The sequence below is a fragment of the Wenjunlia tyrosinilytica genome, assembly GCF_014646055.1.
Taxonomy (GTDB): Bacteria; Actinomycetota; Actinomycetes; order Streptomycetales; family Streptomycetaceae; genus Wenjunlia; species Wenjunlia tyrosinilytica.
In genome coordinates, this window is the sequence record NZ_BMMS01000005.1 from 1 (window position 1) to 230686 (window position 230686).

Consider the following 230686-nt stretch of genomic DNA (forward strand, 5'->3'; position numbering starts at 1 on the left):
ACCACCGTCCCACTCAACGCCAGCGGCCAGGCCTGCACCACCACAACCCTGACCACCGGCACCGTCACCGCCACCTACAACGGTGAGGACGCCTGCTTCCTCGGATCAACAGGGACCACCACCGTCACCGTCAACGAGGCATCCACCACCACCTCGGTCACGGCCACACCGAACCCGTCCGTCTGCGGACAGGCCGTCACCATCTGCGCCACCGTGACCGCCAGCCCCCCAGGATCCGGCACACCCACCGGAACAGTCACCTTCACCGGACCCGGCGGACTCAACACCACCGTCCCACTCAACGCCAGCGGCCAGGCCTGCACCACCACCACAACCCTGACCACCGGCACCGTCACCGCCACCTACAACGGTGAGGACGCCTGCTTCCTCGGCTCGGTCGGCACCACCACCGTCACCGTCAACCCGACGTCGACGACCACCTCGGTGCTCGTGACCCCGAACCCGTCGGTGTGCGGGCAGACCGTGACCGTGTGCGCCACCGTCGTGGCGAACGCGCCGGGATCGGGGACTCCGACCGGAACGGTGACCTTCACCGGACCCGGCGGACTCAACACCACCGTCCCACTCAACGCCAGCGGCCAGGCCTGCACCACCACCACAACCCTGACCACCGGAACCGTCACCGCCACCTACAACGGCGCCGCGTGCTTCCTCGCCTCCACCGGCACAGCGGCCGTGAGCGTCACCCCGGCATCGACCACGACCACGGTCACCGCGACGCCGAACCCGTCGTCGTGCGGGCAGACGGTCACCGTCTGCGCCACCGTCGTGGCCAACCCGCCGGGATCCGGCACACCCACCGGAACGGTCACCTTCACCGGACCCGGCGGACTCAACACCACCGTGGCGCTCAACGCCAGCGGCCAGGCGTGCTTCACCACGTCCACGCTGACGTCGGGGACAGTGACCGCGACCTACAACGGTGCCAGTTGCTTCCTGGGATCCGCCGGCACGGTCACCGTCACCGTCACCCCGGGTGCGACCACGACGACAGTCACCGCGACACCGAACCCGTCGTCGTGCGGGCAGACGGTCACCGTCTGCGCCACGGTCGTCGCGAACACTCCTGGCTCGGGGACCCCGACCGGAACGGTGACCTTCACCGGACCCGGCGGACTCAACACCACCGTCCCACTCAACGCCAGCGGCCAGGCCTGCACCACCACCACAACCCTCGCCACCGGGACGATCACGGCCACCTACAACGGTGCCCCGTGCTTCATGGGGTCCTCCGGCACCCGGACGGTCACCGTCAACAAGGCGTCGACCACCACGACAGTGACCGTCACGCCGAACCCGTCGACCTGCGGGCAGACCGTGACCGTGTGCGCCACCGTCGTGGCGAACGCGCCGGGATCGGGGACACCGACCGGGACGGTGACCTTCACCGGACCCGGCGGACTCAACACCACCGTCCCACTCAACGCCAGCGGCCAGGCGTGCTTCACCAGTAGCACCCTGGTCACGGGAGTCATCAACGCCACCTACAGTGGCAGCACCTGCTTCCTGGGTTCCTTCGGCACCCGCGTCGTCACCGTCACCGGAACCAATACGACGCTGACGGCCGCTCCCGCCCAGGTCCGGGTGCGCACGAACGGCACCTTCGCCATCCAGACGATGAGTGCCACGCTCAAGAACGCTGTGACAAGCGCGCCCATCCCGGGGCAGACCGTCACCTTCACCGCCAACACAGCGGTCGGGCCGGTCGTCCTCGGGTCGGCGGTCACCAACGCCAGCGGCGTGGCGACCCTCGCACCGCCGACGTTCACCGTGCCGGCGACCGTGATCACCGCGGTCACGTACACCGCGTCCTTCGCCGGAAGCGGGTGCTTCAACGCGACCTCGACCACGGCACCGCTGAGCTTCGTGGCGTTCCCCCCCATCCCCTAGCCCGCACCGCACCATCGCGGCACCACGCCACACAGCAGAAGCACCTCGGCACACCACCACGCCGGGCCGCATCCAGCGGCCCGGCGTGGCCCGTCCACGGGGGTCGAGGGGGCGCCGACCCGATCAGGGTTTCTGACGCTCTATCGTTTACCCATGCCCTCCACTGAGCTGATCCGTATCGTCTCCCGCTCCTCACCGATGGCACTGGCCCAGGTCGAGCGTGTCCGTACCGAGTTGGTCGCGCTGCGCCCCGGTATCCGTACCGAGGTGGTGCCGGTGACCACGTCCGGGGACCGGTGGATGGGCGATCTGTCGAAGCTCGGCGGCAAGGGCGCGTTCACCAAGGAGGTGGACGCCGCCCTGCTCGCGGGCGAGGCGGACCTCGCGGTGCACTGCATCAAGGATGTGCCCGCCGACCGGCCGCTGCCGCAGGGCACCGTCTTCGCCGCCTTCCTCAAGCGCGACGACATCCGTGACGCTCTTGTCCACCCCGAAGGACTCGGGCTGGACGACCTGCCCGCCGGAACCCGCATCGGCACCTCCTCGGTGCGGCGTGTGGCGCAGCTGGCCATCTCCCACCCGCATCTGGAGTGTGTGCCGATGCGGGGCAATGCCAACCGCCGACTGGACAAGCTCGAGGCGGGCGACGCCGACGCCCTCCTGCTGGCCGTCTCCGGGCTCGAGCGCATCGAGCAGACCCACCGGATCAGCGAGATCCTCTCGGTGGAGACGATGTGCCCTCCGATCGGCGCCGGGGTGCTCGGACTCCAGTGCCGCGAGGACGACACGGCCACCATCGACGCCGTGGCCGGGCTGGGCGACACCAATACCTGGCGCGAGGTCACCGCCGAGCGGATGTTCCTCCATGTCCTCCAGGGCCACTGCAACTCACCGATCGCCGGGTACGCCAAGGCCGAGCGTGACGGCCGTCTGTCTCTGCGCGCCCGGGTGTTCACTCCCGACGGCAAGACGGTCCTCGACGCCCATGAGTGGGCGGGCCCGCTCGATCCGGCGACGCTGGGCACCTCCGTGGCGGTCGCCCTGCTGCGGCAGGGGGCGCGGGAGCTCATCGACACGATCCCCCACTGATCCCCCCGGCGTGGCGGACGCCCGAGTTACTTACCCGCTCGGGTGCGGGGGTCCGGGCGCGGGCGGTGCCCGGACCCCGACCGCCCTGCCCGCCGCCTACCGGCCCGCGCCGGCTACCCGCGTCCGGGCATCTGCCAGGGCCGCGGCGTGCTCGGCCGGGGCTCCCGTTCACGGGTGCGTTCCCTCATCAAGGGAGCGGGGGGACGTCGACCGCCCATGACCGGCCCGCACACCGCCGCCAGCCCGATCGCCAGGAGTTGCGGGTCCACCAAGCGGTCGCCGGCGGGCGGATATTCCCAGTACCTCGCGCCACCGGCGGCCCACCGCCCCGGCGTGGGCATCCGCTCCTCGTCGGCACGGGCGCAGACCGCGTGGGGCGAGCACCACAGGGCCGTCGTCCCGGCGGGTACCAGCCAGTGCAGGGTGTCCGCCGCCGGGTCGGCGACGACCGGTCCCGGCTGCCCCAGTGAGGCCTGGCGCATCCAGGCGAGCAGCCGTGCGCCGATCTCTCCGCCCCGGGTGACCACGACGTCCCAGCGCGGCGGAGCGCCGACCGCGGGCTCGTACGGTGCCGCCGAACGGGCCTGGTGCCTCGTCCAGGTGCGCACCAGGCGTTTGAGCCGGGCGGTGAGTAATGCGTCCTCGATGTCGGGGTCGGTCGCCACCGACTCCCCTCCGGGTCCGAAAGCGGCATCGGACACTTCGACACGCTCCCCCGTGTTCGACTGCTCTACTGCCGTAGCGCCCGCGGCCGTTGACCACGGCACGACGCGCGGTCACCAACCGTAGGGATCCGACCACTCGGCGCACCAGAGGGGCACGGGAGCGCATCCGACGCACCCGAGCACCCAGCGGGCGCGGGAGGAGCACTGGCGTCGCGCGGCCATGAGAGGGCGGCGAAGACCACTCAGGCGGCTCCGGGCAGTTGGTCCTGGAGGACGCGGCGCAGGAACTCGTTGTTGTCCCCGGTTCGGCGCAGTCGGCTCAGGAGGAGTTCGGTGGACTGCTGGACTTCCCTGCCGCTCAGGACCCGGCGCAGGGCGCGCACGGCGACCAGTTCCTGGGGGCCGGTCAGCAACTCCTCCTTGCGGGTGCCGGAGGAGGCGACGGCCACGGCCGGGAACACGCGCCGGTCGGCCAGGGAGCGGTCCAGGTGGAGTTCCATGTTGCCGGTGCTCTTGAGCTCTTCGAAGAAGTAGTCGTCGGCGCGGGAGCCGGTCTGGACGAGGGCGGTCGCCAGGATCGTCAGCGAACCGCCGTTCTCGATGTTGCGTGCCGCGCCGAACAGGCGCTTGGGCGCGTGCACGGCGGAGGCGTCGACACCGCCGCTCAGCGTTCTGCCGCCGCCGGAGGCGATGGTGTTGTGGGCGCGGCACAGCCGGGTGATCGAGTCCAGCAGGATCACCACGTCCTCGCCGAGTTCGACGAGGCGCTTGGCCCGCTCCACGGCGAGTTCGGCGACCGCCGTGTGCTCCGCGGCCGGGCGGTCGAATGTCGAGGAGATGACCTCCGCGTCCACCGTGCGCCGCATGTCGGTGACCTCTTCGGGGCGTTCGTCGAGGAGGACGACCATGAGGCGGCACTCGGGGTGGTTGCGGGTGAGGGCTTGGGCAACGCCCTGCAGGAGGACGGTCTTCCCGGTCTTCGGCGGGGCGACGAGAAGGCCGCGCTGGCCCTTGCCGATCGGGCTGACGATGTCGATCAGCCGGGTGTCGAGCCGGCTCTGCTCGGTCTCCAGCCGCAGCCTTTCCTGGGGGTGGAGCGGGGTGAGGCCGGCGAAGTGGGGGCGCCCGGCGACGGTTTCGGGGTCGAGCCCGTTGATCCGTTCGACGTGCGCCAGTTCCGGCGTCCGTTCACCTCGGGCGCCGGGGCGTGGCTCGTTGGCCAGGCCCTCGAGCAGGTCACCGCGGCGCAGGCCATGACGGTGTATCACCTGCGCGGGGACCCGCGGGTCGCACGGGCTCGGCAGGTAGCCCCCGCTTCGGAGGAAGCCTTGCTTGCCGACGGTGTCGAGGATGCCGCAGTGGTGGGTGGGCTGGGTTGTGGTGGTCATTGGTGAATGCCTTTCGACGGCGCCTCGTCGGCGCGAGGAACGGGTGCGGTCAGGGAATGGGGAGGAGCGATTGGGGAGTTGGCGTCGTGGCGCCGAGAGCCCGCGCACGGGTGCGCGGCGGTGACGGACGGCGGGCCGGAGCGAGCCGTCCGGGATGAAGCGCAACAGGAAGGCGTGGCGCCCCTGTTGGGCGGGGAAGGAAGCGGTGGCGCCGGATGCCGGTCACGGAAGGACGGGCTGGAGCTGGAACCGCTGGACGAGACAGAACGCACCAGTACGAGCAATTGCGGCGAGAGAAGTTCATCGCCTGCTCTGTACTGAGCGCAATGTACCACGAGTACGGCGAGCGAGGCCTGAGATCCGGCGGACCGGGAAGACGGGGCCCAAGTCCGAGGCCACTCCAGGAGTCCACATCCCAGGAGTTCACATCCCAGGAGTTCACATGCTCGCCATCGTCGGAGCCGTCATCTTCGGTATCGCTTTCGTCATCAACGCCACCGGAACGGAGACGGACGCGGCCTTCACGCCGACGAGCCTTCTCCTGCTCGGGCTGGTCTGTGTGGCCCTGCACCTCGGCGGCATCGGTTCAGGCTGGGCGGCGCCCAGACGTCGGCGCCGTTGACCGCCGCTGACCCGCGTTGACGTGCCGGGCCGTGCGCGGCGCGGCTCTCCCGCCCGCACGGCCCGGTGGGCGTTACGGCAGCTGGGCATCGGCCAGCGGATCGGCCGCCTCACGGTGGAGGCGGCGGCCCAAGCGGGCCGGTGTATCCGCCGCGACCAGGGAGGCGGTGAGCAGGGCGAGCACGGTGGCCAGCCACGCCAGGGACGGCCCCAGACCGATGCGGTCGGCGACCCGCGCACCGAGAACGGGGGCGACCGCGCCGCCGAGGGCGCCCACGTTGTAGGTGAAGCCCAGGCTCGCCGCACGCAGGCGCACGGGGAAGTGGTCGCCGATGTACTTGGGCAGGAGCCCGGAGATACCGGAGCCGGTGGCCTGGAGGGCGAAGAGCAGGACCCACATCAGCGCCACGTTGCCGGAGCCCAGGGCGAAGGTCGGGAAGACGAACAGCAGGGAGAGGACCAGGCCGCCGACGTAGGTGGTCCTGGTGCCGAGCCGGTCGGCGAGGATGCCCGCCAGGCAGGATCCGGTGGCGTACCCGAGTCCCGCCCACGTCAGGGCGTTCGCGACCTGGCCGGAGTCGTAGTGCAGCACCGTCTTGAGGTAGGTGGGCAGCAGCGACTGGATCGGCCACGAGTACAGGAACGCGCTGAAGACGGTGAGCATCAGCCCGACCGCCATCGGCCACAGCCGCCCGTTGATCTGGACCGCGAACGCGATGAAGCCCGCCACGCACACCGCGATGTACAGCGGGTACAGCGGGCCCGCGTGCCCGGAGAAGATGAGGACCAGCGAGGCGGAGACGGCCACGCAGATGAGGGCGTTCGCCCCGGCCCAGCGGCGCGACAGCAGCGCCGACGCGCTGGTGCCCGCGGCGCCCTCGCGACCGCGCCGCCCGACCTCGCGTGACCACTCCCCCGCCTCCGGGAGCGACCGGCGCAGCCACAACGCCAGGGCCACGGGGAGGATCCCCGCGTAGAACAGCCAGCGCCAGCCCGCGTGCGGGACGATCAGGTCGTAGGCGCGGGCCGCCAGGACGGCGCCGATGGGGTAGGCCGACAGGAGCATGCCGCTGGCCCGGTTGCGCAGTGCCCTGGGCCAGCTCTCCATCACATAGGTGGTGCTGGAGCCGTACTCCCCGGCCATGCCGAGGCCGACGACCGCGCGGAAGCAGAACAGCGACCAGTAGCCCCAGGCGAAACCGCACATCCCTGTGCCCACGGCGTAGCAGAGGATGCTCGCGATCATGGCGGGCCGCCTGCCGAGGCGGTCGCCCATGGCTCCCAGCGCCAGTCCGCCGAGCCATCGCGAGACAAAGGCGGCGGAGACCAGGCCCGCCGCGGTGGCCAGCGACAGTCCGAATTCGTCCGCCACCTCGGTCAGCACCAGGGTGATGAGGACGAAGTCGAAGCCGTCGAGCAGATATCCCACCCATGCGGCGGCGAAGGCCTTCCACTGGCCTGCGTCGAGCTGCCGGTGCCACGGCCGCCGGTCGGGCATGGCGGAGTCCGTCACGGTCGCCTCCCAGTGCAGACATCCCGGTGCGGGATGACATAGGACGTTGGACGTCGTACCTTTCGGGACCATGGTCGCGGGCAGGAGCGGGGTCCCGGCAAGAGGGGTGACGGCACGTCGGCCGGGAATCTCCGGCCTCACTGACCGAGGATCAGGCGATGGCGCTGCACCGGCGTCTGTCGGGTGTGGGGCTCGGTTCGGTCAACGACAACGTCCTGCCGCAGGGCCGGTCACTGGGCTCATCCGATGGGCCCCGCGGGCAGCGGCTCCCGGTCCCCTTGCATGGACCGTTCACCGGCCGGACCGAAGGGGCCAGGTAGGCACGGTAGTCATGGACGCGGCCGAGGTCCGGCAGAGGGACGGTGCGCCAGTGCCGGGCGAAGACCGGTGGCCTGTCACCCTTGGAGACCAGGACGGCCACCGGCTCACCGCCTGCCGTGGCCTCGAGCCCGGCGGGCGTGATGCTCGCGTCATGGCCATAGGTCTGCCGGGAGGCGCAGCCGGTGGAGAAGCCGATCGGGATCGCCTGGGCCCCGGAGACCACGCAGGGCGGGCGGACCCCCTGCCTGCGTAGTTCGGCGGCGACGCGCTCGGTGTCGGCACGCAGCGCCCTGCTGCGCGCCGTGACATGGACGAGGGTCTGGAACTGGATCGCGACGTGAAGGCACAGCCCCAGCGCGACCAGTACGGCTGCGGCAGGGCGCAGGCGTGCGGGCAGGCCGGTCACCAGCCACACCAGGCACGTGGCCACCGGGATGGCGAGGAGGGCGTGGGCGGGGAGGAGGAAGCGCGGCGCGGCGTAGTCGATGAGGAACAGGTACGGCAGGGCCAGTGAGGCGGCGACAGGCGTCGGCAGCCAGGTCGCGGCCCGAGCGCGGGAGCGCGCGGTTGCCCACAGTCCGCCGACGACCAGCGGGGGCAGGGCGAACCACCAGGCGGCGGTGTAGCGGTGCTGCCAGGGGCCGTCGCAGGGGCGGCACAGGGTTTTGCCGGCGAGGGCGCGGGCCTGGTCGTCGAGGGCCAGGTGCCAGGTCATCCGGCCCTGGATCTCGCTGGCCCGGTGCACCCGTGCGCTGAGGCCGCCGTAGTGCGCGTATGCCTCGATCACCCAGTCGGCCCAGCCGGCGGCGAGCCCGCAGACGAGGGCCACGAGGATTACCGGATGCCGCCACCGGCGGTGCGCGACAGCCGGCACCCCCAGGGGCAGGGCGAGCCAGAAGGCGTCGAGGGGGCGCATGAGCGCGGCGAAGGCCACTGCGGCGGCGAGCCCGATCAGCGCGGGGGTGTCGCGGCGGTCGCGGGCCGCCCGCAGGAACCAGCCGACCGCCGCGAGGCAGGCCAGGGCCACCCAGAGGTTGGGCATGGCTGCGGGACCGTAGTACAGGCTCGTCCACAGACTCGCGAAGAGGGCACCCGCCAGGGTGAGCACCGCGGTGGGCAGGAGCGACCGCCACACCCGCATCGCCAGCAGGAGGGCCGCCCCGGACATGACGGCGAGGCAGACGCGGATCGCCGTAGGCGAGGAGGTGACGGCGAGGATCGGTGCGACGAGGACGGGGACGCCTCGGGCGCGGGGCGCGCTGAAGAACGCGGCGGGCACATCGGGGCTGGTCTGGCTGAGGTACACCGTCTCGTCCCAGCTGAAGGCCGTCCCTCGGCCGACCAGGAGGATCTGCGCGAGGGTGAATACCGCGGCGACGGCCGCGGGCCACACCATCGGACCGGCCGTGGCACGGCTCGAACGGGTGATCCGTGGGAGCTGTTCCTTGGAGCGTTTCGCCAGGCGCTCTGCCTGCATGGCCGACCTCGTGCGGGAGCGGGGGATCCCGGGCTCGGGAGCGCGGGCTGATCTCGTCTCCACGCTGCGGCCGGTCCCCGGCACGGGCAACTCGGTGCCGGCAGCCGGGCCAACACGGCGGGGGTGGTCTTCCTCGGCCGCTACGAGCGGCTCGGCCGCCGGCCTCGTGGTCGGCGGGGCTCAGGAGACGGCGGCCGACGGGCTGGGATCCGGGTCGGGTGCGGGACTCGTGGCGGCGGGGCCCGGGTCGCCCGCCTGCCCGGGCTCGGGGGCGTGGCCCGGCACCGGGGCGGGGGGATGGGCCGGAACGGGGGCAGGGGCCGGGTCGGGTCGGGGACCGCCGTTCCCGTTCGGCGCCTCGCCCTCGTAGGCCGCCATCGCCGCCTGTCGGCCGTCGAAGAGATGACGCAGGGCGCGGTGCAGGCGCTGGGGGTCGCGGTACACCTCGTCGGCCAGTGCGAGGCGGGCCTCGGCCTCCACCGCCGTCCAGGCCGAGCGGCTGCGCTTGTTGGCGACCTGGCGCACATCGCTGCGCAGGAAGCTCGCGCCGGCGGCGAACCCCGCGGAGATCAGTGCCAGCAGGGCCGCGGGCACACGGGCGTCCGCCGTCGCCAGACCGGTCGCGCCGGAGACGGCGGCGAGGACGGCCGCGGGGAAGCCCAGGACGATGTCGAGGCTGCCCCACATCGCCACCCTGCGGTGCGAGATCCTGCGCTGCCGCTCCGCCTCGTCGCGCAACCGCTCCAGTTCGGCCCGACGGCTCGCGGTCGTGCCGTCCGAGGATTCAGTCATGGTCCAAGAATCCCAGGACCGGGGCGTGTTGGGTGCGCCGACGGGAAGAATCGCCGGGTGTGGGTTCCCCACGCCCACGACAACGACCCTGAGACGGCGAACCCCAGAACAACGAACCCCCGAGACGGCGAACCCCAGAACAACGAACCCCCGAGACACCGAACCCCGAGAGACCGAACCCCGAGACACCGATACCCCCGAGACACCGAACGCCGGGGACACCGAACGCCGGGAACAAGGGCCTGCCCTGTCCCCGGCGTTGGGAGCTGACGCCGACTAGGGACGCCGCGGCAGGTCGTCCGGGATCACCTCGTCCGGGGTATTGGGCAGCGGCGGGGTGGTCGCGTAACGGGCGTCCGCCCGCTCACCGGGGTTGAGGTCGCGGTGCACCGCGCGGGCGACGGCCTGGATGGTGGCGACGCCGTAGTCCATCGTGGAGTTGTCGTGCGTGAGCACGGCCATCGCGTAGTCATGGCCGTTGCCGGTGAACGCGCCGATGCTGTGAACGCGCCAGCCGTGGGTGGAGCGCGGCAGCCAGCCGTTCTTCACATGCACGGTCACCGAGCTCGGGGCACCCGCCGGCACTCCCCAGCGCTGCGAGGCGACGACCTGGCTCATCAGATCGCGGGCGTAGGCACGCGAGTTGGAGGTCAGGACCGTATTGCTGGAGGTCAGTACCGACAGCAGCTTCAGCTCGTCGGTGGCCGTGATCTGGGTCAGCCCCCAGTAGCCATCGGTGCCCGGAACCGTCTGCGTCATACCCGCCAGCTGAAGGAAGCGCTTGATCCGGGTCATGCCGAGTTGCTTCCACAGGCTGGTGGTCGCGTCGTTGTCCGATTTGGTGATCATGGCCTTGCTCAGCCTCACCTCACGGGAGGTGAGGTGGCGGTGCTCGTCCATGGCCTGGCGCAGCAGCGTGCCGAGGACGGTGACCTTCACGACGCTTGCCGAGTCGTACTTCTTGGCCGCGTTGAAGGTGCACTTCGTTCCGGTGGTGCGGTCGTAGAGGGCGATGGCCGTGGTGCTCCTGCGCCCGTGCAGTGCCGTGGTGATGTCCTTGGTCAGCCGGGAGGCCAGGCCCTCCTTGTCCGAGGTGCAGACGACCTGCGGCGTGGCCGTGACCGCCGGGCTCGGTGCCGCTTCCGCCGGGGCCGCCGCCGTGAGAACCGAGACGAGCGAGCCGGTGGCGAGTGCCACCGGCAGCACGCGACGCGCGGAGCGGGATATCAGGTGTGGATGCATAGCGGTTCCGTTCTTTGATCTCGCGTTGGCCACGTCCGCCGGAACACGTCCGGGACACGCGCGGACCAACCCCCGTCGATGGTGAAGGCGCTCTCCCCCGACCCGCCGCCACCCCTGTGAATCAAACGGCAGCTTGATCGAACGCCAGCACGGATGTTGGCACACCCGCTCCACAGACCGACGACGGGGTCCTCGGGTTGTACGGAAACCGCCGGATTCAGAAGGCGCCGGGCGGTGGGGCGGTACTCGCACGGAGAACGGTCTCTGTGGGGAGGTCGACCACCCGCGGGGAACGGGTGTCCGGGCCGGCCGACAGCCCGTCAGTAGCGTCCTCGATGCCCCCCGGAGCGGTCCTCGGCCGGGGCTCGAGGGCGAGGCGGACCGCCTCGGCGCCCATGCGCTCCAGCGGGACCCGCACGGTGGTGAGCGCCGGGGCGAGCTGGGCGGCGCAGGGAATGTCGTCGAACCCCACGACGGAGATGTCGCCGGGGACGTCGAGGCCGCGCCCGCGCAGTTCCGCCAGCGCGCCCACGGCGCCGACGTCGGAGAGAGCGATCAGGGCCGTGGGGCGCGAGCGCTCGAGCAGGCGTGCCGTGGCCGCCCGGCCGCCCTCGTGGCTGAATTCCGCGAATTCGACCGCCTCCGGCCCCAGCGCCACCCCGGCCTCGTCCAGTGCCTCCCGAACGCCGAGAAGCCGGTCGAGTGAAACCCGCAGCCGCTCGGGGCCCGGGACCACTGCGAAACGGCGATGGCCCAGACCGAGCAGTGCCCGGGTGAGGTCGGCGGCGCCGCGCCGGTTGGCCGGGCGGACACTGTCGTACGAGGGACCGTGGTCGGTCAGTGCCACGACTCTTCCGCCCTCGGCCCGGTAGGCACCGAGGGCCTCGTCGAGCCGACGGGTGGCCTCCTCGTCCACATACCCGGAGGCGGCGAGCACGATGGCCCGGGCCCGCTGGGCGTGGAGCATCCGGATGTTGCGCAGCTCGAGATCGGGGTCGGCGAAGGTGCTGACCACCATGGTGAGCAGGCCGGCTTCGGCCGCGGCCTCGGAGGCGCCTCGGGTGATCACCCCGAAGTAGGGGTCGGCCACGTCGTGCAGGAGGACACCGAGGGTGGCGGTCGAGGCACGGGCCAGGGCCTGGGCCGGGGCGTAGGGCAGGTAGCCGAGCTCCTTCGCGCTGGCACGTACCCGGGCGGCGAGCACATCGCCGACGTTGCGGTCCGACCCGTTGAGCGCGCGCGAGGCGGTGGCCAGCGAGACACCTGCCCGGCGGGCCACGTCGCCCAGGGTCACTCGCACCGGTCACCTCCGCCCGCGGCCGTGTAACTGCGCGTGTCCAGCCTAGCGCGCGGCGCGGCCCTCTTGACCGGGGGTGACCGGCGGCCTACCGTCGGCCGGAAGGGATGGGAAAGCGCTTTCCCCGCATTAGTACAGCCCGAACGCACAGCCTCCCCGCACAGCCTCTCCGCACCGCCTTTCCACATAGTGTCTCCGCACATCCTTCCGTCACATCGAGCCCATGGAGCCCATGGAGCCGTCGAGCGGACCGAGCCCGTCGAGCGGATCGAGCCGTCGAGCGGATCGAGCTCATCGAGGAGGAGGTCGCATGGCCCGCACTGTGATCGGCGTGGTGATGAACGGTGTGACCGGCCGCATGGGGTACCGCCAGCATCTGGTGCGCTCGATCCTGGCCCTCCGTGCCGAGGGGGGCCTTCCGCTGCCCGACGGCCGCACGCTGTGGCCGGAGCCCATCCTGGTGGGACGCGGCGAGGACAGGCTGCGGGAGCTGGCCGAGCGTCACGGCCTCAGCCGCTGGACGACCTCCCTGGAGGAGGCGCTGGCCGACCCCGAGGCGCAGATCTACTTCGACGCCCAGGTCACGCCGGCCCGCGAGAAGGCCGTCCGCGCGGCGATCGCCGCGGGCAAGCACATCTACACGGAGAAGCCGAGTGCGCACTCGCTCACGGGTGCACTGGAGCTGGCCGGGCTGGCCCGTGACGCGGGCGTGTGCAACGGGGTCGTGCAGGACAAGCTGTTCCTGCCGGGGCTGCTCAAGCTGAGGCGGCTCGTGGACGGGGGCTTCTTCGGGCGGATCCTGTCGGTGCGCGGCGAGTTCGGCTACTGGGTCTTCGAGGGCGACTGGCAGGACGCCCAGCGCCCGTCCTGGAACTACCGCGGCGAGGACGGCGGTGGAGTCATCCTCGACATGTTCCCGCACTGGCGGTATGTGCTGGACCGGATCGTGGCCCCGGTCCGTTCGGTGTACGCGCACGCCGCCACCCATGTGCCACGCCGCCACGACGAGAACGGCAGGCCCTACAGGGCCACCGCGGACGACGCCGCGTACGGCGTCTTCGAGCTCGAGGGCGGGGTCGTGGCCCAGATCAACTCCTCCTGGACGGTGCGGGTGGACCGGGACGAGCTGGTGGAGTTCCAGATCGACGGAACCGAGGGCAGCGCGGTCGCCGGGCTGCGCGAGTGCCGTATCCAGCACCGGGCGGCCACCCCCAAGGCGGTCTGGAACCCCGACCTGCCCGCGACCGAGGACTTCCGCGCCCAGTGGCAACGGGTTCCGGACAACCAGGAGTTCGGCAACGCCTTCAAGGCGCAGTGGGAGCTGTTCCTCACCCATGTGGCGACGGGCTCCCCCTTCGGATGGGATCTGCTGGAGGGCGCCAAGGGCGTTCAGCTCGCCGAGCTGGGCCTGCGGTCCTGGCGGGAGGGGCGCCGCCTCGACGTGCCCGAGCTGGAGAGGTGACCGCGATGGCGCGGATCGTCCTGCCCGGACCGCACGGATCACGGCCGCACCGGCTCTCCCCTCCCCCGGATCTGCCGTCCTCGCCCGCCCCTTCGCGGTCCCGGATCGCCTACGCCGCGGCCCATGTCGTCGCCGCTCCACAGGGCGACAACGCCCCGGGTGCGCCCGCCGCCGTCGACTGGGACGCCACCATCGCCTTCCGCGGCCGCCTGTGGGGCCTCGGACTGGGGCGTGGCCGACGCCATGGACACCGCGCAGCGGGGCATGGGCCTGGACTGGCCGGCCACCCGTGAGCTCATCGCCCGCTCCGGTGCGGAGGCCGCGGCGGTGGGCGGCCGGCTCGCCTGCGGTGCCGGAACGGACCAGCTTTCCGGCGTGCCCGGGAGTCTCGCCGAGGTGGAGCGGGCGTACGAAGAGCAGATCGCGGTGGTCGAGGACGCGGGGGCACGGGTCGTCCTGATGGCGAGCCGTGCGCCGGCCTCGCTCGCCCGCGGCCCCGAGGACCACCTCTCGGTCCGGGCAGCTGTCGGCGCCGGTCAGACCGTGAGCACCTTCACCCCCGCCTCGGTGATCCGCGTCCGGGCCTGCGGGGAGATCGAGGCATCGGTGACGAGGAAATGGACCCGGTCCAGGCCCGCGATACGGGCGAACGCACGCCTGCCGATCTTCGTGGCGTCGGCGGCGACCACGACCCGGTGGGCCCGCTCGGCGAGCAGACGGCTGACGGCCGCCTCGTCCTCGTGATGGGCCATCAGACCGCGGTCGGGATCGAGGCCGTCCACGCCGAGGACGGCGATGTCGAGGACCACCTCGTTGAGCACTCCGATGGTCAGCGGGCCCACGAGTTCATAGGTCTGCGGTCGGGCCACGCCACCGGTGAGGACGAGTTTGATCTGCGGCCGGACCGCGAGGTCACCGGCGATGTTGAGGGCGTTGGTCACGACGGTCAGGGCGGGTGCGGTGCCCGTTGAGGGCTGGGCACCCGGCGCGGGGGCCTCACTGTGGCGCAGCGCCAGAGCACGGGCCACTTCGGTCATGGTGGTGCCGCCGTTGAGCCCCACCACGTCACCGGTGGCCACCAGATCCGCCACCGCCTGGGCGATCCGCTGTTTCTCGGGGGCGTTGCGGGAGGACTTGTAGCGCAGGGGAAGCTCGTACGACACCCCGTGGGCCACCGCCCCGCCGCGTGTGCGCACGAGCATCTGCTGGGCGGCGAGTTCGTCCAGGTCGCGCCGGATGGTCGCGGCGGAGACCTCCAGGGCCGCGGCGGCGTCCTCGACCTCCAGGCGGCCCTGCTCGGCCAGCAATTCCATCAGCGCTCCCCAGCGCTGCTGCTTGGACACTCTTCCACCGTCTCTTCCGGGGCCAGGCCGCGCGTCCGCCTCGACACGGACCGTCCGTACGGCTCGTAGCGTCGCACACGTTCCGGTGGGCCGGTGCGCTGTCTCATGTGACTCATGGGTCTTCCGGAACTCGAACACGCTCTCGTTGCGCTCGAAATTGCTTGATACTCTCTTTAAAGAAGCAGTTTCAAGCAGATCCTATGATCGTTCACCCGAGGCCGCATCCGGCGGCGGGTGCGCCGGTACGGAGGAGTCCCCAAATGCCCGACGGCACGTCCCTCACCGCCACCGAGATCGCCTCCCAGCCCCAGGTGTGGCGCAGGGCCGCCGCTCTCGCCCCATCGCTGAGCGGCTCCCTGCCCAGGCCCGGTGAGCGGACCGCGGTGGTCGGCTGCGGCACCTCGTGGTTCATCGCCCAGTCGTATGCCGTGCTGCGCGAGGCCTGCGGCCAGGGCGAGACGGACGCCTTCGCCGCGTCGGAGTTCCCCGTCGGCCGCAGCTACGACCGTGTGCTGGCGATCACCAGGTCGGGCACGACCACGGAGGTCCTGCGGTTGCTGGGCCATGTACGTGGCAGCGCCGCCACGTCCGCCATCACCGCCGACCCGGAGACGCCGGTCATGAGCGCGGCGGACCAGGTCGCGGTGCTCGACTTCGCCGATGAGCGCTCGGTGGTGCAGACCCGGTTCGCCACCACGGCGCTCGCCCTGCTGAGGGCGCACCTCGGCGATGATCTCGCCGCCGCCGCCGCGGACGCCGAACGGGCCCTGGCGCACGAACTCCCCCAGGGGCTGGTCGAGGCCGATCAGTTCACCTTCGTGGGCACTGGTTGGACCTGCGGTCTGGCGCAGGAGGCGGCGCTGAAGATGCGTGAGGCGGCGGGCGCCTGGACCGAGGCCTACCCGGCGATGGAGTACCGGCACGGACCGATCAGCATCACCGGTCCCGGCCGGGTGGTGTGGGCGTTCGGCGGCCTGCCGGAGGGGCTGCGCGGCGATGTGGAGGCCGTCGGCGGCACCCTGCTGGCCGACTCGTGCGCCACCTCGGCCGCTCCGCTCGATCCGATGGCGGACCTGGTGCGCGCGCAGCGGCTGGCGGTCGCCGTCGCCGAGGCCAGGGGCTGCGACCCGGACCGTCCCCGCAACCTCACCCGTTCCGTTGTCCTCCGCTGACCGTCGCCCGGCTCCGTCCATCCGGTCGGCCGTGCCGGTCCTGACCGTCACGCTCAACACGGCCGTCGATGTGACCTACCGGCTTCCACGGGTGGAGCTGCACGGGACCAACCGAGTCGAGCGCACCGTCGTGTCCCCGGGTGGCAAGGGTGTCAATGTCGCCCGGGTCCTGACCGCGCTCGGGCACCGCTGCGTGGTGACGGGTCTGGCGGGCGGCGGCACGGGCGAGGAACTGCGCGCCATGCTGGCCGCCCCCGGTCCGGCGGGAGCGGCGCCGCTGGACGACCGGCTCATGACCGTCGCGGGCACCACCCGGCGCACGGTGGCGGTGGTCGACGGCACGGGCGACGCCACGGTCTTCAATGAGCCGGGGCCGCGGATCACCGCCGACGAGTGGGCGGCCTTCGTCGCCGCCTACCGCCGGCTGCTCGGGGGATGCGGCGCGGTCGCCCTGTGCGGGAGCCTGCCTCCCGGAGCGCCGGCCGACGCCTACGCCACGCTGGTGCGTGAGGCACACCGGGCCCGGCCCGGTGTGCCGGTTCTTCTGGACACCTCCGGCGAGGCGCTGGTCCATGGACTGGCGGCGGGGCCCGACCTGGTGAAGCCCAACGCGGACGAGCTCGCCGAGGCGACCGGGATCCAGGACCCGGCCGGGGCCGCGGCCCGCCTTGCCGCGTCCGGCACCACGGCCGTCGCCGCCTCACTCGGCCCGGACGGAGCGCTTCTCGTCTCACCCGAGGGAGGTTGGCGGGCCGCGCCACCACGGCGGTTCGCGGGCAATCCGACCGGTGCCGGTGACAGCGTGGTGGCTGGGCTGCTGTCCGGCCTGGTGGAGGGGCTGTCCTGGCCGGAGCGGCTGCGCCGCGCGGTGGCGCTGTCCGCCGCGACCGTGCTCGCCCCCACGGCCGGGGAGTTCGACGCGGACGCCTATCGCGAGCTCCTCCCCCGGGTACGTCCCGAGCCCATCCGTCTGCCGCACATACAGCGCTGACCCGCGCCGACCCCCACCGATCACAGCGACCACTCACGGCAACCGACCGCACAGCCACCCGGCCCACCCGCACAGCCCGACCGCACAGCCACCCGCACCGCCGGACCGCACCGCCGGACCGCACAAGCCCGAGCACCGAAGGACGCACCATGCCCGTTGCCACCACAGCCGACCTCGTTGCGCGGGCGCGCGCCGCGCGGAGAGGTCTCGCCGCTTTCAACGTCATCACGCTCGAGCACGCCGAGGCCGCCGCGGCCGCGGGCGAGGCCGCCGGACTGCCCGTGGTCCTCCAGGTCAGCGAGAACGCGGTGAGGTTCCACGGCGGGGACCCGGCACCGGTCCTGGCCGCGTGCGCCGCCGTGGCCCGCGGCTGCGCCGTCCCGGTCTCGCTCCATCTCGACCATGTCGAGGAACGGGAGCTGCTGCACGCGGGCGCCGAGGCGGGAGTCTCCTCGATGATGTTCGACGCGTCGAAACTCCCCTACGCGCAGAATGTGCGCGCCACAGCGAACGCCGTCGCATGGGCCCACGAGCGCGGGATCTGGCTGGAGGCGGAGCTCGGCGAGATCGGCGGCAAGGACGGCGCGCACGCGCCCGGGGTGCGCACCGATCCGGACGACGCGGCCGCGTACACCGAGGCCACGGGGGTGGACGCCCTCGCCGTGGCCGTGGGCAGCTCGCACGCGATGACCGAGCGGACCGCCCGGCTGGACCATGACCTCATCGCACGGCTGCGCGAGAGGGTGCCGGTCCCACTCGTCCTGCACGGATCCTCCGGGGTGCCGGACGACGAGCTGCGGCAGGCGGTGAAGTCGGGGATGGTCAAAATCAACGTCGGCACGGCCCTCAATGTCGCCTACACCTCCGCGGTGCGCGAGCACCTGGCGCGGCGGCCTTCCGCGGTGGATCCGCGCAGGTACCTGACGGCCGCCCGCACGGCGATGGCGGAGGCGGCCGAGCACATCCTGCGGGTGCTGGGCTGACGTCCGCGAGCGCGCCCCGCTCGCAAGCGCCCGTACGGGAGGGCAGCGCGGCCCGGATCACCCGTCCGCGCGGCTCACGCCGTCCAGGAGTGCAGCACCCTCGCGATCTCCCGTACATCCTTGCGCCCGGCCTCGGTGTCCAGCGCCAGAGCGCTCGCCTCACCACGGCGGGGCTTGGGCGACAGTCCGCTCAGGGTGAGGTAGGCCCGCGCGACCGCCACCGCGTACAGCGCGTTGCTGTGTTCCAGGGCCGGGGTGCGGACCAGGGTGTGCAGGAGGGCGGCGGCCTTGTGGTGCGGCTTGTCGTAGACGTCCTTGTCCATGATGCGGGCGGCATGCCGAGTCTCCGCCCCCGCCAGCACCCCGTAGTCGCAGACCAGGGGGTCCCCCGGCAGTATCTGGGCGGCCGAGAGCAGCCACGCCAGATCGACGCGAAGGTTCACCGCGACTCTCCGTGCGGCGCACGGGTGCCGTCGTGACCGACGGCGCGCTGCTCCTTCGGGGTGCCGTAGACCTCGGCGAACTCCTCGCTCATCTCGTCCACCGCTGAGGCGTAGGCATCGAGGAACAGGCGCCGGGTCTCGCTGAGATCGCGCTCGATCAGCCCGTTGACGTAGTCCTGGACGCTCATATGCGACTTCGCCGCGCGCTCCTGGACCGCGGTCAGGCGCTCCTCGGGCATCCGCACATTGAGCTGTTTCTGCGTTCCCATAAAGGAAAGCTAGCTTATGTAGCACTCGCTAACAAGGAGTGCCCCACGTCGAGGCATGATCGCGGGGAAAACGGTCACCATCCTGGGCATGAGCGAAACACCAGGCACGGACCTCGCCGCCCGCCTCATCGCGCGGTGGCTCGACGAGTCGCAGGAGCGCGCGGCGGGCCCCGAGGGCACGGCGCAGGACCGGGGCGCCGCGGCGCTGGCACGGCGGGCGTGGGAGGACGGCGGCCGCTTCACCCCGGAGGCCGTGCGCGAGCTCGCCGACTGGGCCGACGCCCGCGTGGAGGACCCCGCGACCGGCGCGAACCCCGACTCCCCCGGCGACGGCGGCCGGCTCACCGTGGCCGACAAGGAAGCCGTGCACCGCTGGATCGAGGAACAGGAGTACCGCCTCTGAACCGCCCGGCAAACCCTCGGATGCGATCGGAGAAGGCGGGGCGAAGCGGGACACGGGGGCGACGAGCGGCACCGGGTGTACGGCAGGGCCGACGCCGCAACCGAGCGGTCGCTCCGGCCACGCCCCGACCCCAGCCGTTGTCGAGGTCACCGCGCCAGGCACCTTCCCCTTGCATGGGTGGGTGACAACGGCCAACGCCCGCCGGAGGGGAGGCCGTTGGCGGTGTAGCACCGGGAGGCGCCGAACGGAGCGCCGGTCAGGTGGCGCCCAGGCCCTTGGCGAGGTCCTCGGAATTCATCACCGGCTCGAAGGTGATGTACGCGCCGAACTCGCTGAACAGGGGCTCGGCGATGGACGGCATCTGCGAGGAGTCCTGCATGTCGAACACGAACAGCGCGGTGCGCTTTCCGTCGATCGTGGTGAAGTAGGCCGCCTCGGGGTGGACCTTCTGGGCGACCTTCTCGATGGTCCTGCCCATGGTGCCGTTCTTGAAGGCCTCGTTGGCGCGCTCGGTGTCCATACTGGCTCTCAACAGCATCCTCATGACACACACCTTCCTGGCGGCCGCGTCAGGCGCTGCCGATCCACGCCTGGGAAGGCCCGGTCGCGCTACTACCAGCGTCACTCCCCGCAGTCGGGGCCGCAAGGCGTGATCGGCCCGCCCCGCCGAGGGCAACCGGCCCGGCACCGACCGAGGGCAACCGGCGGCCCCCTCCGAGGGCGGGCCCGGGTCAGCCCGACGACAGGCGGGGCGGCTCGACGAGGCCGAGCGTCCTGGCGGTCCCCGTGAGGGTGAACAGCCGGACGGGCTGCGGACCAGGGGCGATGAGACGGAAGACGCTGTGTGCCCTGGTGGCCTCGGCCCGTGCCCACAACAGGGTGTTGAGGCCCGCGCATCCGCAGAACGCCACCCCGCTCAGATCGATCTCGATGCTGCGCGGGTGGTGCGGCAGGCAGCCCTGGACCGCTTCTTTGACCCTTGGCGCGGTGTCGAGGTCGATCTCCCCGCGCAGGGCGATCAGGGCGGCTTCGTCGACGATGGCGGCCCGCACCTGAAGGATCGAGTCCGCTGCTGCCACCTGTCCTCCACCGGGAGGGCGCGGGTAGAGGTCGGATCGCCAGCAGCCGCGCGTTCCGCTGCGATCGTCAGGTCGGCTGAGCAGGCCCGATGCGGCGACGGCGCGCACAGGAACAGCGCGCACCAGAACGGGCCCTTGCTCGATCGTGGCGCCGCCGCCGGACAGGTGTCAACCAATACACGAAATAGAATTCGCTAAATCTGGGTCGTACAAACCCCGGGAATGGCGTTCAGCATCGCCCACTCGCGCCGTATGATCCCCTCCATGGCCCCCTCCGACGGCAACCAGCGCGTCGGCCGCTGGACGTTCCTGACCAATCATGCCCGGGTTCTCCTGGAGATCGCCCGGAATCCCAACGTGCGCCTGAGAGATGTGGCCGACACGGCGGGCATCACGGAGCGTGCGACTCAGGCCATCGTCGCCGATCTGGAAGCCGCGGGATATGTCACCCGCACCCGGGTCGGCCGCCGCAACCACTACACGATCGACCCGGACAGCCGCTTCCGCCACCCGGCCGAGGCCGACCACAGCATCGGCGGGCTCCTGTCGCTGTTCACCCACCGCGAGCACTCCAAGCCCTCCTAGACCGGTCCGAGGCTCCTGCACCCTCGGCCCTGCCGAACCGTCGCGTTCAGCGTCAGGGCTTGCGGGCCACCCCGCCCACCGCCAGGCGGAGCACGGCGTGGTCGGCGATCGAGGGGGTGTCGGGGTCCGGGCGCCACTCGGGCACATGGACAAGACCGGGCTCCACGAGTTCAAGGCCGCAGAACAACTCGGCGACCTCCTCGACCGACCGGAAGTTGCCCCGGCCCATCCCCTGGCGCATGGCCTCCTGCGCCTGCGCCACGCTCGGGTCGCCATCGGTGACGAGGTGGTGGATGAAGACATGGCTGCCCGGTGCGAGGCGGTCGCACAGCTGCCGCATGATCCCCCGAGGGTCCTCCTCGTCGAGGATGTGGTGCAGGATTCCGCAGAGCAGGAGGCCGACCGGCCTGCCCATGTCGATGTGGGCGGTCAGCTCGGGGTGGTCGAGGATGGTCCCGGGGCGGCGCAGGTCCCCTTCGACCACGACGGTCTCGTCGTTGTCGGCCAGCAGTGCGCGGGCGTGGGCGAGGACGGAGGGCTCGATGTCGACGTATGCCACGCGCACCTTGGGGTTTATCGCCTGGGCGACCTCGTGGACATTGCATGCCGTGGGCAGGCCCGAGCCGATGTCGACGAGCCGGGTCAGGCCCACGTCGGCCACGAGGTGGCGCACCACTCTTCGAAGGAGCGCGCGCTGCTGCTCCACACCGATCCTGACCTCGGGCAGCGCCTTCTTGATCCGGTCGCCGACCTCGCGGTCCGGGCCGAAGTTGTCCTTGCCGCCGAGCAGGTAGTCGTAGATCCGCGCGATGTTGGGCTGGGGGGTGGTGGGGGATATGTACGACCACTCGTCGAGAGAGCGGGTGCCGACGTCGGACACGGTGTCTCCTTCACGCCGCCGGTGACGGCGGACGCTCCTCACCCCTGACAGGGGGTGGCCTTTGACTCACTGTCAGTCGAACACCCTAGCCGCGGTGACCGGGCCGCCGTCCCCCTTGCCCCCCGCGTTGCCATTATCCCTTGTCACAGCGGTCTCCTCGCGTCTTTTCGCTCAACGCACAACCCCTTCACGATCACCCACCAATGCCCGGTAATTGCAGATGACACACGCCGCTACCTTGAGATACCTATGGAGCCGACCATGACCATGAGGAAAATCGTGTGCTGATAACACTGATACGGGGCCACCTTCGCCCCTACACCCGACCGCTGTGGCTGCTCGTGCTCCTTCAGCTCGTGCAGACCATCGCCGCTCTCTACCTCCCGACGCTCAACGCGGACATCATCGACAACGGTGTCGTCAAGGGCGATACGGGTTACATCCTCAGAACCGGCGGCGTCATGGTGGCGGTCACGCTGCTGCAGCTGCTGTGCACGGTGGGCGCCGTGTACTTCGCCGCCAGCACCGCCATGGCGATCGGGCGGGATGTCCGCGCCGCCGTCTTCGGGCGGGTGCAGTCGTTCTCGGCACGGGAGATGGGCCACTTCGGCGCCCCGTCCCTGATCACCCGGACCACCAACGACGTCCAGCAGGTCCAGATGCTGGTGCTGATGAGCTTCACGCTCATGGTCACGGCGCCGATCATGTGCTTCGGCGGCATCCTGATGGCCCTGAACCAGGACATTCCCCTGTCCACCCTCCTCCTCCTGATCGTGCCGGTGCTCGGTGTGGTCGTCAGCGTGATCGTGCGCCGCCTGCGCCCGCAGTTCCGGCTCATGCAGGAGCGCATCGACATCGTGAACCGGGTGCTGCGCGAGCAGATCACGGGCCTGCGGGTGATCCGGGCGTTCGTCCGCGACCGGCACGAGAGCGCGCGCTTCGGTGGCTCCAACGACGAGCTCATGGATGTCTCGCTGCGCGTCGGCAAGCTGATGGCGCTGATGTTCCCGCTGGTGATGCTGGTGGTGAACGCCTCCAGCGTGGCCGTCATGTGGTTCGGCGGCCATCGCATCGACGGCGGGTCGATGCAGATCGGCGCGCTGACGGCGTTCCTGAGCTATCTGATGCAGATCCTCATGTCGGTCATGATGGCGACATTCATGTTCATGATGGTTCCTCGGGCCGAGGTCTGCGCGGAGCGCATCCAGGAAGTGCTCGACACGCAGACCAGCGTGGTGCCGCCGCTGGAACCGGTCCGCTCGCTCACCGCGCGCGGGCACCTGGAGCTTCGCGGCGCGGAGTTCCGCTACCCCGGTGCCGAGGCCTGCGTGCTGCGGGACATCGACCTTGTCGCCAGGCCCGGTGAGACCACCGCCGTGATCGGCAGCACCGGCAGCGGCAAGAGCACCCTGCTGGGGCTGGTCCCCCGCCTCTTCGACGCCACCGGCGGCTCCGTCCTCGTCGACGGCGTCGATGTGCGCGACCTCTCCCCGGAGGTGCTGGCACGCGTCGTGGGCCTGGTGCCGCAGCGGCCGTACCTGTTCTCCGGCACCGTGGCGTCCAACCTGCGCTACGGCAAGCCGGACGCCACCGACGAGGAGTTGTGGGCGGCGCTGGAGGTGGCGCAGGCGCGGGACTTCGTGGAGCGGATACCGGAAGGACTCGAGGCCCCGATCGCCCAGGGCGGCGGCAATGTCTCGGGCGGTCAGCGCCAGCGCCTGGCCATCGCCAGGGCGCTGGTGAGGCGCCCGGAGATCTACTTGTTCGACGACTCCTTCTCCGCTCTCGACTACGCCACCGACGCTGCGCTGCGTGCGGCCCTGGCCCGCGAGACCGCCGAGGCGACGGTCGTGATCGTCGCCCAGCGGGTGAGCACCATCCGCGACGCCGACCGCATCGTCGTCCTGGACGAGGGCCAAGTGGTGGGCGTCGGCACCCATGGCGAGCTGATGGAAGGCAACAGCACGTACCGGGAGATCGTTCTCTCCCAGCTCACCGAGGCGGAGGCAGCGTGAGTACACCGCAGCCTCGCCGCGTGGGCGGAGAAGCGAACAGGGGGGATGCAGCGTGAGCGACGCACACGCGGCTGCCCAACGGCAGACAACGATCCAACCGCAGCCTCGCCGCGTGGGCGGAGAAGCGAACAGGGGGGACGCAGCATGAGTACACAGCAAGCCGCGCCCCGGCGGGGGCCCGCGCCGGCGATCGGACCCGCCCGGTTCATGGGCGGCCAGCCCACCGAGCGGTCCGACGACTTCAAGGGCTCCGCCAAGCGGCTGCTCAGGCAGCTGCGGCCCGAACGCGCCATCCTCATCGGGGTCCTCACCCTCGGTGCCCTGAGCGTCATGCTCTCGGTGGCCGGTCCGAGGATCCTCGGCCACGCCACCGACCTCATCTTTGCCGGGGTGGTCGGGCGCAAGCTGCCCGACGGCACCACCAAGCAAGAGGCGATCCAGCGGCTGCGCGACCAGGGCCACGGCGGCCTCGCCGACGTCATCGCCCCGCTGGACGTGGTCCCCGGCCAGGGAGTGGATTTCACCGCCGTCGGCCAGGTGCTCCTGTGGGTGCTGGCCATCTATGTCCTCGCCGGGCTGTTCGGCATAGCGCAGGGCAGACTGGCCACCCGCGCCGTGCAGAACACCGTCCACCGGCTGCGCGAGCAGTGCCAGGACAAGCTGTCCCGGTTGCCGCTGAGCTACTTCGACCAGCAGCCGCGCGGCGAGGTGCTCAGCCGTGTCACCAATGACATCGACAACATCGCCCAGACCCTCCAGCAGACGCTGTCCCAGATCATCGCCTCGGTGCTGACCATCGTCGGCGTGCTGGGCATGATGTTCTGGATCTCCCCCCTGCTCGCCCTGATCGCGGTCGTGAGCGTGCCGGCGTCGGTGTGGGTGGCGACGGTCGTCGGCAAGCGGGCGCAGCCGCAGTTCATCGCCCAGTGGAAGACGACCGGCAAGCTCAACGCGCACATCGAGGAGATGTACACCGGGCACTCGCTGGTGAAGGTCTTCGGCCGCCAGCACGAGTCGGCGCAGACCTTCCGGACGCAGAACGAGGCGCTGTACGCCTCCAGCTTCAAGGCCCAGTTCATCTCCGGTCTGATCCAGCCCACGATGATGTTCATCGGCAACCTCAACTATGTGCTTGTGGCGGTGGTCGGCGGTCTGCGGGTCGCCTCCGGCGCCATCTCGCTGGGCGAGGTGCAGGCGTTCATCCAGTACTCGCGCCAGTTCAGCCAGCCGCTGAGCCAGGTGGCGAGCATGGCCAACCTGGTGCAGTCCGGTGTCGCCTCGGCGGAACGGGTCTTCGAGCTGCTGGACGCGCCCGAGCAGGAACCGGACCCCGCCGAGCCCGCCCGCCCGGAGGCCGTGCGCGGCCGGGTGGCGTTCGAGGACGTCTCCTTCCGGTACCAGCCGGACAAGCCGCTCATCCACGGGCTCTCGCTCGCCGTGGACCCCGGCCAGACCGTCGCCATCGTCGGCCCCACCGGCGCGGGCAAGACCACACTGGTCAATCTGCTGATGCGCTTCTACGAGGTGTCGGGCGGGCGGATCACCCTGGACGGGGCGGACATCGCGAAGATGACGCGTGACGAGCTGCGCTCGGGCATCGGCATGGTGCTCCAGGACACCTGGCTCTTCGGCGGCACGATCGCCCAGAACATCGCCTACGGCTCCGAGGGCGCCACGCGCGAGCAGATCGTGGAGGCCGCCAAGGCCGCGCACGTGGACCGCTTCGTGCGCACCCTGCCCGACGGCTACGAGACCGTGATCGACGAGGAGGGCGGAGGTGTCAGCGCGGGCGAGAAACAGCTGATCACGATCGCCCGCGCGTTCCTCGCCAGGCCGGTGATCCTCATCCTGGACGAGGCCACCAGCTCGGTGGACACCCGCACCGAGGTGCTGATCCAGCGGGCGATGGCGAAGCTGCGCTACGGCAGGACAAGTTTCGTGATCGCGCACCGGCTCTCCACCATCAGGGACGCGGACGTGATCCTGGTGATGGAGTCCGGCAGCATCGTGGAGCAGGGCAGCCACGACGAGCTCATCGCCGCGGGCGGGGCCTACTCACGGCTGTACGCCGCCCAGTTCGCCCAGGCGGTGGCCGAGGCCGACTGACCGGTGCGCCAACTGCCCGGTGCGCCGACTGACCGGTGCGCCGATGGACGAGTGGCACGGTTTGGTACGCGGCGCCCGGCGGGTTGTGGCAGGAGACCCACCGGGCGCCGCGAGTCTCAGGTCGCGGGAGCCGTGGTGCCGTACACCTGCATCTCGTAGAGCGAGTAGCCGTACGCGGTGCCGCGTGCCGTGCCGTTGACCCGTACATAGCGTCCGGTGCCGGTGAGCCCGGTCAGGTCGTCGGTCGCGCCGTTGCCGCTCGTGGTGGAGTAGACCGTCGTCCAGGTGGTGCCGTCGGGCGAGGTCTGGATGGTGTATGCCTTGCCGTAGGCGGCCTCCCACGTCAGCTTCACCCTGCTGATGTTCGCCGTGGCCCCGAGGTCGACGCGCAGCCACTGCGGATCCACGCCCTCCTTGCTGGCCCAGCGGGTGGAGGTGAGGTTGCCGTCGAAGGCGGCGCTCGCCGGATAGGAGGACGACTCGACGGACGAGGTCGTGGCCGCCTTGCCCTGCGAGAGCAGCACCGGGTCACCGCCGCCGGATCCATTGACGGTGAGCCCGTAGGCGGCCGAGTGGGTCCCCGAGGCCGAGGTCCCGGTCACCGTGAGCGTGGACGAGCCGGAGGCCGCCGCCGCGGTGGTCGAGATGGTCATCGTCGAGGTGCCGCCCGGAACCACCGAGGCCGGGGCGAAGCTCACGGTTACACCCGACGGGGCGCCGGTGGCGGACAGGGAGACCGGGTCGGTGCTTCCCGAGGAGGACGTCACCGACACCGTGGACGTCGTGGACGCACCGGGGCCGACCGCGCCGGAGGAGGGGTTGAGCGACAGCGAGAAGTCCTTGGAGCCCGAGGCCGTGAACGCCCACTGGCTCGCGGCTCCCGAGCAGCTGCCCGCCACCACGTTGCCGCCCGAGGCCCGGAAGCACTTCTGGCCCGTCTGGATGTCCGAGATCGTCCCGCTGGGATTGATCGACCACTGCTGCGCCGGTCCGCCGTTGCACGTCTTGAGGACGATATTGCTGCCGGACATGGCCGCGCACAGATCGTTGATCAGCAGGAACGCGCCGTGGAAGGTGAACCGCTGGTTGGCCGCGCCGGTGCAGGCGGCGGTCTTCAGCGCGGTGCCGGACGTCGAGCTGTTGCCGGGGTCGTCCAGGCACTGTCCCGTCGAGCCGTTCTTGTACTGGCCGACCGTCGTGTTGGGCTGGGCTCCGCCGTAGCACTCCCCCGTGCCGGTGTTGAAGATCGGCGTGGCGTCGTAGGGCTCGTTGGACGGGGGGTCGATGACGACGGGTTCCATCGTCGGTGTGTTGTCGGCGTTGTAGTGCGTCAGGGCGTCCTCGCAGTCGATGGCGTCCATCGCGTTGCCGCCCTTGCCGCCGAGCCAGAGGTCGAGGTGCCACAGCTTGGGGCCGCCGTTGGGGCCGTGGCCGTTCCAGTCCTCACCGCACTCCTGGCAGTCGTCCTCCATGATGAAGTACTTCTTCACCCGGGGGACCCACACCTTGGTGCCGGGCGCCAGCTCTGAGCTGGTCGTGGCGAAGGTGATCGGGTCGGAGAAGGTGCCCTTGCCGCCCGCGGTGTCGTGGATCTGCGGGTAGGAGATGTCACCGCCCGGCGGGGTGTTGTCGTACCAGCCGTAGAAGGTCAGGAACGTCTGCTGCGTCGTGGCGGCTTGGGCCGACGGAGCGCCGTTCAGCAGGCCGGCGAAGGCCGTGAGAAGGAGAAGACAGACGGTTGTCACTGTTGCGGCCAGCGAACGCCGACTCATGGATTCCTCCGCGACACCAGGGGGCCAGTTGCGTGGTGGTTGCAGAGTGTGGAGTCGGGCGCTCGCCGCCGTCAATAGAGTTGTTAGGAAACTTTTCTAACAGTTACCGTCGCCCCCCTCCGACGGCCCCTCCGGTCAGACCCCGGTCAGGCGCTTCGACGGGCGCAGGTACACCGCCCACGTCACCGCGAGGCACAGGACGTAGAAGGCGAGGAAGGCCAGATAGGCCGTGTCACCGGTCTTCGCGGTCAGGAAGGACTGCCGGAAGGCGACATTGACGAGGACTCCGCCGAGCGCCCCGACGGCTCCGGCCACACCGATCAGCGCTCCGGAGAGCCTGCGAGTGCGCTGTTCCTCGACGTCGGCGTCGGCGCCCGCCTCCACCGCCAGGTGGGCCTTGGCCCGGAAGATCGCCGGAATCATCTTGTACGTCGAGCCGTTGCCGATGCCGCTGAAGACGAACAGCATCACGAACCCGGCCAGGAACAGCGGCAGGGAGTCATTGCGCGACGCCATCAGGACGACGAGGGCTCCCCCGGCCATCGCGGTGAAGTTCCAGAAGGTGACCCGCGCTCCGCCCCAGCGGTCGGCCGCCAGACCGCCCAGCGGCCGTACCAGCGAGCCGAGCAGCGGGCCGAGGAAGGTCAGATAGGCGGCGTCCACGGGCGTGGCGAAGTCGGCGTGGAACTGCACCTGGAGGACCTGGCCGAAGGCGAAGCCGAACCCGATGAACGAGCCGAAGGTCCCGATGTAGAGCAGGGACATCACCCAGGTGTGCCGGTCACGGGCGACCTCGCGCATGGCGCCCTTGTCGTTGCGCAGCGCCGAGAGGTTGTCCATGCGCAGGGCCGCGGCCAGCGCCGCCAGGACGATGAGCGGGATGTAGATCAGCGGCAGGAACCGCGGGTGCGAGGCCCCCGCCGTGGCGAGCACCAGGAGGCCGAGGAGCTGCACGGCGGGCACGCCCAGATTGCCTCCGCCGGCGTTGACGCCGAGTGCCCAGCCCTTGAGCCGCTGCGGGTAGAAGGCATTGATGTTCGCCATGGAGGAGGCGAAGTTGCCTCCGCCGACGCCGGCCACGGCCGCACACGCGAGGAGGGTGCCGTAGGAGACACCGGGTTCGAGGACGACGCCCGCCAGCACGGTGGGAACCAGCAGGAGCGCGGCGCTGATCACCGTCCAGTTGCGTCCGCCGAACGTGGCCACGGCGAAGGTGTACGGCAGCCGCAGCGCAGCGCCGACCAGCGTCGGAACGGCGGTGAGGACGAACTTGCCCGCCGGGTCGATGCCGTACTCCGGCCCGAGGAAGAGGACGAGGACGGACCACAGGCTCCAGACGGAGAAGCCGATGTGCTCCGACAGGACCGAGTAGACCAGGTTGCGCCTGGCCGTACGGGCGCCCGTGGCCGCCCAGAAGGACGGGTCCTCCGGCCGCCAGTCGTCGATGCGATGGGCGGCGGCTGCCGCCGGGACGGGAGGACGGGGCTGTTCCGGAGTGCGTACGGCGGTGCTCATGGTGACCTGCCCGTGGTGAGGAGTGGAGGGGTCTGACGACACAGGAGGACGCTATGAGCGGCCGGTTTCCCGCTCGTGTGGGGCCCCGTTCGGCGGTGCTACATCTCCCGCACGCGCGGGTTCGGCCGGTGTGAGGAGAACGGGCCAGACCGGCAGCGCGGCCGGTGAGCCGTCCGGTGCGCACTCCTCGTCCAGGCACCGGCCGGAGCGCAGGTCGAATGCCTGCTTGTACATGGGGGAGGCCACCACGGGCGCGCCGGCGCGGCTGCCGACGATGCCGCGCGAGATCACCTGCGCGCCACTGAACGGGTCGCGGTTGCCGACCGCGTACACGGCCCCTGAGCGGTCGCGGAAGACGGCGACCTGCTGTCCTTCGACGAGTGCGGCGACGCCGCGCCCGGGCGCCAGGTCGTCGTAGCGGCACACGGGTGTCCAGCCGCCTCCGGCGTCGATCTGCACGGTGCGAGTGCTCAACGGGTCCTCACCTCGAGACGGGGACCGGCGACAAGAGCCGGTCGCAGCGTGTTGCCGTCCTCGTCCTCGCGGGCGGGGCGGACCTGGTCGCGCTCGGGGACGAACCGCACGGTCGGGTCCGGTGTCCCGGGCGCGTTGACGAACGAGACGAACCGCCGCAGCCGGTCCGGGTCCTGGAGCGTGGCACGCCACTCGTCCTCGTAGGTCTCCACATGACGGGCCATCAACTCGTCGAGTTCCGCGCATATGCCGAGGCTGTCGTCGACGACGACCGCCCGAAGGTGGTCGAGTCCCCCCTCCATGCGCTCGATCCACGGAGCGGTGCGCTCGAGGCGGTCGGCGGTGCGGATGTAGAACATCAGGAAGCGGTCGATGGTGCGCATCAGCGTCTCCCGGTCCACGTCCGAAACCAGCAGGTCGGCGTGACGCGGCGTCATACCGCCGTTTCCGCCGACGTAGAGGTTCCAACCGGCGGAGGTGGCGATGACGCCGAAGTCCTTGCTCTGCGCCTCAGCGCACTCGCGGGCGCAGCCGCTGACCGCGGACTTGAGCTTGTGCGGGGCGCGCAGTCCCCGGTAGCGCAGCTCGAGTTCGATGGCGAGCGCCACGGAGTCCTGGACGCCGTAGCGGCACCAGGTCTCCCCCACGCAGGACTTGACCGTGCGCAGCGCCTTTCCGTAGGCGTGGCCCGACTCGAATCCGGCGGCCACCAGCCGCTCCCAGATGTGCGGGAGCTGGTCGACGGCGGCTCCGAACATGTCGATCCGCTGCCCTCCGGTGATCTTGGTGTAGAGCCCGTAGTCCCGCGCGATCTCACCGATGGCGATGAGCCCCTCGGGGGTGATCTCCCCGCCGGGGACGCGCGGCACGACGGAGTAGGAGCCGTTGCGCTGGAGATTGGCCAGGAAGTGGTCGTTGGTGTCCTGAAGGGCGGCCTGCTCGCCGTCGAGGATGTGGACGGAGTTGCCGAGTTCGGCGTTGAGGGAGGCGAGGATGGAGCCGACCGCGGGCTTGCAGACGTCGCATCCCTCCCCCGTGCCGTGCTCGTCGATCAGGCGCGAGAAGGTGGTGATGCCCTTGACGCGGACGATCTCGAAGAGTTCGGCGCGGGTGTGCGCGAAGTGTTCGCACAGTCCCCGGGCGACCTGCACTCCCGCGGCGGCCAGCTCGTCGGCGACGATGGTGCCGAGCGCCTTGACGCAGGATCCGCAGCCGGTGCCGGCGCGGGTGCACTTCTTGACCGCGGGGACGTCGGCGCAGCCGCCGTCGGTCACGGCGGCGCGGATGGCGCCCTTGGTGACGTTGTGGCACGAGCAGACCACGGCCTCGTCGGGCAGGGCGATGGGGCCCGGGGCGGTGCCGATGGAGGCGGGCAGGACGAGTTGCTCGGGGGGCACGGTGAGCGCGGCGGCGCTCGTGGCCAGGGGGCGCAGCATGTCGTAGGCCTCGGCGTCACCGACGAGGACGCCGCCGAGCAGGCTGCCGTCGGCGCCGACGACGAGCTTCTTGTAGACCCCCTCGCGGCTGTTGGAGTACAGCACCTCCAGGGAGCCCTCGGTGGTGCCGTGGGCGTCGCCGAAGCTGGCCACGTCGACACCGAGGAGCTTGAGCTTGGTGGAGGTGTCGGCTCCCGTGAAGCTGCCCTCGAGCCCGGCGAGGTCGGCGGCGGCGGCCTCGGCCATGGCGTACCCGGGGGCGACCAGGCCGTAGACCCGGCCGTCCGCTGCGAGAGCGCACTCACCGATGGCCTGGATGCGGGGGTCGGCGGTGCGGCATGCGGTGTCCACCACGATTCCGCCGCGCTCGCCGACCGGGAGGCCGCAGTCGCGGGCCAGTTGGTCGCGGGGGCGTACCCCGGCGGAGAAGACGACCAGGTCGGTGGCGAGCACTTCGCCGTTCGACAGGGCCATGGATGCGACCCGGCCGTCGGCTCCGGCCTCGATGGCCTGCGTTCCGGCGGCGGTGTGGACGGTGACGCCGAGCTCCTCGATCTTGCCGCGCAGCGCGGCGCCGCCGCCGTCGTCGACCTGAAGGGCCATCAGCCTGGGCGCGAACTCCACCACGTGGGTGTCCAGCCCCAGCGCACGCAGCGCTCCGGCGGCCTCGAGGCCGAGGAGTCCGCCTCCGACGACGGTGCCTGTGCGGGCGGTGTCCGCCCAGGAGCGGATGGCCTCGAGGTCCTCGATGGTCCGGTAGACGAAGCACCCCTGCGCGTCATGTCCGGGGACGGGCGGTACGAAGGGGTACGAGCCGGTGGCCAGGACAAGGGCGTCGTAGGGGAATTCCGCGCCGGACTCGCTGGTCACGGTGCGGGCCGCGCGGTCGATGCGGACGGCGGGGTCGCCCAGGCGCAGGTCGATGCCGTGGCTTTGCGCGAAGCCCTCCGGCCACATCGACAGCTCGTCCGCCGTGGTCCCGGAGAACCACGAGGTGAGGTGGACCCGGTCGTAGGCCGGGCGGGCCTCCTCGGCCAGTACCGTGATCCTCCAGGCCCCCGGGGCCCGTTCGGTCAGCGCTTCCAGGAACCGCTGGCCGACCATGCCGTGGCCGACCAGCACCAGGTGCTTGTGTATGTCCGTCACAGATGGGTCCCTCACTGGTGGGCTCCTTGCGTGGTGAGCAGGTGCAGGGGGTCGGGCGGGAGCGGCTCTTCCCGCTCGTAGGCGTGGGTGAGGTCGCCGACCGTGGCCAGGTCGCCGACGAGGATGGCGCCGACGAGGCGGTCGTCGCGCATCACGAGCTTCTTGTACGAGCCCCGGGTGGCGTCGGTGAGCCGCAGGACGTCGGTGTCCCGGTCGGCGTCGGTGACGTCGCCGAACGCGGCGATCTCGATCGCTCCGGCGCTGAGCCTGGCCAGGACGCGTGAGCCGGTGTGGACGGCGTGGGGGCGCGCGCCGGACAGACGGCCCGCGAGCACGTCGGCCTGCTCCCACGCGGGCCCCGACAGGCCGTGGACGGTGCCCCGGTGCTCGGCGCAGTCGCCGATGGCGTACACATCGGGGGCGGAGGTGGCGAGCGTGTCGTCGACCACGACACCCCGGCGCACGGTGAGCCCCGCGGCCTTGGCCAGTGCGGAGCGGGGCCGGACCCCGCAGGCCAGAACGACAAGGTCGGTGTCCAGGACGTGGCCGCCCGCGAGCTCCAGGCCGGTGACGCCCTCGGCGCCGTGCAGCGCGCGGGCCCGGTTCTCGGTGTAGACGGCGGCCCCCATGGCCAGCAGGGCGCGGCGGACCGTCTGCCCGGCCTCCTCGTCGAGATGGCGCTCCATCAGATGCGGGGCCTGGTGGACGATCTCGACCGGCAGTCCGAGGGCGGCCAGGGCCCGGGCGGCGCTCACCCCGAGGACTCCACCGCCGACGACGACGGCCCTGGTGGCGTTCGCGGCGGCCTCGGCGAGCCGGACGCAGTCGGCGAGGGTGCGGAAGGCGTGGACACCCTCCTTGAGGCCCGTGCCCACGGTGCTGTGGAGATTGCGGATGGGCGGCAGCACCGGGTTGGCGCCCGTGGCCAGGACCAGGGTGTCGTAGGAGACGCTCTCACCGGTGGCGGTGCGCAGCGTGCGTGCCCGCGGGTCGAGCGCGACGACCTCGCAGCCGTGCCGGATGTCCGCGCCGCCCGTGGGCAGCGCGATCGACTCGGGGCGGTAGCGGCCGGTGAGGACGTCGGCGAGCAGGGCGCGGTTGTAGGGGGCGTGCGGTTCATGGCCGAAGAGGGTGAGCTGCACCTCGCCGACCGGAGCGTGGGCGAGGGTCTGCTGGGCGAAGCGGGCGGCGGCCATGCCGGCGCCGACGACGGCGATACGACGGGTCATGAGGACTCCCCGGCGGTCTTCGCGGTTTCGACTGTTTCGGCCACTTCGACCATTCCGGTCGCTTCGGCGGTTTCTGCCGCTTCGGCTGTTTCGGTCGCTTCGGCGGGGGCCTTCTCGACGCGCACCGCGCACACCTTGAACTCGGGCATCCGCGAGACCGGGTCCAGGGCGGGGTTGGTGAGGGTGTTCGCCCGGCCGGGGCCCGCCCAGTGGAAGGGCATGAAGACGGTGTCCGGCCGGATCGCCCCGCTGAGCCGCGCCGGGGCGAGGGCGCGTCCGCGGCGGCTGGTCACGGCGAGCAGATCCCCCTCCCCGACACCGATCCGCCGGGCAAGCCGGGGATGCAGCTCGACGAATGGCCCGGGCGCGGCGCGGTTGAGCTCGGGCGTACGGCGGGTCTGGGCCCCACTCTGGTACTGCGCCAGCACCCGTCCGGTCGTGAGGTGGAGCGGGAAGTCGGCATCCGGCACCTCGGCGGCGGGCCGGTGCGAGACATCGGCGAACCTGGCCCGGCCGTCCGGCGTGGCGAACCGATCGAGGAAGAGCCGGGGCGTTCCCTCCTCCCCGTCCGGGCAGGGCCAGAAGACGCCGTCCTGCTTGCGGACGCGGTCGTAGGTGATGCCCGAGTAGTCCGCGTCGCCGCCGGCCGACGCCTGCCGCAGCTCCTCGAAGACCTCCTCGGCGTCGGCCGGGAAGCCCTTCTCGCAGCCGAGCCGCGCGGCCAGCTCGTGCAGCGTGTACAGATCGGTGCGCACGCCCTCCGGTGGGGCCACGGCGGCGTGGCGCAGGATGACCCGGCCTTCGAGGTTCGTCATCGTGCCGTCCTCCTCCGCCCACTGCGCGGACGGAAGGACGACGTCGGCCAGCCGGGCCGTCTCGGAGAGGACGACATCGCAGACGACGAGCGAGTCCAGGGACCTCAGCCGCTCGGTGATGTGCTCGGCGTTGGGGGCGGAGACCACCGGGTTGGAGCCCATCAGCAGCAGGGAACGCACCCCGCCGTCGGTGCCGAGGGTGTCCAGCAGCTCGTACGCGGAACGGCCCGGCCCCGGCAGGTCGTCGGGGTCGATGCCCCAGACCTCGCCGACGTGGGCCCGCGCGGCGGGATCGGTGATGGACCGGTATCCGGGCAGCTGGTCCGCCTTCTGGCCGTGCTCACGGCCGCCCTGGCCATTGCCCTGGCCGGTCAGGCAGCCGTATCCGGACAGCGGCCGGCCCGCCCGGCCCGTCGCCAGGCACAGGTTGATCCAGGCGCCGACCGTGTCGACGCCCTTGCTCTGCTGTTCCGGTCCCCGAGCCGTGAGCACCATGCCGGTCCCGGCCTCGGTGAACAGCTCCACCGCCTTGCGCTGCTGGGCGACCGGGACTCCCGTGATCCGCTCCACCCGCTCCGGCCAGTGCGCCATCGCGGACGCCCGGGCCCGTTCGAAGCCGGTCGTGCGGGTGGCGATGAAATCCTCGTCCACGTGCCCGTCCGCGATCACCAGGTGGAGCAGGCCGAGGGCGAGTGCCAGATCGGTTCCGGGCACGGGCTGCAGATGCAGGTCGGCGGGCTCGGCGGTACGGGTGCGGCGAGGGTCGACGACGATCAGCCGCCCTCCGGCCGCCTGCTGTTCCCTCAGGTACCGCAGCGCCGGCGGCATGGTGTCGGCGAGGTTGCTGCCGACGAGGATCACGCAGCCGGTGCGGGCCACGTCCTCCATCGGGAAGGGCAGCCCGCGGTCGAGCCCGAACGCGGCCCGGTGGGCGGCCGCGGCCGACGACATGCAGAACCGCCCGTTGTAGTCGATGTTCGCCGTCCGCAGGGCGACACGGGCGAACTTGCCCAGCAGATACGCCTTCTCATTGGTCAGTCCTCCCCCGCCGAACACGCCGACCGCGTCACGGCCGTACCGCGTGGCGGTCTTCTCGAGGACGCTCGCGGCGCGGTCCAGGGCCCGCGGCCAGGTGGTCTCGCGCAGGGTGCCGCCCTCGCGCACCAGCGGTGCCGTCAACCGATGGCGGGAGGAGAGGAGTTCGGCGGCGCTGTGCCCCTTGCCGCACAGAGCCCCCCGGTTGACGGGGAAGTCGGGGCGTTCGACGATCTCCACGCCGGGCGCGCCGGCTCGCGCCGGTTCGACGGGGCGCAGGCGCATCCCGCACTGCAGCGAGCAGTACGGGCAGTGGGTGTCCACCGGTGGCGGCGGTGCGGAGGTCATGTCAGGAAGCGTCATCCGCGCCCGTTACGTTTCCGAGTCCTCCGCGTTGCGCCCAAGGTACGGCTACCTCACCGCGGCCCGGGGCGCATGCGAGGAGGCGGATACTTCCCCGTACGCGAAGCACCCCCGGCATAACCCCGGTGTGACCTGCGCGAAACCGCCTCTTAACGACCGTGGTCCAGCCTCACCGCATGAGTACAGCAAGACTGGAGGCGGCATCCCCGCCGGGCGGCCCGCTCGCCGGCTTCACCGTGGGCGTCACCGCGGACCGGCGCCGGGACGAGCTGGTCGCGCTGATCGAACGCCGTGGTGCGCGGGTCGTCGAGGCGCCGACCATGCGCATTTTGCCCCTCGGGGACGACACCGTGCTGCACAGCGCGACCGAGCGGTGCCTGACGGGTTCGCTCGACTACGTCGTGGCCACCACCGGTGTCGGCTGGCGCGGGTGGATGAGCGCGGCCGAGGGCTGGGGCACCGCGGGGCGGCTGGCCGAGGCGTGCGGCCGGGCCACGGTGATCAGCCGCGGTCCCAAGGCCACCGGGGCGATTCGCGCCTCCGGGCTGCGCGAGACCCACTCCCCCGCGTCCGAGGCCATCGACGAAGTGCTCGACTGGCTGCTCGCCCGGGAGCTGCACGGCACCCGTATCGCCGTGCAGGAGCACGGCGCCCCGCTCGAGGGATTCGCCGCCGCCCTGCGCGAACGCGGCGCCGACGTCATCGAGGTGCCCGTCTACCGGTGGGGCCCGGCCGATGATCCCGCGGCGGTGCGCAGGCTGGTCGAGCAGACCGTCCGCCGCGAGGTGCACGCACTCGCCTTCACCAGCGCCCCCGCCATCGAGGCGTTCCTCGCGTGCGCCGAGGAGTCCGGCCGCCGCGACACGGTCCTGGACGCCATGCGCGGTGATGTCCTGCCGGTGTGCATAGGTCCGATCTGTGCCCGGCCGCTCAGTTCCCGCGGGGTGGAGACGGTCTGGCCCGATCGCGGCCGCCTGGGGTCCTTGGTGCGGGTGCTCGCAGAGGAACTGCCCGCCCGCTCGCGCCGGGAACTCGCCACGGCCTGGGGGCCGGTGGTCCTGCAAGGCGCCTGTGTCACGGTCGGCGGGGACACCTTGTGGCTGCCGCCCCTGCCCGGGGCGGTCCTGCGGGCCCTGGCCGACCGTCCGGGCGCGGTCCTGAGCCGGGCCGAACTGCTGCGCCGCGTCTGGACGGACCAGCAGCCCGAGGAGCACGCGGTGGAGGCGGCGGTGGCCCGGCTGCGCACCGCGTTGGGCGCGTACTCGGGGCTGGTGCGGACCGTCACCAAGCGCGGCTACCGGCTGGTGGTCGACGTATGAGCTCCACCGCCGCGCGTACCGCCGCTCCCCCGTTGCTCGCCGTGGCCCATGGCACCCGGGACGCCGACGGCATGGCCGAGATCGGCGCCCTGCTGGAGCGGGTCAGGGGCCTTCGGCCCGGGCTGAGGGTCGAACTCGGCTGCGTGGACGTCGCCCAGCCCTCGCTCGCCCGGACCCTGGCCACCCTGCGGGGGGAGGTCGTCGTCGTTCCCCTGTTGCTCGGCACGGGGTACCACGTCCGGGTGGACATCCCCGAGGCTCTTGCCGCGGCGCCGCAGGTGAGAGCCCGGGTCACCTCCGCGCTCGGTCCCGATCCGCTCCTCGCCACCGCACTGGCGCAAAGGCTGGCGCAGGCGCGCCCCGGCCGAGGCACGAGTGCCGTCGTCCTCGCCTCGGCCGGCTCCACCGATCCCGCCGCCAACGCCGAAGCGGCGGTCATGGCGGAGCTCCTGACGGCCCGCCTCGGCAGGCCGGTCGTCGCCTCCTACCTGTGCGGCGGCTCCCCCGCCCCGGCGGAGGCGGTCGCCGCCCTGCGGGCCGAGGGCCATGACGAGGTGGCCGTCGCCCGCTATCTGCTGGCTCCCGGGTACTTCGCGAGGCTGGCCGCCTCCGCCGGAGGATGCGTCACCTCGGCCCCTCTGGGCGCGCACGAGGCGGTCGCGAGGCTGGTGCTGCGGCGATACGACGAGGCGGCCCGCGCCGGAAGTCTGTCGCGGGTAGCCTGAGCGCCGTTCAGGGGCCGCGAGACGAGGGGAAGACCGTGTTCGTGCGACGACAGGGCCGGGCGCGCAGTACGGCGGTGCGACGCAACCTCGGCACCGAGCCGGTGGCGCCGCACGCGACCTGTGTCCGGCCATCGGCGAGTCCGTTGGCCGTGGACACCGCCGACTCCCGCCGCCCCACGCCGTGACCGGGACGCCACACACACGAGCGGTGTTCCCGGGAGTGCCGCGCGATGTCCAGGAGCGGGTACTGCCGGGACCGGAGGGCGAACGCCGGTTCCTGCTGTACACACCCGCGACGCTGGACCCGGACCGTCCCGCCCCGCTGGTGCTGGAGTTCCACGGCAGCGGGGCTACCCCGGCCGAGCAGATGCGCTACAGCGCCCTCCACCGGATCGCGGACCGGGAGGGGTTCATCCTGGCCGCTCCCCGGGCGGCGATACCCATGCGGATGTTCGACTCCACCCCGGAAGGCGCCGCCTGGAACGTCCCGGGCGTGCCCCTGATCCTGGACTCCGGGGACGACACGCCGGGACCGGACGACGTGGCCTTCGTCCGCCGGGTCGTGGACGCCGTGGCGGCGGAGCGCAACGTCGACAGGCGGCGGGTGTACGCGGCGGGATTCTCCGGCGGTGGGCGGTTCTGCTCGTACCTGGCGTACGCCGCGCCCGACCTCCTCGCGGCCGTGGGCACGGTGGCCGGGCTGCGCCTGCCGTCCGCGTTGCGGCATGTGCGGCCCGCGCCCCTCATCGCCTTCCATGGCACCGCCGATCCGCTCAACCCCTACTGGGGCGGCGCGGGAGACCGATGGGACCTCTCCGTTCCGGAGACGGCGGACCTGGTGGCGCGGACGATGGGCGCTCATCCGACCGGCGCGCCGGAGGCGGTGTCGGACGCCGTGTCACGTCTGGTGTACGCCACGCCCGGGGGTGAGGTGGGACTGGTGCAGTACACGGTCCGCGGGGGCGGACACGCGTGGCCCGGCACTCCGTACCCGATCCACACCGCGGTCCTGGGGCCGGTCACGCGGGAGATGGACGCCGGAGCCCTGATATGGGAGTTCTTCACCGATCACCGGGCAGCGGGATGATCACAGCGCCCGGTGCATGATGTGCAGCCCGACCCGGCCGTGCGCGGGGTGGTGGAACGCCTTGGGGACCGTCCCGATGATCGTGAAGCCCAGCGACGTCCACAGGCCGACGGCGGGGTTGGTCTCGACGACGGCGTTGAAGACCATGCCCTCGTAGCCGTCCCTGCGGGCCTCGTCGAGGATGTGCTCCGCCAGCTTGCGCCCGATGCCCCGGCCGGTGTGGCGGGGGTCGACCATGAACCCGGCGTTGGCGGTGCGGGAGGCATTGCCGCCGTAGTTCGGCTTGACGAAGGCCGAGGCGAGGATCCGCGCTCCGTCGTCGGCGGCCTCCTCCACGACGAAGACGCGTGACGAGGGGCCCATCCACAGGGAGCGGGCCTGCGGCTCGCAGGTGCCCGGGTCCCAGGCATAGGTCTCCCCGGCCGCGACGATCTCGTGCCAGAAGGGCCAGATGCGCTGCCAGTCCTCGGGGAGAGCGTCCCTGATGAGCATGACAGGAGTGTGCCATGCCCGGCCGGGCTGCCCTGGGCCAGGAGTGGCGAGAGCCCCGGCCGGAGGGGGATTGGCCGGGGCTCGCCTCCCGTCTGGGGGGACGGGATGGGGGGCCAGTGCAGAGCGGGCTCCCGACTCTGCGACTGAGCTGCGCCTGCCCGGGTTCCCCAGCCGCAAACGGGGGGTCCGCAAAGATTTTCAGGGACCGCCCGCGACGCCCCCACGCACATCCACCACGCCTTCACTTCGCGCTCCGCGCGACCGGCCCTCCAAGGCGACCGTGCACGTCCCCCAGCACCGCGCAGCGGCAGGTCAGTCGGCCCCCAGGCGGCTGACCTCGCGTCCAACGCATTCACTTCGCGCTCCGCACACAGCCGGCCCTCCAAGGCGACCGCGCATGTCCCCCAGCACCGCACAGCGGCAGGTCAGTCGGCCCGCAGGCGGCTGACCTCGCGGTCCAGCGCTTTCCGCTCGCGCCCCACGCACAGCCAGCCCTGCGAGGCGACCGTGCACTCCCCCAGCACCGCGCAGCGGCCCCCACCCGCACCCGCGGGAAGCGGGCCCGGTCAGTCGGCCCGCAGGCGATCGACTCCGCGGCCCAGCGCATTCACTTCGCGCTCCGCACACAGCCGGCCCTCAGAGGCGACCGTGCACGTCCCCAGCACCGCGCAGCGGCGGGTCAGTCGGCCCCCAGGCGGCTGACCTCGCGTCCAACGCATTCACTTCGCGCTCCGCACACAGCCGGCCCTCCAAGGCGACCGCGCATGTCCCCCAGCACCGCACAGCGGCAGGTCAGTCGGCCCGCAGGCGGCTGACCTCGCGGTCCAGCGCTTTCCGCTCGCGCTCCACGCACAGCCGGCCCTCCAAGGCGACCGCGCATGTCCCCCAGCACCGCACAGCGGCAGGTCAGTCGGCCCGCAGGCGGCTGACCTCGCGGTCCAGCGCCTTCCCTTCGTGCATCGAGCGCACGCGGTCCTCGTCCGAGGCGTCCGTGATGTCCAGGAAGATCTCCTGCGCCTGCGGCCACCGCTCCCGGAGCTCACCCTTGATCCTCACCGCCACTTCCTCGACCTCCTCGCTGTCGAGGCCGCCCACCAGGTCCACCCGGGCGGCGATCAGCACGGCGTCCGTACCGAGGCGCATGGTGAGCAGGGCGGTGACGGTGTCGATCTCCGGCTGCGACGTGAGGAAGTCCCGGACGGCCCGTTGGAGGACCGGGTCGGCGGCCTCGCCGATCAGGACCTTGCGGGCGTCCCTCCCGAGCGTGTACGCGACATAGACGAGCAGGACACCGATGGCGATCGACGCCCATGCCTCCCACACGACGCTGCCGGTCGCCATGTGCAGGCCCATGCCGACGATGGCGAGGGTCACACCCAGGCACGCGGTGCTGTCCTCGGCCAGCACCGTGCGCAGTGCCGGGTCCTGCGCGGCGCGGATCTCCGCCGACATGCTCCGTCCCGTCCGGCGTGCCCTTTCGCGCACCTGCCACAGCGCCTTGACCAGCGAGGCTCCCTCGGCCATCAGTGCCACGAACAGCACGCACAGGCCCACGACATAGCCGTTGTGGGACTCCGACTCGTGCGAGCGCAGCGCCTCGATCCCCTGGAAGAAGGAGAAGCATCCGCCCATGACGAAGATGCCGACCGCGGCGAGCAGCGACCAGAAGAACCGCTCCTTGCCGTAGCCGAAGGGGTGCTCGGCGTCGGGGGCGCGCTTGCTGCGCTTGACGGCGGCGAGGAGGAAGATCTCATTGAGGCTGTCGGCCACGGAATGGGCGGCTTCGGACAGCAGGGCGGGAGACCCCGCGAAGAGGCCTCCCACGGCCTTGGCCGCGGCGATGACCAGGTTCGCGCCGAGCGCCACCAGCACGGTGGCACGTGTCTTGGAGTCCTCGCCCGCCGGGCTCTGGACGCCCTGGTCCCGGTCTTCGCTCATCGAATGGTCCATTCCGCTCGCCTTCGGGCTGATGTCACCCCTCTCGGCTACCCGAGCGGACCCGGACGACGCCTGCGACGGCCGCGCAGTCGGCACGAGATGTCGGCGGTACGAAGGGCGGTACCAAGGGCGGTCCGGCAGCGCGGAAGGTGGCACGGAAGGCGACCCGGAAGGCGGCACGGAGGTCGGCGCGCGGTGCGCTCGGTTGCGGCTCGGACACGACTCGCGCGCAGCCGTGCGCGAGGGGGGTGCGGCACGGCTGCGCGCCTCAAGAGTGGTCTGTGGTCGTGTGTCCCAATGCCTGGTCCTACGGCCTGGTTGAGACATTCCTCCATCAGTGGGCAGTCCGTGCGCCGAAGCCCCGCATCTACGTCCAAGGGTGCGCAGATCTGCGTAGAGCAAACCGCCGCCGACCGCAGGGCGGCCACGCGAGCCCTTGCGGGACCCGTTGCCTGAGCGGTCGAAGCCGGGCCGCCGGTCCGTGCGTGACGGTTCGTCAGTGCCTTGTGGGGATTCTGAGGTCTGTGTGGCGTATTTGGGCCATGGCGCGTATGTGCCGTGTGCACCCTCTTGATCGGCATGTGGCCAGTCGCCGACGATGACGAGCGGTTTCCGCCCCCGCCCCTCGGCTTCGCAGGTGGGGCGGGCCGCACCCGAACCACGCACGTGTTTCCTGCACTCTCCCCGGCGGGCACGCCCGCTGCCAGCGCAAGAGGAGACCTCGTGGCACGACGGATCAGACCGCTCCGAACGGCCCTCGCGGCCCTGACCTCGCTCGTCCTGATACCTCTCGCGGGCGGCACCGCGCTCGCCCGGACCGCCCCCATCGACAACGACAGGCCGACCGCCGCCGAGCGGAAGATCGAACCCAAGCTCCTCGACCGGCTCGAGGACGGGAAGAAGTCCGTCTTCTGGGTGTACCTCGACAGCGCCGCCGACCTGGACGCGGCGTCGAAGGCCAAGACCAAGGCGGACAAGGCCCGTTCCGTCTACAAGGCCGAGCGCGAGCACGCCGAGCGCACCCAGAAGGGGTTGCTGAAGACCCTGGAGCAGGCAGGGGTCGAGCACACCTCCTACTGGATCGTCAACGCCGTACGCGTCGTCGGCGGCGAGGCAATCGCCGACAAGCTCGCGCGACGCTCCGAGGTCGCGCACATCGACGCCGAGGACCGGGTGCGGATCCCCGAGCCCCTCGACGGCAGGACCGAGAACACCACGAACGCCGTCGAGTGGAACATCGACCGGATCAACGCCCCCAAGGTGTGGGAGCAGTTCGGCGTCCGCGGCGAGGGCGTCGTGGTGGCCAACATCGACACCGGCGTCGACTACCAGCACCCGGCCGTGGACGACCAGTACCGCGGGCGAGGTGCGGACGGCACCTACGACCACGCCTACAACTGGTTCGACCCCGCCCATGTCTGCCCCACCGCCGCGCCGTGCGACAACAACGACCACGGCACGCACACCATGGGCACGATGGTCGGCGACGACGGCGCCGACAACAAGGTCGGCGTGGCGCCGGGCGCCAAGTGGATCGCCGCCAAGGGCTGCGAGTCCAGCTCCTGCTCCCAGGCGTCCCTGCTCGCCGCCGGGCAGTGGGTCGTGGCACCGACCGACCTCAACGGGCAGAACCCGCGCCCCGACCTCGCCCCGGACATCGTGAACAACTCCTGGGGCAGCACGGTGTTCAACCCCTGGTACAAGGACGTCGTCGCCTCCTGGCGGGCGGCCGGCATCTTCCCGGCCTTCTCCAACGGCAACGCGGGCCCCGGCTGCAACACCAGCGGCTCGCCCGGCGACTACGGCAGCACCTACAGCTCGGGCGCGTTCGACATCAACAACGCGATAGCGAGCTTCTCCTCGCGCGGCGCGGGTGACGGCGGCGGCATCAAGCCCAACATCGCGGCGCCCGGGGTGAACATCCGCTCGTCCGTGCCCGGCGGCGGCTACGACTCGTTCTCCGGAACGTCGATGGCCTCCCCGCACACCGCGGGGTCCGTGGCGCTGCTGTGGTCGGCCTCCCCCGCCCTCCAGGGCGACGTGGCACAGACGCAGGCCCTGCTGGACCAGACGGCGATCGACGTCGACAACACCTCGTGCGGCGGCACGGCGGCGGACAACAACGTCTTCGGTGAGGGCAGGCTCGATGTGCTCGCCGCCGTGCAGGCCGCCCCGCGCGGTCCGCTCGGAGTTCTGAAGGGCACGGTGACCGCCGCGGGCTCCCCCGTCGCCGGGGCCAAGGTGGTGGCCGACGGGCCCATCGACCGCACCACCAGCACCGCCGCCGACGGCACCTTCACCTTCCCGGTCCTGTCGGTCGGCGACTACGCGGTGGCCGTCACCAAGTTCGGCTACACCAAGGGCTCGGGCGATGTCACGGTGACCGAGGGCGCCACGACCACCAGGGACTTCGCCATCGAGCAGGCTCCTTCGGCGAAGGTCACCGGCACGGTCTCCTCCGCGGCCGGACCCGCCTCGGGCGCCACCGTCACGGTCAAGGACACCCCCGTGACCGCCACCGCCGACAACGCCGGCCACTTCGAGGTGACCCTGCCGCTGGGCACGTACGACCTCGACGCCACGCACCCCTCGCGGTGCGTGACCGCAGGGACCAAGCACCTCGACGTCACCGCCGACACCACGGCCGACATCTCCCTGCCCGACCGGCTCGACACCTACGGCTACGCCTGCGCGGCGGACCCGAAGGCCTTCGTCGCGGGGGAGAAGAAGCTCGCGCTGGCCGGAGACAACACCACGGAGAAGGTGGATCTGCCGTTCCCGGTGCCGCTGTACGGCAAGAGCTACACCTCGGCGTGGATCAGCACCAATGGCTCGGTGAGCTTCGCCGGGGCCCAGACCTCCGACATCAACGGCTCCATTCCCAGCACGGGTACGCCCAACGCGGCGCTCTACCCCTTCTGGGACGACCTGATCATTCCGGCGACCGGCTCCGCGGTGCTCACGGGCGTCGTCGGGACCGCGCCGCACCGGGCGTTCGTCGTGGAGTGGCGGGACGCGGCCCACTGGTCGGCGCAGACCGACAAGTTCACCTTCTCGGCGGTGATCGGCGAGGACGGCCGGGTCTCCTACCACTACAAGGGCACGACGGGAGTGGGCCTGAAGGCCGGGGCCAGCGCCACCATCGGTGTGGAGAACGCCGAGGGCACGGACGCCTTCCAGTACTCCTTCAACACAGCGGTGCTCAGCGACGGGCTGTCCATCGCCTTCCGCACCACCAAGACCGGTGTGGTGCGCGGGCAGGTCCTCGACGCCAACGACGGCAAGGGCGTCGAGGGAGCCACGGTCTCCGTGGGCTCGGGCGCCTCGGCCGACACCGCGACCACGAGCGCCGACGGCGGCTACATCGTGCAGAGCCGCTCCGGCGACCTGCCGGTCCATGTCACGGCCCCGGCCTACCAGCCGTCCGACGGCACGGTGAGCGTCAAGGCCGGTGACGTGGTGGCGCTCACGCAGTCGCTGAAGACCGGCAATGTGGCGGTGTCCAAGAAGTCGTTCGAGGTGGTCGTCCCGGCCGGTGAGAAGCGCACGCGGGCGTTCGAGCTGTCCAACTCCGGCCTGGACACGCCGTTCACGGTCACCGAGGACGCGTCGTGGCTGTCGGTCACGCCGTCCGACGGCACCCTGGCCACGGGTGCCAAGAAGGCCGGCGCGATCTCCGTGGACACCTCGGGACAAAAGCCCGGCGCGGTGCTCACCGCGGATGTGAAGGTCGCGTCCCAGAGCGGGCGTTCCCCCGTGCTCACCGTTCCGGTCAAGGTCGTCGTGCCCCGCTACCAGGCCGCCATCGACACCGGATCGGCCGGGAAGGCGGTCGTGGACGCTCTCGGGGACACCTGGAAACCCGACCAGAAGTACTCGGCGGGTTCCTACGGGTACCAGGGCAACTCGAGCACCAGGTCGACCAGTCGGCCGATCACGGGCACCGACGACCCCAAGCTGTACCAGAACTCCCGTGAGGGCATGTACGAGTACCGGTTCGACAACGTCCCCAACGGCACCTACACGGTGGAGCTGGACTTCGCGGAACTGGCCACCGCACGGCCGAACAAGCGGGTCTTCGACGTCCTCGCCGAGGGCACCGAGGTGCTGCCCTCCCTCGACATCGCGCTCGAGGCGGGCTCCTACGCGGCCGTGCACCGCGGCTACACCGTGACCGTGGACGACGGGGTGCTCAACGTGCGCTTCGTCGCCCACACCGGGTACGGCAAGCCCGTCGTCAACGCTCTGCGGGTGACCGAGCGCCCCGACAAGAGCTGACGGCACGCCACCGGGCGCACTGCCCGCACCGGCGGGGGAATCAGGGCCCGCTCCGCGTTCCGGCGTGGAGCGGGCCCACTGCGTCATGGGCCCGGATTCGGGCCCAACGGACGCCGGGCTGCGGCAAGATCGCTCCATGGAACGCCCCAACGGTTCGCTGCTCGGGCTCGGACTCGGCGAGGACGACGAACGGATCTACCGGCTGCTGGTCGCCGGGGGCCCGGCCACCGCGGCCGAACTCGCGCAGAGCGCCCGCCTCGAAGCGGACGCCGTCATCCGCTCGTTGGAGCGGCTGCACGCGCTCGAACTCGCCACCGAGGACGAGGACGACCCCGGCCGCACCCGCCCGACCGCGCCGCACACCGCCCTGGGCGACCTCGTCCGCTTACGCGAGCACGAGCTCAACCGGGCGCGGACCGCGCTCGAGGAGCTCACCGCCGTCCACCGCCACCGGGTGGTGAGCACGGGTCCCGACCAGGCCGAGGCGGTCCTGGGTTCGGACGAGGTGGGCCGCTGGGTCCGCCACCTTCAGGACGCCGCGGGCCTGGAGATACGCGCCTTCGTCAAACCCCCTTACGTCGCGGTCGGCCCCGGGCAGAACACCGCGGGAGAGATAGCGGTGCTGGAGCGGGGAGTGCGCAGCCGGGTGCTGGTGGAGCGCCCCGTGCTGGCCGATCCGCGTGCCCACGGTGAGCTGGTGGCCTCGCTTGAGCGGGGGCAGGAGCTGCGGGTGGCGAGTGAGCTGCCGGTCAAGCTCCTCATCGCCGACCGGGCGCTCGCGCTGGTCTCACTCGACGCCCCTCCCGAGGGCAGGGTCGGCGCGCTGGCGGTACGGTCCGGAGGACTGCTGGAGGCACTGATCGCCCTGTTCGAGCAGACCTGGGACCGGGCGGCGAGGGTCCGGCCCGACCTCGGCACCGACCCCGGACTGCCGCTGCCCGCGGATGTGCCGGACCCGGTGGACCAGCGGATCCTCAACCTCCTGCTCGCCGGGCACACCGACGACGCGGTCGCGGGCCAGCTCGGTATGGGGCGCAGGACAGTGCAGCGCAGGCTGCGTGCGCTGATGGACGCCGCCGGGGTCACCAGCCGGATCCAGCTGGGCTGGCACGCCCGCGACCGGGGCTGGCTGTGACCACCGGCGACCCGCGGGGACGGCGACCTATGGGACGGCGCCCTGCGGGACGGGGATGCCCGGCGCCGGTCTACCAGACGTCGCCGTCGCGCCAGTCGCAGGTGAGCTCCCCCGACAGGTCCATGGGGACGGCGGGCGCGAAGACGTAGATCCCGCCGTCCTCGTCCGCGGTGCGGATGACGCCGCCGGGCGTGAGCGCGAAGGTCGGCCCCTGCCACCGCCGCCAGCCGCGCGAGGCGTAGAAGTCCGCGGCCTCGTCGCTGGCGCCGAGCGCACCGAGGTCGTAGGCGCCGCGCACCACGCGCTCCAGCGCCTCCATCAGGGCCGCGCCGTACCCGCGTCCACGCCGGTCCGCACGCACACCGACGCCCTCGACATAGCCGGTGCGCAGCGCCCTCCCGCCGTACAGCAGCCGCCGCTGGACCAAGGACGCGTGCCCGATCAGCTCGCCGCCCTCCCACACCAGGGCGTGCACCCCGCCCAGGGCGTGCTCCCAGTCGTGGTCGGTCATGTCCGGTGCGAAGACGTCGTCGAGGAGGGCTCGGGCGGCCTTGAGGGTGGCGCTGTCCAGGTCGGCGGTGTGGGCGGTGCGTACCTCGGTCATACCGGCCATCCTCGCAGGCGGCGGGCACGAGCGGGCGGCCCTGCCGTACGGGCGTCCGGCGGTACCGGGACTACCCCGTCGGCACCGTGACCCGAGCGGTGGAGCCTCGTCTGCCGCGCGTCACGCTGAGCTGGGTGGGGATGCGCTGGCGCAGCTCGGGAACGTGGCTGACGATGCCGACGGTGCGGTCGCGTTCGCGCAGGGTGTCCAGGACGTCGAGGACGTTGTCGAGGGTGTGCGGGTCCAGGCTGCCGAAGCCCTCGTCGATGAAGAGCGTGTCCAGCCGGATGCCCCCGGACTCGTGCGCGACGACATCGGCGAGCCCCAGCGCGAGGGCGAGGGAGGCGAAGAAGCTCTCGCCGCCGGACAGGGTCGCGGTGTCGCGGGTGGTGCCGGTCCAGGCGTCCACCACCTGGAGGCCGAGGCCCGACCTCTTGGTGCCCGAGGCCCGCTCGTCGGAGTGGACGAGGGTGTAGCGGCCGCCGGACATGCGCTCCAGACGGATGCTGGCGGCTGCCGCGACCTGTTCGAGCCGGGCGGCCAGGACATAGGACTCCAGGCGCATCCGCAGGGCGTTGTCGGAGCCGCCCGAGGCGAGGTCGGCAAGGCGGCGGGCGGTCGCGTGGCGCTCCAGGAGCGGGGCGACCTGACGGGCCTGGACGGCCAGCTTGGCGCTGATCGCGTCCACCTCGTCGCAACGGGTCCTGGCCGCGGTGGCCGAGGCGGTCGCCGTGCGCAGCCGCGCCGTGGCGGACTCGAGTTCGCTCTGCGCCGCCCCGGCGTCGACCCGCGCTTCCGCGGCCGCCGCGGCGAGTTCGGGATCGGCGAGCGCGGCACGCGCCGCCCCGAGTGCCGCGCGGTGGTCGTCCAGGCGCCGCTGGAGGTCTCTGCGGGCGCCGTCGTCCAGGAGGGCGGCCGAGACGTCGGCGGGGGCGTCGAACCCGGAGTCATGGGCGGCGGCCAGCGACCGCGCCCGGGCCTGCTCGGCGCGGTCCCTTGCCTCGGCCGTGGTCCGGGCGGTCTCGGCGGCGGCGGCGTACCGGTCGGCGACAGCGCCGAGCCTCGCGGTGCGGGCGGAGATGCTGGGATCCGCACCCCGGGCCTGCTCCAACACGGCTGCCAGACGACGCCGTTCACGGTCCAGATCCTCGATGCGGGCGGTGCGGGCGGCCACGAGTTCACCGGCCTCCCGCTGCACGGCGAGGCGCTTGGCGTGTTCGGCCTCCAGCCACTCCATGTGCTGGCGGGCCGCGACGGCCGAGGCGGCCTGCTCCTGCGCGGTGGCGTGCTCCTGGGCAAGGCGCTCCGCGAGGTGTTCGAGCTCGGCCGCGGACGCGCCGCCACTGGCCGCCTTCGCCGCGGCCGAGCGCTCAGCGAGCCGCCGCAGGGTGTCCCCGGCCGCCTCGTGCGCCAACTCCAGCTCCCGGAAAGCATTCTCGGCCGCTGCCTCGTCGTCGCTGGTCACCCGGTCCGGAGCTGGACTGGCCGGCCGGGGATGCTCGGTCGAGCCGCACACCTCGCACGGCATGCCGTCCTCCAGGTGCTCGGCCAGCTCGGCGGCCATCCCGTTCAGACGCCGCTCGCGTACGTCCAGCCACTGTGCGCGGGCGTCGGCGGCCCGGTCCCGGGCCGCGCGCCTGCGCTCCGTGGCGTCGGCGAGCTCGGCGTCGAGGCGGCCGGCCTCGCGGGCGGCGTCCCGCTGTCCCCTCACCGTGCCGAGCTGGTCGGCGAGTTGGGTGGTGCGATGGCCCGCGGCACGGGCGTCCTCCAGCCGTCGCGCTGCCTCGGCCTGCCGGTCGGGCCAGTCCTCGAGCCAGCCGGACGCCTCGTCCCTGCGGGCCTGGGCGTCGTCGACGTCGGCCTGAACCCTTTCGCGCTCCGCCCGGCCGCGGGCGTACGCCTGCTCGTCGGCGGCCGCGCCCTCCAGGCGCACCAGCTCCTGGCGGATTCGGTTTTCGGCCTCGGCGAGTTCACCCGCACCGGACACCGCGAGCCCACGGTCGTCCAGGGCCCGGCGGGCGGCGCTCTCACGTGCCGCGGCCTGCTCGTACTCGTGCCGCGCCGACCGGGCCAGCTCCAGCAGAGGGGCCACCGAGGCCGCCTCACGGGCCCGTTCGAGCCTTTCGGCGAGCCCCGCCAGTTCCTCGGTGGCGGACTCCAGGCCGCGGGCGTGCTCCTGAGCGCGGGCGTGGCGGGTCTGACGGTCCGCCAGGCTCTGTGCCCGCTCCAGCCCTCGGGCCGCCCGACGGTGCTGTGTCTCGGCCTCGGCCAGGGCGATGCGCGCGTGTGTGAGGCGTTCCCTGGCGTCGGCACGGCGCACAGCGGCGCCGACGAGGCAGTCCTCGACCAGCTCGGGCCAGGAGGCGAAGCTGTCGGCCGTGGGAGCGGCGTCAGCGGTGCCCGCGGCCTGATGCAGACGGTGGATGGTGTGCAGGACCTCGTCAACGGCGGCGCGGGCCTGGGCCTCACTGGCCCGGCGCCGGCCCGCGAGCCACTTCTCGACCTCGCTGAAGCGGCTGGTGTCGAAGAGCCTGCCGAGCACGGCGGCGCGCTCGCCCGCGTCGCCGCGCAGGAATTTCGCGAAGTCCCCCTGCGGCAGCAGCACCACCTGGCAGAACTGCTCGCGGCTCATCCCCAGCAGCCGGGTGATCTCCGCACCGATCTCCTGGTGGTTGGCGCTGACGGGCGACCAGCCGGGGCCTGGCCCCGCCTTCCACTCGCGCAGCAGCGTGCCGGCCTTCTCCTGCGTCAGACCGCTGCCGGTCCTCTTCGGCCGCATGTACGCGGGCCGGCGGGTGATCTCCAGACGGCGGCCGCCGACGGTGAGGTCGAGGACGACCTCGGTCCTGACGGCGACAGCGGCGTGGTCGCTGCGCAGGGGGTTGCCCTGGCGGGCGCCGGGCACCGATCCGTACAGGGCGAAGCAGACCGCGTCGAGGATGGAGGTCTTCCCGGCGCCCGTGGGGCCGTGCAGCAGGAAGAGCCCTCCGGTGGCGAGGGCGTCGAAGTCGATCCGCTCGGTGCCGGCGAACGGGCCGAACGCGGTGACCTCGAGACGGTGCAGCCGCATCAGCGCGCCCTCCCGCCGTCGGCGGTCATCCGTACGGCGGCGAAGGCGTCGCGCAGGAGTTCGTGTTCGTCGGCCTCGGCGGGGCGTCCGCGCACATGCTGTATGAAGTCGAGGCCGATCTGGGTGTCGTCACGGCCGCGCAGTCTGGAGCTGTAGGTGACCGAGTCGCCGGAGCGGCCGTCGGTCTCCGGGTCGAAGGTGAGCTGGAGAGTGCGCGGGAAGCGGCGGCGCAGCCGCGACATGGGGTCCCGGGGGCGGACGGGATCGGTGAGCGTCACCTGGACCCAGGCGTCGGCGTGCCGCTCGAGCCGGGGGTCGTCGAGCAGTTCCTCCAGTCGGCCGCGCAGGCGCGCGAGCGGTCGGGGGACGGGGCAGTCCAGGCGCCGGGCGTCGGGGCGGCCCTCCCCGTCGAGGTCGATCAGCCACATGGACTTGCGGTGGGCCGCCTCGGAGAAGCTGAACGCCAGCGGAGAACCGGAGTAGCGGATGCGCTCGGTGATGGTCTGGGCTCCGTGCAGATGCCCCAGCGCCACATAGTCGACACCGTCGAAGACGGAGGCGGGGACGTCCTGGATGCCGCCGACGGTGATGTCCCGCTCGCTGTCGCATCCGGTGCCGCCGACCACGAACGCGTGGGCCAGCACGACGGAACGGGTCCCCGGCCGTCGTGCCAGGTCGGCGCGGACGCGGTCCATGGCGGCGCCGAGGACGGCGGCATGACCGGCCCGCTCGACCCCGAACACCTCGCGGACCAGGGTGGGTTCGAGATAGGGGAGGCCGTAGAAGGCGATGTCCCCGAATTCGTCGGCGAGCAGCACCGGCGCACTCGCGGCGGCGGGATCGGTGCGCAGATGGATTCCGGCGCGGCCGATCAGTCCCGCGCCGACGCCGAGTCGAGGGGCGGAGTCGTGGTTCCCCGAGATCAGTACCGCCTCGACATCGATCTCGGCGAGCCGGTGCAGTACCTCGTCGAAGAGGGCGACGGCCTCCAGCGAGGGCAGCGCCCGGTCGTAGACGTCTCCCGCCACGAGCACCGTGTCCACGTCCTCCGCCCGGGCCACCGCGACGAGGTGGTCGAGGAAGGCACTCTGCTCGGCGCGCAGGCTCATCCCGTGGAATGTACGTCCGAGATGCCAGTCGGAGGTGTGCAGGAGACGCATGATCCCCGACCTTAACGGCAGCCACGGACACCTCGTGCGCAAACCCCCGACATGCCCTTCGAAGCAGTGGTCGAGAGGTGTCGCGTGCCGGGATGGCCTACGCCGCAGGGGAGTTGGGAGGTTCTTGGCTGTCGGGGGGCGCCGGGCGGTGGGGTGGAGTCCATGCAAAGGCGTCCGGTCACCTGAAAGACCGGTCACGTGAAAGAAGAGTCACCTGGAAGGAGAGTCACCTGAAAGAAGGGTCACACCACGTTCTCGGCGGAAGGGCTCCCGGCGGAAGGGCTCTCCGGGCGAACGCTCGCTGTGCGACGGCTCTCTGCGCGAACTCTTACTGGGCGAAGACTCCGGGCGGGAAGGCTCTCGGTGGGAAGGGTTTCGGCGGGAAGGCTCTCGGCGGGAAGGCCTTCGGTGGGAAGCCGGTTGATGGCGTGGTCGCCGGTGGCCCACAGGTACTGCACCGCGTAGGCGCGCCAGGGCCGCCAGGCGGCGGCGTGGCTGGTGAGTGCCGCGGGGGTGCTCGGCAGGCCGAGGCCCCGGGCGGCCAGACGCACTCCGAGATCGGTGGGAATGAAGGCGTCCGGATCGCCCAGGGCCCGCATCGCGATGATCTCGGCGGTCCATGGCCCCATGCCCGGTAGGCCGTCGAGTGCGGCGCGGGCACGCTGCCAGTCTCCGCCGACCCCGAGGTCCAGGCCGCCGTCGGCGAGCGCGGCGACGAGCGTGGTCAAGGTGGTACGCCGCGTCCTGGGCATGGCAAGTGCCTGCGGGGCCAGTCCGGCGAGCGCCTCGGGTGTGGGGAACAGATGGGTGAGGCCGCCGTCCGGGTCGGTGACCGGCTCGCCATGGGCCGCCACCAGCCGGGCGGCGAGGGTACGGGCGGCGGCGGTGGAGACCTGCTGGCCGAGCACGGCGCGGACGGCGAACTCGGCTCCGTCCACGGTCCTCGGCACCCGCCGCCCGGGGCTCGCGGCGACGTGCGGCGTCAGCGACGGGTCCAGGCTCAGCTGCTCGTCCACGGCTTGGGGGTCGGCGTCGAGGTCGAGCATCCAGCGGCACCGGCTGATGGCGATGGACAGATCGCGGTGGTCGGTCAGGGCGAGCCGGCAGGCGATGTGATCGGCCATCGGCCGCACGGTGGCGGTGCCATGTCCGTGCGGTAGGCGCAGCGTGCGGCGGTAGGCGCCGTCACGCCACTCCTCGACGCCGGGAACCCCGGTGGCCGCGAGGTGGCCGAAGAGACTGCCGGGGCACAGGGGTTGCCGGAACGGCAGCCGCAGCGAGAGGGCTCCGTGTGGGGCGGTGGCGGGCGCGGCGGTGGTCGCGGGGGCCGTGCTCGGCCTGCCGCGGGCGACTCGGGCGCGCAGTTCGGTCGGGGACAGCGCGAAGACCTCGCGCACGGTCTCGTTGAATGTGCGGATGCTGGAGAAGCCGGAGGCGAACGCCACATCGCCCATCGGCAGGGTGCTCGTCTCGATCAGCACACGAGCGGTCCTTGCCCGCTGGGCACGGGCGAGCGCGAGGGGCCCGGCACCCAGCTCGGCCAGGAGCCGGCGTTCGATCTGACGGGGGCTGCAGCCGAGTTGTGCGGCGAGCCCGGGCACGCCCTCACGGTCCACCACGCCGTCGGCGATCAGGCGCATGGCACGGGCGACGAGGTCGGCGCGGGCGTTCCACTGCGGAGAGCCGGGTACGGCGTCGGGGCGGCATCGCTTGCACGCCCGGAAGCCCGCCTGCTCCGCGGCGGCGGCGCTCGGGTAGAACGTCATGTTCCGCGGTTCGGGCGGCGCTGCGGGGCAACTGGGGCGGCAGTAGACGCGTGTGGTCAGCACGGCGGTGAAGAACCACCCGTCGAATCGGGCGTCCTTGGACTGCACGGCCCGCACGCAGCGATCGAAGTCGGTGTGCACCCCGACAGCATCCGCTCCGGTCCCGGGCCCGGTCCAGCGGAAATCCGACATGAACGTGCGCCCGCGCGGCACGACGGTGGTGTCGTTTTCCTGCCGGCCTGCCGGCCTGCCGGACCCGCCGGCCGCGAGGTGGTGGACTCCTGCCATGACGACCCCTGCCACGTCAGAAGAAACGATCACCGCGTGGAAGTCCCGCCTCCTCGGCAGGGCCCGTCTCTTCCGCTCGCTGCACATCCGTGGCCGACCGCTGGTCCTGGCCGATGCCTGGGACGTCGCCGGGGCCCGGCTGACCGAGGCCGCGGGCGCCGCCGCCGTGGCCACCACGAGCGGGGGCGCCGCCTGGAGCCTCGGCGCCGCCGACGGCGAACGCCTCGGCGTCGGCGGACGTCCCGGTCACCGCGGACATCGAGGGCGGCTGCGCCTACACCGCCGATGGGGTCGCCGAGACCGTCCGGGGTGCGCTCGCCGCTGGGGCTGTCGGGATCGACATCGAGGAGGCCGCCCACGGCGGCCCCTGCCCGCTGCGCCCGGTCGAGGGGCAGTCGGCGCGGATCACCGCCGCTCGAGCGGCGGCCGAGGCGGTGGGTGTACCGCTGTTCGTCAACGCCCGGGTGGACGCCTTTCTGGGGGGTGCGGGCGACCCGGACCACCGTTTGGACGAGACGGTGGTCCGGGACCACGCTCCCGGACCGGCGCTCACGGACCGGCGCTCCCCGACCGGCGCTCGACGCGGGGCTAGAGCGTGGCGGGAAGGACCCGGCCGGTGACCTCGCCGAAGCCGATCCGGCCGCCGTCGGGGCCCGGGGCCCACGCGCTGATGGCGACCTCGTCACCGTCTTCGAGGAACGTGCGCTGGTTCCCGTCGGGCAGGGCCACCGGCTCGCGGCCGGCCCAGGTCAGCTCCAGGAAGCACCCCCGCTGTTCCCGCTCCGGGCCGCTCACCGTGCCGGAGGCGAACAGGTCACCGGTGCGCAGGCTCGCCCCGTTGACGGTCATATGGGCGAGTTGCTGGGCCGCGGTGTAGTACATGCCGGAAAAGGGCGGCTCGGAGACGGTGTAACCGTTGAGGCCGACGGTCAGCCGGATGTCCAGGCCCCAGGGCTCCTCCTTGCTGTCGTCCAGGTACGGCAGGAGCGCCGGATCGCGCGGCGGCGGGCTCACCCGGGCCGTCGCCAGCGCGTCCAGCGGCACGATCCACGGCGACACCGACGTCGCGAAGGACTTGCCGAGGAACGGGCCCAGAGGCCGGTACTCCCACGCCTGAATGTCGCGCGCCGACCAGTCGTTGAGCAGGCAGACCCCGAAGACGTGGTCGGCCAGCGCCGGCAGCGGCACCCGCTCCCCCGTACGGGTGGGTGTGCCGACGACGAAGCCGACCTCTGCCTCGATGTCGAGGCGGCGGGAGGGCCCGAACACCGGTGACGGGTCGTCACCGTCCATGCGCTGCCCGGCCGGACGGATCACGGGAGTGCCCGAGACGACCACGGTCCCGGCCCGGCCGTGGTAGCCGATGGGCATGTGCTTCCAGTTCGGCGTGAGCGCTTCCGCGTCGGGCCGGAACATCTTGCCGACGTTGGTGGCGTGGTGCTCGCTCGAGTAGAAGTCGACGTAGTCGGCGACCTCGAACGGCAGGTGCATGGTGGCGTCCTCGACCGGGACCAGATGGGGTTCGACGGCCGGGCGCAGTGCGGTGTCGGTGAGCCAGGTGGTGACGGACCGGCGCACGGCCTGCCAGGTGGGCCGCCCGGCCGCGAGGAACGGGTTGAGGGTGGGATGGTCGAGGATGTCGGCGTTGGGATCGCCGAGGGCCTGGGCGCAGGCGGCGGTGTCGAGGATGTGGTCACCCACGCGTACACCGACGCACGCGGTCTCGGGGTCCTGCGGCGTGGTGTAGACGCCGTAGGGCAGATTGTTCAGCCCGAAAGGGGTGTCCTCGGGCAGTTCGAGCCAGGCGGTGGGCATGGACGGCGCCTCGTCTCCGGGTCAGGGCTGGTGGCCAGGCCACGGCGGAAGCACGGCGCCGTACGCCCGACGTGACCGCGGCACAACAGCCCACAGCACCACGCGGCCGATGTGACCGCGGGCACGACAGCCCACAGCACCACGTTCCCGATGTGACCGCCGACAGCGTAAGGGCTGGGCCCGGGACTGGCTCGTCCCGGGCCCGGTGTCGCTCGCGCCTGTCGGAATCGGACGCCCGGCTCGAACGCTCAGCCCTCGGCCGGGGCGTACTTGTAGCCGACCCGGCGTACCGTGACGATGCTGCCGCGGTGGGCGGCGCCGAGCTTGCGCCGCAGCCGTGCGATGTGGACGTCGACGGTGCGGCCGTCCCCGATGTGCCCGTATCCCCAGACCGTGGTGACGAGCTGGTCCCGGGAGTGGACGCGGTGGGGGTGGGCCACCAGGTGGGCGAGCAGTTCGAACTCGAGGTACGTGAGCTCGACGGGCCTTCCCTCGACGTGGGCGGTACGGCGGTCGGTGTCGATGTGGATGCCCCGCTCGGGCACGGCGGCCGCGGCTGTGGCGGCGGCCGGGGTCCCGGCGGGGTCGATGACGTCGAGGAGGTGCTCCGTCGGCGCCTGGTCGGCGGGGACGAGGACGATGTAGCCGACCATCGGCGGCTGGTCGGGCCCCGCGGGGATGTGGTGCCCGGGTGCGGGCAGCCAGGTGGCGCCCGGAGGCAGCGAGTGCAGGAGCGCCGGGGGCGCCTCGTCCGGGCGCACTGCTCGCAGATGCTGGCGGGGCGCGGTGAGGGCGTGCGGGGTGGGAAGGGTGTTCGTGGTCATGTGTCGGCTCTTTCGCGCGAAGTGGACGTGGGTCGTCGTCTTGCGCGGGGCCTGTGCCGGTGACCGGGGGCCCAGGAGGCGTCCGGTCAGCGGTGGGAGCGGGCCCGCGCGGTGATCGCGCGGCGACAGCAGGCGAGGCCGGAGTGGTAGGCCCTCCGGGACGGCCAGAACGGCTCGAGGTCGAGGCGACCCACCGCGGAGTTCGTGAAGCTGGCCATGAGGCCATTCAACCAGATGGCGGGCGCGGTGTGACCATGGGGACGCCTTCGGTGAACGTGCGGCCCCCGGCCCGCGCTCCGTGCGTGGCACGGGGTCCGCCGCACGGGGTCCGCCGTACGGGGTCCGCCGTACGGGGCGGGACGGGGGGGCTTTCACGCGGCGCTCGGATCCGCGGTCGGATCCGCGCTCACTGCGCGGTTACGACGGTCGCATCTGAGGCGCGGGCTCCGGGTCGGGGCCCGGCGGTACCGGCGACGGCGGTACGGGGTCGGGGCCGGGTTCCGGCGGCACCGGGTCGGGTGTGGGCCCGGGGTCGGGGATGGGGTCGGGATGCACGGGACCGGGTGCCGGCCGCGGGCCCGGCGGGACCGGAGGAACGGTCATGGCTGCCTCCTTGTCGCTTGGCGGCGTCGCATCGCCGCCATTCGCCGTTTCCAGCGTGTGGAGTGGCTTCGCCTACCCGTTTCGGCCCCGGGAATGCCCTCCTTCGCCATTTCGGGGCGGGTCGTGTGCGCGGCGGCCGTCCTGTCCTGGCGATCACGGCGTGGCTGAGCGCGTCGCGTCGGCTTCCCGGCCTCCCCGGACACCCCGGTCGAGGAACCGGCGGAAGCGGTGGGCGGCGGGCCCTGGGCCACCGGGGCCTGCCGCCCACCGCGCTCATGGGCACCTCTACCGGATGGGCATCCCGGAGATGGTGCGGGCGATGACCAGGCGCTGGATCTCGGAAGTGCCCTCGAAGATCGTGTACACCGCGGCGTCGCGGTGCATGCGCTCGACCGGGTACTCGCGGGTGAAGCCGTTGCCGCCGAGGAGCTGGATCGCGTTGGCGGTCACCCACTTGGCGGTCTCGCCCGCGTACAGCTTGGACATCGAGCCCTCGGCCGCGTCGAACGGCTTGCCGGTGGTGGCCATCCAGGAGGCGCGCCACACCAGCAGGCGCGCGGCGTCGATACGGGTGCGCATGTCGGCCAGGGTGAAGGCGACGCCCTGGTTGTCGATGATGGGCCGGCCGAACTGCACCCGTGTCTTGGTGTATTCGAGGGCCACCTCGTAGGCGGCTCGGGCGATGCCGACCGCCTGGGCGCCGACGGCGGGCCGCGAGGCCTCGAACGTGGCCATGGCGGCGTTCTTGCCGCGCTCCCCCGCCGACGATCCCTCCCTGGCCCGGGCGAGGCGCTCGTCGAGCCTCTCCTTGCCGCCGAGCAGGCAGCGGCCGGGGACCCTGACGTCCTCGAGGACGACCTCGGCGGTGTGCGAGGCACGGATGCCGTGCTTCTTGAACTTCTGCCCCTGCGACAGTCCGGAGGTGCCGGGGGGGATGATGAAGGACGCCTGCCCGCGGGCGCCGAGCGCCGGATCGACGGCCGCCACGACGACGTGGACGTCGGCGATGCCGCCGTTGGTGGCCCATGTCTTGGTGCCGTTGATCACCCACTCGCCGGTGGCCTCGTCGTAGCGGGCCCGGGTGCGCATGGCCGAGACGTCGGAGCCCGCGTCGGGCTCGGAGGAGCAGAAGGCGGCGACCTTGATGTCGTCCACGGTGCCGAACATCCGCGGTACCCACTCGCCGATCTGGTCCTCGGTGCCGTTGGCGAGGACGCCGACGGCGGCGAGGGTGGTGCCGACGATCGACAGGGCGATCCCGGCGTCTCCCCAGAACAGCTCCTCCATCGCGACCGGGACGCTCAGTCCGGTGGGGTCGAAGAACGCCTGCGCGTAGAAGTCCATGGAGTACAGGCCGATCTTGGCCGCCTCCTGGAGCACGGGCCAGGGGGTCTCCTCGCGCTCGTCCCACTCGGCGGCGGCCGGACGGATCACGTCGGCGGCGAAACCGTGGATCCAGTCGCGGAGCTGGATCTGGTCGTCGTTGAGCTCGAGCGAGAAGTCGCCCATGTCCCCTCCGGAAAACGGCAATCGGCGGCAAGCGCCCCACCAAGGTTACTTGCGGTAACCCAAGTCTGTTACCGACTGGTAATCCCTGTCAACACTTGAGCGGTCCGGCACTCGTACCCCGGCCGTGGTGTTACGTTCGTGGGCTACCGGCACGGTCCCAGAGGAGGCTCGGTGGACACCAGTAGCCGCAGAGAGGACCAGCAGTTGGCGGCGCGGCGGCGGCGCGAGGAACTGCTGGACGCGGCGAACCGCGTCGTCCTGCGGGACGGCCCGGAGGCGTCGATGAACGCGATCGCCAAGGAGGCCGGGATCACCAAGCCGATCCTGTACCGGCACTTCGGCGACAAGGGCGGGCTGTACCAGGCGCTGGCCCAGCGGCACACCGACGCTCTCCTGGACACCCTGCGGGCCGCGCTCGACCGGCCGGGGACGCGCCGCGACCGCGTGGCGGCGGGCCTGGACGCCTATCTGTCCACGATCGAGGCCAGCCCTCAGGTGTACCGGTTCCTCATGCACCCGAGCGACGAGCCCGCCGAGGGCGACCGCTCGTTCGAGACCAGCCGCCATGCCGTACCCATGCTGCGCAGGCTCGGCGAGGAGCTCGCCCACGTGATGGCCGAGCGCATCGACCTCGGCCCGGGCGGCGAGCGGACGGCGCGGGCCTGGGGGCACGGGGTCGTCGGCATGATGTACGCGGCGGGCGACTGGTGGCTCGCCGAGGAGCACTGCTCGCGCGCGGAGCTGGTCGAGGAGCTGACGGACCTGCTCTGGGGGCGGCTGACCGTGACTCCGGACCGGCGGCGGGACCGGGCGGAATCCGCCTGAGAATCCGCCCGAACCGCCGCCGGGCGCACGGTCTGCGGGCGACCGGGCGGCGTATCGGCCCGTCAGGCCGCGCGCCGGCGCCGATCCGTGATGAGGCCGATCCGTAAACCCGCCGATCCGTAAACCCGCCGGCCCGGATGCCGCCGGCCCGTGTGCCGCTCCGCAGTGCCGCCGATCCGTGCGCCGCCGATCCGTGCGCCGCCGGTCCGTGCGCCGCCGGTCCGCAATGCCGCCAAATGCGTAGACCCGATGTCAGGCCGTGTACCAAGGCGCGCGGCGGACCGCCCGTTCGGCCCTGATCCGCGTCAGCCCGGAGAGGTGGTCCAGGAAGAGGCCGCCTTCGAGGTGGCCGCACTCGTGCTGGAGGCAGCGGGCGAAGAAACCGGTGCCGGTCACCCGCACCGGCTCGCCGCGGCTGTCGAAGCCCTCCACCACCGCGATGTCGTACCGAGGGGTGCGGGCGCGCACCCCCGGTACCGATAGGCACCCCTCCTCGCCCGTGACCATGACACCGGCGGTCTCCACCAGCCGCGGATTGACGATGTGCCCGAGATGGCGGCGGTCCTCGTCGTCGGGGCAGTCGTAGACGAAGACGCGCTTGGCCACACCGACCTGATTGGCGGCGAGCCCGACGCCGTCGGCCGCGTACATGGAGGCGAACATCGACTCGACGAGCGCCTCCAGGCTCTCGTCGAACTCCGTGACGTGCTCGCTGCGGCCGCGCAGCACGGAGTCGCCGAGGAGTCTCAGCGGATGGACGGAACCGGTCGAGCCGGGGATGGTGCCGCGTGCCATGGCGGACAGCGTAGAGGCTGGGTCCGCGGCGTCCGCGCGGAGCCGAGGAGCGGCGATTCGGCACGGCCGAAGGGGCGGCGCGTGCAGCGCCGGGGTCGGTGCCGGAGCCGGGAGTCGCTAGGCTGAGGCGCGAAGCCCCCGCCGAGACGTGCTGCCGCCGTGTCGCGGCAGCACTTGCCGGTGGGGGCCTCCAGGGGTTGGCGCGTCACCGGCGGCCGGGCCGGGATTCGAGGAGGAGCACACACGATGCAGGATGCCTCGCCGCAGCGCGGCTCGGAGCCGTTGTCGCCGCGTGCGAAGCTGGCGGTGACCGCCGGGAAGATGGCGGCGGCGGTGTCGCGGACAGCGGGCCGCGGCAGCGGCTCGGTGATCGGCGGAAAGGTCGCGCTCAAGCTCGACCCGGACCTGCTGGCGCGCCTGGCGACACATCTCGACGTGGTGCTGGTGTCGGCCACCAACGGCAAGACCACCACCACCCGGCTGATCGCCGAGGCCCTGCGCGCGAACGGGCCGGTGGTCTCCAACGCCCTCGGCGCGAACATGCCCGCCGGTATCACCTCCGCGCTGGCCGGGGGCTCGGACGCCAAGTACGGCGTGATAGAGGTCGACGAGAAGTACCTGGCCACCGTCGCCCGGGATGTGCGGCCCAAGGCGATCGCCCTGCTGAACCTCTCCCGCGACCAGCTCGACCGCGCCGCCGAGACGCGGATGCTGGCCGAGAAGTGGCGCGAGGGCCTGTCCGGCACCGACGCGGTGATCATCGCCAACGCCGACGACCCGCTGGTGGCCTGGGCGGCCTCCTCCTGCCCGAATGTGCTCTGGGTGGGCGCCGGCCAGGAGTGGAAGGACGACGCCTGGTCGTGCCCGTCCTGCGGCGGTGTGATGCAGCGCCCCGGCGACGACTGGGGCTGCCCCGAGTGCGGCTTCCGCCGTCCGCCCACCACCTGGGCCCTCTCGGGTGACTACGTGATCGACCCCCATGGCACCGCCTGGCCGATCACCCTCCAGCTCCCGGGCCGCGCCAACAAGGCCAACGCCACCACCTCGGCGGCCGTCGCGGCCGTCTTCGGTGTCGCGCCGAAGGTCGCCCTGGACCGGATGCAGTCGGTGACCGCCGTCGCGGGCCGCTACGACGTCGTCACCTACCTCGGGCGCGAGCTGCGGCTGCTGCTGGCCAAGAACCCCGCCGGATGGCTGGAGACGTTCTCCCTGATCGATCAGCCGCCGGCCCCGGTGCTGCTGTCCGTCAACGCCCTCGGCGCCGACGGCACCGACACCTCCTGGCTGTGGGACGTCGACTACACCCGCCTGGCCGGGCACCCGATCTTCGTGATCGGCCAGCGCAAGCTGGACCTGGCCGTGCGCCTGGAGGTCGCCGGGCTGACCTTCCGCGTGTGCGAGAACGTGGACGAGGCGGTGCGCGCCGCGCCCGCGGGCCGGATCGAGTGCATCGCGAACTACACGGCGTTCCAGCAGTTGCGCCGCCAGGTCGGCGGCTGAGACAGGGAGTGAGCAGACACGTGAGCGAGTCCGTCCTGCGCCTGGTGTGGGTCTACCCCGACCTGCTGTCCACCTACGGCGACCAGGGGAACGCCCTGGTGGTGGAGCGCCGCGCCCGCCAGCGCGGGCTGAACGTGGCGCGCGTGGACGTGCGCTCCGACCAGCCGGTGCCGACCTCGGGCGACATCTACCTCATCGGAGGCGGCGAGGACCGTCCGCAGCGGCTCGCGGCCGAGCGGCTGCGCCGTGACGGCGGGCTGACCCGGGCCGCCGAGAACGGCGCCATCATCTTCTCGGTGTGCGCGGGCTACCAGATCCTCGGGCACGAGTTCATCAACGACCTCGGCCGCCGCGAGCCGGGCCTCGGCCTGCTCGACGTGGTCAGCGAGCGCGGCACGGGCGAGCGGTGCGTCGGCGACGTGCTGGCGGACATCGACCCCCGTCTCGGGCTGCCGCCGCTGACCGGTTTCGAGAACCACCAGGGCATCACCCGGCTCGGCCCGGGCGCCAAGCCGTTCGCGCGGGTGCGGTTCGGCAACGGCAACGGCACGGGCGACGGCACCGAGGGCGCGTACAGCGAGACCGTGTTCGGCACCTACATGCACGGCCCGGTGATGGCCCGCAACCCGCTCATCGCGGATCTGCTGATCAAGCTCGCCCTCGACGTCAACGCGCTCCCGCCGGTCGAGGACACCTGGTACGAAGCGCTGCGCCAGGAGCGGATCGCAGCCGCGACCCAGCCGGCGTAGAGCCGCTGTCGAGGGGCCGGGTCTACAACGTGCCTCGGGAGGCTCGAGCGGTGCCCCGGCCCTTGTAAGGTTGCGATGAGCCATCCGGACGACGGGGTCCGGCCCGTCAACCGGTTGAGTTCGGGAGTAGTAACAGTCATGCGAATTGGTGTGCTGACCAGCGGCGGCGACTGCCCTGGCCTGAACGCCGTCATCCGTTCTGTGGTGCACCGCGGCGTGGTGGACCACGGCGACGAGATCATCGGCTTCCACGACGGCTGGAAGGGCCTGCTCGAGTGCGACTACCGCGCTCTCGACCTCGATGCGGTCAATGGCATCCTGGCGCGCGGCGGAACGATCCTGGGCTCCTCCCGTGTGCGCCCCGAGCATCTGCGCGACGGGGTGGCCAGGGCCAAGGAGCACGTGGCGGACCTCGGGCTCGACGCGATCATCCCGATCGGCGGCGAGGGCACGCTCAAGGCGGCCCGTCTGCTGTCCGACTCCGGGCTGCCGATCGTCGGCGTGCCCAAGACCATCGACAACGACATCACCTCGACCGATGTGACCTTCGGCTTCGACACGGCCGTGGGTGTGGCGACCGAGGCGCTGGACCGCCTCAAGACCACCGCCGAGTCGCACCAGCGGGTGCTGATCGTCGAGGTCATGGGGCGCCATACCGGGTGGATCGCGCTGCACTCCGGTATGGCGGCGGGCGCGCACGCCATCGTCGTGCCCGAGCGCCCTTTCGACATAGACGAGTTGACCGACCTGGTCGGCAAGCGCTTCGCGGCGGGCAAGAAGTTCGCGATCGTGGTCGTCGCCGAGGGCGCCAAGCCCCGTGAGGGCTCGATGGAGTTCGACGAGGGCGGCAAGGACGTCTACGGCCACGAGCGTTTCGCCGGGGTGGCCCGCCAGCTCTCGATCGAGCTCGAGGAGCGGCTCGGCAAGGAGGCCCGCCCGGTCATCCTCGGCCATGTGCAGCGCGGCGGCACCCCCACCGCGTACGACCGCGTCCTGGCCACCCGCTTCGGATGGCACGCCGTCGAGGCCGCGCACCAGGGGCACTTCGGCATGATGACCGCCCTGCGCGGCACCGACATCCGCCTGGTGCCCCTGGCTGAGGCGGTCGAGCACCTGAAGACGGTGCCGGCCGAGCGCTACGTCGAGGCCGAATGCGTGCTGTGACGCAGGTCTGACCGTTCCTCCCGAGGGGCCCGCCGCCGGTGATCCGGCCGCGGGCCCCTCGGTTGTCGGGGCGGGCCCGGTGCGAGCGGCCGCCGGGACGCCACTACTGTGGTGGCGGCACAGGAATGGGGCGAACCTCCCCCAACCCGTGCTTCACGACCTTCGAGGCTGAGGAGACAGGCGGCATGCACCACGGCGGGCATGGGTCGGACATGCCGATGGAGCCGTTCACCCTCGGCCGGGGCCTCGCCTTCACCGGCGAGCCGGTGTTCCTCGTCGGCTGCCTGGCCGCCCTGGTCCTGTACGGATGGGGCGTATGGCGGCTGCGCCGGCGCGGCGACGGCTGGTCCGCGGGCCGCACGGTCGCCTTCGCGCTCGGTGTCGCCACCATCGGCCTGGCGATGTGCACCGCGCTCAATGACTACGGCATGGTCATGTTCAGTGTGCACATGGTGCAGCACATGATCATCAGCATGGTGTCCCCCATCCTCCTCCTGCTCGGCGCGCCGGTGACGCTGGCGCTGCGGGCGCTGCCCGCCGCCGGGCGGGGCCGCAGGGGCCCCAGGGAACTGCTCGTCGCACTGCTGCACAGCCGCTACCTGCGGGTGATCACGCATCCGGCGTTCACGATCCCGATGTTCATCGCGAGCCTGTACGCGCTGTACTTCACCCCCACGTTCGACTGGCTGATGGGCAGCAGGGCCGGGCACATCGGGATGATGGCGCACTTCCTCGCCGTCGGACTGATCTTCTTCTGGCCGATCATGGGCGTGGACCCGGGGCCGCACCGGCCCGGCCATCTCCTGCGGATCCTCGAACTGTTCATGGGGATGCCGTTCCACGCGTTCTTCGGCATCGCGGTCATGATGTCGAGCGAGGTGCTGGTGAAGACCTTCGCGCACCCCCCGGCCTCGCTCCACCTCGACCCGCTCGCGGACATGCACGCCGGGGGCGGCATCGCCTGGGCCTTCAGCGAGATCCCCTCGGTGCTGGTCCTGATCGCCCTGGTCTTCCAGTGGCGGCAGAGCGAGGACCGGCAGGCCCGGCACTCCGACCGTGCCGCCGACCGCGACGGCGACGCGGAGCTGGCCGCCTACAACGCGTATCTCGCCTCGCTCGACGCGCGCTCCCGCGGGGTCGGCGAGGCCCGGTCGGGCTGACCGTCCCAGAGTGAAAACCGGTCCCTCGGTGGCAGCATTGTCAGCGGGGGCAGTGGCCGCAGCGGACCGTCGCGCCGACGGGACCGGCGTCCCCGGGAAGGAGGGGCTATGCAGACGCCAGCGAAGGCGATGGCCGTGTGCACGTGCGTGTGCCTCGTCGTGGTCACCGCGTACACGGTGACGCTGGGGAGCAACGGCTGGCTGTGGTTCTCGTGGGTCGTGCTCGGGCTGGTGACCCTCGGCGTGATCGCCGCCCGTCAGGCCTGAGCGTCCTCCTGGCCTTGCGCCGCCGCGTCCGTGCCGCGCGGTCGCGCGTAGCGAGCCAGTCCGCCGACCAGCAGGTCCAGCCCGAACTCGAAGCGCTCGTCCCCGACGTCGCGCATGAGCGGCTCGACCATGGCGACGATATTGGGGAAGCGGTCGACCGGAAGTGAGCCGAAGTAGTCGCGGACCTGCCCGAAGTACTCCTCGACGGTCTGCCCGGTCTGCGCGGGGCTGGACTCCAGGAGGCTGTTCTCGAAGACGGTAGCCGTCAGGTAGGTGGACAGGGCGTCGACACCGTAGGCCACGGCCTGGTCCGGCAGTCCCCCGGCGCGCAGCAGCGCCAGCAGCTTCTCGATGTTCATCAGTGCGTGCGGCCCCGTGGGGATCGCCTGCTCCATGGCCGCCCTGGCCAGGTCGCGGTGCCCGGCGTAGACCCGCCGCCCTCGGCGCATCCACTCCTTGGTCTGCTCCTGCCAGTTCTCCGGATCCGGCTCCAGACGTGGCTCGATGGTGCCGATCTCCGCGTGCACCCGGTCGAGGACCTCCTCCATGAGTTCCTCCTTGCTGTCGATGTGGGCGTACAGCGAGGCGGCTCCGGTGTCGAGGTCCTGGGCCACGCGGCGCATGCTCAGGGCGTCGAGCCCCTCGGCGTCGATCACCTTCAGCGCGACATCGACGATGGCGTCGCGACTGAGGGCGCGGCGGGCCTTCCGGTCCTTGCGGGCGGCGCGCCAGGGCGGAGTGGGGACGGGCGGCGACGTCACTGGGGTGGCACCTCCGTGCTCGGGACCCCAAGGGCCCTGTTCGGCTTGACGAACACTGTACTTGACACGAACGTCGTTCGTTCCGTAGAACGGTGTTCGTAAGTAAACGAACACTGTTCGCGCCGTGGATCCGGCGCCACGTTTCCCAGGGGGACCCATTGAGCACCTCAGCGACCAAGGAGACAGCGACCTCGCAGACCAAGGCCCCAGGAGCGGACGCCCCACCCGAACCGGCCGGCCATCGGCTGCGCTGGTGGGGCCTGGCCGTCGTCCTGGCCGCCGAGGTGATGGACCTGCTCGACACGACGATCGTCGGTGTCGCCTCGCCGTCGATCCGCTCCGACTTCGGCGGCAGCTCCACGCAGATCCAGTGGATCACCGCCGCCTACACGCTCTCCTTCGCCGTTCTCATGATCACCGGCGCGCGGCTCGGCGATGTCTTCGGGCGCCGCCGGATGTTCCTCGTCGGGGTCACCGGCTTCACCGCCTGCTCGGCGCTGTGCGCCGGGGCCACCGGATCCGGGATGCTGATCGGCGCCCGGACCGCGCAGGGCGCCTTCGCCGCCATGCTGGTGCCGCAGGGGCTCGGCATCATCCGGCAGATGTTCCCGCCCAAGGAGATGGGGGCGGCCTTCGGAATGTTCGGCCCAGTGATCGGCCTGTCCTCCGTCGCCGGGCCGGTGCTCGGCGGATTCCTCACCGACGCCGACCTGTTCGGCAGCGGCTGGCGCATGATCTTCCTCATCAATGTGCCCCTGGGCATCGCCGCCTTGGCCACCGCGCTCAAGGTCGTTCCCGACGGACGTGCCCCCAAGGCATCCCGCCTCGACCTGCCGGGTGTGGTCCTGGTCAGCGCCGCCGCGCTGTTGCTCGTCTACCCGCTGGTGCAAGGACGCGACCTCGGCTGGCCGCTGTGGACCTATCTGTCCATGGCCGCGTCCCTGCCCGTGCTCGGCCTGTTCGGCCTGCACCTGCGCCGGGTCCGGAACCGGGGCGGCTCCCCGCTCGTCGAGCCCGGGCTGTTCCGCAACCGCGCCTTCACCTCGGCGCTCGTCGTCGGCATCGTCTTCTTCGCCGCCATGTCCGGCCTCATGCTCGTGCTCACCCTCCACCTGCAGCTCGCCCTGGGCTACACACCGCTGCACGCCGGAGCCACGATGATCGCCTGGTCGGTCGGCACCGTCGTCGGGGCGGTCCTCGCCGGAAGCGTCCTCGGGCCGAAGTTCGGCCGCAGGACCCTCCACGGGGGCCTCGCGGTCGTGGTCGCCGGGGTCCTGGCCCTGACCTGGAGCATCCACGCCGCCGGGCACGGCGCCACCACCTGGCAGCTCGCGCCGGCCCTGGTCATGTGCGGATTCGGCATGGGCCTGCTGATGGCCCCCTTCTTCGACATCGCGCTCGCCGGTGTGCGCGACGACGAGGTCGGCTCCGCCTCGGGCACGCTCAACGCGGTCCAGCAGCTCGGCGGCTCCATCGGTGTCGCCGTCCTCGGCACCGTCTACTTCGGGGTCACGGACACCTCCGGCGACAGCGCCGCCCAGCGGACCCTGCTGATCACCGCGGCGGCCTTCGCGGCCACATTCGCCGTCGCCTTCCTCCTCCCGCGGACGGCCAGGCCTCACGACGAAGCGCAGGCCTGACCCCACCGCTCGCGACACCGGCCGTGGAACGCCCCGCCGGGCGGCGTTCCGCGGTCTCGCGCACCCGCACAATAGGGATTACTGTGCGGCAACGGCACATCGCCGGACACCGCGCAGGGAGGAACCCACGTTGTTCTACCAGGTCCTGAAGTACATCTTCCTCGGGCCGCTGCTGCGACTTCTGTTCCGGCCGCGCGTCGAGGGCCTGGAGCACATTCCCGAGGAGGGCGCGGCGATCCTGGCGGGCAACCACCTCTCGTTCTCCGACCACTTCCTGATGCCGATGATGGTGCCGCGCAGGGTCACCTTCCTCGCCAAGTCCGAGTACTTCACCGGCAGCGGGCTCAAGGGCCGCCTGACCGCCGCATTCTTCAAGGGGGCGGGCCAGATCCCGGTGGACCGCTCCGGTGGCAGGGCGAGCGAGGCCGCGCTGCGCTCGGGTCTGGCGGTGCTGCGCAAGGGAGAACTGCTCGGCATCTACCCCGAGGGCACCCGCTCCCCCGACGGCAGGCTCTACCGCGGCCGTACGGGGGTCGCGGCGATGGCCCTGCAGGCACACGCGCCGGTCATCCCCTGCGCCATGGTGGGCACCTTCGAGATCCAGCCTCCCGGACGACTGGTCCCCCGGATCAAGCGCGTGATCATCAAGTTCGGCCCGGCGCTGGAGTTCTCCCGGTTCGAGGGCATGGACCAGGAGCGGTTCGTCCTGCGCTCGGTGACCGACGAGATCATGTACGCCGTCATGCGGCTGTCCGGGCAGGAGTACGTCGACCTCTACGCCTCGGATGTGAAGGCCGAGCGCTCCCAGGGCATCGCGGCGCGGCTGCGCAAGAGCGCCTGAGCCGCCGTCCCCGTCGCCCGAAACCCCCGGGGGAATTTAACCGGATGCCGGCGCCCGCCCGTTGGCACTAGCGTCCGGATCGTCGGACAACGGGAGGACAGGGACACGTGAGCACGCGACTGCGGGCGATCGCCAAGCAGACGGACCGGATCAATGAGTCGGGGTGGTACACGGCTCCGAGCGGCCGCGTGGTGAAGATCGGGGAGCAGATCGCCACCGCGGTGCGCGGCACCCGGGTCCATGGTCCGGACCCCGTGGATCCGGAGCCCGTTGCTCCGGACCCCGTGCATCCGGAGCCCATGGAAGTGCCGGAGACAGCGCGGACCGCGACCGCCTTCGAGGTCACCCCGGAGGGGAGCCTGGCGGCGGCGGGCCGGATGCTCGACGAGGACCGCGCCGGCGTCGCGGTGCTGAACTTCGCCTCCGCCCGCAACCCGGGCGGCGGTTTCCTCAACGGCGCCCAGGCGCAGGAGGAGTACCTGTGCCGCAATTCCGCGCTCCACGCCTGCCTGCGCGGCCAGCGCGAGTTCTACGAGGCGCACCGGGCCGACCCGAGCCCGTTCTACAGCGACCGGGTCATCCACTCCCCCGCCGTACCGGTCTTCCGAGGTGAGGACAACACGCTGCTGGAGGAGCCGCTCACGGTCGGGTTCCTCACCTCGGCCGCGCCCAACGCCGGAGTGATCGTCCGGCGGGACCCGGCCGCCGCGGCGCGAGTGCCGGAGGCTCTCGCGGTGCGGGCGGAGCGGGTCCTGGAGGTCGCCGTGCTCGGCGGCTACCGGCGGCTGGTGCTGGGCGCCTGGGGCTGCGGTGTCTTCCAGAACCGGCCGGAGCACGTGGCCGGGGCCTTCGCCGCGCTGCTGGGGCCCGGCGGCCGGTTCGCGGGCCGGTTCTCCCGGGTGGTCTTCGCCGTGCTGGACCGCCGGGCGGACTCCCCGACCCGTGAGGCGTTCGTCAGGGCCTTCCCGCCGGACGGCCGCTGAGGTCCCACCGTGAGCCGCGTCCGCGCGCCAGGTGGTAGAGCGCGCCCACCGCGAGCGCGTCGACCATCGCGCCCACCGCGACGGACAGCCAGAACTGCACCCAGTCGGGCGCCGCTTCGGGGAGCACCGCGATGGTGAGGAGGGAGCCCGGCAGGGTAAGGGCGAGCGGCAGCACCCCGGAGAAGGAGGCGTCGGCGTGCTCGACGAAGGCCAGGTCGTACCCCACGTAGAGCGCGGCGGCGGCGACCAGCCCGAGGTAGAGCAGGGACGCCCTGTTGGCGACCGGTAGTGCGAGCAGTTTCTTGATCATCGATCCTCCGTAGTCCGTGACCACTACGGATCCTGCCCGGCCCCCGGGGCATCCGGCATGAGTACGCGTACTCAACGGCCCTGTGTACAAGGGAAGGGCGGGTAGCGGACGGGCCGCTACCAGGGAGCGCCGACCACCTCGCGCTGCCCTTCGTCGAGCAGACGGCGCAGGGTCAGAGCGTCCCGGGCCACGGCGGTGACCAGGGCGGCGGGTCCCGCCAGCGGGGTGACCAGCGCGTCGCCGCCGTCCGAGGCGTGGGAGCCGTCGAGGCCGTCGTCGCGGTCCAGGAGGCGGGCGGCCACCGGCTTGTCCTCGAAGGCCGGGTCCACCACGAGGAGTTGGCCCACCGCCCTGCGCCCGCCCAGGACCGCGGGGCCGTCCCAGCCCGGCGCTGCCTGACCGAAGGACAACTCCTGGTCCAGCAGCGGCCGTCCCGCCCGGCGGACGGTCAACCGGGTGGACAGCGCGCCCGGTTGTTCCCCCGATCGGCCGAGGACCTGCTCCTCGCGCAGGACAAGGCGGGCGCCCTCCGCCAGCTCCACCCGCGTGGTCGTTCTCAGGCGGCTGCCCGCCGCAGCGATCAGCGGTTCGGGCAGCCAGTGCAGAACGGCGCGGTCCTCGACGGTCAGCGTGACGTCGTAGACCGACTCCGCGCCGTCGCGCCCGGGCAGGCTGATCGTGGCGGCGGCGGTGCCCACCCTCAGCCGCGCCCCGGCCAGCACCGTCGCGTCGAGCCTGAGCCGGTCACCGCCCAGGGGCGCGGCCATCGCCCCGACGACGGTCACCCGGTCACGGCTTCGGCGCAGCGCGAGCGGTCCGTCGCCCGCGAGTTCCGGCAGGGCCGTCCCCCCGCGGCCGTCGGGGGCGGCGGTGATCCGGGCGTGCGCGGTGACGCTCCAGCGGGTCATGCGCGCCAGGCGTCCAGCCGCGCCAGGACCCATTCACGGACCGGGGCGATGCCGTCGGGGGCGGTGAGCGCGGTGAACAGCGTCGGCAGGTCGCCTCGTTGGGCCTTGGCGTCGCGCGCCATGACCTCGAGGTCGGCGCCCACGAGCGGGGCGAGATCGGTCTTGTTCACGACCAGCAGATCGGCGGTGGTGACCCCGGGGCCGCCCTTGCGCGGGATCTTGTCGCCGCCCGCCACGTCGATGACGAAGACCTGGGCGTCCACCAGTGCCTTGGAGAAAGTGGCGGTGAGGTTGTCCCCGCCGGACTCCACCAGCACGAGGTCCAGTGGGCCGACCTCGTCCTCAAGGTCCTCGACCGCCTCGAGGTTGGCGGAGATGTCGTCGCGGATCGCCGTGTGCGGGCAGGCCCCGGTCTCGACGGCGGCGATGCGCTCCGGCGGCAGGACCGCGTTGCGCAGCAGGAACTCGGCGTCCTCGGTGGTGTAGATGTCATTGGTGACGACCGCGATCGACAGCCGGTCGCGCAGACTGCGGCACAGGGCGGCGACGGTCGCGGTCTTGCCCGAGCCGACCGGGCCGCCGAGTCCGACCCGCAGGGCCCGCCTGGTGCCGTCCGCCCTGGTCGTCGGGGTGCTGTAGGCGTGGCGGACCGGGTATTCCTCGTCATGGTCACGATGCAAAGAGACGCACCTTCCAACGGGCGTGCCGCTCGGCCGCGAGGTCGAGCAGGGGAGCTGATGCCGCGGGGAGCGCGTCCACACCGTCGTGGAGCGCCGCCCGTGCGGCGGTTGCGGCGGCCTCGGCGGCGCGGTCGAGGTCGGGGGTGAGCCGGGCGAGCACGGCGGCCACGGCGAAGGGGTCGAGGCTCAGCAGCCGCACGGCGGCCGTGGCCGGACCGGTGACGCTCTCGTACAGCGCGATGTGGGCGGCGTCGTGGGGGGGCAGTCCGGCGGTCCCGGCGGCGAGGCCGAGGACGACGGGCTGGTGGGCGCCTCGCGGCCGGGCGGCGGCGAGGGCGTCCAGGGCGGGGCCGGGCCAGGCGGCACGTGCGGCCCGCATGAGCTGGCGGCCCAGCTTGCGGGAGGTGGCGCGCAGCGCGGGCGAGGCGGTGCGGGCGTCCGCGGCCTCGTCGAGGACCAGGGGGTCGAGGCCCGCCGTCGCGGCGGCGGCGAGGCCCGCGGCGGTCAGTCCCGCCGTGCGCAGGCGGCCGCGGCAGAAGTGCTCGAGGCTGTCGGGGTCGTGGACGCCGCCCGCGCGCACGGCGGCCTCGGCGCCGCCGGAGTGCGCGTGGCCGCCCGCCGGGAAGCGCCCGTCGGCCAGGACGAGCAGCGCGGCCCGCGCCGCGCCGCCCGGTGCCGGTGCCGGTGCCGGTGGCGGTGGCGGTGCCGGATGGGTGCTCATCGGGTGCCGCTCCTCATCGGTTGCCCATCGGAGGCCGCCCGTCAGAAGAGGAAGTACCGCTGGGCCATGGGCAGTTCCGTGGCCGGAGCGGGCTCGACCGTGTCGCCGTCGATCCGGACGCAGAAGGTGTCCGGGTCGACCTCGACACGCGGTCTGGCGGTGTTCTCCCGCATGTCGTCCTTGGTGAGCGCCCGGGTGCTGGTGATCGCGGTGAGCGGTTTGGCCAGGCCCAGCCGCTCGGGCAGTCCGTCGTCGAGGGCGGCCTGCGAGACGAAGTTGAGCGAGTTGGCCGCGGGGGCGCGGCCGATGGCGCCGAACATCGGGCGTGGCATCACCGGCTGCGGGGTGGGGATGGAGGCGTTGGCGTCGCCCATCTGCGCCCAGGCGATCTGGCCGCCCTTGATGACCAGCTGCGGTTTGACGCCGAAGAACGCCGGGTCCCACAGGACGAGGTCGGCCAGCTTGCCGGCCTCCACCGAGCCGATCTCGTGGGCCAGGCCCTGGGCGACGGCCGGGTTGATCGTGTACTTGGCCACGTAGCGCCGCGCGCGGTGGTTGTCGGCCCGGGTGTCCGCGGGCAGCGGGCCGCGGCGCCGCTTCATCACATGGGCGGTCTGCCAGGTGCGCAGGACGACCTCGCCGATCCTGCCCATCGCCTGGGAGTCGGAGCTGATGATGGAGATGGCGCCGAGGTCGTGCAGGACGTCCTCGGCCGCGATGGTGGAGGGCCGGATACGGGACTCGGCGAAGGCGAGGTCCTCGGGAACGGCCGGGTTGAGGTGGTGGCAGACCATCAGCATGTCGAGGTGCTCCTCGACGGTGTTGACGGTGTGCGGCCGGGTGGGGTTGGTGGAGCTCGGCAGGACATGGGGCTGAGAGACCACGGTGATGATGTCGGGGGCGTGGCCGCCTCCCGCGCCCTCGGTGTGGTACGTGTGGATGCCCCGCCCCGCGATGGCCGCGAGGGTGTCCTCGACGAACCCGGCCTCGTTGAGGGTGTCGGTGTGGATGGCCAGTTGGACACCGGTCTCGTCGCACACCGTGAGGCAGGCGTCGATGGCGGCGGGGGTGGCCCCCCAGTCCTCATGGATCTTGAAGCCGACGGCTCCGGCACGCAGTTGGGCATGCATGGACTCGGTGGAGACGGTGTTGCCCTTGCCGAGCAGGCCGATGTTGACCGGTAGCCCGTCCATCGCCTCGAGCATCCTGGCCAGGTGCCATGCGCCGGGGGTGATGGTGGTGGCCTTGGTGCCCTCGGCCGGGCCCGTCCCCCCGCCGATGAGGGTGGTGACACCGGAGGCCAGGGCCTCGTCCACGAGTTGCGGGCAGATGAAGTGCACATGGGCGTCGATGGCGCCCGCGGTGAGGATCTTGCCGTTGCCGGAGACGATCTCGGTCTCGGGGCCGATGACCAGGTCGGGGTGGACCCCGTCCATGGTCTCGGGGTTGCCCGCCTTGCCGATCGCGCTGATCCGCCCGTCGCGGATGCCGATGTCCGCTTTGACGATGCCCCAGTGGTCGAGGACCACCGCGCCCGTCACCACGGTGTCGGGGGTGCCCTCGGCGCGACTGGCCCGGGACTGCCCCATGGACTCGCGGATCACCTTGCCGCCGCCGAAGACCGCCTCCTCGCCGGCGAGGCCGGGGCCGCCGGAGAGGTCCCGCTCGATCTCGATCAGCAGGTCGGTGTCGGCGAGCCGTATACGGTCACCGGTCGTCGGGCCGTACAGATCCGCGTAGACCTGCCGGGAAAGCCGCGCCATTACAGGGCACCTCCGGTCTGCCCGCGCAGGCCCGGCACCGTGCGCCGCCCCGCGACGGGCACGAGTTCGACCTCGGCGGGTACGCCGGGCTCGAAGCGCACGGCCGTGCCCGCCGCGATGTTGAGACGAAGGCCGTGGGCCGCGGCGCGGTCGAAGTCGAGGCCGGGGTTGGCCTCGGCGAAGTGGTAGTGGGAGCCGATCTGCACCGGCCGGTCGGCGCGGTTGAGGACGGTGAGCCGGATGACCGGGGCCCCGCTGTTGAGTTCGACGGGCTCGGTGGCCAGGAGTGTCTCTCCGGGGATCATCGGCGCCCTCAACCGATCGGCTCGTGGACGGTGACCAGCTTCGTGCCGTCCGGGAAGGTCGCCTCGACCTGGACGTCGTGGATCATCTCCGGGACCCCCTCCATGACCTCGTCGCGGGTGAGCACCTTGCGGCCGGAGACCATCAGGTCGGCGACGCTGCGGCCGTCACGGGCGCCCTCGAGCAGATGGGAGGTGATGAGCGCGACGGCTTCGGGGTGGTTGAGTCTGAGGCCGCGCGCGCGTCGCTTCTCCGCAACATCCGCGGCGACATGGATCAGCAGGCGTTCCTGTTCGTGCGGGGTCAGTTGCATCGGCACACCTCACAGTCGTCCCTCCCTCCCACGGCGGGGAGGGGCCCGGAGTTCGAGCCGGGCGGCGAGCACCCCGGAGCCACACCGCGGGCCCTGGGCGCGGCGTGGACGCTGCCCGGCATCCGCACCGCTGTGACCAGGGCCTTCGGGCTGACGCCGGGGGAATTGAGAGGCTACTGCGCAACCTTTTCCAACACGTTAACTGAGCCTTTGCCCCGCCCTCGGGGGTCCCGGAGCCACTCCCAGGAGTGACAGCGCGGTGTGCGGGGCGGCTGCGAGCCGTGCCGCAAGCGGCGGGCATCCGGTAGTCGTGACGCTGTGTCCGGTATGCGCTCTTGACGTGACGTCAGGCAGGCCGCAGGATCATGTCCGCGTCAATTGTTCGGCGCCTTGGCGATGCGCCGCCGGGGCGTCCCGTTCGTTCCGTTCTGTCCTCACCAGAATCCGGAGCCCCATCGTGTCCTCACATTCCCCCGCCGGTTCCCCGGTCCGCTCCCCAGCCGACGCCGGCGCCGGCGCGAAGCGCCCCGCCCGAAGACCGCGTCCGCGCCGGGCGGCGGTCGCCGCCGTCGCCGCCACCGCGATCACCGGCGCCCTCCTCGCCTCCTCCGCCGCCCCCGCGTCCGCACGGCCCGAGGCCGCACCGCCGAAGGCCGCGCGCACCGCCACCGCCCTCGCGGCGCCGGACATCCCCGTGGCCAATGTCAAGGCACACCTGTCCCAGCTTCAGTCGATCGCCACCGCCAACAGCGGCAACCGGGCCCATGGGCGCCCCGGCTACCGGGCGTCCATCGACTATGTGAAGGCCAAGCTGGACGCGGCGGGCTACACCACCGCCCTGCTGCCGTTCACCTACAACGGCGCCACGGGCTGGAACCTCATAGCCGACTGGCCGGGCGGCGACCCCAGCCATGTCGTGATGGCCGGCTCGCACCTGGACTCCGTGACCGGCGGTCCGGGGATCAACGACAACGGCTCGGGTTCCGCGGGCATCCTCGAGGTCGCCCTCGCGGTCTCGCGCGCCCAGCTCCAGCCCACCAAGCATCTGCGCTTCGGCTGGTGGGGCGCCGAGGAACTGGGCCTGATCGGCTCCAAGAACTACGTGAACAGCCTGTCGTCGACCGAGCGGTCGAAGATCGACGGCTATCTGAACTTCGACATGATCGCCTCGCCGAACCCCGGCTACTTCGTCTACGACGACGACACGCAGCTCGAGGCGGTCTTCAAGGACTGGTTCGCCGCCAAGGGGATCCCGACCGAGATCGAGACCGAGGGCGACGGCCGCTCCGACCACGCCCCGTTCAAGAACGCCGGCGTGCCCGTGGGCGGGCTGTTCAGCGGCGCCGACTACATCAAGACCGCGGCGCAGGCGCAGAAGTGGGGCGGTACGTCCGGCCAGGCGTTCGACCGCTGCTACCACGCCTCGTGCGACACCTCGGCCAACATCAACGACACGGCCCTGGACAACAACACCGACGCCATCGCGAACGCCATCTGGACGCTGGGCACCGCGACCACTCCCCCGCCCGGCTCGAGCTTCGAGAACACGGCGAACGTCAGCATCCCCGACAACGGATCGGCCGTGGAGTCCCCGGTCACCGTCAGCGGAGTGAGCGGCAACGCGCCCTCCACGCTGAAGGTGGGCGTGGACATCAAGCACACCTGGCGCGGTGACCTGGTCGTGGACCTCGTCGCCCCCGACGGCAGCACATATCGGCTGAAGAACTCCAGCGGCAACGACTCCGCGGACAACGTCATCGCCACGTACACCGTCAACGCCTCCAGCGAGGTGGCCAACGGGACGTGGAAGCTGCGGGTGCAGGACGTCGCCGCGCAGGACACCGGCTACATCGACAGTTGGAAGCTCACCTTCTGACGCGCCCTCCTCACGGTCGCCCCCGCGGCCCGGACGCCGACCACCGGTGTCCGGGCCGCGGTGCTCTGTCCGGAGGTCGTCGACCTGTCCGGAAGGATCAACCGGGCCCGGGGGAGCGCGCCTACGGCGGTCCGCGCGACGCCCAGGCGCTCGCCGGCACGGCCGACGACACTCCGACGGTTGGCCGGGCCGGCGGAACCCATCGCCCGAACGGTCTAGTGCCATCTGCCCCTGTCGACGCAGTCGACCCATCGCGGGCTCGCTCGAACACCTCGGGACGGAGGTCAACTTCCGCTGGTCAGACGGGGTTTTCCGGGATGCCCATCAGGGTGAAACGCGCCCGGATCGGCAGAACGGCCCAGAAGTGAAGAAGTTCACAGATGGCCGTGGAAGCTGCGAATCCGGGCGGTCGATGACGCAGGATCTTCAGTCGACGACAAGACCCCGTCACCGAGGCGGGGCGGTCCGGGCGGACGCCGAGTCCTGCCGCCACCCGGACGCAGGTCGAGCAACTCGAGTCGGCAGGAGCGGGAGACCCAAGCACGACGAGCCGTGAACCCAGCGGCTCTTGGGGTGAAGCCACGCGTGTGGCCGGGCAACTTCGCCAGCCCGAACCCGACAGGTCACCTTTCGCAGGCGGATGACGAAGGGCTTACGCATGTCTGCGCGTACACGCATGCCTGCGCTCATCTCCCGGGCCGGAGCCACGTCCGCCCTCACCGCGGCGGCTCTGGCCGGAACGGCTCTCGTGCCGTGCCTGACCAGTTCGGCCGAAGCGGCCACGGTCGCGACCAAGGCACTGAAGATCGCCGCCTCGAAGAAAGGATCTCCCTATCAGTACGGCGCCGCCGGGCCGCACCGGTTCGACTGCTCGGGCTACACGCTCTACGTGTTCAAGAAGGCGGGCAAGAAGCTGCCGCGCACCGCGGCGCAGCAGTACAACAGGACCCGCCACATCTCCGCCAAGTCACGCAAGGCGGGCGACCTGGTGTTCTTCCACTCCGGAAGGAACGTCTACCACGTCGGCATATACGCCGGTAAGGGCAAGATCTGGCACTCTCCTCGGCCCGGCAGGACCGTGAGCCGGGAGAAGATCTGGACCGGCAGCGTCTGGTACGGGCGCGTGAGGTGACGCGAGCCGGATGACGCGGGTGGCGCGGGCCCGAACAACCGCCGCACCACGACGAGCGCGTCGTCCGGCCCCCTGGGGTCCGGGCGGCGCGCCCCGCGCGTCCCACCCCACGGGCATCGGCGGTAGGTTGATCACGCGTCCGAATACGGGAAATGACGGGATACGCCGCACGATGCTCACCTCGAAGCCCTTCCGCATCATCGCGTTCGCCTGCGCCCTGGCAGCTGTGTTCGCCCTGGCCCTGGTCGTCGGAGGCAGACACCGCGACGGCGCCGGGGCGGGCGGTCCGGGGCACTCCATGAACGACCCCTCCATGGGCGGGCACTCCTCGGGCGGGGACTCCTCGGGCGGCGGACAGCACGGCGGGCACCACCACGGCGGACCCGGAACCACGGGTTCCGGTGCCGGGTTGAAGGCGTCCGCGGGCGGCTACCGCCTGGTGCCGCTCACCTCGTCGGTGCCGGAGGGCAGGGCGACCGCGTTCCGCTTCCGCGTCGAGGGCCCGGACGGCGGTGCCGTCACCTCGTTCGTCCCCGAGCAGACCAAACCGATGCACATGTACGCCGTCCGCTCCGATCAGACGGGTTTTCAGCACCTCCACCCGGCGATGGCCGCGGACGGGACCTGGAGCGGGGAGTTGAAGGGGCTGAAGGCGGGCTGGTGGCGTGTGTACACCTCCAGCGTCCCGGAGGCGGCGCGGGGGAAGGGGCCGATGGTGCTCAGCACCCCCTTCCGGGTCGGCGGAGACACGACCGTGAACGCGCTGCCTGCGCCGTCGCGCACCACCGAGGTCGACGGCTACCGGCTCACGCTCGGCGGCGAGCCGAAGGCGAAGCGGGTGGCGCCGCTGACGCTGACGGTGACGCGCGGCGGCAAGCCGGTCACGGACCTTCGGCCGTATCTGGGCGTGTACGCCCATCTGACGGCCTTCCACGACGGCGACGGGGCGTTCGCCCATCTGCACCCGCTCGGGAAGGCGGGCGAGCGGGGAGGCCCGGCACTGAGGTTCCAGGCACTGTTCCCGGACGCCGGCCGATGGCGTCTCTTCGTCGAGTTCAAGGCCGGTGGCGCCCTGCACACGGCGGCGGTCACGGTGCAGGTGCGATGACCGGCGCGCTCCGCGCCGCGCGGCCGGCGCGGCGGCCGAGCCGGCCGCGGAACGCGGCGGGCAGTTCGCCGCGCTGCTGGAACGGGCCGCGCGAGGCCGGGGGACGGGCCGCGCGCCGGCCTCCGCCACCCGCCACCTGGTCCCGGAAGGAGCCGCGTCGCGGGCCCGGACGGCCCCGGAAACGCGGCGAGTGTCCGGGCCTTGCCGGCCGCCGGCTTCGCACCGGTGGCGCCGAGGCGCTCCCGGTCGCCCCGCAGCGGGACTCCGTGCACCGCAAAGGGCAGGATGTCCGTTATGGAGAACACGGGACGTCATGAGACCCCGCAGGAGCGCGACGACCGCAACTTCGCGGAGCTCCTCCAGGAACTTCGTGTCACACAGACCGGCGTGCAGATCCTCTTCGCCTTCCTGCTGGGGCTGGTGTTCACCCAGAGGTTCCCCGAGCTGGACGACTACCAGCGCAACACCTATGTGGTGACCCTCCTGCTGGCGGTGGTCGCCGCCGCCCTGTTCACCGCTCCGGCGGCGCTGCACCGGGTCCTCTTCCGGCGCCACGCGAAGCGCAGGATCGTGCAGGTGTCGGCGCGGTTCGCCCTGGCCGGGCTGGTCTTCCTCGCCCTGGCGCTGACCGCTTCCGTGATGCTGATCATGGACGTCGCGCTGAGCCGGCTGGCGGGCCAGGTGACGGGCGGGTGCGTGGCGCTGCTGTTCGCCTGGTTGTGGCTGCTGATCCCGTTGTGGCTGCGCCAGATGCCCCCTCCGCCCATTCCCGAGTCCTCTGGGCCCGAGTCCTCTGGGCCCGAGTCCTCTGGGCCCGAGTCCTCTGGGCCCGAGTCCTCACGGCCTGACTCCTCACGACCCGGCTCCTGAGCACCGGGCTCCCGAACCCCGGCTCGCGGGCGCCCCGGCTGCGGGACTCAGCCGACCGCGCGGTCCTCCCACGGCAGCGTGACCCAGACCGTCTTGCCCCCGTGCTCGGTGGGAGTCACCGTCACCCTGCCCCCGCACTCCGCGGCGAGGTGGCGGACGATCACCATCCCCCGGCCGTTGTCCTGGGCGACCGCGGCGGGCAGCCGCTGGGGACGGCGCGGGTGGCTGTCGGTCACCCCGAGCCGCAGGGTCTCGTCCCGTTCCAGCAGCACATCGACGGTGAAGGTCGGGGAGTGCCCGCAGGTGTGCTGAACGGAGTTCGTGGTCAACTCCGAGACGATCAGGCGGACGTTCTCGGCGACGTCGTGGCCGGGCGGCAGCCCCCACTCGGCGAGGACGGCAGCCACGTACCCCCTGGCCATGCGCACCGAGGCGGGTTCCGTCGATAGTGTGATGCTGGCTTCGCGCAGGTCGGCCATGACGAGATGTCCCTTCCCACCGCGGCCTGAATCTCCGAATAGGAGGCGCGGCCCGGCATGCCTTGCGGTCTTCGTCGTCGACATCGGCTGCTGCATCGCCCAAGAGTGCCTTCCATGCCGCCACCCGCGCAGAGGATCGACAAAGATATGCATATATCTGTCGCCCGAAGTGGTGAACTCTCCTGCACGGCAGCACATTTGCGCTGGCACACTGACCCTTTGACGCCTTCCGACGACACCGTCGGGCACGGCATGGAGGTGCTTGTGGAGCCGGTTCCGACGGTGCGCCGCCGCAAGTTGGGCGCCGAACTGCGCCGCCAGCGCGACAAGGCGGGGCTCACCAGTGAGGAGGCCGCCCACAGAGTCGGCTGGCACCAGTCGAAGGTGAGCCGGATCGAGACCGGGCGCAGCGGAGCCAGACCCGCCGATGTGCGCTCGCTCCTCGATGTCTACGGGGTGGACGACACGGGACTTCGCCAGGCGCTGGAGGAATTGGCGCGCGACGGTGCCAAACGGGGCTGGTGGCAGTCGTATCGCGACATGCTGCCGCCCTCCTACATTGACTTCATCAGCCTGGAGTCGGACGCCGCCTCGATGCGGACCCTCGAGATGAGCGTGGTGCCGGGCCTGTTGCAGACCGCGGACTACGCGCGGGCGGTGACCCGGGAGGTGCTGCCGCGGCGCCGCTGCGCGGAGGTGGACGCGCTCGTGGATGTGCGGATCGCCCGGCAGGTGGTGCTGGGCAGGGAGCCGCCGCTCCAGTTGTGGGCCGTCATCGACGAGGCCGCGCTGCGCCGGGAGGTGGGCGGCCCGGAGGTGATGCGCACCCAGATGCTCCGTTTGGCACAGTTGGCGGCGCGACCACATGTGCACATTCAGGTACTCCCTTTTTCTCGTGGCGCCCATATTGGCCTGACAGGTCCTTTCGTAATCTTCTCTTTTCCGAATGATCGAGACCAAGACGTGGTTTCCATTGACCATCTGACGAGTAGTCTCTATCTGGAGCAGGAGGAGGAGACCGCGGCGTACTCGTCCGCATTCGAACTCCTGCGCTCTTTGGCCCTGTCCACCGAGGACTCTTTGGCATATGTCGCAGACATTGCGAAAGTCACCTAGAGGTTAAGGGGAGACCATGCTTCGATACGCGCCATCCAGCGCTGCCCTGTCTGTTGAACGGTGGAAGCGCAGCAGTCACAGCACCGGGGCGAACAACTGTGTGGAGACCGCGGTACTCGGCACGGAAGTGCTGGCGGTCCGGGACTCCAAGGACCCGCAGGGTCCGGCCCTGCTGTTCGCCTCTTCCGCGTGGTCGGCGTTCGTCGCCGCCGTGCGTACGGGGGCGTTCGACGACCGCTGATCCGGGGGACGGTGCGTGTGCCCGAGGGGCGGCGGAGCTCATCCCCGCCCCTCGGGCACGCCGGGGGTCAGTCCCCGATCGGTTCCCGGGGAGCCGTGCCCACCACCACACCCACCGCTGCGTCCACCTGGGCCGCCGTCAGGTCGGCGCGGGCGGTCAGGCGCAGCCGGGAGATGCCGTCGGGCACGGACGGCGGCCGGAAGCAGCCGACGGCGACGCCCTGTTCACGGCACCGTTCGGCCCAGCGCAGGGCGGCCTCGGGTGACGGCGCCCTGACCGAGACCACGGCCGCGTCCGGCGTGCTGGCCAGGAGCCCCGCCGAGGCGAGCCGCTCGGAGAGCTCCCGGGCGACCTCGCGGGTACGCACCGGACGCCCGGGCTCCTCACGGATCACCCGCAGGGCCTCCAGCGCCCCGCCCACGGCGGCCGGAGCCAGACCCGTGTCGAAGATGAACGTGCGGGCGTTCTCCACCAGGTGCCGGATCACCCGGGCGGGGCCTACCACCGCGCCGCCCTGACTGCCCAGCGACTTCGACAGTGTGACGGTGGTCACCACGTCGGGCGAACCGGCGAGTCCCGCCGCCGACACCGCTCCGGCGCCGCCCTCCCCGAGCACGCCCAGTCCGTGCGCGTCGTCCACAAGGAGCCCTGCGCCCGCCTCACGGCACACGACGGCGAGCGCGGCCAGCGGCGCCGCGTCGCCGTCGACCGAGAAGACCGAGTCGGTGACGGCCACCGCACGGCCGTCGTGACCGGCGAGCGCCTTGGCGAACGCCTCCGGGTCGGCATGCGGGACCACGGCCTTCTCCGCCCGGGAGAGCCGGCAGCCGTCGATGAGCGAGGCATGGTTGGCCGCGTCCGAGGCGATGAGCGTGCCCGGGCCGGTCAGCGCGGAGACGGCGGCGAGGTTCGCCGCGTAGCCGGAGGCGAAGACGAGCGCCGCCTCGGCCCCGCACAGCGCGGCGAGCTCGGCCTCGAGCTCGCCGTGCAGCGCGGTGGTGCCGGTGACGAGACGGGAGCCGGTCGAGCCCGCCCCCCAGCGCAGTGCGGCGTCCGCGGCGGCACGGGTGACCCGGGGGTGGTGGGTGAGCCCCAGGTAGTCGTTCCCGGCAAGGTCGAGCACGGGATCGTCGGCCGGTCGCGGCCGCAGGGTTCGGGAGAGTCCGGCTCGGCGGCGCTGCTCGGCGTGCCGGTCGAGCCAGTCGAAAGGTGCCTCGGGCATGCGGTGATCCTGGAGGTCGAGGGTTTGGGGGGAACCTAGCGCGACTCGACCCTCGGTGGCGTGTGGCCATGTACACATACCCATTGGTCGATCTTGTCCGTTCCGTCACTGGTCTTGGGACGGCCCTTACGTCAGGATCTCGCCCATGGACCTGCTGAAGACGCTGGTGGACAAGGGGCTGCGGCGGGAGCTGCCGACCCGAGAAGAGGCATTGGCCGTACTGGCCGCATCCGACGACGAGGTGCTGGACGTGGTTGCCGCCGCGTCGAAGGTGCGCACGCACTGGTTCGGGCGGCGCGTGAAGCTGAACTACCTCGTCAACCTCAAATCCGGTCTGTGCCCCGAGGACTGCTCCTACTGCTCGCAGCGTCTCGGCTCGAAGGCGGAGATCCTCAAGTACACCTGGCTCAAGCCCGACGAGGCCGCGGCCGCCGCGAAGGCCGGTGTATCGGGAGGCGCCAAACGCGTCTGCCTGGTGGCCTCCGGCCGCGGTCCGACCGACCGGGACGTCGAGCGTGTCTCGCAGACGATCGAGGCGATCAAGCAGGAGAACGGGGACGTCGAGATCTGCGCGTGCCTCGGCCTGCTCTCCGACGGGCAGGCGGACAAGCTCCGCGCCGCCGGGGCCGACGCCTACAACCACAACCTGAACACCTCCGAGAGCACCTACGGCGACATCTGCACCACGCACGACTTCTCCGATCGCGTCAGCACCGTGCAGCAGGCGCAGGCCGCGGGCCTGTCCGCGTGCTCCGGCCTGATCGCGGGCATGGGCGAGTCGGACGAGGACCTCGTGGACGTCGTCTACGCGCTGCGCGATCTGGACCCGGACTCCGTGCCGGTGAACTTCCTCATCCCCTTCGAGGGCACCCCGCTGGCCAAGGAGTGGAATCTCACCCCGCAGCGGTGCCTGAGGATCCTGGCGATGGTGCGCTTCGTCTGCCCGGACGTCGAGGTCCGTATCGCGGGCGGCCGCGAGGTGCACCTGCGCTCGATGCAGCCCCTGGCGCTGCACCTGGCCAACTCGATCTTCCTCGGCGACTACCTCACCAGTGAGGGCCAGGCCGGACAGGCCGACCTCGCCATGATCGCCGACGCCGGGTTCACGGTGGAGGGCACCGACCAGGTGACCCTGCCCGAGCACCGGGCGGACGTCGCGGGCGCGGGCTGCGGCTCGGGCGGCGGCTGTGCGCCGTGCGGCGGCGGGGAGGCGGAAGCGGACGAGCCGGCGCCGGAGCCGGTCGCGGCCTCCGTGGGAGCTGCCGCGGTGGGCCCGTCCCGCGCCGGCTCGGGCGACGGCCCCCGCCCCGAACTGGTGGCGGTGCGCCGCCGCGGAGCCGGGACGGACCTTCCGCCCAATGCCTGAGCGGCTCACCCCCGAGCGGCTGCTGGAGCTGGACCGGGAGCATGTGTGGCACCCCTACGGCCCGATGCCGGGCCGGAGCAGGCCGCTGGTCGTCGAGTCCGCGGCGGGGGTCCGGCTGCGCCTGGCCGAGCCCGTCGAAGGACAGGACGAGCTGGTCGACGGCATGTCCTCGTGGTGGTCGGCGATCCACGGCTACGCCCACCCGCGGCTGGACTCGGCGGTCCGCGATCAGCTCGGCCGGATGAGCCATGTGATGTTCGGCGGGCTCACACACGAGCCCGCCGTCCGGCTGGCCGCCAGGCTGGTGGAGATCACCCCCGAGCCGCTGCGCCATGTCTTCCTCGCCGACTCCGGCTCCGTGTCGGTCGAGGTCGCGGCGAAGATGTGCCTGCAGTACTGGCGTTCGCTGGGACGTCCGGGGAAGACCAGGCTGCTGACCTGGCGCGGCGGCTACCACGGGGACACCTGGACCCCGATGGCCGTGTGCGACCCGGACGGCGGGATGCACCACCTGTGGAGCGGTGTGCTGCCGCGGCAGGTCTTCGCCGACGCTCCGCCCGCCGGGTTCGGCGAGGAGCCCGACCCGCGGTACCTGCGGCATCTGGCGGAGCTCGTGGAGCGGCACGCCCACGAGGTGGCCGCCGTGATCGTCGAACCGGTGGTGCAGGGAGCGGGCGGGATGCGCTTCCACTCCCCCGCCTATCTGCGCGCCCTTCGCGAGCTGTGCGACGAGCACGACGTCCTGCTCGTCTTCGACGAGATCGCCACGGGCTTCGGGCGCACCGGGGAGCTGTTCGCGGCCGACCACGCCGGGGTGAGCCCGGATGTCATGTGCGTGGGCAAGTCGCTGACCGGCGGCTACCTCACGATGGCGGCGACGCTGTGCACTTCGCGGGTCGCGGACGGGATCTCCCGTGGGGAGGTCCCGGTGCTGGCCCACGGGCCGACCTTCATGGGCAATCCGCTGGCGGCCTCGGTCGCCAATGCCTCGATCGACCTGCTGCTCGGCCAGGACTGGCGGGCGGAGGTCTCCAGGATCGAGGAGGGCCTGGTGGCGGGTCTCGACCCCGCGGTGAAACTGCCGGGAGTCGCGGATGTGCGCGTGCTCGGCGCGATCGGCGTGGTCCAGCTGGACCACGAGGTCGACATGGAGGCCGCCACCCGGGCGGCGGTGCGGCACGGGGTCTGGCTCAGGCCCTTCCGGGACATGATCTACACGATGCCGCCGTACGTCACGGGTGACGACGACGTGGCCGGGATCGCCGCCGCCGTGGTGGCGGCGGCCGAGGTCGCCTGAGCGTCGGGCGGGCGGCGAAGGGCCGCCCGAGCGGTGAGGTGAAGGGTGGGAGTGCGGTGCGCGGTGAAGGGTGAGAGCGCTGTGGGCGTGCTGGTGGTCACGGGGACCGGGACCGAGATCGGCAAGACCGTCGTGACCGCGGCGGTGGCCGCGGCGGCGATGAGTGCCGGGCGCCGGGTCGCGGTGCTCAAGCCCGCGCAGACCGGGGTCGCCGTCGGCGAGCCCGGCGACGTCGCCGAGGTCGCGCGGCTCGCCGGGCAGGTCACGGGTGTGGAGCTGGCCCGCTTCCCCGAGCCCCTGGCCCCCAACACCGCCGCCCGCCGGGCGGGGCTGCGCCAGGTGCGGCCCGCGGACGTCGTGGTGGCCGCCGAGAAGCTGGCGGCCGAGCACGACCTGGTGCTCGTCGAGGGCGCGGGCGGACTGCTGGTGAACCTCGACGACGAGGGCGGGACGCTCGCGGACGCCGCCGTGGGTCTGGGGGCGCCCGTTCTCGTCGTCACCACCGCCGGGCTCGGCACGCTCAACATGACCGCCCTGACCACCGAGGCGCTGGAGCGCCGGGGCGTCTCCTGCCTCGGAACCGTGATCGGCAGCTGGCCGGACTCCCCCGGCCTCGCCGCCCGCTGCAACCTCGCCGATCTTCCCACGACGTCCCGCAGCGCGCTGCTCGGCGCGGTGCCGCAGGGGGTCGCGGCACTGGCCCCGCAGGCGTTCCGCACGGCGGCGCCGGGCTGGCTGGGCCCGGAGCTGTTCGGCACCTGGGACGCACGGGCGTTCACCGGCCTGCACCGCTGAGGCCACCGGGCGCCCCGACCGACCGGACGGCGAGCGCCGCCGAGCCCTTCGAGCCCGCCGAGCGCCGCCGAGCACCGTCGAGCCCGTCGAACCCGCTGGGCACGCGCCGCGCGCCGAGCTCGATGGAGCGCCGCGGTCGGCCCGTCCCGGCCCGGAGCACCTCGGTCCTGAGGCGTAGCCGATCACGCCACGCCTCACTCCGGGGTCGGATGTAATCCGGGTCACACTCCCGTACCCTCGGCTCCCGTACGGCTGAACCGATGTTGTCCTTCCCGGGGAGGCAGGATGTCCACACCCGCACAGGAGCAGGTCTTCGGACGGGCGCCGAGCGGTCCCACCGCCGCGCGCGCCGAGGGGCTGACCAAGGCCTACGGCTCGGGCGAGACGCAGGTGCTCGCGCTCGACTCCGTCGATGCCGAGATCGCCCGGGGCCGCTTCACCGCCATCATGGGGCCGTCCGGTTCGGGCAAATCGACGCTGATGCACTGCCTGGCCGGTCTGGACAATGTCACCCGGGGGCAGGTGTGGATCGGTGAGCACGAGATCACCTCGCTCAACGAGCGCGAGCTGACCCGGCTGCGCCGGGACAAGGTGGGATTCGTCTTCCAGTCGTTCAATCTGCTGCCCACGCTCACCGCGGGCGAGAACATCACCCTTCCCATGGACATCGCCGGCCGCAAGCCGGATCAGGAGTGGGTGGACACGGTCATCGACACCCTGGGGCTGCGCGACCGCCTGCGGCACCGGCCGGCGCAGCTGTCGGGCGGTCAGCAGCAACGGGTGGCCTGCGCCCGCGCCCTGGCCTCGCGGCCGGAGCTGATCTTCGCCGACGAGCCGACGGGGAATCTGGACTCGCGCTCCGGCGAGGAGGTCCTGGCGTTCCTGCGCCGGGCGGTGGACGAGCTCCACCAGACCGTCGTGATGGTCACGCACGACCCGGGCGCCGCCGCCCGCGCGGACCTGGTCCTCTTCCTCGCCGACGGCCGGATCGTGGACGAGATGCCGAATCCCACGGCGGAGGCTGTGCTGGACAGGATGAAGCGGTTCGACAGGATCAGGGAGACCTGACCGCCGTTTCGCTCCCCGAGGCAGGACCGCGATGCTCAAGGCCACGTTGCGCAGCTTCTTCGCCCACAAGGGCCGCATGGCCCTGTCCGCGCTCGCGGTACTGCTGTCGGTGGCGTTCGTCGCCGGCACGCTGATCTTCTCCGACACGCTCAGCCGCACCTTCGACCACCTGTTCTCCTCCACGTCGGCGGATGTGACGGTCGGTCCCCGGCGGGAGTTCGACGCCAACGACGAGCGCTACTCGGGAACCGTGGCGACGCTGCCCGCCTCCCTGGCGGCGAGGGCGGCGAAGGTCGACGGTGTTGCGGCCGCGCATGTGGACGTGGCCGTGGGGAACACCACCGTCGTCGACCGCCGCAACCGTCCGGTCGGCCCCACCACGGGCGCCCCCACCCTCGCCCTGAACTGGTACCGCAGCGACCGCAGCCCCGTGGAGATCACCTCCGGGCGGGCACCCGGGGGCCCCGGCGAAACGGTGATCGACGCCGACACCGCGCACCGCAGGCATGTGCGGATCGGTGACACCCTCCGGGTGGTGGCGGCTCCCGGGACCTTCCCCGCGAAGGTCGTCGGCATCGCCACGTTCACCACCACCAACCCCGGCGCCGCGCTGCTGTTCTTCGACACCCCCACGGCGCAGGCGAGACTGCTGGGAAGGACCGGTGCTGCCACCGCGATCAGCGTCGACGCTGCCCCGGGGGTCGGGAACACGCGGCTCAAGCAACGTCTGGCCGCCGACCTCGGGCCGGGGTACGAGATCCGGACGCAGGGCGAGCAGGCCAAGACCGCTGCCGAGCAACTGGGCAGCTTCCTCGACGTGCTCAAGTACGCCCTGCTCGGCTTCGCCGGGATCGCCGTGCTGGTCGGTGTCTTCCTGATCCTCAACACCTTCTCCATGCTGGTCGCCCAGCGCACCCGCGAACTGGGCCTGCTGCGCGCCGTCGGCGCCTCTCGCCGCCAGGTGAACCGCTCGGTGCTCGTGGAGGCGCTCCTGCTCGGCCTGGTCGGCTCCACCCTGGGCCTGGCCGCCGGATTCGGCCTGGCGCTGCTGCTGATGAGGCTCATCGGCAAGGCCGGGGTGAGCCTGAAGGCGAGCGAACTGGTCTTCAACTGGCCCACCCCCGTGGCGGCGTACACGGTGGGGGTGCTCGTCACCATGGTCTCGGCGTATCTGCCGGCGCGGCGGGCGGGGCGGACCACCCCGATGGCGGCGCTCGCGGAGGCGGGCGTGCCCCCGTCGAAATCGCTGCGGCTGAGGACGGCGGTGGGGGCGGTGGTCACGGCGGCGGGTGCGGCCGCCCTGGCCGCGGCGGCGACGGGCGGCAGGGCGGGGGACGCGGCGCTCATGCTCGGCGCGGGCGTGGTGCTGACGCTGATCGGCATGGTGGTCCTCGGTCCGCTGCTGGCCCGGCCGGTGGTGCGCACGGTCGGGGGCGCGTTCCCGGCCGTGTTCGGCGCGGTGGGGCGCATCAGCCAGCGCAACGCGCTGCGCAACCCCCGCCGTACCGGCGCCACGGCGGCGGCACTGATGATCGGTCTGGCGCTCGTGGGCGGCCTCACCGTCGTGGGCACCTCGATGGCGGGCTCCATCGACCAGGAGATCGACCAGACACTCGGGGCGGACTACACCGTGCAGAACGGTGTCGGCAGGCCGTTCCCGCCGCAGGTGACCGAGCGGGTCCGGTCCACGCCCGGCGTCGGCACCGTCATCCGCGAGCGTGTCGTGCCCGCGCGGATCGAGGCCGGCGGGCACAGCGAGAAGGTGCTCGTGATCGCCGCGGACCCCGAGCTCGACCAGGGGCTGCGGCCCAAGTACCGGGCGGGCAGCACGGCGCGGGGGCTGGCCCCCGGCCGGATCGTCGTCAACGGCGAGTACGCGGACAAGCGCGGCCTGGGCATCGGGGACAGCGTTTCGGTGCGCTTCTCGCGCACCCGCTCGCAGAAGCTGACCATCGGCGCCATCACCCCGTCGCAGAAGAACCAGGCCGTCGGCAACGGCACCAACCCCGTCATCGGCATGGACACCCTCGAGCGCAATGTGCCCGGCGTGCTCGACGCGGTCGTCATGGCCGACGCCGCACCGGGGACGGACAAGGCACACGTGCGCACCGCGCTGGAGAAGGCGCTCGCATCCTTCCCGCAGGTCCAGGTGCGCGACCAGGCGGACTACAAGGACCTCGTCCGCGGCCAGATCAACGTCCTGCTCGGCCTGGTCTACGGGCTGCTGGGCCTGGCGATCGTCATCGCCGTCCTGGGCGTCGTCAACACCCTGGCGCTGTCCGTCATCGAACGCACCCGGGAGATCGGGCTCCTGCGTGCCATCGGCCTCTCCCGCCGCCAGTTGCGGCGCATGATCCGGCTGGAGTCCGTCGTCATCGCCGTCTTCGGAGCCCTGCTCGGGCTCGCCCTCGGGCTCGGCTGGGGGGTCGCCGCCCAGCGCATCCTCGCGCTCAAGGGCATGAAGGTACTGGAGATCCCTTGGCCCACGATCCTCACGGTCATGGTCGGCTCCGTGGTGATCGGGCTCGTCGCCGCGCTGCTGCCCGCGCTGCGCGCCTCGCGGATGAACGTCCTGGCGGCCATTGCCCACGAATAGCGCCCGGCCGGTCCGCCGGAGGGTGGGACAGGCGCTGGATCAAGCCGCCCACCTCCTGACTTTGCGTCCGCTTTACCTCCCTTACCCTTGAGGCAATGACTGAAGTCCTGTTCCTCCTCCTGGCACTGGCCCTCACGCTCGCCTGCGCGGTCTTCGTCGCGGCGGAGTTCTCACTGACCACGGTCGAGCGCGCCGACCTCGAACAGGCGGCGCAGACCGGGGAGCGCGGCGCCCGCAGCGCCCTGCTGGCGGCACGCCGCCTGACCTTCCAGCTCTCCGGAGCGCAACTGGGCATCACGGTGACCGGGCTGGTCATCGGCATGCTCGCCGAACCCTCCCTGGGCAAGCTCCTCACCGGACCGCTGCGTGCCATGGGGCTCCCCACCTCGACGGCGGAAGGCCTCGCACTGGTCCTGGGCATGCTGGCCTCCACCGTCGTGCTGATGGTCCTGGGCGAGCTGGTCCCCAAGAACTGGGCCATCTCCCGCCCGCTCGCCGTCGCCAAGGCCGTCGCCGGGCCGCAGCGGGTCTTCAGCACCGCCTTCCGCCCCGTGATCGGCCATCTGAACAACACCGCCAACCGGGTGGTGCGCCGCCTGGGCTACGAGCCCGCCGAGGAGCTGGCGTCGGCCCGCACCCCGGAGGAGCTGGTCGCCCTGGCCCGGCACTCCGCCCGGCAGGGCGCGCTGGAGCGCGACACCGCGGAGCTGTTCATCCGCACGCTGCGGCTGTCCGAGCTGACCGCGCAGAACGTCATGACCCCCCGCGTCCGCGTCACGGCGCTGGAGGCGCGGTCCTTCGCCCAGGACGTGGCCGACACGACCCGTGCCACCGGCCTGTCCCGCTTCCCCGTCCACCGCGAGAGCCTCGACGAGGTCGTGGGCGTGGTGCACGTCAAGGACGTGCTCGCCCTGCCCGCCGAGCAGCGGCCCCACCGCCGGGTCACCGAGCTGATGAGGCCGCCCCTGCTCGTCCCGGAGTCCCTCCCCGCCGACCGGCTGCTCAACCGGCTCGTCACCGTCCCCGAGACCCTCGCGATCGCCGTGGTCATCGACGAGTACGGCGGCACCGCCGGAGTGGTCACGCTGGAGGACATCGTCGAGGAGGTGGTCGGCGAGGTCCGCGACGAGCACGATCCCCTCGAGACGCCCGAACTCGCCCCCTTGGGCACCGACGACGAGGGCCGGGCGATCTGGGAGGCCGACGGCGGCTGCCGCATGGACCAGCTCCCCGCGATCGGTCTGCGGGTGCCGGAGGGGCCGTTCGAGACGGTGGCCGGGCTGGTGGCCCAGCGGCTCGGCCGTATCCCGCGCACCGGTGACACCGTCGAGGTGGAGGGCTGGCAACTGACGGTCGCCGAGGCACGGGGCCACCGGGCCGCCCGGGTCCGGCTGCTCTCCCCCGTCCCCCGGGCCGGCCAGACCTCGGAGGACTCCCCGTGGTGATCTTCCTCCAGTTGCTGCTCGGCGCGCTCACCCTCGTGGTCAACGCCTTCTTCGTCGCCGCGGAGTTCGCGCTGATCTCCGTGCGGCGCAGCCAGATCGAGCCGCGGGCCCTCGAGGGCGACAAGCGCGCCCGCAAGGTCGTGTGGGGACTGGAGAACGTCTCCTCGCTCATGGCCACGGCCCAGCTCGGCATCGCCGTGTGCACCCTGGCCCTCGGCGCCGTCGCGGAGCCGGCCATCGCGCACCTGCTGGAGCCGCTGTTCAACGCGGTCGGCCTCCCCCATGGGCTGGTGCACCCGGTCTCGTTCGTGATCTCCCTGACACTGGCGACCTATCTGCACATGCTCATCGGTGAGATGGTGCCCAAGAACATCGCCCTCGCCGAGCCGGAGCGCACCGCGCTGGCGCTCGGTCCGGTCCTGGTGTCGCTGACCAGGGCGCTGCGGCCGTTCGTCCTCGCGGTCAACGCCTGCGCCAACAGCGTGCTCCGGCTCCTGCGGGTCGAACCCAAGGACGAGGTCTCCGCGGCGTTCACCGACGCGGAGCTGGCGAGGATCGTGCACGATTCGAGCGCCGCCGGGCTGCTGGACGACCCGGCCGCCGAGCGGCTGGAGGACGCCCTGGAGCTCGGCCGCCGCCCCGTGGCCGAGGTCGTCGTCCCGCCCGAGCGGGTGGTGTACGCGAGGCTGGGCGTGACCCCGGCCGAGCTGGAGCGGCTGGCCGCCTCGTCCGGGTTCTCCCGCTTCCCGGTCATCGACGACGAGGGAGCGGTCCTGGGCTATCTGCACGTCAAGGACGCCCTGTACGCGGACGCTCGCGACGAGCCCTTCCCTTTGAGCGCGCTGCACCCGATCAGCCGGGTGACGGCCGACACCCCGCTGGACGACGTCCTGGCGTCGATGCGCCGCAGCCGGGCGCACCTGGCGGCGGTCACCGACGCCGACGGCAGGAGGCTGGGCCTGGTGACCATGGCGGACATCCTCAGGGAGCTCGTGGGAGCCGCCCCGGAGGAAGGGAGCTGAACGAGGCGTTCTAGGATCGGCGAAGCCATGGACACATCATTAGAGTTCACCAGTTTCGTCGCGGTCGGAGACTCCTTCACCGAGGGCATGTCCGACGAACTCCCCGACGGCACCTACCGTGGCTGGGCCGACCTGGTCGCCGCCCGGCTGGCCGCGGACTCCCCCGGCTTCCTGTACGCCAACCTCGCCGTGCGCGGCAAACTCATCGGCCAGATCGCCGACGAGCAGGTCGACACCGCAGCGGCGATGAACGCCGACCTGGTCTCCCTGGCCGGCGGAATGAACGACGTCCTGCGGCCGAAGTGCGACGTCGACCTGGTCTGCGCGCGCCTGGAGGAGGCGGCGGCCAAGCTCGCGCCCTCCACCCGGCGGCTCCTGCTGTTCCGCCCGGTGGACTCCTCCCGCAGGCTGCGCGGCGGGACGCGGCTGATGCCCCGCATCCAGCGCCTGCTCGACTTGACCTCCGAGCTGGGCGAGCGGCACGGAGCCGTGGTCGTGGACCTGTTCGCCGTGCGTGCCTTCGACGACCCGAGGCTGTGGGCGGAGGACCGGCTGCACCTGAACGCCGAGGGGCACCGCAGGATCGCCGAGGCGGTGCTGTGCGCCCTGGGGGTGCCGCAGACATTCGACTGGACACAGCCGCTGCCGCCCGCTCCGGCCGTTGCCTGGGCGGCGCGGCGCCGCTCGGATCTGCGTTGGGCCCGCACGCACCTCGGGCCGTGGATCGGCCGCCGTCTGACCGGGCGGTCCTCGGGCGACGGGCGTCCGCCCAAGCGCGGCGACCTGTCCCCGTGGGGCTGACCTGCGGCGGCGGCCACTACACTTGGCGCACGTGACTTCCAAGCCCCGCATTCCGAACGTGTTGGCCGGCCGCTACGCCTCCCCCGAGCTGGCCACGCTGTGGTCCCCCGAGCACAAGGTGGTCCTGGAGCGCCGCCTGTGGCTGGCGGTGCTGCGGGCACAGGCCGACCTCGGCATCGACGTCCCCGAGCAGGCCGTCGCCGACTACGAGCGTGTCGTCGAGCAGGTGGACCTGGCCTCGATCGCGGAGCGCGAGAAGGTCACCCGGCACGACGTGAAGGCCCGGATCGAGGAGTTCAACGCCCTCGCCGGCCATGAGCACGTGCACAAGGGCATGACCTCGCGGGACCTGACGGAGAACGTCGAACAGCTCCAGATCCGTCTCTCGCTCGAGCTCGTCCGCGACCGGACCGTCGCCGTCCTGGCCCGTCTCGGCGGGCTCGCCGGGGAGTACGCGGAGCTGGTCATGGCGGGCCGCTCCCACAATGTGGCGGCGCAGGCCACCACGCTGGGCAAGCGCTTCGCGACGGGCGCCGACGAGCTGCTCGTGGCGTTCGAACGCCTCGAGGACCTCATCGGCCGCTACCCGCTGCGGGGGATCAAGGGCCCGGTCGGCACCGCTCAGGACATGCTCGACCTGCTGGGCGGGGACGCCGCCCGCCTCGCCGACCTCGAGGGGCGGGTCGCGGGGCACCTCGGCTTCGCCCGCACCTTCACCTCCGTGGGCCAGGTCTACCCCCGCTCCCTGGACTTCGACGTGCTCGGCGCGCTGGTGCAGCTGGCCGCCGCCCCCTCCAGCATCGCCAAGACGGTCCGCCTCATGGCCGGGCACGAGCTGGTCACCGAGGGCTTCAAGCCGGGCCAGGTCGGCTCCTCCGCGATGCCGCACAAGATGAACACACGCTCGTGCGAGCGGGTCAACGGCCTCGCGGTGATCCTGCGGGGCTACGCCTCGATGACCGCCGAACTCGCCGGCGACCAGTGGAACGAGGGCGACGTCTCCTGCTCGGTGGTGCGCCGGGTGGCGCTGCCGGACGCGTTCTTCGCCTTCGACGGGCTGCTGGAGACCTTCCTGACCGTTCTGGACGAGTTCGGCGCCTTCCCCGCCGTGGTCTCGCGGGAACTCGACCGCTACCTGCCCTTCCTGGCCACCACCAAGGTGCTCATGGGCGCGGTGCGGGCCGGTGTCGGCCGCGAGGTGGCGCACGAGGTCATCAAGGAGCACGCGGTGGCCTCGGCGCTGGCGATGCGCGAGAAGGGCGCCGAGCGCAATGAGCTGCTGGACCGGCTCGCGCAGGACGAGCGGATCCCGCTGGACCGGGCCGCCCTCGACGCCCTGATGGCCGACCGGCTGTCGTTCACCGGCGCCGCCTCGGCCCAGGTGGCCGCGGTCGTGGACCGGATCGCCGAGGTCACCGCGCGCTACCCGGAGGCGGCCGCGTACACCCCCGGCTCCATCCTCTGAGCCGGTGACGCCCGATCAGCCGGCCCCCGCCGCGGACCGGACCGTCCCCGATGTACTCGCCCCCGGTCTCCGGGTGCTGTTCTGCGGGATCGACCCCGGCCGGTTGTCGGCGGCACTTCGCCCGCCCCGGCAACCGGTTCTGGCCGACGCTGCAACCCTGGCGGCTCCACTGCCCGCCAACTGCGCCCGGACGAGCAGGAGAAACCACTGGAGCATGGCCGTGGTCCGACCAATGTCGCCCCCGAGCCACGGCTAGCGGTGGCCGGAATCTCGCCGAGGAACAGCCGCGCTACTACCTGCACCATGCGCTTGGGTTCCAGGTGCACGACGTGCGCCACCCGCACCGCGACCGCCGCCACGGTCGGGCGGAAATCGGTTGGAAGGAACCGAAGCAGGATGACTGAGTGGATGAGCGTGGACTACGTCGTGGTGGACGTGGAGGGCAACGGACAGCAGCCGCCCGACCTGGTGGAGTTGGCTGCCGTACCGATCGTCGGTGGGGTCATCGGGGAAGCGGTGAGCTGGTTGGTTCGGCCGGATCGACCGATCACGCCCATGGCCCGAAGGATTCACGGCATCACCAACGAGGCCGTTGCCGACGCGCCGGTGTTCGAGGACATCAGGTTGACGTGCTGCTGGCCTTGTCGCACCCGGCACTGGTGGCCCACAACGCCCACGTCGACGTTGATGTTCTTCGGCGCAAACTCACGGGGTGGGAGTGCCCCGAGGTATTCGACACGCTCAAGCTGTCGCGCCGCTTCGTTCCGAACCAGATGAGTCACAAGCTGGGCTCGTTGGTCGAGGCGTTCAAGCTCGCCGAGGGGCTGTCGCCGGAGCTGAGGCCCCACCGCGCCGCGTACGACGCGGTGGTCGCGGCACGGCTGTTCCAGGTGCTCGCCACCACCGACAGTGTTCCGCGGTCGCTGGATGAACTACGCGACCAACCGTCAGGGGGTGGCGGGGTTGAAGCTGCGACCCTTTTCCAGCTGTGAGCGAGGAGCGTTCGTCACGGTCGACGGCCCCAGCGGGGCCGGGAGCCCAACGCGCCCGTGATCGGAATGGCGCACACTTCCGGCTGACCGCACCACCGGTTGATTGATGGGCTATGCGACCTGGATGCGTCAACGCCGGCGTGAAGGAGGCGACTCATCGCAGGCCGGACAACCGCTTGACTCCTCCGACCAATCGCTCCTAGCGTGAGCAATCCGCCGTCATGAACTGTTCCCAGTCCACTCCCTTGGCTGTGTCCGAGGGCCCTTGGGGCTGCTCGGACCTGCATGGCGACGAGGTGATTCCTCTTGCGAACCACAAAGCTCCGGCTGGTCCTGACGGCCGTCCTGGGCCTGGTCGTGTTCACCCCCCAGTCCGTACCGGCGGCCCCGCGGCAGGCTCCCGTGCGCGCCGCCCACACGGCCGCCGTGTTCGATGTGAAGGACTACGGGGCAACGGGCAACGGGTCGAGCAATGACACACCGGGCATCAACAAGGCCATCACCGCTGCCAACAGCGCGGGCGGTGGCACCGTCCGATTCCGGTCCGGGACCTACAGGTCCAGCAACACCATCCACCTCAAGAGCGATGTCACCATCCAACTGGACTCCGGTTCCACGATCCTGGGATCGGGCTCGAACACCTACGACCCGCCCGAGCCGAACGAGTGGGACACGTACCAGGACTACGGCCACAGCCATTTCCACAATGCGATGATCCACGGTGACCGGCTGACCAATGTCGCCTTCACCGGTTCCGGGACGATCGACGGCGGCGACCACCTGATCACCGGCAACCCCGGCAGAGGCCAGGCGGACAAGATCATCTCGCTGACGCGCTGCGACGGGCTGACCTTCAACGGCATCACCCTCAAGCAGGGCGGCCACTTCGCCATCCTCATCAACGGGTGCAGGAACGTCACCTCCGACCACCTCACCATCGCCACCTCCGGTGACCGCGACGGCTGGAACGTCATCAGCGCCGAGAACGTCAGCATCACCAACGCGAACATCGCGGCCAACGACGACGCCCTGGTCTTCAAGAGCGACTACGCTCTCGGCGCCAAGCTCTCCAACGGCCATGTCCGGGTCAGCGATTCCAAGCTCTCCGCCAAGTGCTGCAACGCGCTGATGTTCGGCTCCGAGACCTGCGGCGACTTGACCGACTACGTCTTCCAGCGCATCGCGATCACCGGGGCGCAGAAGTCCGGCCTCGGCATGGTCTCCATGGACGGCGCCAGGATCACCGACGTCCACTACAAGGACATCACGATGAGCGGCACCCGCTCGCCCATCATGCAGAAGGTGGGCACGCGCAAGCGATGCGGCAACAATCCGGGCGTGGGCAGCATCAGCGGCATCACCTACGAGAACATCAAGGGCACCGGGGCGAGCCCGTCGTTCAGCCCCACGCTGTGGGGCGAGTCCGGCGGCGGCCGGATCAGCGATGTCGCCTTCTCCCACGTCGACCTGACCGTCCCCGGCGGCAACGGCACGATGGGCACCGGTGTGCCGAGCAACAACGCCACCGACTACAACCCCAGGAGCATCGGTACCCGCCCGGCGTACGGCTGGTATCTGCGCAACGTCAGCGGCGTCTCGTTCACGGACAGCTCCGTGCGGTTCGCCGCCGACGACGGACGGCCGGCGGTCATCGTCAACAACGGCGGCGATGTCTCCTTCGACCGCTTCACCGCTCAGCGCGGCGGCGGCAGCCCGCACGACGTCGGCTTCCAGACCGTCACCGGGTACTGCCTCGCCAACAGCCGTAACACCAGCGGCGGAGCGCTGCGGGTGAGCGCCACCGGTTCCACCTCTCCTTGCGGCGGCGCAGGCTCCGGCACCGTCTCCGGCCTCCACGTGGCCGACACCGCCAACTCGGGCGACTGGTCGCTCCAGAGCGGCCTGCGCGCCGGCGCCACGCAGTACGGGGACCGCACGATCACCCTGGCGTCGGTGCCGGCCGCCCTGATGGGCGCGCAGTGGATCCGCTCGGCCAATGACTCCAAGGGAGCAACCGCCGATCCCCTGGTCGGCTTCACCCTCAGCGATCAGGCCACGGTGTCGGTCGCGGTCGACACCCGTACCGGACGGCTGCCCTGGCTGGACTCGTCCTGGACCGACAGCGGGACACGGCTGGTGAACAGCGAGAGCACCCCCAAGAACTTCCAGGTCTTCCAGAAGTCCTTCCCCGCGGGACCGGTGCGCCTCGGTCCCAACGCCGGCACCGGCAGCATGTACACGGTCGTCGTGAACTGATCCCGAACAGGACATATGAGCCGGTCCGGGACGGGGCACATGAGCCGGTCCCGGACGGAAAACGGGGCGCGGGGCTCCTCTTTAGGGGCTTCGCGCCTCGCCGTGCCCCGGAGGCACTAGTAGGCTCCCCCTCATATCATCATCTGATCACTTCGGCGGCTCTGAGAGGGGCGAACGGTGGGACGGCTCACCGGTGGGGACCCCTCGCTGCTGCGGCGCATCAACTCCGCGGTGGTGCTGCACGCGCTGCGCGACGCGCACACTCCCAGCCTCACCGAACTCGTGGCCAGCACCGGCCTTTCGCGTCCCACCGTGGAGGGCGTCGTCGAGGGCCTGGTCGCCTCGGGCCTGGTGGTGGAGGCGGCCCACTGCCCCGACGAGACACGCAAGCAGGGCCGCCCGGCCCGCCGCTACCGCTTCCATGCCGAGTCGGGGCATCTGCTGGGCATCGAGATCGGCGTCCACCAAGTGCACTCGGTACTCACCGACCTCACCGGTGTCACCAAGTGCGCCCTCGGGCGGGAGGTCCCCGAGGCCGCGGACGCCGACGAACGCCTCGCGGCCATCCGCACGACCGTCGCCGAACTCCTGCGCAGGGCGGGCGTGGCCAGGAGCTCCCTGCGGGCGGTCGGCGTCGGCACTCCGGGGATCGTCGAGGCCGACGGGACGATCCGGCTGTGCACCGCGCTGCCGGGCTGGACCGGGCTGCCGCTCGGCGAACGGCTCCGACGCTCGTTCCGATGTCCGGTCCTCGTGGAGAACGACGCGAATGTGGCCGCGATCGCCGAGCACTGGAAGGGTGTCGCCGAGGGCTCGGACGACCTGGTCTTCGTCCTGGCCGGACTCAGTCCGGGGGCCGGCTCGCTGATCGGCGGGCGGCTGCACCGGGGGTTCGGCGGCGCGGCCGGGGAGATCGGCGCACTGCACCTGCTCGGGCACGAGGCGACCCCGGAGCTGCTGCTGTCCACCACGGGCAAGCCGCTGGACCCGCTGGACGAGAACGCGGTGGCCAGGGTCTTCCGGCTGGCCCGCGAGGGCGACCCGGTGGCACGTAACGCCATGGACCGCTTCATCCGGCGCCTGGTGCACGACGTGGCGGCCCTGGTGCTGGCCATCGACCCGGAGATCGTCGTCGTCGGAGGCTGGGCGGCGGGACTCGACGGAGTGCTCGACCCCCTGCGGTCCCAGCTGACCCGCTACTGCCTGCGCCCGCCGAAGGTGGCGCTGTCCGCGCTCGGCTCGCAGGCCATCGCCACGGGCGCGCTGCGGCTGGCCCTCGACCATGTCGAGGAGGAGCTCTTCACGGTGGACAGCGGCGCCCCGGCCCGCTGAGGACCGGGGCGGTCCGGGGCCGCGCGGCGAGGCCCGGCGTCAGCCGCAGGCCCGGATCAGGACGCCTGGCGCTCGGACCCGTACGGGGAGACATCGACCGAGCCGGAGTCGTCGAAGGTCAGGCGGCAGGTGTCCGCGCGGTAGGTCGAGACCGAGACCGCGGCCGTGGCGCCACCGCTGCGGTAGCGGGTGGAGACCACCAGGACCGGGGAGCCGGGCAGCCGCTCGAGCTGCTTGGCGTCCTCCGCGCCGGCCACTCCCAGCTCCACCGAGCGCGACTCGCCGTCGAGCTCGAGCGACTGGAGCTCGCGCAGCACCGCGCGGGCACGGCCGCCCGCGGCGAAGAAGCCGGGCACGCCGGGGACGGTCGCGCCGGGGATGTAGAGGATCTCGGTGCCGACCGGCTGGCCGTGCATCATCCTCAGGCGGCGCAGGGTGTGGACGGGCTCGTCGGCCGCGATGCCGAGTGCCTCGGCGACGGCGGCGGGCGCCGGCGCCTCCGCGCACTCGACGGTGCGCCAGGCGTCGGGGGCGGAGCCGGGCCAGCAGTGCTCGGGGCGGGCGACGGGGACACCCATGCGCGGTCCCGCTACCGTCGTCCCCACGCCGCGGCGGCGCTGGAGGCGCCCTTCGAGCTCGAGCTGGTCGAGGGCCTGACGCAGCGTCGCTCGGGCGACGCCGAAACGGGCCGCCAGCTCACGCTCGTTGGGCAGGATCTCGCCCACCGCGAAGTCGGAGTCGAGCGCGTCGTTGAGGATGGTCTTCAGGTGCCAGTACTTCGGCTCCTGCGCGGCCAGCTGCGTAGTACCCACCCTGTCCCCCTGGTCTTCGGATCGCCTCGACGGCGCACGTCCGGGCGCTGGTGATATCCGCGCCTTATTTATTAAAGGTTGTTGCACTACTAGGCGACAGTAGGGGGGCCCGGACCCTTGGTCAAGACCAATCCCCGATCCGGGCCGTGGCCTTCGGCGGGCCCCCTGGGGACGGGGACGGACCGCGGCGGTACATTCCGCCGGTGACCGGATCACCTCCCGCCGCGCCCGCCCGGCGGCTCGGCACCGCCGACGCCGTCGTCATCGGGCTCGGCTCGATGCTCGGCGCCGGGGTGTTCGCGGCCTTCGCCCCCGCCGCGAGGGCCGCCGGAGCAGGGCTGCTGATCGCGCTCGTCCTCGCCGCCGCCGTTGCCTACTGCAACGCCACCTCGTCCGCGAGACTGGCCGCGCTCCACCCGGAGTCCGGCGGCACCTATGTGTACGGCCGCCGTCGGCTCGGTGACTTCTACGGCTACCTGGCCGGGTGGGGCTTCGTCGTGGGCAAGACGGCGAGCTGCGCCGCGATGGCGCTGACCGTCGCCGCCTACGCGGCACCCGGCGCGGGCCGCGGGGTGCGCACAGTGGTGGCGGTGACCGCGGTCGCCGCCCTGACCGCCGCGAACTACCGCGGGATCCACAGGTCCGCCCTGGTGACCAGGGTTCTGGTGGCCGTCGCGCTGGTGGCCCTGGTCTGCGTCGTGGCCGCCTGCCTGCTGGGCGGGCAGGCCCGCGCCGAGCACTTCGCCCCGTTCCCCGGGACGGGGGTGCGCGGCGTGCTGGAGGCCGCCGGTCTGCTCTTCTTCGCCTTCGCCGGGTACGCGCGGATCGCCACCCTCGGGGAGGAGGTGCGCGACCCCCGCCGCACCATCCCCCGGGCGATCCCCGTCGCACTGGGCATCACCTTCGCGGTGTACGCCTCGGTGGCCCTCGCGACGCTCGCCGCGCTGGGCCCCGGGCGGCTGGCCTCGGCCACGGACCCGCTCGCCTTCGCCGTGGAGCGCGGCGGCTGGTCGGCACTGGCCCCCGTGGTACGGGTCGGCGCGGTGGCGGCGGCGCTCGGCTCGCTGCTGGCGCTGATCCTGGGGGTCTCGCGGACGGCGTTCGCGATGGCCAGGGACGGGCATCTGCCCGCCGCACTGGCCGCGTTGCACCCCCGCTTCCAGGTGCCGCACCGGGCGGAGCTCGCCGTCGGCGCGGTGGTCGCGGCTGTGGCGGCGAGCGTCGACCTCCGGGGGGCGATCGGCTTCTCGTCGTTCGCGGTCCTCGTGTACTACGCGATCGCCAACGCCAGCGCCCTGACCCTGCGGGCCGACGAGGGCCCGCCACCGCGTGCCGTCCCCGTGCTGGGACTGGTCGGCTGTGTCGTTCTGGCGGTGAGCCTGCCCCTCGCCTCGGTGCTCTCGGGGGCGGCGGTGCTGGCCGTGGGCGCCGCCGTGTGGGCGCTGCGGCGCGGCCGGAGGAACTGACATGCCGGCGCCCGCAGGCTTGGGTAGGGTCCGCGAGCATGAGTGGTCAAGCACGCCGGGTGACCGTGGTGACGGGCGGCAGCCGGGGCATCGGCGCTGCGGTGGCGCTTCGGCTGGCGGCGGCGGGACACGCCGTGGGCATCGGGTACGTCAGCGCGCGGGACGCCGCCCGGGAGGTGGCGGAGCGGGTCCGCGAAACGGGCGCCGGCTGCGTCGCCGTGCGGGCCGACACCAGCGTGGAGGCGCAGGTGGACCGCCTCTTCGACACGGTGCGGGACACCCTCGGGCCGATCACCGCTCTGGTGAACAACGCCGGGATCACCGGGCCGCTGGGCCGGTTCACCGAGACCTCGCCCGAGGTGATGCGCCGGGTGGTCGACGTCAATGTCACCGGCGCCCTGCTGTGCGCCCGCCGTGCCGCCCGGGAGATGGCGACCTCGCTCGGCGGCCGCGGCGGAGCGATCGTCAATGTCTCCTCCGGCGCGGCGACGCTCGGCAGCCCCGGAGAGTACGTGCACTACGCGGCGAGCAAAGCGGCGGTGGACGCCATGACCGTCGGCCTGTCCAAGGAGCTGGCCGCCGACGGCATCCGCGTCAACTCCGTCCAGCCGGGGCTGGTCATGACGGACATCCACGCCACGATGGGCGACCCGGACCGCCCGGCGAAGAAGAGCGCCGTCATCCCGATGGGGCGCGGCGCCGAGCCCGAGGAGATCGCGGGAGCCATCGCCTGGCTGCTCGGCGACGACGCCTCCTACACCACCGGAGCCGTGCTGCGGGTCGCCGGAGGCCTGTGACACCGATCCGCCCACGGCGAGGCGGCTTCCCCCACGGCCGACGGCGTCCCGCCCCCGCGCCACAGTTCCGCAACAAACGTTCACCATCCGGACAGGGCGCGGTCTCCCCTGGACAGCGGCGCTTTCGCGGTGCAAGTCTCCCGCCATGCCTGCCCATCGCGCCCGCAAGACCCGGCTCCTCGCCGCCGCCGCTGCCGCCCTCGCCCTTCTCGTTTCGGCGGCCTGCGCTCCCCAGGACGACGGGAGCGAAGACGGCGCGAAAGCACCTGCCTCGTCCGGCGCGCCGTCAGCGGACGCCTGCGCCAGGGGAGCGCTGAAGACGCGGAAGGCGCACACGCTGACCATCGGCACCGACAAGCCCGCCTACGCCCCCTGGTTCAGCGACGACGAGCCGTCCAACGGCAAGGGGTTCGAGTCCGCGGTCGCCTACGCCGTCGCGGACAAACTGGGCTACGCCAAGTCCCAGGTCACCTGGGCCACCGTGCCCTTCAACAGCGCCGTCGCCCCGGGCCCGAAGAGGTTCGACTTCGACATCAACCAGGTGAGCGTCAGCGACGAGCGCAGGAACGCGGTCGACTTCTCCTCCGGCTACTACGCGGTGCGCCAGGCCGTGATCGCGCTCAAGTCCTCCAGGATCGCGGGCGCCAAGAGCGTCGCCGACCTGAAGGACGCCAAGCTCGGCGCGCAGGTCGGCACCACCAGCCTCGACACGCTGACCGACGTCGTCAAGCCCGAGCGGGACCCGGCCGTCTTCCAGAAGAACGACCTCGCCAAGAGCGCGCTGAAGAACCACCAGGTGGACGGCATCGTCGTGGACCTGCCCACGGCCTTCTACATCACCTCGGCCGAGGTGACCGACGCCAAGGTGGTCGGTCAGTTCGAAGGAGGCGCCGAGGCCGAGCAGTTCGGCCTGGTGCTGGACAAGGGGAGCGCTCTGACCTCGTGCGTCACCCGTGCCGTGGACGCCCTGCGCGCGGAGGGGTCACTGGCGAAGATCGAGAAGCGGTGGCTGTCCGACGCGGTCGACGCACCCGTTCTGAAGTGAGCAACGACTCCGAAGTGAACGACTCCGAAGTGGACACCGACAACGCCGAGGCGATCGGCGACCGGGCCGGGGAGAGCGCGCGGGCGCCCTACCGGCCGTCGGCACGCAGGATCGAGCGGGAGCGCTACCGCAAGGCGCGCACCCGCCGGTCCGTCCTGATCGCGACGGCCAGCACACTGGTCACGGCGGTCGTGCTGTACCTGCTCGTCACCGGATCCCCCGGCTGGCCGCGCACCCGGGAGACGTTCTTCAACGCGCACTACGCGCGTGAGGCCCTGCCCGAGGTGCTCAAGGGGCTGTGGCTCAACATCCGGCTGCTGGTCGTCTGCGGAGCCCTGGTCCTGGTCCTCGGTCTGGTCCTGGCCGTGGCGCGGACGCTGCGCGGCCCCGTGTTCTTCCCCGTGCGCGCCCTCGCCACCGCCTATGTGGACTTCTTCCGCGGGCTGCCTCTGATCATCTGCCTGCTCGGGGTGATCTTCGGTGTGCCCGCGCTTCGGCTCACCGGTGTGACGAGCGACCCCGTCGTCCTCGGCGGCGCCGCCCTGGTGCTCACCTACTCGGCGTATGTGGCCGAGGTGTTCCGCGCCGGGATCGAGACCGTGCACCCCAGCCAGCGCGCGGCCGCCCGCTCGCTCGGCCTGACGAACGCCCAGGCGATGCGGTACGTGGTACTGCCGCAGGCCGTCCGCCGGGTGGTGCCGCCCCTGCTCAACGACCTGGTGTCCCTTCAGAAGGACACCGGGCTGGTGTCCATCGGCGGAGTGGTGGACGCCGTCTACGCGGCGCAGATCATCACCGGCAAATCGTTCAACTACACGCCCTACGTGGTCGCCGGACTGGTCTTCGTCGCCCTCACCATCCCCATGACCCGTCTCACCGACTGGGTGACCGCGCGCATGAACTCCAGGCAGGGCGCCATATGACGGAACCGGTGCTGCGGCTCGAAGCCGTGCGCAAGAGCTTCGGCGGCACACTCGTGCTGCGGGACGTGGACCTCGAGGTCGCCCCCCACACCGTCACCGCGCTGATCGGCGCCTCGGGGTCGGGAAAGTCGACACTGCTGCGGTGCGTCAACCTCCTGGAGGAGATCGACGACGGCGCCGTCTTCCTCGACGGCGACGAGATCACCGACCCCCGCACCGACGCCGACCTGGTGCGCCGCAGGATCGGAGTCGTCTTCCAGGCCTACAACCTCTTCCCGCACATGACGGTCCTGGAGAATGTCACCCTCGCCCCGCGCCGGGTCCACAGGGCCGGGAAGGAACGGGCGCGTGAGCGCGCGCTGGAGCTGCTGGCCAGACTGGGGCTCCAGGACAAGGCCGACGCCTACCCCGACCGTCTGTCGGGCGGTCAGCAGCAGCGGGTGGCGATCGTGCGGGCGCTGGCGGTGGAGCCGAGGCTGCTGCTCCTGGACGAGATCACGGCCGCGCTCGACCCCGAACTCGTCGGCGAGGTCCTCGCGGTGGTGCGGGACCTCAAGGATCAGGGCATGACGATGGTCATCGCTACCCACGAGATGGGATTCGCCCGGGAGGTGGCCGACCAGGTGTGCTTCCTCGACGGCGGGGCCGTGCTGGAGCGCGGCACGCCGGAAGAGGTGTTCGGCGAGCCCCGGCGGGCGCGCACACAGGCGTTTCTCGCCCGGGTCCTGGAGGCGGGCCGCCCGGTCGGCCGACCGACCGTCTGATCCGGCCTCTCGCGCGTAGGCTTCCCGCATGGCCGATGATCTCTCTCCCATGCCCGACGACTGGCAGCGCGCACTGGCCGTCGTCGCCCACCCCGACGACCTCGAGTACGGCGCCGCGGCCGCCATCGCGACGTGGACGGACGCCGGCCGAGAAATCGTCTACCTGCTCGCCACCCGCGGCGAGGCGGGCATCGACGGGATGCCCCCCGAGGAGGCGGCGCCGGTGCGCGAGCGCGAGCAGCGGGCCGGCGCCGAGGTCGTCGGGGTGTCCACCGTGGAGTTCCTGGACCACCGGGACGGCGTGATCGAGTACGGCACGGCGCTGCGGCGCGACATCGCGGCGGCCATCCGGCGTCACCGCCCGGAGCTGGTGATCACGCTCAACCACCGCGACACCTGGTTCGGCGTTGCCTGGAACACCCCCGACCATGTGGCCGTGGGCCGGGCCACGCTCGACGCCGCGGGCGACGCCGGGAACCGGTGGATCTTCACCGATCTCGTGGATGAGGGACTCGCCCCGTGGAACGGGGTGCGCTGGGTCGCCGTCGCCGGTTCGGAGCGGCCCACGCACGCGGTGGAGGTCTCGGCCGGAGTGGACCGCGCGGTGGCATCGCTCGCCGAGCACCGCGCCTACATCACGGCACTGTCGGACGACGATCCGGACGAGTACGCGCGGACCTTCGTCGAGCAGGCGGTGAGCGCCAACAAGGCCCGCTTCGGCGACCGCCAGTCGGTGGCGTTCGAGCTCTTCGGCCGCTGACCACGCGGTGGCACACTCCGCCGGGCGGTGGCACCGGCGGCCACACCGACGCCGACGAGGAGGCTGCCCGCGATCTGCCCGGCGCCGAAGCCGCCCGTGGCCACCAGCGGGGCGGCCATGCCCACATCAGGCGCGAGATCGAAGGGGGGCGCGGCGCTCGCCGACGCCCGCGTCCGCGGCCGCGCTACCCGGCGGCGGCCGGTTCCAGCGCGTTGAGGGCCGAGACGAGCGGGGCGAGCTCCGGCATCGCCCGTGCCTCGTCCAGGGCGTCGCGCAGCGCGGCGTCATGGGTGGGCCTGGCCCTGGCCAGCAGCTCCCGTCCGGCGTCGCTGACCTCGGTGTAGATGCCCCGGCGGTCGTCGGCGCACAGGTAGCGGGCGAGCAGGCCCTGGTCCTCGAGGCGGTTCACCAGCCGGGTGGTGGCGCTCTGGCTGAGCACGATGGCACCGGCCAGCTGGTTCATGCGCATGTGCCAGTCGTCCTGGCGGCTGAGGACGTCGAGCACGGAGTACTCGCTCACGCTCAGCCTGTGCTCGGCCTGGAGCGCCCGCTCGATACGGATCTCGATCCTGGCGTGCAGGGCCGCCAGGGCGCGCCAGCCCTGGGCCCGGGCTTCCGCCGCGTCGTCCGGCAGCGACATCTGCGCCTCCTGGGTCTGTGCCCTGTCCACCTACTCCCAGTATGCCGCAGCAAGGGCGCCCACAGCGGTTATGCGCTCCCGCGAGTTACCGGCGCGCGCAATGACCCGAGGCAGTAGCGTGCTGCGATGCGCAAGAGCGAACCGGACAGGATCAGGCCAGAGCTGGAAGGCGTCCCCGAGACCCTGCTGTGGACGCTGTACTACCGCGCCGTCGAGGCCCGCCGCCCCGACTCGGTGATCGACGACCCCAAGGCGGTCGAGCTCGTCGAGGCCCTCGACTATCCCTTCGAGGAGCGCTTCGGCGGGCCCAGCGCGTTCCTCGGACAGCTCCAGGCGCTGCGTGCCCTCAGCTTCGACAACGAGGTGAGACGATTCCTCGACCTGCACCCGGACGGCACCGTGGCAGCGCTGGGTGAGGGACTGGAGACGCAGTTCCGGCGCGTGGACAACGGCCGCGTCCACTGGGTCACCGTCGACCTGCCCGAGACGGTCGAGCTGCGCCGACGCCTGCTGCCCGAGCAGCCCCGGCAGCGGTTCGTGGCGGCGTCCGTGCTCGAGGAGGGCTGGACCGACGGGATCGACACCTCCCGGGGGCTGCTGATCACCGCTCAGGGCCTGCTCATGTATCTGCGGCCGCCCGAGGTCCGGGGTCTGCTGAGCGCCTGTGCCGAGCGCTTCCCCGGGGCGGGAATGGTCCTCGACGCCGTGCCCAGGTGGTTCAGCGCGGCCTCGAGGCGCGGTGTGCTGCGGACGGCCGGCTACACACCCCCGCGGATGCCCTGGGGCATCGACGCGGACGAGCGCCACCGGCTGCGCGAGGCGCATCCGCGGATCGCCGAGGTCAGGGACGTCGAACTGCCGCGCGGGCGGGGCCTGTTCTTCGGCACTGTCGCTCCCCTGCTCCTCCGCCTGCCGGTCGCGCGCTCCAAGCGGCCGTCCGTGACGGCGCTTCGCTTCGCTGCGTGAGGTCCGCCGGGTTCGCCAGGATCCGCTCCTTTTGAAATTTCTCCCAACGCGTTGAACACAGCGGCGGAGCGCGCCCGTACATAGGGCCGTCAGAGGCGCTCCGCACGGTGGCGCCGGAGCGTAAGCGGACAGCAGGAGTGGACATGAGGAACATGCGCAAGTGGCAGAGCGCCTCCCTGGCGGGTACGGCCGCGGTGCTCATGCTGACAGCGGCGTGCGGCACGGAGAAGCCCAACAACAACTCCGCTCCGGCCGGTGCGGTGCAGCCCGCTGCCGGCTCGGATTCGCAGGCCGGCGGCGGCTACGACTACGGCACCGGCTCCGGCAACGACAGCCAGTCCACCGGCAAGGCCCGCTCCGCCGGTGAGCTCGCGGTGTGGGAGAGCAAGAAGCTGGGACCGGTCGTCACCGACAGCGCGGGCTTCACCCTCTACCGCTTCGACAAGGACACCGCCAACCCGCCCAAGTCGAACTGCTCGGGAGCCTGCGCCAAGACCTGGCCCGCCGTTCCGGCCGGTGACGCCTCCGCCAGCGCCGCGATCGACTCCAGCCTGCTCGGCACGGTCAAGCGGGCCGACGGCACCGAGCAGCTGACCCTGGCCGGGTGGCCGCTGTACCGCTACGCCAAGGACACCGCGCCCAAGCAGGCCAACGGCCAGGGTGTGGGCGGGGTGTGGTTCGCCGCGGCCCCCAACGGCAAGAAGGCCAGCGTCCAGACCGGTGGCGGCGACCAGGCCGGCAACGACACCGCCGACCTCCCGGCGCTGTCGACCCGTCAGGACGACCAGCTCGGTGAGATCCTCCAGGACGGCAAGGGCAGGACCCTGTACCGCTTCGCCAAGGACGTCGCATGGCCGATGAAGATCGCGTGCGTCGGCGACTGCCTGACGACGTGGAAGCCGGCCAAGCCGATCGACAAGGCCGACATCAAGGGCATCAACCCCAAGCTGATCAGCACCATCACCCGCCCCGACGGCCTCAAGCAGCTGGCCATCGACTGCTGGCCGGTGTACTGGTTCACCGGTGACAAGAAGCCCGGCGACACCAATGGGCAAGGTGTCAAGAACCTGTGGTTCACCGTCACCAAGGAGGGCAAGAAGGTGCTCACCAAGAAGGCGGACTCCTCCGACTCGGGCAGCTCGTCGAGCGGCGGCGGCTACTCGAGCACCGGTGGCTCCTCCAGCAGCTCCGGTGGATACAGCTACTGAGGCCCGTCCGAGGTCCGCTCCTCCTGCTCCATCAGCCGCAGACAGCGCTCGACGCCGACCCGCCCGTCGGGGACGAATGGCCACTCCGGGTCGGCGAGCCGAGCGGTGAACTCGTCCCAGTCCATCCACCACCCCGCACTGACCTCCTCGGGCTGGTGGACGACAGGGCCGTGGACCGCGGGGTCGTAGAGCGCCTCGAAGGAATGGGCGAGGTAGCTGGTGTGCTCGTCCCGGTACCAGAACACTCCTCGATCGCGCAGCTCGCACCCGTGGACACCGAGCTCCTCGGTGAGCTCGCGGGAGGCCGCCTCGACCGGGTCCTCACCGGCCAGCACCACCCCGCCGGCCCATACGTCGTGCATACCGGGGTAGAGGTCCTTGGTCTCGGTGCGCCGGTGGACGTAGACCCGGCCCCGGGCGTCACGCAGCATCACGGCCGTCGCCGCGTGCGGCAGGTTCAGCGCTCGGACCCGGCTCCTCGGCGCGGACCCCGTGACCCGGCCGGTCAGGTCGCCCTCCTCGTACAGCGCGACTTCCTCGTCCATGGCGGCATCGTAGCGGGCGCGGATCCACGGACCGCCTACGGCGATACGGCACAGCCCGCGGCGCGTACGGAACGGCACGCGGGCGCGCACGGCAGGGCTCCCGGCGCGCACGGCGAGGCTCCCGGCGCCCTACGGCACGGCTCCCGGCGCGTACGGCGAGGTGGCGGCGCCGCGGCGCTGTTCACTGGGCGTTCGCGTGCTGGGCACGTCGGCCCGCTAGACACAGCCCGTCGGACGCGGCCGGTTGGGCCGGCCCTCCGGCACCAGGGTTGATCGTGCGAACGCCGGCTGATGCCGCAGGAGTCGAGGAGAACTGTCGATGCCACAGACCAATGGGGCCGCTCCGGGCCGCCGCGCGGTAGTACGCGGCGGCCTGGCCGCGTCCGGAGCACTGCTGGTGCCCGGTCTCGCCGGGACGGCCGCGGCCGCTCCGGCCTTTGTCCGCTCGGACCGCCCTCGTGCCGGATTCGGTACCCAGGTCGGCGACGTCACCGCCGACTCGGGTCTGGTCTGGGTGCGCTCGGACCGCCCGGCCCGGATGATCGTGGAGACCAGTGCCACGGAGTCGTTCCGGAAGGTGCGCCGATTCCTAGGACCCGTCCTGACCCCCGACACCGACCTGACCGGCACGACCGCCGTGCACGGCCTGCCGCCGGGCGAGCAGATCCACTACCGGGTCCTGCTCGCCGACCCCGACGACCCGCGCCGGGTGGGCCCCCCGGTGGAGGGGACGTTCCGGACCTCGCCGGTCCGCCGCCGCGACGGTGTCCGCTTCCTGTGGTCCGGCGACCTCGCCGGGCAGGGCTGGGGCATCAACCCCGACATCGGCGGCTACCGGATCTACCGGGCGATGCGCGACCTCAACCCCGACTTCTTCCTCTCCAGCGGTGACAACATCTACGCGGACGGGCCGCTCGCGGCCACCGCGGCCCTGCCCGGCGGACGCACCTGGCGCAACATCACCACGCCGGAGAAGTCCAAGGTCGCCGAGACCCTGGACGAGTTCCGGGGCAACTTCCGCTACAACCTCCTCGACGACAACCTCAAGGCGTTCAACGCCCAGGTGCCCGTGGTCATCCAGTGGGACGACCACGAGGTGCACAACAACTGGTATCCCGGCCAGATCCTCGACGACGCCCGCTACACCGAGAAGAACGCGGATGTGCTGGCGGCGCGGTCCCTGCGGGCGTTCAGCGAGTACTTCCCCGTGCGCACGCTGCGCCCCGGACGCCAGGGCCGGGTCCACCGGGTGCTGCGGCACGGCCCGCTGCTCGACGTCTTCGTCCTCGACATGCGCACGTTCCGCAACGCCAACTCCCCCGACCGCCAGACCGAGGACGAGCGGGGCATCCTCGGCCGCGAGCAGCTGGAATGGCTCAAGCGGGAGCTGGCGAGGTCGCGTGCCGTCTGGAAGGTCATCGCCTCCGACATGCCGCTGGGCCTGGTCGTCCCCGACGGTGCCACGGGCAACATCGAGGCCGTCGCCCAGGCAGACCCGGGAGCGCCGCTCGGCCGGGAGCTCCAGATCGCCGAACTGCTGCGCTTCATCAAGCACCGCCGGGTCACCGGAACGGTGTGGCTGACGGCGGACGTCCACCACACCTCCGCGCAGCACTACCAGCCGTCGCGTGCGGCCTTCACCGACTTCGAGCCGTTCTGGGAGTTCGTCTCGGGCCCGCTGAACGCCGGCGGGTTCCCCGCCAACCAGCTCGACCAGACGTTCGGTCCGGAGCGGGTGTTCGTCAAGGCCCCGGACGCCGCGCACGCCAACACGGCGCCGATCGACGGCTACCAGTTCTTCGGCGAGGTCGAGATCGACGGGCACTCGGGCGAGCTGACGGTACGCCTGCGGGAGCAGGACGGCACGGTCCTGCACACCACGCTGCTCCAGCCGGGGAGGGTTGGCCAGTAAGAGCCTGTGTGAAGGGGGCCATTCGGCCCGGAGGATTATCCGGCGGTCTCCGGGTCAACCGTCGGAGCGCGGCACGCGTCCTTAGGGTGTGTGCCGCGCTCCGGCACCTGCTGATCCGTGTCCGCTTCCGCTACCCCTCATCCCTAAGAAATGGGATCAATCACTATGAAGCTGCCTTTACTCAGTGGTCATACATCGTTCGTGATCACGCAACACCTGTGGGCGACGGTGGTGGCATGACAGATACTCACGCCCCCACGCAACGCCGCCGGCACCACTGGCGCAGGGACCTGGTCGAGCTCGCCGCGCTCTTCAGCGCCGTGGCCGCCGCCGACGCGATCGCCAATCTCGTGGTGCACGGTCCGGACGGGCCGGTGCTCCTGATCGCCTCCGCGGTGGCCCTGCTGGCCACGGCGGGCTTCCACGTGTGGTGGGCCCGGCGCCCCGGCCACGCCCCGCCCGGCGAGCCTTCCCATCCCGGGGGCGGCGAGACCGTGCTGTGGCGCATGCGCACGACGGTCGACGACGCCCCCGGCAGCCTGGCGGTCCTCTGCGCGGCCATGGCGGCGCTGCACGCCGACATCCTGACCCTCCAGACACACCCGCTCTCCGACGGGACCGTCGACGAGTTCCTGCTGCGCACGCCCGCCGAGCTCGAAGCGCAGCGGCTGACCGCCGCGGTCGCCGGTGCCGGAGGGCGGGAGACCTGGATCGAGCGGGCAGACACCCACGACCTGGTGGACACCCCGACGCGGGTGCTCACCCTCGCCACCAGGACCGCCCTGGACGCGGCCGAGCTCCCGCTCGCCCTGCGCCAGCTCTTCGGCCGGTGCACCATACGGTCGGTGCCCGCCGAGCAGGACCAGCGGCACAACGAGGACTCCCTGGACGGCACGACGATGCGCCTGTGCGACCCCTCGGGCGGCTCCATCACCGTCTCGCGCCCCTACCTGCCGTTCACGCCGACCGAGTTCGCGCGCGCCCGCGCCCTGGTCGAACTCGACGCCAGGCTGGGCCTGCGCCTGCCCGGCGGACGCGACGTCGTCACCCTCCCGGCGGGCCACGACCTGACGATCAGGCGCGCCGGACCCGAGGACCTGAAGGCGGCGCTCGCCATGCACGAGCGGTGCTCCCCGCGAACGTTGCAGCGGCGCTACCACGGCCCGGTGCCGGACGCCGACCGCTACCTCACCCACCTGCTCAGCCCCCGGTACGGCCAGACGCTGGCCGTGGAGGCGGCCACCGGCCGCATCGTGGCGCTCGCCCACCTGCTCTGGGACGGGGAGGAGACCGAGGTGGCCCTGCTGATCGAGGACGGCTGGCAGCGCCGGGGCGTCGGCCAGGAGCTGCTGCGCCGCCTCGTCGGCATGGCGGCGGAGGCGGGCTGCGCGAGCGTCTACGCGATCACCCAGTCGGACAACACCGGGATGGTGGCCGCCATGCGTCACCTGGGGCTGCCGCTCGACTACCAGGTCGAGGACGGAACCCTGGTGATCACCGCCCGGCTGACTCCTTCCAGGCGCTTGTCGCCCTCCTCGCCCTCGCGCAACTGACCGCCGGGATAGGCTGCCTCCATGAGGGTGGCCCCGGTGACGTGCGGTGATTCACTCGCTGCGCGCCGTCCCGACCCGCTCGGGCGGAGCAGCCCCCTGGCGACCGACACCGAGGCGCAGCGGCCGGAGCGTGAACTCCCCGGCCGGCACGGGACGTTCCTGAGCCACGGAGACCGCGGGCAGCCCCACGGACGGTGCGGGCCCAGTCGGCCGACCGGCACACCACGCGGCGCCCGGCTCCCCACGGAGCCGGGCGCCCCGCCGTGCCGGGAGTCGGCCGACCCGCACGCGGCGCCCGGCTCCCCACGGAGCCGGGCGCCCCGCCGTGCCGGGAGTCGGCCGACCCGGCCCCGGCGCACAGCGGTGGACCGGCGGGAATCACTGCAGGCCCTGTTCAGGAGGCACCCCTTGATCACAGGATCCGACGTCCGAGAGGCAGGAGAGCGCATTGCCGGATGGGTGCGCCGCACCCCCGTGGTGGAGGTCGAGCCGGACGCCTTCGCACCCACCGCGGGCACCTGGCTGAAGCTCGAACTGCTCCAGCACACCGGTTCGTTCAAGGCGCGGGGAGCGTTCAACCGCGTACTGGCCGCGAGGGAGAGCGGAAACATGCCGGTCGCCGGCGTGGTCACCGCCTCCGGGGGCAACGCGGGACTGGCCTACGCCTACGCGGCCGCCGCCACGGGTGCGCGCGCCGAGGTGTTCGTGCCGCAGACCGCGCCCGCCGTGAAGGTGGCCAGGCTGTGTGCGCTCGGCGCCCATGTCGTGCAGGTGGGCACCAAGTACGCCGACGCCTACGAGGCCGCGGCCAAGCGGGCCGCCGACACCGGCGCCCTGTTCGGCCACGCCTACGACCAGCCCGAGGTGTGCGCCGGGCAGGGCACGATCGCCCTCGAACTGCTCAAGCAGACCGACGGCGACGTGGACACCGTGCTCGTCGCGACCGGCGGAGGCGGGCTGATGGCCGGTCTCGCCGCGGCGCTGGAGGGGCGGGTGTCCGTCGTCGCCGTCGAGCCGCGCAACGCTCCCACGCTGTACGAGGCGCTGCGGGCGGGCGCGCCTGTCGACGTCGCCGTGTCGGGGGTGGCCGCCGACGCGCTCGGGGCCACCCGGATCGGTGAGATCGCCTTCGACGTGGCGCGGCGCACGGGCGTCGAGTCGGTCCTGGTCGAGGATCACGACATCGTCGCCGTGCGCCGCGCGCTGTGGGACAAGTACCGCGTGGTCGCCGAGCACAGCTCCGCCGCGGCGGCGGCCGCACTCTCCTCGGGGGCCTACCGGCCGCAGCGGGACGAGCGGGTGGCCGTGCTGCTGTGCGGAGCCAACACCGACCCGTCGGACCTGGTCTGATCCGGCCCGCTCAGCCCGCGTGCGCCCTCTCGCGCCCGGTGGTGTGCGGCGCGGCGGCCAGGGCCGACCGCGTGCCCGTGTCCGACCGCTGACCGTTGTCCGGATCCGCCGCCATGGACGCGTCGAGCGCGGCCGCCAGGTCCGCCCACAGGTCGTCCACGTCCTCCAGGCCCACCGACATCCGCAGCAGCCGGTCTCCGACGCCGCACGAGCGGCGGCTGCCCTCCTCGACGATGCGGTGGCTGATGGACGCCGGGTGCTGGATGAGGGTGTCCACGCTGCCCAGGCTGACGGCCGGCGTGATCAGCCGGACCCCTCCGACGACCGCGTGCGGGTCGCCGTGGACCTCGAAGGCGACCATGGCGCCCCCGAGCCTCGGGTAGTGCACCCGGGCGACGGCGGGGTGGCCGGACAGCCGCTGGGCGAGAGCCGCCGCGCTCGCCGAGGCGGCACGGACGCGGACCGGGAGCGTGGACAGGCCCCTCAGCAGGAGGTAGCCGGACAGCGGGTGGAGCACCCCGCCGGTGGCGAACCTCAGCTGCCGCAGGGTCCTGGCGAACTCCTCGTCGCACGCCACGACCCCGCCGAGGACGTCGCCGTGGCCGCCGAGGTACTTGGTGGCGCTGTGCAGCACCATCCTGGCGCCGTGTTCGGCCGGCCGCTGGAGCACGGGAGTGGCGAAGGTGTTGTCGACCAGAAGCGGGACCTCGCCGCAGGCGTCGGCGATCGCCCGCAGGTCGGCCTCCCGCAGGGTCGGGTTGGCCGGCGTCTCGACCATCACCAGGCCGGTCTCGGGCCGGACGGCGGCGGCGACACCGCCGGGGTCCTCGGGGTCCGCCCAGGTGACCTCGCTGCCCAGAAGGCCCGAGGTCAGCAGGTGGTCACTGCACCCGTACAGCGGCCTGACGGCGACGACGTGCCGCAGGCCCGTGCCGGCTCGCGCCAGTAGGACGGCGCTGAGCGCGGCCATGCCGCTGGCGAAGGCGACCGCGCTCTCGCAGCCCTCCAGCCGGGCGAGCGCGGTCTCGAAGCGGGCGACCGTGGGGTTGCCCAGGCGGCCGTAGACCGGCGGCCCGGCCGGTTGCTCCCCGGTCGCGGCGAAGGCGTCGATCCTGGCGGCCTCCTCGCGGCTGTCCCGGGAGGGATAGGTCGTGGACAGGTCCAGGGGGACGGCATGCACACCGAGGTCGGCGAGGTCCTCACGGCCGGCGTGCACCGCCTCGGTGGCGAGCGATCTGCGGGCCTTCGCCGCGGTCGTCTGCGGGGCATTCATGGCGGCAACTGTGAACAGCTACCGGTCCGTACCGGTCTGCCTCCGTGCTACGTTCGGCCGATGGCTGAATCTGTTCCCCTGGATTCGGTGGACCTGCACATTCTGCGCCTGTTGCAGAACGACGCCCGGACCACCAATCGCGACCTCGCGGCGGCGGTGGGGATAGCCCCTTCCACATGCCTCGACCGGGTCGCGCGGCTGCGCCGCAGCGGAGTGATCGTCGGCCATGAGCTCCGGCTGGATCCCGCGCGGATCGGCCGCGCTCTGGAGGCGCTGCTGTCGGTGCAGGTGCGACCGCACCGGCGTGACCTGGTGGGACCGTTCATCGAGCACGTCAGGGCGCTGCCGGAGTCGAGGTCGCTGTTCCATCTCACCGGCCCCGACGACTTCCTGGTGCATGTGGCGGTCGCGGGGGCGGCCGATCTGCAGCGGCTGGTCCTCGACGAGTTCACCGCCCGGCAGGAGGTGGCCCGGGTGGACACACGGCTGATATTCCAGCAGTGGAGCTGCGGCCCGCTGATGCCTCCGGGCGCCCACTGACCGCCTACCGCTCCGCCGCGTCCGCCGTCCGGCGCTCGGTCGCCTCGGCCCGCTCCTGTTCCGCCGCCTCCGCCGCCTCGGCCGTCCGCCGCTGGGCCTCCTCGGCGTCGGCCGCCTCGGCGAGTGCGAGCAACTGCTCGTGGGTGATGCCCTCCGGCAGCGGCACGGGGGCGGGAGTGCGCAGGGGTGGGTTCCATCCCGTCCCGGGCGTGTAGCGGCGCACCACCTTGGCGGGGGCACCGGCCACCACGCTGTGGTCCGGGACGGTGCCGCGCACGACGGCTCCGGCGGCCACGACCACGTTCCTCCCGATCCTGGCGCCGGGCAGGACGACGGCGCCGGACCCCAGCCAGCTCCCGGAGCCGATCTCGACCGCCTCGCTGCGCGGCCACTGCTTGCCGACCGGCTGCTCGGGGTCGTCGTAGGAGTGGTTCTCGTCCGTGATGTAGACATACGGGCCGCAGTAGACATCGGGGCCGAGGACGATCGAGTGGTTGGCCACGAGGTGGCTGCCACGGCCGATCACGCAGCCGTCGCCGATGCGCATCCTGGCCTCGGGGCCGAGTTCGAGCCCGGGGAGCATGCCGGCCGACATGGTCACCTGCTCGCCTATCACGCAGTGCGCGCCGAGGTGGATGCACTGCTCGCCGAAGACGCTGCCGAGGGGGAACGCCAGGCGGGTGCCCTCTCCCATGCTGCCGAAGCGCAGCAGGCCGGGGCGCTGCGCGGTGACCGCGCCCATCCGCTGGAGCCGGCGCCAGGCCCGGTGCACCGAGCGGGACACGGCACGCCGCCGCCACGCGGTGAATGAGGAGAACGGGTTCCTGTTTTCTGGCACCAGCACACGGTACCCACCCACCGGTGGCGGCGGCCGGTCAGGCCACCGCTACGGTGCCTGCACGGCGCGGTGCCAGGAGAGGCACGGGGCCAGGAGAGGGGAGACAGGATGGCGGAGGCGTTGGTCGCGGAGGTCGGCGGTCTGAGGCCCGACATCGACCCGGAGGCGTTCATCGCCCCGACGGCCGTGGTGGTGGGGGCCGTGCGGCTGGGTCCGCGGGCGAACGTCTGGTACCACGCGGTGCTGCGCGGTGACGCCGAGACGATCGCCGTCGGAGCGCAGACCAACATCCAGGACAACTGCACCGTGCACGCCGATCCCGGCTTCCCGGCGGTCCTCGGCGAGCGGATCACCGTCGGCCACAACGCCGTCCTGCACGGCTGCACCATCGAGGACGACGTCCTGATCGGCATGGGCGCGACCGTCCTCAACGGCGCCCACATCGAGGCCGGCTCCCTGGTGGCGGCGGGCGCGGTCGTTCCCCAGGGGATGCGGGTGCCCGCCGGCTCCCTCGTGGCAGGCGTCCCGGCGAAGGTCCGCCGCCTGCTGACCGAGGAGGAACGCGCCTCCATCAAGGCCAACGGCGAGGGCTACCTCCTCCTCGCCGAAGCCCACACCACAGCCCACCCGATCCAGGGCTGACGCCCGCGCCGGGAGGCACCACCGCTGACGCCCCGCCGCCGGGTCGGCGCCCGCCGTCAACCCCGCGTGGGGGCGCGCCTGCTCCCAGGTGTCCGCGGCGAAGTGGAGGGTCATTCACCGATCAGCGCGGCGTCCTTGGGCGTGGCCGGGCGGACGGAGATCCCTGGTCTGTGCTCGTCCGCGGACATCCGACTACTGTCCGGGCGGCGTCTGCGGCCCGCAACCGGATTCCCGTCCCGCCAGGTGCCGGGCCAGGCCGCGGCGGCCGCCGCGCATCATCCAGGTGTGGTTGGCGACCAGCACCGGGCGGGCGAGCGGGGAGAGGCGGCGCAGGAGGGGCCTGCGGACGACGACGTCCTGGTCGAAGTCGACCCGGGTGCCGCGGCCGTCCGCCCGTACCGTCCAGCGGAACCAGCCCTCCAGGTCGCCGCCGAGGTTTGCCTGAAGGGTCCCGGCCTCCGCGTCCTCGACACCGCGTGTGGCGGTGATGAACAGGTCGTAGGGCAGGAACGAACGGGCCACCAGCTCCCCGGACTCCTCGTCCACGCGGCGGATCAGGCGGATCTGCGGCCACCAGCGGGCGTAGTCGTCGGGCTCGCGCAGGACCGCGTACACCCGCTCGCGCCGCGCCCCGAGACGCCAGTTCCCCGAGAACCGGTAGCGGTTGAGGTCCACGGCGGGCCACCGGCCTTCCGGCTTGGTCTGTGCCACGCCCCTATGCTGGCACGATGAGCGCTTCGCCGGGCGGACAGCACCTCGACCCGCCGTTCACCTACCCGGAGGTCGGTCGGACGCGCGAGGGGGAAGGGCTGCCGGACGGCTACGACCGTCTGCGGGTGACCGCACCGGTCGGGCACGGCCGTGCCCTCTTCGAGGCGGCGGGCGAGGCGGTGCTCGACTGGAGCATGCACCGCGCGGTCGGGGTGCGGATCGCGCCGCACACCCCTCGGGCGGCGCCCGGTGTCGAGGTGACGCCGGAGCTCGGGGTGGGGCCGCTGCGGGTGGCGGCGCCCTGCCGGGTGGTGTGGACGGTGGACGACGAGCGGCGGACGGGCTTCGCCTACGGGACCCTGCCCGGCCATCCCGAGCGCGGCGAGGAGGCGTTCGTCGTGGAGTTCGACGGCGACGCCGTGACCCTGACCGTGACGGCCTTCAGCCGTCCCGCGCGCTGGTACACCCGCGCCGCGGCTCGTCTGGTCCCGCTCTTCCAGCGTGCGTACGCCCGCCGCTGCGGTCGGATGCTGGCCCGGGAGGCCTCCCGCCGCACAAGGTGACCGCCAGGGCTCCCGTGCGGCACCCGGCGTCCAGCGCCTCCGCCAGATCCGCCCCGCCCAGCCGGGCGGCCAGGAAGCCCCCGGCGAAGGCGTCGCCGGCGCCTATCGTGTCCACGACCCGCGCGGGAGGCTCGGCGTTCCTCCTGGCGACGAGCCCGCCGTCCGCCGCCGCCATCGCTCCGCGCGCCCCCAGTTTGACGACCGCGGCCGCGTACCAGCCGCTCAGCCGTACGGCCGCCGCGTGCGGATCCTTCTCGGTGGTGAGCAGGGCCGCCTCGTCCTCGTTGGGCAGGAGCACCGAGCAGGCACGGGTGGCCTCGAGGAAGGTCCGCACACCGAAGCCGCGCAGGAAGCCCGACGACGCGGGGTCGACGCTGACGGGGACATCCGCCCGGCTCGCGGCCGCCAGTACCGTCTGGGCGAGGCGGCGGCCGGAGTCGGTGAAGAACGTGTAGCCCGACACATGGACCAGGCCGACGCCGTCCAGGAGGGCGTCGTCCCAGTCCTCCGGGGACAGCCGGCCGCCGGCCGCCCTGTCGGTGACCATGGTGCGCTCCCCTGTCGGATCGACCAGGGCGATGACGCGGGCGGTCGGACGGCAGGGGTCCACCGCCAGGCGCGGCTCGACGCCGCTGAGCGCGAGCTCGTCCTCGTGCCAGCGCGCGCTGTCGGCGCCGACCCGGCCCAGCATCCGGACCGCGGCCCCCGAGTGCGCGGCCCAGGCGGCGGTATTGGCACCTGAGCCACCCGGGCGTACCTCGATGGCGGCGGCCGTGTCGGTGCCGCGGGTCAGTGCGTGCTCCTGGTGGGCGACGACATCGGTGACGACGTCGCCCACGACGAGCAGGACCGGTGCGCTAGTCGGCATCGGCGGCCGCCCAGGCGGTGGCGACGGCGGCGGCCAGCCGCACATTGCCGCGCACGGCGGCCAGGTTGGCCTCGAGGGAGGCGCCGGCGGTGTGCCGCACGAGATGGTCGAGGAGGAACGGCGTCACGGCCTGGCCGCTGACGTTCTCTCGCTCGGCCGCCGCGAGCGCCTCGGCCAGCACGCGGTCGTGCACCCCGGGGTCGAGCTGCTCGGCTTCCGGGACCGGGTTCGCCACGATGAGCGCCGACCTGGGGCCGTCCAACTCGTCCTGTGCCCGCATCACTTCGGCGATCTCCCGCGGGGAGTCGAGCGACCAGTCGACGTGTTCCCCGGAGCGGCTGAGGTAGAAGCCGGGGAACTCGGTGGTGCGGTATCCGGCGACCGCCACGCCGAGGGTCTCCAGCCGCTGGAGGGTCGCGGGGACGTCGAGGATGGACTTCACGCCCGCGCACACCACGGTGATCCGGGTGCGGCTGAGCAGCGGCAGATCGGCCGACTCGTCCTGAACGGCGGTCCAGTCGCGGTGCACTCCCCCGAGGCCACCGGTGGCGAAGACCCTGATGCCCGCCCGCTCCGCGAGGAACGCGGTACCCGACACCGTCGTCGCCCCGCTGACCCCGGTGGCCAGCGCCACCGGCAGGTCGCGGGCGCCGAGCTTGCGCACGCTCGTGTCGTCGGCGATACGCCGCACCTGCTTGTCGTCCAGGCCGACGTGGGCGGTGCCGTCGAGCACGGCCACGGTGGCGGGAACGACACCCTGCTCCCGCAGCAGCCCCTCCAGCTCGACCGCGACCTCGTGATTGCGCGGCCGTGGCAGGCCGTGCGCGATGATCGTCGACTCCAGGGCAACGACGGGCGCCCCGTGCTCCAGCGCCTCACGGACTTCGTCGGACAGGTGGATCGGCAAGACGGACCTCCACTCGACGGGCAACGGGAGTAAGGGTCATACCCCGCCGCGCCCGCACTCGATCATGCGGCGCGCGACCCGATCACGGCGACGGACGCGGCCCCGCACGGTGGTCATGTGCTCTCAGCCCACCGCGGCGGCCGCGGCTCGTCCCGCGGCACGACCGGAGAACAGGCAGCCGCCCAGGAAGGTCCCCTCCAGGGCCCGGTAGCCGTGCATCCCGCCGCCCCCGAACCCGGCGACCTCACCGGCCGCGTAGACCCCGGGAAGCGGCTCGCCGCCCGTGCGCAGGACCCGACCCGACAGGTCGGTCTCCAGGCCGCCGAGGGTCTTGCGGGTGAGGATGTTCAGCCGCACCGCGATCAGCGGCCCCGCCTTGGGGTCCAGCAGGCGGTGCGGCGGGGCCACCCGGATCAGCTTGTCGCCGACGTATTTGCGGGCCCCGCGGATCGCGGTGATCTGGAGGTCCTTGGTGAAGGTGTTGCCGATCTCCCGGTCCCGCGCGGTGATCTCCCGGCGCAGTGCGGCCTCGTCGATCAGTGGCAGTTTGGTCAGGGCGTTCATACCGCGCACCAAAGCGGTGAGGTCGCGCTCGACGACGAAGTCGGCCCCGTGCTCCTTGAACGCCTCCACCGGTCCCGGAGCGCCCGGCAGCGCCCTTTTGAGGACGTCCCGCACGCTCCTGCCGGTCAGGTCGGGGTTCTGCTCGGACCCGGACAGGGCGAACTCGCGCTCGATGATCTTCTGTGTGAGGACGAACCAGGAGTAGTCGTGGCCCGTCCCCATGATGTGCTCGAGCGTGCCCAGGTTGTCGAAGCCGGGGAACAGCGGCACCGGCAGGCGGCGGCCGTGTGCGTCCAGCCACAGCGACGAGGGGCCGGGCAGGATCCGGATCCCGTGCTGTTTCCAGACGGGGTTCCAGTTCTCGATGCCCTCGGTGTAGTGCCACATGCGGTCGCGGTTGACCACCCGGCCCCCGGCCTCCTCGGTGACACCCAGCATGAGCCCGTCCACATGCTCGGGGACCCCGGAGAGCATCCGCTGCGGGGGGCGGCCCAGGCGCTCCGGCCAGTTGCGGCGGACGAGGTCGTGATTGCCGCCGATCCCACCCGAGGTGACGACGACGGCCTGCGCCCGCAGTCCGAAGGTCCCGGTCACATCGCGGCTGCTGGCCTCGCCCCGGGCCGCGCCACTGGGCGCCAGCACCTCCCCGTCCACGCCGTCGACGGCGCCCCCGCTGGTGCTGAGTGCGGTCACCCGGTGCCGGAACCTGCATGTCACCCGGCCCCGCGCCGCCGCCTCGCGCACCCGCCGCACGAAGGGCTCGATCACCCCCGGCCCGGTGCCCCACGTGATGTGGAAGCGCGGCACGGAGTTGCCGTGCCCGGTCGCCAGGTACCCACCGCGCTCGGCCCAGCCGACGACGGGGAAGAGCCGTATCCCCATGGAATGCAGCCAGCTGCGCTTCTCCCCCGCCGCGAAGTCCACGTACGCCTCGGCCCAACGGCGCGGCCAGTAGTCCTCGTCGCGGTCGAATCCGGCCGTGCCCAGCCAGTCCTGCATGGCCAGGCCGTGCGAGTCCCGTACCCTCATCCGGCGCTGCTCGGGCGAGTCCACGAGGAAGAGCCCGCCGAACGACCAGAACGCCTGTCCCCCCATCGAGGCCTCGGGCTCCTGGTCCACGAGGATCACTCTGCGCCCCGCGTCGGCCAGCTCCGCGGTGGCGACCAGCCCCGCAAGTCCCGCTCCGACGACGATGACGTCAGCGTCGAGTGCCATGGATTTTGTGTCCTTCCGGGAGCCTGCGCGGGGGCGGACGTGATGGTGGAGACGACCGGGTGCGTGAATCTTCGGCCCCCCGGATTCTTCAGACCCCCGGGCGCGCAGGTCAACGGCTCGTGACACACATTCGGTCCAGCGTCACACCGGCGGCTCGAAACGGACGTCGTGCCCGGTGGCGTCCCCGGCCGCGAAGGTGAGCAGGCGCCCGCCCTCCTCGGTCAGTGCTTCACGGTCCTTGGACGGCAACCTCACAAAGGGCTGGACGACGAGCGTGGCCGCGCCGCGGTCCCGGGTGATCCGCCACGTCCCGGCCACGAAGCCGTCGATGAGGATGGAGGCGCTGATGACGCCGTTGACACCGAACAGCTTCGCGCGGTCCTCCTCGGCGATGATCCGGGTGCGGTCGTCGTAGGACAGGAGCATGTTGTCGAACTCCGACAGGAACCTGACCGGTACCGGGGTGTCGGGGGCGGGGCGCGGCGCCTCGGGAAGGTCGAACAACTCCCTCCCGTGCTCGTCCCGGAAGGTGCGCAGCCGGGGACGCAAGTCCTCGAAGACGGAGCGAAGGCCGGTCAGCCCCGACCAGACCTGGGTGTCCTTGACGGTTGCCGGGCCGAAGGCGCCCAGATGGCGGAGCACCATCTCTCCGGCGGCCGGACTCTCCACGAGCGGGCGGCCGAGCCAGGACTCGGCCGTGGTGTGCAGGGCGCGGCCGCTCCGCCCCCACACCGCGCGGGGTGGCACCTGGACCAGCGGAACGAGCATGCGCACGGCGTTGGACAGGTCCGCGGGTGAGCGGTCCGGCCACCGCTCGCGCAGCACGGCTCCCACCTCCGCGGGCGTACGCGGCACTTCCTCGACCAGGGCACGCCCCGCGGCCTCGAGTTCGGCGAGGTCCACCCCCGCGAGTCCCCGGCCGAAACCGCCCCTCATGGCGCGGTCCAGGCACGGCTGGACGAGCGGACGCAGCTTCAGGCAGTCGTCGGCGGTGACGAGGTGGATGGTGCCTCGCATGAGCACGATGCGCACCGCCTGCCGCTCGGTCAGCAGCTTGGCCAGCTCGTCGGGGTGGAAGCCCTCGATCCTGGACCACAACGCGTAGTAGGCGCTCATGGGGGCCTGGGACTGCATTCCGACCAGGTGCTCGATCACGTCGGCGGCCGGCACCGGGCGCCGTTCCAGCAGCATCTGCCGCTCCAGCAGCGCCCTGTTGAGCGCCCGGCGGCCCAGCGTCTCGTCCTTGTTCGTCATGGGGGGACTCTAAAATCCTTCGCGGACAGTTTCGGTCCGCAAAGACCGGCAGACTGCGGAGCATGAAGGAAACCAGCGCATGGAAGCCGACACGTGAAGGAAGCCGACGCATGAAGGATGCCGGCACATGAAAGAGACTTCGGCGCGGCTGCTGCGACTGCTCTCGCTCCTCCAGACCCGCCGCGACTGGTCGGGCGAGGATCTCGCGGACCGGCTGGGGGTGACCACGCGCACGGTCCGCCGGGACGTCGACAAGCTGCGCGGGCTCGGCTACCCGGTCAACGCCACCCCCGGCGCGGCCGGAGGCTACCGGCTCGGCGCGGGCGCGGCCCTGCCGCCGCTCCTCCTGGACGACGACGAGGCCGTGGCCGTCGCCGTGGGGCTGCGCACCGCCGCGGGCGGCACGGTCTCCGGGATCGAGGAGACCTCGGTGCGTGCCCTGGCCAAGCTGGAGCAGGTGCTGCCGTCGCGGCTGCGCCACCGGGTCAACGCGCTGCAGTCCATCACCGTCCCCATGGCGACGGCGGCGCCCACCGTGGACGCGGACGTGCTGACCGCGATCGCCGCCGCGTGCCGCGACCACCAGCGGCTGCGGTTCGACTACCGCAGCCACGAGGGAACGGACAGTCTGCGCACGACCGAGCCGCACCGCCTGGTGCACACGGGCCGGTACTGGTACCTGGTGGCCTGGGACGCCGGGCGCGAGGACTGGCGGACCTTCCGGGTGGACCGGATCACCCCGAAGATCCCCACCGGACCCCGTTTCACTCCGCGCGAACCCCCGGACACAGACATCGCCGCCTACACCTCATGGGCGGTCTCCACCGGCGCCTACCGCTACCGGGCGCGGATCACGCTGCACGCGCCCATCGAGCGGATGGCGCTGAAGGTGCCGCCGACCACGGGGTTCCTGGAGGCGATCGACGACCGCACCTGCACCCTGCGGACGGGGTCCAACGCACTCGACGCCCTGGCCGTCTACATCGCGCTGATCGGGGTCGACTTCGTGGTCCATGAGCCACCGGAGCTGGTGGAACAGGTCAGGACGCTGGCGGGCCGGTTCTCCCGCGCCACCTGACGCTGCGGCGGACCTTCCCTCGGGCCGGTTCGCCCGCCACCGCCCGCGTGGGCGGGCGGGGTGCGCACGACGAGGGGCCGACACGCGGAGGTCCGCCGCGGCCATCTCGGGTTCGCCCGCGTTTTGCCGCCGGACTCTCCGACGCCGCCTGGCTCTCGTGGGTCCACGTACCGCCGAAGGGCGGGGCGGGGGCCGGTGACGCGGGTCGCGAACCGCGAGACTTCCTGTACAGCTGTCCATAACTTCCTGTACAGTCGTCCAGGAAGTCGGCGTGGAGTCGAGTGGAGAAGCCGGGTGAAGGAGTTGGCGGCCATGCAGGTGGCGGCGCAGGTGCTGGTGGGTGCGGTCGCGGTGATCCATACGTACTTCCTGATATTGGAGATGTTCCTCTGGGACACCCCGCGCGGCAGGAAGGTGTTCGCGACCACGCCGGAGTTCTCCCGCGAGAGCGCGCCGCTGGCCGCCAACCAGGGCCTCTACAACGGGTTTCTGGCCGCCGGCCTGGTCTGGGGCCTGGTGTCGGACGACCCCGTGGCGTTCGGGGCGCAGGTGTTCTTCCTGGTCTGCGTGATCGTCGCCGGGCTCTACGGCGCCGCCACGGTCAACAAGCGCATCCTCGCCGTCCAGGCGGTCCCGGCCGCGGTCGCCCTGGCGCTCGTCGTGGCGGCGGGGTGAGGCGATGGCCGCGAGTGGAGACCCCCGGGCGGCGAGGACCCGCGGGCGGTTGAGGCAGGCGCTGCTGGCGGCCTGCGAGGAACAGCCGCTGGAGGACGTCAGCGTCTTGGAGGTGGTCCGGCGCGCCGGAGTCGGCCGGGCCACGTTCTATCTGCACTACGAGGATCTGCACGGGCTGGCCGTGGACGCTTGCGCGGAGCTGGTGCGCACGGCGGTGGACGCCCTGCACGCGTGGGAGGCGCTGCCGGATCCGGCGAGCCCGCCGAGCGCCTTGAACGAACTCCTCGAGTCGGCGCGGGAGCGGGCGGCGCTGTACCGGAGCCTGTTGCGCCCGGGCGGCGGCGGGCCGCTGGGCGAACTGCTGCACAGGGAGCTGATGGAGCGCAGCCTCGCCGAGCGCGGACGCAGGCTGCCGGGAGGCAACGCCGACGAGGTGGCGGCGAGCGCGGTCGCCGCGGCGTTCACCGGGGTGCTCGCGGATTGGCTGCACGAGCGGATTCCGGGGAGCCCGGCCGAGCTGTCCGGCCGGGTGTGGCGACTGCTCGGCGCGATCCACGCGGCATTCCGCCCCTGACGTGCGAACCCCGCCCCTCCCGCTTCGACGGGGGAGGGATCACTCAGCGGCCGACCTGGAGCCCTCAGCCGTTCCCCGGGGCTCTCAGGCTGCCGTCCGGGGCTCTCAGGCTGCCGTCCGGGGCTCCCGGCTGCCGCCCGGGGCCGTCAGGAGTTGGGGCGCAGGGTCCAGACGACGGTCATCTCGCCGGTCGTCGCGCCGTCGTCACGGGTGATGGCGATGGCGACCGGGAACTCCGGCCGCAGGCCCGCGTCGAGTTCGGCGACGACCTCGGCGACCGGGCGGCCGAGGGTGGCCGTTGCGGTGACCGGGCCCATGGCCAGCTTCTTGTAGCCGATCTCGGCACGCACCGCGAGCGGAACGGCGCGCGAGAGCTGCTCGCCGAACGCGCTGAGCACGATCGCGCCGCTGGCGGACTCGGCGAGCGTGAACATCGCGCCCGCGTGCGGGCCGCCCACGTGGTTGTGGAAGTCGGGCTGGTCCGGAAGGCGCACGACGGCGCGTTCCGGCGTGGTCTCCACGAACTCCAGGTTCAGGGTGCGAGCCATGGGCACGGTGGCCGCGAGAAGCTCGCCGATCGACATCGTCGCATCGGTCATGAGCAGATGTTACCAGCAAGTAGCTTATGTTCGGCAAGGGCCCCTCGGTCGGTGGGAGGTCAGGAGGACCGGCGGGCCTTGCGATGGCGGCCCGGCAGCAGACGGTGCAGGGTCTCGATGCGATTCGTCGTGATGGCGTCGACGCCCATGCCGAGCATCCGCCGCATGTTCAGTCCGGTGTCCACCGTCCACACCCCGGCCAGCAGCCCCGCCGCGTGGATGCGCGACACCAGGCGCCGGTCGACCAGGCCGAACGGCATATTGATCCAGCGCGGGCGCACCTGGTCCATCAGATGGCGCGGCGGGATACCGGCCCGCTTCCACGTGAGCGCGATCTCCGCCTCCGGATCGCTGCGGCGCACGGCGGTCATCGGGGTCACGCCTCCGCAGTAGTACACCCGGTCGGCCGCCCCGGACCCATGGACCTCGGCGACGGCCGCCCGGGCGCTCTCGGCGTCCATGACATCGATCATCGCCCGGGCGCCGATCGCCGCCAGCGCCTCGCGCAACGTCGGAACGCCGAGGCCGCGGGCATGCTTCGACTCCGTCTCGGCGATCGGCCGCTCCACCTCCCACAGCCGTTCCAGGGTCCGGTCGTGGAGGAGGACCGGGACGCCGTCCCTGGTGGTCCGCACATCGATCTCCACGGCGTCGGCGCCCGCGAGCACCGCCGAGCGCAGGGAGGGCAGGGTGTTCTCCCGGTGCCGGTAGGGGTCACCTCGGTGCGCGATGGCAAGGGGCCTGGAGTTGCTCATGGCCCCATGATCGCCCGATGGGCCCGGAGGAATACACCTACGGGCCCACCTGTCCCCCGAAGGGGGCGGACGCCGGCCGGTCGGGGCGCCTTCCGTCGGGCCGTTGGTCAGGGCACGAGTGCGCGGACCGTTCCGGCGCCGACCGCGCGCCGCCTTCCCTCAAGCCCCCGTGGCCGCCGTCAGCCGACGGCGAACGCGCCCGCGGGTGGCTCGGGCGACTCGGCCGCGAAGGAGTCGTCGACCGGCTCGGCGCCGGCCGCGAACACCTCGATCCGGTCGTCGTGCTCGACCCGCGCCGGGAAGGGGTCGGCGGCCAGGCGCCGCACCAGTTCGGCGACGGGCAGATCGCGATGGGAGGCGAGCAGGACGACATTGCCGAATCTGCGGCCCCGCAGGACGGAGGCCTCGGCGAGCAGGCAGACCTGGGGGAACACCGCCCGCACCGTGGCCACTTGGGCCCGGGCGAAGGCCAACGGCGGCCCGTCCGCGAGGTTCGCCGCGTAGAGCCCGTCCGGCTTGATCAACTGGGCTGCCTCACGAACGAATTGAACGGACGTCAGATGAGCGGGCACCCGAGCCCCGCCGAAGACGTCGGCCACCACCAGGTCGGCCCCAGCGCGCGGCAGGTCCGCCAGCGCCGCCCGGGCGTCCTGTGCGCGGATGCGGATCCCCGTGCCGGCCCGCAGCGGCAGATGTTCCAGGACGAGCTCGATCAGCGCCTTGTCCGCCTCCACCACGTCCTGCCGGGACCCCGGCCGTGTCGCCGCCACGTACCGGGCGAGCGTGCACGCCCCACCGCCGAGGTGCACCACGTCCAAGGGCGCGCCCGAGGCGGCGGCGGTGTCCACGATGTGCCCCAGGCGCCGTACGTACTCGAACTCCAGATACTCCGGGTCGTCGAGATCCACATAGGACTGCGGAGCCCCGTTCACGGTCAGCAGCCAAGCACGGTCACGGTCCACATCCGGCAGGAGCCTGGCAAACCCGAACCCGACCCCCCTGCCCACCGGCACCGGCTCACCCCCGCCGCCCACGTCAGAGCTCACACGTCCATTGTCCGCCCCGGCCGCTACGGCAGGCGGTCGGTGACCCGGCCCGCGGTGAGTTCCAGGCGCCGGGTGGTGTGGACCGCCTCGAGCATGCGGCGGTCGTGGGTGACGAGCAGGAGCGTGCCGGGGTAGGAGGAGAGCGCCGACTCGAGCTGTTCGATCGCGGCCAGGTCGAGGTGGTTCGTCGGCTCGTCGAGGACGAGAAGGTTCACCCCGCGGGCCTGGAGCAGGGCCAGCGCCGCCCTGGTCCGCTCCCCCGGCGACAGCGAGGCGGCCGGGCGCAGGACATGGTCGGCACGCAGTCCGAACTTCGCCAGCAGGGTGCGCACCTCGGCCGGTGCCCACTCGGGGACGGCGGCCCCGAAGGCGTCCAGCAGGGCCTCGTCACCGAGGAACAGCCCGCGGGCCTGGTCCACCTCGCCGACGACGACGCCGGGGCCCAGCGCGCTGTGCCCCTCGTCCAGCGCCGCCCGCCCGAGCAGCGCCGCGAGCAGTGTCGTCTTCCCCGAGCCATTGGCGCCGGTGATCGCGATCCGCTCGGCCCAGCCGACCTCCAGGTTCACCGGGCCGAGGGTGAACGAGCCCCGCTTCACCACCGCTGCGCGCAGCGTCGCCACGACCGCGCCCGCCCGGGGCGCGGCGGCGATCTCCATCCGGAGCTCCCACTCCTTGCGGGGCTCCTCGACGGTCTCGAGGCGTTCGATCATCCGCTCCGTCTGGCGGGCCTTCGCCGCTTGCTTCTCACTCGCCTCGGACCGGAACTTCCGGCCGATCTTGTCGTTGTCGGGGGCCTTGCGGCGGGCGTTCTTGACGCCCTTGTCCATCCAGGCACGCTGCGTTCTGCCGCGCTCCTCCAACGAGGAGCGCCTGTCGGCGTACTCCTCGTACTCCTCCCTGGCGTGGCGGCGGGCGACCTCACGCTCGGCGAGGTAGGCCTCGTAGCCGCCCCCGTAGCCGCGCACCTGCTGCTGTGCCAGATCGAGCTCGAGCACCCGGTTGACCGTCCGGGCCAGGAACTCGCGGTCGTGGCTGACCAGCACCGTTCCCGCGCGCAGCCCGGTGACGAAGTCCTCCAGGCGGGCGAGTCCGTCGAGGTCGAGGTCGTTGGTGGGCTCGTCCAGGAGGAAGACGTCGTAGCGGCTGAGCAGGAGCGAGGCCAGTCCGGCGCGTGCGGCCTGCCCGCCGGAGAGCGAGGCCATGGGCTGTTCGAGGTCCACCGCCAGGCCGAGGTCCGCGGCGACCTCCTCGGAACGCTCCTCCAGGTCCGCGCCGCCGAGCGAGAGCCAGCGCTCCAGGCCCACGGCGTAGGCGTCGTCCGCGCCCGGCAGCCCTTCGACGAGTGCCTGAGTCGCCGCGTCGAGCTCGGTCTGCGCCGCCGCGACCCCGGTGCGCCGGGACAGGAACGCGCGGACGGTCTCGCCCTCGCGCCGCTCCGGCTCCTGCGGGAGGTGTCCGACGGTGGCGGTGGGCGGGCTGAGCCGGACCGTGCCCTGCTCGGGGGCGGCAAGCCCGGCGAGCAGGCGCAGGAGGGTGGACTTCCCGGCGCCGTTGACCCCGACGAGCCCGACGACGTCCCCGGGGGCGACGACGAGTTCGAGTCCGGAGAACAGCACGCGGTCGCCATGTCCGGCGGCGAGGTCCTTGGCGACGATCGTGGCACTCATATCGCTGGTCATGCTAGCGGGCCCGGGCGGCGGCCCGGCCGGTCCGCGGGCGCACGCGGTCGGCCACGTCCGGCCTCACGCTGTGCGCTCCCGCCAGGCGGTCTCGCGCCGCTGGAGCCGCGGCGCCGCCTCAAGCCGTGCCGTCCGCGAAACGCCCGCCGGTGTTCGCGGGGCGAGACCCCCACGTGGCGGGCGAAGTGCCGGCGCGGTGACACCGCGGAGCCGAAGCCGCACCGGCGGACGATCTCCTCCACCGTCAGATCACCGTCCTCCACCGGCCCTTGCGCGGCCAGGACCCGCTGTTCGATGAGCCGAGGCAGCGGATTGCTGCCGGTGGCATCGGTGAATCCGCGGGCGAAAGCCCGCCCCGGCATCGCCGCCTCACGGGCCGGCCGGGCCAGGGTCAGCGGCTGGTCCAGCTCGGGCGGTGCGCCCGCTGGCGCACCCGGGTGATCGGGTCGTCCTCGGCCCCCTTCTCGTACGGCACGGCCGCCGCGATGAACCGGAGCCGTTAGGCTCACGGGATGCTCGAACAACCGCTGGCGCCAACTCGGCCGACGGGACGGGGCGAACGCGCTTCCCGTGCGCTGCTCTCCCCTTGGGGCCGATGCTCCGTCCTCGTCGTGCTGCTGGCCGCCGCGGGATCGTGCGTGGTGGTCTGGGAGCCGCAGCGGCTGCTCTCCTCGGGGTGGCCCCAGCAGCTGACGGGGGCCGGGGCGGCGCTGGCCTTCCTCGCCGTCTTCGCGGCGTGCACGCTGGCGTTCGTCCCCAAGCCGCTGCTGAACGCCGCCGCCGGGGCCCTCTTCGGCATCCAGCAAGGACTCGTCCTGGCGGTGGCCGGCACCACGCTCGGCGCGGTGGCGGCGTTTTCGCTCGGCAGGGCACTGGGCCGCGACGCCCTGCGATCGCTGCTGCGGGCGAAGGCCCTCAACGCCATGGACCGCCGGCTCAGCGAGCACGGCTTCCGCAGTGTGCTGCTGATGCGGCTGGTGCCCGGGGTGCCGTTCGCGGTGGCGAACTACAGCGCCGCGATCTCCCGGATGCGTACCTCGCCGTTCGTCGCCGCCACGGCGCTGGGCGTCGTACCCAACACGGTGGCCTACGTCGTGGCGGGCAGCCGGGCCGCCGACCCGCACTCGCCGGTCCTCCTGATCGCCCTGGCCGCCATCGCCGCCATGGGAGCGCTGAGCGCCGCCGGAGCGGTACGGCGGGCCCGCGTCCGCAGGCGCGCCGCCACCGCGTGAGCGGGGCGGCGCCGGGTAATCCCCTTGGGCCGGGCAGCCGCCGCTGCCTACCCTGCGTCCATGGGCGAGAACAACGCGCGGCTGGTCGCGGTCCTCACCGGGGCCGGCGTCTCGACGGAGAGCGGCATTCCGGACTACCGCGGGCCGCAGGGCGTGTGGCGCAAGAACCCCGGCGCCGAGCGGCTGGTGACCTACCGGGCCTACATGGACGACCCCGAGGTGCGCCGCGAGTCCTGGCGGATGCGGATGACCAGCCCCGTGTGGCGCGCGGAGCCCAACGCCGGGCACCGCGCGCTGGTGGACCTGGAGCGCTCGGGGACGCCCATGCGGATCATCACGCAGAACATCGACGGACTGCACCAGAAGGCGGGATCCACCCCGCGCAAGGTCCTCGAGCTGCACGGCACGGCGTCCACGGTGGTGTGCACCGGCTGCGGTGACCGCGGCCCCATGGAGGGGGCGCTGGCCCGCGTCGAGGCCGGGGAGGCGGATCCACCGTGTCTGAGCTGCGGCGGGATCCTCAAGTCCGCGACCGTGATGTTCGGGCAGGCACTGGACAGCGGGACGATCCAGCAGGCGGCGAAGATCGCGCGGGTCTGCGATCTCTTCCTCGCCGTCGGCACCTCGCTCCAGGTGGAACCGGCGGCCTCGCTGTGCCGGGTCGCCGTCGAGTCGGGCGCCCGCCTGGTGATCGTGAACGCCGAGCCGACCCCTTACGACGCGCTGGCGGACCAACTGATCCGCGAGCCCATCGGCACCGCGCTGCCCGGACTCGTCTCGGAGATCACGGACAGCGCTTGAGGGGACGGGGAGCCGCGGGTGGCTCAGGACTTCTGGGCGTCCGGCCAGTCCGCGTAACGGATGCGGGAGATCTCCAGCACCTCGCCGAGCGTCCCCCACTCGTCCTTGCCGAGCCTGGTCAGGGGCCGCATCCTGTCCACCTCGGGATGCCCGTCCACCAGCACCGCGTCGGAGACGGCCGCGTGCACGACCTCCCCGAACACAACCGTGGAGTCCCCGAGCAGGACCGTGCTGTGCAGCCGGCACTCCAGCGCCACGGGCGAGGCGGCGACCCGCGGAGGCTTGACCCGCGTGCTGGGCTCACGTGCGATACCGACGGCATCGAACTCACTCAGCCGGTGCGGGAAGTCGGTGCCGGTGGCATTGATCTGCTCGAAGAGCTGCTCCGGCGCGAGATTGACGACGAACTCCCCGGTCGCCTCGACATTGCGCAGACTGTCCTTGCGCCCGACCGAGGTGAACTGCACCATCGGCGGACTCACACAGGCGACCGTGAAGAAGGAATGGGGCGCCAGGTTGTCCACGCCGTCGGCGGAGGTGGTGGAGACCCAGGCAATGGGCCGGGGCACCACGGAGGCGGTAAGCAGGCGGTAGAAGGTGTTCCGGTCGTGCTGGGCGGGATCCAGTTCGATGCGCATGCGGCCAGTATCCAGGTCGCCGACTCGGGGGGAGGGCCGACCGGTGCCCGTCCGGGGCGGCGAGCCGAGCCGGGGCGGCACCACCGCCCGGGTGATCGCACGGCAGTCGCCCTGCTCGGCACCCTTCCGGGCAGGGCAGTGAGGCTGCCGGGTCAGTCGACGCAGGCGCACCCGGCGGCGGCCTTGGCTTCCGCCGGGGTCCGGGTGGGGTCGAGGGCCTGTTCGTCGGGGGTGCAGCAGGCGGTGGTGCCGCAGCAGGCGTCGGGGGCGCCTTCGGCGGACTTGCCGAGCGTGCCGGCGTCGGCCTTGACCACGTACACCTCCCAGGGCTCCTTGCCCGGGCCGGTCACCCACACCTTGTCCTGCAGGGCGTAGCAGCAGGAGGTGTTGTTCTCCTCGAAGGTGGCAAGGCCCGCCTCCTTGAGGCGGTCGGTGGCGGCGGCGACCTGTTCGGTGGTGGTGACTTCGACGCCGAGGTGGTCCAGGCGGGTGTCCTCGTCGGCCTTGCCCTCGATGAGGACGAGCTTGAGGGGCGGTTCGGTGACGGCGAAGTTGGCGTAGCCGTCGCGGCGTTTGGCGGGGGCGGTGCCGAAGAGCTTGGAGTAGAAGGCGATGGAGCCTTCGAGGTCGGCGACGCGCAGGGCGAGCTGGACGCGGGACATGGCGGTCTCCTCCGGGATCGAGCTGCATCGACGTCTGTCGATACAGCCGAGGTTGCCACTCGGTTAGATGGATGTCAACATAGAGGAATGTCGAAACAAGGTGGTCTGCTGCCGGTGCTCGGCCCCGACTCCGCGTGCTGCGCGCCGATGGTCCGCGAGCCGCTGGGTGAGGAGGCGGCGGCCGAGCTGTCGCGGATGTTCAAGGCGCTGTCGGACCCGGTCCGGCTGCGGCTGCTGTCGCTGATCGCCTCCCACGAGGGCGGTGAGGCGTGCGTGTGCGACCTGATCGGCCCGTTCGAGGTGTCCCAGCCGACGATCTCCCACCATCTGAAGGTGCTGCGCGAGACCGGACTCGTCGGCTCGGAGCGGCGCGGGACCTGGGTGTACTACTGGGTACTCCCCGCCGCCCTGGAGAAGCTGTCCGCCCTGCTCCGGACCCCCACCGTTCCCGCGCAGGCCGGAGCGTGAGCGGGCAGGCGCCTGCGCGAGGCAGCCGAGGCCGCTGAGGCGGGCGTGAGCGGGCAGGCGCCTGACGAGGCTGTGCCGGCTGAGGCGGCTGAAGCTGCCGAGGCGGCCGGGCAGGCGGCGGTCATGGCCCACCCGGGCGTTTCACTCCCGCACGGGCTGTCGGACAGCATGCACGGCATCGCGCCGCGGCTGACCCTCCTGCCGCCCCCGCGGCAGCGCGCCCGTCCCGGTCGTCCTCACCGACGGCTGGACCATCGATCCGACGGATGAGCGCGCGCAGACGCGGCGCTGGATGCCGGTGGCACGCTCGGCCCCGCAGTGGCTACGCCCTGCGGGCCAGAACCAGTCGGCACCGCGGGCTGCCGTCCTCACGCCGCCCGTAGTCCTCCAGGGCCACCGTCGCCACGCCGAAGCCGACTGCCGCGAGGTCCGCGCGCACGGCCTCCAGCGGGAAAGTGCGGTAGTACATGACGAAGGGCGGCCGCCACACCGCGTTCCGCAGGCGCATCAGCGCATCGAATCCCGCAAGCCGCCAGTACCAGCGCGAGGTGACGCGCGGCGGCGCGGCGACCGGGAAGGCGAAGAGGCCGCCGGGCCGCAGCGCGCGGTGCACCCCCGCGAAGAACGTGGGCCGCTCGGCGGGAAGGAAATGCCCGAAGGCGCCGAAGCTCACGGCCAGGTCGAACTCCCCGACGAAGGGCAGCGCCCGCACATCGGCCCGTACCAACTCCGCATCCGGGTACGCCTCACGCGCCTCGTCCAGCATCCCGGCACTGAAGTCGACACCGGCGATCCGCCCTCGGCACAAGGGCTTGAGCACCCGCATCCCGGCGCCCGTGCCGCAGCACACATCGAGTCCGTCGCCGAAGGGCCCGTACGCGCGCAGCGCCTCGGCGGTCGCATCGAGGAGGCGGTCCGACGTGCGGTAGGGCGTGCGGTCGAACCTCGGGGCCAGCAGGTCGTACCCCCGCTCGACGGAGGACAGCACCTGAACGGCCAAGTCGCGAAGGGACGGACCCTCGGAAGAGCGCACGCCCCCAGCCTAGAGCCGTCCACTCCGGAGCCGCCGGCGCCGTTCCTCCCGAGAGGTCGGCGCCCATGGAGTCGGCGCGCGCGACGCACATGGAAGGGCACACAAGGGCACCCGCGGAAGGACACACGCGGAGGACACCCGTGGACGACACACATGGACGACACACATGGACGACGCACGTGGACCACACTCACGGACGACACACATCGAAACAGCCATGCACCTCGGGCATAGCGGAACGTTTCCGCAGCCGCCCGGGTTCGATGAAGCCACCTGATTGCACAGGAACAGGCCTGAAAAGGGCGCGTTCCGCGCCATACTGGTCGCCCCCACATACGACCGGCGTCCGGGTTCCGCTCACCCGTGCACGGGCGAGGCTGCCCCGACGGCGGACGGCAGGAGAGCACAGCGGTACGGGAGCGTGATGGCGCAGCGGTACATGTACATCAGGCGCAGGGACTGTGAGAAGGACACCGGCAACCCACCGAGGTCCTGGCAATGGATTCTCTCGGATGTCCCCGGTGGCCACGAAGAGGACGACTACGTGGAACTGCGCGCCGACGACCGGGCCTTCCACGATCTGTGGGAACTGGACCAGACGAAATGGCGCGACCTGGCAGCAAGCGGACCCGACGAGCTCGAGCGGTATCTGCGCCCGATCAGCAAGTGGCTGGCCTGCCGGGGCCTGCCGCACATAGCCGAGAGGCTCAGGCGGCAGGCCGTCCTGCAGCTGTCGGGGCCGGAGGACATGTGGAGGATGACCCAACTGCCCTGGATGCTGGCGGACCTGGGCGAGGGCCCCTTGGCCCTGCGCGGGATCACCTGCGTCCAGCGGCCGTTGCGGCCCCCGGAGCCGCGCCGAGTGAGGTCCGCTTCCTCCAAGGCCCTGCGCATCCTGGCCGTGTTCGCCCAGCCGGTCACGGCCGAGCCGCTGGACCTGCGCGCGGAGCGCATCATGATGGCGCGTCTGCCGGACCTCGGGGCCAGGCACGGCCGGTCGGTCGAGGTCCACACCCTCCAGTACGGAGTCACCCGCAGGGCGCTCAGGCAGGCCCTGAACCAGGGGGACGGCTGGGACGTGGTGCACTTCTCCGCCCATGGTGAGCCCGGGGCCCTCCACCTGGAGGACCCGGACGGCGGAGTCGACCCGATCGGCGCGCAGGATCTGACGGAACTGCTCGCGGATACCTACGACACCCTCAAACTCGTCACGCTCTCCTCGTGCTGGTCGGCGGCCGACTCCTCCGACTCCGCCGGGTCGCGGTCCGCCGTGGCGTCCGCCGCGGCCCCGGACGCGGGCTCCTTGGCCGCCGTGATCGCCCAGGAGCTGGGCTGCGACACCGTGGGCATGCGGTTTCCGATGGGCGACGCGTTCACCCGCACGTTCAACCTCGCGCTGTACCACTCGATGATCTCGGACGAGCAGGACGTGGGGAGGGCGGTGGGCTCCGCACTCACCGCCGTGATGGAGGACCCCGGGTTGCCCGAGCACCGGTACCCGCTCACCGTGGCAGGTGTCCACACCGTGATGTCCGCCTCGAGCGAGCCGGTCCGCCTGACGCCTCCCCCTTACCGGTGGATCGCACAGGACTCGGGTGAGATCGACCTGTTCGCCACCGCGCCCCCGGAGAGCGCCCACTTCGTGGGCCGCTGCGGTGAAATGGCCAAGGCCGCCCATGTGCTGGGCGAGGTCTCGCTTGGCCGCACCGGCGTGGTGCTTCACGGAGAGCCCGGCGTCGGCACCACCGCCTGCGCCAACGAACTCGCCCGCACCCGGCGCCGGTTCTTCCGGAACATTCTGTGGTTCGAGGTGCAGGACGACTCGCACTCGGTCCTGAGCCTGGCCGAAGCCATCAACGGGCTCGAACTGCGCGTGGAACTGCCGACGGCGCCGACCACCGCACCCGACGTCTGGGCGCGTGCCTGCGCGAGATTGAGGGAGGTGTGGAGCAGGAACTACGGACTGCTCGTACTCGACCGCCTCGACCGCCAGCTTCTGGAGCCGGGCCTGTGGCGCCACCCGTTCTGGGAGGCTCTGCTGTCCTCGCTGACCGACCACCAGGGCGACAGCCGGGTGCTGATCACGAGCCGGACCGACTTCGGCCCAGAGCCGTTGAGGAGGCTGCTGCCCATCCATGTCGAGCGCCTGACGGACAAGGAGTCCCTTCTCCTGGCCCGGCAGCTGCCGAATCTCACTCCGCTGCTGGACGACGCACAGGCCGACGAAGCGGACCACCGGCTGGCGGACGACGTACTGCGCCGGGCTGCGGGCCTGCCGGCGCTGCTCATGGAGGCCGAGGAAAGGGCAGCGGATCGCGAGGAACTGGCCCAGTGGCCCCGGGGGTGAGGTTCCTTCGCGAATCTCGCCCTGTGACCATTTGGATTCTGTCGGTCACCTGCACACCACCTCCACTTTTCCCTAGACTTCCCTTGCTCGGATTTTGCGCCCGCGCCGCCGTCAGTGCGGCGTGCGGCCCGCATACGCGAACCACCCATGGGGGGCAAGTGGTCGCGCACGATCATGCGGTGCTCAGCACCAAGGACTACCGGGACCAGGCCCACTGGAAATGGACGCTTCGCGTTCCGGGCGGCCCCGAAATCGAACACGATGTGGACCTGTCGGCGGACTGCGACCTTGTCTCCTCACTCGCAGCTCCCTATTCCCGTCTCGCCGCGGAGGGCACGGCACGGGGAACCCCCTCGTGGTCCGCTGCCGAGCGACAGCTGGGGCGGGAGATCGGCGAGCGGGTGCTGGGTGAGGCGATCTGCGAGCGGCTGCTGCAATGGGCGAGCAACCGCCCCAAGGACCGGGTTTCGCCCGTTCTGCTGGAACTGGCTCCGGACACGCGGGAGTTAGCCGGCTTACCGTTGTCCCTGGCCACGACCGGCCCCTCGCCGTCCGCTCCCGGCCGGTCCGAGCAGATGCTCGCGGATCGGCGGATCCGGTTCATCCACTGCCCTCCCCCGGTGGCCGGACCCTCGCAGGACCTGTCCGACGGTTCGGCCGCTGACGGGCAGGCCCTGCCCGTCTGCCTGGTGGGGGTGTTCTCCTCCGGCTCGCACGCCAGGGCGGACGCCGCGCAGCACGAGGAGTACATCCTTCGCCGGCGGCTCCTCGGGGTGGCCGTAGGCGACAGGATGAGGCTCACCCTGCGCAATCTCGTCCATGAGGTCGGCGAACCGGACTTCAGACGATCCCTCTCCCCCGCGGGTGCGCACTCCCCCACCGACCCCAGCGCCCTTGTGCTGCACATCGCGGGGCGGACCGCAGCGGGGCCGGGACCGCTCACCGACACCATCGGCGGCAAGCATCTGCTGGCCGCGGACAAGGTCGCCCAAGCGCTGGGACGCGGCCGCGACCGCCTCGGACTCGTCGTGCTGTCCTCTCCGCCCCCGGGAACCCCCGGCATGCGGGAGCGGCTGGCGCGGCTGGGCATCGAACCGGGCGGCCGCGACGTCGACGCGGACACCCCGGAGCCCGCCGCCGTGGATCTGCCCTGGCAGCTGGCCGAGACGCTGGAGTGCCCCGTCCTGTCCTTCCGCTACCCGATCCCTGAGGGGGTCATCGCGGAGATCTGCGGCGGCCTCTACACAACTCTCCTGACGGGCCAGGACTGCCTTCCCGACGCGCTGGAGCAAGTGCTCGACGGCCTGAAGCTGTCCGGTCTCGACCGCTGCTCACCGACCCTGTACCACCCCAAGGCCCTCGGCCTGCGCCTGCGGTGCGCGCGGGGGGACCACGGCGTCAGCGGCAGACTCGACTTCGTCAGCCATCCGGACGTCCTGCGTAAGGCGGGCGCGGTGCTCGACGCCGGTTCCCCCCACCGCGGCGTGCTGCTCCACGGAATCGAGAGCATCGGCAAACGCGCGTGTGTGCATGCCCTGCGCGATCGGTACGAGCACCTCTTCCATCTCTGTGTTCCCTTCGACGCCGCCCGCACGGCGATGGGCGTGCAATCGGCCCTCTTCGCGTTCTACGCGGGACTCAGCGAGAAATTCGGCCTCCTCCCGGAGTGGACGGCCACCAAGAAGCGCCTCGACTCCAGTCGTTCACTCCAGGATTTCGACCGCGAGCTCGACGTGTTCAACCGGATGCTCAACGTCCGCTGCGCCAACCGACGCGCACTCATCGCCCTGCTCAACGCGGACTGGCTGACGGACGGGTACAGAGCGGCGGGGCAGTGGCGCTATCCGCCGTGGGGGCGGCTCATCAGAGCCCTGGTCGACCACGAGGGGCTGTCCCGTCTGGTCATCACGAGCGCGCGCGCCATCGAATTCGCCGGGCGGCGGCCAGGTGAAACCCCTCGCGGCGACCGGATAAAGAGCGTCGCGGTGCACCCGTTGACCGCCGGCCAGTCCCTCACTCTGGCCGGGACCGAGAGCATGCGGAATCTGAGCGGTTTCGTGCTGCCGGGAGCGGCCGGGCATGTGCCGGGATGGCCGGACGAGGAGCGCAGGTCGCTGGTCAGACGGCTGATCGAGAGCGCCGACGGGCACCCAGGTCTGCTGCGGCTGGCGGAGAAGGAGGCGGGCTCCGCCGAGAGCCTCGACGCCTTCCTGAAGAGCGTCGGGCGCAACGGCGAGGATTCGCGCAAGCTGACGGAGTGGACGAAGGCGTTCACGGAGAATGCCCTGGGCGGACAGGTCGAGGCCGACGCGGCAAGACTCCTGCTCTGGCTCCTGTGCGCCCTGGAGGACAACGAGCGGTTCATTCCCGGCCCGAGCCGCTCCTCCGGCCGCGCCCCGGCGGCGGGCCCCGCACGGGGGTCGGGAACGGTGCTGGCACGGCTCTGGGCGGGGATCTGCACCGAACCGGTACCCCGGCTGCGACCACTCCTTTCGAACGGCGGATGGACGGTCCCCCCGGATCCACCCGGCGGCGAGGCGTCCGACGACTTCGCGCGCTGGCCCGAACTGGCCGTCCTCACCGTCGGCACCCCGCCCCTGGACTGGCTCCTGAACACGGCTCTGGTCAGATGCGCCGAGGACGCGCACGGCGGGACGCGGCTGACGATCCAGCGAACGGTCGCCGAGGCGGCTCTCGAGACGGCGCCCGAGGAGTACGTGAGGGAACTTCGCTCGCGAGCGGCGGCCGCGTTGACCTGGGCCCTTCAGGACGCCCTCAGAAGCGAGTCCTACGACGGACGCCAGACCGTCCTTCGGCACGCGCGGGCGCTGGTCCCCTACCTGGTCCACGGGAGTCGGTCGTCCGCACTCGTCGACGTCGCCGAGGTCATCCTCGAACGGGACCCGCGGATCCTCACCAACGAGACGGTCAGGCTCGCACTTCGGGACGCCTTTCCCGAGCAGATGCGGGAGATCGAGGAGGCCTCGGACGAAAGGCCCCCGCTGAGCCCGGGCCGCGGACCGACCGGACGGTGGCACAGGAACAGCGAGCGGATCACCTGGTTCGAGCGTCTGCGTGACCGACTGGAGATCCCACCGCGGAGCGAGGGCCAGGGATCGGCTCAGGGCGCCGACCTGATGGCCGCACACCGCATCGGTGAACTCCGCGCCCAGGGAGACCTCGCGGGTGCCCTGGCCGAGGCGGACCGATGTCTGGGGCAGGCCAGGGAGGGCGGCGCCGACACGTGGCGTCTGGCGTCCCTGCGCGCCCTGCGCGCCCGGGTAGGAATCGACGCCGGGGACTACAAGGCGGCCGCCGAGGAGGCCGAGGACGTGCTCTTGGACTCCCACAGCTGGGACGGCTCGGGACGCGGTGCCCGCACGACCGACTTCCTTCGCGCCGTACTTCGCGACGCGACCGCGCTGTGCGCGCGGTACTGCGACGACGCCGTCACGCGGCAGGACTGCGTCCACGACTGCCTCGACGTCTCCCGGCGCGCCGCCAAGAAACTGACCAAGCGCCTCGAATACCAGGACGCTTTGGAGTCGGAGCAGCTCAGGGCCTACGTCCACGGCTGCGCCGTGCTGATGGATCCGCCGTGCGACCAGTCGCGTCAGCATGTCCTGCGCCACATACAGGAGTGCTACGACCTCGCCGAGGGGGACGGCGACTGGGCATTGATGGGCCAGGCCCTGTCTGCCAAGGCCGAGGTGCTGCGCGGCCGGAATCCCGGCAGCGCCCTGACGAGCGAGTTGGGGGCACTGCGCTTCCACTACCTCGGCGGCACTCCCATGGACATCGCCCGATGCCACGAGAACATCGGGCGGGGGTTGGGCCCGGACGTGGCGGGGGACCAGGTGCGGCCGAGCGGGGCTCTCGTCCACCACCTCGCGGCAGCGCTGATCAGGAGGCTCACCGGCGACGGCCGTCTTCCGGACAGTCTGAGCAGCCTCGACGAACTGCTGCTGGCCTCGGCCCCGAGCCTTCCCCGCGCCGTCCGGGACCTGGAGGCGGCCATCGGGAAGTCCGCCACCGGTCCTGGGGAACTGGGACTGGAGGAGATGGTCACGTTCCTGGCGAAGGAGGAGTCGGCGGACGCCGCTCTCGCCGCACTGGTCGACGAACTGCTCCGGCGTCAGGAGGGGACCGATGATCCACCGGTGACATGACCGAAGGCACGCGGTCGCCACGACCCCGTGCTCAGCGACAAGCAGCAAGTAACAGAGAACGACGCGAGACCCCGTGGCCCGGCTGTCGAAGCCCGACCACCGCCCGAGCCGAGCGCACAGCGCCGCCTCGGCCGCGGGTTCTCGTCGGGGGAAGGTGGCATCAGCTGTGGGAGTGTTCAGCAAGGGCGACGGCCACGGGGACCACGGTCCCACGTCGGAGTCCGTCATCGTGCGGATCGGTGAGGGCCTGCGAGGGGAACGCAGCCATCCGATCACCGTGACCCGGCTGCGTCCGGGACGCGAGCCCGAGGAATACAGGAGTGGCAGAGCCTTCATCCCCCCGGACACCCCGGTCCCTTGGCACAGGGCCGAGGGCGCCACGGTCGCCGAGGCGGCGGCGTACGGAGACGAGCTCTTCCAGCGGATGGCGGCCTGCGGCCTCCCCGAGTGGTATGTGCCTTCCGACGCCGAGGGCCCGCTCATGGTCTATCTGCACCTGGAGGCACGGTCCCTGCGCGGACTCGCCTGGGAGGCGCTGCGGGTGCCCGCCGTGGAGCCGGGGCAGCCGCCCAACGAGCTGTTCCGGTCCCCGCTCTACCGGGCGGTGCGCGGCAGAGTGCCGCAACGGGGCTTCAGCGGAACCCGCCGCCTGCTCACTCCCCACCTTCCTCCGCGTGTGCTCTTACTGGGAGTGGACGCCCGGACACGCGACGACGAGTACACGGACGCCGCCGTCCACCTCGCGCTCTCGAAACCGTGCACGGGCTGGGAGGTGGAGATGCACCCGGACCCCGGAGGCTTCGAGGCCCTCTGCAAACTGGTGAAGTCCTGCAAGCCGACCGTGCTGCACCTGCTCAACGGGGCGGTGCGCCATCTGCTGGACGGGGGGGCCGACCGCCGCCTCGCGGTCAGGGAGTTCGACTCCAACGGGGTGGAGCTGGTCGTCCTCGGCTCCTCCCCGGCCAGCCCCCACAGCGAGGCCCACTGCCGCCCCCAGATCTCCGCCGATCTCGCCGACGTGGTCGTGGGGCCGGGAGTACCCGCGGTCGTCACCCTGTGCGTCTACGGCGGCCTCGCGGCGCTCGCCGACCAGAGCCGGCAGCTCTACGAAGGCCTCAGCGCGGGCCTGGCCGTGGACGAGGCGGTCCGGGCGATCAACGTGTCCGTGGCGGACGACGCGGACAGGGGCGAGCCGCCCGCGGACGGCGAGGCAAGGGGTGACACGACGGGCGTCGTGACGGGCGGCGCAGCGCCGGACGGAACCCGATCGGAACGGCCCTGGAGCTGGCGCAGCGTCACGGTGGCGGCGGAGCCCATCCGTTTCCCCATCAGCACCCCGGCCCCCGGTGAGAACGCGGCCCCGGCGGCAGTCGGCCGAGCGCCCGAGCAGGCAGCGGAGGAGGACGGCGCGGGAGACAGCGGTGAGGATGGCTGCGGGGAAGCCGTCGAGGACCGCGGTCTCGACGGTGCCCGGCGTGTCTCGGTCGACCGGGTGCAGCAACGGCGCCTGATCCAGGACTGGTTCCAGGCCTCCGAAGGCGCCAGTGGCGCCTACTTCCTTCGGGGGACGGGCAGGCCGGCCTCTCGTGTCCGTTCCGGGGGCCTGTCCGCCCCGGCCCATCAGGACGGGACCACGGATCTGCTGCTGTTCGCCCTGCGCAGTTGGGAGGCGCTCGGCAACACCGGACTCCATGTGGACTTCGGCAATCCTCCGGGCCCGGGATTCTCCGCCCGTCCCTTCGGGGTGCTCGAGGCCCTGCGGACCCTGGCGCACGCTCCCGTGCGGCGCCCGACAGCGCCGTCGGCGAGCGGCCGACCGGGCGGTGCCGTCCATCTGCGGGCCAAGTTCGACCAGTTGCTCGGCTCCGCGGAATCGGGCGAGTTGCTCGGTTCGACCGAGGCGCGGGACGGCACCTCTCCGGAGCGCAACAGCATAGTGGTCGGGAAAGCGACCGAGTTGTGCCTGGACATCCTCCTGGACCACTCCCAGTCCTCGGAGCGGCTGCTGCTCGCTCTCGATCACAGCGACAAGGCTCTCAAGGACGGTGTGATGGACGACTGGCTCGTTCGGCACGTCCTCCAGCCGCTGCTGGACAAAACGTCCTCGGTGGCCGTCGTGGTGGCCGTCGGGGGGGCCTCGGGGGACCGGAACTACGGCTTCACCCGAATCAGGGATTCAGTGGACGTGGAGCCCTGGCCGCTGGACTACGCTGCTCCGCTGCTGAGGGAGGTGGGCGCAAGGATGGGCGAATCGTTCAAGTCGTGTCCTGCCTGGAAACAGCAAGTTGTCCAGCTCGTCGACGACGCCAGGCTGCACCCTAGGGTCGAGGACAGCACAGGGCTTCCCGCCTTCGGTCCGAGCCTGCTGGTCGACGCCCAGCGGTTGCTGGAGGCCCAACTCGGTCGTAGCAGGAACGGCGGTGGATCCCCGTGGAAGCAGCAGGTCTGACCGGCCCGACCGATCCGCCGGACGATGGTGCCCACGGCACCGGCGTACGGTCCGCGTCCTTCGAGACGCACGCGTTCGAGTACGTCGGGACGATGCCGGACGGACTTCGGGAGCTCGTTCAGCGGTGCGCCGTGCCCGGCTGGTTCACCGAGGACATCTACAACGCCGAGCTCGCCGGGACGGCTGCCGAGCAGTGGCCGCTCGCGACACTGGAGAGCTGGGGATGGGTCTCGCGCAACGTGGGTCCGGGAGCGGCACCGCCGGGCAGCTACCGGCTCACGGACACCCTGGTCCAGCGCGGCGGCTGGGCGGCGTGGTGGCTGCGTGAGGAGAAGCACCGCTCACCGGGCTCCCGGCCCGTTCCGGCCGATCTGAAGTTGTTCGCGCGGGGCCTGGCCGAGTGCTACCGGGCGCTGGACGGGGGTTCGGGCGTGACCCAGGCGCTGTCGCTGCTCGCCCTCTCCGACAGCGCGGACGCGGCTCTTGTCCTCTTCGACTCCCGTTACCGTTCGGCCGAGGCCCTCCGGGACCTGGACGAGTGCGCGGCTCTGGTCGGGGCGCTGGCGCCGGCCGCGCTCCACGCCCTCGTGCCGCAGCCCCTGCTGGACACGGCCGCCGCCTATCAGGAACGCCTCCATCTGCTCCGGGGACGCGGTCAGGACTGGAGCCAGCTGCGCCACTACCTTCCCCGGCCCAAGCTGCACGACGTGCTGGACCTGCTCCTGGCGCCGGACAGCGACGTCAGGGCCGTCCACCTCCACGCCGTGGGGGGCAGCGGGAAGACCATGCTGCTGAACTGGTTCCGCAACGACCACTGTGCCCGGCGCACACCCGCCGTGCGCTCGGCTCTGCAGGATCTCGCCATCCTCGCCCCCCACGCGGTGATCCGGCGTCCGTGGGCCCTTCTGCCGGGCATGGCCGAGGAACTGGCGGAGCAGTTCGGCTCGGGCGGCCCTTTGCGCTCGTTCGCCGACGAACACCGCGACCTGATCGCGGAGATCGCCAGGACCGACCCGCAGGCACGTACGATGGCCCGCACGCCCGGACGTGACGGTGAAGCGGTCGTCTCCGGATTCCTCAGGGCCCTGGCCGAGACCGTGCGGGAGCGGGAGGCCCCCGTTCTGCTGGCGGTCGACACCATGGAGGACCTGCTGGATGTCGGCATGAGCGACCTGTCGGACTTCTTCCAGCTCTTCGGGCGGCTGTTGCGGGAGAACCGCCACCTCAGACTCGCCCTGCTGTGCCGCACGGACCTGCGCCTGGTCGTCAACGAGGTCGACGCCTACTTTCCCGGAAGGGGCCTGCGCACCGAACAGGTGCCTCCGTTCTCCCACGACGAGGCGTTCGCCTACCTGGTCCGGCACCGGAATGTCCAGGAAGAGACCGCCCGGACGATCCTCAAGTCCGGTGACCACGACGTCGAGGAAGCCGCCGCCCACCGCATGCCCATCCACCTGGCCCTTGTGGCCGACGAGGCCCGTGAGCTGGACCCGCGGCAGATCACACTGAAGGGCGACCCCTGGCTCGTCGTGGCGATAAAGCGGGAGCTCGACAAAGTGGGCGGCTCCGCAGCCTGCAATCTGCTGTTCTGCTGCGCCGTCACCCGCAAGCCGTCCGAGCGGTTCGTCCTCGACGTGCTGGCTCCGCTGGCCAATCGGCACGACGGCGAACTGAGAACGATCATGGCCGGATCGCAGAAGTCCGTCCTGAAATCGGTCAACCTCGTCCAGGCCATGCAGGGGCGGCCCGTCGAAGAGTGGGGTGAGCGGGGCAGATCCAGCGCTGCCCTGTGGGAGTCCCTGTACCTCTACGCCCAGCGCACCGCGTGGATGAAGTGGAACAGCAACGCCCATCAGATCGAGATCCATCCCCATGTCCGGCGGGCCCTGGTCGACCGATTGCGCACAGCCGACGACCAGAGCGCCAGCGACCTGTGGAAGAACCTCCACCACGAGGCGTACACCTGGCATCGACGGCAGGCGGAGAAGGCGACGGAGGACCACCGAATCGGCTCGGCCCTCGAAGCCCTGGGACGGGCCTACTACCACCAGCTGCACATGATCGGATCCACCCCGCCGGTGAAGGGCGACACCGCCCGGACCGTCAGCGACAAGTGGTCCGCCGACGTGCACAACGCCTGGCACCAGGGCGGAGCCGCCCTCGCTTCGATCCTCGTCGACAACCTCCTGAGCACCGACTTCCTCGACAGCAGGAGCAGAAACCTGGACACGCGGGTCATGCCCGCCCGGCTCTGGTACCGAGTGCTCCTCGAGAAGGCCTCCGTGCTCCTCCACGAGTGCCTGTACCGACGTGACGAGAGCTGGGGGGAGCTGCGGCGGTTCCTGAGTATGAGCCAGTACCACGCGAAGCAGTACGAGCACTCCGTCGTGGTCGACACGGCGCGGACCGATCTGTTGCGGGCGGCGGAGATGATCGACCGGGCCCGGCATCTTCTCGGGGCGGCCTCTCCCGGAGCCGCGGCGGCGACCGAGCCGGGCAGGCCTGACCTCGCCATGACGGCGGCCCGGCTGCTGACCAACGCGTACCGGGTGCTCGAGGAGCAGACGAGCGGTCGGGCCCGGCGAGAGCCCACGCCGTGGAGCCGTGTCGCCCTGCTCCTGATGGGCCGCTGCCGGCTCATCGAGGGCCTCGGCAACGCCGATGAGCACTTCCGGCGCGCCTTCGACGAAGCCTCCCTCCCCGCCGCGCCCTCACCGGCCGCCAGGGCCGAGATCGCGCTGTTCGCCCTGTGGGAATGGGCTCGGGCCGGTCGCGCCGACAAGGTGCTCCAGTGGATGGACCGGTACGCCGAGGCCGGTACGCGGGCCGGCTCCTCCTCGGAGGACGGTGTGGAACGCGCGACGGCCGAGGAGGACGAGGACGAGGCAGCGCTCCTTGCCGCCCGTGCCGCGCTGGACCTGCGGGAGCCGGCGCGGGCCCTCGCCCTTCTGGATCGCGCCTCCTGGGCCAAGGCGTTGTGGCTGAAGGCGCTGGCCAACCGGCTGACCGGTGCGCACGAGACCGCTCTGCTCCAGCTCCGCGACATCGTCTCCCGCCCTGGATGGGAGAGCGGAGGGGGCCTGGACTACCGGGTGGAGATCGAACTCGCCTTCGTGGCGGTCTTCTCCGACCTGCGCGACGACGCCCTGGTGGACAAGCACACCCAAGCGGCCATGGCCGCGGCGTACAGCGACGAGGAACTGCTCGCCGTCCTCACCGCGCGGGTCCGCCATGAGCTGGTGAACACCGGAGATCTCTCGCGCGCGAGGGAATGGGTGGAGCTGGCACGGCCCCTCCACGCGGCGGGCGGCCGGTGGCGGACCGCCGGGGTCTGCGCCGAGGCGGCGGTCCTCCACCGGCTGGGCGGCCCGGGCCGGTCCGCGCGTCTGCTGGAGGAACTGGCGGCCGCGCACGCACTCGCCACCCAGCCCGACGGAGCGGTCTTCGCGCCGTCGGCCGAGGAACGGGCCATGGTGGCCCTGCACTTGGTCTACGCGGCGGAACCCGGGCAACAGCTCCCCCGCGCGCATGCCGCCGCCCGGCAGCTCGCCAGGGTGCCCGGCGCGGGCGCGCGGGCGGCGCTGCTGGCCCGGGAGAGCGCCTGCTATCCGGGCACTGTGCTGGGGGGCCGCATCTGCGCGGTACTCCTGCACGCGGCGACCTCCGGGGAGCAGACGCGGACGGGAAGCGAGGAGGGCACACCGACCGATCGGGCCGTGCGCCATCTGGCACTCGCCCTCGCGGCGGGTTCTCTCAGCGGTGACGCACGCGAGGGCGCCGCATGGCTCGCCCAGGCCGAACCAGTGCTCCAGAAGCTGACACCGGGTGCGGAGAACCCCCTGCTGCGCGGCGCCCGGCTGCGGTTGAACCGCTTGCCGGACGCGGCGGGCCACCTCACCGCGTCCACGGTCGGCCGGGAACGGATCCGCAATCGCCAGTTGGCCCTGCTCAGCCTGGGCCACTACAGCGGCCCGCTCGACGGGGCGGAGCACCCGCAGTGGACATCGTGCTGGCAGACGTACGCGGACGGCAGGTCCGCTGAGCACACCCACGCCGCTCTGCGGGAGGAACTGCCGGCCGTCGGTGAGGGAACCCGCGTGCACCGCGTCGGCGCATGGCTGCCCGCACTGCCCGGCCGAGGCACGGTTCCCCGGCTGCCCTCCATGGCACCCGAGGCGGCGGGAGCCGGGCCTTCGCTGGTCGACCTGCGAGTGACCGAGGACGCGTTGTCCGCCGCGGGAGCCCTCGTCGGCCTGGAACCCGGCCGCGTCGATGTGCTCCACCTGCGGGGAACCATGGAACGGCACGGCCGGCGGACCGCTCTGAGAGTGCCCGAAGGAGTCCGGGCCATCACCGCGCAGGACGTCGTCGCCGCTTTGGACGCACTGCCCCAGCCCGCGCGTCCCCTGGTGATCGTGGAGGTCACGGACGCCCGCTGGACCAGGGAGGTCGACGACCAGCAGCGGATGCGGGACCGCTTCGGCTATGACATCTTCCGGCTCGCCTCGGCGACGGTGCTGGCCACCGGACTGGTGGACACCAGGGAAAGGAGTGGGTGGGAACGGCACCTGGAGGAAGCGCTGCGCCCGTGCAGCACCGCGGCGGACATCCTTCGCCTGATCTCCCCCGAGGCCACGCAGATCGAACGGCAGGTGGCCGCGCGGCACGAGGAGACCGACCTCAGGAGGGCGAAGGACCGTCTCTACAGTCCGGTCCCCGAGGGGGAGATGCTGGGCGTGGGCGCGATGGCCGGGGAATGACCACCGGCCCACCGGTCAGGCGAAGTTGTTCAGGAACCACAGGATCACCACAACGAGCAGGGCCACGACGACGACGGCCACCAGGACGCCGCCGATCACCAGGAGGGCGGCGATGACGGGGTGCTGGTCCGTGGCGTCACGGGGCGGGGAAGAGCCTGGCTCCGGTGCCTCGCGCAGCTCCGGGGCGCCCGCCGCAGCGGGTAAGTCGATGCACCGCTGCTGACGAGCACGTTCCATCTCGTCGCGCAGCACCTGGTGGAGGTCCGGGTCCGTCGTGGCGAGTTCGGCCAGGAATCCGTCCCACGTACCCGCCACGCGCTCGTCCGCCAGGTGCGGCAGCACGACGCAGGCCCAGGCGCCGCGCAGACACTCCAGCAGGGGGTTGCCCTCGGTGCGCACGCCCTGGGCCCTCACACATGCCCGTTTGCCCGCGACGACCAGGTGCTCACACGTGGTCCTGGCGAATCCGGCGGATGCGCCGTCCATCCTGAGACCGAGTTCTTTGAGGGCGCGGACCTGCGTGGACCTGCTGTGGGGTTCCAGTGCGGAGTCCAGCAGTTGCTCCATCGTCAGCCGCCCGAGCAGGATCCTGAGGTCCCGCAGGTACAAGGCGTCCACCGTGCCTTGGCGCACGACGCTGTCGAACGTGTGCAGTCCGGAGCATCGGGCGAACTCGTCCGGGGCGGACCTCAGCAGCCTGCGACATGCGCGCCACGTCCGTCGAAGCCGCACGAAGGGGGTCCGGGGGCGCCCCGGCTGAACCTGGGGGGCCGGCTGTCCGGGTGGCTGTTCGGTCGGCGGCCGGTCCGGCGGCTGCGGTACCGCCGGTGGTGGTTGGAGGGGAGGCTCCGGTGGTTGAGGTCCCGGGCGGAGCTGCCCTGTCCCACCGGGTGGTTCGTCGTCCCGCGGACGGGGCCGCTCCGGCTCCGGCCGGGGTTTGGCGGGGGGCCTGGTCACGACCGTCGCACTGCCGTGCCCGCCCGAGGAGAACGGCTTCGGGGGACTGCTCGTCGGCGGTTCCGGCCGGTCGGCGGCCTGCTCCGCGCCCGGCGGGGGTGGGCCGGGGTCGCTGTTGGCCGGGGCGCCGCCAACGGGGACGAAGGTGTTGTTCGGCCCCACCTCGTATCCGCCGCGCACGAGTTCGCGCGACGTCCCCGCGCCTTCGATCGCGGTGCCGGCGTCGGTCACCGTCGAGGGCTCGGACATCCGGTCCTCGTGCGCGGCGCTCCGCTCCTCGGTCCCGGTCCAGGTCCCGAGCTCTGTCCCGGTCCCGGCCTCTGTCCCGGTCCCGGTCGCTGTCTCGGTCCCAGTCGCTGTCTCGGTCCCGGTCGCTGTCTCGGTCTCTGTCTCGGTCCAGGTCCCGGTTCCGGTCCCGGTCCCGGTCCCGGTCCCGGTCCAGGTCTCGGTCTCCGACAAGACGGAGTCCGCCCCCGCGGCTGAGGAGTCCGCGGGCACCTGGCACGCCCCGTCCCCATCCCCGTCCCCGCCCCCAGCCCCGGCCCCGTCCGCCGACGCTGTCGGGGAATGCGGCGCGAGGGAGGGCGCGTACGACGGAGGCGGGGGCGGTTCCTTGCCCGCGGGCACGGTGGCCGTCGTCCCGGCCTCGACCTGATCCGGTCCACCGGTGTTCCACACCTCGGCACCGGAGGAACTCGGGTCGTCGAATTCCGCGTCCGCGCCGACCGGCGGATCGATCTCCTCCTCGACGCGCCGCTTCCACGCGAAGCCGCCTGCCGTCGCCCGCTCGTTCGGGGGCGGGTCCCCCCACGGCTGCCCGGCCGCGGGCTCCACCGCCCACGGGGCCAGTCCGGGGAACAGCCTCGCCTGGAGCTCGGCCACACGCCGACCGCCCGGCAGGGCGGCCAACTCCGGCTGCCTGCCGACGAACTCCTTCCAGGTGAAGCGGTACTTGGAGTCTCTGATCCGCTCCAGCCCGTCCACCGTCCGGCGCATGTCCTCGTCCGGAGGCATCGCCTGGGAGATCCTGACCCGTCCGTGCTTGGACGATCCCGGCGCAGGCCACCCGGGGAGCAGCACCACCCGGTAGGGCATCGACTCCCGCGACTCCAGGGTCGAGAAGGTCATGGGCCCCGGCACCACACCGTCGAGAATGCGCACCAGTCGCAGGAGCATCGCCTCGGGCGGCCCTGCCACCTGCTCCTCCAGCAGCGAGATCCGCACCGGCTTGTCCGCCAGCAGAAGTGTCGCGGCCACGGTGAGGAACACATCCCGGGGCATCCGTACGCGGCTCAGCTCCTTGCGCCCCGCTTTCGCCGCGCGGTCGAGGGTGGAGTGCTCGATCCGCTCCAGCGTCTCACCCTGCTGGGCCTGCCTGGCGTCCATGGCTCCGGGCCAGTTCCACCGGTACAGCCCCAGGCCCAGCTCCGGAGTGAGCAGGCTCCTCGGCCCCCACAGAACGTGGCAGCGGACGTTGGGTCTGAGGAAGACGTCCGGTGCGGGCTCCCGGTGCAGGAGGGCGGCCTGGTCGCCCGGGAGGTGCAGCAGGGCCAGGGAGGACCGTCGGAACCTGCCCGAGCCGGCGGGGCGTGCCGCTCCCCCGACCAGACGGTGCAGGGCGACGGCGTCCCGTCTCCCGCACGAGTAGGCGATGGGCCCGAATCCGCTGTTGCCGGTCGGGTTCGAGGGGCTGTGGGCGAGGACCGCCTGATGGAGGAGGGAGCCGGTTCCCGGGGACGCCATCGTCACCACCCGCCCTCGGTGCCCGGCTCGGCGCTGTCGAGCAGGCCGCACATGGCCAGGAGCGACATGAGCGGATCCAGCACCCGCTGCGGGCGCACCCCGCCGGGGAACCATCCCCGGGCCTCGGCGGCCTCGACTCCGTGCGACCCCTCCCGGCGCGGCGGGGGCGGAGGCAGTGGCACCGGGGACGTGCCGGTGGCCGAGACGAAGTGCAGGGTGCAGCGGCGGGTCTTGGAGAACGGCCTCAGCGCGTGCTGTGCCCCGTGCCGGTACAGGAAGGCGTACACATCCCGGCTCTCCTCGTAGAGCTGCCGCGGGTCCAGCCGCCCGTTGGCGATGACGGAGGTGTCGCGCAGCCAGTAGTCCACCGGGGACTCGAACCGCAGCAGGTCGCACTTGTTCAGCACTACGGCCGCGGCGACGTCGAGTCTGCCGTCGCGGGGCGTGATCCGGTCCAGCACGGCGGAGAACGTCCGGTCGGGAATTCCGGGCTGCTTCCCCTCGCGTTTCAGCCGCTCCTGCTCCCGGATCAGGTGGGGCAGCTTGAGGGCCCTGACCGCGTCGACGACGAAGACGAAGGCGTCCACCCCGAGCAGGAATCGGGTCAGATCACCCATGTTCGAGTAGTCCTCGCCCTGGATGTCGAAGAAGGCCACCGGACGGGTGACGCCGTTGACACTGAACAGGAGGGCGTCGGTGAACTTGACGAACGTCTGGCTCTCCGTCCCCGATATCATCCGCCCCGCCTGGAAGGCCCTCACCGTGTCGGCCAGGAACTCCTCGTGGCGCTCGCTGTTCACCGGACGGCACAGCATGCCGAAGGTGTCGAGGGCCCCGTGGTCTATCCCGGAGATCATCGAGGCGAGCAGGTGCGTCTTGCCGGTGCCGCTCTCGCCGACGAACGCCACCGTGATCGGTGTCCCATTGGTGAGGTAGTTGGTGGACAGGAAGTGCTCCTCCACCGCCGGATCGGGGTTGGGGCAGCGCTGGAAGGCCCGCTGGATGAGGTCGCTGCGTCGCCTGGTGTTCGTCTCCTGACTCAGATCGAGGCGCTCCAGATCGTTGGACACCCCCCGGGGGATGTAGAGGTTGTTCTCGTCGTACCGCAGCTCCTCCAGGCACTCGGGGCAGCGGACGAGTCCGTATCCCTCCGGCTCGGGGCCCCATCGCGGCTCGCCTCCCGGTGCCTGGGACGCGCCCGCGCCGTAGGCGCCCCCGCCGTAGCCGCCCATGCCGTACCCGCTCGTCCCGAAGTCGGCGCTGCCGAAGTCCGTCACCCGCGTCCACCTTCTGTCCAGGGATCCTCGGCGTTGCGGCTGTCCGTCCCGCGGGCCCACCAGCGGCGCCTGGGGCTGTCGCCACCGCTGATCCGGGAACTCGCGCCTCCCGGGGTCGTCCAGCCGTCGGCCGCCTCGTAGCCGCCCCACGTCGCGCCCGCTCCCTCGCGCTCCCCCGGATCGCGCGGATAGCCGTTGGGACCGGTGCCGCGGTAGCCGTCGTCCGCAGGCCCCGCGCGTCCGTCCCTGGCCGCAGCGCGTCCCCACGCGTCGCCGCGGTCCTCCCCGCCCCGCCGACCCGACGCGGTGTCGGAACCGGGAAACGGCGGCCAGGCCCCCTGGCCCTTGCTGCGCAGCAGCCGGTCGAACATCGCCCGTCCCTCGGCGAGTTCGTCCGTGGGACGCAGGAGCTCGTCGCAGGGGTCGGGTGCCGAGATGCGGGCGAGGAGGGTACGGGCCTCGGGGCGCTGGTGCGCCCGGGGCTCGAAGACCCGCTCCAGCAGGTCCTCGAGGCCGCCGCCGAGGTCGTTCGTGTACCTGGGCGGGCCGGAGTCGCTGCCCGGCTGCGATGTGACGACGTGGTGGATGAGCTGTCCCACACTCCAGATGTCGTCGCGCGGATCGACCACGCCGACGGCTTCCCGCTGCTCGGGCGAGGCCCACGGGGCGCCTCCGACGCGGCGGCGGGGCCTTCCTACGACTTCGGCGTGGCCGAACGACGTCAGCTGGACCCGGTCACCGTTCCACAGCACCGTGCTCGGGTTGATCGCCCGGTGGACCAGTCCCGCCCAGCCGAGCAGCCGGACCGACCGGATCAGGCTGTGCTCGAACATCCGCTGCTCGGCGGTCAGCAGTTTTCCGACGACCCTCGACACCGGACGGTCGTTCTCCCCTCCCTGCTGGAGCAGCACGAACGGCTCGTCGGCCGCCAGGTCGTAGGCGGCCAGTCGGGCGAACTCGGGCGGATAGGAGTCCCGCCCGAAGGCACGCGCCAAGGCCAGTCCCACCCGCACCTCGTCCTCGAGCGTCTCCATGAGCTCGCGCTGGGACGCCCGCGAGGCGGGCAGCCGGCGCTGGAGGTACGGACGCCTGTCGGCGGACAGGCGCACGCCCCGCACCAGGAGGGGCGACCCGGGTACCGGTGGCGCGTCGGGGCCGTATTCGACCCGGTGGCTGGCCAACGCACCCGACGAGTCGAAGAACGTCAGCTCGTCAGCCATCGGTGGTCCTTCCGTGCATGTGGTGCCGTCGCATGGCGCGGGCCCTCATCCCTCCGGGGTCCGCGTACCACGGCGGCCGCCCTGGTCCGATCCCGGGCGGCGCTCGTGCGAGCCGGGGTCACGGCCGTTCCCGGCGGGGCCGTCCGGCTCCCCGACCCGGACGGCCCCGAGGGCCAGCGGTACCAGCCTGAGAAGGCCCGCGCAGCGTCCCGAGGCGGTCCACAGCGTACGGGTCCGCTCGCCCGGTCCCGGGCCGTCCGCCCCGGGACTGTCGGCGGCCAGGAACGACTTCTGCATCGCGTGCGGCACGAATCCGAACGTCCGGATCGCGGAGGGCTGGCGGTCCAGCATGCGCAGTTGGTCGACGGAGCACAGCTGGAGGGGTCCCTGGCTGTCCCTCAGCAGGTCCACGACGTGCCGGATGTCCGCCCCCACGAGCGTGGCCGGATCGGGCCGCCGCTCCGGTTCACGGGCGAACGGGGGCGGCGGCGCCGTTCCCGCATGCACCAGGTGCGCCTGGTAGGCGTCGACCAGCGCCTGGGTGCGCTCGGCCACCGGCAGGCGGGTGGCGGCGGCCGGGTCGGCGAAGATCACCGACCAGAAGGGACTCAGGACCTCGACGGCCAGGTCCTCCAAGTCGTCGAGCAGGGTCTCCCGCAGCGGGGTTCCCGCCTGTCCCACGAAGTGGACCACCGGCGAGAGCAGTTCGAGGTGGGAGTCGTCGACCCCGGTCACCGCCTCGCTGCTGAGCTCCAGCCGCTGGGAGAACGCCTGGAGAGTGTCCGCCACCTCGGTGAGCGCGGTCGCCAGGGCCCTGGCCCGGTCGGAGGCGGCAACCCGTGCGTCCGCCAGCAGCCAGTGCCCCACGACGCAGTCGTCCAGTAGTTCGCGCAGTCGCTCCGCGGCGGTCGAGGCGGCGTCGAGGGCCAGCACCGACCTCCAGGCGGCCACCCGGCGGCGCCACCCCACGGCCACCGTGCCGACCACCGTCGCGACGGCCACTGCCAGAGCCAGCGGGACCAGCAGGGTGGGCGCCCTGCCCAGGTCCGCCGCGACGGCGCCGAGGGCGGACCCGGCGCCGACACTGCCGAACAGCAGGGACAGCCGGGTCGCCGGGTGGTCGGCGAGCGGGTGGCCGGCGAGCCCGCCGGGCCGCTCCCGTCCCGGCCTTTCCCCCGCCGGGCCCATAAGGGTGCGCAGGCCGACCGCCAGAACGAACAGCAGCGCCACCACGCCCGTGATGACGCCGGGAACCGCCCACTGCGCCAGGGCGGACGCCGCGGCCGCGGCCGCGGCCACCGCTGAAGCGTTCGCGGTCACACGGGGAAACGGCGCCGGGCCGAGCAGCGACTCGACCAGCCTGGGCGGGCAGACGCTGTCGAGTCGCCTGCGGCTCGACAGACTTCCGGTCGGCTGGGTCCGGTCGGCGAACCCGCGCAGCCCGTCCGCCAGCGCGCGCAGGGACCGGCGACGGCTCGTGGCGGTGAGGACCTGTTCGCGCAGGGCCGCACCGATCTCTTCGGATCCCGTCCCCGGCAGGGCCGGGATGCGGATGCCGACGTCTCCCAGGGTGTCCCGCTGCGCCGCGTCCAGGCCCACCCGCCCGTCGACCGTGTCCAGGACATGGGCGAGCAGTTCGCGGTGGGCACCGAGCGCCAGCGCGGCCTGTCTGCGGTGGTCCACGATGTCCGCGACCAGGGCCGACGCGTCCCCGCGCAGCACCGTCGAGAACGCGGCCAGCTCCTCCAGCCGGTCGGCCGCCTCGTGAACGAGGTCGACGCACTTCCAGTACCCGGCCCGCAGTTGGCCGTCCTCGGCGACGCACGACGCCGCGGTGACATGCTCCGGAAGGTTGTCCGGGTCGAGCACGACCGGACCGGCGACGACATCGGCCGCGTGCTCGTCACGCTGCCCGGACAGCCACTTCATCACATCGATCTGCGTACGGATCAGCTGGTCGTCGGGAACCTCCTGGACCAGCAGGCGCAGTGCGGGCGAGGCCACCGCGGACGGCATGGACGACACCTCGCGCACGGTCTCGTCGTACACCTCGGGGATCCGCAGGGTCTCGATCAGCGGTTCGATCCCGCGGGTGTCGTCGGGCCGCAGGCCGTTGTCCGTCAGGCCGGCGGGACCGGTCTGTCCGGGGTCCCAGCGCACGCCGCGCACATCGCCCACCCACAGCGTCACGGCGTTGGGCGAATGGAGGCTGACCGGGCGCAGGAACACATGGGGGTCGTGGTACCGCTCACCGGTCTCGGTGCGGTGGACGAGGCCGAGCGCGGATCCCACGACGAGGCACAGCAGCGAGGACACACTGCGGTGGGAGTAGACGGCCCGGTGGATCGCGTGGTGACGCAGCAGTCCCTCGGGCGTGTCGAGCACGAGCACACGCGAGACGTCGGCGGAGCTGACCCCCGCCTCGCGCATGGCGGTGCGGCCGAGTTCCTCGAAGGGGAGGGCGGCGAATCCCTCGGCGCCGTTGCGCAGGTCGATCAGTACGACGATGCGCGGGTGCTCCTTGGGGGCGGTCACCGCTCGTCCTTCCATGCCTCGTCGTCCGCCACGGGGCCGCGGGATATCGCGCCCTCGTGCCACGGAGCGGGAGGACGTCCGCCGCGAGCCGGCCCCGTGCCGCGGCCCGCTTCGGCCCAGTTGTCGCGCTCGATGTCCCAGGTGGTGTCGTCGGCGCCCATGGGCGGCGGCGGTCCGGCGCGGGGCGGCTGCGGCTCCCCGGCCGATTCGGGCTCCCAGAAGGTCTCGTCCAGTTCCTTCAGGGTGTGCCGGACCGGGCGCCGCGCCCTGGGGAAGGGCAGTTCCAGGGCGGCGGGCAGGGTGCGGGTCCAGAAGTGCCGCAGCTGCACATGGCCGTCGTGCGCGCCGCCGCGGGCCTCGGCGTCGAGTTCCCGCAGTCGTCTGGCCTGGCGCGGCGCGATCTCGTGGACGAATCTGATGAACAGGCCCGAGGGCGGACGGGGGTTGCCGTCGACCCCGTTGGGGGCGGCGGACATCAACTGCTCGCAGAAGGCCCCCCGGATACCTCCGGCGTCGTCGACGAGTGTCCACTCCTCATAGGCGTGCAGCAGGCTCCCCCAGCTGGACAGGGTGGGCTCGTACGGCTCCAGGGCACAGATCATCGCCGCGGAGTCCCGGTCCTGGAGCCGGACCCTGATCTGCCGCGGCGAGCGGACGTCGCCGAGCACGTCGACCTGGTTGTTCCACATCGCGCACAGCAGCCGGTGCAGGATGTGCACCCGATCGCGCTCGGTGCTGGCCAGGGAGTCGAAGGCGTGGCCGAGGCGCTGCCGCCACATCAGGTAGTCCTCGGCCCGCTCGTCGATGAGGGCACCGGCCCACTGCGAGAGGGTCTCCCTCACCTCCGGAACCTCGATGAGGCTCATGGAGCTGCGGAAGAGCACCACCGTGACCGATTCGGTGGCCACGGGGCGGAATTCGATGCTGCGGTCGCTCTCGCGCGGAAGCGCCAGTTCCCGGGCGAGGAAGCGCCGCACCACCGGATCGGAGCTGGTCGCCGGGTAGACGATGAGGACCTTCAGCCGGCCGGTGCCCTCCGGGGAGAAGCCCGCGGGGATCATCGAGGCGAGCTTGTGCCGGTACTGCTCCACCGCCTCGTCCCCGACGGTGGTGCCCTGCCCCGAGGCCGCCTCCGAGAGCAGGGCTCCCAACGACGGGAGGAGGGGACGCTCGCCCACTCCGCCGCTCTCCACGAAGAGCTGCTTGATGCGCTGCTGGAGGTGCTCCTTGACCAGCCCGACAGCCGCCCGGGGGGTCGCGGAGCGGGCCGCCGCGAACGCCGCGCGCCACTGATCCGCCCCGATCAGGCGGGAGAGCAGCGCTGTCTCGCCGTCGGTGGGCCGAAGTCCCTCGGCCGCCAGGAGCCGCTGGACGACCGCGTCGTAGAACGCCAGGAGGTCGGTCTGCGGCGGAAGCAGGTAGGACACACCCGTCCTGGGCCGGTACAACTGACGGGTCCGCTGCGCGAACTGGGTCTCCTCCTCCACCGCGTACTCGCGGAACTCCTCGACCAGCGCGCCCAGTTCCGCCCGGAGCTGACTCATCCCGCGGTCCCAGCGCGGCGCCTGGTCGGCCCAGTGCCGGTGCCAGATCCGCCGCGCCTCCCAGGCGTACCACTCGTCCTGCTGCTGAAGGAAGGCGATCACCTCGGGGTCGGTCCACTTGGCCTTGACCAGACGGGCCATCCGGTCCCGGATGCCCTGCGGCTGCGGGGCCGAGGCCGGAAGACCCCCGGGGCGCTCGGGCTCGCGCCTGCGGCTCTCGAGCATTCCGGCGAAGCCGGCCCGCTCGACCCGGTCCTCGGCGCCCGGGTTCCCCACCACCACGCGGTTGACCTGGAACAGATCGCCGTGAGTGAGCAGTTCCCGCACTCCGCGCACCGGGTCGAACCCGGCCGCGAGCTCCGCCGCGAGCTGCCGCATCCCGCGGTCGAGGTCGCCGAGGGCGTCCTCCATGGCCTGCTGCCGGCCCGCCAGCGCGTCGACGATCTGGCGGGCACCGGTGGCGGGGCGGGGCTCGGCGAACTTCAGCGGCGTGCGGCTCCACAGGGGGTCCAGGTTGGACGCCCCGAAGAGCTCCTTCACCAGGGCGCGGGCGTCGCCGTTGCCGTTCCACCGCGGCTGCTCGTGGTCCTGCCGTACGGCCGCGGCCATCAGCCGGCCGGCCACGACCTCGGTCAGCTCGTCCACGGGGACCGTCATGGAGGCGACCAGGCTGGTGGACACCCCTCGGTGCCCTATGCCGCTGGGGGCGGCGGCGGCCCGGTGGACACCGTCGTTGATGAAGCTGTCCGCGAAGGACTGGAAGAGGTCGCCGGTGTCCCTGCGGCCGTCGTCGTCGGCGAGTTCGGTGCCCAGCAGGGAGAGCACGAGGGAGACGACGGAGCGGTGCAGGTCCTCCCGCTCGATCCCCGAGGTGCGGCTGAACAGGAACGCCGTCTGCATCGTCGAGGGCCGCATAGTGACGGTGCCGATGGTCGGGTAGCGCACCCCCACGCGCCCGCCGAGCCCGATGTCGTCCAGGTCGTCGTCGACATCGGGCACGTTCTGGTCGTCGACCAGGCGGAACAGGTCGATCAGGGCGCGTCCGGCGTTGAGCTGCGCGGCGCGCCCGCCACCGCGGTCCTCGTCGAAGGCGGACGGCATCAGCACCAGCGGATAGATCTTGACGCGGTAGCGGGCCTCCTCGAAGGCGTGCGCGATCAGATGCAGGTAGTCGTAGAAGATGCCCGCGCCGGTCCCGCCCGCCACGGAGAAGGCGACGAAGACATCGCAGGTGTCGTGCAGGGTCCCGCCCAGGGAGGCCAGGTCGCCACCGGACCGGCTGATCATGTCTATCGCCTCTTGCAGGGGCGCCAGGGCGGGGCTGAGCCCGCCCCGGAACGTCTCGAACAACGCCGCGCGGCCGACGGTCGGCAGTTGCCCCGCGCCGCGGATCAGCGGGGCGATACGCGGCTCACCGAGCCTGGGAGGAACCCAGGCCCGCATCTGGTCGGGCAGATTGGTGCGCAGGCTGCGGGCGACCTCCGGATAGGAGTCGTACCGCGGCAGCAGGTCGAAGGTCGCCCGCGAGGTGCGCCCGTACGCGGCCTTGAGCCGGCCTTCGGCCCTCAGGTAGGGCAACCGGTTGAGTTCGCTCTCGTTGAGGTCCGCGTAGACGAACTGGAGGCAATCCGGCAGTTGGAACGGCAGAAGCTGCCGGCCGCGCAGCACCGTGCCGAGGGAGGTGCCGTCGGGCCCGCACAGCGCGTCGCGCAGCCGTCGTTCGAGTTCGGCGCCTATCAGGCACCCGGTACCACCCAGTCCAACGAACACCATGGGCTGGTAGATCTTCACGGAAGGCCCCCTCGTTCCGGCGACGCCTGAAAGCGGCGCGCCGGGGCAGTTCAGAACGCATCGTCGTAGGACTGGTCGGCGGACGGATCGACCCGCGCCTGGGAAGGGGCCGTCCTCCGACCCGACCCGGCACTCCTGCCGGTGGTGGAGTCCCGGCCGCGTCCAGCGCGCCGTTCCTGCGGCCGACGGCCGGCGGTGCCGGGCGCACGCCGCGGTTTCGGACCCGGCTGAACGCCACGGGTGTCGGTGAAGGACAGTGCCAGCCCGCCGCCGAGGGGGACCGACCCATTGCGCGGGATGTACAGCGGCCTGCCCTCCGGCCGGCGGACCTCGATCCGCCCGTCGAGCAGTCTTCGCACACGGTGACGTGGGCCGCTGTCGGCGTTCACCAACTGGCTGCTCGAACCGCGGGAGGAGATGACCGCGAAGGAGAACTCACGGGACCTGCCGGGCGGCGCCCGCAACCGGCTCACCTCGGCGCCGTCCTGGTTCAGGACGAGGGTCAGGCCGGCGGTCTCCAGCTGCCTCGACCGGTCCCGGCGCCGGACGACCACGAGGAAGACGAGGAACGCCAGCGCCGCCACGCCCACCCCGATGGGCCAGGCGTACCGCTCCCACCACGGCGGTGGCGTGGTCAGCTTGACACCGAGGAAGGACTCGGTCACCACGGCACCCGCGTCGTCCCGCACCCTGATCCGGCCGGGCACCAGGCCCGTCGGGGCGTGCTCGCCGAAGGCCATGGTGAAGGTCAGCGAGGTCTGCGCTCCGGCGGCCACGCGAACCCGCTGAGGTGTGAGGACGAAGTGCGTGGCGAAGGGTACGTCGACGGCCGTCAGGTGCAGTGTCCGGGCCGCGCTGCCGGTGTTCGTGACCTGCACACTGCCCGTGATCGACTGGCCGGGGTGGGCCGCGCGCGACCCGAGCACGATCGACGCCTTGAGGGAGGGAGCGCCCTGCTGCACGCTGGTGGAGTACGGGCGGCGGTCGCCGACGACACCGGGGCTGGACATCGACCCGTACACACGCAGTTTGCCGGAAGCGTCCGCCGGGACGGCCATCCGGGCGGTGAACTCGCCGTCACCCGAGGTGCGGTCGCCTCCCCTTCCGTCGTCCCGGGCACCGACGATGACGTCGTTCCCGATACCGTCGCCGCTCATCCGGAACGAGGCCCGGACACCCGAGAGGTCTTTGGCGCCGAGCACGGTGCCCGCCCTCGTCATCAGCCTCATCCGGGCGACCACCCGCTGGCCGGGCCGCGGCGACGGCGGGTCGAGCACGAGGGCGGTGCGCAGCACCCCCTGCCACAGAGCGACGGCGCTGACCCGCTGAGAGCCCCTGGTGGTCTCCACATGGACGCGCCAGGTGCCGGGCAGGGGATCGCGGATGCGCAGTGACTCCACGCGCCCGCTCTGACCGGAGAGCTGGAACGACGTGCCCGCCGCCGCGCCCAGCCGGACCTCGTGGCCCTTGGGGTCGAAGTAGGTGACCCGCACGGACCGCGGGTCCTGCTTGACGACGGAGATGGAGCCGTCGGTCGCGATGGGGGGGATCGTCACCTCGAGATCGGCGTTGCCGTCCACCGTCTCGGTGACCATCTGCCCGACACGGGCGCAGCGCGCCCGCCCGAAGGCGAGGAGCAGGGCCTGGTTGACATCCTCGGCCGAGGAGACGGAGGCGAACGCGGGCGTGGTGGAGGAGTCCGCGCAGCCGCCCTGGAAGCCTCCGGCGGCGATGCGCTTCAACTGCGCCTGGTCCAGGGACTTGCCGAACCCCAGGGGCCACAGCTGCACGCCGTTGCGCCGTGCCGAGGCCAGCTCCTCCGTGAGCGCCCGTTCACTGGCACGCTTGCGCGACCCGGCGTCGGGCCCGTAGGCGACGTCGTCGGAGACGTCCAGCTTGCCGTCGGTCAGCAGGAAGACGAGTTTGGGCCGGTCGCCGTGCGCGGAGTTGAGCAGATCGACGGCCGAGGCGATGGCGGCGGGAAAGTCCGTCCCCTGCCCCTGCGCCTTCGTCCGCTTCGCCAGCCGGTCCGTGCAGCCGTCCACCGTGTCCCGGCCCGTGCCGTTCAGCTCCGTGAGCCCGCACACGACGTCCACGGGGCCGGCTCCTCCGGGCGCCGAGCTGCCGAACCCGACGACGGCGGCCCGGGAGTTGTCCGACACCTCGCCCAGGGCGAGCAGCGAGGCGGCCTCCTTCTCCCGCCGCACATCCTCGGTGGACAGACTGCCGGACTCGTCCACCAGGACCACGAAGTCGACGGGTCGAGGCGCCAGACCCCGGCCGGACGCCGTCTCGGCGACGGCGCCGGACAGGGCGGTGTCCGTCCTCACGGCGTGCTCGGAGGAGAACCCCGGCGTCGCGGCGAGCAGGACCGCGCATAACAGGGCGCACAGGCAGGCTCGAGGGACCAGTGCCCGTAAGAGAGCTGTCACGGCGTCCCGAACTGCGCCGGGATCCCGCCGCTGAGATCGTCGACGATCGGTCCGCATCGGACATCCCCCATCAATGTCCTCGGAGCCGAGCTGCCCCTTGGTTCTTTGTAGCACTTCGGCCATGTATCCGATGATGAAACAGGAAGATCGGCGCACAGTGAAGCCCTGCGGTCACCGCTGGTTCGTCGGCTGGTAGTCGGATGTGCCGACCGGCGCGATTCCGGCCGCGCCGGCGTCCTTGTCCCCCATGACGTCGCCGTACCCCTTCTTGCCGTGGGTGTACGAGTAGAGGCCCGCGTAGCCGGCAAGACCCGCGAGCAGGCCCATGCCGTACCACCCGAACGCGTCGGTCTCCTGCGGATCGAACAGCGCCGTCACCGTTGCGCCGCCCACGGCGGCGACGACGACCGCAAGGTCCGAGACGCCTCGGGACTCGGAACGCACCAGCGTCCGGTAGGTGATGAACCCGATCACCACACCGAAACAGAACGCCCCGGCACTCATCACCCATGGGTTCGAGCTCATCCGCCATCTCCTCCGGCTGTGGATCGCGCGGCCCGCACGGGCTCCGGCTCGAAGCCGGGCACCAGACCGCTGTGGCAATAGGGCGTGTAGGCGAGTCCCATGAGGTTGCCCATCCGCAGGAGCAGCCAGCGCATGGTGCGCACCGCCTCCACCACCGGCCGTCCGCGGGCGAGTTCACCGATCATCAGTTCCGCCGCCCGGCCGGCCACGGACTGCTCCAGGGCGATCTCCGTCGCGACACAGCCGGCGGCGCCCAGGTGCTGGAAGACCGTGACGAAGTCGACCAGCGTGTGCGGAGTCAGCTCGCCGGTGTGGCAGCCGTTCATGACCACGAGCGGCCGGTTGTCCCCCCAGTGCTCGCGGGGCCACGACTGCGCCCACGTGTACAGATCGTCCGGGGCGAACTCCTCGTCCCTGCCTATCTCGAGGGTCGGCTCCGGATAGCCGCTCCCGGGCAGCGGACGGCGGCGGCCATGGCAGTAGAAGTAGACGACGTCCCGGCTCGTCGAGGCGAGCGACGCACGCAGGCCCGGGATGGTCGGGCACTTCTCGACCGGGTCCAGCCGCCCGTTGAGCCGGTCCAGATGGCCTTGCCTCAGCGTGGCGTCGAGCGTGGTGCTGAACGCCACCACGGCGTCCGGGCGCCCGCCCCTCGCCCCGAACTCCAAGGCCCCGCTGGCCGTTGGCCCCCACACCGGCGCCGCCACCTCGTGGGCGAAGCCCCAGAAGCCGGACGGGCACAGTGTGTTCTCCGGGTGGGGGTGCGGGCAGGACGCGGGCGGCTTGTCGCCCAGCCGGCCCGCCAGCCAGTCGCCGAGCAGCGGGCAGTCCTGGAGCGCCGTTTCCCCTCCCGCGCAGGGGATGTCGTAGACGAGCTGCCACGGAAACGCGGCGAGCCTGGTCTCCTCGCCGGTGATCTGGATCCGCGCCGGCCGGCCGGTGACCCTGGCGGTGTCACGCAGCATCGCGTCGAGTTCCGCGCCGCGCCCGATGCTGAGGACCACCATGGTGTACAGCCGCCGTCCGAGGCGGGCGAGCCGGGCCAGATCGTCGCGGGCCGCGGCGGGCGGCAGCGCACCGGTCGGACCGTAGCGGCTGTGGACGCGGCCGTCGCGGGCGGTGGTGAAGTGCGCGGCGACGAGCGCGGTGCGCGCGATCTTGAGCGCCTCGAGGGCTCTGGCGTCGTTCAAGGACGCCGCGAACCGGTGCCCCGGTCCCCCGTAGACGGCTATCCGGTGCTCCCCGTCGCGGCCGATTCCGGAGTGGACGAGCACGTCGGTGCCGTGCGAGGGCCGCGCGGGGCCCAGGGGGTCGGCGCCGAGCGTGTGGCCGACGACGACGTGGTAGCCGTGGCCCTCGGCGCCCACACCGGCCCGCAGGACAGCGGCGACCAGGAGAGTGCGATCGGCGAACAGCCATAAGTGCAGCAGCGCCGAACGCGGCCCCACGGGTGTGCGGACGGGGATGCGCGCGGTGGCGCTCGGCCCCGACACCGGGATGTCGAGCGGCCACGGTTCGTCGGGAACGTCGAAGTCGTCGCTCAGCAGCAGGACATGCAGACGGGAGCCTGCCACGGAGGGGGTGTCGGGGAGGGGACTCTCCCGGGAGTTGAGCACGGCGCTGTCGTCCATGAGGGGACCGATGTTCAGGGCGAGTTCGTACGGCGTGCCGCACCGCAGAGGGGCGCTGCGGGCAACGCGTTCCGATGTGCCCGCCTCGCACAGCCAGGTGTTCAGGTGGCGCCTGTCCGCCGGCGGCTTTCCTCGGGAGTGGAACGCGTCGCGGTGGGCCCGCCAGACCTCGGCGAAGGGCCCGCTCGCTTCCGTGAGCCTTCGGCCGTAGCCCTCGCCGGGTTCGATCGCGCCGACCGTCGCCGGATGCGGCCGCGTCGCGTACGGGATCTCCGCCCGCTCCTGGTCGCGCTTGGGGGGCGCCGCTCTCGTGGTCCGCAGGCGCCTTTCGTACGCGGCCTGGAGACGCACCACAGCGCTGCCGTCGTGGAGCAGTTCCTCGATCACCTCCGGCGCGCGCCGGTCCCCTCGCCAGTCCGCTCGGCGGCCGAGCGCTCGCAGCGCGGCGACGCGCACCTGGGGCATGGGATCCCGCAGGGCGGCCTCCAGACGGACCGGCAGCGCGAGATCGGTGGCCGCGTCGGCGCACGCGTCCTCCGCCGCGGTCCTGACCCCGGCGTCCGGCCGGACGAGCGCGAACAGCAGCGCCTCATGGGCGAACGGGCTGCCGCAGGCCGCCAACGACGCCGCCGCGGCCCGGCGGACGGCGCTGTCGTCGTCGTCCAGCGCCACGGCGACCTCCTCGACCGCTTCCTCGGGCGCGGGGCACAGGCACAGCGCCGCGGTGAGCCTGCGTTCCGCGTCGGGGTGGCGCAGCAGTGCGGTCAGCGCGTTCAGCTCCGCGCCGGTCTCCCGTCCACTCCGCTCCCAGGCACCACACAGCAGTGCGGCTGCCCACTCCCACTCACCGGCCCCGCCGGCCACGGCTGTCACCGCGGCCCGGACCGCCTCCGGGGTGGCGCTGCCCCGAAGCCACAGCCCTCTGAACGCGGCGGCGCGGACGGTGGGTGCCGGGTCGGCGATCCCCGAGACCAGCGCCGCGTCGGCCACCGCCGCGGGCGCGTCGGGCGCGGAGCCCAGAGCGGCCATCGCCGCCGTCCGGAGTTCGACGCCGCCGTCCGTCGTGTCGGCCTCCGGGGCGGCCTCGGCGTCCGCGTCGAGTGCGCGGGCCAGTGCCGTCAGCACCCGCTGACGCGCGGGCGCCGCCCCGGACCCCGGGCACGCACGGGCGTCCTGGAAGTCCTCGGGGGTGGCGTGAAGATGCGGACCGAGCAGCCACACCAGCGTTTCGGCGGCGCCGCGGGCAGGCAGCCCGCCCCGCTCGAGGTGGTCGAGCAACCGCGGCAGCCTCGCCAGTGCGGCATGCCGCTCAAGGCCCTTGGCCGCACCCTCCCGCACCACCGGCTCGGCGTCGTCCGCCGCCGAGGCCAGCGCCTCGCCCGCTCCCTCGTTCCAACTCTGCGACAGTGCTTCGACAGCGGCCGCGCGGGTCTCGGTGTCGACGTCGGCCACCAATCGGCCCAGCCCGGCGACCGCGCCGTCGTGCGCGGTGCCCACCAGTGCCCGCGCCGCCGCGCGGCGCACCCCGGGCCGCCGATCGCGCAGGGCCTCGCTCAGGGCGGTGACGACGGCAGGCTCCACACACCCGCGCAGCGCGTCCGCCGCCGTGGCCCGCACCGCGGAAGTCCGATGGAGCAGTGCCGAGGCCAGGCGGCGGCGCCCCGGTGCCCCGCCGCTGTATCGCAGGATCAGCCCGGCCGTCAGCGCCACGGTCCGGTCGGAATCGAGCAGAGCCCCCTCCAGCACGGATAAGAGAGTCCGCTCGTCGGCCAGTGTCCGCACCAGATCGGCCCGGCGTCCCGCCAAAGCATCCGCCGCGCTCGCCCGCACCTGTGCGGAGGAATCGCCGACCATCCGCACCAGCGCACCGAGCACGGCTCGGTCACGGGACCGGGCCGCGACCCCGGCGGCAGCGCACCGCCGCTCCACACGTTCGCTTCCCAGGGCCGCGAGCAGTCCGGCCGCCGCGTCCGACGCGTCCGCACCCCGCCTGCCACGCTGCATACGGTGGCCCCCCAGCCCCATTGCGACGGTCCGAAATGTCGAGCGGACCCGTGCAAGGCCGCGATGTCAGTGCTTCGTTGTACCGCATCCGGGGACGGGGGAACGGCGTTTTGCCGGAAGCCGGGTGGCAAGGCCCCGGCCGACGCCATGAGGAGTCCCGGCCCGGCGGGCGGGGGACCGCAGCGGGCCGCAGGGAGACCGGGTCGTCGCCCGGCGGGGGGACCGCAGCCGGTCGCAGGGCTCGACCGGGTCGTCGTCCTCGCGCCGTCCTCGTCCTCGCGCCGTCCTCGCCGTCTCCCGATCCGGCGTGGGCTCAACGCGCCCGCGCTCCCGCAGACGACATCAGCGCCTCCAGCTTGTCGAGGCTCTGCGTCCAGCCTTCCTCGTGGAGAGCCTGGCGGCGCTGCGTGGCGAAGTCGCCCTGGGTCAGACGCAGTTCGGTCGACCGGCCGTCGATGTCGTGGAGCGACAGCGTCGCCACCGTCTCCCGGTCCTCCGGGTCGGGGGGCTCCCAGCGGAAGGTGCGGGACAGGCGTTCCGGAGGGGTCACCTCGACGTACTCCCCCACCAGGTGGAAGAGTTCGCCCTCCGGCGGCCGCATTGCGATCCGGTACGCGCCACCCGGCCGCAGGTCGCTTTCCACGCTCGCGGTGGTGAAGCCCTCGGGGCCCCACCACTTGACCAGTTCCCCCGGTTCGGTGAGGGCGCGGAAGACCACTGAGCGGGGTGCGCGCAGCACTCGCAGGAGGTGCAGTCTCAGCCCGGCGTCGTGAGTCATCACAAGCCTCCTCCGCGCTCCATTTTAGTCCGTGACCCGCGACCCCGGCGGCCAGGGCCGTCCGGCCCGCCTGAGCGCGCCCCGTCCCCCGCGCCGTCCGTCGCGCGCCACCGCCTATCGGCGGACGGGGACCTTGGCGGGAGGGGCCGTGGTGGCGGCCGGCTCGACGGGGCTCAGGCCGAGCCAGGCGGCGAAGGCGAAGAGCAGGACCACCTCCGCGATCACGGACACGGTGCCGTAGGGCGGCTCCCAGCCGACCTCCTGGTAGCCGCCGGGCAGTCCGACGGTGCGCGACAGCGTGAAGCCGACGATCATGCCGGCGCTGAGCAGGGCGCCGGCCACCCAGGCCGGTGCCGCGTTGCGCCGGAACAGGCCGAGGGCGACGAGGATCAGGGCCGCGCCGCCGATCAGGAACAGGACTCCGATGTAGGGCATCTCCTCCAGATGGGCCGGGACGAGCATCAGGTGGAGCACAGCGCTGGTGAGGGCGCACAGCGCACCGACTCCTACCAGCACGATCTCCTTCGCACGCGTGGTCATCAGCTCTCCAGAGGCACGTGGGGGCTATGGATCAGGTGTCTCCCAAGGGATACGGATCACGGCGCGATACGGCTTGTGATCGAGTCCACGGACTGAAACGGGGGACCAGGCAGTGGCCACTGCGGGACCGGTGGTCCCGGGCGCCGGGCGGTGCCGTGGTCACCCCCACCGGCGGATTCGGTGGGTGCGCGCCACGTCGTCACCGGTCGTTGCGCGCCGCGGGGGGCTGGGCGGCCTGTGCCGGGAGACGGTGATGGGCGGCGACCAGCTTCTCGGCCTTGGACCGGTCCCGGCCGCGGTTCCCGGCGACGCGGTTGACCTGTTCCCGCGCGTGGGCCTTCAGGACGCCTCCACGGCCGCCTTGATGCGGCGGGCGAAGGCGTCGGCGTCCTTGCGGGCCGCGCTCACGGCGAAGCCCGCGATGAGCTTGCCCAGGCCATGGCCCTCGAGGTCGTTGAAGACCCTCAGACGCGTCCTGCCCTCGGCGGTCGGCTCGAGGTCGTAGCCGCCCTCGCTCGCGGTCACCAGGTTCTTCGAGATCTCCGTCCAGCGGATCGTCGTGGGCGCCCGGAACTCGCTGATGCGGAACTCCCGGTTCGATTTCATCCCGGCGTCCTTGACCGTGCTCCTGTAGACGGTGCCCACCGCGGTCGGGCCGTCCGTCGTCTTCGCGATCTCCAGCACCCTGGGGCTGAACTTGGGATCGTTCTCCCCGTCGGCCAGGAAGGCGAACACCTCTTCAACAGGGCGGTCGATCTCGACCGTTGCCTCGAACCGACCGGCCATTGGTTCCTCCTCTGATCGCCCGCCGCTGCGGGGTGCGGGCATCAACGCTTATCACCCCGGGCGGGCGATTGCGGGGAGCCGCGCCCCGGCCGATCAGCGCGCTGCCTGCCGAGCGCGGCCCGCACCGGCACCTCACTCGGCGGTCCAGGCCGCCATCCAGGCCTCGTTCTGAATGGAGATCACATGCTCGCACTGCCCGACGAAAGCGTCCTCATCGGCAGGGCTGCCCGCCGTGGACCTTCCCAGGAGGAGACGGTCCAGCTCCTCAGCCGTGCGGGTGAACTCCAACTCCTGGTAGCCGTACTTCACCGCCGCGGCATGAGCGGTCACGGCGGCGGCGACGGTCGCGGCGACGGCCACCCACGCGCTCGCCTGCTCCACCCCGAAGACACCGGACACCGCGCCCAGGATCGCTCCGGTGATGCCGAGCACGGTCTCGATCCTCTGGACGACGGCGACCTTGCGGGCCATCTCCACGGCCTTGGGCCGGTAGTAGCCGTCGAGTTGTGCCTTGACACGCAGGTCGGCGTACGAGTCGACGTCGTACACGGCGGGCACCGCGCGCCGGACCGGGGCGATCCCCGCGAGGTAGCGGGTCAGATCCGACGCGGACGCACGGAGCCTGTCGATCCGGGCGACGAGTTCGGACTCGGCGTTCGGCCCCCGGTACGGTCCCGCCTGCGCGAGGAAGGTGTACGTCTCCTTCTTGACCGCCTCGCTCACCGAGCGAAGACGGGTCCAGTCGCGTGTCCGGCGCGGACCGGCACCCTTGGCCGCGATCGGCACGAGCCCGGCGGCGACGGCGGCGCCGAAGGCCAGGGCCTTGCCGGCCATTCCGTTCCAACTCATCACCTGGGACGAGGCGGTGCCCAGGACAGCCGCCGCGATCCCCAGCATCAGGGAGACCGTCCTGGCCCTGCCCATGGACGCCTTCAACCGGTTCGCCGCCTGCGACCAGACACTCTGCCGGTCCCACACGCCGGCCACGGCCGCACTACCCCCCACAACGCTCACCCCGCGATTCTGACGCTCTCTCCGATCCGCGCGCAACGCCCCGCGGTCGGCCGCGGCTGCGGCATTCTGGATCCGTCGTCGGAGGGGTGCGGGTGGAAGTCCTACTGATCACCGAGATCGTCCGAATCGCGATCGACGCCGCGCTCAACGCGCTCGACAAGCGGCGGGCGCGGTCTCGTTCCCAGCCGCTTCGGCTCTCGCAGCTGCTCCGGATGAGGGATGTGAACGCACCTGAGTGGGCTCGCCATCTCGTGACCCGGGCGGTCGCCAAAGGCCAGTACGGCCACACGGTGACCGACACCGAGGCGGACGCGGTCACCCAGGTGCTCACCGCGGCCCTGCTGACCCTCGGAACCCTGTCCGTGGCCGAAACCGACGCTGTCGACATGGGACCGCAGGAACTCAGCCGCCGTGTCGTGGAAGCCCTGCCGCCGGACACGCCGAACCTTTCCGACGAGGGCACCGCTTTGCTGGTCGCCCTGCTGGACCAGTTCTGCCTCCATGTCCTGCACGGCCTCGTCAACCGGTGGGAAGCCGTTCCCGACGGTCTGCGTCCGCAGGCCGAGCGCATCGCCCGGATGGTCTTCGAAGAGCAGTACCGGGACCACGTCGCCGAGGCGCACAACAGGATGGAGCTGTTCGGCCTCGACATCGTGCGCGACCCCATGGCACTGACCCTCGACACCGCCTACCTCGCCCCCATGGCCGAGATCGGCGGCGACAGCGGCCATGGGGTGCGCGCCGAGCAGGCGCTGACGGGGGAAGCGCGTCTTCTCGTACGCGGCTCCGCGGGATCGGGCAAGACGACGCTGCTCTCATGGCTCGCCGTGTCGGCGGCCCGCCGCTCCTTGGAGCTGTCGACGGGATTCGGCGACCCCGTCCCCTTTCTCCTGCCGGTTCGTACCATCGTCCGCCACGGGGAGCTGCCCGGCCCGGACGAGTTCCTGTCCTGCGTCGGCTCTCCGCTCGCCGACCGGGCTCCGGACCGCTGGGCGCACCATCTCCTGGCAGAGGGAAGCGGCCTGGTACTGCTCGACGGCATCGACGAGGTCCGGCCGACGGAGCGTGCCCGGGTGCGGCGCTGGCTGGAGGAGTTGCTCAGCGCGTACCCGCACTCGTCCTACGTGGTGACGTCCAGGCCGTCGGCGGTGCCCGAGGGATGGCTGCACCGCGCCGGGTTCGGCGAGCTGGCCCTGCTGCCGCTCGACCGCGCGGACATCGAGCGCTTTGTCTCCCTCTGGCACACGGCCGCCGGGGTCGCCCAGCCCACGGCGCACGACCAGGCTCGTCTGGGGGAGTACGAGAACGCGCTCCTGCACTCGATTCGCGCGAGGCGCGACCTCCAGGGGCTGATGAAGAACCCGCTGATGTGCGCCCTGATCTGCGCGCTGCACAGGGTGCGCGTCGGCCATCTTCCCACCCAGCGTGTCCAGTTGTACGACGCGGCCCTGTCGATGCTGCTCGGGCGGCGGGACCGCGAACGCTCGATCGCCGCTCCCGAGGGTGTGAGGCTCAGCGAGGAGGACCAGCGTTTCCTGCTGGGGCACATCGCCTACTGGATGCTGCGCAACGGCAGGGTGGAGGCAGCCGGCACGGAACTGCTCGCCGTGCTCTCCGACGCGCTTCGGGCACTGCCCCCCTTCTCGGCGGACTCGCGGGAGGTCTACCAGCACCTGCTGGCACGAAGCGGCCTGCTGAGGGAGACGGCCGTCACGAGAGTGGAGTTCGTCCACGGCCCGCTCATGCAGTACCTGGCGGCACAGCGGATCGTGGAGGCGGGCGACCTCGACCTCCTGGTGGACAACGCCCACGACGACTGGTGGCGCGAATGCGTCATCCTGGCCGTGGCCTACGCCCGTCCGTGGGAGGGGCGGAGGGTGCTGCTCGGTCTGCTCGAGCGTGCGCGGCGGGCCGTTGCGCACGCCGAGCATGTGCAACTGGTTCTGATCGCCGCCACGGCGATGGAGGAGTGCGCGGAGGCCGACCCCGAGGTCCGAGCGCGGGTGGAGGAGAAGGCGGCGGAGCTTGTCCCGCCGCAGCGGCCCGAGGACGTCCACCCGCTGGCCCAGGCGGGGGAGATGATCCTGCGGCTGTTTCCCCATCCGGCGTACGTGTCGGAGTCCGAGGCCGCTCTCATGGTCCGCACCGCCGAGTTGATCGGCGGAGACGTGGCCCAGGCCTTCATCCGCGACTTCGAACGGCAGCGTGCGGAGCTGGCCCGGCACACCAGCACCTGGAATCCCCAACGGCCCCCCGCTCAGCATCTGTTCGTCGCGTCCTGGACCGACGACGGGGCGAGCGGCGAGGCGGGGGCCGCCGTGCGCTCCGCGATGGAGGTGCGCAGCGACCCGGACCTCGCCCGGCTCGCGGGCGCCGCGCATGTCCACCAACTCACCTGCCGCGGCGGCATCACCGACTACGGTCCGCTGCGGCACCTGCCCGGCCTCAGGAAGCTCACGATCGCCGGAAATCCGGGCCTCACCGGCCTGGATGCCCTGTCCGGCTGCCGCAAGCTGCGCTTCCTCTCCGTGTCCGACTGCCCCCTCCTCGACGACCTGTCCGCGGTGGCCGGCACGGATGTCACCTTCCTGGAACTCGCGCCGCTGCCGTCCGCCGACCGGCTCGGCGGCCTGGCCGGTGCGCTGTGGCTGCGCGCTCTCCATCTGCCCACCGCCACGGGCGCATTCGACCTGGAGCCGCTGCGCCGTACGCTTCCCCGTGTGGAGATCGTTCCCGGCCCGGCGCCCTGGCACTGAGCCGGACCGCCGAAGTTCGCGAAGGCGGCCCGCGGCCCAACGGCCGCACGGTAGAAAGAAGACGACGAGGACACGGGCTCACAGGGCTCACCACGGGATACGCCGGAGGATGACGTGCTCCAGTACGACAAGGAGTTCGACCCCGACGCCCCCGGGGACGTGACCGCGGGCGGTCACGGCGACGGTACGGCCGAGCGGGACGGCTACGCCGCCGACGACGAGGTGTACGTCTTCGACGACGAACGGCTGGTGCTCGCCGTCAATGTCGCCCTCAAGACCGGTCGGCCCCTTCTCGTCTTCGGCCCACCGGGATCGGGCAAGTCGTCGCTCGCGCCCAATGTCGCGCGGATCCTGCGCTGGCGTACCCACACGCATGTCGTGACCGCCCGCACCGAGCCGGAGGACCTGCTGTGGCGGTTCGACGCGCTGCGGCGGCTCAACGACGCCCAGGCGCACAACCTCAACGAGGACATCTCGCACTACTACGCCCGCGGCCCGCTGTGGGAGGCGTTCGCCGACGCGAGCACGCACCGGTCCGTCGTGCTCATCGACGAGATCGACAAGGCCGACCCCGATCTGCCCAACAGCCTGCTGGGACCGCTGGGTTCGCACTCCTTCCGCCTGCCCTGGGGTGACATGGTGGAGGTCGCCGAGGAGGACGCCCCACTCGTCGTCATCACGACCAACGACGAGCGTGAACTGCCGCGCCCCTTCCTGCGGCGGTGCATCATCGTGGAACTCGACCCGCCCGGCAAGGAACACCTGATGAGCGTGGCGGCCACCCACCTGGGCGCCCACTACGACGGGGAGCTCGCCGCCCAGGTGGCGGACCATCTCATCGGTGTGCGGGACCGGCTGGAGGACAGCTCGGGGGGGCCGAGCACCGCCGAGTACCTCGACGCGCTGAAGGCGAGCCACCGCCTCGGCGTGGTACCGGGCACGGGCGAGTGGAAGGTCCTGGCGGACGTCACCTTGCGCAAGCGGCGTGAAGGGCTGGAGCACACGGCGTGAGCGCGCGGGGGGAGGTCTCCCTCGGAGACATGGTCCGGGCGCTGGCCGCCCTGCGTCCGACGGACCGGCGGACCGCGGCCGAGATCGCCCGGTTGCTCGGCCTCGACGTCACCGAGGCCCCGTCGCCCGGAATCGGTGCAGGCGCCGTTTTCTCCGGGCACCGCCTCCGCCACTCCCCCGCGCCGGACTCCGGGCCGCGGCCGACCGCCGTGGGCCGGCCCCGTGAGCCCGGTGGCCCGGGGGTGACCGCCACCACCGGTCCCGTCCCCACGAGGCCCTGGCCCGGCCGGCCGCGGGCGGCCCGCGGGGACCACGAGGGCGGTCGGCCCGACGAGTGGAGCGGGCACACGGCCGCGCGGGCCACCGGACCCGCGGAAGGGCCCTTGGGGTTCTCGCTGACCGTCGTCGCCCCCTCGACCCGGCCGGGCGCTCTCCCGCGGCTCGGGGCGGGATCGCGTTCGGGCCCACCGGAACTCCTCGACGACGGCGGGTCCGCCCCGCCCCCGCCGTACGTGCCGCCGTGGCGGCCCGACTGGGCGCGGGGGATCGTCTTCGGCGCGGTCTCCACCCCTGTCCGGGGGACCGAGTTGGACCAACGGGCACTGGTGCGCAAGGTTGCCGGACAGCACGTGGTGCGGACCGTGCCGCGGCGCAGTCGGCTCAGCACCAGGCATGGTGCCCAGCTCCTGCTGGACCACGGAGACGGCATGGCGCCCTTCCGCGCCGACCGCGGCTGGCTGGAGGAACTGGTGCGCAGCGTCACCGGACGGGACCGGGTCGAGGTGCTGCGGTTCCGCGGCTCCCCGCTGCGGGGGGTCGTCCGGAACACGCCGACTCGCCTCGAGATGTACGAGCCGCCGTCTCCGGGGACCCCCGTGGTGCTGGTCTCCGACCTCGGCCGCACTCGGCCTCCCTTCGGTGGGAACGCGGTGGCCGACCCCGCCGAGTGGGAGCTGTTCATCCGCGTGGTGCGGCACAACGGCTGCCCCGCGGTCTGCCTGACGCCGTACGCGGCCGGCGCGTATGCGCGGCGGTTGCGGGCCGACGTCGCCTTCATTCCGCTCGACCGGCGGATCTCCCTGAGACACGCCAGGGAAGCGACCCGCCGGATCCGGCGGCCACTGGGTCGGCCATGAGCCCGGGCACGGACGCGGGGACCGGCCGGGACATGGCCGCCCTGGTGGAGGCGCTCGCGCGGCGCAGCCATGACCTCGTCCGTCTCGCCGAGTGCGTTTCGCTGGCGGCGGCGGTGGAGCCGGCGTTCCTTCGCCGGGCCAGGCTGCGCTTCCTGCCCCGTTCGACGGCCGCGCTCGAAGCGGAGCTGTGGTTCTCGCCGCTGGTCGAGGCGGCCGGGGAGCACGCCCTGCTCCTGGACCCCGAGGCCTCGCGGGCCCTGTGGTCGCGGCTCGCCCGCCGCCCCGAGCACGCGGCCGCGGTCCGCCGGTTCACCCGGGAGGCGCACGCCCACGCTCCCCGGACCACCCGGCTCTACGAGGAACTGCTCTGGGCGCCGCTGGACCCCGACGGCGACCAGGGGAAAGCCGATCACGAACTGGGCCGCCTGCTGCGCGCCGTCGCCTCGGACGGCCGGGCGGCCGACGACCTGGGGCGCTGGGCACTGCACTACCTGCCCCGGCTGCCCGAGGCGCTGCGGGAGAAGGAGAACGCCTGGCGCGTGCGGGTGGCCTCGGCGGAACGTCTCGGCCTGCCCGTGCCGGAGGACACCGAGGCCCCGGACGGCGACGCGACCCACACGGCCCGTGCGCTGGTGCAGCGGAGCATCCCCTTCGGAGTGGCCGCCCAGGGCGACGGCATCGTCATCAGCCGACCGCCGGACGCGGAAGCCGCGGTCCTCAGGGCGGCGGGCGGCCGCAAGGTGCGGCTGGACCTGTCCAGCACGCTGAGCCACACCGGCGAGCCCGTACGGCTCGAACTGGAGGAAGGGCAGGTGCTGCACCTGCCGTTCACCGTCGTGCAGCGGCGCGCCCGCGACGGGACGCTCCTGGCGAGCACGGCGCATCCGGGAGAGGCGACGGACCTCGTCGCGGCGCCGGAGGCGGACGACCGCTCGATCGGCTGGGCCGTACTCCTGGCCGACGGCACGGTGGTGCTGCACGCGCTCGACGGACGGGAGACCGGCCGCGTCGCACCCGAGGAGGGCGGCCCGCCGCGGCGGCGCATCGCCCTGTCCTCCGGCGGCCACATCTGGCTGACCTTCCTCGAAGGGGACCGGGTGCGGCAGATCGTGCTGAGGTCGGGCGAGGAGCGGGCCGGGCCCAGCCTGTACCAGCGTGTGTCGGCGGATCCGAGGTGGGTGCAACTCGTCGGCGACCGTGGCTCGGACGTCTACTGGACCGATCGGGAGGGTGACTCGGCGCTGCTCCTCCGGGGGAACGCCACGGGACGTGTGCACCGTATGGCCGTGGCGGGCGGGCCCATCCGTGTGCTGTGGACCACCACCGGCTTCGCGGGCTCGGCGACCGTCGCGGCGATCGACGAGCACGGTGTGCTGAGGGTCTGGGAAGCGGCCGGCGACAGGCCCGCGCTCACTTTGGCGTCAGCGGCGACCGCGCTGACCGGTGATCCGGGCGGAGGCCTCGTGGCGTGGGCGGATCCGGACGGCGGGGTCTGGGGGTGGCGCAAGCCGGACGGCGGCGCCGCCTCGCCCCGCAGTTGGGAGGACTCCCGGCGCTTTCTCATCGGACAGGCGCCCTGGCCGGTGACGTCGCTCGCGCTCGGTCCCGACGGGCGGCTCGCGGCGGCGGGCGGCGACTCGCACATCCTGCTGTGGCCGACATCCGCGCCGGACCCCGACCGGTTGCCCCTCCGGATCCGGCTTCCCTTCCGCGCGAGCAAGGTCTGCGCGGTTCCCGACGGCACCTGGACGATCGCGGGTGTCGGCGGCCCCGTCGAAGTGCGCACGGAGGACGGCAGCCGCTACCTCATGACTCCGGACACGGAGCCGGCCTCCGACGTGGGGCGGCTTCCGACGTGGATCCGCGGATGCGTGCTGGCGTTGGCGGGACCCGCCGCGTTGGGAAGCGGTCCTGGCAGCGGCCTGCGGGGCTTCGCCGAACGGCTCGCAGGGATCGCGAACGCAGGCGTCACCTGCGTGGTCGTCGGCCCCGCCGATCCGATTCCGCGCTCGCACCGGCTCCACGCGCCGCCGCTCGGCGCGGAACCGATGCTGCCGTTGGGCTTCGAGCGGGACTTCGCACAGTTGATGACCGACGTTCGCCGCCACGGCATGCGCCTGGTCGTGGACCTCGATCTGTCGTCGGTGAGTGGGGCGGGCACCGGCTTTCCGGGCATCGAAGTGCTGGACTCGGTCCGGCGGTGGCTCGATGTGGGGGTCGACGGCATCCGGCTCGTGGGCGGCTTCGGCCCGGAGGACTCCCTGCTGACAGACCTGCGGCATCTCATCGACGGCTACGACGACCGCGCCCTGATCGGCACGACACGGCAGTTCGAGGCGGCGCACCGGCTCTTCGCTCCCCAGGGGTCGGGTGAACAGGGATGCCATGTCGTGGTGGTGAGCGGACTCGGTGGCGAACTCACGGGCCGTCCGAGCCCGCAGGGCCATGGGGAAGGCAGCGATGGGGAGGACGGCCATGGGGAGGACGGCCGGGCTGAGGGCGTTGGGACGGGGATTCAGTGGCTACCGCTGGGAGCGATCGGTCCGCAGTGGGGTGACTCACTGCCGGAAGGGCTCACTCCGGGTGCGAAGACGCTCCTCGCCGGTCTCCTCCTCTGCCTCCCGGGCTGCCCCGTGCTCCCGTTGCCGCTGATCCAGGGGGGGCAGGACCCGGCGGGTGTCCCTCTGCGGCGGATGGTCGAACAGCGACGCAATCAACTGGCCCTCACGCGAGGCGACTGCCGCTTCCTCCATGCCGGTCATGAATCCGTCCTGGCGGTCCTGCGCCGTCACGGCGGCGAAGTGGTGCTCTGCCTGGCGAACACGGCGGGTCAGGAGGTCGGCGTCGCCTTCACGGCCGAACAGCTCGGGTGGGCCGGGCCCCTGGGGCTGCTCGACCTGCTCGGTGGCGACGGCGTGAGGCACGACGGCGAGAGAGAGGTGGCATTCCGGCTCGCCCCCGGCGCCATGCGCTGGTTCCGGCTGCACGGTCCTCCCGGAACCGGCTGAACCACCCGCTCACCGCCGCTGCTTTCTCCAGGAGTGCCGCCCATGGCCAAGCCCCGCGTTTTCGTCAGCCACAGTTCCAACTCCTGTGACTGCGCGGGGAACCGGTGCGGCGACTACCGGGACGCCGTCGTCGAACTGGTCCGTGACTGCGGCTGCGTACCGGTCCACGACGGGCATCTGCTGGACGTCGGGGACGACTGGCACGCCAAGGTCATGGCGGAGCTGCTGGGCTGCGAGGGCGCGGCCATCGTCCTGTCTCCGCACGCTCTGAAGTCGCCCAATGTCATGGAGGAGGCCCTGGTCGCGATCGCGCTCCACGAGGCGACCGGGGGCAGGTTCCGTGTCATGGTCGTCACGCTCCCCTCCACGAGCCGCCGCGATCTGAAGGGATCCCTTCTCGAGAGACTGAACCTGCGCAGGTTCGACATGGCCGACTGGAAGCGGGATGCCGGGCCCGGCCGACCACCGCAGCGGCTGCGCAACCTCCTCGAGCCGCTGGCCGAGGAGTACGGTGCGCTGCCCTTCCCCCGTGTCACCGAATTCATCGCCGAGCTGATCAAGGGGCTGGCGCCACCCGTCCTGCTCGAGACCGCGCAGCTGCTGAAGGTGGCCGCACCCACCTCCATGAAGGAGCATCTGCGGTATGTGGTCTCAGCGGGACTGCTCAGCGAACGGCCCGTCGAGGGCCTGGGCGCGGAGTGTGCCCTCCGGGAGGCCCTGGGCCGTTTTCTGTACCTGCTCACCGAGCGCGAGCGCCGCCAGGAGATCGTCGACGTCGTCGTGCCCTTCGCCCGGGTGCCGACCGCGGCGGCCCGTCAGCTCCACGCCCTGGTGGAGGCGTCGCGCCCGCAGGGCCGGGTCGCGCTGCTGTCGGCGCAGTGGCCCGCCACCGCCGACATGTATGTCCGCCGGGCCAGTGAGATGCCGACGCGCTGGGTGATGCACAAGCCGGTGGCGCTGTCCGGGGCGCGTTTCACGGAGGAACTGGTCGAGGACATAGCGGGCTTCCTGTCGGACAAGCTCTGCCACGGGATGCCTTGCGGGGCCGAGGATCTGCGCCGAGTGATGGCCCGGCACGAGAAGGAGAAGGGGCCCATCACGATCGTCCTGCACCTCCAGCCGGATCCCGAGCTGCTGCGCACACTCGTGGCGGAGTTCCCCGGGCTGCTGTTCGTCTTCGTCCACAGCCGACTCGGTCCTGGCGAGGCGGCGACGGCGGCCACCCACCTCCAGTCGATGCCGCTCGGCCAGGAGCAGGACATGCTCATGACCCATCACGACTTCAGCGGATGACTTCGGGCTCCGGACCACCCGGACGTGGCGGGCGGCCGCGCGAAGCACACGGCCTTGTGCCCGGCGGACGGGGGTACCGCCGGGCACAAGGGCACCGAGGGCTGCCCACTTCTCGCGGGCCCTGATTGCACGGTGCGCGGACGCGCTCCGCTTTCGCGGATGCGTTCCGCTTCCCCGTGTCTTCGGCCTGTCCTCGGTGCCAGGTCCAGGACATCACCTCGGCGGGTGGGGCCATAGGGCCGACAGGCCGGTCATGGGGGCCGACCGGCCCTGGCGTCGGCGGACGGGCCCCTGTAGGCGCGCGCACTGTCCCGGCCCGGGGCGGGAGACGAGGTGATGACATGCCGCGTGCTGCCGCTCACCGAGGGGTCCCCGCGCTCTCGCGTGCGGCGCCCAACGCGCGGGCGGCTCAACGCGGTTCATCAGCGCAGTTCGTCGGCGATCATCCCCAGGAATCCGGCGAACTCGGCCTGGGCGAGGGGATCGGGCACCGCTTCCGGCAGCGCGCGCCCCGCCAGGACGATGTGCTCCCTGATCCGGTCCTCGAGCCAGGTCCGGCCGCCGCACTCCTCGATCAGACCCGCGATGCCTTCGAGTTGTTCGAGGCTCGACTCCGCGCAGTCGTCGTAGTAGGCGGCCAACTGGTCGCGGGCCGGTCCGCCCGACTGGAGGGCGAAGGCCACGAACGATCGGCTCTTGCGCCGTCGCAGGTCCGCGAAGGGATCCTCCAGCGACTCCCGCGAGGTGCCCCAGACACCCTCCCAGTCGTCGAAGTACGCCATCGCCATACCCGCGTGGTAGCCAAAGCTCTCCGCCGCCGCGATCTCCCTGTCCGTGGCGCCTCTCACCAGCGCGCCCGCCATGGCCACGCCCGCGGTGGGGAACGCGATGGTGCTCTCCAGCAGGTCCACCGACTCCTTGAGGTCGGCCCGCGAGGAGCCCTCGGACCGCAGGTCGCGGATCTGGCCCGAGCAGCATTCCCGGATCGCGTACGCCGCTCGGCGGCTCAGTTCGACCGCGACACGCGGCGGCTCCTCGGCCAGCAGTTCGAAGGCCAGGCAGTGGAGCGCGACTCCGACCTGTACGGCCGACGGCACTCCGAAGACGGTCCACACCGTCGCACGCCCCTTGCGGATCATCTCCTGGTCGACCACGTCGTCGTGCACGGTGCCCGCTGCCGACATCAGCGTCCCCGCCAGGGCCGCATTGCGCGCGCCGTCCCAGTCCTGCTTGCCACTGCCCGCGCACAGCAGCGTCACCAGCGCGGGCCGCCGCCGGAAGCCGACCGGCACGGAGGGCCGCCCGTCGGCGTCGACCCAGCCGAAGTGGTACTCCGCCATATGCCTGACGGGCTCGCTCAGCCTGGCGACCGCCTCGCGCAGCGCGGGCTCCATATAGGCGATGACCTCTTCGGTGACCTGCTGTGACGTACGTTCGGTCCGCAATGCGGCCTCCGGCAGTGTGAGGCGGGAACGAGTGGCGGACGCGGCCGGACGCCCGCTGAGCACGAGCAGCGGGGGGCCGCGTCGGCGCGGTCACACTCTGTTCCCCACGAGGGCGCCGTCCCAGTCCTGGATTCACCCATAGGGACGGCCCCGGACCGCCACGGGCCGCATCAGGGCGGCGGTGAGCGATAACCCATCCGAAGTAATCGCTCAGACGTTCGAGCAATCACGTATCCTGAAGGTCATGACCCTTCACCTTCAGGCTTCCCTCTTCGGCGGCGCCGAAGAGGCCGGCCTGGGTGGGCTTGATCACCTCCAGCGCAGGACACTCGCCGACGGCGCGTGGATCGACGTCCTTCCCGGCTGGCTGAGCGGCGCGGACACGCTGTTCGAGCAGCTGGCCAACGATGTGCCGTGGCATGCCGAGGAGCGCAGGATGTACGACCGCGTCGTGGCGGTGCCGCGGCTGCTGGCCTTCTACAAGGAGGACGACCCCCTGCCGCACCCGGTCCTGACCGACGCGCGCTCCATGCTGAGCGAGCACTACCGCGCCGAACTGGGAGAACCGTTTCGCACGGCGGGCCTGTGCCTCTACCGGGACGGCGGAGACAGCGTGGCCTGGCACGGCGACAGGATCGGCCGGGGCGACAAGGAGGACACGATGGTCGCCATCCTCTCCGTCGGAGAGCCACGTGTCCTGGCGCTGCGGCCGCGAGCGGGCGGCGGCCCGACGATCCGGCAGGCGCTCGGGCATGGCGATCTGATCGTGATGGGCGGATCGTGCCAGCGCACCTGGGACCATTCGATCCCCAAGACGGCCAAGCCCGTCGGCCCGCGCATCAGCGTCCAGTTCCGCCCCTCGGGCGTCGGCTGACGCGGCTCGCCCGGCGCTTCAGTCGGCCAGGGCGAAGGGCTCGGCGTACGCGAAGCGGCCGACCAATGAGGGCCTGTACGCGGTCAGCGGCCGGACCTGGAAGTACTCACCCCACGCGGGGTCCGGCGCGGTGATGCCGTACTCCGTGCTCGCCCGGAACCCGTACCGGCCGTAGTACGCGGGGCTGCCGAGAAGGGCCACCAGTGGCTCGTCCCGTGCGTCCGCCGCCCCCAGCACGGAGTGGACGAGCGCCAGGCCGACGCCGCGCCGCTGGTGGTCGGGGTGCACGCTGAGCGGGCCGAGCCCCAGGACCGGGGCACCGTCGATGTGCGCGCGGGTGCAGACCACATGCCCGACGACCTCACCATGCCCGACGGCGTCACCGTCGCCGCCCACGGCCACCATCGACAGCGAGGGCAGCCACCCGTCGCAGGTGCGCAGCGCGTCGAGGACGGCGACTTCGACGGGTACCGGAGTCCGCGGCCGGGCGAAGGCCGCCGCGGTGACGGCACGGACGGCGGGGACGTCGGCGGGGGCTTCACGTCGGATCAGCACCGGCACAGTCTTGGGCTGCGGACGGTGGCGCCGCAAAGGGATTTCGGCTCCGGCCACCCCCGGCACGCGCAGGTGTCCGCCCCCGATGGCTTCGGGGGCGGACACCTGCGTCAGATCGTCGCCGCGGGCACCGGATCGGCGCTCACGTCATCGCCGCGGGCAGCGGGGCGGCGTCAGCACGTCTTGTAGCCGTGGCCGTAGCGGTCCCAGCGGCACTCGTCCAGCCTGGAGCCGCGGTCGTTGCGCAGGACCACCTGACCGCGCTGGTTGTCGTACAGGTGCCGGTTGCTGCCCTGATAGACGTCACTGCGGTTGTCGCGTCCGGACCCGGTGTGGACCACGACCTCTTCGCCCGTGCGCAGCCGCAGCCGGTCGAAGGTGTACGTGTGTCCCTGGCGGTCGGTGATGGTGTAGTCCTCCAGTTGCACGGAGCGGCGGCCGTTGTTGACCAGGGAGACCCATTCGCCGTTCAGGCTCCGGTTGCGCTGCAGGTCGACTCCGCGGGCGTCGTACTGGATGGCCTCGAACACGACGGCGCCCCGCCTGCCGCGGCCCCAGCCGTCACCGCGGCCGCGGTCCCAGCCGTCGTCACGGGGGTCGCGGTCCCAGCCGTCGCCACGGCCGCGGTCCCAGCCGTCGTCACGGGGGTCGCGGTCCCAGCCGTCGTCACGGGGGTCGCGGCCCCGGCCGTCGTCACCGCGGTCCCGGCCGGCTTCGCCGCGGTCGCGCCCCCGGCTGTCGTCGCCGCGGTCGCGGTCGTGGTTCCAGGCGTGGCGGCCGCCCTCGCCGCGTTCGCGGCTGTGGTAGCCGTGGTCACGGCCGTCGGCGGTCGCGGGCAGCGCCGCGGCGCCGAGCAGGGCGCCGGCGGCCAGGAGGATGGCGCTGATTCGACGAGTACGGGACATAGTGGCCCCACTTTCTTCTCCGGGACACGGCGTTGCCGGGCCCCAAGGACTGGTACTCGCTTCCTCACCCGGAGGAAGCGGAATCAGGTCTATCGCTTCCGGATCGGGCGAATCACCCAACACCGCCCCCTGTTACCGAGTCAGGACATATCCACCACACGGCCACGCGGCGGCCGGACGGCCGAACGCCCTTCGCCGTTCGGCTCGATTCCGTCGGCGGATCCACCACGAGGACAGCGATGCGGGCCCGGTCAAGGGCCGTGCGGCCCCTGGATCCGCCGCGGGGAACCTTGGCCCGATCCTGCGGGTCGCACTTCCGCCAAGGGGCCGGTGGGGATGAACTGTGCAAGCCTGTGCTGCACACGGTGCACGACACATCACAATGAGTGAGGCCGCGCCACAAGCGCGGGCCATGACTCCCCGCCGGACCACTCGGACGCAGGCGACGCCCCCGTCGGTCACCACCGGCCACCGGGTTCTCCGGCACCCACACCCCCGTAAGGAGCAGGCATGCCCGTGCGCTATCTCCGGGTTCACAGCAAACACACCGTGATACCGGACGACGCGAGCCGTCCGGCCGCGAAGCGGCAACCGATCCCCGACCCCCCGGCGAAGGGTGTTCACGTCGACGGGGAACAGCGCATCGCCTGGGTGGCCGGCCGCCGGCTCACCCTGACCTTCCTCGAGTTCGAGCTCCTCGCCTATCTCGTCGCCCACCCCCGCCGGGTCCACACCCGTGCCCAGTTGATGGCCGCCGTGTGGGGCCAGCCCCCGGTGGGGGACATCCGCACCGTCGATGTGCATGTGGCCCGCCTGAGGCGCAAGCTCGGCCCCGACCATCGAGCCACGATCGCCACGGTCCGCCAGGTCGGCTACACCTTCGACCCGCGCCTGGCGAAGTCATGAGTTGCCCGGCTTTGATAAGGGTGCGGCGCCGGTTCTAGAGTCATGGCATGGCCACAGACGAGGGGACCGTCCGGATCGACAGCTGGATCTGGTCCGTGCGGCTCACGAAGACCCGCTCGATGGCCGCCTCGGCCTGCCGCGCGGGTCACGTGCGCGTCAACGGCGAACGCGTCAAGCCGGCCCACGCGGTCAGGACGGGCGACGAGGTACGGCTGCGCCACGCCGGACGCGACAGGATCGTGGTGGTCTCCCGCGTCGTGAGGAAGCGGGTCGGGGCGGCCGTCGCCGCGCAGTGCTTCGTCGACAACAGCCCGCCCCCGCCGGCGCCCGAGACCGTCGCCGCGGTCGGCCACCGCGACCGCGGCGCGGGGCGTCCGACGAAGCGCGACCGTCGGGAGATGGAGCGCCTGCGAGGCGTCTGAGCACGCGGCGAAAGGCGTCCGGAAACATCTGCCGAGAAAAGAGTTCAGCCGTTCTCCGCGTCCGTGCGGCGGCCCGAAGGTCCATGGGTGCGTTGGTACGGGTCGGGGCCATGCCGGAGTCGAGTGGACCGAGTACGGCGCTGAACGGCCCCGTGACCGCGGACGATGCCGAACTGGCCGTGCGGCTCGCGGTGACCACCCTGCATGCGGCGAGGGACGCGGACTGGAGCACTGCGCCGAGGGTCTCGGGCTGCCCTGGGAGCCGCCCGCCGATCCCTGCGGGCGGACACCGGCCCGCCTGTTCCCCGACGCGGCGCGGGACACCGACCGTTGGCGCACACTGCTGTGGGCCACGGACCGCACCGAACTGCCGGGCCACCCCCGGCTGATCTCCTGGCGCTGGTACGGCGCGCCCCGCGGCCCGGCGCCGCGCCGTAGGCGCGGAGTCCACCTCCGCGCGGGTCCGATCGTCCTGCGTCTTGAGGGATCGTCGTCAGGGACCGCCTTCACGAACCGCCTTTACCGACCGCCTCCACCGACCGCCTCCGCTGTGGGCGCATCGCCCGCGGAAATCCGCTCACTTCCCGGTCGTTGTTTGCGGTGCTGGGGTGACAGGGGACTATGCCTACAGGCACGATGGTGTATGACCGTGCGGCCTACGGTGCGTGAACGGGCAGTGTCCGTATGCCGCCGCCACCTTCGGGTTGAATACTGCGGTGCGGCAGGAGGAGGGCGCGGGCGATGGCAGTGGGAAAGGTACGCCGCCTGCCGGGACTGCCGTCGGCGGTCGGACGGCTCCGCGGCACCAGACGTGCCGCCGAACCGGACAAGGCGCTGTGGCACGCCGCGTGGGGGGCTCATGTGGAGCTTTCCTGCCGGCTTCCGCTCGCGGCACCCGAGGATCTGGCCTTCTACGCCGACACCGATCTCCACGAGGACGCCGAGGCGATCGCCCTGGCCGTCGCACGTCTGCTGACAGCGGGCACACCCGGTCCGGCCCTGAGGCACGCCGCCGAGCAGGCGCAGTCGGCCCTGCGCGCCCTGGCGTCCTGCAGCGGCTCGGCGCTGGTGGCCGCGATGACGTCCGCGGCGCCCGGCCTTCGAGCGCTGAACCAGCAACTGCGTGACCATGTCGGCTCCGACGTGATCATTCCCACCAGCCCCTGGAACAGCCCGGGCAGAACCCAGTCGTAGCCTCGCGGAACTCCCACCGCCCTGCCCGCCGGCGGCCGTTCACCCCTGCCCTCCCGGTTGTGCTGTGCGTCACCAAGTGAGCACAGTCGGCCCCGAAGCCGTAATCCTGTAGGAGCGCACGGCCGTGGTGGGGCCGTGCGCACGGCTCGCAGAGAGCACCGAGAACAGGGGGGCGGGAGCGTGACCGGTGATCCGGATTCCCGTGGTCGACGCGTCGTCGGGCTGCGTGGCCTACGGCTGGCACGGCGTCATGCCGGGGCTCTGACACTGCTGGTACTGCTGATCGTGTGTGCGGCGGCGGCCGTGTGGCCGCTGCTCTCGTTGATGTAGGGGTCCGGCGCGATGACGCAGCCGCATCGATGCGGGTCGTCGAGTGCCTCTGCCGCTCGAGGTCGAAGGAGCCGTACGTGGGCCTCCCGACCGGCTGGCAGGTGTTGAAGGCGCCTGTACCGGTACGCCTGTACCTGTACACCTGTACCGGTGGTGCTGCTGCCCGCGGGCCCTGAGCGCGGTCGGCAGGACCCCGTCGGCGAACAGGCGCTTCCCGCCGCCGAGTACGAGGTCCGGGCTTGCTTGCCGAGTGCCCTCTCGAGGGCCTTCTCGAGCCCCTCTCTCCGTCGGACTCCTTCGCGGCGTGGAACTCATCGGTCCTCGGAGCGTCGGCTCCCAAGGGGAATAATCTGAAGATTTTACGCATATCACCCATCCGCCTCCCCCTCTGATCCGTATTCCTTTGTAGTCGCCTTCAGGAAGGAGAAGATCATGGGGCTCTTCAGCCACGTGACTCCGGCACACCGGCGTCACCATGACAAGGGAACCTCGAAGACCTCGAAGAGCACGGTCACCAAGCGTCGTCGTCACCGTCGTCGCACGTCGTCGCATTCGCACGGCTGATGACGTCGGGGCCGACCCGATCCGGGGCCGGGGGCCCACTCCCGGCCCCGGTTGTCACCGCGCTCTGCCAGGACACGTGAGATGAAGCGCGTCGTGCGGTCCGCTCTGCGGCGGCTGCTGTACGTGGCCGAGGACCACAACGCCGTCGTCGCGGCGGCGCCGCCCATCTCCCTGCCGGACGTCTTCCGGCGGTTCTGGCCCTACACCCGCGGTGGCCGGCGCTGGATCGTGCTGATCATCGCCTTCAGCATGATCGGGCCGGTCATCGAGGCGGCCGAGATCTGGCTCTTCAAGATCGTCGTGGACGACATGCTCGTCCCGCACGACCTGGGGCTGTTCGTGCCGATCGCGGGCGCCTATCTCGGGCTGACCCTGCTCTCGGGCGTTTTCGCGTTCGGCGACGATGTGACATCCGGCTGGGTGAGCGAGCGCTTCCTGCTCACCCTGCGGTCGGATGTGTTCCGGCATGTCCAGGGCCTGTCGCTGGGCTTCTTCGAGCGGCGGCGGCTCGGTGACCTGCTCTCCCGCGTCACCGGGGACATCGACACGGTCGAGACCTTCCTGCTCTCCGGCATGTCGAACGCCATCTGGTACGGAACGCAACTCGCCGTCTTCCTCGGCCTGCTGTTCTACCTCCAGTGGGATCTGACGCTGCTCGCCCTCGTCATCGCGCCGATGTTCTGGTTCGCCGCACGGCGCTTCTCCCGCCTCATCAAGGCCGCCTCGCGTGAGCGCCGCCGCCGCAGCGGCTCGATCAGCGCGATCACCGAGGAGGTGCTCGGCAATGTCGCCCTGGTGCAGGCGTACAACCGTCAGGACTGGGAGCACGGACGGTTCGAGCGCGAGAACCGCGGCAGGTTCGAGGCCGCCATGGCCTCGACAAGGATCCGTGCCCTGTTCGGGCCGGTCATCGACCTCATCGAGATGATCGGCGCGCTGATCGTCATGGGCCTGGGCACATGGGAGCTGGCGCGGGGGCACCTCTCACTCGGTGGCCTGATGGTCTTCCTCGGACTGCTGAGCAGGCTGTACAGCCCGATCCGCGATCTGTCGCGCCTCAACAACACCTTCTACTCGGCGTCCGCCTCCGGGGAGCGGATCATCGAACTGCTCGACCAGCACCCGCAGGTCGTCGAGGCGGCCGACCCCGGGCTGCTGGGGCGCGCCCGCGGGGACGTGGAGTTCGACGCCGTCTCGTTCAGCTATCCGCAGACCGCGCAACCGGCGCTGCGGGGCGTCTCGTTCCGGGCGGCACCCGGTGAGACGCTCGCCGTGGTCGGGCCGAGCGGCGCCGGGAAGTCCACCGCCGCCAAGCTGCTCCTGCGCTTCTACGACCCGGACGCGGGTGCCGTACGGATCGACGGGATCGACCTGCGCGATCTGCGGCTCCGCGAACTGCGTGACAACGTCGCCGTGGTCCTCCAGGAGACCCTGGTCTTCCACGGCACGGTGCGGGACAACATCGCCTACGGCCGCCCGGACGCGAGTGAGGCGCAGATCCTCGCGGCGGCCCGCGCCGCGGACGCGGACGAGTTCATCGGCGAACTGCCGGAGGGCTACGACACGCTGGTGGGCCAGCGCGGGCGGCTGCTGTCCGGGGGGCAGCGTCAACGCCTGGCGATAGCCCGCGCCATGATCCGTGACGCGCCCGTCCTCATCCTGGACGAGCCGACGACCGGGCTCGACGCCGAGTCGGGGCGGCGGATCCTGGAGCCGCTGCGACGGTTGATGCACGGTCGGACGACGATCGTCATCTCGCACAACCTGCTGACCGTCCGCGACGCCACCCGGATCGTGGTGCTGGACCACGGCCGGGTGGCCGAGGACGGAACCCACGACGAACTGCTCGCCCACCGCGCGGCGTACGCGCGGCTGTACCGGCTGCACGGACCCGCGGACGGCGCGCCCACCCTCACGGTGCTGTCATGACCGAGACCAAGACCGGGACAAGGGCGGTTCAGCTGCCTCCTCTGCCCCCCGGGACGGCAGTGGCCCCCGGGTACGAGGTCCTGGCCCATCTGTCCAGGACCGGCTGGCTGGACCTGTACGACACCTGGAGCGAGGAGCGGATGTGCCGCTGCGTGGTGAAGGTGCTGCGCCCGGATCGCAGGGACGAGCCGAGGCTGCGCCGGCGCCTGGTGCGGGAGGGACGATGGCTCGAGGCGTTCGCGCACCCCCATCTGGTGCGGGCGTACGAGACGGTGGAGTCGCCGGAGCCGTTCGTCGTCCTGGAGACGCTCACCGGGGAGACCCTCTCGCATCTCGTCCACCGCCTGCGGCACCGGATGGCCGCCCGGGACGTGGCGTTCCTCGGCCTGCATCTGTGCTCCGCGACGCACTACCTGCACAGCCGGGGGCTGCTGCACCTGGACATCAAGCCGTCGAACGTCGTGGTGGACCGCCGCCTGGCGAAGGTGCTCGACCTGAGCGTCGCGCGGGCGCCGGGGCCGGCGCCTCCCGGGGTCGGCACCTTCTGCTATCTGGCTCCCGAGCAGGCACGCGGGGGGACGCTCTCCTGCGCGGCGGACGTCTGGGGAATCGGCGTGACGATGTACGAGGTCGCCACCGGTGAGGTCCCCTTCGACGAGGGCGAGACCTACGAGGTCGGCGGCGACGTGAGCGACGGGACGTCCCTCGGATCCGCGGCCGGGGTGCCTGCCGGCCGGTCGTGGCAGTCCGCGGTCGGCGGGGACGGCTGGTATCCGCAGCTCGAGGACCGCGCCCCGCCGGTCGGGTCCCGGCGCAACCTTCCGCGCGGACTCGCCGAGGCGATCGACCGCTGCCTCGAGCCCGGCCCCGGGGACCGGCCGACGGTCGGCGAACTGGCGCAGACCCTGGACGGGCTGCTGCCGTACGGCCGGCGCGATGTTCCCCAGGAGCCGGAGGCCGACTGAGGCGGGCAACCGTCGCGGTCACCGCTGACGTCTCCGGTGCGGGTCGTCCACGTCATCCGCGGCGGCCGGACGTCGCCGACGTGGTCACCGCGCCGGGCGGGGCTCCCCTCGTCAGGGCCCAGCCCGGCGCGGCGGGTTCACAGGCCCATCGATTTGGCGATGACGCTCTTCATGACCTCGCTGGTGCCTCCGTAGATCCGGAAGACCCGGTTGTCGGTGTAGAGGCGGGCGATGGGGTACTCCAGCATGTAGCCGTATCCGCCGTGCAGTTGCAGGCACTTGTCGATGACGCGACCGGCGGTCTCGGTGCAGAACAGCTTGACCTTGGCGGCGTCGGCCACGGTGAGCTCATCGGCCTCGGCCAGATCGAGCGCGCGGTCCACCATCGCCTCCGCGGCCTCGACCTCGGTGGCGCAGTCGGCGAGGACGAACTTGGTGTTCTGGAACTCCGCGACGGCCCTGCCGAAGACCTTGCGGTCCCTGACGTACGCCAGCGCGAACTCGACCGCCGCGGCCGCCGCGGCGTAGGCGCTGACGGCGATGCCGAGGCGCTCCTGGACGAGATTGCTGGTGAGGTACTCGAATGCCCGCCCCTCCTGGCCGAGCAGGTTCTCCACCGGCACCCGCACGTCGGAGAACGACAGTTCGGCGGTGTCGGAGCTGCGCAGGCCGATCTTGTCGAGCTTGCGGCCGACCGTGTAGCCGTCGCTCCTGGTGTCGACGCAGAGGATGGACAGCCCTTCGCGGCGGTTCTGTCCGGCGGGGCTGGTGCGGGCCACGACCAGGACGAGGTCGGCGAGCATACCGCCGGTGATGAAGGTCTTGGCCCCGTTGAGGACGTAGTGGGTGCCGTCCTCGGACAACGTGGCGCTGGTGCGGATCCCGGCGAGGTCGGAGCCGGTGCCGGGCTCGGTCATGGCTATCGCGGTCATCAGTTCTCCGCTGACGAAGCCGGGAAGCCAGCGCCGCTTCTGCTCCTCGGTCGCGTAGGAGAGGAGGTAGGGCAGGACGAGCCCGGTGTGCACCCCGGAACCGCCGAACGAGACTCCGGCGCGCATCAGTTCCTCGGTGATGACGGCCTGGTACTTGAAGCCGCCGATGCCGGCGCCGCCGTACTCCTCCGGGACCTCGATACCGAAGACGCCGAGCTCGCCGAGCTTGAGGTAGAACTCGCGCGGCGCGTGCCCGGCCTCTTCCCACTCGGGGTGGACGGGCACGACCTCCTTGGCGATGAAGTCCCGGACGGTCTCCCGGAACGCCTGGTGGTCCTCGTTGTAGACGCTGCGGCGCATGCCTGTTCCTCTTGTCGGAAAAGCCGCGCCTCCACCGGCGAAGCTCCCACAACTCAACCATCCGATGAGACAATTCAGCAATATGTCTCGCGTCACGTACCGCCCGCGGAGCCGGGCCATGGGAGACTTGGCCAGGAGTCTGGATGGCCAGAAAGGACGGGGTGGGGGACGCGATGAACACGCTCGCCCGGCATCTGTCACGCGGCGAGCCGGAGCGCCGCAGTACACCGCACGACCTGCTGAGACTCTCGCGCAGGCGGTTCCTCGACGGCGTCCCCCTCGACATGGGCGGGCTCGCGGAGGAGCTGGGCGTCGGCAGGGCCACGGTCTACCGGTGGGCAGGCAACAAGGAACAGCTCCTGGGCGAGGTGATCTGGTCGCTCACCGAGCCCAGCATCCAGTTGGCCCGCGACGAGGCGCAGGGCAAGGGAGTGCCCTACCTGGTGGACTTCTTCCAGCGGTTCCTCAAGGTCGTCGACGGATTCACACCGCTGCGCACCCTGCTCACCGCCGACCCCGAGGGCGCGCTGCGGATCCTCACCTCGCGGCACAGCGGGGTCCAGTCCCGGGTCGTGGCGGCCGTCCGGGACCTCCTGCGCGAGCAGGTCGACGCGGGCGAGCTCGACCCGCCGGTCGACCTCGACACACTCGCCTACACGACCGTCCGCATCTGCGAGTCGTTCCTCTACAGCGACACCATCACGGGCACCGAGCGGGAGGTCGGGCAGGCGGTCGAGATCCTGCGGCTGCTCTTCACCGCCTCGTCGACCGCCGGCGGCAGGGCCGACCGGGACCGATAGTACGAGACTCTACGCAAAAATATCTCGCAACGAGACTGTTGCAGAGAATGTCTCACGCGTGTCAGCCTGCTAGGGCCACGGAGCCCTCCGGCGCCCGGGCGTCGTACCTCGATGACATGATCACTCCATGACTTGATCAGCGGAGGAACAACCGATGACCCTGTCGCTCGCCTGTGTCCTGGCCGAGTCCGCGCGGCGCCGCCCCCACCACGTCGCCGTCGTCCAAGGTGAACAGTGGGTGACCTACCAGCAGTTGTGGCGCGATGCCCTGGCACACGCGGCCGCCCTGCGCGAACTCGGTGTCCGCCCCGGCGACCGGGTGGCGCTGATGGCACCCAACACGGTGGCGTTCCCCCGCGAGTACTTCGCCATCCTGGCCGCGGGCGCCGTCGTGGTCCCGGTGCATCTCCTGCTCACCCCCCGGGAGATCGCCTTCATGCTCAAGGACAGCGGCAGCACCGTCCTGGTCTGCGCCCAGGACTTCGCCGAGCCCGCCGCGCGGGCGGCGGGCCCGGCCGGGGTCACCGTCGCGGTCACCGGGATGTCCCCCACCGCTCCCGTGGACGGCGCCGTGGACCTCGACGCGTCGGCGGCCCAGGTCGAGCCGCTGGGCAGCTATGTGACACGGGACGCGGCCGACCCCGCCGTCGTGCTCTACACCAGCGGTACGACGGGCAGGCCCAAGGGCGCCGTCCTCACGCAGTTGAACCTGGTGATGAACGCGACCACCAACGCGTTCGACGTCGTCGACATGCACGCCGACGACGTCGCTCTCGGATGCCTGCCGCTGTTCCACTCCTTCGGCCAGTCCTCGGCGATGAACTCCGCGTTCAGGGCGGGCATCACCCTCGTCCTCCAGCCGCGCTTCGACGCCGCCGAGGCTTTGGAACTGATGGTCCTGCACCATGTCACGATCTTCCTCGGCGTGCCCACGATGTACTTCGCACTGCTGGAGGAGGAGCCGCACGTGACCAGCCTGCCCAGGCTGCGCATGTGCATCTCCGGCGGCGCCTCTCTTCCCGTGCCGGTCCTCGAGGGCTTCCAGAACGCGTTCTCCACAACGATCTACGAGGGCTACGGCCTCTCGGAGACCTCCCCCACCTCCGCGGTGAACCAGCCTCGGCTGGGCACCCGGGCGGGCACCGTCGGGCACGCGGTCTGGGGCGTCGAGGTCGAGATAGCCCACCCCGAACCCGGTCGCCGCATCGAACTCCTCCCGCCCGGATCGCTCGGGGAGGTCGTCGTCCGCGGACACAACGTCTTCAGCGGCTACCTGGGGATGTCCGAGCAGACGGCGGAGGTCCTGGTCGACGGATGGCTGCGCACCGGCGACCTGGGGACGAAGGACGCCGACGGCTTCATCACCATCGTGGACCGAGTCAAGGACATGATCATCCGCGGCGGGTTCAATGTCTACCCCACCGAGGTGGAGGAGGTCCTGATCCAGCACCCGGACATCGGCCAGGTCGCGGTGATCGGCCTTCCGGACCCCCGCCAGGGCGAGGAGGTGTGCGCCGTCGTCGTGCCCGGCGCGGCGGGCGGCGCGAGCGGCGCCGAAGGGGCCCTGGACGAGGGCGAGATCATCTCCTGGGCCAAGGAGCGGCTGGGCAAGCACAAGTACCCCCGGCGAGTCGAGTTCGTCGACTCCCTCCCGCTCGGGCCCAGCCACAAGGTGCTCAAGCGCGAACTGCGCAAGCGCTTCGCCACGCAGGGCGCCTCGGCCGGCTGAGCGCGCGCCGCACGGCGGCCTGCCGGGCCGCCGTCTCGCACACGACTCTTCGATTCGGCCCAAGATTCTTGGGTGCTGGGCCTTTCACGCCCGGCATCGGCAATCTGATGCCTCGTGGGCCTCCCTGGCCGGAACCGGCCATGCGATTCGGCCTTCGTGGTGCGGTGGGCTCGCCTCGCACCATCAGATCGGGCGTCGGCCGCCCCGCCCTCGCCGAGGTGGGCGTCGGCGGGGCCGGCTGGGCTACGGCGGACCCGCCGGCCCTCCCTCATCATCAATTTGAGCCGTGGAAAGCCCTTCGGAAGCACCTGGCGGCTCATTTTTCGATAAACGGCGTCACGAGCTCGGGCAATTCACCGAAAACGGCCGCCCGAACGAAGATCATATGCACCGAAAGCCGCTTGCGATCTCATTCACATAGGAACAAACTAATGGCAGGCGCCAGCTGGAACCCCATGGACGGACGTCTTGGGAATCGGTTCACAAGCCGTCCGCCCCCAACCCCCCGAGGGGAGATTTTCGTGAATTGCAACTTCCGAGTGGATGTCCGTGGCAGCCTGCCGCTGCGCCGGCTCCACATTCGGACGATCGCCATCGTGCTCATCGTGCTCGTACTGATCGTGCAGGGACGTCCGGACACGACCCTGCTCGAGGAACTGACCAGGTAGTCCGCGCTGCTCCGAGGGGCGCCCGGGAGTCTTCCGGGCGCCCCTTCGGGCTGCCCGCAACCGCCCGCGAATCCTCGGGAATGCGTTCCGTGGCTCAGCGTACCGCAAATGCGCATCCAGGAGAATGCCCGACATGCAATTCCTCATGAAACCGGCCGGTAGCGATCCCGATCACCGCGTGGGGTCCATGAATTTGAAGCAATCGAGGTCCATCCCGATCCGGCGTGACCGGTGTGATCCGCCTCGACGCAGGGACGGCACGGCGAAATATTCGGCGGCGGAATTGAAGACGGAGAGACCGCGAACGGGCGCCGCGACCATCGAATTGAATCCCGAGGGGGCTTCGTACTCCGCTCACATGGCGAAAACCTTGTGGAACGGTCCCCGTTCCAGATCGTCGGGGTGTACCGCCGGGCACCCGTCGACCTCGACCCAGGCATGGAAGCGGTAGGGGTCCTCGGCGCTGCCGAGGCACCAGTCCAGGCTGAGGCGGTCCAGGGCGAGCGCGAGGACCGTCCCGAGGGACAGTTCGAGGCAGGCGGCGCGCCCCGGATAGCGGTGCGCCGCCCGGTGAACGGCCACGATCGCCGACGCCGCCTGCTCCGGAGCGGCCGAGTGCCGGCACCACCGCCGCTTCAGCAGGGTGACGGCGCCGGTCGTGAGGCGGAAGGGAAGCCGCAGGAGGCACAGCGCGGCGACCAGTCCCACCAGGCCCGCCGCCCGGTGCCGCCACCGCGGCCGGGTGCCGCCGACGGCTTCGGGCCCCCGCTCGTGCGGCGCCCTCCGCTCGCGCGGCGCACTCGACCCGTGGAGGAGCAGCAGGCCCCGCTCGACGAGTGCTTCGGCCAGTTCCTCGGCGTCGGCGCGCACATGCTCGCTCCGCACATGGGGGAAGCGACGGGTCATCGCGTCCACCGCCGTGTCGAAGTCGCCGGTGCGGTTCCATTCGTGCCAGAGTTCACCGGCCGTCCGGTTCATGGCGTACCACTGCCCGGACCGGGCGTTGAGGAGCACCGTTCCGCCGTGCGGGGCGTCGCTGGCGTGGACGTGCTCGGGGATGCGGAAATCGCTCATGGAGCGTGGGTCCTCTCCGGCGTCAGTGCCATGCCGTGCTCCGAAGCCACACTTCGGCGCCCAGCAGCCGGTTCAACGCCGGGAAAGGGGTCCTCAGCCCCATCCGGGCCCGCTCCAGCGAAGCGGCCACGGCACCTGGCTCGACGACCCCCAGCTCGGCCAGGCGCGAGCCCTCCAGCAGTGCCCGCAGCGCACCCGATGCCGCACGGGCGCCCAGGTGGTCCTCGTCGCTGTAGTCGCCCTTGGTCCGGCGGGTGAGCACCTGCGCGGGAACCCTGCCCGACAGCGCCGGGACGAGCAGCGGCTTGAAGGCGGGCGGTGCGGCCCGGCGGTGCGGCGGCAGCGTGAGGCAGGCGCGAATGACATCGCCGTCCAGGAACGGCGCCTGCGGCCATACGCCGAACTCGCGGGCGGCATCGGACAGCTGCCGCTGCACGGTGCCGGAGGTGCGCAGTTCGCCCAGCGCGGCGTGGTGTCCGGGAGAAGTACGCGGCAGATCCTTCCGGGCATCGGCCAGGGAGCGGGCCAGCTCCGCCAACTCCCCCCGCATGGAAGGGGTCAGCCAGGTGACCTCGGGGCCGGGGCCGGGACACCACGAGACGGCGTCCAGCCAGTGGAGGTCGCGTGGCCGAGGGGACTCCAGCCGGTCGGCCAGGCGTCGCAGCGCCGTGGCCATGGTCGTCCGGGACAGCCCCGCCGCCCGCAGGGCGACGGCGAGCGGGGACTCATGGCGTGAGCGGGCCAGCGCCCGGCTGTCATGGCCCAGTCTGCGCAACCTCCCGGGCCGCGCCAGGTCGGCCAGGTACGCGGGAGGAGGTACGAGGAGCGCGTCCCCGCCCTCGCCCCCGAGATGGATCTCGCCGCCCAGTCCCGCGATGCCCCGCAGACGCAGCCGGGTACGCGCCGCCGATGCCGCTCCGGGGTCGGGTTCGGCGGTGGGGGCGGCCCGTTCCAGGCCCTGGAAGCTCAATGTCTCCCGCGTGCCCGTGATGACTTCCCGTCGCAGGCGCTCGTCCAGCCGGGCGTATCTCTCGGCGTACTCGAGGTCGTCGCACGTGGTCCCGCAGCGGTGATAGGTGAGGACGTCGAGGGGACCCGCCAGGTGACGCAGTGCCAGAAAGGCCAGGGAGGTCGAGTCCAGTCCGCCGCTGAAATCAGCGGTCAGCGCTCGCCCGGCGGTGGCGCGCAGCCGGACGGCCGTCTCCAGCGCTTCGCCCAGGGCCTCGGCGGCCTCGCCCACAGGCACCCGCTCGTCGGGAAGGAGCGGTTCATACGTCCAGCGGCTGAGGCTGCCGTCGGCCGTGACCCGCAGGGCGTCGCCGCCGCCGAGTCGTCGCACGCCTTCCACGCCGGACCCGTCCTGGATCAGTTCCGGCGCCGCGGGGCAGAAGATCCTGGCCGCGAGCACCCGTACGTCCGGTCGGCGCGCGACACCCGCCGCGTCCGCGACCGCGGTCGGCCGTGTGCCGAACCGCAGACACCCCTGGCCGTGCCGGTAGTAGAGGGGGTACTGACCAGCCAGGTCCACGTAAGCCGTCAGGTCGTTCTCGCGCAGGACCAGGCACAGATGGCTTCCGGGCCATCGCGTCAGCTCCTGCGTCCGGCCGGTCTCCAGTGCCCGGTGCACGTCCTGCCGCATCCGCTGATCACTGATCAGGCACTGGCCGATCGTGACGACCGTTCCCCCGCCACCGCTGACGCTGCGCAGCTCGCCCTCCCGCCACTGGCCGAGCGACCAGATGTCATGGCCGCCCGTGCCGAGACGAGCGGCCGACGGTGGTACGGATCCGCCCCTTCGAGGGAAGGAGCCGATGAGTTCGGGTACCTGGCTGTGCCCGGCGGAATCGAGTGGCACGGAATCCGGCGCGGCATGCCGTGGCACGGCGGTGTCCCGCGCCGCCGTCTCCCCTCCGTGGTGCACCCCGTGCCGCACCGGCCCGCCCTACCAGTAGTACTGGGAGTTGGCGTCGGCGCTGCCGCTGCTGGAGCTGCCGAGCGTCACTTCCCGCACATGGCCGAGGTCGACCACGACGGGCCGTTCGTACTCCGGCTCCTCGATGCCATCCGCCGCGGTGGTAACCGATGCGGGAGATCCTGAGGATCCGGCCGATGACGCCTCGGAATTTCGCGACAAGACCATGCTTCCACCTTGAGTCGGCGCCTTCGCGGGGCGCCCACGGTTTCCCGGCCGCACACTCCGCGACGGTGTCAAGTGGCACTCGACTCTGCCTGGAGCCGTACGGTCCCACGTGTCCAATACGGCCACGTGCGTGGCACACGATGGCAGGTCCCGACGAGGCTTGTCCAAGCAGACTTCAGGACATGACCGTATGCACGTCGGGGCTGGGCCGTCCGTTCATGGACGCTTTCGGCAGAACCCGCGATGGATTTGCCGGAACGTGCCCATCAACCTGAATTCCTGTGGCCGGTTGCCCCGGGGCGGGAGTTCAAGTCGAAGGCCGAAGTGCGGAGAACCACGGCATCTCCTTCACACGGCACCTCCTTCACACCGCGCTTCTTTCACACCGCGCTTCTTTCCCAGCGGGCAGCCTTCAGATCGGGCGGCCTTCACATCAGCGGTTCACACCGGGCGGCCTTCACGCCGCGGCGCCCTGCGCCTCGTCGTTGCGCTCATGCGCTCTGAGCCCGAGCACCAGCGCTCCCTGTGCCTCCGTCAACTGCCGCAGCGAACTGAGCTTCAGCTCGAACCCGCTGGAGGGATCCACCGCGCCGCGCAGCGCACAGCGTTCGAGGGACTCCCGGCAGGGGCGCAGGACGAGGTCCCTGGCCGCGGCGAGTTGGCCGCCCAGCACGATCAGATCCGGGTTCAGCAGGTTGCACAGCTGGGAGAGCGCCAGCCCCAGGGTCCGCCCCGCGTCCTGGACCACGCGCAGGCACACCGCGTCCCCGGCATGGGCCCGGTCGATCAGTGAGGCGAGGGAGTTGGGCACATCCACGGCGTTCCCGGTGAGGGCCTGGCGCACCTGGCGGACGAGGAAGTCCGCGCCGATGACCGTCTCCAGGCAGCCCCGTCCACCGCAGCGGCACACCGTTCCGTCCGGCTCCAGGGTGAGGTGCCCGATCTCCCCGGCGATCCCCCGGTGGCCGCGGATCAGGTTGTTCCCGATGATCAGACCGGCCCCGATGCCCGTGGATGCCTTGATGTACACCACGGTCTCGAAGTCGGAGTCGGTCGCGTACGTCTGCTCGGCCAGCGCACCGAGGTTGGCGTCGTTGTCCTGCACCGCGCGCACGCCGAGCCACCGTCCGAGCTCCTGCGCGGGGGCGTCCCCCTCGGTCCACGGGGGCAGGACCGGGCTGGTGAAGGTGCCCGACCGGGGGTCCACCATGCGGGGAACGGCCAGCCCCAGGGAGACCACGTCGTCCCGGCCGAGCCCGGTGTCGGCCACCGCGGCCTCGATCATCTGACGGACGACGGGCATCACTTCCGGCAGGCCCCTATTGGCACCGCCCTCCTCGCGCTGGACGGATATGTCCCCGTGGTCCCGGTCCACCCGCCGGGCCACCACCGTCGCGTGGTTGAAGCCGAGGTGGACACCGACCGCGACCCCCTTCGCCGGGAGCAGGCGGACCCTCGTTCCGCGCCCGCTCCCTCTGGACGGGGCGCCCTTCTCGCCCTGGACCAGGCCCTCGAGCTCCAGTTCCCGCACCGTGTTCGAAACGGTCCCCTGGGAAAGCAGTGTGCGCCGCGCCAATCCGGCCTGGGTATCCGCCTTGATCATGATGGCGAGCAGGATGCGTTTGCGGTTGAACTCGCGCGTTCCCGTCGCAGGGCCGAGATGGTCACGTAACTGAAGCATCGGTCCCCCACCGTATGGCGGCACGCTTCACCTTGCCGCCCAGAGCCCTCAGATTATCATGTTGATCTTCAATTTAAATGCGGCTTCTCTTCAATCGGGCAATCGAAAGCCCGGACGGCAACGGCCGAGAATTCTCGCCACACGGGGTGTAACGATCGTCGGCGCGCGAAGGACCGCACGATGAAGGACTGCACGATGTACGACTCCGTCGTCAGGAGCAGCCATGAGTACGATCCCGATCGCCGACTACGCGCTGGTCTCGGACCGCCACAGCGCCGCCCTGGTCAGCCGGGACGGCTCGGTCGACTGGCTGTGCTTCCCGCGGTTCGACAGCCCCTCGGTCTTCGCGCGGCTGCTCGACGACGAGGCGGGCCACTGGTCGATCCACCCCGCGGTCCCCCATCAGGCGTCGCGCCGCTATCTGGACCGGACGATGGTCCTGGAGACCACGTTCAGCACCGCGTCCGGGACCTTGGTGCTCACCGACGCGCTGCTCGTCGGGGCGGACAACGGCGGGCACCGCCTCGGTGTCGGGGTTCCTCGGCTGCTGGCCCGCCGGCTCGCCTGCACCGACGGGGAGGTGCCGGTGGAGACCGTGTACCGGCCGCGGCCCGAGTACGGGCTCATCGCCCCGATCCTGTCCGAGGTGCCGTCGGGGGTGACCTCGCGAGGGGGCGCCGAGTGGCTGGTGCTGACCACGCCGGTCCGCCTGTCTCTCGGTGAGGCCATCGGCCGGGGCACCTTCACGCTCCGGGCCGGGGAGACCGTGTACTTCGGGCTGCACCGCTCGACTCTCGAGGAGACCCCGGCGCGCGTCTGGGCGCAGGAGGAGCTGGCCTCCCGGCTGGAATCCACGATCGGCGCCTGGCGCTCGTGGTCGGATCTGCACCAGGCGTACAACGGGCCCTGGCGCGACCTGGTCCACCACTGCGGCCGTGTCCTCCAGGCCCTGTCGTTCCAGCCGAGCGGCGCCATCGTCGCCGCCGCGACCACCTCACTGCCCGAGGGGGTGGGAGGCGAGCGGAACTGGGACTACCGCTACACCTGGGTGCGCGACGCCAGCCTCACGATGGAGGCGCTGTGGGTGGCCGCCTGCCCGGACGAGGCGAACGACTTCTTCTCCTTCCTGACCACGGCCGCACCCTCACTGGACCGGAAGAAGTCGCTGCAGATCATGTTCGGCGTCGGCGGCGAGCACGACCTGTCCGAGCGCATCCTCCCGCACCTGCGCGGCTGGCGCGGAAGCCGGCCCGTGCGGGTGGGCAACGGGGCGTGGAACCAACAGCAGATCGACGTCTACGGCGAACTCCTCGACGCGGCCCACCGCCTCGCCGACCAGCTCGACGGGATCGACGACGACACCCGGCACTTCCTGGCGGCCTGCGCGGACACCGCGGCCGAGCGGTGGACGGAGAAGGACCAGGGAATCTGGGAGGTGCGCGGCGAGCCCCGCCACTTCCTCTACTCCAAGGTCATGTGCTGGACGGCGCTGGACCGGGCCATCGAACTCGCCGGCCTGCTGCGGGCCGAGGACCGCGTCAAGCAGTGGGCGCGGATCCGTGACGACATCCACCGCACGGTCCTGCGGGAAGGGTGGAACAGGGACGTGGGCGCGTTCACCCAGTACTTCGGCTCCTCCGCCCTGGACGCCTCCAATCTGATGATGCCGATCGTCGGCTTCCTGCCCGCCGACGACCCGCGCATGCTCGCCACGATCGACGCCGTCGAGGAGCGGCTGACCGACGAGGCCGGACTCGTCTACCGGTACCGCGCCGAGGGCGAGGTCGACGGGCTCGAGGGAGAGGAGGGCACCTTCCTGCTCTGCACGTTCTGGCTCGCCCATGCTCTGGCGCTCGCCGGTCAGGGCGTCCGCGCCCGGGCGGTGTTCGAACGGGCCGCGGGCTACGTCAACGACGTCGGCCTGCTCGCCGAGGAGGTCGATCCGGCGGGCGGCGAGCTGCTGGGGAACTTCCCCCAGGCCTTCAGCCACATCGGCCTGGTCAATGCCGCGTGGGCCATCAGCGAGGTCCGGCAGACCGTCGCGGCGTGAGCGCTCCGGCGGGCGGGCGCGGCCCTTCCCCGGAGCACCGGGCTCCGTACGCCAGGTCCCCATGAGCCCGTCCCCGTACACCGGGCCTCCGTACGCCGGGTCCCCGTACGCCGGGTCCCCGTACGCCAGGTCCCCGTACGCCAGGTCCCAAGCACGCCCGGTCCCCGCACGCCGGTGCTCCGGTCACCCCACTTCCATGGCGAGAGCACCGAAGTACCCCTCGACACGGCTTCGCAGCCCCGCCCGTGCCCGGTGCAGGAGCACCCGCTGATTGGCCTTCGAGACCCTGAGCATCCGGCAGGTCTCCTCCGCGGAGTAGCCGTAGAGGTCCCGCAGCTCGATCACCGCCCGCTGGCGGGGCGGCAGTCGCCCCAGCTCGGCCGCCAGCACTCGACGTGCCTCCGCGGCGAGCAGCTCACCCTCCGGGGTCGTCGGCCAGGGCAGCGGAAGGACCGCCCAGGGCTCGGGCCATGGGTCCTCACGACCGCCACCGCTTCGCCGAAGGCGGCGAGGATCGGGCACCGGTCCGCCGCCTTGGCCGTCGAGCGCCGCGGTGGGTACGGTCCTGTGCTCGCGAACACCGCAGCTCTTGGCCTTGTTGAGCAGGATGCGGAAGACCCAGGTGCGCAGGGACGACCGCCGCTCGAAGCGTTCCAGTCCGTGCAGCACCGCCAGCCACGTCTCCTGCACCGTGTCCTCGGCCGACTGCACGGTGTTCACGTGCATCCTCGCCAGGCGCAGCATCACCGGTGACCAGGAGTCCATCAGCGAGGTGAGCGCGTCCTCGTCCCCGTCCATCAACCGCCTGACGACCAGCGCCTCCCCGGCCGCGTCGATGCCCACTCGACCGCCTCCGCTCCATGCCCCGTCCGTGGCTCCCGTTCCGTGCCCCCGTCGGCGGCTGCCCCTCGACCGGCCACGGCACCTCCCCCGGGCTCCCGCAGAAACCACGCTACGCCCGGCAGGACACCCCCGCTCAGCCGCCGCGGAGCCCGCCCGGCAGCGAGCTGCGGCCAGAACGCGCTGGTGGGAGACTGGGCTCATCGGTCCCACCAGCGGATCTCCGGGCGGGCCGGACCGGGGGCGGCAGCCCGGCGGTTCCCACCCGCCAGGAGGCGCCCCATGGATCGCACCACGGCTGACCGCGCCGGATCAGGCGGGGCGGCGGAGGGCGGCACCGTCACGACCGTCTCGCCCCAGCAGGATGTCCGCCAGTGGACACCCCAGGAGAGAGCCGAGCGGGGAAAGGCCGCCCGGGCGCACAGCCCGCGGTCCGCGCACGGCGAGTTCGAGCCCTCGGCCCAGCGGCGGGATCCCGTGGACGTCATCGAGCGGCAGTCGGCGACGCGGGTCCCCGAGCTGGTACCGATCCGCTACGCGCGGATGACCGAGTCGCCGTTCCGCTTCTACCGGGGCGCCGCCGCCATCATGGCCGCCGACCTGGCGGGCACTCCCGACTCCGGGTTCAGGGCGCAGCTGTGCGGTGACGCCCACATGCTGAACTTCCGGCTGCTGGGCTCTCCGGAGCGGCGGCTGATGTTCGACATCAACGACTTCGACGAGACGCTTCCGGGGCCGTGGGAGTGGGACGTCAAACGGCTGTCCGCGAGCCTGGTCATCGCGGCGCGCGCCAACGGCTTCACCGATCAGGAGCGCGCGGACATCGTGCGGGCGGCCGTGCGGTCCTACCGCGAGCGGATGCGCATGCTCGCCGGGATGGACAACCTCTCGGTCTGGTACACCCGGATCGAAGCGGACCAGCTCCAGTTGTCGGCCGCTCCCCGGCTGGCGAAACGGGGCCGCAAGCGCCTGTCGCGGGCCATGGAGAAGGCCCGCTCCCGCGACAACCTCCAGGCGTTCGACAAGCTCACGGACCTGGTGGACGGGGAGCGTCGCATCGCCGCCGACCCGCCGCTGATCGTGCCGCTGACCGATCTGCTGCCGGGGGTGGAGCGCACCCTGCTCGAGGACAACATCCGAGCGCTGATCGAGCAGTACAGCCGCAGCCTGCAGTCCGACCGGGCGGCCCTGCTCAAGCAGTACCGGGTGGTGGATGTGGCGCGGAAGGTCGTGGGGGTGGGCAGCGTCGGCACGCGCTGCTGGATCGTCCTCCTCCTCGGCCGCGACGACCACGACCCGCTGCTCCTCCAGGCCAAGGAGGCGGACACCTCCGTGCTCGCCGAGTACGCCGGGGCGAGCGAGTACGACAACCAGGGCAGGCGTGTGGTGTCCGGGCAGCGGCTGATGCAGGCGGCCTCCGACATCTTCCTGGGCTGGCACAGGGGCCTGGGCATCGACGGCAGGCAGCGCGACTTCTATGTGCGCCAGCTGCACGACTGGAAGGGCATCGCCGTGCCGGAGGAGATGATCCCGAGCGGTATGCGGATGTTCGGCGAGGTGTGCGGAGCGACGCTGGCGCGCGCCCATGCCAGGTCGGGCGACCGCATCGCCATCGCGGCCTACCTGGGGGGCAGCGACAGCTTCGACCGTGCCCTGGCGCGGTTCGCCGAGAGCTACGCGGACCAGAACGAACGCGACCACCAGGCCCTGGTCGACGCCGTCGGCGCGGGCCGGGTCAAGGCCGAGGCGGCCTGAACACGTCCGCCCGAGATGCCAGAACCGCACAGGGGTGCCAGCCTGGAATCGGAGACCACCGTTCCGGCCGCCGGCCGGGGCGTGGCGCACTCTCACGAAGGAGCCAGACATGGCCAGTCATGTAGGCCACAGGCACGGCACCCAGAGCTGGAGCTCCGCCCACCCCATGGTGACCGGGTGGACGGTGGCCGCGGCGGTGCTGATGATCTTCGGTGGATTGATGGCGGTCTTCGAGGGGATCGCCGCGATCTCGAAGGACAGCGTGTTCGTCGCCACCCGTAACTACACGTACCAGTTCAGCCTGAACGGCTGGGGCTGGACCCATCTCATCCTGGGCATCGTCATCACTCTCGCCGGGTTCGCGCTGTTCAGCGGGGCGCTGTGGGCACGTGCCGTCGGTGTGGTCCTCGCGGGGCTGAGCATGCTCGCGAACTTCATGTGGCTGCCGTACAACCCGGTGTGGGCCATCGCGCTGATCGCTGTGGACGCGTTCATCATCTGGGCGCTGTGCGCTCCCCGCCGCGACAGGGCGGCGTGAGGGGCCGAGGGTTCGTCTGTGAGCCAGGGTTCCTCTGTGAGTCGCGGGTCGTCGGGGATGGCTGGGGCCGAGAAGGCGGGCAGGGCTGAGGCGCCGAATGCGACGTCCATGCGGTTGGCCCATCGGTGCGGTTGGCCCATCGGTGTGGAATAGCTGCCTCCGATGGGCCAGGGGCGCGCGCCCTTGCGGGCGGTCGCGCATCCGCGGTGCTTCGTTGATCCACGGGCCGGGGTACGACGCCCCGGCCCGTGGCGCGCTGACCGGGCTGCCTCGCCGCCGACGGATTCAGACCGCCTCCGCCGCGGCACCGAGAGGAAGTCATCAGTGGTCTCCAGCAGTGACGGGACCGCCCCCTTCGACTACCCGATCCTGAAGGGGCAGAAGGCCCTGGTGACCGGAGCCAACTCCGGCATCGGGAGGGCCACCGCGGTCGGGCTGGGGCGGGTGGGCGCCGACGTCGTGGTCAACTACGTCGCCGGCAAGGAGGACGCGGAAGCGGTCGTGCGGGAGATCCAGGGCCTCGGGGTGAACGCCTACGCGCACGAGGCGGATGTCTCCTCGCAGGACCAGGTCGCCGACATGGTCTCCCGCATGGTCCAGGAGTTCGGGACGATCGACATCATGGTCGCCAACGCCGGCCTGCAGCGGGACGCCGCCCTCACCGACATGACCCTCGACCAGTGGCGCAAGGTGCTGGACGTCAACCTCACGGGCCAGTTCCTGTGCGCCAGGGAGGCGACCAAGGAGTTCCTGCGCCGGGGTGTGGTGCCGAAGGTCTCCCGCTCCGCGGGAAAGATCATCTGTATGAGCTCGGTGCACCAGGTCATCCCCTGGGCCGGGCATGTGAACTACGCCGCCTCCAAGGGCGGGGTGCAGATGATGATGGAGACTCTGGCGCAGGAGCTGGCTCCTCACCGGATCCGGGTCAACGCGGTCGCGCCCGGCGCGATCCGCACCCCCATCAACCGCGACGCGTGGGCCACCCCGCAGGCCGAGGCCGAGCTGCTGAAGCTGATCCCCTACGACAGGGTCGGCGATCCGGAGGACATCGCCAACGCGGTGGCGGTCCTCGCCTCCGACTACTGCGACTACGTCGTGGGGACCACGCTCTACGTCGACGGCGGTATGACGCTCTTCCCGGGATTCGCCACAGGGGGCTGACGCGGTCCCGAGACGAGGCGCACATGATCAGCGGTATCGCCCTGCTGGGCGCCGCTCCCCCGCAACTGCTGCCCGCGCGGGAGCTCATGGCCTTCACCCTGGCCTCGCACATCCTTCTCGTCCCCTTCGGCGCGGCGCTTCCGTTCCTCACGCCCCTGATGCGCTACCGGGGCCTGCGGTTCATCGGCCCGGCGCTCGTCCTGCTGTACCGGCTGGACACCCGGGGGGATCTGGAACCGCTCACCGACACCGATCTGAGAGGGAGGGCGCGATGAGCGAATCAGGCGCAGGGGGCGACGGGGAGGAGCTCTCGGAGGGTGAGCGGGAGGAACTCGTCGAGCTGCGGCGCCGGGTGACGGCGCTGGAATCGGCCGTGCCGCACCGCGCGGGCCCCCGCCACTGGCCGCGGACGCTGGGTTCGACCGTCCTGGTCCTCATCGCTTCGGTGCTGGCCATGCTGTCGGTCCTGTCGGTGTGGATGTACGGCATCGTGGGCGACACGGACCGCTATGTCGAAACCGTCGCACCGCTGGCGAGCAACCACGACATCCAGGAAGCGGTCACCAACCGGGTCACCGGCGCGGTGCTGGCGCAGATCGATGTGAAGTCCCTGGTGAAGCAGCTGTCGGACGCGGCGAGCCAGCAGGGCGTCCCACCGCGGGCCTCCGCGCTGATCAACGATCTGAGCGGCCCCATCACCAGCGGCCTGACGGAGCTGGTCAAGAGCACCGTCACGAAGGTGGTCTCCAGCAGCGCCTTCGAGACCGTCTGGGTGGACGCCAACCGCCGGGTCCACACGGCGCTGGTCAAGGCCCTGACGGGCAAGGGCGGAAGCACGGTGTCGCTGAAGAACAACCAGGTCACCATCGACCTCGGACCCATCGTCGAGCAGGTCAAGGACGCTCTGGTCAAGGCCGGCTTCGCCCCGGCGGCGAAGATCCCGACCGTCCACACCGACTTCGTGGTCTTCGCCTCCAAGGACATCGGCAAGATCAAGACCTACTTCCGTCTGCTACAGGTCCTCGGCGTCTGGCTGCCCGTGGTCACCCTGCTGGTCGCCGCGGCGGGGGTGTTCCTGGCCGTCGACCGGCGCCGGGGGCTGATCGGGGCGGCACTGGGGATCGCGGCCGCCATGCTTCTGCTCGCCGTCGCCCTGACGGCCTTCCGGGCCGTCTACCTCGACCGGCTGCCCCCGGGAGCCTCGGAGGACGCCGCGGCCGCGGTGTACGACACGCTGGTCAGATTCCTGCGCGCCGGTGTCCTCGCGCTCGGCACACTGGCCCTGGTGACCGCGATCGGCGCCTTCCTCGTCGGTCCGTCCCGCGTCGCGGTCGCCACCCGCAAGGTCTTCCGCACCGGCATCGGCGCCCTGCGCGACACGGCCGTGTCGGCGGGCATGAAGCTGGGCCCGGTGGGCCCCTTCGTCCACCGCTACAAGCGCTGGATCGGCGGTGCCGTCCTGCTGGGCGCCGTGATCGTGCTGTTCACCTGGAGCTACCCGACCGCGCCGGTCGTGGTGTGGACCCTGGCGGTGGTACTGGCCTGCCTCGCCGTACGCGAGTTCCTCGACATCCCTCGGGACAACGGCGGCCGTCGACCGCCACCGAGCGGGGCCGACGGGGCCGCGGCGGGCGGCGGCTGAGGCCCGGCGCGATGAGAGTGCCGCACCGCGACTCCCCCCGGCGGCAGGGCCGGCGCCTGCTGCTGCGCTCGCTCCTGCGCTCGACCCTCATCGTGGTCCTGCTGGTCGTGATCTACTACGTGGCTCCCCTGGACCGGGAGCTCGACGCCCTCACGGCCGTCATCCTGGTGGTGGGGCTGCTGCTGTTCACGCTCCTGGTCGCCCGGCAGGTCAGGGCCATCACCCGGGCGGAGCATCCGCGGCTGCGCGCGGTCGAGGCCCTGGCGACCTCCGTGCCGCTTCTTCTGATCCTGTTCGCCGGCGCGTACTTCATCATCGAGAGGAACCGGCCGGGAGCGTTCTCCCAACGGCTGGACCGAACGGACTCCCTGTACTTCACGGTCACCGTGTTCGCCACCGTGGGCTTCGGCGACATCGTGCCCGTGACCTCGGGCGCGCGGATCGTGACCATGCTGCAGATGCTCTTCGACCTGGTGGCCGTCGGTCTGACCGCGAGGGTCATCCTGAGCGCGGTCCAGGTCGGTTTGCAGCGGCGGCCTGGGGGATCGGGGCCGAAAGATCCCGCCCCGCCCGGCGGAGACGGCGGACCGCCCTGACGGCGGGCATGCCGGGCGGCGGCCGGCCGTCCGGGCCGGGGCAGGGGGCGGTTGCGGCGCGTCGCACCGCAACCGCCCCTGCCGCCCTTCGTCGCCCCGCCGGCCGTTCAGCGGCCGATCAGGTGGCGCCGTTGCCCGCCGCGTGCCAGGCCTCCATGCCCGCCATGGAGGCGTGCTTGGCCTGCCGCAGCTTGGCGGCCGCGCGCTCGCTCGGATGCAGTTGCATCTCGCGGGTCCACCGCCGTCCGGCGCAGACCAGGGCGTAGCCGGCCATCGCCATGCCGGAGAACGCCAGCATCGCCCCGCCCGCCATCAGTACGGCTCCCGTGGTGACGAGCCGGGTGTTCATCTCGAACGCTCCAGAGGTCTTGTGGTGGTTCATACCTCCACCATGGAGCCGCTGCGCGGCCCCCGCATCCCGGGGAGGGCCGACCGTGGACGCGGTTGCCGTGCGGCGGCCCGGCACCTGTCGGATAGTGAGGACCAGTGAGGATCAGTGAGGACGTGGGGGCCCGACGACCCGGATGGGATGCTCATGGACCGCTACCCGCCCGTCGCCGACCATGGTCTCGTCGGCGACCTCCAGACCGCCGCCCTGGTCTCCTCCCAGGGAGTCGTCGACTGGTTCGCGGCGCCGCGCTTCGACTCACCGAGCATCTTCGCCGCCCTCCTCGACCACGACCGCGGAGGCTACTTCCTGCTCGGTCCGGAGAACGACGAGGCCACCTGCCGGCAGCTCTACTACCCGGACAGCGCCGTCCTGGTGACCCGGTTCATGTCTCCCGACGGCGTCGGTGAGGTGATCGACTGCATGCCGCCGGACCGCAAGCAGACGCCCACCGACCGGCACACCCTGATACGGATCGTGAGGGCCGTGCGCGGCGCCGTCCGGTTCAATCTGGAGTGCAGGCCGCGCTTCGACTACGGCCGCGCCCGCCATGAGCTCCATCTGCACCAGCACCAGCCTCAGCACCCCCGCCTCCAGGGCGCCACCTTCACCGGCCCCGGCATCACCGCGCACCTGCAGAGCACCTTCCCCCTGGAACGCGACGACCAGGACGTGCGGGGCACGGTGACGTTGAACGCCGGGGAACAGGCGGCAGCGGTGTTCACCGTCTGCGAGCCCGACGGCCCCATGCCCGAGCCCCTCACGGCCGACGGCATCACCCTCCAGCTGTGGGACATCGTGGAGTACTGGCAGCGCTGGGTGCGTACCTCCAACTACCGCGGCCGGTGGCCGGGGATGGTGCACCGCTCAGCCATCACCCTCAAGCTCCTCACCTACGCCCCGACGGGTGCTCCGATCGCGGCGGCGACCATGGGCCTGCCCGAGCAGGTCGGCGGCGAGCGCAACTGGGACTACCGGTACACCTGGGTCCGCGACGGCTCGCTGTCGGTACGGGCGCTGCTCGACCTGGGCTTCATCGAGGAGGCAACCCGGTTCACCCGCTGGCTGGGGGAACGGCTGCGCGACAGGATGGGGATGGACGGGGAGCGCCTGCAGATCATGTACCGGGTCGACGGAGACCCGCTTCTGACCGAGGAGATCCTCGACCACTTCGAGGGCTACCGCGGCTCGTCCCCGGTGCGTGCGGGCAACGCCGCCGCCGACCAGCTCCAGCTCGACATCTACGGCGAGGTCATGTACGCCCTGGCCGAGGGGCATGAGGTGGGAGTGCAGACGGGCTACCACGGCTGGAAGGGACTCGCCCGCACCCTGGACTGGCTGGCGGACTCCTGGGACCGGCCGGACGAGGGCATCTGGGAGACCCGCGGCGGCCGCAATGACTTCACCTACAGCCGGGTGATGTGCTGGGTCGCCTTCGACCGCGGCCTGCGCCTGGCCGCCGAGTTCAGCCGCCCGGCCGACACCGTCCGCTGGACGGCGGCCCGCGACGCCATCCTCGAGCAGGTCATGGACAAAGCCTGGAGCCAGAAGGAGCAGGCGCTCGTGCAGCACTACGGCGGTGACGTGCTCGACGCCTCGCTTCTCCTGCTCCCCCGGCTGCGGTTCCTGGCTCCCAAGAGCCCCGGGTGGCTGTCCACGCTGGACGCGATCGACCGCAAGCTCGTCTCCGACAGCCTCGTCTACCGCTACGACCCCGAGGCCTCCCCCGACGGCCTGCGAGGCTCCGAAGGCACCTTCAGCCTGTGCACGTTCCTCTACGTCGACGCCCTCGCCAAAGCGGGTCGGCTCCCCCAGGCGCGGTACACCTTCGAGAAGATGCACACCTACGCCAACCATGTCGGCCTGTTCGCCGAGGAGATCGGTCCCAGCGGCGAGCAACTGGGCAACTTCCCGCAGGCGTTCACCCATCTGTCGCTCATCATGGCCGCGGGTTCCCTCGACAACGCCCTGGACGCCGCCCTCGCCCGGGGGCGGGACTAGGGCCTACTCCCACCGGACGGAGGGCGGCTCCATGGCGCAGAACACGGGCACCCCGGGCAAGGGCACGGGTTCCTCGGGCACGGATTCCTCGCGCAATTCCTCGGGCACGGGCACGTCGCGGACGGGTACCGGCGCGGGGCCGCTGACCCTCGCCGAATTCCGCGCGCTCTACCGGCACTTGCGGAGCACCTGCGCCACCGCCACCGCGGACCGGGGCGCCCTCGAGACGATCACCGAGGATGTGGTGCGCGCGGCCGCCGGGCAGGTGCGCTCGGGGCGGACGGTCACCCTCGCCGCCCCCGTGGAGACCCGGCAGACGGCCGACAATCCCGAACCCGCCGGGCACCGGCTCGTCGCCCCCGCGAAGGACGAGGCGACGGCGAGAGGACTGCACTTCGCCCGGGACCGCTTCACGATGAATGTGCACGGTGACGCGGACAGCCACATCGACGCGCTGTGCCATGTCATCTACGACGGGACGATGCACAACGGCGTCCCCGTCGGCTCGCTGTCGGCGGACGGGGCCCACGCGCTGAACATCGACATGGCCCGCGACGGCATCGTGGGGCGCGGTGTCCTCCTCGACATCCCCGGACTGCGGGGGACGCGCTGGCTCGAACCCGGCGACCACGTGACGGCCGACGACCTCGCCGCCGCCGAGCGTCGGCAGGGGCTGCGCGTGGGCAAGGGCGATCTGCTCTTCGTACGGGTGGGGCACCGCCGGCGCCGCGATGAGCTCGGGCCCTGGGACGCTGCCGGCGCCCGCGCGGGACTGCACCCCACCGCGCTGGAGTTCCTGGCCGGACGCGAAGTGGCGGTGCTGGGCAGCGACGGCAACAATGACACCGCGCCGAGCACCACGGAGGGCGTCGCATTTCCGGTGCACGTGCTCGCCCTTCACGCGCTGGGCATCCACCTGCTGGACTATCTGCAGTTCGAGGACCTGCTGCCCCTGTGCGAGCAGGAGGGACGCTGGTCGTTCCTGTGCGTGATCGCCCCGCTGCGCCTGCCCGCGGCGACCGGCTCCCCGGTCAACCCCGTCGCCGTCCTCTGACGGCCGGCCCGCCATCGCGAGAGGGGCCGCGGGCGGACCGGATGGCGTCAGCCGAGCCGTTCGGTGATGTGGTCACCGACCCGCAGGGCATTGGCGATGGCGGTCAGGGACGGGTTGACCGCGCCGATGCTCGGGAAGAAGCTCGTGTCCACGACGTACAGGTTGTCCACGTCGTGGGCCCTGCAGTGCACATCGAGGGCCGAGCTCCGCGGATCGTCGCCGAAGCGCACGGTGCCCGCCTGGTGGGCGGTGGCACCGATGGGCATGTCCTTGTGCAGGTAGAGGGTGTGGGGCAGCAGATGGTGCTCATGCATCCCCAAGTGGCCGAGCATGCCCTCGAGTTTGCGCCGCAGGCGGGACAGCCCGGCGGTGTTGTTCTTCTCGTCGAGTGCGAGGTGCACCCTGCCGTCCCCGTCCAGGGTGACCCGGCTGTCGGCAAGCGGCAGGTCCTCCGAGCACAGCCAGAAGTCGACGCCGTGGTGGGCGAGGACTTCGAAGGGCATGTCGGGTGAGGCGAGACCGGCCCAGTGCGGCGCCTCGCCGTGGACCTGCTCGGCGTCGGACTTGCCGAGCATCTGGATCCCGCCCAGCGGGTAGTCCCAGTCGTCCGAGCCCAGGTACCAGTCGTGGAGCGCCAGGGTCTTCTGGAACTGCGTGTCGTTCGGCTCCTTGGACACGGCCATCAGCGCCGTGTTGTTGTGCCGCATGTAGTGCCGGCCCACGACGTCGGAGCTGTTGGCCAGCCCGCGCGGATGGTGCTCATTGGCCGAACTCAGCAGGAGAACGGCGGAGTTGACCGCACCGCAGGCCACCACCACGATGTCCGCGCTGAAACCGGCAGTGGAGCCGTCCCCGAGCTCGGTGACCACCTTGCTGACGGTACGTCCGGTGGGATCGGTCTCCAGGCGCCGCACATGGGCGTTGGTGAGGAGCTCCACGTTGGGGTGCCCTAGTGCGGGTTCGACGCAGATCACCTGCGCGTCGGACTTGCCGCGGACCAGGCAGGGGAAGCCGTCCACGCGGTTGCAGCGGATGCAGACGCTGGAGTGCGTGGCGCGTCCGTGCTCGTCCTGGGTGAGGTTGACCCCGATGGGCAGGTGGAAGGGGCGCAGTCCGCGTTTCTCCAGGTCGTCGTTGAGCTGCTGGATGCGCGGTTCGTGCTCCACCGGAGGGTAGGCGTACTGCCCGCTGACCGGGCCCTCGGTGAGGTCCTCACCGTGCCGACCGTGCACCAGGTAGAGGTGCTCGGCCTGCGTGTAGTAGGGCTCCAGGTCCTCGTAACGCAGCGGCCAGGCGGGCGAGATGCCGCCATGGTGCCTCAACTCGCCGAAGTCCTCGGGGCGCAGACGGAACAGCGCCGCGCCGTAGAACTTCGTGTTGCCGCCCACGTAGTAGTTGACCTCGGGCGGGAACTCCTTGCCGTTCTTGTCGTACCAGAACTCGGGGGCACGGTACTTGCCCTTGACGAACACGGCGGTGGACTCCCAGTTGTCGCGCTCGCGCGGGAGGTAGTCGCCGCGTTCGAGGATGAGCACCCGTTTTCCGGAGGGTGCCAGTCGGTGGGCGAGCGTGCCGCCGCCCGCACCGGTTCCAATGACGATGACGTCGTAGTGCTGTGTGTCGCCCACGCCCGGCCACCTTTCGTCCGGTCGTCGGGGTCGATTACCGTGATTCACCCCCTTTTCTCACGTTAACGGCAGTGTGTGGTCGCCGCGAGCGCTCGGACTCCGGAGTGGGCCGCGGCGGCGGCCACGGCGGCGCGGATGAGCCCGGGACGCGGCGCCACGACCACGCCCTCGACGACGGGTACCCACGGTCCGGGGAAAAACCGGGAGGACCCGGGGGAACGGGGTCGACCGCCCGCCGAGGGGAACCGCGGTGGGCCATGGGTGCCCGTTGCCCGGCGGCTCGACGCGGCACGGGTTCCCCGCTCGAGTGCGCCTGCCCGGCCGTTTGGCCGACTCCGGCCCGGGGAGGCTATCGGTGCTTCGTACCGCAGACGTGTCCGCAGGGGAGGTCCCGCGGGACCTGACGGCCTGTCCAGCGGGTCGGATGCCTTCACTGTCCCGGCGTCCTCACCTGTCCTGCTTCCGCGACCGCAGATGTGACGGGGGACGCATGGGAAGCACGGCAGGGATACCGGTCCGGCGGCAGCTCGCCTCCCGGCTCGGCGTTCTCGACGTGGGCTCGAACACCGTGCATCTGCTGATCTGCGACTCGGTCGGCGGGGTGCCGCTGCCGGTGCACCGGACCAAGGCACGGCTGCGGCTGTCCGAGCGGTTGGACGTCAGCGGGCGCCTCGACGAGGCATCGGTGCTCCGCCTGGTGAAAGCGGTGGCCAAGGCCCGGGCCACCGCCCGCAAGTGGGGAGTGGGCGAGCTCCTCCCCTATGCCACCGCGGTGGTGCGCGACGCCCCCAACCGCGAGGAGGTCCTCCGGGCGGTGCTCGAGGGCTCCGGGGTGGAGCTGGCGGTGCTGCCCGGCGTGCTGGAGGCGGAGCTGACGTTCCTGGCCGCGCGCCGCTGGATGGGGTGGCGCATCGGGTCCATGGTGGTGATCGACATCGGGGGCGGCTCGCTGGAGGTGGCCTTCGGCCGGGGCAGCCGCCCCGACTTCAGGGCATGCCTGCCGCTCGGCGCGGGCCGCCTGACGCGTGAGCACCTGGCCGCGCACGACCCGCCCCTGCCGCGTGAGGTGCGGGCGCTGCGCCGGCATGTGCGTGCCGAGCTCCAGGAGACGGCCGCGCGCATCCGCTGGGAGGGACCGTGCTCCGCCGTCGCCACCTCGCGCACCCTCCAGCAGCTCGCCCGGCTGTGCGGGGCGGCTCCGGCCCGCCATGGCCCCTTCGTCCCCCGCAGTCTGGCGCGCTCCGACCTGCGTCAGGCGCTGGAGCGGCTGAGCGCGCTGCCCGCCGCGGAGCGCTCCGCGCTGCCGGGCATCTCGTCGGCACGCGCACGGCAGGCGCCGGCGGGTGCGGTGGTCGCGGCCACGGCGATGAAGTCGATGGGCATCGAGGAGATGACCGTGTGCCCCTGGGCGTTGAGGGAGGGCGTCCTGCTGCGCCACATCGAGGGCGGCGGCCCGGCCTGGTGGGACGGCCTGCGGCGACTGCCCACCCGGTCGGCGGCGCAGGCGGATCCGGTGTCCGCCTGCTTCGGTGCGGGGCCCTGACCAGCGCCGTACCGGGCTATCGGGCGCTGCCGGGCAGGGCGGGGAGAAGGCTGCCGAGGGTGCCGGTGCCCGAGGTGGTGGCATGGGCATGGGCGCCGCCATTGTCAATGCGGGAGTCGATACGGGAGTCGGCGCGGGAGCCGGCGCTTGCGTCGATACGGGAGTCGGCGCGTGCGTCGCCGCGTGGATCGGCGCCGGAGTCGCTGTGGCCGCCGGGGCTGGTGGCGGCCGACGCGGGGGCGGCGGGGAGCGCGACGGCCACGGCGGCGACCGCGAGGCCCGCCGCGAAGCCGAGGGTGGTCCTGCGGATCATGGGCGGTGCCTCCGTGGTGCGCGCTCGACAGGGGTGTGCGTCTGCCCTTGCCAACGAGGCCGCGGCGCCGCAGTCACTCGCCCCACGTCACTCGGCCGCTCCCCCTTCGCGTCACTCGTGCAGTGGCGTCAGCCGGGCGGCGCGGCCCTCGAGATAGCGCCGCTCGGGCAGGCTTGTGGTGCGGCGCGCGGCCGTCCGGTAGGCGGACCGGGCGCCTTCGCGGTCCCCGGCCATCTCGAGCAGGTGTGCCCTGACCGCGTCGAGGCGGTGGTGCCGTGCCATCCGGGTGTCGGAGTCCAAGGTGGCCAGCAGGTCGAGTCCGGCCTTGGGCCCGGCGACCATCGCGAGGGCCACGGCGTGGTTGAGGGTGACCATCGGTCCCGGCGCGACGCGTTCGAGCAGCCGGTACAGGGCGAGGATCTGCGGCCAGTCGGTGTCCTCCGCCCGGGGTGCCTCGTCGTGGACCGCGGCTATCGCCGCCTGCAGCTGGTAGGGACCGATCGCTGCCCTGGGAAGGGTCCGGCTGATGATCGCCACGCCCTCCTCGACGGCCTCGCGGTCCCACAGTGCCCGATCCTGCTCGGCGAGCGGAACGAGCGCGCCGTCGGGCCGGGTGCGCGCGCGGCGGCGCGCGTCGGTGAGCAGCATCAGGGCGAGCAGCCCCGCGGCCTCGCCGTCCTCGGGCAGCAGGCGGTGGATCTCCCGCGCGAGCCGGATCGCCTCGGTGGCCAGCTCCACTCGTTGCAGGGCGGGGCCCGATGTCGCGGTGTAGCCCTCGTTGAAGATCAGGTACAGCACCTGGAGGACGGCACGCAGCCGGTCGGGGCGCTCGTTCTCGTCGGGCATGCGGAAAGGAACACCGGTCGACTTGACGCGTTGTTTGGCCCGGCTGATGCGCTGGGCCATGGTCGCCTCCGGGACCAGGAATGCGGAGGCGATCTGAGCCGTGGTCAGGCCCCCGACGGCCCGGAGCGTGAGCGCGACCTGGGAGGCGGCGGACAGCGCCGGGTGGCAGCACAGGAACAGCAGGGTCAGCGTGTCGTCCCGGTCCGCCGGGTGCTCGTCGCCGGGGCCGGGCGCGAGCAGCGTGCCGGGCGGTTCCTGCGCCGCGGCGGCGGTTTCCCTTTCCTGGCGCGCCCGGTCGCTGCGGAGCCGGTCGATCAGCCGCCGTGAGGCCACCGTGATCAGCCAGCCCCGGGGGCTCGCCGGTACGCCGTCGCGCGGCCACTGGACGGCAGCGGCCAGCAGGGCCTCCTGGACGGCGTCCTCGCACGCGTCGAAGTGGCCGTAGCGCCGCACGAGCGCGCCCAGGACCTGCGGCGCCGACTCACGCAGCAGGTCCTCCTCACGGGGCTCGCGGGTCACATCTCCAGCCCGGACTCGTCCATGACGGGCCGTACCTCGATCGCCGTGTAGCGGGCGTCCGGGATAAGGGCGGCCAGCTCCCGCGCGCGCTCGGGGGTCTCGGCGTCGATCGTGTAGAACCCCGCCAGGAACTCCTTGGCCTCCACGTAGGGACCGTCCGTCGAGGACGCGACGCCGTCCCGCACCCGCACCGTACTGGTGTTCGACGGGTCGGCCAGGGCGGCGAACCCGACCAGCTCTCCGGACTCCTTCAGCGCGGCCTGGAAGTCGTCGTGGGCCCGGAAGACCGCGTTGCGCTCCTCCTCGGAGAGGGTCTCCCAGACGGTGGGGTTCATATGGATCATCAGCAGGTACTTCATGGCTTGGCTCCTCGCGGTCCGGCGCCCGGCACGGGCACCTCTCGGCAGAGACGTCGGAGCGGGCGACCGGATCTCGACATCCGGGAGGAGATTCTTGCCGAAGCGATCGGCGAAGCCCTCCCGGACACCACGGCCGCCTCGGCACACCGCCGCCTGCCACCCCTTGGGCGCAGCGATGGTCGAGGTGGGGACCTACGGGGATAATCATGATGTGTGACGGACAGCGGTGGTTCCTCCCGGTCCGCCGGACGGACGCCCCGCCCCCCGGGCCGGGGCGACAACCCTCTCGACGGTGCCCCTCGCGGCAGTGCCTCCCGGGGCGGTACCTCCCCGAGCGGCGCTCCCCCGCCGGGGCGGCGCCCGGCACCGGTCGTCCGCGGGGCGCTGCGGAGAAAGGCCGGACGGCCCGTCGCCGCTGTCCGCCGCAGGGACCCCGGTCTGGTCACCGTGCGGCACGCGCTCCGGGTGACCGCGGTCGCCTGCCTCGCCTTCTACATCTGCCGGTATGCGCTGGACGACGGCATCATGGCGGTGTACGCGCTCTTCGCCGCCGTCGCCATGGGGGCGCTGTCCCGCATTCCCGCGCCGCCGCGACGGCAGGCCCGTATCTGCCTGACGGTTCTTCCCGTGGCCTGCCTGCTCGTCACGGTGGGCACGCTGCTCGCCGCCGTGCCCTGGGCGGCGGCCGTCGGGCTGGCGGTGGTGGGCTTCACGGTCGCCTACGCGGCCGTGCTGGGGCCCGCGCTGCGCGGCACCGCCAATGGGCTTCAGCTGTTCTACATCCTGCCGTGCTTCCCTCCGGAGGCCGTGGACACCCTCGACTCCCGGCTCATCGGCGTGGTCGCCGGCGTCTGCGGGCTCGCGGCGGCGGAGCTGTTCCTGTGGCCCGACCCACCACCGCCGCGGTACGAACAGCGGCTTGCGGACGCCGCCGGCGCGCTCGGCGAGCGGATGGCCGAGCTGTCGGCCTCGGGACCCTTCCCCGGCCGTGGTACCCCAGCGGCCGTTCACCGCGCGCTGGAGGATCTGCGCCTGTCGCGGCTGCCTGCCCTGGAACGCCCCGTCTCCCCCTGGCCCGGCGACAGCGCCCTGCGGCACGCGGCCGTGGCCCTGCGGCGCCTGGGCACCAACCTGGGATGGCTCGGCCGGTGCGAGCCCGTCGAACCCACGGCGGCCGGGAGGGCGCTGCTCCATGAGGCGCGGCGGTCCCTGCGGCGGACGGCGGACGCCCTCGCGGCGGGGGTGGAGCCGCCGGACTGCGGGGCGCTGCGCCAGGGCCTGGCCGCGTTCGCCCGGGAGCGGACCTTCGCCCTGGGTGCTTCCCCGGGCCTGTGGTCGCGCAGGGCTCCCTGGGACGTCTTCGTGCGCCACTGCGCCATTCACAGCCAGGTGTTCGTGGCCGCCGTGCGCAGCCGCACCCTCCCGCAGGGGGCCGAAGGCGTTCCGGCGGCGCTGTTTTTCTACACCCAGCAGTCCGTCGGCACCCTGCTGAGGCGGCGGCTGCGCGCGCACCTGTCACCGCGCTCGGTGTACTTCCAGGGCGCCGTCCGTACCGCCCTCGCGCTGTCGCTGGCCAGGCTCATCGTGGTGCCGCTGGACCTCTCGCACGGCTTCTGGGTGCTGCTGGCGACCCTGACGCTGATGCGCGGCACCGCGGCCGACACCCGTGTCTCGCTGCGCCAGGCCCTGACGGGGACGCTGTGCGGCGCCACCGTGGCCGCGGTGCTCCTCACCGTGGCGTCCGGGCACGACATCGTCTACGCGCTGGCGCTGCCGGTCGTCATGTCGGCCGCCTTCTGCGCGCCCCTGGTGGGGCTGGCGCTGACACAGGGCCTGTTCACCCTGGTCGTGTCGATGATCTTCGCCCAGCTCGCCCGCTCCACCTGGCATCTGGCCGAGACCCGGTTCATCGACGTCCTGGTCGGCGCGGTGGTCGGCACGCTCATCGGCACCCTGGCCTGGCCCCGTGGCAGCGGCAGGCAACTGCTGCGGCTGGCGAGGGAGTTCGTGGAGCGCTCGGGGACGGCCGTGGCGGGCGCCGTCGGAGTGGCCAGGGGAACCGTCCGCCCGGACGAGGCCGCGGGTCAGGGCGAGGCCGTCCGGCGGACCATGGGGCTCACCCTCGCCGCGTATGAGCTGTACCAGTGCGAACGCGCCGATCCCGCGCTGGCCGGGATGGACTGGCAGTCGGTCATCGGGGTGGCGCAGGAGATGGCCCTGGGCTCGCAGACCGTGGCCGCGCGGTATTCGGCGCGGGGGCTCGGCGCCCCACCCGCGGTGGGCTCCAGCCTGGACAGCGCCGTCCTGCGGACGAGGGCGGCCTGCGGCGAACTGGCGGGGCACCTGGCCGAGGGCTCCCCGGTGACCGAGGCCCCCCTCGCGGACGGGCAGGTCGACGGGCAGGTGGGTGCTCCGGAGGGCTTCTACGGCAACGGTGCCGTACCCCCGGCCCCTGCCGGGGCGCCGCCTCGCTCGGTGCTGGGTTCGACGGACATCGCGGTGTGGCTGCTCATGCTCACCGACGACCTGCGGCTGCTGGCGACCCGGAGGTGAAGCGCCGCCCCGGTCGGCCGGGGGCGTGGCCGAGGCGACCAACGCCGATCAGCGCCGATCAGCGCCGATCAACGCCCCCGCCGATCGACTCGGCTCGACTCGACTCGACTCGGCTCGGCTCGACTCGGCTCGGCTCGCATCAACGCAGCATCAACCGCACCGCCTGGTCGACCTCCGACTCCGACATCGACACCTCGCTGCGGTGGCCGTCGAGCGCGGCGTTCAGATCCACGGCGGTGTTGATCAGGGCGAGGTGGCTGAACGCCTGCGGGAAGTTGCCCAGTTGCTCGCCCGTCACCCCGATCTCCTCCGCGTACAGGCCCACATGGTTGGCGTAGGTGAACATCTTCTCCAACGTCAGCCGGGCGGCGTCCAGACGGTCCGTGCGCCGCAGCGCGTCCACGTACCAGAAGGTGCACATCGAGAAGGTGCCCTCGCTTCCGCGCAGGCCGTCCGGGGAGGCCGCCGGGTCGTAGCGGTGCACCAGGCTGTCCGTGACCAGGGACTCCTCGATGGCCCGCAAGGTGGTGAGCCAGCGGGGGTCGTGGGGGTCGACGAGGCCGATCGTCGGCATGAGAAGGAGGGAGGCGTCGAGCACCCTGTCCCCCGCGTGCTGGACGAACGCGCCCAGGTCCTCGTTCCAGCCGCGTTCCATGATCTGCTGGTAGACGGCGTCCCGGTACCGGGTCCAGCGCGCGACGTCGGCGGGCCAGCCGCGCGCCTGCGACATCCGTACCGCCCGGTCGAGCGCGCACCAGCACATCAGGCGTCCGTAGGTGAAGTCCTCCCGCCCGCCACGGGTCTCCCAGATGCCCTCGTCGGGTTGGTTCCAGTTGTCGCAGACCCAGTCGAGCACCGCGGTCAGCCCCGCCCAGTCCCGGTTGCTCAGCACTCCCCCGGACTTCTCCGCGTGGTACAGGCAGTTGACCGCCTCGCCGTAGATGTCGAGTTGCAGCTGCCGCGCCGCGCCATTGCCGATGCGCACCGGCCAGGAGCCGGCGTAGCCCTCCCAGTGCTCGAGGGTGGACTCCGCGAGGTCCCCCGAGCCGTCGATGCGGTACATCACCTGGAGGGGCCGGCCGTCGCCCGCCACGCCCTCGCGGACCCGGTCGCCCAGCCAGGAGGCGAAGCGCTGCGCCTCGTAGTGGAAGCCGAGCTTGAGCAGGGCCTGCACCGAGAACGCCGCGTCGCGGATCCAGGTGTAGCGGTAGTCCCAGTTGCGCTCCCCGCCGAGCTGCTCGGGCAGTCCGGCGCTGGGCGCCGCCACCAGGCCGCCCGTGGGCGCGTAGGTCAGCAGTTTGAGCGTCAGCGCCGATCGGGTGACCTGCTCGCGCCAGCGTCCCTGGTACGTCGATCCGGCCAGCCACCTGCGCCAGAACCGCCGGGTGGAGAACAGCAGCCGAAGCGCCTCCTCGGCGCTGACGGCACGCGGTGCCGTGTCCGCCTGCGACTCGAGGATCATGCACCGGGCCTGCCCGGAGTGCAGGGTGACATCGGCTCGTACGTCGTCGCCCTCCCGGCGCAGGTGGATTCCGCTGTGCAGCGTCAGGGCGAGCCGGCCACCGCGGAAGACCGCTCCGCCCTCGGTCAGTTCGAGGTCGTGCTCCACGCGGCCGTAGTCGAACCGCGGTGCGCACTCGAAGACGAAGCGCATCTGCCCCCGGACCACCCGCACCACCCGCACGACGCGGTGGTTGGCGGTGGGGACCTCCGGGTCCGGGACGGGCATGAAGTCCACGACCTCGCCGACGCCGTCGGGCGAGAGGAACCGGGTGAACAGGACCGCGGTCTCGGGCAGGTACAGCTGCCGGGTGACCGGGGCGTCGCCCTCCGGCGCGATACGGAAGCGGCCTCCTCGCTCTCGGTCGAGCAGGGACGCGAAGACGCTGGGCGAGTCGAACCTCGGACAGCAGAACCAGTCGATCTCTCCGCCGACGCTCACCAGCGCGGCCGTCTGCAGGTCGCCGATCAGTGCGTGGTCGGCGATCGCGGGATAGTCGCCCACGGCCTTCCCTCCGCGTTCCTTGACGCAGGAACGGGCGCAGGCGCAGCACCCGCACCTACAAATCTAGTTCGCCGGGAGGTGATCCGCTCGTCGGCCCGTCGGAGCGGGCCGAGCAGCCGGGCCGCGTTGTCGTGGCAGACGCCCCTGAGCCACTCGCTCCCGAGCTCCAGCCGGGCCAGGCCTCGAGCCGGCGCGGACAGGGTGGGGAATGCCGGGGAAGTCGCTGCCCAGCAGAATCCGGACGCCGAGCACGGCCGGGCGGGGCGGCTCGGCGGCCGGGAAGGGCGCGTTCCGCTCGATGGAGGCGGTGAGCGCCGTCGTGGCGTTCCACGGCCCGTCCGACCCCGGAAGGGGGGTGGGCGAAGCGGCTGTCGGTGACTGCCTCTAGCGTTCCGCTCATCGTCACGGCGAGAGCGGGATTCCCCGCTCGTCCGTGCTGAGTTCGTGCTGGTCGAGAGGCGGGGAGCCGGTGGGTTGGTTGACGGCGGGCGAGGGGTACGAAGTCGCCCTGGTGGAAGGGCGGGTGGCCGCGCGGGCCACCGTGGGACGTGCTGCGGGGCGGCAGTTGAAGTCGCTGCCGAAGGGGCTCAAGGACCACCCCGAGGTGGACCGGCTGCGCCGCCTGGCGCAGTGGCTGGACCGCCACGCGACGGCATGTGTGGCGCAGGTGGACTCCTGGATGGTGTCGTCCCTGCCCGTCCCGACGGAGCTGGTGGCGCGGGTCTGGCCGGACGAGGCCTGGCAGGCGGCGCTGCGCGACCTGGTGGTCGTCGGCGACGATCCCGACGAGGTGGGCTTCCTGCGCGACGCCACCGACGCCGGCGAACTGCGGGTGGTCAACCTCGACGGTGAGACGGTCCGGCTGTCCCCGTCCACGGTCACCCTCCCCCACCCGGTGCTCCTGCCGGACCTGGAGGACCTGCGGGAGTTCGCGGCCGAGCTGGGTGTGGTCCAGCGTGTCGAGCAGATCCACCGGGCCACCTGGACCAGGCCCACCGAGCAGGCGCCGAACGCCACGCAGGTGTCGGACTTCTCCGGGGGCAGGTTCGCCTCGCGGTTCGGCCTGGCGGCCAGGGCCACCGCGCTGGGCTACCGCGTGTCGGGGGGCTACGCCACCTGCCAGGTGCGCGACGGGGGGCTGATCACCGAGGCGTCGGTGTGGATCGGCGAGCCGTACTGGGACGGCGACACCGAGACGGGGGCGCTGAGCTTCAGCGGCCAGGACGGGCGGTCGCTGAGGCTGAGCGAGGTCGGCCCGGTGGCGTGGTCGGAGGGGATGCGGATGGCCGCGGCGCTGTACGCCGGTCGGCAGGTCGAGGAAGGCAGGAGCGCATGAGCGAGACCGTCGGCGAGGCCGAGCAGCTGCTGAAGGCGGGGGCGGTACTGCCGGTCGGGACGCAGGGCGCCGCAGACCGGGCGGTGCCGTTGACCGCCCGCGCCTACCGCCACCCCGGTGTCGAGGGACGGACCGTGGTGCGGCTCGTCGCCGAGGAGTTGGGTGCGGCCGAGGACCTGGCCGCGGGCTTCCTCGGCCTGGAGCCCGCCGCGGAGCCCGCCGTGGTGGGCCTCGGCCGGCGCCAGGCGCTGGGCTTCCCGGAGTGGGTGCTGGTGCACCACCCCGAGGACGGCCACCACGCGCTGGCCGTGGTGCCGGAGCTGGAGCGCACGGTCCGGCAGGCCAAGTCCAAGCCCAAGGCGGCCCTGGACGCCTACCAGGAGATCGCCGGCCGCCTGGCCGCCGCCGTACCGCACTTCCTGCCCACCTTCTACGAGCAGGCCGGGCGGACCTTCCTGGCCGTCGAGAACGCGGCGTACGCCTCGCAGATGTTCACCAGGGCCCGCAGGGCCGAGGCGGAGCACGGGCTGGCCATCGACGAGGAGCGGCTCGACGCGGTGTTCCTGGAGTTCGCCCTCGCCGGCGCGCTGCCGGTGAAGGTGCTGTCGGGGTACGCCAAGGAGCTGTCGGCACGGGTCGCGGCGCCGGAGGCGTTCCGCCGGTTCCGCAGGCTGTGCGTGCGGCGCACGGCGGGCGGTCTGCAGCCGTCCGCGCAGATGGCCGCGGACCTGCGCCGCCTGGCCAAGGCCGCGGGGGCGGACGTGGAGGCGGAGGAGCGGGCGTACGTCGCGGAGCTGCTGGCCCTGCCCGCCACTCTTCGCGTGGCGACGGGCTGGTGGAAGGCCCACCGCCCGGCGCTGGTGGCCCTGGCCCGGCGGGAGCCCGCGAAGCGCGGCATGCTGCTGAACCTGATGCCCGGCGGCGGCGAGGAGGACATGCCGCGGCTGTGGCTGGAGCTGCTGGAGGAGTCGGGCGCAACCGCCGGGCTCTGCGACGGCGCGCTGCCCGCCGAGGAGCGCCCCGAGGACGGCACCACGGGCTGGTTCGAGCGGTTCCTGGCGTTCCGGACCCCCGGGTGGCGGGGAATCACGAGGCTGCCCACGCTGTACCCGCTCGTCGAGCGGATGGCGGACCGGCTGCGCGCCGAACTCGCCGAGTCCGGCCGCGCGCTGCCGATCGTGACCTACGACGTGGACCTGCTGGACCTGCTGCTGTCCCTGGACGTGCCGGTCGCCGATCCCGACAAGAACACCGGGCTGCGCCTGGAGCAATGGGCGCAGGGCGAGCAACAACGCGACCTGTGCGCGCTCGAGGCCGACCCCCGTTTCCGGCCCGCCTTCGAACGCGGAGCGGACGGGCTGTCGAACGACCGGGACGGGCTGCGGGCCATCCGGATGCTGGCCGCCTCCCCCGGTGGACGCCCGATGCTCGCCGAGTGGATGCGCGAGGTCGCGCGGCGCTCCCTCGATGTGGGCCTGCCGCAGCTGCCCGACGCCCTGCGGAAGCTGTCCTGGCTGCCGGGCGAGGCCCTGGTCCTGGCCGAGGACGAGGCCCGCGCCGCCGCCGGGACCGATCTGGCCCCGCTGCTCGCCCGCACGCTCAAGGCCGGCCTCTTCGACGAGCTGAGCTGGCCCGCCTGGGAGGACGCGGCCGCGGACCTCGTGCAGAAGAAGGACGTCGACGAGCTCATCGTCGCGGAGGCCTGGCCCCATCTGATCGTCGGCCGCCCCGCGCAGGCCCGGGTGATCGGCGCCGAGGGCACCGTGCTCACCCACGACCTGCGGATACCCGCCGGTGACAGCTGGGGCGACCCCGGCTTCCACTACGTGGACGGAGAACTGCACGTCCACTGGAACTCCCGGGCGCACGACAACCGGCTGGTCGGGTACTGGCACACCCGTGCCGACCGCGTGCAGCCGGTCGAGGGCACCGGCAACACCCGCGGTACCCGCATGAACTGGTACCGCAACACGGGCCCGATCAGCCTTCCGCTGCCCGGCGGCGGCCGGACCACCGGCACCGCGGTGCTGCACGCCGGGGACACGGCGCTGCCCGAGGAGCGGTCGGTGATCACCGACGGAACGTCGTACTGGGTGTGGACGTGGGACGGTTCCGACCACGAGAGCACCGGATGGTACGAGTACGTCCCGGCCACCGGGGAGGTCGGGCGCAAGGGCATGCCGGGCTTCCTGGCCGACGCGCTGCGCGACGCCCCCGCGGGAAGCACGTTCCACGCGGGCTGGATGCTGCCCGCCCCGACGGCCGAGGCCTCCCCCGGTGGCTCTCCGCTGAACGGTCTGCTCGGCTGGAGGGCCGTGCAACTGCCCGACGGTTCACTGCGCGGCGAGGACCTGGCCGGACACACCGTCACCCTGCCGTCCGGGGCGGGACGGCCGTCGCGTGTCCTGCTCTTCCCCGGGGACGACCGGCCCCGGGCGGTGGTCCAGGGCAGTTACGACGTCAGCCTCGTCGACCCGGACGGTGTCGTCACCGCGGTTGCCAAGACGGACGACCCTCCGGGGACGTTCGGCGAGGGCACCTTGATCCTGCCGCCGCTGCGCTACTGGCACTGCCTCGAACCCCGGGACGTCCAGGGCTCCCTGGCCCTGCGCGCCATCAGCCACGACACCGCGGCGGGGCTGCTCAAGGCCGCCCATGCCCAGAGCGGGGAGGAACTGCCCGCCCTGGTCCGCGAGCTCCTGCCCGAGGTGGGCCATGACGCGCTGGTGGCGGGGATCGCCGCAGTGGTCCGGTTCGCCGCCGGGCAGCAGGCCACCCTGGACGCGGTGGCGGACCGGATCGACCAGGCGCTCGCGGGCGGGCACCACGAGGAGGGGCCGACCGGCCCCAGCGACAAGCTGCTCGCCACCGCCCTGAGCGGCCTCACCGGCTCCCGGCGCTACTGGTGGGGTGAGTCCCCCTCGGGGGTCTTCCGCCAGATCCGCTCGCTCGGCCAGGCGCTGGGCCACACCGACGAGCCCGCCACGGACACCCCAGCCGTCGCCCTCCACCTCGACGGGCCCGAGCTGGCCCACACCGAGCTGGAGTGGCAGCCGATGCTCGACCGGTGCGCGGCGGTGGCCTTTAGGGCCGCGGCGCCGACGACGGAGCAGGAGGACCGGGACGCCCTGCACGAACTCCTGCGGGAGATGGACGTGCTGGGCGCCGACGGTGTCCGCGAGCCCGCTCGCTGGCGGCGGTTCACCCTGCACGTCGACAAGAGCCGTCTGACCGGGGCCGACGGGCAGTGGCGGGCCGGAAGCTGGTGCGGGCTGCTGCCGCTGGGCGGCGGGGCGTTCCTCGCCTGCGTGGACAGGGAGGGAGCCGAGGACTCGGGCTGTGTGTTCACCGCGCTCTTCCACGACCCGGCCGGACGCTTCGAGGTGCCCGAGCCGTACACCGTCCGCGCCTCCTCGACGGTCGGGGAGAGCCGGGAGACGGGCTGGCTGGGGGCGTTCCTGACCGAGTTCGCCGCGCGCGGACCGGCGCCCTGGTTCCCGCAGGCCGCCGCGGAGTTCGCCCGGCTCACCGGGGTCACGGGGACTACGGCCCGGCTGGTGGTGGCCGGGATGCCGCGGGCCGACGCCTACGAGCGGAACTTCCTTCCCGCGCGGGCGCGCACCCTGCTGGGGGTGAAGGTCGCCGAGGCCGCCGTGGCCAGGGACGAGCTGCGCACGCTGAGCCATGAGGTCCGCCTCGCCGTCGTCGCCGCCCTCATGCCCGCGCAGCCCGCGCGGCTGTGGACGGAGGGTCCGGACGTGGCCGCTGCCGCGGAGGTCTGGACCAGAGCCGTGGGCAGGCGGGCCGCCGTACCCGAGGCGCTGCTCGCCGAGGCGGTCCGCGCCGTGAGGCCCGTCTTCTGGGCGCCGGCGCGTGCGCTGCCCGCCCTGCTCGACCCGGCCGCCGAGCCGCAGTTGAGCAAGGACCTCGCCTGGGCGGTCAAGGGCGACCGGGTGCACCCCGTCGACTCGGACGCCGAGGGGTTCACCGCGAGCACGCTGGTCGGCTCCGTCGCGACGACCGCGTGGCTCGCGCACCGGCTGCCCGCGGGCGACCCCCTGCGAGCCGCCCTGCCCGTGGCCCTGACCGCCGTGAGAGACCGGCTGGCCAACCCCGAGCTGATGCTCGACCTCGGCCGGTACGTCGGCCTTCCCGCGTTCCGGAAGGTGGCGGGTCCCCCGACCGAGGTCGGCGAGGGCTACGAGCGCTACGGTGCCGTCGTCATGGCCACCCATGACGACCAGCCGGCGCCGGGAATCCGTACGGCGCTGCTGGACGAGGCCGGACAGGACCCCTATCTGCCCGCGCTGCGGGGAGTCGACCAGCAGCCGTTCCCGGCCGAGGTCGCCCTGCGCCTCGCCCGCGATCCCCGCTTCGAGGCGCTCCTCGCCGACCCGGGCGACCCGGTGGCGGGTGAGCGGGGCAAGGACGGCACCTGGTGGCCGCAGGACCCCACCCGGTCCGTGCCCGGCCTGGTCACCGCGGCGGCCAAGGAGTACGGCATCGGCGAGGACGCCGCCGCGCTCTACCTGGCGCTGCTCGCCATGCCGGACCCCAGCGACCGCAACACCGCGCGCTGGACGGGCTGGAAGCCCGCCCGGCTGAAGGCGGCGCGTGCCGAACTGGCCGGCACCGAGCTGGTGGTCGAGGCCACCCGCACCCGGGCCGGGCGCTCGCTCTTCCTTCCCGGCGGCTGGACGGTGCAGCGGTCCCCGCACCTGCCACTGGAGCAGTGGAAGCTCTCCCTGCTGGGACTGGACGCCGCCGACGCCGCGCCGTTGGGGGTGATCGTGCCCCTGGAGCCCGCCGCCGACCTGTACCGCGGGGCCTGGCAGCGGGTGCTGGACGGTGACGGCCCCCGGTTCGAGGAGCTCAAGGTGAAGGGCGGCAGGCGCCGCTGAACCCGCTCGGGGGCGGGCGCGGTACCGTGCCCGCCCCCGGCGTGCGCACCATCCACCAGCCAGAACCCTCAGCCGGCCGCATCAGCCCCATCAGCCCCATCAGCCCCATCAGACCCATCGGGCAGCTGTGCCGGACAGGCAGCTGCATCGGAATCAGACAGATACGAGGAACCACTCCATGTCCCTGACCGACCAGGTGTCGGCCCCCGCGCCCCGGCAGATACTGCCCGCCGAAGAGCGGTACGCGACCGAACTCGCCTTCCTGGCCGCCCACGACGAGGGCCCCCGTCCGCCCGGGTGGGCGCTCACCCCGCGCGCCGTGGTCACCTTCGTCTGCGGCAGCGGCGGCGAGACCCTGGAGCTGCCCGAGGAACGACGTGCCGAGGCGGGCGACCGGCCCACGCGCCTCGCGGTGGCACCCAAGTTCGTGGGTGAACGCGCCCTGGTGGAACGGTGCGTGGTCACCCTCGCTGGAGAGCGCGGCCTTCTGCTCGTGGGTGAGCCCGGCACCGCGAAGTCGATGCTCTCCGAACTCCTCGCCGCCGCCGTCTGCGGCACCAGCGCCCTGACCGTCCAGGGCACCGCGGGCACCACCGAGGACGCCTTCCGCTACGGCTGGAACTACGCCCTCCTGCTGGCCCAGGGGCCGAGCAGCCAGGCGCTGGTGGACTCCCCCGTGCTCACCGCCATGCGCAGCGGACGGGTGGCCAGGATCGAGGAGATCACCCGCTGCCTGCCCGAGGTGCAGGACGCCCTGGTGTCGATCCTTTCCGACCGGCGCGTGAGCGTGCCCGAACTCAGCGGCACCGCCGACGCCCTGGTCTCGGCCGCTCCCGGTTTCACGGTCATCGCCACGGCCAACCTGCGCGACCGGGGTGTGTCGGAGATGTCGGCCGCCCTCAAGCGGCGGTTCAACTTCGAGACCGTCCAGCCCATCGCCGACGCCGACGCGGAGACCGCCCTGATCCGCCGTCAGGCGAGCGCCGCCGTCGAGCGGGCCGGGGCCTCGTTCGGTGTGGACGACGCCGTGCTGGACGCGCTGGTCACCGTCTTCCGTGATCTGCGCTCGGGACGCTCCGCCGAGGGCTGGGACGTCGAGCGGCCGGGCACGGTGCTGTCCACCGCGGAGGCGGTGCAGGTCGCCGCGTCGCTCGGCGTGGCCGCCGCCTACCTGCCGTCCGGGGATGTGCTGGACCTCGTTCCCGGCCATCTGCTGGGTGTGGTCCGCAAGGACGACCCGGCCGACCACGGGCGGCTGCTGGGCTACTGGGACGGGCCGGTACGCCGTCGCGCCGAGGACGGCTCGGCGATGTGGCGCCGCCTGTGGGACCTGCGCGGGACGCTGAATTGACCGGGCGTCGGGCGGCCGCTGCCGCCGAACCCGACAGTGAGCGGTCGGAGGCGGCCGTGCCGCCGAGCGCCGATCCCGGGGGCACCGGCCCCCGGAGCACCGATCCCCGGGCCGCCGTGGCCGATCTGGCATCCTCGCAGGAGCCCTACCTGCTCGGGGTGCGCCATCACAGCCCGGCGCTGGCCTGTGTCGTCCCGGCCCTGCTGGACGCCGCGGATGTCTCGGTGGTCTGCGTGGAACTGCCCGCCGACTTCCAGCACTGGCTGGTCCACCTGGGCGACCCGGCGACCGTCGCACCGGTGGCTCTCGCGGGGGCGGGCGCGGACGGCGGGCTGGGCTTCTACCCGTTCGCGGACTTCTCCCCCGAACTCGCCGCCATCCGCTGGGCGAGGGAACGGGGAGTCGAGGTCGTCGCGTGCGACCTGCCGCTCGACGACCCCGGCTGGTCCCTGACCGGCGGCGAGCACCGGAGTGAGCGGGGCGAGGCCCCGGCCGGGCCGTCGTTCGCCGACGCGCTGACCGCCGCGGGCACCGGCCGGGAGGGCGAGGACCTGTGGGACCGCTCCGTCGAGGTGCTGGCCCCCGGATGCCCGCCCGAGGCGGTCCGCCGGGCCGCCCTCGGCGTGGGCTGGGCCCTGCGCAAGGACAGCGCCGAGCGGGGCGGGATACCGGCCACGGACCTCGCCCGCGAGGCGCACATGCGCCGGGTCATCGCCGAAGCCGCCTGCGGCGGACGGCGGGTGGCGGCGGTGATCGGAGCCTTCCACGCCCCGGCGCTGGCCGGGCCGGACACCCCCGAGGCTGTCGGCGCGGTGCCGGGACAGGCGGTCCCACGTGCGGTCCGCTCCACCGCCACCGCCGAGCCGGCCGCGCGTGGCGAATCCCCGGTGACCACGTCGCTCGTCCCCTACGCCTTCGACCTGCTCGACTCCCGCTCCGGCTATCCCGCGGGAATCCGCGACCCGCGGTGGCAGCAGGCGGTCCATGCGGCGGGCGGTGACCCCGAGCGGGTCCGGCAGGCCGCTGCCCGGGCGGTGACGGACCTGTGCCGACGGATGCGGTCGGACGGGCACACCGCGGGCACGGGCGAAGCGGCGGAGACGCTGCGGCTCGCCTGCGATCTGGCGACCCTGCGCGCCCTGCCCGCGCCCGGGCGGGGCGAGCTGCTGGAGGCGGTGACCACCGTCCTGGGCCAGGGCGAGCCGCTCGGACGCGGACGGGCACTGGCCCGCGCGCTCCAGGCGGTTCTGGTCGGTTCCGACCGCGGCAGGATCGCTCCCGGGACACCGCGCTCCGGCCTCGGCCCGTCCGTCGAGGCCGAACTGGCCTCGCTGCGGCTGCCCTGCCCCGACTCCCCCGACCGGCGCGAGGTCCGCCTGGACCCGCTGCGCTCAGACCTGGACAGGCGCCGGGAGGTGCTGTTGCAGCGTCTGGCGGTCTGCGGCGTGGGCTACGGCGAGCGGACGGAGGTCGCCGGTACCGGCGACGGCACGGCGCTCAGCACCCGGTGGCAGCTCGCCTGGACGCCCGCCGTACCGGCCCTGCTGGACCTGGCGGGTGTGCGCGGGGTGACCGCGGCACAGGCCGCGGCGGGAAAGCTGAACGAGGTCGTCCGCCGCGAGCGCGCGGAGGGCGGCCCCACATGCGCCCAGCTCCTGGCGGGACTGCGTTCGGCCGCCGCCTGCGATCTGCCCGGCCCGGTGGCCGAACGGCTCGAGGAGGCCGCCACCGCACTGCCGTCGGCGGCCACGCTGTCCGAAGTCCTCGAAGCGGCGGACCTGTTGGAGGCGCTGCGCCGCGAGCACCTGCCCGGCACCACGCCCGCGACACGGCAGAGTGCGGCGGCGCTCGCGGACACCCTGCTGGAGTCCGCGGTCCGTTCCATCCCCGGAATGGCCGGGAGCGATCAGCCGCAGGACGCCGTCGCCCTGGTGGCGCTGGCCACCCGGGCCGGGGAGCATCACCTGGGACTGCGGCTCGACGACGCGCTGGCCGAGCTGGTGCGGACGGGCTCGCCGCTGATCCAGGGAGCCGCCCTGGCCGCGCGGGTCCTGCTGGACCTGGACGACTGCGAGGCGCTGGGCGCCAGGACCGCGGGATGGGTCGACACGGCGACCGGCCCCGAGAGCCGTGGCCGTCTGGCCAGGCACCTCACGGGCCTGCTGACGGCGGCCGGCCCCCTGCTGCAATCGGCTCCGGCGGCGCTCGACCCGCTGCTGGACCGCGTCGACGCCCTCACCGACCCGGCCTTCCTGGACCGCCTCCCCGCCCTGCGCGGCGGATTCGACACCCTGGCCCCGGCCGGGCGGGAGCGCCTGCTCCGCACCGTCTCCGAACGTCTGGGCGACCGCCTGGACCTGTCCTTGACCGCCTCCCCGGAGCTACTGGCCCTCTGGACGGCAGCGGACACGGCGGCGCTGACGGCCGTCGAGGCACTGGGCCTGCCGGTGCCGGGGCCGGAGAAGGCGCCGGAGCCGGGAGCCGCGACCGGGCCCGCATCCGTTCCTCCGGAGGCCGGGCCCGCATCCGTTCTGCCGGAGGCCGGTCGGCCGCAGGCCGGGCCCGGGGAACGGCCGGAGGCCGGGCACCCGGAAGGTGACTCGCGGGGGCGGCGGCTGGCGCCCGCCGATCGGTGGCGGTTGCTGCTCGGGCGGGAGAGCGAGCGGCTGCCGTCCGGAGCCCGGCGATACGCGCATGCCCTGGACGAGCTCTACGGGGCCGGACGAGGCGAGGGCGCCGGGGACTTCGGACACGGCGCGGACAACGGCGGCGGCCAGGAGTCGTCGTTCCCCACCGCCCGCGAGTGGGCCGAGGAGCTCGACTCCCTCTTCGGCACCGAGGTCCGCGAGGAGGTCTTGGCCCGCGCGGCCGACGCCGGGCGCACCGATGTGCTGGCCGAGATCGACCCCGCGTCGGTCCGCCCGTCCGTCGAGCTGCTGAGCTCGGTCCTCTCCTTGGCCGGCGGACTGCCGGAACAGCGACTGGCCCGGCTCCGCCCCCTCGTGCGCCGCCTGGTGGACGAGCTCACCAAGGAGCTGGCGACCCGGCTGCGACCCGCCCTCACCGGGCTGGCGACCCCCCGCCCGACCAGGCGCCCGGGAGGCGCGCTGGACCTGCCCCGGACGCTGAGGGCCAACCTGGCGCACACCCGCAGGTTCGAGGACGGCCGGACGGTCGTCGTTCCGGAACGGCCGGTGTTCCACACCCGTGCCCGCCGTGAGGCGGACTGGCGGCTCGTCCTCGTGGTGGACGTCTCGGCCTCGATGGAGGCGTCGGTGATCTGGTCGGCGCTGACCGCCGCGGTCCTGGGCGCAGTGCCCACGCTCTCCACCCACTTCCTCACCTTCTCGACCGAGGTGATCGACCTGTCCGACCGGGTCTGCGATCCGCTCTCGCTCCTGCTCGAGGTGAGGGTCGGCGGCGGCACCCACATCGCCGCCGGTCTCGCCCACGCCAGGTCCCTGGTGACCGTGCCGAGCCGCACGATCGTCGTGGTCGTCAGCGACTTCGAGGAGGGGTACCCGCTCGGCCGCCTGCTGGGCGAGGTCCGCTCGCTGGCCGGTTCGGGCGTGCACCTGCTCGGCTGCGCCGCGCTGGACGACAGCGGCACGCCGCGCTACTCGGTGCCCGTCGCCCAGCAGCTCGTGGCGGCCGGGATGCCGGTCGCCGCGCTCAGTCCCCTCGCCCTCGCCCGCTGGGTGGGCGAACGCCTTCGCGGAGACTCCCGTTGACCTCTTCCTCCTCTTCCTCGCAGCTGCCCCCGGTGGCACCGCAGGTGCTCGCGGCCGCCGTCGAGGAGCTCACCGCACGGCTGCGCAAGCGGCTCGACGCGGCGATCGAACGTGTTCCCGACCTGTCCATGACGACCGAGGGCGGTGCCCTGGCCATCGCGTTCGCCGAGGACGCGGTGGTCACCCTGGCGCCGGGGCCGAACGGCGCGGTCTCCTCGCCGGACGAGGCCCGGTGCGGTTGCCTTCTGGCGCCCCGCTGCCTGCACCGGGCCGCCGCCCTCGGCGCCTGCCCGATCGCCGACCCGGATCTCCTCGAGCCCCAAGGCGAAGACCCAGGAGCCGCCGGATGGGACAGCCCCGCGCCACTCGTTTCCGAAGCGGCCGCCGCGTCCGGATCCCGTGGACCAGGAACGCCTGGACCAGGAACGCCTGAA

180 protein-coding genes, 5 pseudogenes and 1 riboswitch (1 of these 186 cut by a window edge) are annotated in these 230686 nt (G+C 72.1%); of the genes and pseudogenes, 100 read left to right on the forward strand and 85 right to left on the reverse strand.

The features are described 5' to 3' along the window. Both IEY86_RS06905 and hemC read left to right on the forward strand, forming a co-directional pair. A partial coding sequence (locus IEY86_RS06905) for an Ig-like domain repeat protein (RefSeq protein ID WP_229698210.1) occupies positions 1 to 1911 on the forward strand: 1911 nt, incomplete at its 5' end. Between the two features lie 153 nt (positions 1912 to 2064). Further along, positions 2065 to 3000 (forward strand): hydroxymethylbilane synthase, encoded by a 936-nt coding sequence (gene hemC, locus IEY86_RS06910; protein WP_189130642.1) that lies wholly within the window; start codon positions 2065 to 2067, stop codon positions 2998 to 3000. Positions 3001 to 3113: 113 nt separating this feature from the next. Here hemC and IEY86_RS06915 read toward each other — a convergent pair whose 3' ends face one another. Both IEY86_RS06915 and rho read right to left on the reverse strand, forming a co-directional pair. Continuing rightward, entirely contained in the window at positions 3114 to 3701 is a 588-nt protein-coding gene (locus IEY86_RS06915) for a hypothetical protein (RefSeq protein WP_189130643.1), read from the reverse strand. 206 nt (positions 3702 to 3907) lie between these two features. After that, positions 3908 to 5053: a transcription termination factor Rho gene (gene rho / locus IEY86_RS06920; RefSeq protein WP_229698211.1), complete on the reverse strand. Its 1146-nt coding sequence runs from the start codon at positions 5051 to 5053 to the stop codon at positions 3908 to 3910. A 442-nt stretch (positions 5054 to 5495) separates the two neighbouring features. Between rho and IEY86_RS06925 the strand changes: the two genes are divergently transcribed. Then, a complete protein-coding gene (locus IEY86_RS06925; RefSeq protein ID WP_189130644.1) occupies positions 5496 to 5675 on the forward strand; it encodes a hypothetical protein in 180 nt (59 codons plus the stop codon). Between the two features lie 72 nt (positions 5676 to 5747). Here IEY86_RS06925 and IEY86_RS06930 read toward each other — a convergent pair whose 3' ends face one another. From IEY86_RS06930 to IEY86_RS06950, 5 genes are all read right to left on the reverse strand, one after another. After that, positions 5748 to 7187, reverse strand: coding sequence for a sialate:H+ symport family MFS transporter (locus IEY86_RS06930; RefSeq protein ID WP_229698212.1), 1440 nt, complete (start codon positions 7185 to 7187; stop codon positions 5748 to 5750). Positions 7188 to 7338: 151 nt separating this feature from the next. Continuing rightward, a complete protein-coding gene (locus IEY86_RS06935; protein ID WP_189130645.1) occupies positions 7339 to 8985 on the reverse strand; it encodes a hypothetical protein in 1647 nt (548 codons plus the stop codon). 180 nt (positions 8986 to 9165) lie between these two features. Beyond that, complete coding sequence (locus IEY86_RS06940) at positions 9166 to 9777, reverse strand: hypothetical protein (RefSeq protein ID WP_229698213.1); 612 nt, start codon at positions 9775 to 9777, stop codon at positions 9166 to 9168. 276 nt (positions 9778 to 10053) lie between these two features. Beyond that, positions 10054 to 11019, reverse strand: a complete 966-nt coding sequence (locus IEY86_RS06945; protein ID WP_189130646.1) for a serine hydrolase — start codon at positions 11017 to 11019, stop codon at positions 10054 to 10056. Positions 11020 to 11236: 217 nt separating this feature from the next. Further along, positions 11237 to 12319: a LacI family DNA-binding transcriptional regulator gene (locus IEY86_RS06950; RefSeq protein WP_189130647.1), complete on the reverse strand. Its 1083-nt coding sequence runs from the start codon at positions 12317 to 12319 to the stop codon at positions 11237 to 11239. 307 nt (positions 12320 to 12626) lie between these two features. Between IEY86_RS06950 and IEY86_RS06955 the strand changes: the two genes are divergently transcribed. Together IEY86_RS06955 and IEY86_RS36245 are read left to right on the forward strand one after the other, a co-directional pair. Then, positions 12627 to 13778 (forward strand): Gfo/Idh/MocA family protein, encoded by a 1152-nt coding sequence (locus tag IEY86_RS06955; RefSeq protein WP_189130648.1) that lies wholly within the window; start codon positions 12627 to 12629, stop codon positions 13776 to 13778. Positions 13779 to 13783: 5 nt separating this feature from the next. Next, positions 13784 to 14294: pseudogene (locus IEY86_RS36245) on the forward strand (DUF993 family protein); the annotation flags it as partial. A 20-nt stretch (positions 14295 to 14314) separates the two neighbouring features. Here IEY86_RS36245 and IEY86_RS06965 read toward each other — a convergent pair. Continuing rightward, on the reverse strand, positions 14315 to 15121 hold the full coding sequence (locus IEY86_RS06965; protein ID WP_189130649.1) for a DeoR/GlpR family DNA-binding transcription regulator: 807 nt from the start codon (positions 15119 to 15121) through the stop codon (positions 14315 to 14317). A 260-nt stretch (positions 15122 to 15381) separates the two neighbouring features. Between IEY86_RS06965 and IEY86_RS06970 the strand changes: the two genes are divergently transcribed. The 3 genes from IEY86_RS06970 to IEY86_RS06980 all read left to right on the forward strand — a co-directional run bounded on the left by IEY86_RS06970 (position 15382) and on the right by IEY86_RS06980 (position 18267). Beyond that, entirely contained in the window at positions 15382 to 16293 is a 912-nt protein-coding gene (locus IEY86_RS06970; protein ID WP_189130650.1) for an SIS domain-containing protein, read from the forward strand. 31 nt (positions 16294 to 16324) lie between these two features. Then, positions 16325 to 17284, forward strand: a complete 960-nt coding sequence (locus IEY86_RS06975) for a 1-phosphofructokinase family hexose kinase (RefSeq protein ID WP_189130651.1) — start codon at positions 16325 to 16327, stop codon at positions 17282 to 17284. Positions 17285 to 17433: 149 nt separating this feature from the next. Further along, entirely contained in the window at positions 17434 to 18267 is an 834-nt protein-coding gene (locus IEY86_RS06980) for a class II fructose-bisphosphate aldolase (RefSeq protein ID WP_189130652.1), read from the forward strand. Positions 18268 to 18341: 74 nt separating this feature from the next. Here the strand turns inward: IEY86_RS06980 and IEY86_RS06985 are convergent, their stop codons facing one another. Together IEY86_RS06985 and IEY86_RS06990 are read right to left on the reverse strand one after the other, a co-directional pair. Next, complete coding sequence (locus IEY86_RS06985; protein WP_189130653.1) at positions 18342 to 18710, reverse strand: hypothetical protein; 369 nt, start codon at positions 18708 to 18710, stop codon at positions 18342 to 18344. Continuing rightward, on the reverse strand, positions 18707 to 18979 hold the full coding sequence (locus IEY86_RS06990; protein WP_189130654.1) for a toxin-antitoxin system HicB family antitoxin: 273 nt from the start codon (positions 18977 to 18979) through the stop codon (positions 18707 to 18709). Before IEY86_RS06990 ends, IEY86_RS06985 begins: the two co-directional genes overlap by 4 nt. Positions 18980 to 19067: 88 nt before the next feature. Between IEY86_RS06990 and IEY86_RS06995 the strand changes: the two genes are divergently transcribed. Further along, positions 19068 to 19382: a hypothetical protein gene (locus tag IEY86_RS06995; RefSeq protein WP_189130655.1), complete on the forward strand. Its 315-nt coding sequence runs from the start codon at positions 19068 to 19070 to the stop codon at positions 19380 to 19382. 256 nt (positions 19383 to 19638) lie between these two features. Here IEY86_RS06995 and IEY86_RS07000 read toward each other — a convergent pair whose 3' ends face one another. Both IEY86_RS07000 and IEY86_RS07005 read right to left on the reverse strand, forming a co-directional pair. Further along, positions 19639 to 19926, reverse strand: coding sequence for a hypothetical protein (locus IEY86_RS07000; RefSeq protein WP_189130656.1), 288 nt, complete (start codon positions 19924 to 19926; stop codon positions 19639 to 19641). Between the two features lie 187 nt (positions 19927 to 20113). Further along, entirely contained in the window at positions 20114 to 20461 is a 348-nt protein-coding gene (locus IEY86_RS07005) for an STAS domain-containing protein (RefSeq protein ID WP_189130657.1), read from the reverse strand. A 264-nt stretch (positions 20462 to 20725) separates the two neighbouring features. Between IEY86_RS07005 and IEY86_RS07010 the strand changes: the two genes are divergently transcribed. Next, positions 20726 to 21046 (forward strand): helix-turn-helix transcriptional regulator, encoded by a 321-nt coding sequence (locus IEY86_RS07010; RefSeq protein WP_189130850.1) that lies wholly within the window; start codon positions 20726 to 20728, stop codon positions 21044 to 21046. Positions 21047 to 21098: 52 nt separating this feature from the next. On the opposite strand, the gene IEY86_RS07015 is transcribed toward IEY86_RS07010, so the two are convergent. Continuing rightward, complete coding sequence (locus IEY86_RS07015; protein WP_189130658.1) at positions 21099 to 21926, reverse strand: SAM-dependent methyltransferase; 828 nt, start codon at positions 21924 to 21926, stop codon at positions 21099 to 21101. Positions 21927 to 22207: 281 nt separating this feature from the next. On the opposite strand from IEY86_RS07015, the gene IEY86_RS07020 reads away from it, so the two are divergent. Both IEY86_RS07020 and IEY86_RS07025 read left to right on the forward strand, forming a co-directional pair. Next, positions 22208 to 23941: an ABC transporter ATP-binding protein gene (locus IEY86_RS07020; RefSeq protein ID WP_189130659.1), complete on the forward strand. Its 1734-nt coding sequence runs from the start codon at positions 22208 to 22210 to the stop codon at positions 23939 to 23941. 144 nt (positions 23942 to 24085) lie between these two features. Further along, entirely contained in the window at positions 24086 to 26047 is a 1962-nt protein-coding gene (locus IEY86_RS07025) for an ABC transporter ATP-binding protein (protein WP_189130660.1), read from the forward strand. Positions 26048 to 26163: 116 nt separating this feature from the next. On the opposite strand, the gene IEY86_RS37785 is transcribed toward IEY86_RS07025, so the two are convergent. The 6 genes from IEY86_RS37785 to IEY86_RS07055 form a co-directional block, all read right to left on the reverse strand. Next, positions 26164 to 27819: a discoidin domain-containing protein gene (locus IEY86_RS37785; RefSeq protein WP_189130661.1), complete on the reverse strand. Its 1656-nt coding sequence runs from the start codon at positions 27817 to 27819 to the stop codon at positions 26164 to 26166. A 135-nt stretch (positions 27820 to 27954) separates the two neighbouring features. Next, positions 27955 to 29334, reverse strand: a complete 1380-nt coding sequence (locus IEY86_RS07035) for a nitrate/nitrite transporter (RefSeq protein ID WP_189130662.1) — start codon at positions 29332 to 29334, stop codon at positions 27955 to 27957. Between the two features lie 51 nt (positions 29335 to 29385). Beyond that, positions 29386 to 29793 carry a nitrite reductase small subunit NirD gene (nirD, locus tag IEY86_RS07040; protein WP_229698232.1) on the reverse strand — a complete coding sequence of 136 codons (408 nt, stop codon included), beginning with the start codon at positions 29791 to 29793 and terminating at the stop codon, positions 29386 to 29388. Between the two features lie 11 nt (positions 29794 to 29804). Then, positions 29805 to 32348 carry a nitrite reductase large subunit NirB gene (gene nirB, locus IEY86_RS07045; protein WP_189130851.1) on the reverse strand — a complete coding sequence of 848 codons (2544 nt, stop codon included), beginning with the start codon at positions 32346 to 32348 and terminating at the stop codon, positions 29805 to 29807. A gap of 53 nt (positions 32349 to 32401) precedes the next feature. Beyond that, complete coding sequence (locus tag IEY86_RS07050) at positions 32402 to 33619, reverse strand: NAD(P)/FAD-dependent oxidoreductase (RefSeq protein ID WP_189130664.1); 1218 nt, start codon at positions 33617 to 33619, stop codon at positions 32402 to 32404. Beyond that, entirely contained in the window at positions 33616 to 35817 is a 2202-nt protein-coding gene (locus tag IEY86_RS07055) for a molybdopterin oxidoreductase family protein (RefSeq protein ID WP_189130665.1), read from the reverse strand. The genes IEY86_RS07050 and IEY86_RS07055 overlap by 4 nt, the downstream gene beginning before the upstream one ends. Positions 35818 to 36008: 191 nt before the next feature. On the opposite strand from IEY86_RS07055, the gene IEY86_RS07060 reads away from it, so the two are divergent. From IEY86_RS07060 to IEY86_RS07070, 3 genes are all read left to right on the forward strand, one after another. Then, complete coding sequence (locus IEY86_RS07060) at positions 36009 to 37151, forward strand: uroporphyrinogen-III synthase (protein ID WP_189130666.1); 1143 nt, start codon at positions 36009 to 36011, stop codon at positions 37149 to 37151. Then, entirely contained in the window at positions 37148 to 37876 is a 729-nt protein-coding gene (locus IEY86_RS07065; protein ID WP_189130667.1) for a sirohydrochlorin chelatase, read from the forward strand. Before IEY86_RS07060 ends, IEY86_RS07065 begins: the two co-directional genes overlap by 4 nt. Positions 37877 to 38096: 220 nt before the next feature. Beyond that, positions 38097 to 38963 (forward strand): CE1 family esterase, encoded by an 867-nt coding sequence (locus IEY86_RS07070; RefSeq protein WP_189130668.1) that lies wholly within the window; start codon positions 38097 to 38099, stop codon positions 38961 to 38963. Here the strand turns inward: IEY86_RS07070 and IEY86_RS07075 are convergent, their stop codons facing one another. Further along, complete coding sequence (locus IEY86_RS07075; protein WP_189130669.1) at positions 38964 to 39455, reverse strand: GNAT family N-acetyltransferase; 492 nt, start codon at positions 39453 to 39455, stop codon at positions 38964 to 38966. 906 nt (positions 39456 to 40361) lie between these two features. Continuing rightward, on the reverse strand, positions 40362 to 41393 hold the full coding sequence (locus IEY86_RS07080) for a cation diffusion facilitator family transporter (protein WP_229698214.1): 1032 nt from the start codon (positions 41391 to 41393) through the stop codon (positions 40362 to 40364). A 723-nt stretch (positions 41394 to 42116) separates the two neighbouring features. Here IEY86_RS07080 and IEY86_RS37790 point away from each other — a divergent pair. Next, positions 42117 to 45671 (forward strand): S8 family serine peptidase, encoded by a 3555-nt coding sequence (locus IEY86_RS37790; RefSeq protein WP_308425110.1) that lies wholly within the window; start codon positions 42117 to 42119, stop codon positions 45669 to 45671. A gap of 136 nt (positions 45672 to 45807) precedes the next feature. Beyond that, the gene (locus tag IEY86_RS07090) at positions 45808 to 46806 is read left to right on the forward strand and encodes a helix-turn-helix domain-containing protein (RefSeq protein ID WP_189130672.1); all 999 of its coding nucleotides are present in this window, start codon (positions 45808 to 45810) and stop codon (positions 46804 to 46806) included. A gap of 70 nt (positions 46807 to 46876) precedes the next feature. On the opposite strand, the gene IEY86_RS07095 is transcribed toward IEY86_RS07090, so the two are convergent. From IEY86_RS07095 to IEY86_RS07110, 4 genes are all read right to left on the reverse strand, one after another. After that, positions 46877 to 47419 (reverse strand): GNAT family N-acetyltransferase, encoded by a 543-nt coding sequence (locus IEY86_RS07095; RefSeq protein WP_373286968.1) that lies wholly within the window; start codon positions 47417 to 47419, stop codon positions 46877 to 46879. A gap of 61 nt (positions 47420 to 47480) precedes the next feature. Continuing rightward, a complete protein-coding gene (locus IEY86_RS07100; RefSeq protein WP_189130674.1) occupies positions 47481 to 50480 on the reverse strand; it encodes an AAA family ATPase in 3000 nt (999 codons plus the stop codon). Beyond that, positions 50480 to 51640 (reverse strand): exonuclease SbcCD subunit D, encoded by a 1161-nt coding sequence (locus tag IEY86_RS07105; RefSeq protein WP_189130675.1) that lies wholly within the window; start codon positions 51638 to 51640, stop codon positions 50480 to 50482. Before IEY86_RS07105 ends, IEY86_RS07100 begins: the two co-directional genes overlap by 1 nt. Positions 51641 to 51882: 242 nt before the next feature. Beyond that, a complete protein-coding gene (locus tag IEY86_RS07110; RefSeq protein ID WP_189130676.1) occupies positions 51883 to 53547 on the reverse strand; it encodes an AlkA N-terminal domain-containing protein in 1665 nt (554 codons plus the stop codon). A 145-nt stretch (positions 53548 to 53692) separates the two neighbouring features. On the opposite strand from IEY86_RS07110, the pseudogene IEY86_RS07115 reads away from it, so the two are divergent. Next, positions 53693 to 54314: pseudogene (locus IEY86_RS07115) on the forward strand (isocitrate lyase/phosphoenolpyruvate mutase family protein). Here the strand turns inward: IEY86_RS07115 and fahA are convergent. The 4 genes from fahA to IEY86_RS07130 form a co-directional block, all read right to left on the reverse strand. Further along, complete coding sequence (gene fahA / locus IEY86_RS07120; protein WP_189130677.1) at positions 54283 to 55509, reverse strand: fumarylacetoacetase; 1227 nt, start codon at positions 55507 to 55509, stop codon at positions 54283 to 54285. The pseudogene IEY86_RS07115 and the gene fahA sit on opposite strands and share 32 nt — an antisense overlap. A gap of 248 nt (positions 55510 to 55757) precedes the next feature. Beyond that, positions 55758 to 56333: a winged helix-turn-helix domain-containing protein gene (locus IEY86_RS07125; protein WP_189130678.1), complete on the reverse strand. Its 576-nt coding sequence runs from the start codon at positions 56331 to 56333 to the stop codon at positions 55758 to 55760. An 86-nt stretch (positions 56334 to 56419) separates the two neighbouring features. Then, positions 56420 to 56551, reverse strand: coding sequence for a hypothetical protein (locus IEY86_RS37520; RefSeq protein WP_265803914.1), 132 nt, complete (start codon positions 56549 to 56551; stop codon positions 56420 to 56422). A gap of 670 nt (positions 56552 to 57221) precedes the next feature. Next, positions 57222 to 58445 (reverse strand): acyl-CoA dehydrogenase family protein, encoded by a 1224-nt coding sequence (locus tag IEY86_RS07130; protein ID WP_189130679.1) that lies wholly within the window; start codon positions 58443 to 58445, stop codon positions 57222 to 57224. Between the two features lie 171 nt (positions 58446 to 58616). On the opposite strand from IEY86_RS07130, the gene IEY86_RS07135 reads away from it, so the two are divergent. Continuing rightward, positions 58617 to 59270, forward strand: coding sequence for a TetR/AcrR family transcriptional regulator (locus tag IEY86_RS07135; RefSeq protein ID WP_189130680.1), 654 nt, complete (start codon positions 58617 to 58619; stop codon positions 59268 to 59270). 252 nt (positions 59271 to 59522) lie between these two features. Here IEY86_RS07135 and def read toward each other — a convergent pair whose 3' ends face one another. Next, positions 59523 to 60065: a peptide deformylase gene (def, locus tag IEY86_RS07140; RefSeq protein ID WP_189130681.1), complete on the reverse strand. Its 543-nt coding sequence runs from the start codon at positions 60063 to 60065 to the stop codon at positions 59523 to 59525. Positions 60066 to 60311: 246 nt separating this feature from the next. Here def and IEY86_RS07145 point away from each other — a divergent pair, with 246 nt between their 5' ends. From IEY86_RS07145 to IEY86_RS07165, 5 genes are all read left to right on the forward strand, one after another. Further along, the gene (locus IEY86_RS07145) at positions 60312 to 61565 is read left to right on the forward strand and encodes a Mur ligase family protein (RefSeq protein WP_189130682.1); all 1254 of its coding nucleotides are present in this window, start codon (positions 60312 to 60314) and stop codon (positions 61563 to 61565) included. Positions 61566 to 61585: 20 nt separating this feature from the next. Further along, positions 61586 to 62314: a type 1 glutamine amidotransferase gene (locus IEY86_RS07150; RefSeq protein WP_189130683.1), complete on the forward strand. Its 729-nt coding sequence runs from the start codon at positions 61586 to 61588 to the stop codon at positions 62312 to 62314. A 138-nt stretch (positions 62315 to 62452) separates the two neighbouring features. Beyond that, entirely contained in the window at positions 62453 to 63478 is a 1026-nt protein-coding gene (locus IEY86_RS07155; RefSeq protein WP_189130684.1) for a 6-phosphofructokinase, read from the forward strand. A gap of 185 nt (positions 63479 to 63663) precedes the next feature. Beyond that, complete coding sequence (locus tag IEY86_RS07160; RefSeq protein WP_189130685.1) at positions 63664 to 64638, forward strand: cytochrome c oxidase assembly protein; 975 nt, start codon at positions 63664 to 63666, stop codon at positions 64636 to 64638. 108 nt (positions 64639 to 64746) lie between these two features. Next, a complete protein-coding gene (locus IEY86_RS07165; protein ID WP_189130686.1) occupies positions 64747 to 64905 on the forward strand; it encodes a hypothetical protein in 159 nt (52 codons plus the stop codon). Here the strand turns inward: IEY86_RS07165 and IEY86_RS07170 are convergent. Further along, the gene (locus IEY86_RS07170) at positions 64896 to 65666 is read right to left on the reverse strand and encodes a TetR/AcrR family transcriptional regulator (RefSeq protein WP_229698215.1); all 771 of its coding nucleotides are present in this window, start codon (positions 65664 to 65666) and stop codon (positions 64896 to 64898) included. The two genes, IEY86_RS07165 and IEY86_RS07170, sit on opposite strands and share 10 nt — an antisense overlap. A 158-nt stretch (positions 65667 to 65824) precedes the next feature. On the opposite strand from IEY86_RS07170, the gene IEY86_RS07175 reads away from it, so the two are divergent. The 3 genes from IEY86_RS07175 (at position 65825) to IEY86_RS07185 (ending at position 69130) form a co-directional block, all read left to right on the forward strand. Further along, positions 65825 to 67306 carry an MFS transporter gene (locus IEY86_RS07175; RefSeq protein ID WP_229698216.1) on the forward strand — a complete coding sequence of 494 codons (1482 nt, stop codon included), beginning with the start codon at positions 65825 to 65827 and terminating at the stop codon, positions 67304 to 67306. 130 nt (positions 67307 to 67436) lie between these two features. After that, a complete protein-coding gene (locus tag IEY86_RS07180) occupies positions 67437 to 68147 on the forward strand; it encodes a lysophospholipid acyltransferase family protein (protein ID WP_189130688.1) in 711 nt (236 codons plus the stop codon). Positions 68148 to 68254: 107 nt separating this feature from the next. Further along, positions 68255 to 69130, forward strand: a complete 876-nt coding sequence (locus tag IEY86_RS07185; RefSeq protein ID WP_189130689.1) for a TIGR02452 family protein — start codon at positions 68255 to 68257, stop codon at positions 69128 to 69130. Here IEY86_RS07185 and IEY86_RS07190 read toward each other — a convergent pair. The 7 genes from IEY86_RS07190 to IEY86_RS07220 all read right to left on the reverse strand — a co-directional run bounded on the left by IEY86_RS07190 (position 69102) and on the right by IEY86_RS07220 (position 74128). Then, on the reverse strand, positions 69102 to 69440 hold the full coding sequence (locus IEY86_RS07190; protein WP_189130690.1) for an SCO4225 family membrane protein: 339 nt from the start codon (positions 69438 to 69440) through the stop codon (positions 69102 to 69104). The genes IEY86_RS07185 and IEY86_RS07190 overlap by 29 nt on opposite strands. A gap of 116 nt (positions 69441 to 69556) precedes the next feature. Then, positions 69557 to 70348, reverse strand: coding sequence for an urease accessory protein UreD (locus tag IEY86_RS07195; protein ID WP_229698217.1), 792 nt, complete (start codon positions 70346 to 70348; stop codon positions 69557 to 69559). Further along, complete coding sequence (gene ureG, locus IEY86_RS07200) at positions 70345 to 71028, reverse strand: urease accessory protein UreG (protein WP_189130692.1); 684 nt, start codon at positions 71026 to 71028, stop codon at positions 70345 to 70347. The genes IEY86_RS07195 and ureG overlap by 4 nt, the downstream gene beginning before the upstream one ends. After that, entirely contained in the window at positions 71018 to 71749 is a 732-nt protein-coding gene (locus IEY86_RS07205) for an urease accessory protein UreF (RefSeq protein WP_189130693.1), read from the reverse strand. Before IEY86_RS07205 ends, ureG begins: the two co-directional genes overlap by 11 nt. 41 nt (positions 71750 to 71790) lie before the next feature. Next, the gene (locus tag IEY86_RS07210; RefSeq protein ID WP_189130694.1) at positions 71791 to 73512 is read right to left on the reverse strand and encodes an urease subunit alpha; all 1722 of its coding nucleotides are present in this window, start codon (positions 73510 to 73512) and stop codon (positions 71791 to 71793) included. After that, the gene (locus IEY86_RS07215) at positions 73512 to 73817 is read right to left on the reverse strand and encodes an urease subunit beta (RefSeq protein ID WP_189130695.1); all 306 of its coding nucleotides are present in this window, start codon (positions 73815 to 73817) and stop codon (positions 73512 to 73514) included. The genes IEY86_RS07210 and IEY86_RS07215 overlap by 1 nt, the downstream gene beginning before the upstream one ends. Positions 73818 to 73825: 8 nt before the next feature. Continuing rightward, positions 73826 to 74128: an urease subunit gamma gene (locus IEY86_RS07220; protein WP_189130696.1), complete on the reverse strand. Its 303-nt coding sequence runs from the start codon at positions 74126 to 74128 to the stop codon at positions 73826 to 73828. A gap of 583 nt (positions 74129 to 74711) precedes the next feature. Here IEY86_RS07220 and IEY86_RS07225 point away from each other — a divergent pair. The 4 genes from IEY86_RS07225 to IEY86_RS07240 all read left to right on the forward strand — a co-directional run bounded on the left by IEY86_RS07225 (position 74712) and on the right by IEY86_RS07240 (position 79114). Next, the gene (locus IEY86_RS07225; protein ID WP_189130853.1) at positions 74712 to 76004 is read left to right on the forward strand and encodes a M28 family metallopeptidase; all 1293 of its coding nucleotides are present in this window, start codon (positions 74712 to 74714) and stop codon (positions 76002 to 76004) included. 500 nt (positions 76005 to 76504) lie between these two features. Further along, positions 76505 to 76658, forward strand: a riboswitch (cyclic di-AMP (ydaO/yuaA leader). Between the two features lie 4 nt (positions 76659 to 76662). Further along, entirely contained in the window at positions 76663 to 77136 is a 474-nt protein-coding gene (locus IEY86_RS07230; protein ID WP_189130697.1) for a C40 family peptidase, read from the forward strand. Positions 77137 to 77308: 172 nt separating this feature from the next. Beyond that, positions 77309 to 78244, forward strand: coding sequence for a DUF8832 domain-containing protein (locus IEY86_RS07235; protein ID WP_229698218.1), 936 nt, complete (start codon positions 77309 to 77311; stop codon positions 78242 to 78244). Positions 78245 to 78538: 294 nt separating this feature from the next. Next, entirely contained in the window at positions 78539 to 79114 is a 576-nt protein-coding gene (locus IEY86_RS07240) for a DUF6328 family protein (protein WP_229698219.1), read from the forward strand. Between the two features lie 47 nt (positions 79115 to 79161). Here IEY86_RS07240 and IEY86_RS07245 read toward each other — a convergent pair whose 3' ends face one another. Continuing rightward, positions 79162 to 79593, reverse strand: a complete 432-nt coding sequence (locus IEY86_RS07245) for an ATP-binding protein (protein WP_189130698.1) — start codon at positions 79591 to 79593, stop codon at positions 79162 to 79164. Positions 79594 to 79845: 252 nt separating this feature from the next. Between IEY86_RS07245 and IEY86_RS07250 the strand changes: the two genes are divergently transcribed. Both IEY86_RS07250 and IEY86_RS07255 read left to right on the forward strand, forming a co-directional pair. Next, positions 79846 to 80709, forward strand: a complete 864-nt coding sequence (locus IEY86_RS07250; protein ID WP_373286973.1) for a helix-turn-helix domain-containing protein — start codon at positions 79846 to 79848, stop codon at positions 80707 to 80709. Between the two features lie 16 nt (positions 80710 to 80725). After that, a complete protein-coding gene (locus IEY86_RS07255) occupies positions 80726 to 80950 on the forward strand; it encodes a DUF397 domain-containing protein (RefSeq protein ID WP_189130699.1) in 225 nt (74 codons plus the stop codon). A gap of 67 nt (positions 80951 to 81017) precedes the next feature. Here the strand turns inward: IEY86_RS07255 and IEY86_RS07260 are convergent, their stop codons facing one another. Continuing rightward, complete coding sequence (locus IEY86_RS07260) at positions 81018 to 82172, reverse strand: 8-amino-7-oxononanoate synthase (protein WP_189130700.1); 1155 nt, start codon at positions 82170 to 82172, stop codon at positions 81018 to 81020. A 145-nt stretch (positions 82173 to 82317) separates the two neighbouring features. On the opposite strand from IEY86_RS07260, the gene bioB reads away from it, so the two are divergent. The 13 genes and pseudogenes from bioB to IEY86_RS07320 all read left to right on the forward strand — a co-directional run bounded on the left by bioB (position 82318) and on the right by IEY86_RS07320 (position 98607). Next, positions 82318 to 83538, forward strand: a complete 1221-nt coding sequence (gene bioB / locus IEY86_RS07265) for a biotin synthase BioB (protein WP_189130701.1) — start codon at positions 82318 to 82320, stop codon at positions 83536 to 83538. Continuing rightward, positions 83531 to 84835 carry an adenosylmethionine--8-amino-7-oxononanoate transaminase gene (locus tag IEY86_RS07270; protein WP_189130702.1) on the forward strand — a complete coding sequence of 435 codons (1305 nt, stop codon included), beginning with the start codon at positions 83531 to 83533 and terminating at the stop codon, positions 84833 to 84835. Before bioB ends, IEY86_RS07270 begins: the two co-directional genes overlap by 8 nt. A gap of 81 nt (positions 84836 to 84916) precedes the next feature. Then, the gene (gene bioD / locus IEY86_RS07275; RefSeq protein WP_189130856.1) at positions 84917 to 85630 is read left to right on the forward strand and encodes a dethiobiotin synthase; all 714 of its coding nucleotides are present in this window, start codon (positions 84917 to 84919) and stop codon (positions 85628 to 85630) included. A 285-nt stretch (positions 85631 to 85915) separates the two neighbouring features. Continuing rightward, positions 85916 to 86698 carry an ABC transporter ATP-binding protein gene (locus IEY86_RS07280; RefSeq protein ID WP_189130703.1) on the forward strand — a complete coding sequence of 261 codons (783 nt, stop codon included), beginning with the start codon at positions 85916 to 85918 and terminating at the stop codon, positions 86696 to 86698. 31 nt (positions 86699 to 86729) lie between these two features. Next, positions 86730 to 89294 carry an ABC transporter permease gene (locus IEY86_RS07285; protein ID WP_189130704.1) on the forward strand — a complete coding sequence of 855 codons (2565 nt, stop codon included), beginning with the start codon at positions 86730 to 86732 and terminating at the stop codon, positions 89292 to 89294. A 95-nt stretch (positions 89295 to 89389) separates the two neighbouring features. After that, entirely contained in the window at positions 89390 to 90739 is a 1350-nt protein-coding gene (locus IEY86_RS07290) for a hemolysin family protein (protein ID WP_189130705.1), read from the forward strand. Beyond that, positions 90736 to 91761, forward strand: coding sequence for a hemolysin family protein (locus IEY86_RS07295; RefSeq protein ID WP_189130857.1), 1026 nt, complete (start codon positions 90736 to 90738; stop codon positions 91759 to 91761). Before IEY86_RS07290 ends, IEY86_RS07295 begins: the two co-directional genes overlap by 4 nt. A 27-nt stretch (positions 91762 to 91788) precedes the next feature. Then, entirely contained in the window at positions 91789 to 92562 is a 774-nt protein-coding gene (locus IEY86_RS07300; protein WP_189130706.1) for an SGNH/GDSL hydrolase family protein, read from the forward strand. Positions 92563 to 92593: 31 nt separating this feature from the next. Beyond that, the gene (purB, locus tag IEY86_RS07305; protein WP_189130707.1) at positions 92594 to 94027 is read left to right on the forward strand and encodes an adenylosuccinate lyase; all 1434 of its coding nucleotides are present in this window, start codon (positions 92594 to 92596) and stop codon (positions 94025 to 94027) included. 408 nt (positions 94028 to 94435) lie between these two features. Further along, positions 94436 to 94588, forward strand: a pseudogene (locus IEY86_RS37990) (3'-5' exonuclease); the annotation flags it as partial. A gap of 68 nt (positions 94589 to 94656) precedes the next feature. After that, positions 94657 to 95019: an exonuclease domain-containing protein gene (locus tag IEY86_RS37525; protein ID WP_265803924.1), complete on the forward strand. Its 363-nt coding sequence runs from the start codon at positions 94657 to 94659 to the stop codon at positions 95017 to 95019. A gap of 306 nt (positions 95020 to 95325) precedes the next feature. Further along, positions 95326 to 97275, forward strand: a complete 1950-nt coding sequence (locus IEY86_RS07315; protein WP_229698220.1) for a glycoside hydrolase family 28 protein — start codon at positions 95326 to 95328, stop codon at positions 97273 to 97275. Between the two features lie 177 nt (positions 97276 to 97452). Then, on the forward strand, positions 97453 to 98607 hold the full coding sequence (locus IEY86_RS07320) for an ROK family protein (RefSeq protein ID WP_189130708.1): 1155 nt from the start codon (positions 97453 to 97455) through the stop codon (positions 98605 to 98607). A 56-nt stretch (positions 98608 to 98663) separates the two neighbouring features. On the opposite strand, the gene IEY86_RS07325 is transcribed toward IEY86_RS07320, so the two are convergent. Further along, on the reverse strand, positions 98664 to 99419 hold the full coding sequence (locus tag IEY86_RS07325) for a GntR family transcriptional regulator (RefSeq protein WP_189130709.1): 756 nt from the start codon (positions 99417 to 99419) through the stop codon (positions 98664 to 98666). Positions 99420 to 99622: 203 nt separating this feature from the next. Between IEY86_RS07325 and IEY86_RS07330 the strand changes: the two genes are divergently transcribed. The 6 genes from IEY86_RS07330 (at position 99623) to IEY86_RS07355 (ending at position 105174) form a co-directional block, all read left to right on the forward strand. Then, complete coding sequence (locus IEY86_RS07330) at positions 99623 to 100885, forward strand: APC family permease (protein ID WP_229698221.1); 1263 nt, start codon at positions 99623 to 99625, stop codon at positions 100883 to 100885. A 38-nt stretch (positions 100886 to 100923) separates the two neighbouring features. Further along, positions 100924 to 101682 carry an SDR family oxidoreductase gene (locus IEY86_RS07335; RefSeq protein ID WP_189130710.1) on the forward strand — a complete coding sequence of 253 codons (759 nt, stop codon included), beginning with the start codon at positions 100924 to 100926 and terminating at the stop codon, positions 101680 to 101682. A gap of 145 nt (positions 101683 to 101827) precedes the next feature. Beyond that, on the forward strand, positions 101828 to 102727 hold the full coding sequence (locus IEY86_RS07340) for an ABC transporter substrate-binding protein (protein WP_189130711.1): 900 nt from the start codon (positions 101828 to 101830) through the stop codon (positions 102725 to 102727). A 53-nt stretch (positions 102728 to 102780) separates the two neighbouring features. Then, the gene (locus tag IEY86_RS07345; RefSeq protein WP_229698234.1) at positions 102781 to 103650 is read left to right on the forward strand and encodes an amino acid ABC transporter permease; all 870 of its coding nucleotides are present in this window, start codon (positions 102781 to 102783) and stop codon (positions 103648 to 103650) included. After that, positions 103647 to 104414 (forward strand): amino acid ABC transporter ATP-binding protein, encoded by a 768-nt coding sequence (locus tag IEY86_RS07350; protein ID WP_308425111.1) that lies wholly within the window; start codon positions 103647 to 103649, stop codon positions 104412 to 104414. The genes IEY86_RS07345 and IEY86_RS07350 overlap by 4 nt, the downstream gene beginning before the upstream one ends. Before the next feature lie 28 nt (positions 104415 to 104442). Next, positions 104443 to 105174, forward strand: coding sequence for a PIG-L deacetylase family protein (locus IEY86_RS07355; protein WP_189130713.1), 732 nt, complete (start codon positions 104443 to 104445; stop codon positions 105172 to 105174). Between the two features lie 184 nt (positions 105175 to 105358). On the opposite strand, the gene IEY86_RS07360 is transcribed toward IEY86_RS07355, so the two are convergent. Next, positions 105359 to 105814, reverse strand: a complete 456-nt coding sequence (locus IEY86_RS07360; RefSeq protein WP_189130861.1) for a MarR family winged helix-turn-helix transcriptional regulator — start codon at positions 105812 to 105814, stop codon at positions 105359 to 105361. Between the two features lie 126 nt (positions 105815 to 105940). Here IEY86_RS07360 and IEY86_RS07365 point away from each other — a divergent pair, with 126 nt between their 5' ends. Together IEY86_RS07365 and IEY86_RS07370 are read left to right on the forward strand one after the other, a co-directional pair. After that, the gene (locus IEY86_RS07365; protein WP_189130714.1) at positions 105941 to 106780 is read left to right on the forward strand and encodes a class I SAM-dependent methyltransferase; all 840 of its coding nucleotides are present in this window, start codon (positions 105941 to 105943) and stop codon (positions 106778 to 106780) included. 152 nt (positions 106781 to 106932) lie between these two features. After that, positions 106933 to 107988, forward strand: a complete 1056-nt coding sequence (locus IEY86_RS07370) for an SCO0930 family lipoprotein (RefSeq protein WP_189130862.1) — start codon at positions 106933 to 106935, stop codon at positions 107986 to 107988. Here the strand turns inward: IEY86_RS07370 and IEY86_RS07375 are convergent. After that, positions 107982 to 108533: an NUDIX hydrolase gene (locus IEY86_RS07375; RefSeq protein ID WP_189130715.1), complete on the reverse strand. Its 552-nt coding sequence runs from the start codon at positions 108531 to 108533 to the stop codon at positions 107982 to 107984. The two genes, IEY86_RS07370 and IEY86_RS07375, sit on opposite strands and share 7 nt — an antisense overlap. Positions 108534 to 108852: 319 nt before the next feature. On the opposite strand from IEY86_RS07375, the gene IEY86_RS07380 reads away from it, so the two are divergent. The 3 genes from IEY86_RS07380 to IEY86_RS07390 all read left to right on the forward strand — a co-directional run bounded on the left by IEY86_RS07380 (position 108853) and on the right by IEY86_RS07390 (position 113348). Beyond that, a complete protein-coding gene (locus tag IEY86_RS07380) occupies positions 108853 to 110445 on the forward strand; it encodes an alkaline phosphatase D family protein (protein ID WP_189130716.1) in 1593 nt (530 codons plus the stop codon). Positions 110446 to 110681: 236 nt separating this feature from the next. Beyond that, entirely contained in the window at positions 110682 to 111998 is a 1317-nt protein-coding gene (locus tag IEY86_RS07385; RefSeq protein ID WP_189130717.1) for a GNAT family N-acetyltransferase, read from the forward strand. 408 nt (positions 111999 to 112406) lie between these two features. Then, on the forward strand, positions 112407 to 113348 hold the full coding sequence (locus IEY86_RS07390) for a threonine/serine dehydratase (RefSeq protein WP_189130718.1): 942 nt from the start codon (positions 112407 to 112409) through the stop codon (positions 113346 to 113348). A gap of 10 nt (positions 113349 to 113358) precedes the next feature. Here the strand turns inward: IEY86_RS07390 and IEY86_RS07395 are convergent, their stop codons facing one another. Beyond that, positions 113359 to 114621, reverse strand: coding sequence for a trans-sulfuration enzyme family protein (locus IEY86_RS07395; RefSeq protein WP_189130719.1), 1263 nt, complete (start codon positions 114619 to 114621; stop codon positions 113359 to 113361). Positions 114622 to 114681: 60 nt separating this feature from the next. Between IEY86_RS07395 and IEY86_RS07400 the strand changes: the two genes are divergently transcribed. Beyond that, positions 114682 to 115161, forward strand: a complete 480-nt coding sequence (locus IEY86_RS07400) for an Lrp/AsnC family transcriptional regulator (RefSeq protein ID WP_189130720.1) — start codon at positions 114682 to 114684, stop codon at positions 115159 to 115161. Positions 115162 to 115165: 4 nt separating this feature from the next. Here the strand turns inward: IEY86_RS07400 and IEY86_RS07405 are convergent, their stop codons facing one another. Further along, complete coding sequence (locus tag IEY86_RS07405; RefSeq protein WP_189130721.1) at positions 115166 to 115999, reverse strand: acyltransferase; 834 nt, start codon at positions 115997 to 115999, stop codon at positions 115166 to 115168. 108 nt (positions 116000 to 116107) lie between these two features. Here IEY86_RS07405 and IEY86_RS07410 point away from each other — a divergent pair, with 108 nt between their 5' ends. Further along, positions 116108 to 116641: a gamma carbonic anhydrase family protein gene (locus IEY86_RS07410; protein WP_189130722.1), complete on the forward strand. Its 534-nt coding sequence runs from the start codon at positions 116108 to 116110 to the stop codon at positions 116639 to 116641. Between the two features lie 192 nt (positions 116642 to 116833). Here the strand turns inward: IEY86_RS07410 and IEY86_RS07415 are convergent, their stop codons facing one another. Then, entirely contained in the window at positions 116834 to 117352 is a 519-nt protein-coding gene (locus IEY86_RS07415) for an SRPBCC family protein (RefSeq protein WP_229698222.1), read from the reverse strand. 17 nt (positions 117353 to 117369) lie between these two features. On the opposite strand from IEY86_RS07415, the gene IEY86_RS07420 reads away from it, so the two are divergent. Beyond that, positions 117370 to 117915: a DUF1990 domain-containing protein gene (locus IEY86_RS07420; RefSeq protein ID WP_189130723.1), complete on the forward strand. Its 546-nt coding sequence runs from the start codon at positions 117370 to 117372 to the stop codon at positions 117913 to 117915. A 40-nt stretch (positions 117916 to 117955) separates the two neighbouring features. Here IEY86_RS07420 and IEY86_RS07425 read toward each other — a convergent pair. The 4 genes and pseudogenes from IEY86_RS07425 to IEY86_RS07440 form a co-directional block, all read right to left on the reverse strand. Continuing rightward, positions 117956 to 118828: pseudogene (locus IEY86_RS07425) on the reverse strand (carbohydrate kinase family protein); the annotation flags it as partial. After that, positions 118773 to 119690: a pseudouridine-5'-phosphate glycosidase gene (locus IEY86_RS07430; protein WP_189130724.1), complete on the reverse strand. Its 918-nt coding sequence runs from the start codon at positions 119688 to 119690 to the stop codon at positions 118773 to 118775. The pseudogene IEY86_RS07425 and the gene IEY86_RS07430, both read right to left, overlap by 56 nt. Before the next feature lie 123 nt (positions 119691 to 119813). After that, positions 119814 to 121469: an FAD-binding dehydrogenase gene (locus tag IEY86_RS07435; protein ID WP_189130725.1), complete on the reverse strand. Its 1656-nt coding sequence runs from the start codon at positions 121467 to 121469 to the stop codon at positions 119814 to 119816. Positions 121470 to 121610: 141 nt separating this feature from the next. Continuing rightward, positions 121611 to 122723 (reverse strand): winged helix DNA-binding domain-containing protein, encoded by a 1113-nt coding sequence (locus IEY86_RS07440; RefSeq protein ID WP_189130726.1) that lies wholly within the window; start codon positions 122721 to 122723, stop codon positions 121611 to 121613. A 127-nt stretch (positions 122724 to 122850) separates the two neighbouring features. On the opposite strand from IEY86_RS07440, the gene IEY86_RS07445 reads away from it, so the two are divergent. From IEY86_RS07445 to IEY86_RS07455, 3 genes are all read left to right on the forward strand, one after another. Beyond that, positions 122851 to 123801, forward strand: coding sequence for a helix-turn-helix transcriptional regulator (locus IEY86_RS07445; RefSeq protein ID WP_189130727.1), 951 nt, complete (start codon positions 122851 to 122853; stop codon positions 123799 to 123801). A gap of 312 nt (positions 123802 to 124113) precedes the next feature. Continuing rightward, entirely contained in the window at positions 124114 to 124476 is a 363-nt protein-coding gene (locus IEY86_RS07450; RefSeq protein ID WP_189130864.1) for a DUF1304 domain-containing protein, read from the forward strand. A gap of 4 nt (positions 124477 to 124480) precedes the next feature. Beyond that, positions 124481 to 125050, forward strand: coding sequence for a TetR/AcrR family transcriptional regulator (locus tag IEY86_RS07455; RefSeq protein ID WP_189130728.1), 570 nt, complete (start codon positions 124481 to 124483; stop codon positions 125048 to 125050). A gap of 146 nt (positions 125051 to 125196) precedes the next feature. On the opposite strand, the gene IEY86_RS07460 is transcribed toward IEY86_RS07455, so the two are convergent. The 5 genes from IEY86_RS07460 to IEY86_RS37995 form a co-directional block, all read right to left on the reverse strand. After that, entirely contained in the window at positions 125197 to 125634 is a 438-nt protein-coding gene (locus tag IEY86_RS07460; RefSeq protein WP_189130865.1) for a DUF4442 domain-containing protein, read from the reverse strand. Between the two features lie 74 nt (positions 125635 to 125708). Continuing rightward, positions 125709 to 126404: a glycerophosphodiester phosphodiesterase gene (locus IEY86_RS07465; RefSeq protein WP_189130729.1), complete on the reverse strand. Its 696-nt coding sequence runs from the start codon at positions 126402 to 126404 to the stop codon at positions 125709 to 125711. A gap of 179 nt (positions 126405 to 126583) precedes the next feature. Beyond that, positions 126584 to 127450, reverse strand: coding sequence for a spermidine synthase (locus tag IEY86_RS07470; RefSeq protein WP_189130730.1), 867 nt, complete (start codon positions 127448 to 127450; stop codon positions 126584 to 126586). 23 nt (positions 127451 to 127473) lie between these two features. Next, positions 127474 to 129117: an ABC-F family ATP-binding cassette domain-containing protein gene (locus IEY86_RS07475; RefSeq protein ID WP_189130731.1), complete on the reverse strand. Its 1644-nt coding sequence runs from the start codon at positions 129115 to 129117 to the stop codon at positions 127474 to 127476. A gap of 8 nt (positions 129118 to 129125) precedes the next feature. Next, positions 129126 to 129638: a helix-turn-helix domain-containing protein gene (locus IEY86_RS37995; RefSeq protein WP_373286969.1), complete on the reverse strand. Its 513-nt coding sequence runs from the start codon at positions 129636 to 129638 to the stop codon at positions 129126 to 129128. 3 nt (positions 129639 to 129641) lie between these two features. On the opposite strand from IEY86_RS37995, the gene IEY86_RS07485 reads away from it, so the two are divergent. Then, a complete protein-coding gene (locus tag IEY86_RS07485) occupies positions 129642 to 130361 on the forward strand; it encodes a TVP38/TMEM64 family protein (RefSeq protein WP_189130733.1) in 720 nt (239 codons plus the stop codon). Positions 130362 to 130421: 60 nt separating this feature from the next. Then, positions 130422 to 131162 (forward strand): SIR2 family NAD-dependent protein deacylase, encoded by a 741-nt coding sequence (locus IEY86_RS07490; protein WP_189130734.1) that lies wholly within the window; start codon positions 130422 to 130424, stop codon positions 131160 to 131162. Between the two features lie 23 nt (positions 131163 to 131185). Here the strand turns inward: IEY86_RS07490 and IEY86_RS07495 are convergent, their stop codons facing one another. Both IEY86_RS07495 and IEY86_RS07500 read right to left on the reverse strand, forming a co-directional pair. Further along, the gene (locus tag IEY86_RS07495; RefSeq protein ID WP_189130735.1) at positions 131186 to 131800 is read right to left on the reverse strand and encodes a flavin reductase family protein; all 615 of its coding nucleotides are present in this window, start codon (positions 131798 to 131800) and stop codon (positions 131186 to 131188) included. A gap of 152 nt (positions 131801 to 131952) precedes the next feature. Continuing rightward, complete coding sequence (locus tag IEY86_RS07500) at positions 131953 to 132462, reverse strand: ArsI/CadI family heavy metal resistance metalloenzyme (RefSeq protein ID WP_189130736.1); 510 nt, start codon at positions 132460 to 132462, stop codon at positions 131953 to 131955. A gap of 87 nt (positions 132463 to 132549) precedes the next feature. Here IEY86_RS07500 and IEY86_RS07505 point away from each other — a divergent pair, with 87 nt between their 5' ends. Beyond that, the gene (locus IEY86_RS07505; RefSeq protein WP_189130737.1) at positions 132550 to 132930 is read left to right on the forward strand and encodes an ArsR/SmtB family transcription factor; all 381 of its coding nucleotides are present in this window, start codon (positions 132550 to 132552) and stop codon (positions 132928 to 132930) included. 322 nt (positions 132931 to 133252) lie between these two features. Here IEY86_RS07505 and IEY86_RS07510 read toward each other — a convergent pair whose 3' ends face one another. Beyond that, on the reverse strand, positions 133253 to 133963 hold the full coding sequence (locus IEY86_RS07510) for a class I SAM-dependent DNA methyltransferase (RefSeq protein WP_189130738.1): 711 nt from the start codon (positions 133961 to 133963) through the stop codon (positions 133253 to 133255). Between the two features lie 424 nt (positions 133964 to 134387). Between IEY86_RS07510 and IEY86_RS07515 the strand changes: the two genes are divergently transcribed. The 4 genes from IEY86_RS07515 to IEY86_RS07530 all read left to right on the forward strand — a co-directional run bounded on the left by IEY86_RS07515 (position 134388) and on the right by IEY86_RS07530 (position 147688). Beyond that, positions 134388 to 136310 carry a CHAT domain-containing protein gene (locus IEY86_RS07515; RefSeq protein WP_189130739.1) on the forward strand — a complete coding sequence of 641 codons (1923 nt, stop codon included), beginning with the start codon at positions 134388 to 134390 and terminating at the stop codon, positions 136308 to 136310. Positions 136311 to 136489: 179 nt separating this feature from the next. After that, positions 136490 to 140479 carry a hypothetical protein gene (locus IEY86_RS07520; protein WP_189130740.1) on the forward strand — a complete coding sequence of 1330 codons (3990 nt, stop codon included), beginning with the start codon at positions 136490 to 136492 and terminating at the stop codon, positions 140477 to 140479. 166 nt (positions 140480 to 140645) lie between these two features. Next, positions 140646 to 142928: a hypothetical protein gene (locus tag IEY86_RS07525; RefSeq protein WP_189130741.1), complete on the forward strand. Its 2283-nt coding sequence runs from the start codon at positions 140646 to 140648 to the stop codon at positions 142926 to 142928. Beyond that, positions 142910 to 147688, forward strand: a complete 4779-nt coding sequence (locus IEY86_RS07530; RefSeq protein WP_189130742.1) for a hypothetical protein — start codon at positions 142910 to 142912, stop codon at positions 147686 to 147688. Before IEY86_RS07525 ends, IEY86_RS07530 begins: the two co-directional genes overlap by 19 nt. A 15-nt stretch (positions 147689 to 147703) precedes the next feature. Here the strand turns inward: IEY86_RS07530 and IEY86_RS07535 are convergent, their stop codons facing one another. From IEY86_RS07535 to IEY86_RS07590, 12 genes are all read right to left on the reverse strand, one after another. Beyond that, positions 147704 to 150388, reverse strand: a complete 2685-nt coding sequence (locus IEY86_RS07535; RefSeq protein WP_189130743.1) for a hypothetical protein — start codon at positions 150386 to 150388, stop codon at positions 147704 to 147706. Positions 150389 to 150390: 2 nt separating this feature from the next. Then, positions 150391 to 151665, reverse strand: coding sequence for a TRAFAC clade GTPase domain-containing protein (locus IEY86_RS07540; protein ID WP_189130744.1), 1275 nt, complete (start codon positions 151663 to 151665; stop codon positions 150391 to 150393). Continuing rightward, on the reverse strand, positions 151662 to 152885 hold the full coding sequence (locus IEY86_RS07545; protein ID WP_189130745.1) for a serine/threonine-protein kinase: 1224 nt from the start codon (positions 152883 to 152885) through the stop codon (positions 151662 to 151664). The genes IEY86_RS07540 and IEY86_RS07545 overlap by 4 nt, the downstream gene beginning before the upstream one ends. 45 nt (positions 152886 to 152930) lie before the next feature. Beyond that, a complete protein-coding gene (locus IEY86_RS07550) occupies positions 152931 to 155420 on the reverse strand; it encodes an amino acid adenylation domain-containing protein (RefSeq protein ID WP_189130746.1) in 2490 nt (829 codons plus the stop codon). Next, positions 155417 to 158755: a tubulin-like doman-containing protein gene (locus tag IEY86_RS07555; protein ID WP_189130747.1), complete on the reverse strand. Its 3339-nt coding sequence runs from the start codon at positions 158753 to 158755 to the stop codon at positions 155417 to 155419. Before IEY86_RS07555 ends, IEY86_RS07550 begins: the two co-directional genes overlap by 4 nt. Before the next feature lie 50 nt (positions 158756 to 158805). Continuing rightward, the gene (locus tag IEY86_RS07560; protein ID WP_189130748.1) at positions 158806 to 161187 is read right to left on the reverse strand and encodes a vWA domain-containing protein; all 2382 of its coding nucleotides are present in this window, start codon (positions 161185 to 161187) and stop codon (positions 158806 to 158808) included. A gap of 171 nt (positions 161188 to 161358) precedes the next feature. Then, positions 161359 to 161712, reverse strand: a complete 354-nt coding sequence (locus IEY86_RS07565) for a hypothetical protein (RefSeq protein WP_189130749.1) — start codon at positions 161710 to 161712, stop codon at positions 161359 to 161361. After that, positions 161709 to 165347, reverse strand: a complete 3639-nt coding sequence (locus tag IEY86_RS07570) for a HEAT repeat domain-containing protein (RefSeq protein WP_189130750.1) — start codon at positions 165345 to 165347, stop codon at positions 161709 to 161711. The genes IEY86_RS07565 and IEY86_RS07570 overlap by 4 nt, the downstream gene beginning before the upstream one ends. 313 nt (positions 165348 to 165660) lie before the next feature. Next, positions 165661 to 166125, reverse strand: a complete 465-nt coding sequence (locus IEY86_RS07575) for an SRPBCC family protein (RefSeq protein WP_189130751.1) — start codon at positions 166123 to 166125, stop codon at positions 165661 to 165663. Positions 166126 to 166239: 114 nt separating this feature from the next. Then, entirely contained in the window at positions 166240 to 166665 is a 426-nt protein-coding gene (locus IEY86_RS07580) for a hypothetical protein (protein ID WP_189130752.1), read from the reverse strand. 339 nt (positions 166666 to 167004) lie between these two features. Then, the gene (locus IEY86_RS07585) at positions 167005 to 167451 is read right to left on the reverse strand and encodes an SRPBCC family protein (RefSeq protein ID WP_189130753.1); all 447 of its coding nucleotides are present in this window, start codon (positions 167449 to 167451) and stop codon (positions 167005 to 167007) included. 132 nt (positions 167452 to 167583) lie between these two features. Then, on the reverse strand, positions 167584 to 168465 hold the full coding sequence (locus IEY86_RS07590) for a DUF4231 domain-containing protein (RefSeq protein WP_189130754.1): 882 nt from the start codon (positions 168463 to 168465) through the stop codon (positions 167584 to 167586). 92 nt (positions 168466 to 168557) lie between these two features. Between IEY86_RS07590 and IEY86_RS07595 the strand changes: the two genes are divergently transcribed. The 5 genes from IEY86_RS07595 (at position 168558) to IEY86_RS07615 (ending at position 177669) form a co-directional block, all read left to right on the forward strand. Next, positions 168558 to 171221, forward strand: a complete 2664-nt coding sequence (locus IEY86_RS07595; protein ID WP_189130755.1) for an NACHT domain-containing protein — start codon at positions 168558 to 168560, stop codon at positions 171219 to 171221. 114 nt (positions 171222 to 171335) lie between these two features. After that, positions 171336 to 172232, forward strand: coding sequence for an AAA family ATPase (locus IEY86_RS07600; RefSeq protein ID WP_189130756.1), 897 nt, complete (start codon positions 171336 to 171338; stop codon positions 172230 to 172232). After that, on the forward strand, positions 172229 to 173368 hold the full coding sequence (locus tag IEY86_RS07605; protein ID WP_189130757.1) for a hypothetical protein: 1140 nt from the start codon (positions 172229 to 172231) through the stop codon (positions 173366 to 173368). The genes IEY86_RS07600 and IEY86_RS07605 overlap by 4 nt, the downstream gene beginning before the upstream one ends. Continuing rightward, entirely contained in the window at positions 173365 to 176376 is a 3012-nt protein-coding gene (locus IEY86_RS07610) for an alpha-glucosidase C-terminal domain-containing protein (RefSeq protein ID WP_189130758.1), read from the forward strand. The genes IEY86_RS07605 and IEY86_RS07610 overlap by 4 nt, the downstream gene beginning before the upstream one ends. 42 nt (positions 176377 to 176418) lie before the next feature. Then, complete coding sequence (locus IEY86_RS07615) at positions 176419 to 177669, forward strand: toll/interleukin-1 receptor domain-containing protein (protein ID WP_189130759.1); 1251 nt, start codon at positions 176419 to 176421, stop codon at positions 177667 to 177669. 422 nt (positions 177670 to 178091) lie between these two features. Here the strand turns inward: IEY86_RS07615 and IEY86_RS07620 are convergent, their stop codons facing one another. Beyond that, complete coding sequence (locus tag IEY86_RS07620; protein ID WP_189130760.1) at positions 178092 to 179114, reverse strand: polyprenyl synthetase family protein; 1023 nt, start codon at positions 179112 to 179114, stop codon at positions 178092 to 178094. 244 nt (positions 179115 to 179358) lie between these two features. On the opposite strand from IEY86_RS07620, the gene IEY86_RS07625 reads away from it, so the two are divergent. After that, complete coding sequence (locus IEY86_RS07625) at positions 179359 to 179988, forward strand: alpha-ketoglutarate-dependent dioxygenase AlkB (protein ID WP_189130761.1); 630 nt, start codon at positions 179359 to 179361, stop codon at positions 179986 to 179988. 18 nt (positions 179989 to 180006) lie between these two features. Here IEY86_RS07625 and IEY86_RS07630 read toward each other — a convergent pair whose 3' ends face one another. Continuing rightward, complete coding sequence (locus IEY86_RS07630; protein WP_189130762.1) at positions 180007 to 180543, reverse strand: GNAT family N-acetyltransferase; 537 nt, start codon at positions 180541 to 180543, stop codon at positions 180007 to 180009. Positions 180544 to 180716: 173 nt separating this feature from the next. Continuing rightward, positions 180717 to 181448, reverse strand: a complete 732-nt coding sequence (locus IEY86_RS36275) for a lamin tail domain-containing protein (RefSeq protein ID WP_229698223.1) — start codon at positions 181446 to 181448, stop codon at positions 180717 to 180719. A gap of 564 nt (positions 181449 to 182012) precedes the next feature. Between IEY86_RS36275 and IEY86_RS07640 the strand changes: the two are divergent. The 5 genes and pseudogenes from IEY86_RS07640 to IEY86_RS07660 all read left to right on the forward strand — a co-directional run. Beyond that, positions 182013 to 182354: pseudogene (locus tag IEY86_RS07640) on the forward strand (winged helix-turn-helix domain-containing protein); the annotation flags it as partial. Between the two features lie 47 nt (positions 182355 to 182401). Continuing rightward, entirely contained in the window at positions 182402 to 182776 is a 375-nt protein-coding gene (locus tag IEY86_RS07645) for an RNA-binding S4 domain-containing protein (RefSeq protein WP_189130764.1), read from the forward strand. Positions 182777 to 183517: 741 nt separating this feature from the next. Further along, positions 183518 to 183970 carry a hypothetical protein gene (locus IEY86_RS07650; protein WP_189130765.1) on the forward strand — a complete coding sequence of 151 codons (453 nt, stop codon included), beginning with the start codon at positions 183518 to 183520 and terminating at the stop codon, positions 183968 to 183970. Between the two features lie 975 nt (positions 183971 to 184945). Next, on the forward strand, positions 184946 to 186793 hold the full coding sequence (locus IEY86_RS07655) for an ABC transporter ATP-binding protein (RefSeq protein ID WP_189130766.1): 1848 nt from the start codon (positions 184946 to 184948) through the stop codon (positions 186791 to 186793). Beyond that, complete coding sequence (locus IEY86_RS07660) at positions 186790 to 187758, forward strand: serine/threonine-protein kinase (protein ID WP_189130767.1); 969 nt, start codon at positions 186790 to 186792, stop codon at positions 187756 to 187758. Before IEY86_RS07655 ends, IEY86_RS07660 begins: the two co-directional genes overlap by 4 nt. A 137-nt stretch (positions 187759 to 187895) precedes the next feature. On the opposite strand, the gene IEY86_RS07665 is transcribed toward IEY86_RS07660, so the two are convergent. After that, entirely contained in the window at positions 187896 to 189050 is a 1155-nt protein-coding gene (locus IEY86_RS07665) for an acyl-CoA dehydrogenase family protein (protein WP_189130768.1), read from the reverse strand. A 143-nt stretch (positions 189051 to 189193) separates the two neighbouring features. Between IEY86_RS07665 and IEY86_RS07670 the strand changes: the two genes are divergently transcribed. The 3 genes from IEY86_RS07670 to IEY86_RS07680 all read left to right on the forward strand — a co-directional run bounded on the left by IEY86_RS07670 (position 189194) and on the right by IEY86_RS07680 (position 192247). Beyond that, the gene (locus IEY86_RS07670; RefSeq protein ID WP_189130769.1) at positions 189194 to 189850 is read left to right on the forward strand and encodes a TetR/AcrR family transcriptional regulator; all 657 of its coding nucleotides are present in this window, start codon (positions 189194 to 189196) and stop codon (positions 189848 to 189850) included. Between the two features lie 154 nt (positions 189851 to 190004). Continuing rightward, positions 190005 to 191579, forward strand: a complete 1575-nt coding sequence (locus IEY86_RS07675) for a long-chain-fatty-acid--CoA ligase (protein ID WP_189130770.1) — start codon at positions 190005 to 190007, stop codon at positions 191577 to 191579. Between the two features lie 521 nt (positions 191580 to 192100). Continuing rightward, positions 192101 to 192247 carry a hypothetical protein gene (locus IEY86_RS07680; RefSeq protein ID WP_189130771.1) on the forward strand — a complete coding sequence of 49 codons (147 nt, stop codon included), beginning with the start codon at positions 192101 to 192103 and terminating at the stop codon, positions 192245 to 192247. A 354-nt stretch (positions 192248 to 192601) separates the two neighbouring features. Here IEY86_RS07680 and IEY86_RS07685 read toward each other — a convergent pair whose 3' ends face one another. The 4 genes from IEY86_RS07685 to IEY86_RS07700 all read right to left on the reverse strand — a co-directional run bounded on the left by IEY86_RS07685 (position 192602) and on the right by IEY86_RS07700 (position 197142). Next, complete coding sequence (locus tag IEY86_RS07685) at positions 192602 to 193321, reverse strand: lasso peptide biosynthesis B2 protein (RefSeq protein WP_189130772.1); 720 nt, start codon at positions 193319 to 193321, stop codon at positions 192602 to 192604. 22 nt (positions 193322 to 193343) lie between these two features. Then, on the reverse strand, positions 193344 to 195176 hold the full coding sequence (locus tag IEY86_RS07690; protein ID WP_189130773.1) for an albusnodin/ikarugamycin family macrolactam cyclase: 1833 nt from the start codon (positions 195174 to 195176) through the stop codon (positions 193344 to 193346). Between the two features lie 87 nt (positions 195177 to 195263). Next, entirely contained in the window at positions 195264 to 195461 is a 198-nt protein-coding gene (locus IEY86_RS36285) for a lasso RiPP family leader peptide-containing protein (protein ID WP_229698224.1), read from the reverse strand. A 457-nt stretch (positions 195462 to 195918) separates the two neighbouring features. After that, complete coding sequence (locus IEY86_RS07700) at positions 195919 to 197142, reverse strand: ROK family transcriptional regulator (protein WP_189130774.1); 1224 nt, start codon at positions 197140 to 197142, stop codon at positions 195919 to 195921. A gap of 223 nt (positions 197143 to 197365) precedes the next feature. Between IEY86_RS07700 and IEY86_RS07705 the strand changes: the two genes are divergently transcribed. After that, complete coding sequence (locus IEY86_RS07705) at positions 197366 to 199192, forward strand: glycoside hydrolase family 15 protein (RefSeq protein WP_189130775.1); 1827 nt, start codon at positions 197366 to 197368, stop codon at positions 199190 to 199192. Between the two features lie 183 nt (positions 199193 to 199375). Here the strand turns inward: IEY86_RS07705 and IEY86_RS07710 are convergent, their stop codons facing one another. Next, positions 199376 to 200035: an RNA polymerase sigma factor gene (locus IEY86_RS07710; protein ID WP_229698225.1), complete on the reverse strand. Its 660-nt coding sequence runs from the start codon at positions 200033 to 200035 to the stop codon at positions 199376 to 199378. 279 nt (positions 200036 to 200314) lie between these two features. Here IEY86_RS07710 and IEY86_RS07715 point away from each other — a divergent pair, with 279 nt between their 5' ends. From IEY86_RS07715 to IEY86_RS07740, 6 genes are all read left to right on the forward strand, one after another. Then, complete coding sequence (locus tag IEY86_RS07715; RefSeq protein WP_189130776.1) at positions 200315 to 201787, forward strand: DUF2252 domain-containing protein; 1473 nt, start codon at positions 200315 to 200317, stop codon at positions 201785 to 201787. Between the two features lie 109 nt (positions 201788 to 201896). Next, positions 201897 to 202325: a DUF7144 family membrane protein gene (locus IEY86_RS07720; RefSeq protein ID WP_189130777.1), complete on the forward strand. Its 429-nt coding sequence runs from the start codon at positions 201897 to 201899 to the stop codon at positions 202323 to 202325. A 366-nt stretch (positions 202326 to 202691) separates the two neighbouring features. After that, positions 202692 to 203486, forward strand: coding sequence for an SDR family oxidoreductase (locus tag IEY86_RS07725; RefSeq protein WP_189130868.1), 795 nt, complete (start codon positions 202692 to 202694; stop codon positions 203484 to 203486). Between the two features lie 23 nt (positions 203487 to 203509). Then, on the forward strand, positions 203510 to 203761 hold the full coding sequence (locus tag IEY86_RS38000) for a hypothetical protein (RefSeq protein ID WP_373286970.1): 252 nt from the start codon (positions 203510 to 203512) through the stop codon (positions 203759 to 203761). Then, positions 203758 to 205128 (forward strand): hypothetical protein, encoded by a 1371-nt coding sequence (locus tag IEY86_RS07735; protein ID WP_229698226.1) that lies wholly within the window; start codon positions 203758 to 203760, stop codon positions 205126 to 205128. The genes IEY86_RS38000 and IEY86_RS07735 overlap by 4 nt, the downstream gene beginning before the upstream one ends. Positions 205129 to 205139: 11 nt before the next feature. Further along, the gene (locus tag IEY86_RS07740; RefSeq protein WP_189130778.1) at positions 205140 to 205724 is read left to right on the forward strand and encodes a potassium channel family protein; all 585 of its coding nucleotides are present in this window, start codon (positions 205140 to 205142) and stop codon (positions 205722 to 205724) included. 118 nt (positions 205725 to 205842) lie between these two features. On the opposite strand, the gene IEY86_RS07745 is transcribed toward IEY86_RS07740, so the two are convergent. Beyond that, a complete protein-coding gene (locus IEY86_RS07745) occupies positions 205843 to 206106 on the reverse strand; it encodes a hypothetical protein (RefSeq protein ID WP_189130779.1) in 264 nt (87 codons plus the stop codon). 153 nt (positions 206107 to 206259) lie between these two features. Between IEY86_RS07745 and IEY86_RS07750 the strand changes: the two genes are divergently transcribed. Beyond that, entirely contained in the window at positions 206260 to 208113 is a 1854-nt protein-coding gene (locus IEY86_RS07750) for a glycoside hydrolase family 15 protein (RefSeq protein WP_189130869.1), read from the forward strand. A gap of 142 nt (positions 208114 to 208255) precedes the next feature. After that, a complete protein-coding gene (locus IEY86_RS07755; RefSeq protein WP_229698235.1) occupies positions 208256 to 209167 on the forward strand; it encodes a cyclase family protein in 912 nt (303 codons plus the stop codon). A gap of 47 nt (positions 209168 to 209214) precedes the next feature. Here IEY86_RS07755 and IEY86_RS07760 read toward each other — a convergent pair whose 3' ends face one another. Then, positions 209215 to 210795, reverse strand: a complete 1581-nt coding sequence (locus IEY86_RS07760) for a GMC oxidoreductase (RefSeq protein ID WP_189130781.1) — start codon at positions 210793 to 210795, stop codon at positions 209215 to 209217. 490 nt (positions 210796 to 211285) lie between these two features. Between IEY86_RS07760 and IEY86_RS07765 the strand changes: the two genes are divergently transcribed. Further along, positions 211286 to 212338: a Ppx/GppA family phosphatase gene (locus tag IEY86_RS07765; RefSeq protein ID WP_189130782.1), complete on the forward strand. Its 1053-nt coding sequence runs from the start codon at positions 211286 to 211288 to the stop codon at positions 212336 to 212338. Positions 212339 to 212354: 16 nt separating this feature from the next. Here IEY86_RS07765 and IEY86_RS07770 read toward each other — a convergent pair whose 3' ends face one another. From IEY86_RS07770 to IEY86_RS07780, 3 genes are all read right to left on the reverse strand, one after another. Then, positions 212355 to 212651, reverse strand: a complete 297-nt coding sequence (locus IEY86_RS07770; protein ID WP_189130783.1) for a hypothetical protein — start codon at positions 212649 to 212651, stop codon at positions 212355 to 212357. A gap of 111 nt (positions 212652 to 212762) precedes the next feature. After that, positions 212763 to 214016, reverse strand: a complete 1254-nt coding sequence (locus IEY86_RS07775; protein WP_189130784.1) for an RNA polymerase sigma factor — start codon at positions 214014 to 214016, stop codon at positions 212763 to 212765. After that, positions 214013 to 214375, reverse strand: a complete 363-nt coding sequence (locus IEY86_RS07780; RefSeq protein ID WP_189130785.1) for a YciI family protein — start codon at positions 214373 to 214375, stop codon at positions 214013 to 214015. The genes IEY86_RS07775 and IEY86_RS07780 overlap by 4 nt, the downstream gene beginning before the upstream one ends. A 447-nt stretch (positions 214376 to 214822) precedes the next feature. Here IEY86_RS07780 and IEY86_RS07785 point away from each other — a divergent pair, with 447 nt between their 5' ends. Beyond that, on the forward strand, positions 214823 to 216928 hold the full coding sequence (locus tag IEY86_RS07785; protein WP_189130786.1) for an FUSC family protein: 2106 nt from the start codon (positions 214823 to 214825) through the stop codon (positions 216926 to 216928). A gap of 139 nt (positions 216929 to 217067) precedes the next feature. On the opposite strand, the gene IEY86_RS07790 is transcribed toward IEY86_RS07785, so the two are convergent. Further along, a complete protein-coding gene (locus IEY86_RS07790) occupies positions 217068 to 218933 on the reverse strand; it encodes a glycoside hydrolase family 15 protein (protein WP_189130787.1) in 1866 nt (621 codons plus the stop codon). Between the two features lie 469 nt (positions 218934 to 219402). Here IEY86_RS07790 and IEY86_RS07795 point away from each other — a divergent pair, with 469 nt between their 5' ends. From IEY86_RS07795 to IEY86_RS07815, 5 genes are all read left to right on the forward strand, one after another. After that, positions 219403 to 220269: a DUF4132 domain-containing protein gene (locus tag IEY86_RS07795; RefSeq protein ID WP_189130788.1), complete on the forward strand. Its 867-nt coding sequence runs from the start codon at positions 219403 to 219405 to the stop codon at positions 220267 to 220269. Next, on the forward strand, positions 220266 to 225170 hold the full coding sequence (locus IEY86_RS07800) for a DNA-binding protein (protein ID WP_189130789.1): 4905 nt from the start codon (positions 220266 to 220268) through the stop codon (positions 225168 to 225170). The genes IEY86_RS07795 and IEY86_RS07800 overlap by 4 nt, the downstream gene beginning before the upstream one ends. 178 nt (positions 225171 to 225348) lie before the next feature. After that, on the forward strand, positions 225349 to 226521 hold the full coding sequence (locus IEY86_RS07805; RefSeq protein WP_189130790.1) for an ATP-binding protein: 1173 nt from the start codon (positions 225349 to 225351) through the stop codon (positions 226519 to 226521). Positions 226522 to 226637: 116 nt separating this feature from the next. Further along, the gene (locus tag IEY86_RS07810; protein ID WP_229698236.1) at positions 226638 to 230252 is read left to right on the forward strand and encodes a vWA domain-containing protein; all 3615 of its coding nucleotides are present in this window, start codon (positions 226638 to 226640) and stop codon (positions 230250 to 230252) included. A 128-nt stretch (positions 230253 to 230380) separates the two neighbouring features. Next, a protein-coding gene (locus tag IEY86_RS07815) for a hypothetical protein (RefSeq protein WP_373286974.1) crosses the window boundary here: on the forward strand, positions 230381 to 230686 show its 5' portion. Its footprint extends 1728 nt past the window's final position; only the first 306 of its 2034 coding nucleotides appear in the window; its start codon is at positions 230381 to 230383; its stop codon lies off the right edge, out of view.

Bases quoted from the DNA above. Each gene is read 5' to 3' on its own strand.
- hemC (WP_189130642.1), top strand. From the start codon at position 2,065: ATGCCCTCCACTGAGCTGATCCGTATCGTCTCCCGCTCCTCACCGATG.
- rho (WP_229698211.1), bottom strand. From the start codon at position 5,053: ATGACCACCACAACCCAGCCCACCCACCACTGCGGCATCCTCGACACC.
- IEY86_RS06925 (WP_189130644.1), top strand. From the start codon at position 5,496: ATGCTCGCCATCGTCGGAGCCGTCATCTTCGGTATCGCTTTCGTCATC.
- IEY86_RS06935 (WP_189130645.1), bottom strand. From the start codon at position 8,985: ATGCAGGCAGAGCGCCTGGCGAAACGCTCCAAGGAACAGCTCCCACGG.
- IEY86_RS06940 (WP_229698213.1), bottom strand. From the start codon at position 9,777: ATGACTGAATCCTCGGACGGCACGACCGCGAGCCGTCGGGCCGAACTG.
- IEY86_RS06945 (WP_189130646.1), bottom strand. From the start codon at position 11,019: ATGCATCCACACCTGATATCCCGCTCCGCGCGTCGCGTGCTGCCGGTG.
- IEY86_RS06955 (WP_189130648.1), top strand. From the start codon at position 12,627: ATGGCCCGCACTGTGATCGGCGTGGTGATGAACGGTGTGACCGGCCGC.
- IEY86_RS06970 (WP_189130650.1), top strand. From the start codon at position 15,382: ATGCCCGACGGCACGTCCCTCACCGCCACCGAGATCGCCTCCCAGCCC.
- IEY86_RS06980 (WP_189130652.1), top strand. From the start codon at position 17,434: ATGCCCGTTGCCACCACAGCCGACCTCGTTGCGCGGGCGCGCGCCGCG.
- IEY86_RS06990 (WP_189130654.1), bottom strand. From the start codon at position 18,979: ATGGGAACGCAGAAACAGCTCAATGTGCGGATGCCCGAGGAGCGCCTG.
- IEY86_RS06995 (WP_189130655.1), top strand. From the start codon at position 19,068: ATGAGCGAAACACCAGGCACGGACCTCGCCGCCCGCCTCATCGCGCGG.
- IEY86_RS07000 (WP_189130656.1), bottom strand. From the start codon at position 19,926: ATGAGGATGCTGTTGAGAGCCAGTATGGACACCGAGCGCGCCAACGAG.
- IEY86_RS07010 (WP_189130850.1), top strand. From the start codon at position 20,726: ATGGCCCCCTCCGACGGCAACCAGCGCGTCGGCCGCTGGACGTTCCTG.
- IEY86_RS07025 (WP_189130660.1), top strand. From the start codon at position 24,086: ATGAGTACACAGCAAGCCGCGCCCCGGCGGGGGCCCGCGCCGGCGATC.
- IEY86_RS37785 (WP_189130661.1), bottom strand. From the start codon at position 27,819: ATGAGTCGGCGTTCGCTGGCCGCAACAGTGACAACCGTCTGTCTTCTC.
- IEY86_RS07035 (WP_189130662.1), bottom strand. From the start codon at position 29,334: ATGAGCACCGCCGTACGCACTCCGGAACAGCCCCGTCCTCCCGTCCCG.
- nirB (WP_189130851.1), bottom strand. From the start codon at position 32,348: ATGGTCGGCCAGCGGTTCCTGGAAGCGCTGACCGAACGGGCCCCGGGG.
- IEY86_RS07050 (WP_189130664.1), bottom strand. From the start codon at position 33,619: ATGACCCGTCGTATCGCCGTCGTCGGCGCCGGCATGGCCGCCGCCCGC.
- IEY86_RS07055 (WP_189130665.1), bottom strand. From the start codon at position 35,817: ATGACCTCCGCACCGCCGCCACCGGTGGACACCCACTGCCCGTACTGC.
- IEY86_RS07060 (WP_189130666.1), top strand. From the start codon at position 36,009: ATGAGTACAGCAAGACTGGAGGCGGCATCCCCGCCGGGCGGCCCGCTC.
- IEY86_RS07065 (WP_189130667.1), top strand. From the start codon at position 37,148: ATGAGCTCCACCGCCGCGCGTACCGCCGCTCCCCCGTTGCTCGCCGTG.
- IEY86_RS07075 (WP_189130669.1), bottom strand. From the start codon at position 39,455: ATGCTCATCAGGGACGCTCTCCCCGAGGACTGGCAGCGCATCTGGCCC.
- IEY86_RS07080 (WP_229698214.1), bottom strand. From the start codon at position 41,393: ATGAGCGAAGACCGGGACCAGGGCGTCCAGAGCCCGGCGGGCGAGGAC.
- IEY86_RS07090 (WP_189130672.1), top strand. From the start codon at position 45,808: ATGGAACGCCCCAACGGTTCGCTGCTCGGGCTCGGACTCGGCGAGGAC.
- IEY86_RS07095 (WP_373286968.1), bottom strand. From the start codon at position 47,419: ATGGCCGGTATGACCGAGGTACGCACCGCCCACACCGCCGACCTGGAC.
- IEY86_RS07100 (WP_189130674.1), bottom strand. From the start codon at position 50,480: ATGCGGCTGCACCGTCTCGAGGTCACCGCGTTCGGCCCGTTCGCCGGC.
- IEY86_RS07105 (WP_189130675.1), bottom strand. From the start codon at position 51,640: ATGCGTCTCCTGCACACCTCCGACTGGCATCTCGGACGTACATTCCAC.
- fahA (WP_189130677.1), bottom strand. From the start codon at position 55,509: ATGCCCACCGCCTGGCTCGAACTGCCCGAGGACACCCCTTTCGGGCTG.
- IEY86_RS07125 (WP_189130678.1), bottom strand. From the start codon at position 56,333: ATGACCACGAACACCCTTCCCACCCCGCACGCCCTCACCGCGCCCCGC.
- IEY86_RS37520 (WP_265803914.1), bottom strand. From the start codon at position 56,551: ATGGCCAGCTTCACGAACTCCGCGGTGGGTCGCCTCGACCTCGAGCCG.
- IEY86_RS07130 (WP_189130679.1), bottom strand. From the start codon at position 58,445: ATGGGCGACTTCTCGCTCGAGCTCAACGACGACCAGATCCAGCTCCGC.
- def (WP_189130681.1), bottom strand. From the start codon at position 60,065: ATGGCACGCGGCACCATCCCCGGCTCGACCGGTTCCGTCCATCCGCTG.
- IEY86_RS07145 (WP_189130682.1), top strand. From the start codon at position 60,312: ATGCAGGATGCCTCGCCGCAGCGCGGCTCGGAGCCGTTGTCGCCGCGT.
- IEY86_RS07155 (WP_189130684.1), top strand. From the start codon at position 62,453: ATGCGAATTGGTGTGCTGACCAGCGGCGGCGACTGCCCTGGCCTGAAC.
- IEY86_RS07160 (WP_189130685.1), top strand. From the start codon at position 63,664: ATGCACCACGGCGGGCATGGGTCGGACATGCCGATGGAGCCGTTCACC.
- IEY86_RS07165 (WP_189130686.1), top strand. From the start codon at position 64,747: ATGCAGACGCCAGCGAAGGCGATGGCCGTGTGCACGTGCGTGTGCCTC.
- IEY86_RS07190 (WP_189130690.1), bottom strand. From the start codon at position 69,440: ATGATCAAGAAACTGCTCGCACTACCGGTCGCCAACAGGGCGTCCCTG.
- IEY86_RS07195 (WP_229698217.1), bottom strand. From the start codon at position 70,348: ATGACCCGCTGGAGCGTCACCGCGCACGCCCGGATCACCGCCGCCCCC.
- IEY86_RS07205 (WP_189130693.1), bottom strand. From the start codon at position 71,749: ATGAGCACCCATCCGGCACCGCCACCGCCACCGGCACCGGCACCGGCA.
- IEY86_RS07210 (WP_189130694.1), bottom strand. From the start codon at position 73,512: ATGGCGCGGCTTTCCCGGCAGGTCTACGCGGATCTGTACGGCCCGACG.
- IEY86_RS07215 (WP_189130695.1), bottom strand. From the start codon at position 73,817: ATGATCCCCGGAGAGACACTCCTGGCCACCGAGCCCGTCGAACTCAAC.
- IEY86_RS07220 (WP_189130696.1), bottom strand. From the start codon at position 74,128: ATGCAACTGACCCCGCACGAACAGGAACGCCTGCTGATCCATGTCGCC.
- IEY86_RS07230 (WP_189130697.1), top strand. From the start codon at position 76,663: ATGTCTGCGCGTACACGCATGCCTGCGCTCATCTCCCGGGCCGGAGCC.
- IEY86_RS07235 (WP_229698218.1), top strand. From the start codon at position 77,309: ATGCTCACCTCGAAGCCCTTCCGCATCATCGCGTTCGCCTGCGCCCTG.
- IEY86_RS07240 (WP_229698219.1), top strand. From the start codon at position 78,539: ATGGAGAACACGGGACGTCATGAGACCCCGCAGGAGCGCGACGACCGC.
- IEY86_RS07245 (WP_189130698.1), bottom strand. From the start codon at position 79,593: ATGGCCGACCTGCGCGAAGCCAGCATCACACTATCGACGGAACCCGCC.
- IEY86_RS07250 (WP_373286973.1), top strand. From the start codon at position 79,846: ATGGAGGTGCTTGTGGAGCCGGTTCCGACGGTGCGCCGCCGCAAGTTG.
- IEY86_RS07255 (WP_189130699.1), top strand. From the start codon at position 80,726: ATGCTTCGATACGCGCCATCCAGCGCTGCCCTGTCTGTTGAACGGTGG.
- IEY86_RS07260 (WP_189130700.1), bottom strand. From the start codon at position 82,172: ATGCCCGAGGCACCTTTCGACTGGCTCGACCGGCACGCCGAGCAGCGC.
- bioB (WP_189130701.1), top strand. From the start codon at position 82,318: ATGGACCTGCTGAAGACGCTGGTGGACAAGGGGCTGCGGCGGGAGCTG.
- IEY86_RS07270 (WP_189130702.1), top strand. From the start codon at position 83,531: ATGCCTGAGCGGCTCACCCCCGAGCGGCTGCTGGAGCTGGACCGGGAG.
- IEY86_RS07280 (WP_189130703.1), top strand. From the start codon at position 85,916: ATGTCCACACCCGCACAGGAGCAGGTCTTCGGACGGGCGCCGAGCGGT.
- IEY86_RS07285 (WP_189130704.1), top strand. From the start codon at position 86,730: ATGCTCAAGGCCACGTTGCGCAGCTTCTTCGCCCACAAGGGCCGCATG.
- IEY86_RS07290 (WP_189130705.1), top strand. From the start codon at position 89,390: ATGACTGAAGTCCTGTTCCTCCTCCTGGCACTGGCCCTCACGCTCGCC.
- IEY86_RS07300 (WP_189130706.1), top strand. From the start codon at position 91,789: ATGGACACATCATTAGAGTTCACCAGTTTCGTCGCGGTCGGAGACTCC.
- IEY86_RS07335 (WP_189130710.1), top strand. From the start codon at position 100,924: ATGAGTGGTCAAGCACGCCGGGTGACCGTGGTGACGGGCGGCAGCCGG.
- IEY86_RS07340 (WP_189130711.1), top strand. From the start codon at position 101,828: ATGCCTGCCCATCGCGCCCGCAAGACCCGGCTCCTCGCCGCCGCCGCT.
- IEY86_RS07350 (WP_308425111.1), top strand. From the start codon at position 103,647: ATGACGGAACCGGTGCTGCGGCTCGAAGCCGTGCGCAAGAGCTTCGGC.
- IEY86_RS07355 (WP_189130713.1), top strand. From the start codon at position 104,443: ATGGCCGATGATCTCTCTCCCATGCCCGACGACTGGCAGCGCGCACTG.
- IEY86_RS07360 (WP_189130861.1), bottom strand. From the start codon at position 105,814: ATGTCGCTGCCGGACGACGCGGCGGAAGCCCGGGCCCAGGGCTGGCGC.
- IEY86_RS07365 (WP_189130714.1), top strand. From the start codon at position 105,941: ATGCGCAAGAGCGAACCGGACAGGATCAGGCCAGAGCTGGAAGGCGTC.
- IEY86_RS07370 (WP_189130862.1), top strand. From the start codon at position 106,933: ATGCGCAAGTGGCAGAGCGCCTCCCTGGCGGGTACGGCCGCGGTGCTC.
- IEY86_RS07375 (WP_189130715.1), bottom strand. From the start codon at position 108,533: ATGGACGAGGAAGTCGCGCTGTACGAGGAGGGCGACCTGACCGGCCGG.
- IEY86_RS07380 (WP_189130716.1), top strand. From the start codon at position 108,853: ATGCCACAGACCAATGGGGCCGCTCCGGGCCGCCGCGCGGTAGTACGC.
- IEY86_RS07385 (WP_189130717.1), top strand. From the start codon at position 110,682: ATGACAGATACTCACGCCCCCACGCAACGCCGCCGGCACCACTGGCGC.
- IEY86_RS07395 (WP_189130719.1), bottom strand. From the start codon at position 114,621: ATGAATGCCCCGCAGACGACCGCGGCGAAGGCCCGCAGATCGCTCGCC.
- IEY86_RS07400 (WP_189130720.1), top strand. From the start codon at position 114,682: ATGGCTGAATCTGTTCCCCTGGATTCGGTGGACCTGCACATTCTGCGC.
- IEY86_RS07410 (WP_189130722.1), top strand. From the start codon at position 116,108: ATGGCGGAGGCGTTGGTCGCGGAGGTCGGCGGTCTGAGGCCCGACATC.
- IEY86_RS07420 (WP_189130723.1), top strand. From the start codon at position 117,370: ATGAGCGCTTCGCCGGGCGGACAGCACCTCGACCCGCCGTTCACCTAC.
- IEY86_RS07435 (WP_189130725.1), bottom strand. From the start codon at position 121,469: ATGGCACTCGACGCTGACGTCATCGTCGTCGGAGCGGGACTTGCGGGG.
- IEY86_RS07440 (WP_189130726.1), bottom strand. From the start codon at position 122,723: ATGACGAACAAGGACGAGACGCTGGGCCGCCGGGCGCTCAACAGGGCG.
- IEY86_RS07445 (WP_189130727.1), top strand. From the start codon at position 122,851: ATGAAAGAGACTTCGGCGCGGCTGCTGCGACTGCTCTCGCTCCTCCAG.
- IEY86_RS07450 (WP_189130864.1), top strand. From the start codon at position 124,114: ATGCAGGTGGCGGCGCAGGTGCTGGTGGGTGCGGTCGCGGTGATCCAT.
- IEY86_RS07455 (WP_189130728.1), top strand. From the start codon at position 124,481: ATGGCCGCGAGTGGAGACCCCCGGGCGGCGAGGACCCGCGGGCGGTTG.
- IEY86_RS07460 (WP_189130865.1), bottom strand. From the start codon at position 125,634: ATGTCGATCGGCGAGCTTCTCGCGGCCACCGTGCCCATGGCTCGCACC.
- IEY86_RS07465 (WP_189130729.1), bottom strand. From the start codon at position 126,404: ATGAGCAACTCCAGGCCCCTTGCCATCGCGCACCGAGGTGACCCCTAC.
- IEY86_RS07475 (WP_189130731.1), bottom strand. From the start codon at position 129,117: ATGAGTGCCACGATCGTCGCCAAGGACCTCGCCGCCGGACATGGCGAC.
- IEY86_RS07485 (WP_189130733.1), top strand. From the start codon at position 129,642: ATGCTCGAACAACCGCTGGCGCCAACTCGGCCGACGGGACGGGGCGAA.
- IEY86_RS07490 (WP_189130734.1), top strand. From the start codon at position 130,422: ATGGGCGAGAACAACGCGCGGCTGGTCGCGGTCCTCACCGGGGCCGGC.
- IEY86_RS07495 (WP_189130735.1), bottom strand. From the start codon at position 131,800: ATGCGCATCGAACTGGATCCCGCCCAGCACGACCGGAACACCTTCTAC.
- IEY86_RS07500 (WP_189130736.1), bottom strand. From the start codon at position 132,462: ATGTCCCGCGTCCAGCTCGCCCTGCGCGTCGCCGACCTCGAAGGCTCC.
- IEY86_RS07505 (WP_189130737.1), top strand. From the start codon at position 132,550: ATGTCGAAACAAGGTGGTCTGCTGCCGGTGCTCGGCCCCGACTCCGCG.
- IEY86_RS07515 (WP_189130739.1), top strand. From the start codon at position 134,388: ATGGCGCAGCGGTACATGTACATCAGGCGCAGGGACTGTGAGAAGGAC.
- IEY86_RS07535 (WP_189130743.1), bottom strand. From the start codon at position 150,388: ATGGCGTCCCCGGGAACCGGCTCCCTCCTCCATCAGGCGGTCCTCGCC.
- IEY86_RS07545 (WP_189130745.1), bottom strand. From the start codon at position 152,885: ATGGCTGACGAGCTGACGTTCTTCGACTCGTCGGGTGCGTTGGCCAGC.
- IEY86_RS07565 (WP_189130749.1), bottom strand. From the start codon at position 161,712: ATGAGCTCGAACCCATGGGTGATGAGTGCCGGGGCGTTCTGTTTCGGT.
- IEY86_RS07570 (WP_189130750.1), bottom strand. From the start codon at position 165,347: ATGCAGCGTGGCAGGCGGGGTGCGGACGCGTCGGACGCGGCGGCCGGA.
- IEY86_RS07575 (WP_189130751.1), bottom strand. From the start codon at position 166,125: ATGACTCACGACGCCGGGCTGAGACTGCACCTCCTGCGAGTGCTGCGC.
- IEY86_RS07580 (WP_189130752.1), bottom strand. From the start codon at position 166,665: ATGACCACGCGTGCGAAGGAGATCGTGCTGGTAGGAGTCGGTGCGCTG.
- IEY86_RS07585 (WP_189130753.1), bottom strand. From the start codon at position 167,451: ATGGCCGGTCGGTTCGAGGCAACGGTCGAGATCGACCGCCCTGTTGAA.
- IEY86_RS07610 (WP_189130758.1), top strand. From the start codon at position 173,365: ATGAGCCCGGGCACGGACGCGGGGACCGGCCGGGACATGGCCGCCCTG.
- IEY86_RS07615 (WP_189130759.1), top strand. From the start codon at position 176,419: ATGGCCAAGCCCCGCGTTTTCGTCAGCCACAGTTCCAACTCCTGTGAC.
- IEY86_RS07625 (WP_189130761.1), top strand. From the start codon at position 179,359: ATGACCCTTCACCTTCAGGCTTCCCTCTTCGGCGGCGCCGAAGAGGCC.
- IEY86_RS36275 (WP_229698223.1), bottom strand. From the start codon at position 181,448: ATGTCCCGTACTCGTCGAATCAGCGCCATCCTCCTGGCCGCCGGCGCC.
- IEY86_RS07645 (WP_189130764.1), top strand. From the start codon at position 182,402: ATGGCCACAGACGAGGGGACCGTCCGGATCGACAGCTGGATCTGGTCC.
- IEY86_RS07650 (WP_189130765.1), top strand. From the start codon at position 183,518: ATGGCAGTGGGAAAGGTACGCCGCCTGCCGGGACTGCCGTCGGCGGTC.
- IEY86_RS07655 (WP_189130766.1), top strand. From the start codon at position 184,946: ATGAAGCGCGTCGTGCGGTCCGCTCTGCGGCGGCTGCTGTACGTGGCC.
- IEY86_RS07660 (WP_189130767.1), top strand. From the start codon at position 186,790: ATGACCGAGACCAAGACCGGGACAAGGGCGGTTCAGCTGCCTCCTCTG.
- IEY86_RS07665 (WP_189130768.1), bottom strand. From the start codon at position 189,050: ATGCGCCGCAGCGTCTACAACGAGGACCACCAGGCGTTCCGGGAGACC.
- IEY86_RS07670 (WP_189130769.1), top strand. From the start codon at position 189,194: ATGGCCAGAAAGGACGGGGTGGGGGACGCGATGAACACGCTCGCCCGG.
- IEY86_RS07675 (WP_189130770.1), top strand. From the start codon at position 190,005: ATGACCCTGTCGCTCGCCTGTGTCCTGGCCGAGTCCGCGCGGCGCCGC.
- IEY86_RS07685 (WP_189130772.1), bottom strand. From the start codon at position 193,321: ATGAGCGATTTCCGCATCCCCGAGCACGTCCACGCCAGCGACGCCCCG.
- IEY86_RS36285 (WP_229698224.1), bottom strand. From the start codon at position 195,461: ATGGTCTTGTCGCGAAATTCCGAGGCGTCATCGGCCGGATCCTCAGGA.
- IEY86_RS07700 (WP_189130774.1), bottom strand. From the start codon at position 197,142: ATGCTTCAGTTACGTGACCATCTCGGCCCTGCGACGGGAACGCGCGAG.
- IEY86_RS07705 (WP_189130775.1), top strand. From the start codon at position 197,366: ATGAGTACGATCCCGATCGCCGACTACGCGCTGGTCTCGGACCGCCAC.
- IEY86_RS07715 (WP_189130776.1), top strand. From the start codon at position 200,315: ATGGATCGCACCACGGCTGACCGCGCCGGATCAGGCGGGGCGGCGGAG.
- IEY86_RS07720 (WP_189130777.1), top strand. From the start codon at position 201,897: ATGGCCAGTCATGTAGGCCACAGGCACGGCACCCAGAGCTGGAGCTCC.
- IEY86_RS38000 (WP_373286970.1), top strand. From the start codon at position 203,510: ATGATCAGCGGTATCGCCCTGCTGGGCGCCGCTCCCCCGCAACTGCTG.
- IEY86_RS07735 (WP_229698226.1), top strand. From the start codon at position 203,758: ATGAGCGAATCAGGCGCAGGGGGCGACGGGGAGGAGCTCTCGGAGGGT.
- IEY86_RS07740 (WP_189130778.1), top strand. From the start codon at position 205,140: ATGAGAGTGCCGCACCGCGACTCCCCCCGGCGGCAGGGCCGGCGCCTG.
- IEY86_RS07745 (WP_189130779.1), bottom strand. From the start codon at position 206,106: ATGAACCACCACAAGACCTCTGGAGCGTTCGAGATGAACACCCGGCTC.
- IEY86_RS07750 (WP_189130869.1), top strand. From the start codon at position 206,260: ATGGACCGCTACCCGCCCGTCGCCGACCATGGTCTCGTCGGCGACCTC.
- IEY86_RS07765 (WP_189130782.1), top strand. From the start codon at position 211,286: ATGGGAAGCACGGCAGGGATACCGGTCCGGCGGCAGCTCGCCTCCCGG.
- IEY86_RS07770 (WP_189130783.1), bottom strand. From the start codon at position 212,651: ATGATCCGCAGGACCACCCTCGGCTTCGCGGCGGGCCTCGCGGTCGCC.
- IEY86_RS07780 (WP_189130785.1), bottom strand. From the start codon at position 214,375: ATGAAGTACCTGCTGATGATCCATATGAACCCCACCGTCTGGGAGACC.
- IEY86_RS07800 (WP_189130789.1), top strand. From the start codon at position 220,266: ATGAGCGAGACCGTCGGCGAGGCCGAGCAGCTGCTGAAGGCGGGGGCG.
- IEY86_RS07805 (WP_189130790.1), top strand. From the start codon at position 225,349: ATGTCCCTGACCGACCAGGTGTCGGCCCCCGCGCCCCGGCAGATACTG.